The sequence below is a fragment of the Lacinutrix neustonica genome, from assembly GCF_026625145.1.
GTDB classification, from domain to species: Bacteria; Bacteroidota; Bacteroidia; order Flavobacteriales; family Flavobacteriaceae; genus Lacinutrix; species Lacinutrix neustonica.
Genome location: NZ_CP113088.1, coordinates 3,647,501 through 3,878,186, shown reverse-complemented (window position 1 = coordinate 3,878,186; position 230,686 = coordinate 3,647,501). Strand labels below are relative to the sequence as shown.

204 protein-coding genes, 3 rRNA genes, 1 other RNA gene and 51 pseudogenes (2 of these 259 cut by a window edge) are annotated in these 230,686 nt (G+C 34.3%); 173 read left to right on the top strand and 86 right to left on the bottom strand.

The features are described 5' to 3' along the window. Window positions 1-298, top strand: partial view of a lysophospholipid acyltransferase family protein gene (locus N7U66_RS21005; protein WP_313791335.1) — the 3' end only. It extends 368 nt beyond the left edge of the window; the window shows 298 of its 666 coding nt (coding positions 369-666); its start codon lies beyond the left edge, outside the window; its stop codon occupies window positions 296-298. A gap of 125 nt (window positions 299-423) precedes the next feature. Here the strand turns inward: N7U66_RS21005 and N7U66_RS21000 are convergent, their stop codons facing one another. The 3 genes from N7U66_RS21000 to N7U66_RS20990 are packed head-to-tail and all read right to left on the bottom strand — an operon-like array spanning window position 424 to window position 4,400. Then, window positions 424-1,923, bottom strand: a complete 1,500-nt coding sequence (locus N7U66_RS21000) for an aminotransferase class V-fold PLP-dependent enzyme (protein WP_267676796.1) — start codon at window positions 1,921-1,923, stop codon at window positions 424-426. 26 nt (window positions 1,924-1,949) lie between these two features. Then, the gene (glmM, locus tag N7U66_RS20995; RefSeq protein WP_267676795.1) at window positions 1,950-3,338 is read right to left on the bottom strand and encodes a phosphoglucosamine mutase; all 1,389 of its coding nucleotides are present in this window, start codon (window positions 3,336-3,338) and stop codon (window positions 1,950-1,952) included. Continuing rightward, window positions 3,339-4,400 carry an acyltransferase family protein gene (locus N7U66_RS20990; RefSeq protein WP_267676794.1) on the bottom strand — a complete coding sequence of 354 codons (1,062 nt, stop codon included), beginning with the start codon at window positions 4,398-4,400 and terminating at the stop codon, window positions 3,339-3,341. 41 nt (window positions 4,401-4,441) lie between these two features. Here N7U66_RS20990 and N7U66_RS20985 point away from each other — a divergent pair. From N7U66_RS20985 to N7U66_RS20975, 3 genes and pseudogenes are all read left to right on the top strand, one after another. Further along, a pseudogene (locus tag N7U66_RS20985) lies at window positions 4,442-5,036 on the top strand (acyl carrier protein phosphodiesterase). 108 nt (window positions 5,037-5,144) lie between these two features. Further along, a pseudogene (gene ggt, locus N7U66_RS20980) lies at window positions 5,145-6,799 on the top strand (gamma-glutamyltransferase). 225 nt (window positions 6,800-7,024) lie between these two features. After that, window positions 7,025-7,783, top strand: a complete 759-nt coding sequence (locus tag N7U66_RS20975; RefSeq protein WP_267676793.1) for a VWA domain-containing protein — start codon at window positions 7,025-7,027, stop codon at window positions 7,781-7,783. 325 nt (window positions 7,784-8,108) lie between these two features. On the opposite strand, the gene N7U66_RS20970 is transcribed toward N7U66_RS20975, so the two are convergent. Both N7U66_RS20970 and N7U66_RS20965 read right to left on the bottom strand, forming a co-directional pair. Continuing rightward, window positions 8,109-8,276, bottom strand: a complete 168-nt coding sequence (locus tag N7U66_RS20970) for a hypothetical protein (RefSeq protein WP_267676792.1) — start codon at window positions 8,274-8,276, stop codon at window positions 8,109-8,111. Then, window positions 8,263-8,676: a hypothetical protein gene (locus tag N7U66_RS20965; protein ID WP_267676791.1), complete on the bottom strand. Its 414-nt coding sequence runs from the start codon at window positions 8,674-8,676 to the stop codon at window positions 8,263-8,265. The genes N7U66_RS20970 and N7U66_RS20965 overlap by 14 nt, the downstream gene beginning before the upstream one ends. Before the next feature lie 222 nt (window positions 8,677-8,898). On the opposite strand from N7U66_RS20965, the pseudogene uvrA reads away from it, so the two are divergent. The 12 genes and pseudogenes from uvrA (at window position 8,899) to N7U66_RS20915 (ending at window position 22,145) form a co-directional block, all read left to right on the top strand. Next, window positions 8,899-11,730: pseudogene (gene uvrA / locus N7U66_RS20960) on the top strand (excinuclease ABC subunit UvrA). Between the two features lie 126 nt (window positions 11,731-11,856). Continuing rightward, window positions 11,857-12,024, top strand: coding sequence for a lmo0937 family membrane protein (locus N7U66_RS20955; protein ID WP_267676790.1), 168 nt, complete (start codon window positions 11,857-11,859; stop codon window positions 12,022-12,024). A 131-nt stretch (window positions 12,025-12,155) separates the two neighbouring features. After that, window positions 12,156-12,845, top strand: coding sequence for an LOG family protein (locus N7U66_RS20950; protein ID WP_267676789.1), 690 nt, complete (start codon window positions 12,156-12,158; stop codon window positions 12,843-12,845). Window positions 12,846-13,345: 500 nt separating this feature from the next. Next, on the top strand, window positions 13,346-15,262 hold the full coding sequence (locus N7U66_RS20945) for a hypothetical protein (protein ID WP_313791334.1): 1,917 nt from the start codon (window positions 13,346-13,348) through the stop codon (window positions 15,260-15,262). Continuing rightward, complete coding sequence (locus N7U66_RS22370) at window positions 15,213-15,755, top strand: hypothetical protein (protein WP_313791333.1); 543 nt, start codon at window positions 15,213-15,215, stop codon at window positions 15,753-15,755. Before N7U66_RS20945 ends, N7U66_RS22370 begins: the two co-directional genes overlap by 50 nt. Before the next feature lie 159 nt (window positions 15,756-15,914). After that, window positions 15,915-18,326, top strand: a pseudogene (locus tag N7U66_RS20940) (alpha-ketoacid dehydrogenase subunit alpha/beta). Between the two features lie 178 nt (window positions 18,327-18,504). Further along, on the top strand, window positions 18,505-19,074 hold the full coding sequence (locus N7U66_RS20935) for a cytochrome-c peroxidase (protein ID WP_267676788.1): 570 nt from the start codon (window positions 18,505-18,507) through the stop codon (window positions 19,072-19,074). 31 nt (window positions 19,075-19,105) lie between these two features. After that, complete coding sequence (locus tag N7U66_RS22770; RefSeq protein WP_390886667.1) at window positions 19,106-19,312, top strand: hypothetical protein; 207 nt, start codon at window positions 19,106-19,108, stop codon at window positions 19,310-19,312. Further along, entirely contained in the window at window positions 19,261-19,701 is a 441-nt protein-coding gene (locus N7U66_RS20930; RefSeq protein ID WP_267676787.1) for a hypothetical protein, read from the top strand. The genes N7U66_RS22770 and N7U66_RS20930 overlap by 52 nt, the downstream gene beginning before the upstream one ends. A 95-nt stretch (window positions 19,702-19,796) precedes the next feature. Continuing rightward, window positions 19,797-21,400: pseudogene (locus N7U66_RS20925) on the top strand (class I SAM-dependent methyltransferase). Continuing rightward, the gene (locus tag N7U66_RS20920) at window positions 21,397-21,660 is read left to right on the top strand and encodes a DUF202 domain-containing protein (protein ID WP_267676786.1); all 264 of its coding nucleotides are present in this window, start codon (window positions 21,397-21,399) and stop codon (window positions 21,658-21,660) included. Before N7U66_RS20925 ends, N7U66_RS20920 begins: the two are co-directional and overlap by 4 nt. Continuing rightward, complete coding sequence (locus N7U66_RS20915; RefSeq protein ID WP_267676785.1) at window positions 21,657-22,145, top strand: AAA family ATPase; 489 nt, start codon at window positions 21,657-21,659, stop codon at window positions 22,143-22,145. The genes N7U66_RS20920 and N7U66_RS20915 overlap by 4 nt, the downstream gene beginning before the upstream one ends. 56 nt (window positions 22,146-22,201) lie before the next feature. Here the strand turns inward: N7U66_RS20915 and N7U66_RS20910 are convergent, their stop codons facing one another. Continuing rightward, on the bottom strand, window positions 22,202-23,035 hold the full coding sequence (locus N7U66_RS20910; protein ID WP_267676784.1) for an alpha/beta fold hydrolase: 834 nt from the start codon (window positions 23,033-23,035) through the stop codon (window positions 22,202-22,204). A 285-nt stretch (window positions 23,036-23,320) separates the two neighbouring features. Here N7U66_RS20910 and N7U66_RS20905 point away from each other — a divergent pair, with 285 nt between their 5' ends. Then, window positions 23,321-23,791 carry a hypothetical protein gene (locus N7U66_RS20905; protein ID WP_267676783.1) on the top strand — a complete coding sequence of 157 codons (471 nt, stop codon included), beginning with the start codon at window positions 23,321-23,323 and terminating at the stop codon, window positions 23,789-23,791. 337 nt (window positions 23,792-24,128) lie between these two features. Here the strand turns inward: N7U66_RS20905 and N7U66_RS20900 are convergent. The 3 genes and pseudogenes from N7U66_RS20900 to holA all read right to left on the bottom strand — a co-directional run bounded on the left by N7U66_RS20900 (window position 24,129) and on the right by holA (window position 26,453). Continuing rightward, a pseudogene (locus N7U66_RS20900) lies at window positions 24,129-24,690 on the bottom strand (type 1 glutamine amidotransferase domain-containing protein). 200 nt (window positions 24,691-24,890) lie between these two features. Further along, window positions 24,891-25,253, bottom strand: a complete 363-nt coding sequence (locus tag N7U66_RS20895) for a cupin domain-containing protein (RefSeq protein WP_267676782.1) — start codon at window positions 25,251-25,253, stop codon at window positions 24,891-24,893. Between the two features lie 195 nt (window positions 25,254-25,448). Beyond that, entirely contained in the window at window positions 25,449-26,453 is a 1,005-nt protein-coding gene (gene holA, locus N7U66_RS20890; protein ID WP_267676781.1) for a DNA polymerase III subunit delta, read from the bottom strand. 120 nt (window positions 26,454-26,573) lie between these two features. Here holA and N7U66_RS20885 point away from each other — a divergent pair, with 120 nt between their 5' ends. The 6 genes and pseudogenes from N7U66_RS20885 (at window position 26,574) to N7U66_RS20860 (ending at window position 30,549) form a co-directional block, all read left to right on the top strand. Further along, window positions 26,574-27,023, top strand: coding sequence for a type I restriction enzyme HsdR N-terminal domain-containing protein (locus tag N7U66_RS20885; protein WP_267678570.1), 450 nt, complete (start codon window positions 26,574-26,576; stop codon window positions 27,021-27,023). Window positions 27,024-27,080: 57 nt separating this feature from the next. Further along, window positions 27,081-28,069: pseudogene (locus N7U66_RS20880) on the top strand (glycosyltransferase family 2 protein). Between the two features lie 93 nt (window positions 28,070-28,162). After that, a pseudogene (locus N7U66_RS20875) lies at window positions 28,163-29,020 on the top strand (OmpA family protein). A 164-nt stretch (window positions 29,021-29,184) separates the two neighbouring features. Continuing rightward, window positions 29,185-29,592 (top strand): hypothetical protein, encoded by a 408-nt coding sequence (locus N7U66_RS20870; RefSeq protein WP_267676780.1) that lies wholly within the window; start codon window positions 29,185-29,187, stop codon window positions 29,590-29,592. A 26-nt stretch (window positions 29,593-29,618) separates the two neighbouring features. After that, the gene (locus N7U66_RS20865) at window positions 29,619-29,906 is read left to right on the top strand and encodes a hypothetical protein (protein WP_267676779.1); all 288 of its coding nucleotides are present in this window, start codon (window positions 29,619-29,621) and stop codon (window positions 29,904-29,906) included. 31 nt (window positions 29,907-29,937) lie between these two features. Next, window positions 29,938-30,549, top strand: a complete 612-nt coding sequence (locus N7U66_RS20860) for a cytochrome-c peroxidase (protein WP_267676778.1) — start codon at window positions 29,938-29,940, stop codon at window positions 30,547-30,549. Here the strand turns inward: N7U66_RS20860 and N7U66_RS20855 are convergent. Beyond that, window positions 30,546-31,166, bottom strand: a complete 621-nt coding sequence (locus tag N7U66_RS20855; protein ID WP_267676777.1) for an L-threonylcarbamoyladenylate synthase — start codon at window positions 31,164-31,166, stop codon at window positions 30,546-30,548. The two genes, N7U66_RS20860 and N7U66_RS20855, sit on opposite strands and share 4 nt — an antisense overlap. A gap of 177 nt (window positions 31,167-31,343) precedes the next feature. Continuing rightward, a pseudogene (locus N7U66_RS20850) lies at window positions 31,344-33,683 on the bottom strand (ATP-dependent helicase). Between the two features lie 389 nt (window positions 33,684-34,072). On the opposite strand from N7U66_RS20850, the pseudogene N7U66_RS20845 reads away from it, so the two are divergent. After that, a pseudogene (locus N7U66_RS20845) lies at window positions 34,073-35,627 on the top strand (FMN-binding glutamate synthase family protein). A 57-nt stretch (window positions 35,628-35,684) separates the two neighbouring features. On the opposite strand, the gene N7U66_RS20840 reads toward N7U66_RS20845, so the two are convergent. Both N7U66_RS20840 and N7U66_RS20835 read right to left on the bottom strand, forming a co-directional pair. Then, window positions 35,685-36,935 carry a hypothetical protein gene (locus N7U66_RS20840; protein WP_267676776.1) on the bottom strand — a complete coding sequence of 417 codons (1,251 nt, stop codon included), beginning with the start codon at window positions 36,933-36,935 and terminating at the stop codon, window positions 35,685-35,687. 50 nt (window positions 36,936-36,985) lie between these two features. Continuing rightward, a complete protein-coding gene (locus N7U66_RS20835; protein ID WP_267676775.1) occupies window positions 36,986-37,441 on the bottom strand; it encodes a carboxypeptidase-like regulatory domain-containing protein in 456 nt (151 codons plus the stop codon). 188 nt (window positions 37,442-37,629) lie between these two features. On the opposite strand from N7U66_RS20835, the gene N7U66_RS20830 reads away from it, so the two are divergent. After that, window positions 37,630-38,148 carry a DUF7935 family protein gene (locus N7U66_RS20830; RefSeq protein WP_267676774.1) on the top strand — a complete coding sequence of 173 codons (519 nt, stop codon included), beginning with the start codon at window positions 37,630-37,632 and terminating at the stop codon, window positions 38,146-38,148. Window positions 38,149-38,154: 6 nt separating this feature from the next. Here N7U66_RS20830 and N7U66_RS20825 read toward each other — a convergent pair. The 5 genes and pseudogenes from N7U66_RS20825 to N7U66_RS20805 all read right to left on the bottom strand — a co-directional run bounded on the left by N7U66_RS20825 (window position 38,155) and on the right by N7U66_RS20805 (window position 42,031). Beyond that, window positions 38,155-39,088: pseudogene (locus N7U66_RS20825) on the bottom strand (patatin-like phospholipase family protein). Beyond that, a pseudogene (locus tag N7U66_RS20820) lies at window positions 39,085-39,992 on the bottom strand (patatin-like phospholipase family protein). The pseudogenes N7U66_RS20825 and N7U66_RS20820 overlap by 4 nt, the downstream one beginning before the upstream one ends. A 67-nt stretch (window positions 39,993-40,059) precedes the next feature. After that, window positions 40,060-40,290, bottom strand: coding sequence for a hypothetical protein (locus tag N7U66_RS20815; protein ID WP_267676773.1), 231 nt, complete (start codon window positions 40,288-40,290; stop codon window positions 40,060-40,062). A 12-nt stretch (window positions 40,291-40,302) separates the two neighbouring features. Then, complete coding sequence (locus N7U66_RS20810; RefSeq protein ID WP_267676772.1) at window positions 40,303-40,455, bottom strand: hypothetical protein; 153 nt, start codon at window positions 40,453-40,455, stop codon at window positions 40,303-40,305. 160 nt (window positions 40,456-40,615) lie between these two features. Further along, entirely contained in the window at window positions 40,616-42,031 is a 1,416-nt protein-coding gene (locus tag N7U66_RS20805; RefSeq protein WP_313791332.1) for a M1 family metallopeptidase, read from the bottom strand. Between the two features lie 211 nt (window positions 42,032-42,242). On the opposite strand from N7U66_RS20805, the gene recG reads away from it, so the two are divergent. The 7 genes and pseudogenes from recG (at window position 42,243) to N7U66_RS20770 (ending at window position 49,982) form a co-directional block, all read left to right on the top strand. Then, on the top strand, window positions 42,243-44,345 hold the full coding sequence (recG, locus tag N7U66_RS20800; RefSeq protein WP_267676771.1) for an ATP-dependent DNA helicase RecG: 2,103 nt from the start codon (window positions 42,243-42,245) through the stop codon (window positions 44,343-44,345). Between the two features lie 3 nt (window positions 44,346-44,348). After that, window positions 44,349-45,422: pseudogene (locus tag N7U66_RS20795) on the top strand (flavin monoamine oxidase family protein). 89 nt (window positions 45,423-45,511) lie between these two features. Next, window positions 45,512-46,092 (top strand): annotated as a pseudogene (gene miaE / locus N7U66_RS20790) (tRNA isopentenyl-2-thiomethyl-A-37 hydroxylase MiaE). Between the two features lie 153 nt (window positions 46,093-46,245). Continuing rightward, a complete protein-coding gene (locus N7U66_RS20785; RefSeq protein WP_267676770.1) occupies window positions 46,246-46,779 on the top strand; it encodes a CIA30 family protein in 534 nt (177 codons plus the stop codon). Between the two features lie 105 nt (window positions 46,780-46,884). Next, on the top strand, window positions 46,885-48,627 hold the full coding sequence (locus N7U66_RS20780; RefSeq protein WP_267676769.1) for an FAD/NAD(P)-binding protein: 1,743 nt from the start codon (window positions 46,885-46,887) through the stop codon (window positions 48,625-48,627). Window positions 48,628-48,872: 245 nt separating this feature from the next. After that, a complete protein-coding gene (locus tag N7U66_RS20775; RefSeq protein WP_267676768.1) occupies window positions 48,873-49,616 on the top strand; it encodes a histidine kinase dimerization/phospho-acceptor domain-containing protein in 744 nt (247 codons plus the stop codon). 6 nt (window positions 49,617-49,622) lie between these two features. Further along, entirely contained in the window at window positions 49,623-49,982 is a 360-nt protein-coding gene (locus N7U66_RS20770; protein ID WP_267678569.1) for a sensor histidine kinase, read from the top strand. Between the two features lie 9 nt (window positions 49,983-49,991). Here the strand turns inward: N7U66_RS20770 and N7U66_RS20765 are convergent, their stop codons facing one another. From N7U66_RS20765 to N7U66_RS20755, 3 genes are all read right to left on the bottom strand, one after another. Next, entirely contained in the window at window positions 49,992-50,201 is a 210-nt protein-coding gene (locus tag N7U66_RS20765) for a LytTR family DNA-binding domain-containing protein (RefSeq protein ID WP_267678568.1), read from the bottom strand. 70 nt (window positions 50,202-50,271) lie between these two features. Further along, window positions 50,272-50,691, bottom strand: a complete 420-nt coding sequence (locus tag N7U66_RS20760) for a LytR/AlgR family response regulator transcription factor (protein ID WP_267676767.1) — start codon at window positions 50,689-50,691, stop codon at window positions 50,272-50,274. After that, on the bottom strand, window positions 50,688-51,506 hold the full coding sequence (locus N7U66_RS20755; RefSeq protein ID WP_267676766.1) for a sensor histidine kinase: 819 nt from the start codon (window positions 51,504-51,506) through the stop codon (window positions 50,688-50,690). Before N7U66_RS20755 ends, N7U66_RS20760 begins: the two co-directional genes overlap by 4 nt. Before the next feature lie 209 nt (window positions 51,507-51,715). Between N7U66_RS20755 and N7U66_RS20750 the strand changes: the two genes are divergently transcribed. The 60 genes and pseudogenes from N7U66_RS20750 (at window position 51,716) to N7U66_RS20465 (ending at window position 98,735) form a co-directional block, all read left to right on the top strand. Beyond that, window positions 51,716-52,498 (top strand): metallophosphoesterase, encoded by a 783-nt coding sequence (locus N7U66_RS20750; protein ID WP_267676765.1) that lies wholly within the window; start codon window positions 51,716-51,718, stop codon window positions 52,496-52,498. Between the two features lie 17 nt (window positions 52,499-52,515). Next, window positions 52,516-52,887, top strand: coding sequence for a metallophosphoesterase family protein (locus tag N7U66_RS20745; protein WP_267676764.1), 372 nt, complete (start codon window positions 52,516-52,518; stop codon window positions 52,885-52,887). A gap of 706 nt (window positions 52,888-53,593) precedes the next feature. Beyond that, entirely contained in the window at window positions 53,594-54,529 is a 936-nt protein-coding gene (locus tag N7U66_RS20740; RefSeq protein ID WP_267676763.1) for a hypothetical protein, read from the top strand. A 125-nt stretch (window positions 54,530-54,654) separates the two neighbouring features. Further along, a complete protein-coding gene (locus tag N7U66_RS20735; protein WP_267676762.1) occupies window positions 54,655-54,906 on the top strand; it encodes a type II toxin-antitoxin system ParD family antitoxin in 252 nt (83 codons plus the stop codon). Next, a pseudogene (locus N7U66_RS20730) lies at window positions 54,899-55,199 on the top strand (type II toxin-antitoxin system RelE/ParE family toxin). Before N7U66_RS20735 ends, N7U66_RS20730 begins: the two are co-directional and overlap by 8 nt. Window positions 55,200-55,423: 224 nt before the next feature. Continuing rightward, a complete protein-coding gene (locus N7U66_RS20725; RefSeq protein ID WP_267676761.1) occupies window positions 55,424-56,785 on the top strand; it encodes an SLATT domain-containing protein in 1,362 nt (453 codons plus the stop codon). 149 nt (window positions 56,786-56,934) lie between these two features. Next, the gene (locus N7U66_RS20720; protein ID WP_267676760.1) at window positions 56,935-57,246 is read left to right on the top strand and encodes an ATP-binding protein; all 312 of its coding nucleotides are present in this window, start codon (window positions 56,935-56,937) and stop codon (window positions 57,244-57,246) included. Then, window positions 57,246-57,461 carry a hypothetical protein gene (locus tag N7U66_RS20715; RefSeq protein ID WP_267676759.1) on the top strand — a complete coding sequence of 72 codons (216 nt, stop codon included), beginning with the start codon at window positions 57,246-57,248 and terminating at the stop codon, window positions 57,459-57,461. Before N7U66_RS20720 ends, N7U66_RS20715 begins: the two co-directional genes overlap by 1 nt. Further along, a complete protein-coding gene (locus tag N7U66_RS20710; protein WP_267676758.1) occupies window positions 57,452-57,958 on the top strand; it encodes a hypothetical protein in 507 nt (168 codons plus the stop codon). Before N7U66_RS20715 ends, N7U66_RS20710 begins: the two co-directional genes overlap by 10 nt. Before the next feature lie 225 nt (window positions 57,959-58,183). Next, window positions 58,184-58,849 carry a hypothetical protein gene (locus tag N7U66_RS20705; RefSeq protein WP_267676757.1) on the top strand — a complete coding sequence of 222 codons (666 nt, stop codon included), beginning with the start codon at window positions 58,184-58,186 and terminating at the stop codon, window positions 58,847-58,849. Beyond that, complete coding sequence (locus N7U66_RS20700) at window positions 58,812-59,546, top strand: SLATT domain-containing protein (RefSeq protein ID WP_267676756.1); 735 nt, start codon at window positions 58,812-58,814, stop codon at window positions 59,544-59,546. The genes N7U66_RS20705 and N7U66_RS20700 overlap by 38 nt, the downstream gene beginning before the upstream one ends. A gap of 150 nt (window positions 59,547-59,696) precedes the next feature. Continuing rightward, window positions 59,697-60,272: a hypothetical protein gene (locus tag N7U66_RS20695; RefSeq protein ID WP_267676755.1), complete on the top strand. Its 576-nt coding sequence runs from the start codon at window positions 59,697-59,699 to the stop codon at window positions 60,270-60,272. A gap of 389 nt (window positions 60,273-60,661) precedes the next feature. Continuing rightward, window positions 60,662-60,919 carry a M48 family metalloprotease gene (locus N7U66_RS22765; protein WP_390886604.1) on the top strand — a complete coding sequence of 86 codons (258 nt, stop codon included), beginning with the start codon at window positions 60,662-60,664 and terminating at the stop codon, window positions 60,917-60,919. Then, on the top strand, window positions 60,882-61,481 hold the full coding sequence (locus N7U66_RS20690; RefSeq protein WP_267676754.1) for a hypothetical protein: 600 nt from the start codon (window positions 60,882-60,884) through the stop codon (window positions 61,479-61,481). The genes N7U66_RS22765 and N7U66_RS20690 overlap by 38 nt, the downstream gene beginning before the upstream one ends. Beyond that, window positions 61,405-61,857, top strand: coding sequence for a hypothetical protein (locus N7U66_RS20685; protein ID WP_267676753.1), 453 nt, complete (start codon window positions 61,405-61,407; stop codon window positions 61,855-61,857). Before N7U66_RS20690 ends, N7U66_RS20685 begins: the two co-directional genes overlap by 77 nt. Before the next feature lie 175 nt (window positions 61,858-62,032). Then, entirely contained in the window at window positions 62,033-62,443 is a 411-nt protein-coding gene (locus N7U66_RS20680; RefSeq protein ID WP_267676751.1) for an SRPBCC family protein, read from the top strand. A gap of 109 nt (window positions 62,444-62,552) precedes the next feature. Next, complete coding sequence (locus N7U66_RS20675; protein ID WP_267678567.1) at window positions 62,553-62,858, top strand: DUF1801 domain-containing protein; 306 nt, start codon at window positions 62,553-62,555, stop codon at window positions 62,856-62,858. A gap of 147 nt (window positions 62,859-63,005) precedes the next feature. Then, window positions 63,006-63,518, top strand: coding sequence for a DUF6933 domain-containing protein (locus N7U66_RS20670; protein ID WP_267676752.1), 513 nt, complete (start codon window positions 63,006-63,008; stop codon window positions 63,516-63,518). 161 nt (window positions 63,519-63,679) lie between these two features. Then, a complete protein-coding gene (locus tag N7U66_RS20665; RefSeq protein WP_267676751.1) occupies window positions 63,680-64,090 on the top strand; it encodes an SRPBCC family protein in 411 nt (136 codons plus the stop codon). A gap of 109 nt (window positions 64,091-64,199) precedes the next feature. Next, window positions 64,200-64,505 (top strand): DUF1801 domain-containing protein, encoded by a 306-nt coding sequence (locus tag N7U66_RS20660; RefSeq protein WP_267678567.1) that lies wholly within the window; start codon window positions 64,200-64,202, stop codon window positions 64,503-64,505. A 96-nt stretch (window positions 64,506-64,601) separates the two neighbouring features. Beyond that, entirely contained in the window at window positions 64,602-65,210 is a 609-nt protein-coding gene (locus tag N7U66_RS20655; protein ID WP_267676750.1) for a hypothetical protein, read from the top strand. Window positions 65,211-65,283: 73 nt separating this feature from the next. Next, entirely contained in the window at window positions 65,284-66,039 is a 756-nt protein-coding gene (locus N7U66_RS20650; RefSeq protein ID WP_267676749.1) for a hypothetical protein, read from the top strand. A gap of 622 nt (window positions 66,040-66,661) precedes the next feature. Then, the gene (locus tag N7U66_RS20645) at window positions 66,662-66,916 is read left to right on the top strand and encodes an FUSC family protein (RefSeq protein WP_267676748.1); all 255 of its coding nucleotides are present in this window, start codon (window positions 66,662-66,664) and stop codon (window positions 66,914-66,916) included. 5 nt (window positions 66,917-66,921) lie between these two features. Continuing rightward, window positions 66,922-67,641, top strand: a complete 720-nt coding sequence (locus tag N7U66_RS20640) for a DUF3667 domain-containing protein (protein ID WP_267676747.1) — start codon at window positions 66,922-66,924, stop codon at window positions 67,639-67,641. A 2,395-nt stretch (window positions 67,642-70,036) separates the two neighbouring features. Next, window positions 70,037-70,432: a hypothetical protein gene (locus N7U66_RS20635; protein WP_267676746.1), complete on the top strand. Its 396-nt coding sequence runs from the start codon at window positions 70,037-70,039 to the stop codon at window positions 70,430-70,432. Continuing rightward, window positions 70,433-70,567 carry a hypothetical protein gene (locus N7U66_RS20630; protein ID WP_267676745.1) on the top strand — a complete coding sequence of 45 codons (135 nt, stop codon included), beginning with the start codon at window positions 70,433-70,435 and terminating at the stop codon, window positions 70,565-70,567. Between the two features lie 33 nt (window positions 70,568-70,600). Further along, window positions 70,601-70,843, top strand: a complete 243-nt coding sequence (locus N7U66_RS20625) for a hypothetical protein (protein ID WP_267676744.1) — start codon at window positions 70,601-70,603, stop codon at window positions 70,841-70,843. 637 nt (window positions 70,844-71,480) lie between these two features. Beyond that, window positions 71,481-71,747, top strand: a complete 267-nt coding sequence (locus N7U66_RS20620; RefSeq protein ID WP_267676743.1) for a hypothetical protein — start codon at window positions 71,481-71,483, stop codon at window positions 71,745-71,747. A gap of 2 nt (window positions 71,748-71,749) precedes the next feature. Continuing rightward, window positions 71,750-72,136, top strand: a complete 387-nt coding sequence (locus N7U66_RS20615; RefSeq protein WP_267676742.1) for a hypothetical protein — start codon at window positions 71,750-71,752, stop codon at window positions 72,134-72,136. A gap of 158 nt (window positions 72,137-72,294) precedes the next feature. Beyond that, window positions 72,295-72,843, top strand: coding sequence for a hypothetical protein (locus N7U66_RS20610; RefSeq protein WP_267676741.1), 549 nt, complete (start codon window positions 72,295-72,297; stop codon window positions 72,841-72,843). Window positions 72,844-73,016: 173 nt separating this feature from the next. Then, entirely contained in the window at window positions 73,017-73,397 is a 381-nt protein-coding gene (locus N7U66_RS20605; RefSeq protein WP_267676740.1) for a hypothetical protein, read from the top strand. Between the two features lie 611 nt (window positions 73,398-74,008). Further along, window positions 74,009-74,464, top strand: a complete 456-nt coding sequence (locus N7U66_RS20600; RefSeq protein ID WP_267676739.1) for a hypothetical protein — start codon at window positions 74,009-74,011, stop codon at window positions 74,462-74,464. Window positions 74,465-75,509: 1,045 nt separating this feature from the next. Then, window positions 75,510-75,965 (top strand): hypothetical protein, encoded by a 456-nt coding sequence (locus N7U66_RS20595; RefSeq protein ID WP_267676739.1) that lies wholly within the window; start codon window positions 75,510-75,512, stop codon window positions 75,963-75,965. 138 nt (window positions 75,966-76,103) lie between these two features. Continuing rightward, window positions 76,104-76,586, top strand: coding sequence for a hypothetical protein (locus N7U66_RS20590; protein ID WP_267676738.1), 483 nt, complete (start codon window positions 76,104-76,106; stop codon window positions 76,584-76,586). 973 nt (window positions 76,587-77,559) lie between these two features. Beyond that, window positions 77,560-78,000 carry a c-type cytochrome gene (locus N7U66_RS20585; protein WP_267676737.1) on the top strand — a complete coding sequence of 147 codons (441 nt, stop codon included), beginning with the start codon at window positions 77,560-77,562 and terminating at the stop codon, window positions 77,998-78,000. Window positions 78,001-78,624: 624 nt separating this feature from the next. Then, the gene (locus N7U66_RS20580) at window positions 78,625-79,191 is read left to right on the top strand and encodes a hypothetical protein (protein WP_267676736.1); all 567 of its coding nucleotides are present in this window, start codon (window positions 78,625-78,627) and stop codon (window positions 79,189-79,191) included. 626 nt (window positions 79,192-79,817) lie between these two features. Continuing rightward, window positions 79,818-80,864, top strand: a complete 1,047-nt coding sequence (locus N7U66_RS20575) for a T9SS type A sorting domain-containing protein (RefSeq protein ID WP_267676735.1) — start codon at window positions 79,818-79,820, stop codon at window positions 80,862-80,864. 157 nt (window positions 80,865-81,021) lie between these two features. After that, window positions 81,022-81,717, top strand: a complete 696-nt coding sequence (locus N7U66_RS20570) for a hypothetical protein (protein ID WP_267676734.1) — start codon at window positions 81,022-81,024, stop codon at window positions 81,715-81,717. A gap of 245 nt (window positions 81,718-81,962) precedes the next feature. Further along, window positions 81,963-82,334, top strand: a complete 372-nt coding sequence (locus N7U66_RS20565) for a transposase (protein ID WP_267676733.1) — start codon at window positions 81,963-81,965, stop codon at window positions 82,332-82,334. Beyond that, on the top strand, window positions 82,334-83,185 hold the full coding sequence (locus tag N7U66_RS20560) for an IS3 family transposase (RefSeq protein ID WP_313791547.1): 852 nt from the start codon (window positions 82,334-82,336) through the stop codon (window positions 83,183-83,185). The genes N7U66_RS20565 and N7U66_RS20560 overlap by 1 nt, the downstream gene beginning before the upstream one ends. A 246-nt stretch (window positions 83,186-83,431) precedes the next feature. Continuing rightward, window positions 83,432-83,917 (top strand): hypothetical protein, encoded by a 486-nt coding sequence (locus N7U66_RS20555; protein WP_267676732.1) that lies wholly within the window; start codon window positions 83,432-83,434, stop codon window positions 83,915-83,917. A 354-nt stretch (window positions 83,918-84,271) separates the two neighbouring features. Beyond that, the gene (locus N7U66_RS20550; RefSeq protein ID WP_267676731.1) at window positions 84,272-84,640 is read left to right on the top strand and encodes a hypothetical protein; all 369 of its coding nucleotides are present in this window, start codon (window positions 84,272-84,274) and stop codon (window positions 84,638-84,640) included. A gap of 55 nt (window positions 84,641-84,695) precedes the next feature. After that, window positions 84,696-85,310 (top strand): hypothetical protein, encoded by a 615-nt coding sequence (locus N7U66_RS20545; RefSeq protein ID WP_267676730.1) that lies wholly within the window; start codon window positions 84,696-84,698, stop codon window positions 85,308-85,310. 449 nt (window positions 85,311-85,759) lie between these two features. Then, the gene (locus tag N7U66_RS20540) at window positions 85,760-86,038 is read left to right on the top strand and encodes a hypothetical protein (RefSeq protein ID WP_267676729.1); all 279 of its coding nucleotides are present in this window, start codon (window positions 85,760-85,762) and stop codon (window positions 86,036-86,038) included. An 89-nt stretch (window positions 86,039-86,127) separates the two neighbouring features. Then, entirely contained in the window at window positions 86,128-86,331 is a 204-nt protein-coding gene (locus tag N7U66_RS20535) for a hypothetical protein (RefSeq protein ID WP_267676728.1), read from the top strand. Between the two features lies 1 nt (window position 86,332). After that, entirely contained in the window at window positions 86,333-87,643 is a 1,311-nt protein-coding gene (locus N7U66_RS20530; protein WP_267676727.1) for a hypothetical protein, read from the top strand. Then, a complete protein-coding gene (locus N7U66_RS20525; protein ID WP_267676726.1) occupies window positions 87,644-88,348 on the top strand; it encodes a hypothetical protein in 705 nt (234 codons plus the stop codon). It begins immediately after the preceding gene. Between the two features lie 170 nt (window positions 88,349-88,518). After that, window positions 88,519-88,986 (top strand): hypothetical protein, encoded by a 468-nt coding sequence (locus N7U66_RS20520; RefSeq protein WP_267676725.1) that lies wholly within the window; start codon window positions 88,519-88,521, stop codon window positions 88,984-88,986. A gap of 203 nt (window positions 88,987-89,189) precedes the next feature. After that, complete coding sequence (locus tag N7U66_RS20515; RefSeq protein ID WP_267676724.1) at window positions 89,190-90,026, top strand: hypothetical protein; 837 nt, start codon at window positions 89,190-89,192, stop codon at window positions 90,024-90,026. A gap of 939 nt (window positions 90,027-90,965) precedes the next feature. Next, the gene (locus N7U66_RS20510; RefSeq protein ID WP_267676723.1) at window positions 90,966-91,373 is read left to right on the top strand and encodes a hypothetical protein; all 408 of its coding nucleotides are present in this window, start codon (window positions 90,966-90,968) and stop codon (window positions 91,371-91,373) included. Window positions 91,374-91,866: 493 nt separating this feature from the next. Continuing rightward, window positions 91,867-92,058 (top strand): IS3 family transposase, encoded by a 192-nt coding sequence (locus N7U66_RS22760; protein ID WP_390886666.1) that lies wholly within the window; start codon window positions 91,867-91,869, stop codon window positions 92,056-92,058. 903 nt (window positions 92,059-92,961) lie between these two features. Next, window positions 92,962-93,600 (top strand): hypothetical protein, encoded by a 639-nt coding sequence (locus tag N7U66_RS20505; RefSeq protein ID WP_267676722.1) that lies wholly within the window; start codon window positions 92,962-92,964, stop codon window positions 93,598-93,600. 454 nt (window positions 93,601-94,054) lie between these two features. Continuing rightward, window positions 94,055-94,252: a hypothetical protein gene (locus tag N7U66_RS20500; protein ID WP_267676721.1), complete on the top strand. Its 198-nt coding sequence runs from the start codon at window positions 94,055-94,057 to the stop codon at window positions 94,250-94,252. Window positions 94,253-94,281: 29 nt separating this feature from the next. Then, window positions 94,282-94,923, top strand: a complete 642-nt coding sequence (locus N7U66_RS20495; protein ID WP_267676720.1) for a phytanoyl-CoA dioxygenase family protein — start codon at window positions 94,282-94,284, stop codon at window positions 94,921-94,923. Between the two features lie 331 nt (window positions 94,924-95,254). Further along, entirely contained in the window at window positions 95,255-95,683 is a 429-nt protein-coding gene (locus tag N7U66_RS20490) for an SRPBCC domain-containing protein (protein WP_267676719.1), read from the top strand. Window positions 95,684-95,802: 119 nt separating this feature from the next. Further along, on the top strand, window positions 95,803-96,276 hold the full coding sequence (locus tag N7U66_RS20485) for a hypothetical protein (RefSeq protein ID WP_267676718.1): 474 nt from the start codon (window positions 95,803-95,805) through the stop codon (window positions 96,274-96,276). Window positions 96,277-96,373: 97 nt separating this feature from the next. Further along, window positions 96,374-96,691 carry a hypothetical protein gene (locus N7U66_RS20480; protein WP_267676717.1) on the top strand — a complete coding sequence of 106 codons (318 nt, stop codon included), beginning with the start codon at window positions 96,374-96,376 and terminating at the stop codon, window positions 96,689-96,691. Beyond that, window positions 96,682-97,185, top strand: a complete 504-nt coding sequence (locus tag N7U66_RS20475) for an EcsC family protein (RefSeq protein WP_267676716.1) — start codon at window positions 96,682-96,684, stop codon at window positions 97,183-97,185. The genes N7U66_RS20480 and N7U66_RS20475 overlap by 10 nt, the downstream gene beginning before the upstream one ends. Window positions 97,186-97,421: 236 nt before the next feature. Next, window positions 97,422-97,647, top strand: a pseudogene (locus N7U66_RS20470) (hypothetical protein). A 155-nt stretch (window positions 97,648-97,802) separates the two neighbouring features. Continuing rightward, the gene (locus tag N7U66_RS20465; RefSeq protein WP_267676715.1) at window positions 97,803-98,735 is read left to right on the top strand and encodes an NAD-dependent epimerase/dehydratase family protein; all 933 of its coding nucleotides are present in this window, start codon (window positions 97,803-97,805) and stop codon (window positions 98,733-98,735) included. Between the two features lie 13 nt (window positions 98,736-98,748). On the opposite strand, the pseudogene N7U66_RS20460 reads toward N7U66_RS20465, so the two are convergent. Then, window positions 98,749-99,034 (bottom strand): annotated as a pseudogene (locus N7U66_RS20460) (winged helix-turn-helix transcriptional regulator). 157 nt (window positions 99,035-99,191) lie between these two features. Here N7U66_RS20460 and N7U66_RS20455 point away from each other — a divergent pair. From N7U66_RS20455 to N7U66_RS20450, 3 genes and pseudogenes are all read left to right on the top strand, one after another. Next, window positions 99,192-99,705 (top strand): annotated as a pseudogene (locus N7U66_RS20455) (VOC family protein). A gap of 49 nt (window positions 99,706-99,754) precedes the next feature. Next, window positions 99,755-99,991, top strand: a complete 237-nt coding sequence (locus N7U66_RS22365; protein ID WP_313791331.1) for a hypothetical protein — start codon at window positions 99,755-99,757, stop codon at window positions 99,989-99,991. 73 nt (window positions 99,992-100,064) lie between these two features. Next, window positions 100,065-100,844 (top strand): SMP-30/gluconolactonase/LRE family protein, encoded by a 780-nt coding sequence (locus N7U66_RS20450; protein ID WP_313791330.1) that lies wholly within the window; start codon window positions 100,065-100,067, stop codon window positions 100,842-100,844. 243 nt (window positions 100,845-101,087) lie between these two features. On the opposite strand, the gene N7U66_RS20445 is transcribed toward N7U66_RS20450, so the two are convergent. From N7U66_RS20445 to N7U66_RS20420, 6 genes are all read right to left on the bottom strand, one after another. Then, window positions 101,088-102,299 carry a peroxiredoxin family protein gene (locus tag N7U66_RS20445; RefSeq protein ID WP_267676713.1) on the bottom strand — a complete coding sequence of 404 codons (1,212 nt, stop codon included), beginning with the start codon at window positions 102,297-102,299 and terminating at the stop codon, window positions 101,088-101,090. A 456-nt stretch (window positions 102,300-102,755) separates the two neighbouring features. After that, entirely contained in the window at window positions 102,756-103,412 is a 657-nt protein-coding gene (locus tag N7U66_RS20440; protein WP_267676712.1) for a hypothetical protein, read from the bottom strand. Between the two features lie 12 nt (window positions 103,413-103,424). Continuing rightward, window positions 103,425-103,628 carry a hypothetical protein gene (locus tag N7U66_RS20435; protein ID WP_267676711.1) on the bottom strand — a complete coding sequence of 68 codons (204 nt, stop codon included), beginning with the start codon at window positions 103,626-103,628 and terminating at the stop codon, window positions 103,425-103,427. Between the two features lie 130 nt (window positions 103,629-103,758). After that, entirely contained in the window at window positions 103,759-104,049 is a 291-nt protein-coding gene (locus tag N7U66_RS20430; protein ID WP_267676710.1) for a hypothetical protein, read from the bottom strand. Window positions 104,050-104,211: 162 nt separating this feature from the next. Next, window positions 104,212-105,612 carry a GEVED domain-containing protein gene (locus N7U66_RS20425; RefSeq protein WP_267676709.1) on the bottom strand — a complete coding sequence of 467 codons (1,401 nt, stop codon included), beginning with the start codon at window positions 105,610-105,612 and terminating at the stop codon, window positions 104,212-104,214. A gap of 7 nt (window positions 105,613-105,619) precedes the next feature. After that, window positions 105,620-106,228, bottom strand: coding sequence for an endonuclease (locus N7U66_RS20420; RefSeq protein ID WP_267676708.1), 609 nt, complete (start codon window positions 106,226-106,228; stop codon window positions 105,620-105,622). Between the two features lie 230 nt (window positions 106,229-106,458). On the opposite strand from N7U66_RS20420, the gene pheT reads away from it, so the two are divergent. The 4 genes from pheT to N7U66_RS20400 all read left to right on the top strand — a co-directional run bounded on the left by pheT (window position 106,459) and on the right by N7U66_RS20400 (window position 112,324). Further along, window positions 106,459-108,882 carry a phenylalanine--tRNA ligase subunit beta gene (gene pheT, locus N7U66_RS20415; protein WP_267676707.1) on the top strand — a complete coding sequence of 808 codons (2,424 nt, stop codon included), beginning with the start codon at window positions 106,459-106,461 and terminating at the stop codon, window positions 108,880-108,882. Window positions 108,883-109,020: 138 nt separating this feature from the next. Further along, on the top strand, window positions 109,021-110,547 hold the full coding sequence (locus N7U66_RS20410; RefSeq protein ID WP_267676706.1) for a S1C family serine protease: 1,527 nt from the start codon (window positions 109,021-109,023) through the stop codon (window positions 110,545-110,547). A 502-nt stretch (window positions 110,548-111,049) separates the two neighbouring features. Further along, window positions 111,050-111,766, top strand: coding sequence for a hypothetical protein (locus N7U66_RS20405; protein WP_267676705.1), 717 nt, complete (start codon window positions 111,050-111,052; stop codon window positions 111,764-111,766). Window positions 111,767-112,084: 318 nt separating this feature from the next. After that, window positions 112,085-112,324 (top strand): putative signal transducing protein, encoded by a 240-nt coding sequence (locus tag N7U66_RS20400; RefSeq protein ID WP_267676704.1) that lies wholly within the window; start codon window positions 112,085-112,087, stop codon window positions 112,322-112,324. Between the two features lie 98 nt (window positions 112,325-112,422). Here the strand turns inward: N7U66_RS20400 and N7U66_RS20395 are convergent. After that, window positions 112,423-114,050 (bottom strand): annotated as a pseudogene (locus tag N7U66_RS20395) (ABC-F family ATP-binding cassette domain-containing protein). 196 nt (window positions 114,051-114,246) lie between these two features. Here N7U66_RS20395 and N7U66_RS20390 point away from each other — a divergent pair. Continuing rightward, entirely contained in the window at window positions 114,247-115,683 is a 1,437-nt protein-coding gene (locus N7U66_RS20390) for a TlpA family protein disulfide reductase (RefSeq protein ID WP_267676703.1), read from the top strand. 97 nt (window positions 115,684-115,780) lie between these two features. On the opposite strand, the gene fsa is transcribed toward N7U66_RS20390, so the two are convergent. The 3 genes from fsa to ffs all read right to left on the bottom strand — a co-directional run bounded on the left by fsa (window position 115,781) and on the right by ffs (window position 117,771). After that, window positions 115,781-116,434: a fructose-6-phosphate aldolase gene (gene fsa / locus N7U66_RS20385; RefSeq protein ID WP_267676702.1), complete on the bottom strand. Its 654-nt coding sequence runs from the start codon at window positions 116,432-116,434 to the stop codon at window positions 115,781-115,783. Window positions 116,435-116,724: 290 nt separating this feature from the next. Beyond that, complete coding sequence (locus N7U66_RS20380) at window positions 116,725-117,525, bottom strand: SDR family oxidoreductase (RefSeq protein ID WP_267676701.1); 801 nt, start codon at window positions 117,523-117,525, stop codon at window positions 116,725-116,727. Between the two features lie 147 nt (window positions 117,526-117,672). After that, window positions 117,673-117,771: signal recognition particle sRNA small type (gene ffs / locus N7U66_RS20375), an RNA gene on the bottom strand. A gap of 88 nt (window positions 117,772-117,859) precedes the next feature. On the opposite strand from ffs, the gene N7U66_RS20370 reads away from it, so the two are divergent. The 5 genes from N7U66_RS20370 (at window position 117,860) to N7U66_RS22355 (ending at window position 121,600) form a co-directional block, all read left to right on the top strand. After that, window positions 117,860-118,888, top strand: coding sequence for a glutaminyl-peptide cyclotransferase (locus N7U66_RS20370; protein ID WP_267676700.1), 1,029 nt, complete (start codon window positions 117,860-117,862; stop codon window positions 118,886-118,888). Window positions 118,889-118,892: 4 nt separating this feature from the next. Next, window positions 118,893-119,279 carry an acyl-CoA thioesterase gene (locus N7U66_RS20365; protein WP_267676699.1) on the top strand — a complete coding sequence of 129 codons (387 nt, stop codon included), beginning with the start codon at window positions 118,893-118,895 and terminating at the stop codon, window positions 119,277-119,279. Between the two features lie 78 nt (window positions 119,280-119,357). Beyond that, complete coding sequence (locus tag N7U66_RS20360) at window positions 119,358-120,107, top strand: peptidase associated/transthyretin-like domain-containing protein (protein WP_267676698.1); 750 nt, start codon at window positions 119,358-119,360, stop codon at window positions 120,105-120,107. A gap of 73 nt (window positions 120,108-120,180) precedes the next feature. Continuing rightward, window positions 120,181-121,014, top strand: a complete 834-nt coding sequence (locus N7U66_RS22360) for a hypothetical protein (protein WP_313791329.1) — start codon at window positions 120,181-120,183, stop codon at window positions 121,012-121,014. Beyond that, window positions 120,977-121,600: a hypothetical protein gene (locus N7U66_RS22355; protein WP_313791328.1), complete on the top strand. Its 624-nt coding sequence runs from the start codon at window positions 120,977-120,979 to the stop codon at window positions 121,598-121,600. The genes N7U66_RS22360 and N7U66_RS22355 overlap by 38 nt, the downstream gene beginning before the upstream one ends. A gap of 284 nt (window positions 121,601-121,884) precedes the next feature. Here the strand turns inward: N7U66_RS22355 and glyA are convergent. Beyond that, window positions 121,885-123,158: pseudogene (glyA, locus tag N7U66_RS20350) on the bottom strand (serine hydroxymethyltransferase). Window positions 123,159-123,370: 212 nt separating this feature from the next. Between glyA and fahA the strand changes: the two are divergent. Further along, the gene (gene fahA / locus N7U66_RS20345) at window positions 123,371-124,663 is read left to right on the top strand and encodes a fumarylacetoacetase (RefSeq protein WP_267676697.1); all 1,293 of its coding nucleotides are present in this window, start codon (window positions 123,371-123,373) and stop codon (window positions 124,661-124,663) included. Window positions 124,664-124,939: 276 nt separating this feature from the next. After that, window positions 124,940-125,752 carry a hypothetical protein gene (locus N7U66_RS20340; protein WP_313791327.1) on the top strand — a complete coding sequence of 271 codons (813 nt, stop codon included), beginning with the start codon at window positions 124,940-124,942 and terminating at the stop codon, window positions 125,750-125,752. A 426-nt stretch (window positions 125,753-126,178) separates the two neighbouring features. Here N7U66_RS20340 and ytxJ read toward each other — a convergent pair whose 3' ends face one another. Then, window positions 126,179-126,556 carry a bacillithiol system redox-active protein YtxJ gene (gene ytxJ, locus N7U66_RS20335; protein ID WP_267676696.1) on the bottom strand — a complete coding sequence of 126 codons (378 nt, stop codon included), beginning with the start codon at window positions 126,554-126,556 and terminating at the stop codon, window positions 126,179-126,181. Between the two features lie 332 nt (window positions 126,557-126,888). Here ytxJ and N7U66_RS20330 point away from each other — a divergent pair, with 332 nt between their 5' ends. Genes N7U66_RS20330 through N7U66_RS20320 form a run of 3 tightly spaced genes read left to right on the top strand, consistent with a single transcriptional unit; the run spans window position 126,889 to window position 129,498 of the window. Then, window positions 126,889-128,946 (top strand): ATP-dependent Clp protease ATP-binding subunit, encoded by a 2,058-nt coding sequence (locus tag N7U66_RS20330; protein WP_267676695.1) that lies wholly within the window; start codon window positions 126,889-126,891, stop codon window positions 128,944-128,946. Further along, entirely contained in the window at window positions 128,912-129,292 is a 381-nt protein-coding gene (locus N7U66_RS20325) for an AAA family ATPase (RefSeq protein WP_267676694.1), read from the top strand. Before N7U66_RS20330 ends, N7U66_RS20325 begins: the two co-directional genes overlap by 35 nt. A gap of 26 nt (window positions 129,293-129,318) precedes the next feature. Beyond that, window positions 129,319-129,498, top strand: a complete 180-nt coding sequence (locus N7U66_RS20320) for a hypothetical protein (RefSeq protein ID WP_267678565.1) — start codon at window positions 129,319-129,321, stop codon at window positions 129,496-129,498. A 113-nt stretch (window positions 129,499-129,611) separates the two neighbouring features. On the opposite strand, the gene N7U66_RS20315 is transcribed toward N7U66_RS20320, so the two are convergent. After that, window positions 129,612-131,138: a T9SS type A sorting domain-containing protein gene (locus N7U66_RS20315; RefSeq protein ID WP_267676693.1), complete on the bottom strand. Its 1,527-nt coding sequence runs from the start codon at window positions 131,136-131,138 to the stop codon at window positions 129,612-129,614. A 187-nt stretch (window positions 131,139-131,325) separates the two neighbouring features. Between N7U66_RS20315 and N7U66_RS20310 the strand changes: the two genes are divergently transcribed. From N7U66_RS20310 to N7U66_RS20290, 5 genes are all read left to right on the top strand, one after another. Then, complete coding sequence (locus N7U66_RS20310) at window positions 131,326-133,737, top strand: FG-GAP repeat domain-containing protein (protein ID WP_267676692.1); 2,412 nt, start codon at window positions 131,326-131,328, stop codon at window positions 133,735-133,737. Between the two features lie 116 nt (window positions 133,738-133,853). Continuing rightward, entirely contained in the window at window positions 133,854-134,198 is a 345-nt protein-coding gene (locus N7U66_RS20305) for a hypothetical protein (protein WP_267676691.1), read from the top strand. Continuing rightward, complete coding sequence (locus N7U66_RS20300) at window positions 134,179-134,448, top strand: ASPIC/UnbV domain-containing protein (protein WP_267676690.1); 270 nt, start codon at window positions 134,179-134,181, stop codon at window positions 134,446-134,448. The genes N7U66_RS20305 and N7U66_RS20300 overlap by 20 nt, the downstream gene beginning before the upstream one ends. A gap of 216 nt (window positions 134,449-134,664) precedes the next feature. Next, window positions 134,665-135,063, top strand: a complete 399-nt coding sequence (locus N7U66_RS20295) for a hypothetical protein (RefSeq protein WP_267676689.1) — start codon at window positions 134,665-134,667, stop codon at window positions 135,061-135,063. An 86-nt stretch (window positions 135,064-135,149) separates the two neighbouring features. After that, window positions 135,150-135,554 (top strand): hypothetical protein, encoded by a 405-nt coding sequence (locus N7U66_RS20290; protein ID WP_267676688.1) that lies wholly within the window; start codon window positions 135,150-135,152, stop codon window positions 135,552-135,554. Window positions 135,555-135,671: 117 nt separating this feature from the next. On the opposite strand, the pseudogene N7U66_RS20285 reads toward N7U66_RS20290, so the two are convergent. After that, window positions 135,672-136,952 (bottom strand): annotated as a pseudogene (locus tag N7U66_RS20285) (malate:quinone oxidoreductase). A gap of 290 nt (window positions 136,953-137,242) precedes the next feature. Here N7U66_RS20285 and N7U66_RS20280 point away from each other — a divergent pair. Further along, on the top strand, window positions 137,243-137,650 hold the full coding sequence (locus tag N7U66_RS20280; protein WP_267676687.1) for a SixA phosphatase family protein: 408 nt from the start codon (window positions 137,243-137,245) through the stop codon (window positions 137,648-137,650). On the opposite strand, the gene N7U66_RS20275 is transcribed toward N7U66_RS20280, so the two are convergent. Then, entirely contained in the window at window positions 137,647-138,393 is a 747-nt protein-coding gene (locus N7U66_RS20275) for a DUF6503 family protein (RefSeq protein WP_267676686.1), read from the bottom strand. The genes N7U66_RS20280 and N7U66_RS20275 overlap by 4 nt on opposite strands. An 88-nt stretch (window positions 138,394-138,481) precedes the next feature. Here N7U66_RS20275 and smpB point away from each other — a divergent pair, with 88 nt between their 5' ends. The 3 genes from smpB to N7U66_RS20260 all read left to right on the top strand — a co-directional run bounded on the left by smpB (window position 138,482) and on the right by N7U66_RS20260 (window position 141,592). Beyond that, window positions 138,482-138,937: an SsrA-binding protein SmpB gene (gene smpB / locus N7U66_RS20270; RefSeq protein ID WP_267676685.1), complete on the top strand. Its 456-nt coding sequence runs from the start codon at window positions 138,482-138,484 to the stop codon at window positions 138,935-138,937. A gap of 290 nt (window positions 138,938-139,227) precedes the next feature. Next, a complete protein-coding gene (locus N7U66_RS20265) occupies window positions 139,228-139,575 on the top strand; it encodes a carboxypeptidase-like regulatory domain-containing protein (protein ID WP_267676684.1) in 348 nt (115 codons plus the stop codon). Continuing rightward, window positions 139,565-141,592 carry a DUF5686 family protein gene (locus tag N7U66_RS20260; protein ID WP_267676683.1) on the top strand — a complete coding sequence of 676 codons (2,028 nt, stop codon included), beginning with the start codon at window positions 139,565-139,567 and terminating at the stop codon, window positions 141,590-141,592. Before N7U66_RS20265 ends, N7U66_RS20260 begins: the two co-directional genes overlap by 11 nt. Before the next feature lie 24 nt (window positions 141,593-141,616). On the opposite strand, the gene N7U66_RS20255 is transcribed toward N7U66_RS20260, so the two are convergent. After that, entirely contained in the window at window positions 141,617-142,258 is a 642-nt protein-coding gene (locus tag N7U66_RS20255) for a protein-L-isoaspartate(D-aspartate) O-methyltransferase (protein WP_267676682.1), read from the bottom strand. Between the two features lie 157 nt (window positions 142,259-142,415). On the opposite strand from N7U66_RS20255, the gene N7U66_RS20250 reads away from it, so the two are divergent. From N7U66_RS20250 to N7U66_RS20195, 12 genes and pseudogenes are all read left to right on the top strand, one after another. Then, window positions 142,416-143,375 carry a Gfo/Idh/MocA family protein gene (locus N7U66_RS20250; RefSeq protein WP_267676681.1) on the top strand — a complete coding sequence of 320 codons (960 nt, stop codon included), beginning with the start codon at window positions 142,416-142,418 and terminating at the stop codon, window positions 143,373-143,375. Window positions 143,376-143,497: 122 nt separating this feature from the next. Further along, entirely contained in the window at window positions 143,498-144,388 is an 891-nt protein-coding gene (locus N7U66_RS20245; RefSeq protein WP_267676680.1) for a 3-hydroxybutyryl-CoA dehydrogenase, read from the top strand. A 112-nt stretch (window positions 144,389-144,500) separates the two neighbouring features. After that, window positions 144,501-145,739: pseudogene (locus tag N7U66_RS20240) on the top strand (DUF1015 domain-containing protein). A gap of 85 nt (window positions 145,740-145,824) precedes the next feature. Beyond that, window positions 145,825-146,712, top strand: coding sequence for a phospholipase D family protein (locus N7U66_RS20235; RefSeq protein ID WP_267676679.1), 888 nt, complete (start codon window positions 145,825-145,827; stop codon window positions 146,710-146,712). Further along, window positions 146,712-147,374: a YggS family pyridoxal phosphate-dependent enzyme gene (locus N7U66_RS20230; protein WP_267676678.1), complete on the top strand. Its 663-nt coding sequence runs from the start codon at window positions 146,712-146,714 to the stop codon at window positions 147,372-147,374. Before N7U66_RS20235 ends, N7U66_RS20230 begins: the two co-directional genes overlap by 1 nt. A gap of 371 nt (window positions 147,375-147,745) precedes the next feature. Continuing rightward, window positions 147,746-149,105 (top strand): annotated as a pseudogene (locus N7U66_RS20225) (exonuclease domain-containing protein). Continuing rightward, the gene (locus N7U66_RS20220) at window positions 149,105-149,881 is read left to right on the top strand and encodes a DUF3857 domain-containing protein (RefSeq protein ID WP_267676677.1); all 777 of its coding nucleotides are present in this window, start codon (window positions 149,105-149,107) and stop codon (window positions 149,879-149,881) included. The pseudogene N7U66_RS20225 and the gene N7U66_RS20220 overlap by 1 nt, the downstream one beginning before the upstream one ends. Before the next feature lie 103 nt (window positions 149,882-149,984). After that, window positions 149,985-150,821 (top strand): transglutaminase domain-containing protein, encoded by an 837-nt coding sequence (locus tag N7U66_RS20215; RefSeq protein ID WP_267676676.1) that lies wholly within the window; start codon window positions 149,985-149,987, stop codon window positions 150,819-150,821. 1 nt (window position 150,822) lies between these two features. Next, entirely contained in the window at window positions 150,823-151,068 is a 246-nt protein-coding gene (locus N7U66_RS20210; protein WP_267676675.1) for a hypothetical protein, read from the top strand. A gap of 28 nt (window positions 151,069-151,096) precedes the next feature. After that, on the top strand, window positions 151,097-151,951 hold the full coding sequence (locus tag N7U66_RS20205) for an ion transporter (protein ID WP_267676674.1): 855 nt from the start codon (window positions 151,097-151,099) through the stop codon (window positions 151,949-151,951). A gap of 6 nt (window positions 151,952-151,957) precedes the next feature. Beyond that, window positions 151,958-152,873, top strand: a pseudogene (miaA, locus tag N7U66_RS20200) (tRNA (adenosine(37)-N6)-dimethylallyltransferase MiaA). An 87-nt stretch (window positions 152,874-152,960) separates the two neighbouring features. Continuing rightward, window positions 152,961-154,232 carry a DUF2254 domain-containing protein gene (locus tag N7U66_RS20195; protein ID WP_267676673.1) on the top strand — a complete coding sequence of 424 codons (1,272 nt, stop codon included), beginning with the start codon at window positions 152,961-152,963 and terminating at the stop codon, window positions 154,230-154,232. A 54-nt stretch (window positions 154,233-154,286) separates the two neighbouring features. Here N7U66_RS20195 and N7U66_RS20190 read toward each other — a convergent pair whose 3' ends face one another. The 10 genes and pseudogenes from N7U66_RS20190 to rpmH all read right to left on the bottom strand — a co-directional run bounded on the left by N7U66_RS20190 (window position 154,287) and on the right by rpmH (window position 162,877). Continuing rightward, a complete protein-coding gene (locus tag N7U66_RS20190; RefSeq protein WP_267676672.1) occupies window positions 154,287-154,994 on the bottom strand; it encodes a response regulator transcription factor in 708 nt (235 codons plus the stop codon). Between the two features lie 5 nt (window positions 154,995-154,999). Further along, entirely contained in the window at window positions 155,000-156,310 is a 1,311-nt protein-coding gene (locus N7U66_RS20185; RefSeq protein WP_313791326.1) for a sensor histidine kinase, read from the bottom strand. Window positions 156,311-156,344: 34 nt separating this feature from the next. Further along, window positions 156,345-156,566 carry a hypothetical protein gene (locus N7U66_RS22350; protein ID WP_313791325.1) on the bottom strand — a complete coding sequence of 74 codons (222 nt, stop codon included), beginning with the start codon at window positions 156,564-156,566 and terminating at the stop codon, window positions 156,345-156,347. 70 nt (window positions 156,567-156,636) lie between these two features. Continuing rightward, window positions 156,637-157,230 (bottom strand): dephospho-CoA kinase, encoded by a 594-nt coding sequence (gene coaE, locus N7U66_RS20180; protein WP_267676671.1) that lies wholly within the window; start codon window positions 157,228-157,230, stop codon window positions 156,637-156,639. After that, window positions 157,227-157,928: a CdaR family protein gene (locus N7U66_RS20175; RefSeq protein ID WP_267676670.1), complete on the bottom strand. Its 702-nt coding sequence runs from the start codon at window positions 157,926-157,928 to the stop codon at window positions 157,227-157,229. Before N7U66_RS20175 ends, coaE begins: the two co-directional genes overlap by 4 nt. A gap of 94 nt (window positions 157,929-158,022) precedes the next feature. Then, the gene (locus tag N7U66_RS20170; protein ID WP_267676669.1) at window positions 158,023-158,190 is read right to left on the bottom strand and encodes a hypothetical protein; all 168 of its coding nucleotides are present in this window, start codon (window positions 158,188-158,190) and stop codon (window positions 158,023-158,025) included. Further along, window positions 158,187-159,196, bottom strand: a pseudogene (locus tag N7U66_RS20165) (glycosyltransferase). Before N7U66_RS20165 ends, N7U66_RS20170 begins: the two are co-directional and overlap by 4 nt. An 82-nt stretch (window positions 159,197-159,278) precedes the next feature. Beyond that, window positions 159,279-159,635 carry a T9SS type A sorting domain-containing protein gene (locus N7U66_RS20160; protein ID WP_267676668.1) on the bottom strand — a complete coding sequence of 119 codons (357 nt, stop codon included), beginning with the start codon at window positions 159,633-159,635 and terminating at the stop codon, window positions 159,279-159,281. Window positions 159,636-159,762: 127 nt separating this feature from the next. Next, window positions 159,763-162,615: pseudogene (gene carB, locus N7U66_RS20155) on the bottom strand (carbamoyl-phosphate synthase large subunit). 100 nt (window positions 162,616-162,715) lie between these two features. Beyond that, window positions 162,716-162,877: a 50S ribosomal protein L34 gene (gene rpmH / locus N7U66_RS20150; protein WP_034059443.1), complete on the bottom strand. Its 162-nt coding sequence runs from the start codon at window positions 162,875-162,877 to the stop codon at window positions 162,716-162,718. 306 nt (window positions 162,878-163,183) lie between these two features. On the opposite strand from rpmH, the pseudogene N7U66_RS20145 reads away from it, so the two are divergent. After that, window positions 163,184-163,764 (top strand): annotated as a pseudogene (locus tag N7U66_RS20145) (DUF2892 domain-containing protein). Window positions 163,765-163,816: 52 nt separating this feature from the next. Here the strand turns inward: N7U66_RS20145 and N7U66_RS20140 are convergent. From N7U66_RS20140 to N7U66_RS20120, 5 genes and pseudogenes are all read right to left on the bottom strand, one after another. Next, the gene (locus N7U66_RS20140) at window positions 163,817-164,203 is read right to left on the bottom strand and encodes a sulfite exporter TauE/SafE family protein (protein ID WP_267676667.1); all 387 of its coding nucleotides are present in this window, start codon (window positions 164,201-164,203) and stop codon (window positions 163,817-163,819) included. A 5-nt stretch (window positions 164,204-164,208) separates the two neighbouring features. Next, the gene (locus N7U66_RS20135; RefSeq protein ID WP_267676666.1) at window positions 164,209-164,733 is read right to left on the bottom strand and encodes a phospholipase D-like domain-containing protein; all 525 of its coding nucleotides are present in this window, start codon (window positions 164,731-164,733) and stop codon (window positions 164,209-164,211) included. Between the two features lie 131 nt (window positions 164,734-164,864). After that, window positions 164,865-165,668, bottom strand: a complete 804-nt coding sequence (locus N7U66_RS20130) for a phospholipase D-like domain-containing protein (RefSeq protein ID WP_267676665.1) — start codon at window positions 165,666-165,668, stop codon at window positions 164,865-164,867. Continuing rightward, window positions 165,668-166,610 (bottom strand): annotated as a pseudogene (locus N7U66_RS20125) (transglycosylase SLT domain-containing protein). The gene N7U66_RS20130 and the pseudogene N7U66_RS20125 overlap by 1 nt, the downstream one beginning before the upstream one ends. Before the next feature lie 52 nt (window positions 166,611-166,662). Then, window positions 166,663-167,324 (bottom strand): annotated as a pseudogene (locus N7U66_RS20120) (alpha/beta hydrolase). Between the two features lie 120 nt (window positions 167,325-167,444). On the opposite strand from N7U66_RS20120, the pseudogene N7U66_RS20115 reads away from it, so the two are divergent. Then, window positions 167,445-167,745 (top strand): annotated as a pseudogene (locus tag N7U66_RS20115) (N-acetyltransferase). A 48-nt stretch (window positions 167,746-167,793) separates the two neighbouring features. Here the strand turns inward: N7U66_RS20115 and mtaB are convergent. After that, window positions 167,794-169,115 (bottom strand): annotated as a pseudogene (mtaB, locus tag N7U66_RS20110) (tRNA (N(6)-L-threonylcarbamoyladenosine(37)-C(2))-methylthiotransferase MtaB). 97 nt (window positions 169,116-169,212) lie between these two features. On the opposite strand from mtaB, the pseudogene N7U66_RS20105 reads away from it, so the two are divergent. Then, window positions 169,213-170,842, top strand: a pseudogene (locus tag N7U66_RS20105) (ABC transporter substrate-binding protein). On the opposite strand, the gene N7U66_RS20100 reads toward N7U66_RS20105, so the two are convergent. The 6 genes and pseudogenes from N7U66_RS20100 to N7U66_RS20080 form a co-directional block, all read right to left on the bottom strand. Beyond that, a complete protein-coding gene (locus N7U66_RS20100) occupies window positions 170,829-171,536 on the bottom strand; it encodes a lysoplasmalogenase (RefSeq protein ID WP_267676664.1) in 708 nt (235 codons plus the stop codon). The pseudogene N7U66_RS20105 and the gene N7U66_RS20100 overlap by 14 nt on opposite strands. Further along, window positions 171,533-171,868 (bottom strand): lysoplasmalogenase family protein, encoded by a 336-nt coding sequence (locus N7U66_RS20095; RefSeq protein ID WP_313791324.1) that lies wholly within the window; start codon window positions 171,866-171,868, stop codon window positions 171,533-171,535. Before N7U66_RS20095 ends, N7U66_RS20100 begins: the two co-directional genes overlap by 4 nt. Further along, window positions 171,853-172,236, bottom strand: a complete 384-nt coding sequence (locus tag N7U66_RS22755; protein ID WP_390886600.1) for a lysoplasmalogenase family protein — start codon at window positions 172,234-172,236, stop codon at window positions 171,853-171,855. The genes N7U66_RS20095 and N7U66_RS22755 overlap by 16 nt, the downstream gene beginning before the upstream one ends. A gap of 91 nt (window positions 172,237-172,327) precedes the next feature. After that, window positions 172,328-172,963 (bottom strand): lysoplasmalogenase, encoded by a 636-nt coding sequence (locus tag N7U66_RS20090; protein WP_267678564.1) that lies wholly within the window; start codon window positions 172,961-172,963, stop codon window positions 172,328-172,330. Between the two features lie 143 nt (window positions 172,964-173,106). Next, window positions 173,107-174,281 (bottom strand): annotated as a pseudogene (locus tag N7U66_RS20085) (GlmU family protein). 133 nt (window positions 174,282-174,414) lie between these two features. Continuing rightward, a pseudogene (locus tag N7U66_RS20080) lies at window positions 174,415-174,667 on the bottom strand (type B 50S ribosomal protein L31). A gap of 293 nt (window positions 174,668-174,960) precedes the next feature. On the opposite strand from N7U66_RS20080, the pseudogene N7U66_RS22750 reads away from it, so the two are divergent. The 8 genes and pseudogenes from N7U66_RS22750 to N7U66_RS20035 all read left to right on the top strand — a co-directional run bounded on the left by N7U66_RS22750 (window position 174,961) and on the right by N7U66_RS20035 (window position 182,000). After that, window positions 174,961-175,481 (top strand): annotated as a pseudogene (locus N7U66_RS22750) (DUF4199 domain-containing protein). 46 nt (window positions 175,482-175,527) lie between these two features. Beyond that, a complete protein-coding gene (locus tag N7U66_RS20065) occupies window positions 175,528-176,484 on the top strand; it encodes a glycosyltransferase family 2 protein (RefSeq protein WP_267676660.1) in 957 nt (318 codons plus the stop codon). Between the two features lie 59 nt (window positions 176,485-176,543). Beyond that, window positions 176,544-178,274: pseudogene (locus N7U66_RS20060) on the top strand (phospho-sugar mutase). Continuing rightward, entirely contained in the window at window positions 178,275-180,104 is a 1,830-nt protein-coding gene (locus tag N7U66_RS20055; RefSeq protein WP_267676659.1) for an ABC transporter ATP-binding protein, read from the top strand. Between the two features lie 287 nt (window positions 180,105-180,391). Beyond that, window positions 180,392-180,934 carry an RNA polymerase sigma factor gene (locus tag N7U66_RS20050; protein WP_267676658.1) on the top strand — a complete coding sequence of 181 codons (543 nt, stop codon included), beginning with the start codon at window positions 180,392-180,394 and terminating at the stop codon, window positions 180,932-180,934. A gap of 57 nt (window positions 180,935-180,991) precedes the next feature. Next, window positions 180,992-181,480, top strand: a complete 489-nt coding sequence (locus N7U66_RS20045; RefSeq protein WP_267676657.1) for a hypothetical protein — start codon at window positions 180,992-180,994, stop codon at window positions 181,478-181,480. 12 nt (window positions 181,481-181,492) lie between these two features. Then, on the top strand, window positions 181,493-181,720 hold the full coding sequence (locus N7U66_RS20040; RefSeq protein ID WP_267676656.1) for a hypothetical protein: 228 nt from the start codon (window positions 181,493-181,495) through the stop codon (window positions 181,718-181,720). Beyond that, window positions 181,665-182,000, top strand: coding sequence for a hypothetical protein (locus tag N7U66_RS20035; protein ID WP_267676655.1), 336 nt, complete (start codon window positions 181,665-181,667; stop codon window positions 181,998-182,000). Before N7U66_RS20040 ends, N7U66_RS20035 begins: the two co-directional genes overlap by 56 nt. A gap of 2 nt (window positions 182,001-182,002) precedes the next feature. Here N7U66_RS20035 and N7U66_RS20030 read toward each other — a convergent pair whose 3' ends face one another. The 9 genes and pseudogenes from N7U66_RS20030 to N7U66_RS19990 all read right to left on the bottom strand — a co-directional run bounded on the left by N7U66_RS20030 (window position 182,003) and on the right by N7U66_RS19990 (window position 189,571). Next, entirely contained in the window at window positions 182,003-182,827 is an 825-nt protein-coding gene (locus tag N7U66_RS20030; RefSeq protein WP_267676654.1) for an enoyl-ACP reductase FabI, read from the bottom strand. A 109-nt stretch (window positions 182,828-182,936) separates the two neighbouring features. Then, a pseudogene (gene recN, locus N7U66_RS20025) lies at window positions 182,937-184,590 on the bottom strand (DNA repair protein RecN). 56 nt (window positions 184,591-184,646) lie between these two features. Then, window positions 184,647-185,534: a type IX secretion system protein PorD gene (gene porD, locus N7U66_RS20020; protein ID WP_267676653.1), complete on the bottom strand. Its 888-nt coding sequence runs from the start codon at window positions 185,532-185,534 to the stop codon at window positions 184,647-184,649. Next, window positions 185,527-186,740 (bottom strand): annotated as a pseudogene (gene coaBC / locus N7U66_RS20015) (bifunctional phosphopantothenoylcysteine decarboxylase/phosphopantothenate--cysteine ligase CoaBC). The gene porD and the pseudogene coaBC overlap by 8 nt, the downstream one beginning before the upstream one ends. A gap of 4 nt (window positions 186,741-186,744) precedes the next feature. Continuing rightward, window positions 186,745-187,074, bottom strand: a complete 330-nt coding sequence (locus N7U66_RS20010; protein WP_267676652.1) for a DNA-directed RNA polymerase subunit omega — start codon at window positions 187,072-187,074, stop codon at window positions 186,745-186,747. 11 nt (window positions 187,075-187,085) lie between these two features. Then, complete coding sequence (locus tag N7U66_RS20005; RefSeq protein WP_267676651.1) at window positions 187,086-187,496, bottom strand: outer membrane protein assembly factor BamD; 411 nt, start codon at window positions 187,494-187,496, stop codon at window positions 187,086-187,088. Window positions 187,497-187,618: 122 nt separating this feature from the next. Then, on the bottom strand, window positions 187,619-187,888 hold the full coding sequence (locus tag N7U66_RS20000) for an outer membrane protein assembly factor BamD (RefSeq protein ID WP_267676650.1): 270 nt from the start codon (window positions 187,886-187,888) through the stop codon (window positions 187,619-187,621). Window positions 187,889-188,086: 198 nt separating this feature from the next. Continuing rightward, window positions 188,087-188,974: a 4-hydroxy-tetrahydrodipicolinate synthase gene (dapA, locus tag N7U66_RS19995; protein WP_267676649.1), complete on the bottom strand. Its 888-nt coding sequence runs from the start codon at window positions 188,972-188,974 to the stop codon at window positions 188,087-188,089. A gap of 78 nt (window positions 188,975-189,052) precedes the next feature. After that, the gene (locus N7U66_RS19990; RefSeq protein WP_267676648.1) at window positions 189,053-189,571 is read right to left on the bottom strand and encodes a DUF6913 domain-containing protein; all 519 of its coding nucleotides are present in this window, start codon (window positions 189,569-189,571) and stop codon (window positions 189,053-189,055) included. 71 nt (window positions 189,572-189,642) lie between these two features. On the opposite strand from N7U66_RS19990, the gene N7U66_RS19985 reads away from it, so the two are divergent. Then, window positions 189,643-190,401, top strand: coding sequence for a 5'-nucleotidase C-terminal domain-containing protein (locus tag N7U66_RS19985; protein WP_267676647.1), 759 nt, complete (start codon window positions 189,643-189,645; stop codon window positions 190,399-190,401). 8 nt (window positions 190,402-190,409) lie between these two features. Further along, window positions 190,410-191,328: pseudogene (locus N7U66_RS19980) on the top strand (bifunctional metallophosphatase/5'-nucleotidase). Window positions 191,329-191,391: 63 nt separating this feature from the next. Here N7U66_RS19980 and N7U66_RS19975 read toward each other — a convergent pair. From N7U66_RS19975 to N7U66_RS19945, 7 genes and pseudogenes are all read right to left on the bottom strand, one after another. Then, on the bottom strand, window positions 191,392-191,763 hold the full coding sequence (locus tag N7U66_RS19975) for a hypothetical protein (RefSeq protein ID WP_267676646.1): 372 nt from the start codon (window positions 191,761-191,763) through the stop codon (window positions 191,392-191,394). Between the two features lie 515 nt (window positions 191,764-192,278). After that, a complete protein-coding gene (locus N7U66_RS19970; RefSeq protein WP_267676645.1) occupies window positions 192,279-192,998 on the bottom strand; it encodes a hypothetical protein in 720 nt (239 codons plus the stop codon). A gap of 85 nt (window positions 192,999-193,083) precedes the next feature. Continuing rightward, window positions 193,084-193,467, bottom strand: a complete 384-nt coding sequence (locus tag N7U66_RS19965) for a hypothetical protein (RefSeq protein WP_267676644.1) — start codon at window positions 193,465-193,467, stop codon at window positions 193,084-193,086. A 446-nt stretch (window positions 193,468-193,913) separates the two neighbouring features. After that, window positions 193,914-195,907, bottom strand: a pseudogene (gene ligA / locus N7U66_RS19960) (NAD-dependent DNA ligase LigA). A gap of 1 nt (window position 195,908) precedes the next feature. Next, window positions 195,909-196,490 (bottom strand): LOG family protein, encoded by a 582-nt coding sequence (locus N7U66_RS19955; RefSeq protein ID WP_267676643.1) that lies wholly within the window; start codon window positions 196,488-196,490, stop codon window positions 195,909-195,911. Window positions 196,491-196,522: 32 nt separating this feature from the next. Further along, window positions 196,523-197,377 carry a peptide chain release factor N(5)-glutamine methyltransferase gene (prmC, locus tag N7U66_RS19950; RefSeq protein ID WP_267676642.1) on the bottom strand — a complete coding sequence of 285 codons (855 nt, stop codon included), beginning with the start codon at window positions 197,375-197,377 and terminating at the stop codon, window positions 196,523-196,525. Between the two features lie 10 nt (window positions 197,378-197,387). Next, complete coding sequence (locus N7U66_RS19945; RefSeq protein WP_267676641.1) at window positions 197,388-197,879, bottom strand: GNAT family N-acetyltransferase; 492 nt, start codon at window positions 197,877-197,879, stop codon at window positions 197,388-197,390. A 160-nt stretch (window positions 197,880-198,039) separates the two neighbouring features. On the opposite strand from N7U66_RS19945, the gene N7U66_RS19940 reads away from it, so the two are divergent. The 6 genes from N7U66_RS19940 (at window position 198,040) to N7U66_RS19920 (ending at window position 201,568) form a co-directional block, all read left to right on the top strand. Continuing rightward, window positions 198,040-198,399, top strand: a complete 360-nt coding sequence (locus N7U66_RS19940) for an LEA type 2 family protein (RefSeq protein ID WP_267676640.1) — start codon at window positions 198,040-198,042, stop codon at window positions 198,397-198,399. Window positions 198,400-198,403: 4 nt separating this feature from the next. Continuing rightward, the gene (gene ribD, locus N7U66_RS19935; protein ID WP_267676639.1) at window positions 198,404-199,402 is read left to right on the top strand and encodes a bifunctional diaminohydroxyphosphoribosylaminopyrimidine deaminase/5-amino-6-(5-phosphoribosylamino)uracil reductase RibD; all 999 of its coding nucleotides are present in this window, start codon (window positions 198,404-198,406) and stop codon (window positions 199,400-199,402) included. 78 nt (window positions 199,403-199,480) lie between these two features. Further along, on the top strand, window positions 199,481-199,798 hold the full coding sequence (locus N7U66_RS22345) for an HAD family hydrolase (protein WP_313791323.1): 318 nt from the start codon (window positions 199,481-199,483) through the stop codon (window positions 199,796-199,798). Continuing rightward, window positions 199,789-200,097, top strand: coding sequence for an HAD-IA family hydrolase (locus N7U66_RS22340; RefSeq protein WP_313791546.1), 309 nt, complete (start codon window positions 199,789-199,791; stop codon window positions 200,095-200,097). The genes N7U66_RS22345 and N7U66_RS22340 overlap by 10 nt, the downstream gene beginning before the upstream one ends. Further along, window positions 200,094-200,957 (top strand): EamA/RhaT family transporter, encoded by an 864-nt coding sequence (locus N7U66_RS19925; protein WP_267676638.1) that lies wholly within the window; start codon window positions 200,094-200,096, stop codon window positions 200,955-200,957. The genes N7U66_RS22340 and N7U66_RS19925 overlap by 4 nt, the downstream gene beginning before the upstream one ends. Then, window positions 200,957-201,568: an IMPACT family protein gene (locus N7U66_RS19920; RefSeq protein WP_267676637.1), complete on the top strand. Its 612-nt coding sequence runs from the start codon at window positions 200,957-200,959 to the stop codon at window positions 201,566-201,568. The genes N7U66_RS19925 and N7U66_RS19920 overlap by 1 nt, the downstream gene beginning before the upstream one ends. Here N7U66_RS19920 and N7U66_RS19915 read toward each other — a convergent pair. Continuing rightward, window positions 201,565-201,965, bottom strand: a pseudogene (locus N7U66_RS19915) (acyl-CoA thioesterase). The gene N7U66_RS19920 and the pseudogene N7U66_RS19915 overlap by 4 nt on opposite strands. Window positions 201,966-202,157: 192 nt before the next feature. Between N7U66_RS19915 and dnaA the strand changes: the two are divergent. From dnaA to N7U66_RS19885, 6 genes and pseudogenes are all read left to right on the top strand, one after another. After that, window positions 202,158-203,586, top strand: a pseudogene (dnaA, locus tag N7U66_RS19910) (chromosomal replication initiator protein DnaA). A gap of 12 nt (window positions 203,587-203,598) precedes the next feature. Beyond that, window positions 203,599-204,055 (top strand): annotated as a pseudogene (locus tag N7U66_RS19905) (low molecular weight protein-tyrosine-phosphatase). A 55-nt stretch (window positions 204,056-204,110) separates the two neighbouring features. Then, complete coding sequence (locus N7U66_RS19900) at window positions 204,111-204,446, top strand: hypothetical protein (RefSeq protein WP_267676636.1); 336 nt, start codon at window positions 204,111-204,113, stop codon at window positions 204,444-204,446. A gap of 17 nt (window positions 204,447-204,463) precedes the next feature. Next, a complete protein-coding gene (locus N7U66_RS19895) occupies window positions 204,464-204,970 on the top strand; it encodes a PQQ-dependent sugar dehydrogenase (RefSeq protein WP_267676635.1) in 507 nt (168 codons plus the stop codon). Window positions 204,971-205,094: 124 nt separating this feature from the next. Further along, a complete protein-coding gene (locus tag N7U66_RS19890) occupies window positions 205,095-205,511 on the top strand; it encodes a T9SS type A sorting domain-containing protein (protein ID WP_267676634.1) in 417 nt (138 codons plus the stop codon). After that, window positions 205,512-206,229, top strand: a pseudogene (locus N7U66_RS19885) (SAM-dependent methyltransferase). 9 nt (window positions 206,230-206,238) lie between these two features. Here N7U66_RS19885 and N7U66_RS19880 read toward each other — a convergent pair. From N7U66_RS19880 to dapF, 5 genes and pseudogenes are all read right to left on the bottom strand, one after another. Next, window positions 206,239-206,914 (bottom strand): annotated as a pseudogene (locus N7U66_RS19880) (peptidoglycan-binding protein LysM). Between the two features lie 432 nt (window positions 206,915-207,346). Further along, a complete protein-coding gene (locus N7U66_RS22335; RefSeq protein WP_313791322.1) occupies window positions 207,347-207,904 on the bottom strand; it encodes a DUF2279 domain-containing protein in 558 nt (185 codons plus the stop codon). A gap of 25 nt (window positions 207,905-207,929) precedes the next feature. Next, window positions 207,930-208,889: pseudogene (gene mltG, locus N7U66_RS19870) on the bottom strand (endolytic transglycosylase MltG). A 73-nt stretch (window positions 208,890-208,962) separates the two neighbouring features. Continuing rightward, window positions 208,963-209,493, bottom strand: a complete 531-nt coding sequence (locus tag N7U66_RS19865) for a GNAT family N-acetyltransferase (protein ID WP_267676633.1) — start codon at window positions 209,491-209,493, stop codon at window positions 208,963-208,965. Next, on the bottom strand, window positions 209,487-210,266 hold the full coding sequence (dapF, locus tag N7U66_RS19860) for a diaminopimelate epimerase (protein ID WP_267676632.1): 780 nt from the start codon (window positions 210,264-210,266) through the stop codon (window positions 209,487-209,489). The genes N7U66_RS19865 and dapF overlap by 7 nt, the downstream gene beginning before the upstream one ends. A gap of 140 nt (window positions 210,267-210,406) precedes the next feature. On the opposite strand from dapF, the pseudogene N7U66_RS22745 reads away from it, so the two are divergent. From N7U66_RS22745 to N7U66_RS22740, 17 genes and pseudogenes are all read left to right on the top strand, one after another. After that, window positions 210,407-211,817: pseudogene (locus tag N7U66_RS22745) on the top strand (trypsin-like peptidase domain-containing protein). A gap of 136 nt (window positions 211,818-211,953) precedes the next feature. Next, window positions 211,954-213,402 (top strand): glyceraldehyde-3-phosphate dehydrogenase, encoded by a 1,449-nt coding sequence (locus N7U66_RS19850; RefSeq protein WP_267676631.1) that lies wholly within the window; start codon window positions 211,954-211,956, stop codon window positions 213,400-213,402. Between the two features lie 232 nt (window positions 213,403-213,634). Further along, entirely contained in the window at window positions 213,635-214,261 is a 627-nt protein-coding gene (locus N7U66_RS19845) for a tRNA (guanine-N1)-methyltransferase (protein WP_267676630.1), read from the top strand. Window positions 214,262-214,896: 635 nt separating this feature from the next. Next, window positions 214,897-215,385: a T9SS type A sorting domain-containing protein gene (locus N7U66_RS19840; protein WP_267676629.1), complete on the top strand. Its 489-nt coding sequence runs from the start codon at window positions 214,897-214,899 to the stop codon at window positions 215,383-215,385. Window positions 215,386-215,390: 5 nt separating this feature from the next. Continuing rightward, complete coding sequence (locus N7U66_RS19835) at window positions 215,391-215,660, top strand: hypothetical protein (RefSeq protein WP_267676628.1); 270 nt, start codon at window positions 215,391-215,393, stop codon at window positions 215,658-215,660. Further along, on the top strand, window positions 215,641-216,354 hold the full coding sequence (locus N7U66_RS19830; protein WP_267676627.1) for a hypothetical protein: 714 nt from the start codon (window positions 215,641-215,643) through the stop codon (window positions 216,352-216,354). The genes N7U66_RS19835 and N7U66_RS19830 overlap by 20 nt, the downstream gene beginning before the upstream one ends. A gap of 527 nt (window positions 216,355-216,881) precedes the next feature. Next, a pseudogene (trmD, locus tag N7U66_RS19825) lies at window positions 216,882-217,560 on the top strand (tRNA (guanosine(37)-N1)-methyltransferase TrmD). 1 nt (window position 217,561) lies between these two features. Then, window positions 217,562-217,879: a hypothetical protein gene (locus tag N7U66_RS19820; RefSeq protein ID WP_267676626.1), complete on the top strand. Its 318-nt coding sequence runs from the start codon at window positions 217,562-217,564 to the stop codon at window positions 217,877-217,879. Continuing rightward, the gene (locus tag N7U66_RS19815; RefSeq protein ID WP_267676625.1) at window positions 217,866-218,087 is read left to right on the top strand and encodes a GyrI-like domain-containing protein; all 222 of its coding nucleotides are present in this window, start codon (window positions 217,866-217,868) and stop codon (window positions 218,085-218,087) included. Before N7U66_RS19820 ends, N7U66_RS19815 begins: the two co-directional genes overlap by 14 nt. Window positions 218,088-218,389: 302 nt before the next feature. Further along, a complete protein-coding gene (rplS, locus tag N7U66_RS19810; RefSeq protein WP_267676624.1) occupies window positions 218,390-218,740 on the top strand; it encodes a 50S ribosomal protein L19 in 351 nt (116 codons plus the stop codon). Window positions 218,741-219,898: 1,158 nt separating this feature from the next. Continuing rightward, a complete protein-coding gene (locus tag N7U66_RS19805) occupies window positions 219,899-220,471 on the top strand; it encodes a pentapeptide repeat-containing protein (protein WP_267676623.1) in 573 nt (190 codons plus the stop codon). 141 nt (window positions 220,472-220,612) lie between these two features. Next, window positions 220,613-222,833, top strand: a pseudogene (locus tag N7U66_RS19800) (NADP-dependent isocitrate dehydrogenase). Between the two features lie 97 nt (window positions 222,834-222,930). Beyond that, window positions 222,931-225,287: pseudogene (locus N7U66_RS19795) on the top strand (TonB-dependent receptor). A 4-nt stretch (window positions 225,288-225,291) separates the two neighbouring features. After that, entirely contained in the window at window positions 225,292-226,107 is an 816-nt protein-coding gene (locus N7U66_RS19790) for a DUF4249 domain-containing protein (protein ID WP_267676622.1), read from the top strand. Between the two features lie 137 nt (window positions 226,108-226,244). Then, window positions 226,245-227,066, top strand: a pseudogene (gene murQ, locus N7U66_RS19785) (N-acetylmuramic acid 6-phosphate etherase). Next, window positions 227,056-227,247, top strand: coding sequence for a DUF6095 family protein (locus N7U66_RS19780; protein ID WP_267676621.1), 192 nt, complete (start codon window positions 227,056-227,058; stop codon window positions 227,245-227,247). Before murQ ends, N7U66_RS19780 begins: the two are co-directional and overlap by 11 nt. Then, window positions 227,225-227,299, top strand: coding sequence for a DUF6095 family protein (locus tag N7U66_RS22740; RefSeq protein WP_390886665.1), 75 nt, complete (start codon window positions 227,225-227,227; stop codon window positions 227,297-227,299). Before N7U66_RS19780 ends, N7U66_RS22740 begins: the two co-directional genes overlap by 23 nt. Here the strand turns inward: N7U66_RS22740 and N7U66_RS19775 are convergent. The 4 genes from N7U66_RS19775 to N7U66_RS19760 form a co-directional block, all read right to left on the bottom strand. Next, window positions 227,292-227,792, bottom strand: a complete 501-nt coding sequence (locus N7U66_RS19775) for a hypothetical protein (protein WP_267676620.1) — start codon at window positions 227,790-227,792, stop codon at window positions 227,292-227,294. The genes N7U66_RS22740 and N7U66_RS19775 overlap by 8 nt on opposite strands. A gap of 275 nt (window positions 227,793-228,067) precedes the next feature. After that, window positions 228,068-228,175, bottom strand: a 5S ribosomal RNA gene (rrf, locus tag N7U66_RS19770). Between the two features lie 233 nt (window positions 228,176-228,408). Further along, window positions 228,409-228,516: ribosomal RNA gene (rrf, locus tag N7U66_RS19765) — 5S ribosomal RNA — on the bottom strand. Window positions 228,517-228,677: 161 nt separating this feature from the next. Beyond that, a 23S ribosomal RNA gene (locus N7U66_RS19760) occupies window positions 228,678-230,686 on the bottom strand (it continues 815 nt past the right edge of the window).

Here is a 230,686-nt window from a genome sequence, read left to right as displayed (position 1 = left end):
AGCGCACCACTGGAATGAATTTATGGGTATTAAGGTACCAATACACACTGGCGCTGAAATGCTCGCTAAAAGATTAGACATGTCTGTCGTTTATTTCGCTGTAAGGAAAGTGAAGCGTGGTTTTTATGAAGTTTCCTTTAAAATGCTATCTGAGTATCCTAATACAGTGAAAAACTATGATATAACTGACGAATTTATAACATTAGTAGAACAACAAATACATGACGCTCCTGAATATTATTTGTGGACGCATAAACGCTGGAAGCATCGGGATAAAATTCCAGCTGAATTTAAATAATGACTGGGTTCAAATAACAAAACCATTAATAATTATTAATAGATTAAAGAGACTATGATTTAATCGATGGTAGTTAATTATGTTGTGTATAATTCTATACGTATCGCGTAACATTATTGAGTTTATTATTGCAACTCGAACCAGTCACTTACACGCATATCATGCTTCGGGATAAAGTGTTTATGTACAAACTCATTATTCGCTTTATTGTAGTCGTAATCTTTAGCCCAGTCTTCATGGTTTACTGCCAAAGCTATTAAACTGTCACAGACATAATCTATTTCGTCACAGGTAGTTGTTGGATGAATTGATAGACGAATCCATCCCGGTTTATGAGTTAAATCGCCCGAGGTGATTTCACAAGTTAAGGCATTCGATTTTTCGCGATCTACATTAAGCAAATAGTGCCCATAAGTACCCGCACAACTACAACCGCCACGTGTTTGTATCCCAAAACGATCGTTCAACAATTTTACACCTAAATTAAAATGTAAGTCTTCAATATAAAAGGAGAGCACCCCTAACCTATCTTTATGATTTGGAGCAAGAATCTTTATATTGTCTACATTCGAAAGATTTTTAAAAATTAAATGTAACAATTCATGCTCACGATCCAGTATGTTTTTTACACACATTTGGTCTTTAAGCTTTATTGCTAAAGCCGTTTTTATGGTTTGTAAAAACCCTGGTGTTCCACCATCTTCACGATCTTCAATACTGTCGATATATTTGTGTTCACCCCATGGATTAGTCCATGAAACGGTACCTCCGCCAGGGCAATCAGGGATCATATTCTTGTACAATTTCTTGTTAAAAACCAACACCCCCGAAGTACCAGGCCCTCCTAAGAATTTATGAGGTGAAAAGAAGATAGCATCTAAAGACTCCTCCTCATTTTCAGGATGCATATTCATATCTACATAAGGTGCAGAACATGCGAAATCCACAAAACAAACCCCTCCATTTTTATGCATGAGTTTTGCAATTTCATGATATGGTGTTTGAATGCCCGTGACATTACTGCCTCCAATTACCGAAGCGATCTTAATAGTACAGTCTTTATATTCTTCTAAAAGAATTTCTAAATTTTTTAAACTAAATAATCCATCCTCCCCTGCTGGAATCACTTCTACTTTTGCCATGGTTTCCAACCAAGAGGTATGGTTCGAGTGGTGTTCCATATGTGTGACAAAAACTACGGGACGAATCTCGTCCGGAATGTTTGCATATTTACGTATGTTTTCGGGAATTTTTAAACCTAGAATACGTTGAAATTTGTTTACAACGCTAGTCATCCCGTTACCTGCTACTATGAGTACATCATCTGCATTAGCATTTACGTGGCCTTTAATAATGTGACGTGCTTTATGATACGCATTGGTCATGGCGGTACCGGAAACGGTTGTTTCTGTATGTGTATTGGCAACAAAAGGCCCGAATTGATTCGTGATTTTATCTTCAATTGGACGGTACAAACGCCCGTAAGCCGTCCAATCTGTATAAATCATTTTTTGCTTCCCATAGGGCGATTCAAACTCCTGATCAATACCTATAATATGCTTTCTAAACTTAGAAAAATACTGTTCTAATTCTGAATGTCTTGCTCGTGCTTTTGATGTAATCATATCGCTATAAGTATGCCAATTAAGTACTAAATGCTCGCTATCTCTTTAATTTCAGAAATTATTTTATCTGCCAAATCATCTGCTAATTCTTGTAATTTCGCTTCTGTATAAATCCTAATGATGGGTTCGGTGTTGCTTTTTCTCAAATGTGCCCAGCTTTCTGCAAAGTCTATTTTAACACCATCAATAGTGGTTAACTTTTCACCTGCATATTTTGCCTCCATCGCTTTTAAAATCGCATCAACATCAATTTCTGGAGTTAATGCAATTTTCTTTTTACTCATAAAGTAGCTGGTATAGGTTTTGCGTAATTCACTAACAGACAGCTGCTTTTCTGCTAACAAGCTCAAAAATAAGGCCACTCCAACTAAAGCATCTCGGCCATAATGCGATGCGGGATAGATAATCCCTCCATTACCCTCTCCTCCTATTACGGCGTTGTTCTTTTTCATCAATGACACTACATTGACTTCTCCAACAGCACTCGCTTCATAGCTTCCTCCATGCTTTTCTGTAACATCTCGTAAGGCTCGCGTGGAACTCATATTGCTCACAGTATTCCCAGGATTCTTACTCAACACGTAATCTGCACAAGCCACTAAAGTATACTCTTCGCCAAACATCTCACCGTTTTCATCCATAAAAGCCAACCGATCAACATCCGGATCGACTACAATTCCAAAATCTGCCTGGTGTTTTTTCACTTCGTTAGATAAGTCGCCTAAATGTTCTTTTAAAGGTTCTGGATTATGTGGGAAATGACCATTCGGTTCACAATATAACTTCACAGGGTGCACACCTAAACGTTCTAACAACAAAGGAATAGCAATACCTCCTGTAGAATTAACACCGTCGACAACCACTTTAAAATTAGCAGCTTCAATTGCTTCTTTGTTTACATATTCTAAACCCATAACATGATCGATATGCAAATCTATGTAGGCTTGATTTTTTGTTATTTTCCCTAAAGCGTCGACGTCTGCAAATTGCATCGCATCACTTTCAGCGATCTCTAAAATTTTAGCACCTTCTTCAGCATCCAAAAACTCCCCTTTTGCATTTAACAACTTTAAAGCATTCCATTGTTTCGGGTTATGACTTGCTGTTAAAATAATACCTCCATCTGCATACTCCATGGGTACTGCAATTTCAACCGTTGGTGTTGTAGACAATCCCGGATCTATAACATGAATACCTAAACCTACGAGCGTATTCATTACTAGATTCTGAATCATTTCGCCGTAAATACGTGCGTCCCGACCAACCACAACACGGTAATCTTGTTTGTTACGTTGTGTTTTAAGCCATGTTCCATAGGCTGAAGCAAATTTTACTGCATCAATTGGAGTTAGGTTTTCTCCCACTGCTCCGCCAATAGTTCCACGGATGCCTGATATAGATTTTATGAGTGTCATTTATCTGTATTTATTTTTTAATTTTAGAAAATAAGTTTCAAAATAATTATAAGAAAAATGTGCTAATAAGATAGTGAAAAATAAGGTCAATACATTCAGTAAAACTATCGTTAAAACATCATTAATTACAATCATTTTCTTCAATTGCAAAAATAAGAAAACCATAGCATTGAGCACTATCACATGATACATATAAATGCCATAAGAAATAGTTCCTAAATAATTAAGCCCCTTATTTTTTATTACAAACCCCTGTGTGTTAAAGCTTATTGTATGAATAAACAAACTAAATACTATGGCAGTAACCAAATTATAAATGATAATAGAATCGAATTGTAACCAATTGGTAAAAAAATAAAAAAGGGTCAATACCACTATTAATAGTGGTATTGCTTTTGATTTTTTTAAAAAGGTTAACTTTTGTTGGGTTTCCAAAAGCGCTATAATACCCCCTGAAAGGATAAAGAAGTAAACGCATTGAAAACGCCTGAGCACATAGAAAAAATCGAAGTGAAAAATTAAAAAATATAAAACGGTAATGAATACCAATACTCGAACTACTCTCGTATTCTTAATGAGCAGCATTAAGGGTGCAATCATGAGGTAGAATTGCTCTTCTATGCCTATAGACCACAAAATTTCTAAAATCCCTCCAGGTTTAAATAGCGTGCTAAAAACATTGGGAAATACTAAAAGGAGTGCCAGATCTTTAACTTCGTAATTAACTTCGAAAGGCATCCCTAAAACTGGCAGCACAATGTTATAAAATAGCAAACCAAAGCTCACAATTAAAAAATATAGCGGAAGAATTCGTAGGGCACGTCGTGCATAGAAATTCTTAACTGAAAAAGTACTGTTTACCTGAGCCTTATAAATTTGACTTATTATCAAAAAACCACTTAAAACAAAGAACATGTACACTGCTTCAGTGCCCTTATGAAAGATGGGAAAGACATTGTAATATGGTAAACCTTGATTTTGAGATAATTGTGGCAAGTGGAAGATTAAAACCAAAAACGCTAAAACAAAGCGCAAGGGGTTTAAATTTGGAAGTCTTTTCAATTAAATAGATTTTAAGCGTTAAAAATACATATATTTATTTTATGAATTTTCTCGCACACATTTATCTTTCTCGGAAATAACAAAAGCGTTACCATTGGCAATTTTATAGCAGATGGTATTCGTGGGAAACGCTACCAAAAGTATCCAAAAGACATTCAAACAGGCATATTATTACATCGTCAAATCGATACGTTTACAGACGCGCATAAAACAGTTAGACTAAGCACAAAAAGACTACATAAGAACTACAGTCATTACTCCGGCGTTATTGTCGATATTCTTTACGACCATTTTTTAGCAAAGAACTGGAGTAACTATTCTAATATCCCTTTGAGCAAATATGTCGATGATTTTTATGATTCGCTTCAGGATCATTTTGAAATTCTGCCTAAACGGATTCAGCACATGATGCCTTATATGATTGCAGACAATTGGTTACTAAGCTACGCTTCAATAGGAGGCATTACTAAAGTATTGGAGGGCATGAACCGTAGAACGCATAATCGGTCTCAAATGAACTTAGCCGTTAACGAACTGGAAGAGTTCTATCAAGACTTTGAAGCCGAGTTTACCAGTTTTTTTGAAGAGCTCATTCGTTTTTCCAATAAAAAATTATTAGAAATAGAAAACAGATAAAACCAATCCATAACGTTAAATATTTCGTCACATGCCGTTTGGAACCTTACCCTCTTTAAATAAAATGAATACCCTATGAAACTAAATTCGCTATATCCTTATTTTTTAATGATTGTCCTTTGCTGTTCATGCAAACAAAACAGGCCTGTTCGTGGACTCATCACACAAAAAGCAATGGTCGTCTCTGCACGTTTGGAAGCCTCCCAAATAGGCAGTGCTATACTCGAGCAAGGTGGAAATGCGTTTGACGCTATGATTGCTACGCAATTAGCATTAGCAGTGGCTTACCCTTATGCAGGGAATATTGGTGGTGGCGGATTTATGGTCTATAGAGAACATGATGGCAGCATTGGGAGTCTCGATTTTAGAGAAAAGGCACCTTCGGCCGCTACAAAAGATATGTATTTAGATTCTTTAGGCTCTGTTATTCCGATTTAAGTACCCGAGGCGCTTTAGCCGTTGGTGTCCCAGGCTCTGTCGCAGGCATTTTTGCAGTGCACGAAAAATTTGGAAGTCTACCTATAAAAGCCTTAATAAAACCTGTGATTGAACTAGCAAAACGAGGTGTTGTCGTTACAAAAAAACAAGAAATACGCACCACCGAAAAGCAAGAAGATTTTAAACTTGCTAATAGAGACACGATTTTATTTTATAAGGCATGGAAAGAAAACGACACGATTAAATATCCAAAATTAGCCAAAACCTTAACACGCATAATGAACAATGGTCTTGATGAGTTTTATGTGGGAGAAACGGCAAAAATTTTAACCCATTTTATTCAAGAAAACGGTGGTGTTTTAAGCTTAGAAGATTTAGCTAATTACGAAGTGAAATGGAGAAGACCTGTCACTTTTGAGTACGAGGGCTTAAACATAATTTCTATGGCACCACCTTCTAGTGGTGGAATCGCACTGGCCCAAATTATGAAATCGGTTGAACCGTATGATCTCGCAAAGTATGGTCATAATTCAGTAGAAACCATTCAAGTTTTAGCCGAAGCCGAACGTCGCGCTTACGCAGATAGAAGCTACTATCTAGGAGACCCGGATTTTATATCTGTACCTCAACATGAATTGTTGAGTGATGACTATTTAAAAAAACGCATGGCAGACTTTTCTTTTGAAAAAGCAACACCTTCCAATGACGTCTCTCATGGAAAAGTGGATATTATTGAAAGCAATGAAACGACTCACTACTCTATCGTGGATCAATTTGGAAATGCCATTGCAGTCACAACAACCTTAAATAGTGGCTTTGGTTCTAAATTATTTTGCTCAGAGTTAGGGTTCTTTTTAAATAATGAAATGGACGATTTTAGCAGTAAGCCTGGTGTACCAAATATCTATGGCTTAATGGGTGCTGAAGCCAATGCTATTCTACCGGAAAAACGCATGCTTAGCTCCATGACACCTACTATTGTTGAGAAAGACGGTCAGTTACTTATGAGTATTGGAACCCCTGGCGGTTCTACCATTATAACCTCTGTATTACAAACCATTTTGAATGTTCATACGTTTAATATGACTATGCAGCAAGCGGTTAATGCACCACGGTTTCATCACCAATGGTTACCCGATGAAATTAGAATGGAACCCCATGTGTTTTCAAAAACAACAATAAAAACTTTAGAAAAGAAAGGGTATATAATCAACGAAGAACGCTCACCGGTTATAGGTCAGGTGGATGCCATTTTAGTATTACCTGATGGTCGTCTCGAAGGGGGTGCCGATTTTCGAGGAGATGATGCTGCAGTAGGCTTTTAAACTAAAATAACTAAAGACAACGCCGCTGCGCATAGTACAATAGGAGACTATTTTAATTGTAAACAATTGACACATGCGCAGGCCTTTGAAGAAAACATCATGATACGTGTGAAGAATGATACAATCCTTTTATCTTTACCTCCTTTTTAATATTAAGTCGACAAAAAAATGTAGGCCTTTTTTCTAATAATAAGGCACAAAATAAGACCACAGATTCCTTTTTAAATGAAAACAAGAAAAAAATTAACGCTTAAAAGAATATTAAAAATCAGCATTGGAATTATTATATTCTTCACTCTACCTACAGTGCTTCTTTATGGTTTCTTATATTTTAAATACAATGAAGCTTTACCAGTAGGAACTCAAGGTAAAGAAGCAGATGCCTTAGCTGTTAAAATGTTGAATGCTTTAGATTATGACGCTTACAAAGCAACTGATTACATAGAATGGACCTTTAAAAAACGTCATCATTATAAATGGAATAAGACCAAAAACACCTGTGAAGTCTATTGGAAAAACTACAAAGTCCTTTTGGATTTAAATAAGCAATCAGAAAGCGTCGCGTTTCAAGATGACATAAAAATTGAATCAGAAAAACAACAACAAACCATACAAAAAGCAATTAATTATTTTAATAACGATTCCTTTTGGCTTGTCGCCCCTTACAAGGTTTTTGATACCGGAGTAGAACGCACTTTAATAACGCTTAACGATGATGAGAAAGCCTTATTAATAACTTATACCTCCGGAGGGTCTACCCCAGGCGATTCTTATTTATGGCATTTAGAGGAAACAGGGCGACCAACAAGCTTTCAAATGTGGGTAGACATCTTACCTATAAACGGCTTAGAGGCGACCTGGAGCGATTGGACGACGACGTCAACTGGCGCCATATTACCAACCTTTCACAAGTTACTATTTACGGGATTAGAGATGGAGGGCATAGAAAGCGCTTACCTCGAGAGTAGTGAACCAATTAAATAATACGGGCATGGTTATTATTTTTATTAGTCTTCGTTAAAAGACATTAAAACTTACTATTTGAATAATAGAATAAGCGTCATTAGAATATATAGAGAAACGACTAAACAGTTGGGGTAATGCTATCCTTTCATATGCTTCACGCCTTCTGTAATTAAGTTTTTTTCTATGTCTCACCATTATCGATTATTACTATTGCTATTCTTTTTTTCGCCAGTCTTATCAATAATTCTTTCATTTAAAAAAGGATGACTACATTATTAAAAGCCTTCACTCTATCTAAATTTAAAAAAAATGCATTGTTTATGTTTCAATTTAATCTCAATACTTATTTGCATATTTTTTCTAAATAATCGATGACGGCTTGCACTTCCTCAAGAATATCATACCATGTAGTTATCTGTCGGATGCGCCTAAATTCGACCCGAACGCTTTCATGCTTTAGAAGATCTTTAGCCTCCTTCAAACTGTCTTTTGCCGATTCACGGTTCGGCATTGTCAGCCGCTGTTTTTGCAGCAGTAATAACTTCTATGACTTGTCTCATTTTTCGTGTACCTGGTGTTGGTGGTACTGGTGGAGGAATAGGTAATCCAGGGCCTGGCATTGGTGGTTGAAGTACATTGAGAACATTCTGAATCTTGGTTTTAATTTTATCCATTTCTGTAATAAAATTGAGATAGGTTATAACCGCACTAAACACACCAGGTAAAGCATATGGTATTTTAGGAGATAAAATTGGTGGATTTTGGAAATCCTTAAACCCACTAAGTCTTATAAACTCACTCAATTTATAATCGAATAATACCGCTGTTTCATAAGTACTAACAGCACTTTCTAAACGCTCTTCGACGAGCTCTAAACGCTCTTTTTCCGATAAACTTCCTTCTTTTTTCATCCGACACTTATTTAATTAATAATTCATTTTAGTTTGTGCTACTAATCAATTATTAAATCAGGGATCAATTCGAAGGGATATAATAAATTAAAATACAAAAAAAAGTCCGTATCTACAAATTTGAAAAAGTTAAAACCCAGTAGACCTAAAAACAATGTGTTACAGATTAAATTTACTTCCTTTTCTACTTCAAAAACAGTACCTTTGCAGCTTTGCTTTTCTATGACAAATTTCGAAGAAAATATAGAGGTACTAGGTGCCGGAGTTCACAATCTCAAAAATATTGATGTCACGATTCCCCGTGAAAAACTGGTGGTCATTACTGGCTTGTCCGGTAGTGGGAAATCGTCACTCGCTTTTGATACTATTTATGCCGAAGGCCAAAGGCGCTACATCGAAACTTTTTCGGCTTACGCCGGACAATTTTTAGGCGGTTTAGAACGACCAGATGTCGATAAAATTGATGGTTTGTCTCCTGTAATCGCCATCGAGCAGAAAACTACTAGTAAATCACCACGGTCTACAGTTGGAACCATAACAGAAATTTATGATTTTTTAAGACTGCTCTTTGCCGGAGCAAGTGACGCTTACAGTTATAATACTGGTGAGAAAATGGTGAGCTACAGTGATGCGCAAATAAAAGCATTGATTATTGAAGATTTCAAAGACAAACGCATAACTATTTTATCTCCTGTTGTGCGCTCACGGAAAGGACATTATCGTGAACTCTTTGAACAAATAGGAAAACAAGGGTTTGTAAAGGTACGTACCGATGGTGAGATTGTAGACATCACAAAAGGCATGAAGCTGGACCGTTATAAGAATCATGATATTGAAATTGTCATCGATCGGCTTAAAATTGACGATACCACAGAAAATAATAAACGTTTAGATGAAACCATTAATACCGCCATGTATCATGGCGAGGATATCTTAATGGTGATAGACCAAGACACACAAGAAGCCCGTTATTTTAGCCGCAGCTTAATGTGTGCTACCTCCGGAATATCATACCCAAATCCAGAACCTAATAATTTTTCTTTTAACTCACCAAAAGGCGCTTGCGATTATTGTAACGGTATTGGCACCTTGTATCAAGTGAATGAGAAAAAAATTATCCCGAGACGATTCGTTATCTATTAAAAATGGCGCCTTAGCACCACACGGACCAGAAAAGAAAAGTTGGATTTTTAAACAGTTGGAATTGATTGCAGAGCGTTATCAATTTAAAATGACCGATGCATACAAATCTATTCCTGCCGAAGCAAAACAAGTGATTTTATATGGGGGAAACGATAAATTTTCTGTTGAAAGCAAAACACTCGGGGTCACCAGAGAATACAAAATTGACTTCGAAGGAGTAGCTACTTTTATTGATAATCAGTATAGAAATGCTGAATCGACCTCTTTACAACGCTGGGCGAAAGATTATATGGATAAAGTAGAATGTCCAGTTTGCGAAGGTTCACGTTTAAGAAAAGAATCGTTATACTTTAAAGTCAACGAAAAAAACATCGCTGAATTAGCCAATAAAGACATTGTTGAGTTGGCCAAATGGTTTGAAGATTTACATAAACACCTTTCAGAAAAACAACTAAAAATAGCTGAAGAAATTATAAAAGAAATTAAGGCTAGACTACAGTTTTTAGTCGATGTTGGTTTAACCTACTTGTCTTTAAATCGAAGTTCAAAGTCACTTTCAGGAGGCGAAGCACAACGCATTCGTTTGGCCACACAAATTGGTTCTCAGTTGGTCGGTGTACTTTATATATTAGACGAACCTAGTATTGGCTTGCATCAACGCGACAATGAAAAATTAATTAATTCCTTAATCGCTTTACGAGATATTGGGAACTCGGTCATTGTGGTTGAGCACGATAAGGACATGATTGAACGTGCCGATCATGTTATTGACATTGGTCCTAGAGCAGGAAAACATGGTGGTGAAATTATTAGCCAAGGCACACCACAGGAACTTCTTAAAGAAAACACACTTACTGCCGAATATTTAAATGGTAAACGAGAAATTGAAGTACCTAAAAAGCGTCGTGAAGGGAATGGCAAGTTTATTGAATTAAAAGGCTGTACTGGAAACAACCTAAAAAACGTTTCGGTAAAAATTCCTGCGGGTAAAATGATTGGTGTTACTGGGGTTTCGGAAGTGGCAAGTCGACTTTAATTAACGAAACACTCTACCCCATTTTAAACGCCTATTATTTTAATGGCGTAAAGAAACCAATGCCTTATAAAAGTATTAAGGGTTTAGAGCATTGCGATAAAGTTATTGATATTAATCAGTCTCCCATTGGTAGAACACCTCGTAGCAATCCAGCAACGTATACCGGAACCTTTGGTGAAATCAGAAGTTTGTTTGCTAAAATTCCTGAAGCGATGATTCGTGGTTACAAACCGGGACGTTTTAGTTTTAATGTTGCAGGCGGTCGATGCGAAACCTGCAAAGGAGGAGGTTTACGCGTTATAGAAATGAATTTCTTGCCGGACGTTTATGTAGAATGTGAAACCTGCCAAGGCAAACGTTTTAATCGTGAAACCTTAGAGATTCGTTATAAAGGAAAAAGCATTAGCGATGTGCTTAACATGACTATGAATGAAGCTGTTGATTTTTTTGAAAACATCCCGAAAATTCATAAAAAACTAAAAACTATTGTCGACGTTGGCTTGGGATATATTACCCTTGGACAACAAAGCACAACGCTTTCCGGTGGTGAAGCCCAACGCATTAAATTAGCTACAGAATTAAGTAAACGCGACACTGGAAACACTTTTTATATCTTAGATGAGCCCACGACAGGCTTACATTTTGAAGACATTCGTGTGCTCATGATTGTATTAAACAAACTCGCTAACAAAGGCAATACGGTATTGATTATTGAACACAACCTAGATGTCATTAAAACAGTAGATCATATTATAGACATTGGATATGAAGGTGGTCAAGGTGGCGGAAAAATAATAGTGGAAGGCACACCGGAAGAAGTTGCCAAACACAAAAAAAGCTATACTGCAAAATTCCTAAAAAAAGAATTAAAGTAAGATAAATACTACATAATAATTCGTTTTTGGTGCATTTACTATAAATATTAACTCTTAAACTTAAATTGTTATTATTAATCGTAGAATTAATTATCTTAGATTCAATTAACCAATAAATTTAAAATTATGAGAAGTATTCTTTGGCTTGTAGCTGTAGTATTAATTATTGTTTGGCTTTTAGGATTATTAGGTGTCGTTCCTGGAATTGCAACAGGTGGTTTAATCCACATACTTTTAGTCATTGCAGTAATAGTGATTCTATATAATATTATTAGCGGACGCAAAGTATTATAATATACTTAAGCATAAATATTACAAAGCAACCTGGAAATGGTTGCTTTTTTTATTTTAATAATTTAGCTGTTACGTCACTATTTCTGTTAAATTTGTCATTCTTAAATAGCATAGAAACGAAACATATCATAATGAAAAAAGAACAACATCATAAAGGGTGGAATGAAAATAAAACAAACGATTCATGGGCGATTTTCAAAATCATGGGTGAGTTTGTTAAGGGCTTTGAAAAAATGAGCGAAATAGGACCTTGTGTTTCTATTTTTGGATCTGCAAGAACTAAGCCTGATCATAAGTATTATAAATTAGCCGAAAGTGTTGCAAAAAGCATTTGCGAAGCAGGTTACGGTGTCATTACTGGTGGTGGTCCTGGTATTATGGAAGCTGGGAATAAAGGCGCTCATTTAGCCGGAGGTACTTCTGTTGGCCTTAATATTGATTTACCTTTTGAACAACACGACAATCCGTATATTGATAATGACAAGAGTTTAGATTTTGATTATTTCTTTGTGCGCAAAGTGATGTTTGTAAAATATTCTCAGGGGTTTGTAGTCATGCCAGGTGGATTTGGAACATTAGATGAGCTTTTTGAAGCGATTACACTTATACAGACCAACAAAATCGAAAAATTCCCTATTATTTTAGTAGGTAAAGACTTTTGGTCGGGCTTAATCGATTGGATAAAAGAGACCATGTTAGATAGATTTACCAATGTAAGTCCTGGAGATCTTGATTTAGTGCATTTAGTAGATACTGAAGATGAAGTCGTCGATATCTTAGATGCCTTTTATAAAGAGTATGGATTGAGTCCAAATTTCTAAAAGTTAAACTCACGTTAATCTCATACTATTCGCTTCAATTTTCACGTTATTAGTAAAAAAAGCGTTGCACACCCTTTGAAAAAAAAGACCTAATACCTTTTCTATGCTTTATTTTAAGTGTTTCGGCGATAAGCCAAAACAGCATTGATATTAAAGCAGAATTTGAAGTAGAAAATAAAAGCATTACTATTGAACAAACCATTCAATATTATAATGATAGTAATGAAGCCCAAGACTTTATTTATTTAAATGACTGGAGTCATAGTTATTCCACAAAAAAAACGCCTCTAGCAGAGCGATTTGCCCAAGAATTTAAAAACACCTTTCATTTTGCAAAAAGTGAAGACCGCGGATTTACAGATATTGCCTCAATACAATCTGATGGTCTTGATTTAAACTTTGAAAGACTAGAAAATCATCCTGATGTTATAAAAGTCGCACTAAAGACCCCTTTTGTTCCCAATGGACACTATAATTTAAAGTTAAAATACACCATACAAGTGCCTGATGATAAGTTTACGCGTTATGGTGTAGACGATTACGGAAATTATTTTTTACGCTATTGGTATATTACACCAGCTTTTTTTGATGGTACATGGCATTATTATAGCAACAAGGATTTAGACGATGCGTTTGTACCAAAAGCAGATATCTCCTTACAAGTAACCTATCCCAAGACATATACTTTAATTAGTGAATTAGATGAACAGCAAACCATAGAAATAGGCAATAACAACGTGCGCACTTCTCTAAAAGGAATAGATCGCGTGAATACCAAGTTGTTTTTAAACAAAGTGAATTTATTCAAACTAGTAGAAACTGATTATTTTACGATTCAATCTAATATTGACGAAGAAGGTTTAAAACCAATAGAAGTTGCACTTATCTCAGATAAAGTGGCCGCATTTATCACAAAAAATCTTGGTAAATATCCGCACAAAAAAATCTTACTCACCAAAATAGACTATAAAAAAGATCCCATTTATGGATTAAACTTACTACCTGATTTTGTAAGACCGTTTTCAGATCATTTTCAATATGAATTAAAGCTTTTAAAAACGACACTCCGCAACTATCTGGAAAACACTTTGCTTATTAATCCAAGAGAAGACCAATGGGTTTTAGATGGCATTCAAACCTATTATTTAATTAAATATGTTGAAGACAATTATCCCGACATGAAAATTTTAGGAAACTTGGCTGATGTATGGGGGGTTAGAGCTTTTCATGCCGCTGATTTAAAATTTAATGATCAATATGGTTTTTTATACATGCACATGGCCCGTTCAAACTTAGATCAGCCTTTAAACATGCCTAAGGATTCGCTTCTTAAATTCAATAAAAATATTGCTAATAAATATAAAGCAGGGGTTGGTCTTAATTACTTGGATGCTTATGCCAATGGTGCTGAAATAAAAACGATTATTCACCAATTTTTAATAGATAACAAGTTAAAAAATACTTCTGCCGCGGCATTTGAAAATGCGGTAAAAACCCAAACAAATAAAAATGTAGATTGGTTTTTTAAGGATTATGTGGGTTCAAGCAAAAAAATTGATTTTAAAATTAAAAAAATTGAACAAACTGAAGATTCTTTAAAAGTCACTTTAAAAAATAAGAATGATCATAAAATGCCCGTGTCATTATTTGCCATGAAAGACGACACTGTGGTATCAAAACAATGGGTTGAAGGATTTAAAGACCTTAAGACCATTACAATACCAAGGGATAGCGCAGATAAATTAGTTTTAAATTACGATTCTAAAATCCCTGAGATTAATTTAAGAAATAACTGGAAATCATTAGGAGGATTCTTTTCAAACAATAAGCCCCTCCAATTTAGATTGTTTAAGGACATTGAAGACCCCAATTACAGTCAGGTTTTTTTTATGCCTGAATTTGACTACAATTTTTACGATGGCCTTTCTCCTGGGTTGAAACTTTATAACAAAACCTTATTATCTAAAAATTTTCTATACCGTGTAAGTCCAAAATACGCCATTAAAAGCAAGCAAATTGTAGGTAGTGCTTCGGTAAGCTATGCCGACAGACGTGATGGTGTTTCTAATTATTATACCAAGTATGGTATTAGTGGATCGTACTATAACTATGCTCCAAATTTGTCGTATACGTCATATACCCCTTATATTGATTTCAGATTTAGAAATCCTAATGACTTGAGAGATAACAGGAAAAGCTACTTAAATTTTCGATATGTAAATATTGATCGCGAAGTTGATTTAACTGGCGAATTTGAAACTGATGGAGAGCCTAAATACAGTGTCTTTAATGCGCGATATGGCCAAAGCGATCCCAATTTAAAAAAATTCAGTTCGTGGTTTACCGATCTACAATTGGCTAAACAATTTGGAAAGATCTCTCGGCACACTAGAATTAAGAACACTTACCGAAAATAATAGACAGTATAATCTACGCTTATTTGCTGGTGCCTTTCTTTATAACAACACCTACCAAGACACTGATTTTTTTAGTTTCGCTTTAGATAGACCTACAGATTATCTTTTTGATTATAATTACCTTGGTCGCTCTGAAGAAGCAGGACTATTAAGCCAACAATTAATTGTTGCCGAGGGCGGTTTTAAATCTCAATTAGAGTCGGCTTTTGCAAATCAATGGATAACGACTGCCAATGCAAGTACAACTATTTGGCGTTATATTATGGCTTATGGCGATATGGGACTCGTCGCTAACAGGACCGAAACACCTAAATTTGTTTACGATTCCGGAATTCGCTTGAATTTGGTAGAGGATTATTTTGAGCTTTATTTCCCAATTTACTCAAATAAAGGCTGGGAAATAGCACAACCAAATTACGACCAAAGCATCCGTTTTATTGTCACACTATCTCCCAACACCTTACTAAAATTATTTACAAGACGCTGGTATTAGTCATTGAATTATTTCTAACAAAAATTCAATAATTTAATTTTAATTACACTTTTAACGTATTAACCTCCATTTAATTAAGAATTTAGTAATTATTTAGGATTTAAGGCTCTTGCAAGTCTCATCCCTTTTGACTATTTTTGTTTCAAATACATGACCATTATGCAAGCAAAATCTGACTTAAATAAAGAGCTCTCTTTCGAAGACTTTAAAGCACAAGTTTTAAATGATTATAAGATTGCCGTAACCAGTCGGGAATGTAGTTTGCTTGGGCGTCGTGAAGTATTAACCGGAAAAGCCAAGTTTGGTATTTTTGGTGATGGTAAAGAAGTCCCACAATTAGCTTGGGCTAAAGCCTTTAAGGATGGTGATTTCCGTTCAGGATATTATCGTGACCAAACCTTTATGATGGCCATTGGTGAGTTAACAATACAACAGTTTTTTTCTCGATTATATGCGAACACAGATATCGCTTTAGAACCAATGTCTCGGTGGAAGACAAATGGGAGGTCATTTTTCTACCTTTAGTTTAGATGAAAACGGAGATTGGAATAACCTTACCAAACAAAAAAATTCAAGTGCCGATATTTCACCTACCGCAGGGCAAATGCCTAGATTATTAGGTTTAGCACAGGCCTCTAAAATTTATAGAAATGTTGAAGGTATTGATACCACCAAGTTTTCTGTTGAGGGTAATGAAATTGCATGGGGCACTATTGGAAATGCAAGTACTAGTGAAGGCTTATTTTTTGAAACCATAAATGCTGCTGGTGTTCTACAAGTGCCTATGGTAATAAGTGTTTGGGATGATGAGTATGGTATTTCGGTACACGCCAAATACCAAACCACAAAAGAAAATATCTCTGAAATATTAAGCGGTTTTCAAAGAGAAAAGAATAGTAAGGGGTACGAAATTCTTCGTGTAAAAGGATGGGATTACGTCGCACTCATGGAAACCTATCAAGAGGCTGCAAAGATAGCTAGAGCAGAACATGTTCCAGTATTAATTCATGTTAATGAGTTAACACAACCGCAAGGACACTCGACCTCCTGGTTCACACGAACGGTATAAAAACAAAGAGAGACTCTCGTGGGAAACGGCCAATGACTGTAATGTAAAATTACGAGAATGGATGATAGAAACGAGTATCTCTACCGACGAGGAATTGTCGGAGCTTGAAAAAAGTATTAAAAAAGAGGTTCGAGAAGGAAAAAAAGCAGCATGGGATGCGTATTTAAATCCGCTTTTAGAAGAAAGAAAGGAAGCCTCAAATAGGATTGCTCAAGTGGAAACATCTAGTAGTAACAAAGTGTTTATTGAGAAAATAAACAACGAATTATTGGCTATAAAAGAACCTAACCGTAAAGATGTCGCTTCTGCTTGCAGACGAGTATTGCGCTACGTCATTTCGGAAGAATCTTCAGCTAAAACCGAATTAATACAATGGATTGATGGTTTCTTTAAAAGTGTTCAGCCAAAATACAGTTCTCATTTACATAATGAATCTGCTACTGCTGCCACCAATATAAAAGAAGTAAAACCAACATACACTGCTGAAAAAGAAGAAGTGGATGGCCGTGTAGTGTTACGTGATAATTTTGATAAAATTTTCAGTAAATATCCGCAATCTTTAATTTTTGGAGAAGATTCGGAACGATTGGCGATGTAAATCAAGGTTTAGAGGGCTTACAAGAAAAATATGGCGAGTTACGTGTGTCAGATGCTGGTATTCGTGAAGCGACCATTTTAGGTCAAGGTATAGGTATGGCCATGCGTGGGTTAAGACCCATTGCCGAAATTCAGTACTTAGACTATATCATGTACGCATTGCAAATTATGAGTGATGATCTAGCGACTTTACTGTACAGAACTAAAGGAAGACAAAAAGCGCCACTAATTATTAGAACGCGTGGTCATAGACTGGAAGGTATCCGGCATTCGGTTCACAAATGGGTGGGATTTTAAATCTTATTCGGGGCATTTATGTTCTTGTTCCTAGAAACATGACCAAAGCGGCTGGTTTTTATAATACCTTACTTGAAAGTGATGAACCTGCCTTAGTAGTAGAATGTTTAAACGGCTATCGTTTAAAAGAACAAAAACCAACTAACTTTGGTGAGTTTAAAACACCAATTGGTGTGGTAGAAACAGTTAAAGAAGGCAATGATATTACCTTGTTGTCTTACGGTTCCACATTAAGAATCGTACACGACGTTGCTAAAGAATTACATCAAATAGGGATTGATGCTGAAGTTATTGATGCACAATCATTATTGCCTTTCGATTTAAATCATGACGTGGTAAAAAGTATAGCAAAAACCAATCGTTTGATGATTATAGATGAAGATGTCCCTGGAGGTGCTTCAGCCTATCTTTTAGACAAAGTCTTAAACGAACAAAATGCCTACGAGTATTTAGATAGCAAACCAATGACCTTAACCGCTAAAGCACACAGACCTGCTTATGGAACAGATGGAGATTATTTTTCTAAACCTTCTGCTGAGGATATTTTTGAAGCGGTTTATGGTATCATGCACGAAATGAATCCAAATGACTTTCCTAAGTTGCGATAAAAACAAGAACTTAAAGGTAGCCATTAATAGTGCGCAATTGTATTCATAAAAACAAATATAGCCTAGCCTCTTTATAATTATTGGTATCTAGAAAACCAATAAACAAGCTCACACTGTAATTTTTATTTAAACCTTATTCCATTGAAACAGTCTTAGTAGTATACTAAACCCAACTACTATGAAATATTTTCTTCTTATAATTGCGGCTTTCCTATTGATAGCATGCACTAATGACGACTCAGCAACAGACTCAAGTACCAGTGTTGTAGAAGAGCCCCCTACGATTTCCTTTGATTTTTCTAACCTCTTAGCTATCAATTTTAACTCACTTTTAAATTATAGCGAACAATACAGTCCAGCATATGTTACAAAAGATAATACGCCAGCGGGCAATCCCATAACAAATGAAGGCGCAACATTAGGACGCATTTTATTCTATGATAAAAACTTATCCGTAAACAATACGGTATCCTGTAGCAGTTGCCATAAACAAGAATTAGCCTTTAGTGACGATAATACTTTAAGTACAGGCGTTGATGGTTCGACCGGAAGACACTCGATGCGCTTGATAAACACAAGATTCTCAAATGAGAATAGATTTTTACGGGACGAAAGAGCAAACTCTTTAGAAGAACAAACCACCATGCCCATTCAAGATCATGTAGAAATGGGCTTTAGTGGTGAAAATGGGGATTTAAATTTTGAGGATTTGATAACCGAGACTCGAAAGTACAGAATACTATCCTGACTTATTTAATTTTGCTTTTGGCAGTGAAGATATTTCAAAATTTAGAATCCAAAATGCGCTATCGCAATTTATAAGAAGCATTCAATCTTTTGATAGCAAATATGATGACGGTCGCCTGACTGCTAACAACGACCAACAGCCGTTTTCAAATTTTACAGCTCAAGAGAATCGGGTAAGCAATTATTTATGCAGCCTCCCAATTTTGATAATCAAGGGGTTAGAGTTAACGGTGGTATAGGCTGTGCTGGATGCCATCAAGCCCCCGAATTTAGTATCGATCCCAATAGTTTAAATAATGGCGTAATTGCTAATGCCAATGCACCGGGAACAGATCTATTAGTTACCAGATCGCCAACGTTGCGCGATGTAGTAAAAGTCGATGGCACCAGTAACGGCCCCTTTATGCATATTGGTGTGAGTAATAACTTAACAACCGTATTAAACCATTATGATGCTATAAACCTCGCTGGAAATAATAATATTGATCCAAGGTTAACACCAAATGGATTTGGACAACAATTAAACTTAACACAAGCAGAAAAAGATGCCGTTATTGCTTTTCTAAGAACTTTGGGGGGCAATGATGTGTATACCAATGACAAGTGGAGTGATCCATTTATTCCTTGATTCTTTTTAGAATAATATGTTAACCTAATTTAAAAGCGCTTACTCAAGTACTCGAGTATGCGCTTTTTTTATATCTTTAAATCAAATAAACCAGTATGCTAACCAAACACGATAAAGAACAATTACGTGGCACCATTTTTAGACATCTAGATGGTATCGCGACTGCAACTACGGCCTATGCCCTGCATAAAAAAGGTGTTTTAGAGTTTCTTTTAAACGAGAAAACAACCTCTCTTCAAATTATTATTAAAACTTTTAATGCTAATGAAGGTTACTTAAATGTAGCCTTACGTGTTTTATGCGCTCAAGGTTGGTTGGTTCAGGAGTTAGACAATGAAAAGAATACAGTTGCTTATCATACAAACGAAAAAAGTGCATTAGCTTTTTCTTTAGCTCCGCTTTACGAAGATGCTGTAATGGTATTAAATCATGCCGTGAAGTTTCCCGAAGAACGCATTGGTAGTGATGCTTTTATTGTTTTAGATCGCATTTTTAAAAAATATGAAAATCACTTTGGTATAACTGCGCGTGGCGATGATTCTGTAGAACACCAAATATTAAAACACATAGAAGGTTGTATCGTGGCTCCTATTACCGTATTACTTGGCGTTAATGGTTTGTTTCATAAATATTTCATGGAAGCCTCGTTTTCTGCTGAAGAATACCACAAAGATCCGTGAAAGTTTTAAAAAGATATTAGATTTCCTAGCGTATTTAGGGTGGTTTAAGAAGAAAAATGGTACCTATCAATTTACAGAGGAAGGCCTGTTTTTTGCAAAACGAGCCTCCGCTTATGGAGTAACAGTCTCTTATTTACCCACTTTTTTACAATTAGACGCCTTACTTTTTGGTGATCCATTAGTTTTAGATACTGCCGAGGGAGACACCGAAAAACACGTGCATCGAGAAATGAATGTCCGGGGAAGCGGCGGCGCACATTCCACTTATTTTAAAGTGATCGATCAAGTGATAATAAAACTCTTCAATAAACCTATTGACGAACAACCCAAAGGTATTTTAGATATGGGATGTGGTAATGGCGCCTTTATTCAACATATTTTTGATGTTATTGAGCACCAAACCCTTCGAGGTAATCAACTGGAAGAACACCCGTTGTTATTGGTTGGCGCCGATTTTAATAAAGCAGCATTGAAGGTTACTAGAGCAAATTTAATAAAAGCCGATATTTGGGCCAAAGTGATTTGGGGTGACATAGGAAGACCCGATTTATTAGCAAAAGATCTGCGTGAAGATTACAATATAGAACTCAAAGACTTGCTTAATGTTCGGACGTTTCTCGGATCATAATCGCATGTGGGAAGCACCACAAAAACCAACAGATCGTATAAGTGATTCCTCTGGTGCCTTTGTTCATAAAGGGGAACGCATTAACAATAATTTGGTAGAAGACTCTCTGCTAGAGCATTTAAAAAAATGGAAACCATATGTGGAGCAATTTGGATTATTAATTATAGAATTACATACTATAAACCCACAACTAACAGCAAAAAATATTGGACAAACAGCAGCTACAGCTTATGATGCCACACATGGTTATAGCGACCAATATATTTTGGAAGTAGACGTCTTTAATAAAGTAGCGGAAGAAGCCGGTTTAAAACCCGATCCTAACTATTTTTCGAGATTTCCAAACAATGAACTAGCAACCGTGAGCGTTAATTTATTAAAAGGATCATGAATGAAGAACAGCTCTTAACAACAACAGATTGGTTGGCCATTGAGCGCACCAAATTAGCCAACGAAAGAACTTTTCTAGCTTATTTTAGAACCTTTGTTGTTTTTTTAGGCACAGGAGTGACTATCCTGAAATTAGAATTCTTAACCGAGCTTAAAAGTTTTGGTATTGCTTTAGTAATAATAGCACCAATAATTCTGTTCATCGGTATTTTTAGATTGTTTAGAGTAAAAAACACTATAAAAAAACATTATAAAAGTTGATACATATTATCGTTGGAAATACTGGTTCAGGGAAAACCACCTATTCACATCGCTTAAGAGAACAGACAGGCGGTTGTATTTTTTCAATTGACAAATGGAACAAAGTCTTATTCCTGAAAGACAAAACAAAAAATGATGGTTTAGAATGGATGTTAGAGCGCATCAATCGATCGGAAACATTAATGCAACATTATATACTACAATTAGAACATAATGGTGTCGACTCTATTTTGGACCTGGGTTTTTCTAAGCGAACCCACCGACAAAAATTTGTAAGTTTTGCTACTTTAAACAAGATAGAATATAAAATCCACTATTTGGATATTTCAAAGGAATTGAGGAAAGCGCGTGTAATTCAAAGAAATACCGAAAAGGGGATAACCTATGAGTTTGAAGTAAATCCTAACGATTTTGACTTTATGGAAACTTGGTTTGAAACACCAACAAATGAAGAATTAAAAAATGGGGTCCATATCAAATTATAAAAAAAGCACAGTCACTTCAAAAGTAAATGTGCTTTTTGTACGTTTATAAGGCCTTTTTAAGACTTTAAAAACTTAATTAAAATATCGTTTAACTCTTCTTTGTGAGTTACATTTAGTCCGTGAGGGGCCCCTTTTATTACTTCATAGGTTGCCTTGGCGATACCTTTTGCGGCGAGATTTCCCGAAGTTTCAATAGGCACCGTGCCATCCGCATCCCCATGTACCACTAAAGTAGGCACTTTCACATTTTTTAGTTCTGGTCTAAAATCGGTATGCATCCAAGCCAATGCTGCTTCTATTGTTGCTCTTGGCGAGGCATGAGAAGCCACTATAAAATCATAATCTAAAACAGCTTGACTGATACGTTTGCCTTTATTCTCATCAAAATTATAAAATCCGTTGTGAAACGCTTTTAAGAACCCTACGCGGTCATTTTCTAAGGCCTTTTGAATATCTTTTAAAGCACTTTCAGGTACTCCATCCGGGTTATCGTCTGTTTGTTTTACAAGGGGAATGATGCTTGAAATTAATGCTGCTTTAGCAATTTTAGCATCTCCATAATCTGTTAAGTAACGAACAACTTCTCCTCCTCCCATTGAGAAACCAACAATTACAGCATCTTCTAATTCCAATCCGTTAATAATAGTATCTAAATCACTGGCTAGAGACGAATAATCATAACCATCCCATGGTGCAGACGAAATACCAAAACCTCGCCTATCATATGAAATACACCGGTATCCTGCTTCAACAATTTTCCAAACTTGGTGCTCCCACGATTTCCTGCTTAATGGCCAACCATGAATTAAAATAACAGGTTGTCCTGTTCCGTAATCTTCATAAAAAATATCTACTGTTTCTTTACTTTTTTTGTTTGTTATAAATGGCATTTATATTAGTTTTAGGTTAATAATTATTTACTTTTAGAACACGTTAGGCTCATGAATGAAAAGATACTTATATTAAAAGTCAATTCGTGTTAAAGGAATTTTAATTATGATAACTTTATACTCTTTTATAACGAAAAGTCACCTCTTGTACCGGAGGTTTTATAATTGAATAAATATGAATTGAATTGAAACCATTCATCCACGCAAAGAATAAAAATTAGAATTAATAGTTTTCCATGTTTAGGGAAACACAAAAGACACCCTCCGTTTTCACGGGAAATAAATATGAAAGCAGTTTCTGTTGTTACCATAAGAAAGGAATTAAAACATAAATCTAATGAAGAGTTGGCCGAGCTATGCCTGCGTTTATCCCGGTTTAAAAAGGAAAACAAAGAGCTACTCACCTACTTATTATTTGAAGCCGATAGCGAACAAGGCTATATAGAAACCGTAAAGCAGGAAATTGATGACCAGTTTGATCTTATCAATACCGATAGTTTCTTCTACATTAAAAAAAGTGTCCGCAAAATTCTACGAAATACGAAAAAGTACATTCGCTATTCTCTAAACAAAGAAACCGAAGTCGAACTACTACTCTACTTTTGTAAAAAACTCAAACACATGTCGCCATCAATTAAACGCAACACCACACTACAGAATATCTATGACCGCAATATTGAAGCGGTTACTAAAAAAGTGTTGTCATTGCATGAAGATTTGCAGTATGATTACGCTTTAGCCTTAGAGGATATATAGAATTTAAAAAGCTTTTCATAATGGTAATTTCATTCGTTAAATGACGCTTTTATTATAGAAATAACTTTAGAATGTTATGCTTTATTTTTAAAGTCACAACGCTTCCTGTATTTAAATGGCACCGAAAACTCTCGTTTGTTTTAGTTAATTGTTTGAAAACGGTCACTCATAAAAAATGATTAAAAAAAGAATCGATTAACGTGCTTGTAGGACGTTAAAACGAGCGTAAAGTTTTACTATAATAATTACCAACTTACCTACAATGTACCTCACTAATAACAAAAAAAAAACGACTCTTTCGAGTCGTTTTCTATTAAGGTGTTCAATCTTAAATATATTATGTGGTTTGCATATTGTGCTTACCCTCATAAACTTCTTCTACTAACTTTTTATTAAAGGCTGGTAAATCATCTCGGATTTCTACTGGTTACTAAACCTTCATCTACTACCACTTCACTATCTTCCCATTGGGCTCCAGCGTTAATTATATCCGTTTTAATAGAGTCGTAAGACGTTACCTTTCTGCCTTTCAACACGCCTGCCTCTGCTAATAACCAAGGGGCATGACAAATGGCTCCAACAGGTTTGTGGTTTTCAAAAAACGATTTTACGAAACTTACTGCCTGAGCATTTTTTCTTAAAAGGTCCGGATTAATAACACCACCGGGTAACATTAACGCATTATAATCGCTTTGCGACACTTCATTCAAGGTCTTGTCTACTTTATAAGTATTGCTCCAGTTGCCATCGGCCCAACCTTTAATTTCACCTTTTTCTAGAGAAACTATATGTACAGTTGCTCCAGCTTCTTCCAAGGCCTTTTTTGGTTCTCTTAATTCGCTTTCTTCAAATCCATTAGTTGCTAAAATGGCAACAGATTTTTTATTTAAATTTTCCATTTTTAGGGTTTTTAAGATTAATAATCACTTTAACTAAAGATACAAGGAAAAGCTCTATTACTAGAATTCAAGTCGCTGTTTAACTTGACTTTAGCATGAAGTGTTAAAGGAGAGTAACAGAATGTTAAATGCGGGTTTTGAATGTTAAATAAATTAAGACTTGAGAGTGTTACCTCAAGGTTTTAACCTGTTGCGCAACATTACTTCGCTTCTATAATTAGAAACACAGCAGTACTGTCACCAGTATTTAATACATGGTGCTCACTTAATTCTTTTGTAGACCAGTGTGTTCCGGTTTTCACAGGAACATGCCGTGTACCTGCTTCATTGGTGATTTGAAAAGTGCTTCCTGATACAGTATAACCAAAGTGTGGTTTATGGTAGTGTTTTTCATGACCTACATTTGGAGGAAACGTACACTTTAGAACACGCTGGCTTTTTGTTTCGCTTAAAACAGTGCAAACCTTTTTACCATCCCACCCCGCTTCTAGAGGATCTGGAAGCGTTTGTGACGGTTTACAAGAAGCAGTGATTAATAGAAGTAAAAAACAGTAGTATTTCATTTATTTTTATATTTCAAACGGGATAGTCGTTCCCTTAGCGACTTACCACAAAATAGCTTGTCATTACGGTAATAGGCCATGTGACTTAAATAATAATTAATTTACACTTTTGAGCACGTGCACTATCTCTAATTAATGACACCAAATAGGCCGAGTGGCACGCGCAAATAAGAACTCCAGATCGTTAGACTGTATTTAATTTAGAATTCTAACCAACATCTCTTTTAATAAATCTTTCTGTGGCACCACATTAGAATTCACACCCTTCCCCCTAACATCAAATTCACGAAGCGTACCTATAACACCACTCACCTTTCGCATGGGAAAATTGCGAGCAGCTTCAAGATATTCATTAACAAAATACGGATTTACACGCAGTGCAGCAGCGACACTTCTTGGAGATTTATCCGTCATGCCATGCAATTGTAACAATTGAGAGAAAAAATTAAACAATAAAGAGACGGTAACCACCATTGGATTGTCTTTTGGATTCTCACCAAAATAATTCACGATTTTAAACGCTTTAGCATCATCTCGGGCCCCAATCGCTTTACGAAGTTCAAAGTTGTTATAATCTTTACTAATCCCTATATTTTCTTCAATATGTAGCGGTGTAATTTCGGTGCCTTCGGGCAATATAATTTGAAGCTTTTCTAATTCATTATTTATTTTACTTAAATCGGTACCTAAAAACTCGACCAACATTTGTGAGGCTTTGGGTGCAATTTTATAGCCTTTTGTAGATAAGGTTCTCCGAATCCAATCGGGAACTTGGTTATCATATAGTTTTTTGCTTTCGAAAACAACCCCGGTTTTCTTAATCTTTTTATAAACCGCTTTACGCTTGTCAACACTTTTATATTTATAACAAAGAACTAAAACCGTAGATGGCTGTGGATTTTCGGCATAACTGGCTAATTTATCTATAGTTCTAGCCAAGTCTTGTGCTTCTTTTACAATCACCACCTGCTTGTCTGCCATCATTGGAAAGCGCTTCGCATGACCCACAATGTCCTCAATAGTAACATCTCTTCCGTACAACACCATTTGGTTAAACCCTTTTTCTTCTTCTGCCAATACGTTATCCTCAATAAAATCTGAGATCTTATCAATGTAATAGGCTTCTTCTCCCATTAATAAATATATGGGCTTCAGATTTTTATTTTTTATGTCTGTAACCAGTTGTTTGACTTCTTCCAAAATGTATGCCTTTTACAATCCTAAAAAACTAAATTCAAAGTGGTAAACAATTGGAATTTTGAATTTAGAAATGGGAGTTTTCTTTTTTTGATTTACCTTTGGGGAAAGTCTATTTTCTTAATGCAAGCACTTAATTTCCCAAAGTATTCGTTTCGATTCAAAAATAGCGAAAATAAAGTATCTATATTCGATGCTATTCGTAAAAAATTTGTGATTTTACAACCCGAAGAATGGGTGCGTCAACATTGTGTCCATTACCTAATGGAAGAAAAAAACTATCCAAAATCTTTAATAAACGTTGAAAAGGAACTCGTAATCAACGATTTAAAAAAACGGTATGATATTGTCGTTTTTAATCCAAACGGTAGTATTCATATTATAGTAGAATGCAAAGCACCAAAAATAATCATCAATCAAGATACTTTTGATCAAGTGGCGAGATACAATCTCGCTTTAAATGCCAGTTATTTAATGGTGACTAATGGATTAAATCATTATTATTGTGTGATGGATTTTAATGCTGAAAAGTATGATTTCTTAAAAGATATTCCATCTTATAGTTTGCAGTAGGCGGTCTTTAATATTCAACACGCATTTAAATAAATAAAAAAACACCAGTAATCTCTATTGAAAATAGCTGTAGTCATATTAAATTGGAACGGAAAAAAACTTTTAGAAAAGTTTTTACCATCTGTCGTTGCTTTTTCTCAAGAAGCCACGGTTTATGTGGCAGATAACGCGTCGACTGATGATTCTTTAGCCTTAGTTACATCACAATTTCCTTCTGTTAAAATTATTAAAAACAAAGAAAATGGTGGCTATGCTAAAGGTTACAATGATGCTTTAAAATACATTGATGCGGAAATTATTTGTTTACTAAATAGTGATATTGAAGTGACTGTAAACTGGCTCACCCCTGTTATTGACACCTTCAAAAAAGAGCTGGACACCGCCATTATACAACCCAAAATATTAGATTACAACAAAAAATTACATTTTGAATATGCCGGTGCAGCAGGCGGCTACATAGATCAATATGGTTACCCATTTTGTCGTGGTCGTATCTTTAACACTATAGAAGAAGACCAAGGGCAATACAATGAGAACTCTGAAATATTCGGGCATCAGGGGCTTGTTTTTTTATTAGAACGCATGTTTTTAAAACTTTAGATGGGTTTGACGAATCCTTTTTTGCACACATGGAAGAGATTGATTTATGTTGGCGCGCCTTTAATTTGGGGTATCACGCAAAATATATTTCAGAAAGCAAGGTTTATCACGTGGGGGGCGCCACTTTAAAAGCAACAAATCCTAGAAAAACATACCTCAACTTTAGAAATAGTCTGTTTACATTAACAAAGAATGCAGAAGGACCTGTTTTTATTCTCATTCTTATTCGATTGGTTTTAGACGGGTTAGCTGCATTTAAATTTTTAATAGCATTAACTCCAGCGCATAGCATAGCCATTTTAAAAGCGCATTTTAGTTTTTATTTTAATTTTACAAGGCTTTTGAAACAACGAAAATCTCTACCTAAAAAAAAGAAATATGCCTTCACTAAATCTATCGTCTCGTCCTATTTTATAGACAAAAAGAAGACTTTTAGTCGTCTATAAATTTGTTTAGCAAAAGTTTTGTTAATACTTCTTTTAACATTTATAATTTTTATACTTTTGAATTGTTAAAATTTAATTTTATCTAAAACTATTATGAAAAAACTTATTATTTTAAGTGCTGTTGCACTACTTACTTTAAGCTCATGTGTTTCTAAAAAGGAATATATGGCTCTGGAGGAAAAACAAAAGAATACACAAGACCTATTAAATACTGCTACTGTCAAACTGAACTCTTGTTTAGCAGATGAAGCTGCTTCCGCTGCTAGGTTAAAAGAATTACAAGCACGTTTAGCCGATATGAAAGCCAACAATTTAGCATTAATTGAAAGCACAAAAGACATGACTGTCTTAACAACTCAAGGGGCTAGAAATGTAGAGAAGTCTTTAGAAAGCTTGAAAGAAAAAGACTTACGTATTACTAGATTACAAGATGCATTAACTAAAAAAGATAGTGTAACATTAGCTTTAGTAACGAGTCTTAAAAAAGAAGTGGGACTAAACGATCCGGACATTGAAATTAATGTAGAAAAAAGTGTCGTGTTTATTTCATTATCGGATAAGTTATTATTCAAAAGTGGTAGCTATGATATAACAACTAGAGCTAACGATATCTTAGGAAAAGTAGCAACAGTAATTAATGCTAAGCCTAATTTTGAAGCTATGGTAGAAGGTCATACAGACAATGTACCATACAGTAAGGGTGTTTTAATTGACAATTGGGATTTAAGTGTAAAGCGTAGTACTGCTATTGTTAGAGCATTACAAGGTTTAGGTGTAAAACCGTAACAATTAATTGCTGCTGGACGTGGAGATCATATTCCTTTAGTTCCTAATACTACCGCTGAAAATAAAGCAATAAACCGTAGAACAAAGATTTATATTTTACCAAAAATCGATCAGTTTTATGAAATGATTGAAACTGAAATGAAAAGTTTATCGAAAGAAGGTTAATAATTCTTCCCAAAAAAAAGTAACAAAAGCTCAATCGAAAGATTGGGCTTTTTGTTTTTATATTGGCCCTATTATAGCCCACTCATCTATTTATCTTACATTTAATCTATTAAAACAAATAACTTGAAAATTAAATGGTAGCTTTATTTTAAACTAAATTAACCATGTTTTTCTATAAAATAAAAATAAAGACTGCGGTAATGGGTATGCTTGCGATTTCTTGTTTTTTATTTTCGTGTGTTAATGACTCCTATTATGAGGACGTTTCAGATTTAGATTCTCAATTACTATCCTTAATTGATGAAAAATCTAATGGAATTGGACCCTATTTTTTTCAATTACCAAATACTAACGATTATGCTAGTATCCCTCAAGATCCCTTGAACCCAATTACTTCTCAAAAAGTGGCATTAGGCAAAATGTTAGTTCATGAAACGGCTACAGGAGGCAATGCCAAAATGGAATCGGCCGTAGAAACCTTTTCATGTGCTAGTTGTCATCCAGTTGCTGCTGGATTTTATTCTGAAACTTACAAGGTATTGGTGAAGGCGGTAAAGGTTTTGGCAGTATAGGAGAGAATAGAATTATAGATCAAAGCATGCCTATAGACTCTGTAGATATTGAACCCATAAAAGTGCCAAGTCTTTTAAATTCTGCTTATCAAGAGGTCATGCTCCGGAATGGCGCATTAGGTGGCACGGGGATAAACGCACCCTACATTGCTCAAAATGCGAATAACATTCCTGAAAACTTACTAGGTTATCAAGGATTAGAAACCCAAGGTATGGCGGGACAGACTGCCCATAGATTGAGAATTGATGAAGATTTTGTCGCTAATTACGGATATAGAGCACTATTTGACGCTGCTTTTCCTGATCTGCCGTGAAAATGAACGCTACACACAAATAACAGCAGGCTTGGCCATCGCTGCATATAATAGAACCCTTTTGGCCAATGAGGCCCCTTGGCAAGATTGGTTGAAAGGAGAATATAACCAAATGAGTAAAACGGAAAAAAGAGGTGCTATCTTATTTTTTGATAAAGCGCGATGTGTTAACTGTCATACTGGACCTGCATTAAAATCGAATGCGTTTTACGCATTAGGTATGAGTGACATAGACCAGAGTAATGGTATAATAATCGATCCTGAAGATTTTACTATTAGAAATAAAGGGCGAGGTGGTTTTACAAATAACAGCACCGACGATTATAAATTTAAGGTTCCTAATTTATACAATTTAAAATCAAACAGATTTTATGGACATGGTGGTACTTTTCCCTCATTACAGGAAGTCATTACTTATATTGTTAGTGGTGAAAAGCAAAATAATAATGTTCCGGACACTCAGTTGGCATCAGATTTTGTAGATCTTAATCTATCTCAACAAGAAATTAATGACGTGGTTGCTTTTATAGAGAATGCATTATATGACGCTAATTTAGAGCGTTATGTCCCGACTGAAGTCTTTTCCGGTAACTGCATTCCTAATAGTGATTTACAGTCACAAATAGACTTAGGATGCAACTAAAAAATCCCTAAACTCCCTTTCCCTTCTCGTATCACTATAGGTTCTGCTTCTGTTAAATCAATAATTGTCGAGGCCTCATTACCGCCATATCCCCCATCAATAACCAAATCAACTAGATTAAACCACTTCTCAAAAATCAACTCCGGATCTGTAGTATATTCTAAAATCTCATCCTCATCGCGTATTGAAGTAGACACTAATGGATTCCCTAAAGCTTTTACAATTTCTACTGTAATATTATTGTTTGGAACACGAATACCAACCTGCTTTTTTTTCTTAAAAACACTAGGCAATGATTTTGATCCTGGTAAAATAAAAGTATAAGGTCCAGGCAAGGCGCGTTTTAAAATTTTGAAGGTTGATGAATCAATTTGCTTTACATAATCACTTAAATTACTAAGATCATGACAAATAAAAGAAAGGTTTGCTTTCTCTAATTTCACTCCTTTTATTCTAGCGATTCGTTCTAAAGCTTTTGTATTGGTAATATCGCACCCCAAACCGTACACGGTATCGGTGGGATAGATTATGAGTCCGCCGTTTTTTAGCACATTCACTACCTTCTTGATTTCTTTAGGGTTTGGATTTTCTTCGTAAATTTTAATAAATTCAGCCATAACAAGAATGATTACCTTTCGTGTGATAAAGTAAACACTATTTTTTAGTATGCTAAAATTTTTAAAAGTCTTTTTTACAAGTCAGTCCTTAATAAAGCATTCATTTACGTCCTTAGTATGGCATTTAGAGACTATTTCTATCCTGAAATCATCTTCTTAGCAGTCCATTCCTACAAGTTAGCCTATGAGCTCCAATTTAGCAAAACGCAATAATAATTTCTTAATACCACCAAACTCAAAATTAATTTCGGCTTTTACATCGGTGCCTTTACCTTCTATTTTAAGCACTTCACCTCTTCCAAATTTTAAATGTTTTACTCTATTGCCTACGGTTAGTTCTCCACCAAATAAATTGGCATCCTTAGGACTTGAAATTTCTGATGCTTTTTTAAGTTTTTTAGGCGCGCTAATTTCGAAGTTCACCGGTTCTTTCTTTTTTGCCACTTTCTTTTGGAATTTAGGTTGTATAGGTTTTTTAAATCTAATTTTATTGGGTTCAACATCTCCAAAAATATCCTTGGATAACATGGGATTGATGCGTCTTTCTTCTATTGGTGTGATGATATCTAAAAATTCATCATCTATTTCTTCTATAAAACGGCTGGGCTCAGAATCTACTAGTTTCCCCCAGCGGTAACGTGATAATGCGTAGGTTAGATAGGCCTTCTTTTCAGCTCTTGTTAAAGCGACATAGAACAATCTACGTTCTTCTTCCAATTCGCTACGGGTATTCATACTCATAGCACTTGGGAACAGATCTTCCTCTAAACCCACCACAAATACTTGATTAAACTCCAAGCCTTTAGATGAGTGAATGGTCATTAATGCTACGTGATTTGGATCTCCTTTATCTCCGTCTAGGTCTGTAGCCAAAGCGACATCTTCTAAAAATTCTGCTAAATCGTCTTTAGAATCTGCAATTTCTAATTGGCCTTCAACAAAATCTTTAATACCGTTTAAAAGTTCCTCAACATTTTCAAGCCTCAGGACACCTTCACGGTGTTCCATCTTTATTAAATTCTCTAATTAAACCACTGGTTTTTGTAACGTATTCTGCTAAATCAAAGGCATTTGCTGTTTGATTCATCACTTGATAGCTTTCAATCAAGCTCACAAAATCTCTTAGTTTATTTTTTGTACCTCCATTAATATTGAGGTCTATAGTATCTATGTCTTTTAACAATCCGAAAATCGTTTTTCCTGTAGCATTTGCAGCAACCACTAATCGGTCTATAGTGGTTTGACCAATACCGCGGGCAGGATAATTAATAACACGTTTTAACGCTTCTTCATCTGCAGAATTAAGGATTAATCGCAAATAGGCTATAACATCTTTTATTTCTTTACGTTGGTAGAATGACGTACCTCCATAAATACGATACGGAATATCGCGCTTACGTAAGGCATCTTCCATGGCACGAGACTGCGAATTGGTACGATATAAAATGGCAAAATCACTGTTTGGCAATTGATGGTTCATCTTTTCTTCCCAAATAGCACTAGCGACATAACGCCCTTCGTCACCATCGGTTAAAGCGCGGTGTACTTTCACCTTTTCGCCTTCATCATTTGCTGTCCAAACGACTTTATCTAATTTCGTTTTATTATGTTCTATAACAGAATTTGCGGCACCCACTATATTTTTTGTAGAGCGATAATTCTGCTCTAAGCGATACATTTTAACATCATCATAATCTTTTTGAAAGTTTAAAATATTATTGATGTTTGCGCCACGAAAGGCATAAATACTTTGTGCATCGTCACCAACGACACAAATATTTTGAAAACGATCGGCTAAAGCACGCACAATTAAATACTGTGAATGGTTTGTATCTTGATACTCATCGACGAGTATGTAACGAAACTTGTTTTGATACTGCGCCAAAACAGCTGGAAATCGTGTTAACAGCTCATTGGTTCTTAGTAATAAATCATCAAAATCCATAGCCCCTGCTTTAAAACAGCGGTCTACATATTCTGCATAAATCTCTCCCATTTTAGGACGTCTTGCCATGGCATCGGCTTCCATAAGTTCGGATTTTTGAAATAGGCTTTAACTGTTATTAAGCTATTTTTATAAGAAGAAATCCTGCTATATACCTGCTTTGTTTTATAAATATCTTTTTCTAGTCCCATTTCTTTAATAATGGAACCTAAAAGTTTTTGAGAATCTTGAGTGTCGTAAATGGTGAAATTGCTGGGAAAGCCGAGATGATGGCCTTCAAAACGTAAAATCTTGGCAAAAACAGAGTGAAAGGTTCCCATCCAAAGGTTTTTTGCTTCTCCATCGCCTACAATTTGGGCAATACGCCCTTTCATTTCTTTAGCCGCTTTGTTTGTAAAGGTTAAAGCCAAAATATTAAAGGCATCTACACCTTGACTCATGAGATAAGCAATACGATAGGTTAACACACGTGTTTTACCAGATCCTGCACCAGCGATAATGATCATTGGTCCATCCTTTTGAATAGTAGGCTCTAATTGTGCTTCGTTTAACTGACTTAAATACTTTTCCAAATTGGCTTTGCTTTTAAATGGTAAAAATAAGTATTGTCGTCGTTTAAGCCCTTTAGTTTTATTAAAAATTATAAACATTTTCAATTTAAAAGAGTAATCCCTTCTTATTTAAAATATCATTCTTAGCCCTAAGAATTATAAAATTACAGTAATTTATAACTAAGGATTACTACTAAACACGTCTTATAATTTCGAAATTCTTGAGAAACAAATCTTTAGGGTGGACTCCCTTTTGTTATTAAAAAAACGAAACCAAATAGACTCGAGCAATATTTCCTAGTCGTTTATCAAACGTAAATTTATACTCATGACAATCCACTTGCGTTTTCTTTTTGTAGCAGAAAAAGTTTGTAGCATAAACTTTATATTTGCTTTAAAACCAAAATGTAATGAACACCTTACTTAACTATTTTTTAAATATTTCTTGGTGGCTCTGGATACTCATTGCTATAGTAATTGTTGCGCTTCGAGATATCATTCAACGCAGACACAGCATTAGCCATAATTTCCCGGTTGTTGGGCATTTACGCTATTGGCTTGAAAGTATTGGTCCAGTAAATGAGACAGTATTTTGTTGCTAATAACAGGGAAGAATTGCCTTTCAATCGTATTGAACGCGGTTGGATTTATGCTTCTGCAAAAAAAGAGAACAATTACGAGGGTTTTGGTACCGACAGAGATATTTATGCACACCAGCATGTTTTTATAAATAATGCCATGCTCCCTTTTAAAATAAATGCAGAGCATCCAAATTCTTTAGATAAAACATTTTTACCCTGTGCTAAAGTTATGGGGGCCTATAATAAAAGAAGGAAACCCTATCGTCCAGCTTCAATAATTAATGTATCGGCTATGAGTTTTGGATCGCTTTCTGCAAAAGCCATAGAATCCTTAAACAAAGGCGTTAAAATTGCTGGAGCGTACCACAATACGGGCGAAGGAGGCTTATCTCCCTACCACAAAAATGGTGGAGATGTGGTGTTTCATTTTGGAACGGGTTACTTTGGCGTGCGTGCAGCAGATGGCGGTTTTTCGATGGAAAAAATGGTACAACTCGTTGAAGACAACCCCTTTATTAGAGCCATTGAAGTCAAATTATCACAAGGCGCTAAACCCGGAAAGGGAGGCGTTTTACCCGGCGCAAAAATAACCTCCCAGATTGCTGAAATTCGTGGGGTTGAAGTCGGTAAAGATGTCTTATCGCCTCCCAACCATAAGGCGTTTAGTACTATTCCTGAAATGGTTGATTTTATTGAGGCTATTGCTGAAAAAACAGGATTACCTGTGGGTGTTAAAGCCGCTATTGGTAAATTAGGACAATGGGAAGAATTAGCAGATATCATGGTGAAAACGGGCAAGGGTCCTGATTTTATTACCGTTGATGGTGGCGAAGGAGGAACAGGTGCAGCGCCTCCAAGTTTTGCAGACCACGTGAGTTTACCTTGGGTGTATGGGTTTAGTGATTTGTATAAATTATTTCAATCAAAAGGCTTAACCGAACGCATCGTGTTTATAGGTAGTGGAAAACTAGGCTTTCCAGCTAAAGCAGCAATGGCCTTTGCCATGGGAGCCGATTGTATTAATGTTGCACGAGAAGCCATGATGAGTATTGGGTGTATACAGGCACAAATTTGCCATACCAATCGATGTCCTAGTGGTGTTGCTACGCAAAACAAATGGTTACAAAATGGTATAGATCCCACTTTAAAATCTGAGCGTTTATCACAATATTTTAAAACCTTTAGAAAGGAACTGGTAGAGATTACACATGCAACAGGGTATGAACATCCCTGTCAATTTAAAATGACTGACGTTGATATTAATGTAGATGACCATAATCTTTCTAAAGAATTAGATAAAACCTATGGCTACATTAAAACACCTGTCCCATTTAGTGGTATGCAGGTTTTAAAAGACTGCCAGTATCTAGGAGGAAATAGGTAAATAAAAAAGCCATTTCTCTTTAAGAAATGGCTTATAATTAGAACCTATTTTTAGTTTTTAACTATCTCTTAATACATGTATAGTAACAGAAAGTGTTCTAATATTTCCTGACAAATCTGTGTATGTCCCATTAATAGTAGCATCAATATAATTCCCTACATTACCATAACTGGCCAAGTTTAGCTGTAAATTATTAGACACAGTATAATCCATATCTAAATTTGTGGCTTCCAAGCCAAACTGAGCTAGAGAATAATTACCAGGTGTTACAGCCCCTAATCCAACATAAAACCACTCATTAGCCGCTCCCGAACTTAACTGTGCACTTATTGTAAAGCCTACTCCTTGTTGGTTAGCCTCTGCATCTATACTTGTAATATAATAATCTATTGGATTACTGTCTACCTGAACACTAATGTATTCGGTTACAGCATTACATGCTATGATATTACCAACATTACTATTTGTAAAGTTAAATATTAAATCATTTGTTGTTTGAAAAGTATCGTAGTCTATCCCTTCTAATGTATAATCAAGAACAGCAGGACATTGTAGTACCGAAAATGTAAATGCACCATTTGTTACTGGAGATGTCGCTAATTGATTTCCATAATCTAATACGACATACCCATTGGTTACATTTATGTTAGAACAATCTACCAAATTACCTGTAATAGTAGCAGATACGGCAGAAGACAATACTAAGTCTCCTAAATTGGTGTTCATTGAAAAAGGGCCTATTGTTGTGGTATACTCTATATCTCCACATTGATTAAATGCTTTTAAGGTTAAGGTTTCGTTTTTAGGTATTAAACCACAAATTTCGCCATTACCATTAGAGAAGCCCGTTCTTGGATAAACAGCACCACTCCTCCATAACTCAACTTTCACATTAGAAACTGGACTAGTAGCATTATCTACTAAATTTAGACATAAGGTAACTGTAGGAAATTGTGCATCACAGTTCCACCAAGAAAAGTGTGACACTTCTCCAATATATTTCCCCTCCACTAAAGTAGCTTCTCCATCTTCTACCCAATACCCATAAACCTCATCAAAATGCCATAACGAAATTATTGAGGGTGCAATACCTGTTTGTGCTGGGTCTAATGGCAGTTCAATTTCTGCGACACTGCCGTCTGCAATATTTAACTTTTGTCCCGCATCCCCTTTCAATTCAACATTTATCATCCCATAAGTTTCTAAAACACGTGCTTCTCCATTTGCATTTTCAGCCTGTAAATTTCCTGGCATAAGCGCTTCTACATTTGGGTTTGATGGATCTAGATAATAGATATAAACAGCCACGCTACCAGAGTAAGGGTTATCATTTTCATCTTTAAAGTTACCATCAAAACTTACTTTTGTCCCATTAGGTAAGGTAACCTCACTAGTGCTTCCGAAGCAACTGTACCAGCTAGATTTTCTGTAATCAACATTATTTTAATCCGGTTGACACCTTGTGTCGGTACAACGGAACGCATTCCATTTAAAAAACCTGGTTTTTGGGCTATAATAAATGCTTGTTTTTGTTTTACATCGGTATTATTAATAATAAACATACCGTTTGCATCTGTTGATGCCACTTTTGTTCCTATGGTAACCATAACATTTTCGATAGGCAAATTTGTTTCATCAACAATTCTTCCCATAAAATCGCGTTGGATACTAGAACCTAAATCCAATCCTGTTTCATTATTTTCTCCTGGGTTAAAAGGGTCGCTATTTTCATGAGGTTCACATGACGTAAATAAGGTGCTTAACACCATCATTAGGCTAAGCATAAATCTAAAACTTGTATTTGCAATTTTCATAATTTAAAAATTTTAATTGTTTAACATTCATTGTTTATAGACTTATATACCCTTGCTTTCGTTTTTGTTACCCTAATGATCTCGATAATTTTACAAAATTGAAAACTTGTGTTTACCAACTATCACCCCATCGCTTGTACAATAAAATAAAACGCATTAAGTTTGTCTTATATCTAAAACACAATTTAATGGAAGACCAATTACTAAACTTAATTATGTTCGCCATACCCTCATTAATCGTTGGGGCCATTGCTTTTTTATTCTTTAGAGAGCACATTCAAAACGAAGACAACAGACGTATGTTTTTAATTCATAAACAATTACAGAAAGAGTCTCTACCTCAACGTTTCCAAGCCTACGAGCGTTTTACATTATTTTTAGAGCGTATAAACCCCAATAAGTTATTGTTAAGAATTGCACCAGTTTCAAGCAACAAAAATGACTACGAAACTTTATTAATTAGTAGTATTGAACAGGAATTTGAGCACAATTTATCGCAACAAGTATATATAAGCGATAGTTGTTGGAGTATCATAAACGCCTCTAAAAGCGCAACAATTCAACTGATAAGAAAAGTTGGAATGAGCGACAAAATGGATACGGCAGAGAAACTTAGAGAGGCTATTCTCACTGAAATGATGGATAAAGCGGCACCTAGCAACGCAGCCTTATCCTATATCAAAAAAGAAATAAGCGAACTGTGGTAGTTTAAATTAAACTTTTTTTATCTTTTTTAAAGAATCACTCTCGTCCATAGATTGTCCTTTGTCGTGCTTACTTTGGGCATAATAAAACCCTTCTTGCCACCACTTTTCCATTAAACTTTTATTAAATATTAATGAGTTTTCGGTTAATTTAGAGGGGGTATAGTATAAATTCAATTTGACATTTCTATACTCTGCAGCCAGTTTACCAATAGCGATATCGCCTTTTTCTACCTGATCCAAGAGGTGTCCGAACAAACTAATCATTAAAGAAAACGGATTTTTACCTAGCACTTTATTATAATCCAATTCTTCACTCTCTAAAACAATGGCATCCACTTCGGTTGCACCACGTTTTATAGCTTCACGAATAGGAATAACACAACCTAAACCCCCATCGGCATATTCAAAACCATCTTTTTTCACTAAAGACATAAACGGAATATAATTACAGGAAATCCAGATCCAATCGCAGAACTCTTCATAATCAAAATCATTTATAGACTTATATTCTGTTCTGTTCTTAGATAAATTAGCAACCGTTACTACAACATCTTCCTTTGTTGCTCGTATACAATCGAATTCTTCTTTAGTAAAGTTCTTTTTAATATGCCTACGCAAATTTTTGCTTTCGCCAAACGTACGCCGCTTCTTTATAAATTGCAGTGCGGTATTAAAATAATTAATAGACACATATTCACGACCTTTTTTCTTTTTAACCACAAAAGGATTAATACTAAATATGGTATGTTGATTCACATGAGTAAAAATATCATACAATTTACCAATGTCGTGAACAGCCAAATGGGGAATTAACAAACTCCCAGTTGATGTTCCAAGAAACATATCATAATTCTTTCCTTCTTGCTCAATAAGGTATTGGGCCACACCTCCTGCAAATGCGCCTTTACTTCCTCCTCCGAGAAATGACTAGTGCTTTCATTCTATTATTTCTATTTGACTGGTTTTTTTATTGGTGTATTTCGCAAAATTAAAACCGCTTTGCCACCATTTTGCCATTTTTTCTTTATCGAATATTAATGAATTTGTGGTGAGCACTGTGGGGGTGTAATAAAAATTTATAATGACATCATGATTTGAGGCCACAAATTTCCCAATTCGTATGTTCCGGCTCTCAATTCTATCTAACATGAAATTAAACATATTGGTTAATAAAGAAAAGGCGTTTAGAGAAGGCATTCTATTAAGTTGTGACACTTCTGTTTGTAAGATAATCGCATCAATTTCAGTAGCGCCTCGCTTTATAGCTTCCTCTATGGGTACCATAGAGCCCAATCCCCCATCGGCATATTCACAGCCATTTTTCTTTACTAACGACATAAAAGGTGTGTAATTACAAGAAATCCACGTCCAATCGCAAAACTCTTCATAGGTACATTCTTTTATAGATTTGTATTCCACTTGATTTAAGGATAAATTAGAAACCGTCACCACGACTTCAATACCACTCTGTTTTAAGTTTTCAAATTCTGCCTCAGAGGTCGATGCCCTTATTAATGCTCTTAAATTAAAACTCTCCCCAAAGGTTTTACTTCCTTTTATGAAATTTTTTATAATATTTAAATGATGGATCCCAATGGTTTCCACACCTTTTTTTTCTTTATTTTGAACGGACACAGGCTAAATATATTATTTTGAGTGACGTTCGTATAAATGGTTTTAATTTCTTCAACTTTATTTAATGCTAAATGCGACACCAATAAACTTCCTGTAGACGTGCCTATAAAAAGTTCGTATTTATTCTTTTTTTGTTCAATAAGATACTGTGCCACGCCGCCGGCAAATGCGCCTTTACTTCCTCCTCCGGATATAACCAATGCTTTCAATTGCTTCTTTTTTTATTTCTGTCCTATTGTATTGAATATCGTTTAAACTAAGGACATTTTTTGACATTTAATTTTTACCTTCAACCTGCAAATTAGCAATAATCTGCTCATATCTTTCATCTTCTGAAAGTCTTTCTAATAATTCCTGAGCAAAACTTTTAAACCGCCAGTTATGGTGGGCTGAAGCGGTTATTAAGTTCTCTAGAGCTTGAGTATTAAAAACGTTAATGGCTTCTAAATAACTCAATGCTTTCTGACGCACTTGAAAGCCATAGAACGCTGATGTATACTGTACCAATTCATTGTAATATTACGGTTTTTTATCTGGGTTAAAGTCTTCCGTATTCAACGCTAAAACCAACCAAAGGGTTCTCACATTTTTATCGTTAAAACCAATAATGTCTTTTGTTTGATCTAAATATTTTTTTCGTTCTTCCGGAAAATGCGACCATAAATTATACAATGCTGTTTCTACCGTGACATACGATTGATCACTGAGAAGCGATTCGTAATTTGTTTTTAATGCTGCAGGTATAGTAGTGAGATGTTGTGCGATAGCCTGACGAGTTTTAATATCAGTTTTTTGAAATAACTTACTAGTAATAAGTTCGGATTTTGAGCAATTATTTTTTCTTTAATTCTAGAGGGAATGGCTTTTGAAAGCTTTTTTTACAATCGTCAATATTACAATTTATAGCCTCATAATCTTTAATTAACGCATTCTTAAACAAGGAAACATACATGGCGTCTACAGGTAGGACTTTTGAAAGTAACCATTGGTTAATAAAAGCTGTCAAATCTTGACCTGAAACGGTTTCGACTACGGTAATAAAATCTTTTGTTGTTACATTTTTAAAAGCATATTTTTCTAAATAATTTTTTACCGCTTTTTTAAAGCACCTATCTCCTACCTTCTCTTTTAACATGTGTAATGCCCAGGCGCCTTTTTTATAAAACGTTGTACTACTGGCTTTTGGATCTAGTAATGCGGTCGCTTGATTCGCTTTTTCTTGGGCAAGTAACTCTTGCGTATACGTATACAATTGCCAGTAATAATAATCATCACCAAAAATAGCGCGCTCAGCTAGTAATGCATAGTAAGTGGCAAAGCCTTCTTGTAACCAGTGGTGTTTGCCATCGGTTTCGGTTACCAAATTTCCAAACCATTGGTGTGCCAGTTCGTGGGCATTCACATTTACATAATTTTTATCTATAAAAGACATCTTATCAATCATGAAATCATCACTAAAGATCGTGAGACTCGTATTTTCCATCCCTGAATATAAAAAGTCTTTTACAGGAACCTGTTTATAGCTTTGCCAAGGATATGGCACCCCGATTTCTTTTTCGAGGAAATCGAACATCTCTTTTGTATACCGGTAGGTGGGTTCTACTTTACTTGAATCTTCCGGGTAATAATAGAGTTCTATTGGGATACCTCTTGTAGAAGTCAATTCTTTTTTGTTGTATTTTCCAATGGCTAGTGCTACCAAATAGCTAGACATGGGTTTTTGCATATCATAATGCCATTGAACGGTTGAATCGTTTATTTTTTTATGTGTTAATTTCCCATTAGCGATAACCTCATAAGTTTTATCATAGCGTATGGAGAGGTCAAACTCCATTTTATCATTCATGTCATCGATACTTGGTAACCAATGACTAGTATATTTCCCTTGACCCTGTGTCCATATCTGCCAATCGTTATTATGCTTAACAAAATACAGGGCTTTTTTAGGGTAAGCGACGTACTTTAAAGTGAGGTTGTACACCTCATTTTTCTTAAAAGAAGATTTCAACCAAACCTTCTTCAAATCGTTATGGAATGCTACTTTTTTATTATCAATAAAAACCTCTGAAAATTTCATGTTTATAGCGTCAATGTATATGGAATCGGTATTTTTAAGTATTTCAAAGGCATAGTTTACAGTACCGTAAACCTTTGCGGAATCGGGTAAAATAACTAATTGCGTCTGTAAACTTTTAAAATCGACAATATCAATTTGTTGTGCTTCCGAGAGAAAAACACCAAAAAGCAATCACAATAATGAGCCATTTTTTCATAAGTAGAGGTAAACAAGGATACGACCAAAATACAATTTTTATTGTCATTTAAAAATGATGAAGGTTTGAGATAATATATAATTTTTAGTATTAAGCCTCATTTTTACTAAGCTCGTTGAAGCCATTTAAGAGGATAGACCGATTTCACTTTTACAATCAAGAGAAATACAGTAAATTCGTTCTCTTATGGCTACCAATCTGCAAACACCCATTGATTACTTAAAAGGTGTTGGACCAAATCGTGCCGATTTGCTCCGAAAGGAATTGGGTATCCACACCTATCAAGATTTGATTAATCTGTTTCCAAATCGCTATCTCGATCGCACGCAGTATTATAAAATTAATCAATTGAACGCTAATACTGCCGAAGTTCAAGTAATAGGAAAAATTACGGGGTTTAAAGAGATCGCTCAAAAAAGAGGCAAACGTTTGGTGGCTAATTTTCAGGATGAAACGGGCAGTATGGAACTCGTTTGGTTTCGCGGGCAAAAATGGATCAAGGAAGGCTTAAAGGTAAATGTCCCTTATGTTATTTTTGGGAAGGTCAGTGTTTTTGGTGGTAAGTTTAATATGGCTCACCCGGATACCGAATTATTGGTGGAGCATCAACAAAATTTACGTTCTTCGATGCAGCCAATTTATCCGTCAACAGAGAAGTTATCGAATAAGGGCATTACCAATCGCATTATGACCAAAATCATGCAAAACCTCTTCCTAGAAACGGGTGGTAAATTTGCTGAAACGCTACCCGAAAACATGCGTGAGGAATTAAAATTAGTTTCAAAATCTAAAGCCCTATTCAACGTTCATTTCCCGGTCGACTCTGCCTCCCTTTTCAAAGCACAGTTCAGGTTAAAATTTGAAGAATTATTTTACATTCAATTACAATTAATTTTAAAGAATTTAATTCATAAATCTAAAATAAAAGGCTTTCCTTTTGAAAAAGTAGGTCCCTATTTTAATACTTTTTTTAAGGCGCATTTGCCTTTCGAATTAACTGGGGCTCAAAAAAGAGTGTTGAAAGAAATCCGTCAGGATTTAGGAAACAATGCTCAAATGAATCGGTTGTTGCAAGGCGATGTAGGATCCGGAAAAACCATAGTGGCGCTTATGTCGATGCTTATCGCACTGGATAATGGTTTTCAAGCGTGTTTAATGGCACCAACAGAAATCTTGTCCGTACAACATTACAACGGTTTAAAAGCCCTTTGTAACGATTTGGATATCAACATTAAACTCCTCACAGGCTCTAGTAAAACCTCTGAACGTCGTAAGATTCACGACATGCTTGAAAACGGAGAGCTAGACATCTTAATAGGCACGCATGCACTTATAGAGGATAAGGTAAAGTTTAAGAATTTAGGACTAGCGATTATTGATGAGCAACATCGTTTTGGTGTAAAACAACGCTCTAAATTATGGAAAAAAAACAGCTTACCACCCCATGTTTTGGTCATGACTGCTACTCCAATTCCGCGTACCTTGGCCATGTCTGTTTATGGTGATTTAGACATTTCTATCATTGATGAGTTGCCTCCAGGTAGAAAGGCTATAAAAACCGTTCATCGATACGACTCCAATCGCCTTAAAGTGTTTCGCTTTATTAGAGATGAGATTGCTAAAAAAAGGCAGATCTATATAGTCTATCCTCTAATACAGGAAAGTGCGCAAATGGATTACAAAGACTTAATGGATGGCTATGAAAGTATTTCTAGAGAGTTTCCAATGCCGGAGTATCAAATTTCTATTGTTCATGGTAAAATGAAACCTGCAGATAAAGCGTTTGAAATGCAACGTTTTATAAAAGGAGAAACACAAATCATGGTCGCTACTACGGTCATTGAGGTGGGTGTTAATGTCCCCAATGCATCGGTAATGATTATTGAAAGTGCAGAACGTTTTGGCTTATCACAATTGCATCAATTAAGAGGCCGTGTAGGTCGTGGTGCAGAACAAAGTTACTGCATCTTAATGACGAGCCATAAACTTTCAGAAAACAGCAAAACACGTTTACAAACGATGGTAAGCACGAATGATGGTTTTGAAATTGCTGAAGTCGATTTGCGACTGCGTGGCCCAGGAGATATCATGGGCACCCAGCAAAGTGGCGTGTTGAATCTTCGCATTGCAGATATTATAAAAGACAATGACATTTTAAAGCTCGCACGACAACATGCAAAACTACTTTTAGAAAAAGACCCCTCTCTAGGACATGCTGAAAACGCAGTAGTTTTAGAGACTTATAGGCAAATGGGTAAGTATAAAAACATATGGAATTATATTTCGTAAGCTATGAAATCAATTAAAACAGACGTGCTCATTATTGGAGCAGGCTTAACAGGGTTAACACTCGCCTACTACCTTAAAAATAGCAATATCGCTGTTAAAGTTATTGAAGCACGACATGCTCCCGGCGGCCGTATTAAAACGAAGTACCCTGCGCATCAAGCTCCTATTGAGTTAGGAGCAACATGGTTAATGGAACAGCAAACGGCGGCATTATCACTATTAAAAGCACTCCACATTCCCATTTTTGAGCAACAGTATGGCAGAACTGCCATTTATCACCCGAACCATACACAAGGCCGCCAACTTGTAGAACTACCCGAAAACAATTCTGTAAGTTACCGCGTTAAAGGGGGTACCTACTCTATTATAAAAGCTTTAGCAGAAACGCTTTCAGAAGGTACCATTTCTTATAATCAAAGCCTCCACAGCATAACACTGCAGGCTAATGGTCTAAAAGCAATCACTACTGATGTTACTTACCATTGTAATCATGTGGTCTCTACGCTTCCTCCTTTACTATTTTTAAAAACCATAACCACAATACCGTAATTACCAAACCACTTTAAAGAACTATTATTAAAGACACACACGTGGATGCACGATTCCATTAGGATTGGTTTCACCTATAAAACCAACTTTTGGAATAATAAAAAATCTAGTGGCACGATCTACAGTGGTGTTGGTCCCATAAATGAATGCTACGACCATTCCAATGCCAACGGTAATTTGTATGCCTTAAGCGGTTTCATGAATGCCTCTTTTTATAATCACACTAGAGAAGAGCGAAAAACACTGGCATTGAAACAACTTCAAAGTTATTATGGCCCTATTGCCTTAGATTTTGAAAACTATGAAGAATGTGTTTGGAAGCATGAAAAACACACCACCATAGGAGACAGTACTAATAACTTACAGCCACAACAAAACAATGGACATCCCTTATACCGGAAGGCACAGTTAAATAATAGATTATTTATTGCTGGAGCTGAGACCAGTGCTGTATTTCCTGGCAAGATGGAAGGTGCAATTACTAGTGCAGGAAACGTTTATAAGCTGTTAAAAGCAATTTACAAGTGATGCTGCTCCATGATATAAGTCCAGTAAAAATAGTACCAATATCTATTATCTTTATCTTTGGCATATAAATAAAGACTATTATCATGAGTATGCTACATCTTAAACTAGAAACCGATCCCCGTTGGGTAACTATTGTAGAGAGTAATATTGAAGAAATTCTGACCGATCATGCTTGGTGTGAACAAAAAGCAGCTACTAATGCCATTACCATTATTACGCACAATAGCGAACATGAAGAACTGGTAACAGAGTTATTAAAATTGGCCAAGGAAGAATTGGAACATTTTCAAATGGTTCATGATATTATCAAGGCACGTGGTTATACTTTGGGCCGAGAGCGGAAAGATCATTACGTAAATCAATTGTATAAGTTTATGAATAAAGGCGGTAACAGACTCCAGAGTTTTGTCGATCGTTTATTGTTCTCTGCCATGATAGAAGCACGTAGTTGCGAGCGTTTTAAACTCTTATCACAACGTATTAAAGACCCGAGTTGGCAAAATTTTATCATGATTTAATGATAAGTGAAGCCGGACACTACACCACGTTTATCACCTTTGCCCGTAAATACGGAAAAGGTATTGATGTCGATAAGCGTTGGCAAGAACTAGTGGTTTTTGAGGGGGAACTCATTAAAAGCTATGGTAAAAGTGAGACGATTCATGGCTAAGAAAAAATGTTTCGTGTTACAGCATTTACTCATTATTTACCATTTGCACACCGGTTTATTTTACTAAAATTATAAATAGTGAACTCCTGTTTTAACTTTTTATTGAGATAACAACCTAGTAATTAGCCGTAAATTTGAGTAAAAAGAAACGCTATGAAATCATTAGCCTTACTTCTATTAATTATTACAGCTATGGCAACTACAACTACTATTTTCGACTTTACTAAAGATTCAAATATTTCTAATTGGCGTATTGTAGACGATGTGGTCATGGGCGGGCGTTCTAATGGTGTTTTTCATATAAACCAAGACGGTCACGCGGTTTTTAGCGGTACCGTCTCTCCGGAAAATAACGGTGGATTTTCTTCTGTACGTTATGATACCAAAGCAATAAACGTATCTAATCACACCAAGGTATGTATCAAATTAAAAGGTGATGGAAAGCCCTACCAGTTTAGAGTAAAGGCCAATGATCGCCAGCGGTATTCGTATATTACTACTTTTAAAACCTCCGGCGAATGGGAAATCATCACTCTAGATTTAAAAGACTTATACCCTGCCTTTCGAGGCCGAACTTTAGAGTACCCTAATTTTGATAAAGAATTCATTGAAGAGATAGCCTTTTTATTCGGTAATAAAAAAGCAGAAGCTTTTGAATTGTTAATCGATAAGATTGAAATACGCTAAGACCACTACTATATTAAATAAAGTTCTCTTTTATATTATAAATTCAAGGCTTAGAATTTTCAAAACGTACCAAAGTCACTAATCTTTAATAATTTTATGACAAGCTTGCCTTTAACTATCGCCATCATCGGTTCCGGGCCAAGAGGTCTTTCTGCACTAGAAAACATTTTCCAGTCACAAGCGAATAGCTCTATTAAAACTTCAATAAACGTACTGCTATTTGAAAAAACAGAGCAATTGGGGTGTGGGTTTATTTATCGCTCAAATCAACCCGATTCTAACTGGCTGAACATTTCAGAACGCGCTTTAACACTAGCTGAAAGACCAAAAATTCAAGGGAATGCTTTAGAAATAGAAGCTTTTCCTTCGTATCATCAATGGACAGGTAAAACGAAAGACGACATTCTTAACAACAATCACGAAGTGTTTCCGAAGCGCTCAGAAATGGGACAATATCTTAGGGAACGGTATGATTCGATTGCCTCAGCTCTAAAGCCACTTGGTCTGCTTACGGTAATTAATTCGGAGGTTCATGACATAACAAGTAATGAGGAAGACTTCACTATTCTAACGAATACTGAAGAAAAGCACAGTGCAGATGAAGTTGTGCTAACCATTGGACATCAAAACACCAAATTATCTAAGCAACTGGAGACATGGGCTAATTATGCTGAAAATCACCCTGGTATTAAACTCTTTACTAATCCATACCCCATTAAACCCATTTTAGAAGTAGACTTTAAGAATGTGTCACACCGAGTTGGTATTAGAGGCTTTGGGCTAGCTATGATAGATCTTGTAAGAGCAATAACAACAGCCAGTGGTGGCGTTTTTGAAATTACAGATGAATTAACTCACAAAATGGTTTATAAGAGAGGGAGAAAGAAATTAAAGCTTATCCCCTTTTCGTTAGATGGTTTACCAATGGCATGCAAACCATTAAACGCTCAAGTAGATGCTCTTTTTACGCCGCCTGAAGCTAAACTTCTTGCTTTTAAATATGACTTATTACGTGTTCGTGACGATGAAAATTATGACAATGGAAACCGCTTTTTAATAGAGGCCTTTGCAACTATTGCTTCCCATCAATTTTTATCTTTAAAAAACAAAGCCTACAAACACCAGTTTTCTACCCATGAACTGAAAATGATTATAAACAACTATCTTAAAGACGCTGATTTTTCTCATGCACTTATGCTATCTAAGAAGCAAGCACCGGAGAAAATTATTCAATCATTTATTGATATGGCTACAGCTTTCAAACCTATAAGTCTCGATTACTGCATAGGACAAGTTTGGAGACATTGTGAGCCTATAATTTATAAAATGATGTCTCACTCAAATTTAAAAGATGATGTCATTAGTGAGGTCATTAAATTAGATGAGCGTATGAAGCGTTATGCATTTGGCCCACCAATTGAAAGTTTACAACAATTATTAGCCTTAACATATGAGGGCACTTTGGATTTAATTTTCGTAAACAATCCAAAAATCACGTCAACAACAAAAGGATGGTTAATGGAGAAAGATACTCAGAAAGCATGCGTAAATGTTATGATAAATTCAGTTTTGGATAGTCCTCAAATCATTAAGGTGACTTCAAAGATTGTTACTAATTTATTAGAGGATAGAGTTATTCAACCCATTCATAATCAATTGGGTGTAAAAACACAGCCAAATGGCTTAGTGATTTCTAAAAACAGTAAACAAACGCTACACTTAGCACTTTTAGGCCGACTCGCTAAAGGCAGTATTGTTGGTGTAGATGCTATTTTAGAATGCTTTGGATCACGCGTTAAGGATTGGGCTGATGGTGTTATAGAGAGACATGGCAATAATGCCAAATGAACAAATATCATTTTGCGGCAAGATTTTTGATTAAATAGTTATGACTAAACCGTATAATTTGAATTCTAAAGTCTAATTGTTAACAACAATACTTAGCTTAATTCTTCTAACATTTTAAAATTTAGACTTTTACAGTACATTACATTAATGAGCTACTAATTTCTCATTAACACACCAAAAATTATAAAAAAGATCCCTTTATGGATAAAACAGCAAAAATTCTTCGTGAGAATGTATCAAAAATCATGGACATTTGGCAAAATCAGGTAACAAAGGAAGTTCCTGCTAGCAAAGAAGCAAACGCCATATCTCTCTATGACCATTTACCTAATATTATAGAAGACATTGCAGATCTTATGGTACGATTTAATGACATCGAAGACATTAGTAAAGATGAAAAATATAATGAAATTTTGGAAAACAGCAAGCATCATGGCAGACATAGGTCAAGTACAGCGTATTACACTGTTGAGCAGGTGGTACACGAATATATAATTTTTCATCGTACATTAAGTGACTTTCTTATTTCCCGCAATGGTTGTAATGAAAAGGTTTCAGATCTCCTCAAATACGTCATTGAAACGTCTATCTTAAAGTCTGTAGGTTCTTTTTCTCGTGCCATACAAGAGATGCAAGAGAAACTAATTGGCACATTAGCACACGACATACGCAATCCTCTTTCTGCAGCACAATTAGCTTTAGAAATGATGGACAAAGATGAAGACCAGGAATGGAATGATAATTTAATTTTAGCCTCCAAACGCAGTGTTAGTAAGGGATTGAATCTACTTGAAGGATTAATGGATGGCATTACCATAAAAGCAGGCGAAGGTATTTTACTCAACTTTGAAGCTGGCGATGTTTTAGAACATGTAAAATGGGTCGTTACAGAAGCTAAAGAATTTTACACCAATGACATTCTTTTTGAGTGCGATGAAGCACAACTGCTTGGTGTTTTTGATAGTACAGCTGTGAAACGACTTCTTTAAAACCTCATTAGTAATGCTGTAAAATATGGCTCTCCAAGGCATCCCATTACAATTTCTGCCAAAAACACGAATAATGCGGTTGAAATCAGAGTTCATAATCATGGTAACTCGATACCTAAAGGTAAACAAAAGCAAGTGTTTGAATTTTTAGGTCAAGATAATCAGGATAAAAATGCTGTACGAAAAAGTTGGGGAATGGGTCTTGCTTTAGCGCAAATAGTGGCAGAAGCACATGGTGGCAATATATCGCTAAAGAGTGATGAAGCTTCGGGTACATTATTTGTTGTTTCCCTGCTTAAAGATTTTAACCAATCAGGCAAAAGACGTACAAAATTGACATTCGTTGAGGAGAAGGTGCTAACTTAAAAAACAGCACTACTTTATTAGCTTAATCACATGCTTTTTATAGGTTTTACTAATGGGAATTGTAAAAGAACCAATGTTTATCCTATTACCCTCTATTTTATCAATATGTTTTTTAGAAATAACAAAGGATTTATGTACCTGAATGAATTCATTATTGGATAATATTTGTAACATTTCAGAAATTTTTTCTCTTACAAGGATGTTTCTATCGGCAAACACCACCTTAGAATAATTACCTTCCGCTTCAACAAAAAGAATATCGGCAATCTTTACTTGAATGTGGGTTTTGTTAGCATGAAGAAATAGACGTGCTTCTTCTGCATGAGATTGACCGAGACACTACTGGCTGTAAAGGCTCAATGGCTTCTGTTACTTTATTAACTGCTTTTAAAAACCGCTCAAAACTGAAGGGTTTTAAAAGATAATCGGTTATATTTAGTTCATACCCTTCAAGGGCATATTCTTTATAGGCCGTTGTTACAATGACCTTTGGTGGATGGGATAGCGTTTTTAAAAACTCAAACCCCTTTAACTTAGGCATATTGAGATCTAAAAAAATTAAATCGACAGTTGCATCCCTTAAGTAGTCTAAGGCTTCAATAGCATCATAACAGTGCTTCATTAATTCTAGGTTAGGTAATAAATCACCATAGCCTTTAATGATTTCATGAGCCATAGGTTCATCATCTATAATAAGATATTTCATCATGGTTGTAATTGTAATTGTACTTTATACACCTCATTTTGACTAGTAATTATAAGCCTGTGTTTTTTTGGATACGCCAATTCTAATCTACGCTTTAAATTTTTAATCCCGATACCCTGTGTTTCAGGAAGCTCACTGGTATCAAAATTGTTTTCTACGTCAAAATCAATAACACCATCTCCGGCGGTTAAATTAATATGCACGTAGGCATGATCCCTTAAATTCTCAACCCCATGCTTAAAGGCATTTTCTAAAAGGATAATAAATAATAATGGCATGACCATAGCGGTGCTATCTTCCATAGTGATATTGCATTGTATATCAATAGTTTTATGGTAACGCATACGATGCAAGGCCATGTAATTATTTAAATAGTCTGCTTCTTCTTCAAGAGACACCAAAGGCTTTTCTCCTTCATAAATACTATAACGCATCAATTCTGACAATTTTAAAATCAAGGCTTTCGCTTGCGCCGTATCCTTATCAACTAAACCATATAAATTATTAAGCATATTAAAAAAGAAATGCGGATTCACCTGACTTTGTAAATGCAAGAGTTCGTTTTTGGCATTCTCATTTTTAAGCTTTAGTACCGCCTTTAATTGCACCATAATCCACAGGACACCAATCGCTAATAGGAGTAAATAATAGGTTAAAACCAAATTACCCACTAGCGGTGGATAATCGCCCAAAAAGGTTACGGAATCGTTTCCTAACACGAAAAACTCATAGCCTAATATAGCCATTGGAATCGCTAAGGTTATTAAAATAAAGACCTTAATCCACAACCATTTTTTTTGTTCTACTATTGACATCATACCGCAAAATAAGCGTATAAAATGTAATCACAAAAGAAGTTGACCAACAGCCATAAAATAGTGTTGAAATGAGACAAAAGTGTGATAATAGCACGCGGTGTAAACGCCTCTTCCTTGTGTCACTTACTAAGAGGCGTTTATCACAAATGTTTTTATATCCTTACTGTTGAAAGTAGTTTTGTCTGTATCAATTATAAAAAACAACAGAAATGAAAAAAAGAATATTTAGATACCTAAAGCATTTACTTTTAACACTTTTAGTTTTGAGCGCTTTTGGGGTGCTTTTTGGTTTATATCACGGAGCAAGCTTACATTATGGAGATCACCCTTTAATGTACACTATAGGTAATGAAGGTCCTTATGTTTTTTATGAAAATGATAGCACGGTAAGCGTCAACTACATTAAAGGAAATAAAGATGATGGCTTTTATGTTGATAAAAAGGAACATTCAAGTACTTCTGAAGTTTCTGCAACCAGTTATTTTCAAATAGATTCTTCACAATTCAATTTTACAATTAAACATAACATTACAAGTCCAAAGACCACTTATACGGATGGGAATCCTATTATAGCACTCTCGGATATTGAAGGGGGTTATAAAACCTTTCGAGATTTCCTTATTACTAATAAAGTGATTGACACACAATTAAACTGGACTTTTGGTAAGGGCCATTTGGTCTTGGTTGGTGACTTTATGGATAGAGGTTGGTCTGTGACACAGGTGCTGTGGTTTATTTACAAATTGGAGCAAGAGGCTGAAAAACAAGGCGGTTATGTACATTTTATTATTGGAAATCACGAGCTGAAAAACATGCAAGGCAATTTTGATTCTGCAGCAGAAAAATATTTAGCCGCCGCAAGAATATTAGAAAAAAAACAATCAGAATTATACGACACCAACTCATTTATTGGAAAATGGTTGTCTAGTAAAAATGCCATAGAATTAATTAATGGAAATTTATTTGCGCATGGGGGTCTTCACCCGAAGTAGCCGATTTAGATTTAAGTTTGAAGGACATCAATGACATTATTAGAGCCCAGTACTACACCGCCTATTACCCAAAAACAAAGCCATCCAACGCTCAGCTATTAACCTCAAACAAAACGGGGATTTGTTGGTATCGCGGGTATTTTAAGGATGATTTGACACAAGACGTTGTGGAGCTTGGATTAGATAAATTTAAGGCAAAAGCTATAGTGGTTGGGCACACATTGCAATCGAAAGTAAAAAAATTACACCAAGGAAAAGTGATAGGAATTGATGTGCATCATCCAAAAGATTACCATAAAAACTGGCCAAACCAAGATTCTGAAGGTCTGTTAATTTCTAACGGCAACTACTATCGTGTATTTGCCGATGGAGAAACCAGCGTTTTATAAAATGAGTTTGTGGTAAATTAGATTCATACTCATTTCAAGACATGGATCAATATAAATAAGTTGTGCAAGATTCGAGTTAGTTTAAAAGGTAACGCAATCAATAGTAAACAGAATCGACAAGCAAAAAATTTAATAAAAACGATGTACACCATTTTAGGACTTAGAGCATCGATTAAAGTTATACTAAAACACTAGTGTGCTCATGGTCCTAAATCAACGGCTATAGACACCGGTCTACTACAGGAGATTTTATTCTAATAAAAATTCCTTAGCTTCGTGTAAACATATAAAAGATATAATAAACATATGTTCGTTATATCTTAAATTAGCGGTATAATGAACATTATGTTCATTATACCATTGTTAGCCCACATGCCCACTCGGCTCGAAAAAAAATCCTAAAGTTGCTTAAAAGTAAAAAAACAACACTTCTCACCTGCTCACTCAACCTATTTCGGATAAAACACAACGCGACACTGTTGCGACGGACTGATTTACGTTGCGGCAAAACTGTATGCGTAAAAGATTAAAAAATGATTACTCAAGCGTTTTCTGACCTTAGCAAAACGCAACTCTTACGACGGATTGCTATTATAAACGGCATATCTTAACCTTCAAAATATAAAATCAATAGCTATCTTTAAAACAATACTTTGCGAAACTGGAGTTCCAACTGTGATGAAATAAAATAACGTGGGCTAACAAGGTGTATAAAAAATTGCTAATTTGGGCTAGCACAATGGTAGTTGCTTGTTTGCTTGCTTCTGATTTTCCTACGGAAAATCCCCGCACTCAAACTACGCAACTTATCATACACGAACCGTTATGTGCAAATAAAAAAACTATGAAAATAAAGCTTACTATACTTTTTATAATATTTGTTTCAATCCAATTATTCGGACAAAACGAATCCGAAAAAGAAGAAAGTCTTAGAGTTAAAAACCGGATTGGTGAAAAACTGACTTATGAATTTAATTTAGAGACAAATGATAGCATTTTGATTGATCAAGATTTCTATAATAAAAACGGAAAGCATATTAAAGATTTACGATTTAATGAAAAAGGTGAAATAAGATATAGCTATACCATTGAACACAATTCAAAAGGGTTAATGGAAAAACAAACAGGTTATAAATTTGGAGAAATTTCAACTATTCTTACATATAAATACGACGAGAATGGCAATAGAACAGATAACTTCCAACATAAGCGAGATGGAACTTTGTTAATTCATCAAAAACGGACGTATAACAAAAAGAACTTAAATACTGAACTTCATAACAAACGAAAAAACAGCGAAGACTATTTTAGAAGTAGTAAGTACTATTACAATAAAGACGGTAAATATTCAAAAATAAAGTCTTTCAATCCTAACGGTAAATTAATTCGTTTATCAGAATATGAATATGACAAGAAAGGAAATAAGTCAAAAGTTTATAATATTAAGAATGGTAATAAAGATTTAACAGTTTCGTATGAATATGATGATAAAAATAATTTAATTAAAAGATTGTTTATAAAATCAAATAAGCATATTGAATATAAATACGATAATGAAAATAACCTAATCGAAGAAAAAACTTTCGAAAAGAATATATTAACTAAAAAGGTTAGGTTTAGTTACAAAAAAATCAGCACATAACAATTTGTATAATGCATATGCACCCTTCGGGATGCAAACGCACCATACAAGAGCCGTTGTGTGCAATTTGAGAAATTTGGTGATTATACCAATTTTTGGTATATTTGATGTAAATTAGTACTCAAATGAATAAAAACACATCAATATCACTCGGAAATTATTTCGACCAATTTGTGAAAAGTAGCATAAGCGAAGGAAGATTTAAAAACGTTAGCGAAGTTATTCGTGCAGGATTAAGACTTTTAGAAGAGGAAGAAAGTAAAGTCATTGCATTAAAAAAGGCAATTCAAGAAGGAATTGACAGCGGAATAGCTCACGACTTTGACCCAAAAAAACATCTTGAATCTTTAAAAGCGAAAAAGCACTCGAATGGCTGAATATAAGTTAACCAATAAAGCTGTTGAGGATTTATCAAAAATTTGGGATTACACTTTTGAAGTTTGGTCGGAAAAACAAGCTGACAAATATTACGCAGAACTGATTTCTAATTGCCAAGAAATTGCCGAAAACCCGAGACATAGGGAAATTCTACGATGGAATATCAAAGCAACTTCACGGAATGAGTGCAAATCGACATATAATATTCTACAGAACTTTGAACGAAAATTATGTTGAAATAACGAGAATATTGCACGAAAGAATGGATTTGAAGAAAAGAATAGCTGAATAAAAACTGCACACAACACGGTGTATAATTAATTGCTTTGGCAATTGCCTATTTGGAAAATTCCTTCGGAATTTTATCAAATACGTTTAAGTTTACTAAATTAGTTGCTTAACATGCAACTAACCATACACATCAACGTTAGCTTTAATTAACCAATATGACGAAAAATTCCTTTGACTTTGAAAAACTACTAGATTCCGTTAACTCTTGTTACGCAGAATCAGTAAGTGTTTTTCTTCCATCGATTTCAGATTTTCCGAGAAAACACTTTTGATTTTCAAGGGATAAATGAAAATCAATTAAAAATTTTCCAAAAAGCTACTAAAAATTTATATTTAAAATCTGTCTGTAATAGATTAATAGCTATATCTAAAATACAAAATGCAAAAGAACAGAATATTCAATTTGATATTAAAGAAGTTTGGAACCTTCTATACCTTTCTATTTCAAACTTACCTGATGGTAGTATAATTTCTTCAGTTGGTTCTCAAGGCTTTCTATCTATTCCTTTATATAGATATCTAAAAGACATGGCAGAATTTGAATTTATTAGGCTTCATATTTGGGACGACAGTTTAAATCAGCATATCTCAACTGACAATAGAAAAAAATTCAGTATTCACTCACATGCCTTTCATGCGCGTAGTTGGATTTTAGCTGGTTCTATATTAAATGAAAGATATTCAGTTAACACAACATCACATAAAAAAGAAAATTCTCTATTTGAGATAAAATATAACAAAACTGTTCGTAAAGTAAATAAGCACACCTCTAATGCAGTAAATACTAAAACCAACGTAGAAATAAAGAAAATTTCTAAAGAACAATATTTCCCTTTTAGTTCTTATGAAATCAATGCAGGCGATTACCATAAGTCTCGTACATTAAGTGAAGATGGTTTGAGTGCCTCAATATTTTCTTTTACGGCAAAAGATGGAAATGTTCCAAAATCTTTTGTCGTAGGACCTAGCGAAATTGAAAATTCTAAAATCAATAGAAAAACCCAAATTGACCCAACTTATCTATTAGAAAAACTTGACTCAAAGATCAATAATTTAGGCGCAAGTCAAAGACTTATGATTTTGGACTGGATGAGGAAAGTTCATCAATTAGAATATGCACATAGATATGAATCAATAAAATGGTCAAACCGACATTTATGGATTGGTTATCCCGCATTCATAATCTCCTTACTTATCGCATTTTCTTTTAGATTTCCATGGGATACAATAACTCATGACTTTGGTATTCATTGGTATACAAATCATGGATTTTACATTGCTTTTCTAACTTCATTTGTTGCCTTATTTACAGGATATCAAACTTTTGTTCGCCCAAATGAAAAGGCAGTTGTTCATAAGAATACTGGACAGCATCATGAAAAAGTTCGTCATCAACTGGAATATATTTTAACTTCAGAATTGGATAAAAAAACAAGAAATAAAAAACTTGAATTGATAAGGAAAGAATGGGAATCTATTGACTCAATAAATGTTTCTTACAAAAAATTCAAAGAAGGTAAGGATATGGTAAAATCCTTTAAGAAATACCCTGAAGAACTTGGGTTTATAAAAGACAGAATAAAATAACTAAAGCTAACAATGGCTATAAGTAATTGCTTGTTCTCGCCTACTTCTGAAAATCCTCACGGATTTTCAGATTGGTGCGTAGTTGCAAAGTTAAGTACTAAACCACGCAACTACTCATAGCCGGAGACGTTACCTGCAATTTAAAAAAAATGATAGACAGAGAAGAAATTGTTGAATTATTGAGAATTAAAGCAAATGGAAATCTGTATCATCGAGAAGGTCAAACTGTTGAATTTAAAGAACAGTTTAATTTTGCTGGTTTAGCGGATTATTTCAAAGACTTCTCTGCCTTTTCTAATAATAAAGGTGGTTATCTGATTTTTGGGATTACTGATAGTCCAAGAAAAGCAACAGGACTTTCTGACCAATCAGAAAATCAATTTGAAAAAATTGACCCGAAAAAATTAGTGGTTATTTACTTGATATTTTTTCGGGACATATTGAATGGGAACAAGAATTAATGGAAATTAATAATTTAAATTTTGGGGTATTTAAAATTACTGAAGCAAATGTAAAACCCATAATTGCAAAAAAAGATGAAGGGAAAGATAACCATATAAAAAATGGAGAAATTTATTTTAGATATGGTGGTAGAACACAAAAAATAAGATTTCCGAACTTGAATCTATCATTAATCATAGAATTGAAAAAAACAATAATTCTTGGATGGATTTAGTAACTAAAATCGGAAAAGCAGGACCACAAAATGCTGCAATATTAGACACAGAAAAAGCATTAATTGAAAAAGGAAATAATCAATTAATGGTAATAGATGAACGATTAGCGAAGAAATTAACATTCATTAAAGAAGGAGAATTTACTGAGAAAAAAGGAGCGAAAACTCTTCAATTAGTTGGAGACATAACACCAATTGACCAAGTAGATGTCGTTCGTAAGGTTAAAGAAAATTTAATTAAACGTTACCCTTTAACATCGATACAAGTCGCTGACAAAGTTAAAGAAATTTGTCCTGAATGTACTCGTAACGAAGTTTGGAGAATAATAAGAGAGAATAATCTAAAACAGAATTTCGATTATTCAGCGTATAATTTCAGATCAAAAGAACACGAGGATAGATATAAAGAAACCGGAGAAATTCCAAATGGAACAGCAAGCATATTTAATCCAAATTCAATAGAGTTTATAACTAACATTTGGAAACAAGAAAAATAAAAAACTGCAGGTAACACCGTATATAATTTATTGCTGGCTTCTCGCCTACTTACGAAAGTCCTCGCGGACTTTCTTGGTCGGTTATTATTTACTAAATTAGTTGCTTGAAACACGCAACAAACCATATACAATCACGTTAGCTTTAATTAACCAATATGACGAAAAATTCCTTTGACTTTGAAAAACTACTAGATTCCGTTAACTCTTGTTACGCAGAATCAGTAAGTGTTTTTCTTCCATCGATTTCAGATTTTCCGAGAAAACACTTTTGATTTTCAAGGGATAAATGAAAATCAATTAAAAATTTTCCAAAAAGCTACTAAAAATTTATATTTAAAATCTGTCTGTAATAGATTAATAGCTATATCTAAAATACAAAATGCAAAAGAACAGAATATTCAATTTGATATTAAAGAAGTTTGGAACCTTCTATACCTTTCTATTTCAAACTTACCTGATGGTAGTATAATTTCTTCAGTTGGTTCTCAAGGCTTTCTATCTATTCCTTTATATAGATATCTAAAAGACATGGCAGAATTTGAATTTATTAGGCTTCATATTTGGGACGACAGTTTAAATCAGCATATCTCAACTGACAATAGAAAAAAATTCAGTATTCACTCACATGCCTTTCATGCGCGTAGTTGGATTTTAGCTGGTTCTATATTAAATGAAAGATATTCAGTTAACACAACATCACATAAAAAAGAAAATTCTCTATTTGAGATAAAATATAACAAAACTGTTCGTAAAGTAAATAAGCACACCTCTAATGCAGTAAATACTAAAACCAACGTAGAAATAAAGAAAATTTCTAAAGAACAATATTTCCCTTTTAGTTCTTATGAAATCAATGCAGGCGATTACCATAAGTCTCGGTACATTAAGTGAAGATGGTTTGAGTGCCTCAATATTTTCTTTTACGGCAAAAGATGGAAATGTTCCAAAATCTTTTGTCGTAGGACCTAGCGAAATTGAAAATTCTAAAATCAATAGAAAAACCCAAATTGACCCAACTTATCTATTAGAAAAACTTGACTCAAAGATCAATAATTTAGGCGCAAGTCAAAGACTTATGATTTTGGACTGGATGAGGAAAGTTCATCAATTAGAATATGCACATAGATATGAATCAATAAAATGGTCAAACCGACATTTATGGATTGGTTATCCCGCATTCATAATCTCCTTACTTATCGCATTTTCTTTTAGATTTCCATGGGATACAATAACTCATGACTTTGGTATTCATTGGTATACAAATCATGGATTTTACATTGCTTTTCTAACTTCATTTGTTGCCTTATTTACAGGATATCAAACTTTTGTTCGCCCAAATGAAAAGGCAGTTGTTCATAAGAATACTGGACAGCATCATGAAAAAGTTCGTCATCAACTGGAATATATTTTAACTTCAGAATTGGATAAAAAAACAAGAAATAAAAAACTTGAATTGATAAGGAAAGAATGGGAATCTATTGACTCAATAAATGTTTCTTACAAAAAATTCAAAGAAGGTAAGGATATGGTAAAATCCTTTAAGAAATACCCTGAAGAACTTGGGTTTATAAAAGACAGAATAAAATAACTAAAGCTAACAATGGCTATAAGTAATTGCTTGTTCTCGCCTACTTCTGAAAATCCTCACGGATTTTCAGATTGGTGCGTAGTTGCAAAGTTAAGTACTAAACCACGCAACTACTCATAGCCGGAGACGTTGTGGTTAATTAAAAACTGAATGCAAAAGACAAAAAAATATATTAAAATCCTGATTTTTGTGATATCAATTTTAGGTTTTCTTGATTTAATTATAAATCCAAAACCCTTTCATTTTTTAGGAACAAAATTGAATTTTGCAACTTCTCTTTTGTCTATAATCGGACTTCTTATTTTGACCTTAAAAGAGATTTTAAATGATAGATTTCAGATTTCAGAAAAAATCTTGAGTGGAATTAAAATCGGAATTTTGATTCTATTTCTGATTTATCTAAATGTATTTTTAAAATGGTTCACTTTTGTTGGTTATGTGGACTATATTGTCGTGACTTATTTGACTTTACCAATAATATTTATTTTGAGAGACATTATACCCGACACAATAAAATCAAAAAATTTAACATTAATCGGATTTTTATTATTGTTGCCGACATTAATTTATTTTGGGTTATTTTACGAGGCATATGAAGACTACTCAAGTGACGGAATGCCAATAATGTTTGTTCATCAAAGAATTAGAAATTGGATTTGTTACATCGGAATAGCATTAATTTTGACATCTATAATAAGAAAAAAAACTAACCACAACACCGTATAAAATTAATTGCTTGGTACGAGCCTGCTTACGAAAATCCTCGCGGATTTTCTATTCGGTTTGTATTTGCTAAATTAGGTGCTTAACCACGCAACTAATCTTATACAACAACGTTGGCATTCATTACAGAAACTAATCGACCAAATGAAGAACATATTTTTATTATTAATTTTTGTTTTTCTTTTTCTAGTAAGTTGCAAGGAAAAATCAAAAGAAAATAAATCATCCGAAGTAAATGTTGAGCAACCGAAAAGTTTTAACGACTCGGAAAAATATCAAAATTAGAAAATGGTTGCAATTTTAATAATTCTGCAAATGAAGATGAAATCGAAATATTTTTTCCTAACGAAAAAGAACTTGACGAATTAAAAAGTATTACGAGTTTTTCAGGGTTGCCTCTTAACTTTAAAATTTATCGAGCTAACATAAACAATGCTGTCGCAACAATAATTAATGACGAGAGATATATTTTATATGACTCAAAGCTCTTAGACCTTGCAAATAATCAGACTGCTTCATTTTGGAGCTCAATTTCAATATTAGCACACGAAATTGGACATCACCTATCAGGTCATACTTTAAATCAAATGACTGATAATCACACAGCGGAACTTGAAGCAGATAAATTTTACTGGATTCGTACTTTATAAAATGGGAGCTTCTTTGGAACAAGCGACAAAAGCTATTTCAACGATTGGTTCTAATTATGATACCGAAAGCCATCCATCAAAAAGCAGAAGGATTAAAGCTATTTCAAATGGTTGGAATGAAGCATATAAATTAGACTATCGTTCTGCAATTCCACCACCTTTGAAAGACAATCCAAATTCATTCGGAGAATACACAATGGAAATGCTAAATAATGAAGAAAATGTAGCATTTTATAACGGAATAAATAGTGAATACGATTTTATGTATGGTGTAATTACTGACTCTGAAATATCAAATGGACAAGTAAGTAATTTTATTGTAGAAGTTATTAAAACAGGTAAAGAATGGGAAAAGAGTGTTGGCTCATTAAATGGAAGACGAATTACAATAAATCTCGATAATGGATATGGAATTGATATGTGTCGTGCTTGTGAAAGACAATTTAAAGAACTCATTAAAGCTGGGAGAAGAATTAAATTCGCGTTTGAAGAAGGGAGACCGAGATGGTGGTTCAAGTTTAACTGGAGTGTTTTTTGCTTCCTATGTAAAAGCAATAAATGAGGAAGAAATAGATTTTTATTTAAGGAAATCTAACTCTTCCGGAATAAATAAAATCATAAATGACTTCCTAATTGCAGAAGAAAATCGAAATATAGAAAATATCTTGTCCTACTATTCAAATGATACTAAAAGGTATTGGAATATATATAATCCAAGTAAAACTGAAATCGAAAATCAATACAGAAATGCCTGGAAACATACAATAAACGCTCAAAATATAGTTAAGAGTATTTCAAAAGTAAGTGCTAACACATACATATTAAATACAAACTTTAGATTTTATGACCTGAAAAAACAACAGTATAAATCAATAAACAGTAAAGTTCGTTTTGTATTTGACGACAATAACAAAATAGTTGAAACAAGCGGAATATAAAAATAACGAAATGCCAACAATGGCTATAAGTAATTGCTTGTTCTCGCCTACTTCTGAAAATCCTCGCGGATTTTCAGTTTGGCGTGTACTTGCAAAGTTAAGTGCCAACCCACGCAACTACTCATAGCCGAGACCGTTGGCGTGCATTTAAGCAGAACTCAAAAAAACAATGGAAATGGAAAGAATAACTGTAAAAACTTCTGTTAAATCTAACATTGATAAAGTTTGGGAATATTGGACAAAACCCGAACACATCACGAATTGGAATTTCGCAACAGACGAATGGTGTTGCCCAAACGCTGAAAATGACCTAAAACCAAATGGAAATTTCTCTTGGCGAATGGAAGCGAAAGACGGAAGTATTGGATTTGACTTTACAGGAACCTATGACCAAATAGTAGACAAAGAACTGATTTCATACAAAATGTCAGACGGAAGAAAAGTCGACATTGAATTCACGCAAAACGGAAATGAAATTGAAGTCAACGAAACCTTTGATGCGGAGGGAATAAACACGGACGAACAACAACGTGCAGGATGGCAAGCAATACTCGGAAATTTTAAAAAATATGTAGAATCGGAATAAAAAGAAATGAAATCGGAAAGCGTAAAAAATTGGATTGACGGAATTAAGCCTGAACACGGTGCAATGGCACAAAAAGTGGATACTTTAATAAAAGAGCTAATTCCGTGAAATTCAGTTTACTACTAAATGGCATAAACCATCACAACCACTTGGAGTACCTTTCTATGGACTAACTGACAAAGGTTGGATAATTGCAATGTGGTCATTTAAGAATGAATTTGCTCTTGGTTTCATTGCAGGAACACTTTTGGACCCTGAACCGCCAGTAACAAAAATGTCAGGACCTTGGAATCGGAACTCGGAATACAAAGCGAGAAGAATAGATATTAAAAACGAATCGGAATTTGATGAAAAACAAATCCGCTCTTGGATAATGCAAGCTAAAGAACTTCCAGGATGGGCAAAAATTGAATAAAACGACACGCCAACAATGTGTATAAGTAATAGCGGTTTAAGTGATAAAACGAAAGATTAAATATAGAGCAAAGGTCAGTATAAAACCGAAAGGTTTGTGAGTAAAAATCCGCTACTACTCATACACGAGACCGTTATGCACAAGTGAATGACAACACCAATTTACATATCAAAAAAACTTGAAAAACTTGTGTCAAAGTATGTAAGCCAACCAACTATAGAATCGATCTCAAAACTCGGAAAATGGAATGGGACTGTTTTCTATGTCAACCGAAAAAAGTGTTGGCTAATTGTAAACGCTGAAACTAAATTTTCTCTTATAATTCCGGATCTCAAAGCTTCTGACATTAAAAATTTTCAAAATGTATTCCTGGATAACCTATACAGCCAATTTATTTACGAAAATATAATCTTAGATTTTAAAGAATTGAAGAGATATATTGGAGAAATAAATATTTTGCCGACTGATGGTGATCGCAAAACAATTGGAACTCAAAATTATTATCTTGAAAATATTGAATATTGGAAATATGAATATGGAACATTTGAAAATATGCCTTTCCGCGATATAGCCAAAAGATTAAATTTCACGCCAACCGAAGTTTTTAAATGGAAGAATCCACGGGAAGTAATGATTACAAAAATAAAGACCTGTGCATAACAATGTGTAAAAATAATTGCTTGGTTCTCTATTACTCGGAAAATCCTAACGGATTTTCCTCCAGTTCGTTCCATTTTTACTATTTTAGTGGCTTATCAACGCAACTATCCTTACACGTAACGTTGGCGTGCATTTAAGCAGAACTCAAAAAAACAATGGAAATGGAAAGAATAACTGTAAAAACTTCTGTTAAATCTAACATTGATAAAGTTTGGGAATATTGGACAAAACCCGAACACATCACGAATTGGAATTTCGCAACAGACGAATGGTGTTGCCCAAACGCTGAAAATGACCTAAAACCAAATGGAAATTTCTCTTGGCGAATGGAAGCGAAAGACGGAAGTATTGGATTTGACTTTACAGGAACCTATGACCAAATAGTAGACAAAGAACTGATTTCATACAAAATGTCAGACGGAAGAAAAGTCGACATTGAATTCACGCAAAACGGAAATGAAATTGAAGTCAACGAAACCTTTGATGCGGAGGGAATAAACACGGACGAACAACAACGTGCAGGATGGCAAGCAATACTCGGAAATTTTAAAAAATATGTAGAATCGGAATAAAAAGAAATGAAATCGGAAAGCGTAAAAAATTGGATTGACGGAATTAAGCCTGAACACGGTGCAATGGCACAAAAAGTGGATACTTTAATAAAAGAGCTAATTCCGAGAAATTCAGTTTACTACTAAATGGCATAAACCATCACAACCACTTGGAGTACCTTTCTATGGACTAACTGACAAAGGTTGGATAATTGCAATGTGGTCATTTAAGAATGAATTTGCTCTTGGTTTCATTGCAGGAACACTTTTGGACCCTGAACCGCCAGTAACAAAAATGTCAGGACCTTGGAATCGGAACTCGGAATACAAAGCGAGAAGAATAGATATTAAAAACGAATCGGAATTTGATGAAAAACAAATCCGCTCTTGGATAATGCAAGCTAAAGAACTTCCAGGATGGGCAAAAATTGAATAAAACGACACGCCAACAATGTGTATAAGTAATAGCGGTTTAAGTGATAAAACGAAAGATTAAATATAGAGCAAAGGTCAGTATAAAACCGAAAGGTTTGTGAGTAAAAATCCGCTACTACTCATACACGAGACCGTTGGCAACAAGCTGAAAATGATAAACTCCGGAACATATAAAGATTACTATTGGATTGAAATATTATCCGAAAAGTACGATATGAATTCACTGATTTCTAAATTTCCTGAACTTATTATCGATAAATATCTTTCAATAGTTTCATTCGACAGCGACTCTTTCCTGCCGACCGAATCTGAATTGAAAAGGGGCTGGACTTATGAAAATGAAATTGCTTATTTCGATGAAATGACAGAATTTGAATTATCTCAAAAATCATTGTTTGACATTTATGATCAATGGCTAATTTTTGAGAAAAAGCAAAGGTTTAAAGCAATGGAAATTTTTGTCAATTATGGTGGATTTTCAACCGACTTAAACGAATCTCGGAATGAATTGGAATTGGCGGACACAAAGCGTTTTTGGAATCAAATTGAGGAAATAAAACCTTCAAGATTTATTCTCAATGGAGATAAACTGATTTTTGGAACGATTAAACAAACTGAATTTGAAAAAGTAAAAGCCAGTTGCCAACAATGTATAACCGCAATTACGGCGGATTCGACTACGTCCAAATCCACTCGGAATTGCTAAAGTCAGTGCTAAACCGTAAATAATCGCTAATTTAACCCGTAACTGACGGTTATACGAAACCGTTACCACACATATGACCAATAATAATGTTCGGAATAAAAAGAAAAAATTACCGATTACCAAAGAAGACAAAGTTTGGGTTGACGAAGACCTGAATTGGTTGCGAACTGAATTTGGAGAAGAGCATTTTATGGAAATCCGAACTGTAACACCAACAAAAGATTTCTACGATAGAACTTTTGACGGAACTGAAAAAGATGCAGAATTCATACTCAAACGGACAATGGAACTAATGAATATTCGAGATACTGAAATAAAACTCGAATTCTTCTCAGACCAACCAGTTGAAATGGCGGACGGAACAATATTAACGACACCAGCAGATATAGATGGAAGTTGGGATAGTGCAAGTGGAACTTATCAGCAAACGGAAAACGAAACGATAATATCAATCGAAAGAGGACAATTAAAAAACCCTATTTCATTAATAGCAACGATTTCACACGAATTGTCGCACCAAATTTTATTGGGAGAAAACCGAATAGAAGAAAATGACGAATTTTTGACTGACTTTACAGCAATAACTTATGGATTCGGAATTTTTATTGGCAATTCGCGATTTAGTTTTTCGTCATTTAATACGAATGGCGGATTTGGTTGGCAATCGAGTAGTCAAGGCTATTTACCCGAACAGATAATAGCTTATACTATGGCTTGGTTATCTAAAGAAAGGAGTGAAAAAACTAATTACAGTCAATACTTAAATAAATCAATGAATAAATATTTTGAACAGAGTTTTGAATATTTAACTGAACAAAAAACTGAATAAATACGTGTGGTAACAATGTGTAAATATAATTGCTTGGTTTTCTCTTACTCGGAAAATCCTGCGGATTTTCCTCCGGTTCGTTCCATTTTTACTATTTTAGTGGCTTATAAACGCAACTATCCTTACACGTAACGTTGTGTACAATGGCTCACTCGGCTCAAAAAAAAACCAAATTCGCTAAAACTAATACTCTAAAGCATTAATTTTTATCAAAAAAATTAACACGTAATTATTACGCAAAATAACGGTTTGTAAACGGATTAAATAGCAAAACGGAGCAATACGCAACGGAACTACCACTCAATCGCTTTCTGACAACTTAAATGCGCAACTGTAACGGACTACAGCTCTGCTCCTATTACGTATAAAAACATGACTCTAAAAGTGCTGTTTAAAGCAAAAAGCAATATTGACAACGGATACCACTCGGTGTGATAAATGGAATAAAAAATATAAAGCACTGTACACAACAGTGTGTAAATATAATTGCTTGGTTCTATCTTACTCGGAAAATCCTAGCGGATTTTCCTCCTCGTTCGTTAATATTTACTATTTTAGTGGCTTAATCACGCAACTATCCTTACACTTAACGTTAGCTGCAATTAGAACAACCGAAATACGAATGAACAAAAAAGAATTAAACAAATTAACTGACGAGGATTTATTGAAGGAATCTAAAAAAATTAAAACTACCCAGATTATTGATGCAACCTTAATTGGAGTTTTGATAGGTATTTTAATTTACAGCATTACAGCAGGTAACTTTAGTTACTTTTTTGGCATAATTCTTTTGTATGCAGTTTATAAATTGTCAAACAAGAACGAATACAAGAAATCCGAAATTGATAGCCTTTTAAAAGAACGTAATTTAAAATAAGAATTGTGCGTTTGTGTAAAAAATGTAATATTGAAATAACTCAAAATTATTGCCCGATTTGTGGTAATCCAAATTCACTTAAACGAATTGACGGAAAATACATTGCAACCGAAATAGGAAGTGTTTTAAACTTTGACAAAGGAATACTTTATACCGTTAAGGAATTAATATTGAGACCTGGTAAAGCTGTTAAAGAATTTATTCTTGAAGACAGAAAAAGACTAGTCAAACCAATACTTTTTTTAATAGTCTGTTCAGTGATATATACAATCGCTCAACAGTTCTTGGAATTTGAGGACGGTTATATAAATATGAATTTTGATCATTGGAATGATAGAATTATCGGAAAAATATTCAATTGGATTTCAAAAAATTATGGGTATGCCAATATTTTAATGGCTGTTTTCATAACAATATGGATTAAACTATTTTTTAGAAAATACAAGTATAATCACTATGAGATATTCATTTTACTCTGCTTCACAATGGGAATTTCAATGTTAATATTTGCATTGTTCGGTATTGTTGAAGGGATTATTGATTATCCTGTTTTGCAGTATGGAGCCAACATTGCCATAATTTATACAGCTTGGGCAATAGGACAGTTTTTTGATGGTAAAAAGAAATTGAATTACTTGAAAGGTATCTTGAGCTATTTTTTAGGAATGATAACTTTTATGATAGTGGTTGTTTTAACAGGAATTATTGTGGAAAAAATAATATAACAGCAGCTAACACGGTATAAAAATAATAGCGGTTTAATCGTTTAAACAAAAGAAAGTAAATATAAAAAGGTCTGTGTTTAACAGAAAAGTTAGTGCGTCAAAATCCGCTACTATTCTTATACTAGACCGTTAGCCCACATGCCCACTCGGCTCGAAAAAAAATTCTAAAGTTGCTTAAAAGTGATTTAAAAATAAAAAAAACAACGCTTCTCACCTGCTCACTCAACCTATTTCGGATAAAACACAACGCGACACTGTTGAGACGGACTCTTTAACGTTTCGGCAAAACTGTATGTGAAATAAAATATCATACTCAATCCTTTTCTGACATCAGTAAAACGCAACTCTTGCGGCGGATTTATATAGCAAACGGCAAATCGTAACGCACAAAAGATAAAATCAATAGTAGCACGTAAAACAAAACTCTGCGGAGCTGCAAAGCCATATGGAGAAAAATAAAATAACGTGGGCTAACAATGTGTAAAATAAATACTACTTTTATGGCTTAACCTAAAGGTTGTTCGTGTTAGCTTGCTTCGGATTTTCCTACGGAAAATCCCCGCACACTAACCCGTACTTACCTTACACGAACCGTTAGCCCACATGCCCACTCTGCTCGAAAAAAAATCCTAAAGTTGCTTAAAAGTAAAAAACAACGCTTCTCTCCTACTTACTCAACCGATTTCGGATAAAAGCACAACACGACACTCTTGCGACGGACTGATTTACATTGCTGCAAAACTATATGTGTAAAAGATTAAAAAAGGATTACTCAAGCGTTTTCTGACCATAGCAAAACGCAACTCATACGGCGGATTGATATAGCAAACGGCAAATCGTAACTCACAAAACTTAAAATCGATAAGTACATAAAACAAAACTTTGCGGAGCTGGAAAGCCATCCGGAGAAAAATAAAATAACGTGGGCTAACAATGTGTAAAATAAATACTACTTTTATGGCTTAACCCAAAGGCTGTTCGTGTTAGCTTGCTTCGGATTTTCCTACGGAAAATCCCCGCACACTAACCCGTACTTACCTTACACGAACCGTTGTGTACAATGCCTCACTCGGCCGGAAAAAAAAATAAAAATAATTAAATTTTAGTGGTTTAAGTCCAATAAATTCTAACCCAAGTAAAACGTAATTAGGTGCGCAACTAAACGTGTTTTTATGGATAAAAAAGCGGATTATAAAAGGATATACAAATCGGTGTGCAACTGTTGCGCGGACTTATGCTCTACTCCTATTGCGGATAAAAATAGTCCTCTAAAACTGCTGATTAACGCAAAACGCAACGTTGCGAACGACTGACCTTCTAAACGGCAAAGCAAACCGCAAAAAATAAATAAAGCACTGTACACAACAAGGTGTAAAAGTAATTGCTTGGGCTGTGCTTCTCGGAAAAATCCTGCGGATTTTTCCTCCGGTTCGGTTTTGTTTACTATTTTAGTGGCTTATCAACGCAACTACCCTTACACAAACAGTTGTGTACAATGGCTCACTCGGCTCAAAAAAAAACCAAATTCGCTAAAACTAATACTCTAAAGCATTAATTTTTATCAAAAAAATTAACACGTAATTATTACGCAAAATAACGGTTTGTAAACGGATTAAATAGCAAAACGGAGCAATACGCAACGGATCTACCACTCAATCGCTTTCTGACAACTTAAATGCGCAACTGTAACGGACTACCGCTCTGCTCCTATTACGTATAAAAACATGACTCTAAAAGTGCTGTTTAAAGCAAAAAGCAATATTGACAACGGATAACACTCGGTGTGATAAATGGAATGAAAAATATAAAGCACTGTACACAACAGTGTGTAAAAATAATTGCTTGGTTCTATCTTACTCGGAAAATCCTAGCGGATTTTCCTCCGGTTCGTTAATATTTACTATTTTAGAGGCTTAATCACGCAACTATCCTTACACTTAACGTTGTGTACAATGCCTCACTCGGCCGGAAAAAAAATAAAAATAATTAAATTTTAGTGGTTTAAGTCCAATAAATTCTAACGCAAGTAAAACGTAATAAGGTGCGCAACTAAACGGATTTTTGCGGATAAAAAAGCGGATTATAAACGGATATACAAAACGGTGGGCAACTGTTGCGCGGACTACTGCTCTACTCCTATTGCGGATAAAAATATTACTCTAAAACTGCTGATTAACGCAAAACGAAAAGTTGCGAACGACTGACCTTCTAAACGGCAAAGCAAACCGCAAAAAATAAATAAAGCACTGTACACAACAAGGTGTAAAAGTAATTGCTTGGGCTGTGCTTCTCGGAAAAATCCTGCGGATTTTTCCTCCGGTTCGGTTTTGTTTACTATTTTAGTGGCTTATCAACGCAACTACCCTTACACAAACCGTTGTGTGTAATTTGAGAAATGAGACAAACGATAACCAAAAGTGATAAAAATTTAAAGATTCTGAACAACCTAATTGTGAACGGATTTTACAATGGTTATGTCGGAACTAAAAAGTTCGAATTAATGCGGAATCGTTTTCCTAACAACCATAGAATAATCGGAATTTCAAATGACGGAAAAAATTACGATTTGAAATTTGACTTTAAATCACCATTGAATATTGCAGTAAAATTTTTACTCACACTCGGAATTTTGATTTCAATAATTTCGTTGATTAAAGGAAATTGGATTTTACCAATTGTAGTTGTTATTTTTGGACTGATTATATTAATTGACTTTAAACTAAAAGAGAAAAAAGAAATCAATTTTTTTACAGACAAACTATTAGTATTCCATAAAACTGAATTCGAATAAATGGAAAATCATAAACCTTACGATAAACAAATTGGATACTCTCACGATTTTGAGGTAGAATATCGCATTTTAACGCAATCAGAAGGTGGCAGAAAAACACTTCCTTATCAAGGAATTCGTTGGGATTTTTGGTAAGAATATAATGGGAAACATAAAGACCAGCTTTTTATGATTTGGCCTGAATTTATGGATGAGAATGGACAAGTCATTACTCAAAAAAATAGTCCTGTTCCAACTTCAGGAAAAGCTAAAATGTGGATTATTAATGATGCATTAAGAAAATACCACAAAGATAAAATTAAAATAGGAATGAAAGGTAATGGTCACGAAGGTGGAACAGTAGTTGCCAAGTATGTAGTTTCTAAAATTGTTGGGCTAATGACGAATCCTATAAAAGAAATTGAAAAATAAAAACTACACACAACACGGTGTATAATTAATTGCTTTGGCAAGTGCTTATTTGGAAAATTCCTTCGGAATTTTCTCTGGTACGTTTAAGTTTACTAAATTAGTTGCTTAACACGCAACTAACCATACACATCAACGTTAGCCCACATGCCTACTCGGCTCGAAAAAAAATTCTAAAGTTGCTTAAAAGTGGTTTAAAAATAAAAAAACAACACTTCTCATGTGCTCACTCAACCTATTTCGGATAAAACACAACGCGACACTGTTGCGACGGACTCTTTTACGTTGCGGCAAAACTGTATGCGTAAAAGATTAAAAAATGATTACTCAAGCATTTTCTGACCTTAGAAAAACGCAACTCTTACGACGGATTTATATAGCAAACGGCAAATCGTAACGCACAAAAGATAAAATCAATAGTAGCACGTAAAACAAAACTCTGCGGAGCTGCAAAACCATATGGAGAAAAATAAAATAACGTGGGCTAACAATGTGTAAAATAAATACTACTTTTATGGCTTAACCTAAAGGCAGTTTGTGTTTGCTTGCTTCGGATTTTCCTACGGAAAATCCCCGCATACAAACCCGTACTTACCTTACACGAACCGTTAGCAAACATTAAAAACAACATCAAGAACATATGAAAATAAATCAAGAAATTAAGAATGAAATTGCTGAAAAACTTAACGAAAAAAAAGCAATTTTGCCTTGCGGAAGATGTGGGCAATCGAAATTTAGTGTTTTAGACGGTTTTGTAAATTTACCTTTAAGTGAAGAAATTAATGGGAATATGGTAATTGGAGGACCATCTATTCCGTGCGCAGTAATTGCTTGTAATAATTGCGGAAATTTATCTTATCACGCTTTAGGTGCGATTGGAATGTTGAATAAAGATAAACAGGAATAATTATGACTGGAAAAGCAACACCACAAGTAATTTCGACTGACAATCCAATGGTTGACCAATTCTATGATAATACGCAATCGAATGTCATACGAATTACGGAAGATAAACTTAAAGTCATCCTACTTGAAAATAAGGAACTGATTAATAAAAAAAGTAACTTTTGGACACCATTAGTTTTATTAATAACATTAATATTAGCACTTTGTACAACTGAATTCAAATCTTTCCTTTCAATTCCAAAAGAATATTGGGGAGGATTTTTTATGTTTTGTACATTGGGCTCTGTGGTTTGGCTCGGAATTGAATTGAAAAAGACAAAAAAGATTCTTTCGACAGATGAATTAACCGATAAGATTAGAGCTCAAAATCAACCAAAACCGAGTAAATAACGTTTGCTAACAACGTATAAAAATAATTGCGGCTTAGTGCTTAATCAAAGGTCGTTTTGTGTTTGTTACGTCTGATTTTCCTTCGGAAAATCCTCGCATACAAACCCGCAACTATTCTTATACAACCACGTTGTAACACATTTGACCAAATCAAGAAAATGCAGGAATTCAAAGATTGGAAAGGGTTTATTAATCAAATTTTAGTTGACAGCGGACAATTTAAAAATCCAGTTGCTGAATTTAAAGGAGAAGCGGAAATTGAAACTTATAAAACGACTGACAAAAAATCTCTGACTGAAATAAAAGTTGGATATCTGAAAGACAATTTGCTGATTTATTTGCAAATTTTCAATCCGACAGTTCCAGGTTATAACAAATACGTGGAAGGAGAATATTTCTATCAGCACGATTTTAGTGGTGACGGAAAAACATATGGAAATCCAGCATTGGAATTTAATGAACGTAATCGTAACGGAGTTCTATCAATACTCAAAAACGGATTAAAAGGAAAAGAAGTTCAGTTCTTGAAAAATGGAAAAGTCTTGAAATCGAAACTTTACATTTTGGAATCTGACTTAAATTTTAATTATTCCTATGATTTTTCAACAAGAGATTTTTGGAAGAAAATATTCGGACAGAAAATTGACAAAATGGACGGAATTGAAAAACGAGAAATAGAATTGAAATCAATATTTAGTGGGATATAAAAAACGTGTTACAACAATGTATAACCGCAATTACGGCGGATTCGACTACGTCCGAATCCACTCGGAATTGCGAGCGTCAGTGCTTAACCGAAAATTAACGCATATTAACCCGTAACTGACGGTTATACGAGACCGTTGTACACAATTAAACAAAGCATTTCATAAGCATCAAAATGAAAATATCTAATTTATACTTCATATTCTTAATTATAATGTTTTTTTCATCTTGTGACGATAAAAAAGAAAAATTCAATCAAGAAAAATGGGACAATTATAAAAGCGGAATTGGTGTCGAAGAAAACAGATTGAATATGGTTGATGACTTAATAAAAAACTATATTCAAAAGGGAATGACTTATAAAGAATTAACAAATTTAATTGGACAACCCGAAAACTATGCGAATTTAGAAAAAAATACTATCGGATATGAATTAATAGTCGATTACGGGTGGGATATTGACCCTGTTGAAGACGCTAAACTTTTAATTGAAATATCTCAGGATTCTATTGTAACTAAATTTAAAATTGAATATTGGAATATGCATGGGAATTAAAACTGTGTACAACAACGTGTATAGCTCATTGCGGCTGAAATTCCTCTCGGAATTTCAATCTTATTCGCTATCTTCGTTCCACGTTGGAAAATCATAGCTGATTTTCCGCAACAAGCCATACACACAACCGTTGTGTACAATGGCTCACTCGGCTCAAAAAAAACCAAATTCGCTAAAACTAATACTCTAAAGCATTAATTTTTATCAAAAAAATTAACACGTAATTATTACGCAAAATAACGGTTTGTAAACGGATTAAATAGCAAAACGGAGCAATACGCAACGGATCTACCACTCAATCGCTTTCTGACAACTTAAATGCGCAAATGTAACGGACTACCGCTCTGCTCCTATTACGTATAAAAACATGAATCTAAAAGTGCTATTTAAAGCAAAAAGTAATATTGACAACGGATACCACTCGGTGTGATAAATGGAATGAAAGATATAAAGCACTGTACACAACAGTGTGTAAAAATAATTGCTTGGTTCCTTCTTACTCGGAAAATCCTAACGGATTTTCCTCCAGTTCGTTAATATTTACTATTTTAGAGGCTTAATCACGCAACTATCCTTACACTTAACGTTAGGGCAAATTTGATAAAAACCGAATGTTAGATATAATTGGAGATTTACTTTTATGGCGCGAAGATTATAAATTTGCGAAACGGAAAAAAGCCGGACGTGAATATGAAAAGGAAAATAATCTTCCAAAAAAATTAATGATTCATCCTGTTTGGAAATTATTTGGAATTTTACTGTTATTTATAATTGTCGTAAGGTTTTTCTTCTTTTCTGATTATGGACAGAGGAAAACTGTCGAAAAAATTGACAAAATAGATCAGATTCTTGAAAAAGAAAAAAAAGCACTTGGAATCTATCCTGAAAAACTGAACATTATAATTAGAAATAATCCATTGAGAAAAAAGATAACATTGGATTATTGGAATAATGAGTTCTTTTACGAACAAAAAGAAAACGGACTAAGCTATGTTCTAATTTCGAAAGGTAAAGACGGAATTTTAAAAACAGATGATGATATTGGCAAAGCAAAAAACTTGCCCTAACACCGTGTATAATTAATTGCTTTGGCAAGTGCTTATTTGGAAAATTCCTTCGGAATTTTCTCGGGTTTGTATTTGTTTACTATATTAGTTGCTTAACACGCAACTAACCATACACATCAACGTTATGTACAATGCCTCACTCGGCTCAAAAAAAAACCAAATTCGCTAAAACTAAAACTCTAAAGCATTAATTTTTATCAAAAAAATTAACACGCAATTATTACGTAAAATAACGGTTTGTAAACGGTTTAAATAGCAAAACGGAGCAATACGCAACGGATCTACCACTCAATCGCTTTCTGACAAGTTAAATGCGCAACTCTTGCGGACGATTGCTCTACTCCTATTACGGATAAAAACACGAATTTAAAACTGCTGCTTAAAGCAAAACGAAATGTTGCGAATAGCTGACTTTCAGAGGCGTAAACGCAATAAAAAAATATAAAACACTGTACATAACAATGTATAAAAATAATTGCTTGGTTCTATCTTACTCGGAAAATCCTAGCGGATTTTCCTCCAGTTCGGTAATATTTACTATTTTAGGTGCTTAATCACGCAACTATCCTTACACGAAACGTTACCAACCATGCCACTCGGCTCTAAAAAAAATACTCCTTAAACGATCTCTAAGGATAAAAACTACTAAAGTTAGCAGTCAAAAATTTACAATAACTTTCTCAGCAAATAAGAGCGCAACTCTTAATTCGGGCAATACTCACTCCTACTCTTTTCTAAAAACGGATTTAACTCCGGCTCAACTCATATGGCGGACTGATTAGCATTACGGCTTATCAAATACCAAAATCTGATTTCGGACTGACAAAAGCAATGCGCAATCTTTGCGGCGGATTGATATACGAAACGGCTAACTGGGTAAATTAAAAGAACGGTTGGTAACAATGTGTAAAATAAATACTACTTTTATGGCTTAACCCAAAGGCAGTTCGTGTTAGCTTGCTTCGGATTTTCCTACGGAAAATCCCCGCACACTAACCCGTACTTACCTTACACGAACCGTTAGGGCAAATTTGATAAAAACCGAATGTTAGATATAATTGGAGATTTACTTTTATGGCGCGAAGATTATAAATTTGCGAAACGGAAAAAAGCCGGACGTGAATATGAAAAGGAAAATAATCTTCCAAAAAAATTAATGATTCATCCTGTTTGGAAATTATTTGGAATTTTACTGTTATTTATAATTGTCGTAAGGTTTTTCTTCTTTTCTGATTATGGACAGAGGAAAACTGTCGAAAAAATTGACAAAATAGATCAGATTCTTGAAAAAGAAAAAAAAGCACTTGGAATCTATCCTGAAAAACTGAACATTATAATTAGAAATAATCCATTGAGAAAAAAGATAACATTGGATTATTGGAATAATGAGTTCTTTTACGAACAAAAAGAAAACGGACTAAGCTATGTTCTAATTTCGAAAGGTAAAGACGGAATTTTAAAAACAGATGATGATATTGGCAAAGCAAAAAACTTGCCCTAACACCGTGTATAATTAATTGCTTTGGCAAGTGCTTATTTGGAAAATTCCTTCGGAATTTTCTCGGGTTTGTATTTGTTTACTATATTAGTTGCTTAACACGCAACTAACCATACACATCAACGTTAGCTACAATTTGAAATGACGACATTTATAATCATAATCGGATTAGTTTTAATACTAATTATTTACTTTTTGATTTCGAATAAAATCGGAGTAAAAAAACTGAATGATGAAATAAATGAAATCTGTTTAGCTCACGAAAGACTTAATTACCCTGAACTTGACAAAAAAACGCAATTAGAAATAATGGAAACTGGAAATATGAATGCAATTGCGGAATTAGTTCCTGAATTTAAGGACAAAGGAGTTCCTTTTCGACTTTTGAAAGAATATATAACAATTTCAAAAAATGAACTTAAAGAACACATAAAAATTTCCGGGTTTATTGAAAAGCATAAATTAGAAAACGCACCAAATCCTGAACACGACGGAATTTGGTTATTAAAAGACAAAATTATTGACCAAGAAAGAGGAATTACTCATCGGACTTGGAAAGTAAATAATGAGAGTGAAATAGCAGAAATTTACGCTGATTTGCTTTGGAATAAAATAACCGATTAATAAAAACTGTAGCTAACAACGGCTATAGTTCATTACGGCTGAAATTCCTAATCGGAATTTCAAGCCTTTTTGCTAAATTTATGGTTACGGCGGAATGATACTCGCGTACCATTCCGTAACGAAACCATAGCCAAAACCGTTGTGTGCAATTACTCAACTGACCCGAAAAACTGAATTAATTGAAATATTGACAGAAAAAACACAAAGCCTAAACCTGATTGAATGAAGCGATTTAATATTTTAATTTACTTAACTATAACTGGTTTGTTGGGAATTTATCAATTCTTCCCTTTTTTTGAAACTTATACATTTGGGATAATAAATTCAATATATTTTTTTGGTTTATGTATAATCTATTTTTCTTTGTTAATTTATGAGATATACCTAAATAATCAAGAAGTCAAATATGAGAAAAAGAAATTTGATAAATCATCAATATGGATAACTCTAATTTTATTTTTGACTTTAATTCTCTTTAATAATGTTGACACATTTGAATCCGAAACTATATTAAAAGCTGAAGGAAATTATAATTACACTTTGAATTTAAAAAAAGACGGAAGATTTAAATTGAGACAATGGTCTCGGAGATCATTCAAGTTTTTATAAAGGAAAATATATAATGAGAAACGACACTTTAAAATTATTGAATAACAATGAATTATCAACTCGTTTTTTAATTGACACGGTTTATATTAGAAAAAATGACAGCTTAATACCTGAAAGTCATACCAATAAATTTATTATAACGAATTGATATTTGAAATGGAAGTGAAACAATTTATACAGAAAAATAAAAACTGCACACAACAATGTATAACCGCAATTACGGCGGATTCGACTACGTCCGAATCCACTCGGAATTGCAAGCGTCAGTGCTAAACCGAAAATAATCGCTAATTTAACCCGTAACTGACGGTTATACGAGACCGTTGTACGTAATTTTCGCAAACCGTAAACCGAGAGAAAATCTATGAAAAAATTGACAAATCGGATTTTAATAATCTCAAGCGGATTTTTGATTTTGACAATCGGAATTTCTTACTTTCTGTATAGTTTTAGCAAAGCTCAATATCCTGGTTGTGCGACTGAAATTCCACAGAATTTTTGCGGAACTGTTTCACCAAACTTAACGGATAATGCAACTGAAGGAAAAAAAATATTCAATATTAATTGTGCTGCTTGTCACAAATTAGACAAAAACATGACAGGTCCTGCATTACGCGGAATTCATAGCAGACGTGAATTTCCTTATGAGAATTACTTGTTTGACTTTATAACTAAAGAAGATTCACTGAATAAAATTAATGACAGATATACAAAAATTTTGAACGAAGAATATAATTATAAATTTGACCATAATTTTCATCTGACAAAAATAGAATTTGAATATTTGATGGAATATATAAAATAAAAAACTACGTACAACACCGGCTATAGTTCATTGCTTCTGACTTTCCTCTCGGAAAGTCCTCGCAAATTTGCTATCTTGGGTTTACGGCGGAAAATCCTCGCGGATTTTCACGCAACGAAACCATAGCCAAACACGTTGTGTACAATGGCTCACTCGGCTCAAAAAAAAACCAAATTCGCTAAAACTAATACTCTAAAGCATTAATTTTTATCAAAAAAATTAACAAGTAATTATTGCGCAAAATAACGGTTTGTAAACGGATTAAATAGCAAAACGGAGCAATACGCAACGGATCTACCACTCAATCGCTTTCTGACAAGTTAAATGCGCAACTCTTGCGGACGATTGCTCTGCTCCTATTACGTATAAAAACATGACTCTAAAAGTGCTGTTTAAAGCAAAAAGTAATATTGACAACGGATAACACTCGGTGTGATAAATGGAATAAAAAATATAAAGCACTGTACACAACAGTGTGTAAAAATAATTGCTTGGTTCCTTCTTACTCGGAAAATCCTATCGGATTTTCCTCCTGGTTCGTTAATATTTACTATTTTAGAGGCTTAATCACACAACTATCCTTACACGTAACGTTGTAAACAATTGCCCAAACAAACCCAATAAATGGAAATAAGCCAAAATCAGAATAAAGTAACAGGGGAAATAGTTGACCTAATTGCAAGTGCGATTGGAAAAAATAGGGAAGTACATTCTGCGACCGCAATCGCAACTTCATCAAGATTATCAGGTTCATTTTTATTCAAATCATTCGGACTGAATATTGATGATGCAAAACCTGGAACAGCAGTTCTTTCTCAAGAAGCGAATGAGCAAGGACCTGAACTGATTAATGTGATTGGAGCTGTCTTGGCGAATATGGGAGTAACTGTTGACAATAAAAAAATAAAATCAGCTGAAATCCAAAAAACTGAACTTGACTTTTTACAATCCCTGAACTTGACCCAAGCCAAAGCAAATGAAATAATGAAAAAGCACAAGTTGACCGAAAAGGAAATGTCTGTAGCTTGCGCAATGTCGACAGCTTTCATAATCCAACAATGTCAAAACGACTTGGAAGTTGAATCCGGATTTAATACAGCGGTTTATGGACTAATAGAAGGCTCGAAAACTATTCCACCTGAATTGACTGAACCGACAACTGAACAGAAAAAATGGTATAAATTCCGGTAATCGGAATTATAAAATGAATAAAACAACTGTTTACAACACCGGCTATAGTTCATTGCTTCTGACTTTCCTCTCGGAAAGTCCTCACAAATGTGCTATATTCGGTTTACGGCGGAAAATCCTCGCGGATTTTCACGCAACGAAACCATAGCCCAAACGTTACCAACCATGCCACTCGGCTCTAAAAAAAATACTCCTTAAACGATCTCTAAGGATAAAAACTACTAAAGTTAGCAGTCAAAAATTTACAATAACTTTCTCAGCAAATAAGAGCGCAACTCTTAATTCGGGCAATACTCACTCCTACTCTTTTCTAAAAACGGATTTAACTCCGGCTCAACTCATATGGCGGACTGATTAGCATTACGGCTTATCAAATACCAAAATCTGATTTCGGACTGACAAAAGCAATGCGCAATCTTTGCGGCGGATTGATATACGAAACGGCTAACTGGGTAAATTAAAAGAACGGTTGGTAACAATGTGTAAAATAAATACTACTTTTATGGCTTAACCCAAAGGCAGTTCGTGTTAGCTTGCTTCGGATTTTCCTACGGAAAATCCCCGCACACTAACCCGTACTTACCTTACACGAACCGTTAGCAAATATTAACACAAAAACTATAAAAATGAACAAACAAAACTACTTATTTTTAATTACACTATTTTTAAGCTTAAATTTTGGATACGCTCAAATTTCCGACGTCATTACTGGTTTACAAGAACCTACCGATTTAATAGTAAATGGAAATGATTTATACATTTCTGATAAAGATGTTATTCTAAGGCTTGATATTACTAGTTCATCACCAAGTGCAGTAGATTATATTACTGGTTTAGAAGGTCCATATGGTTTGATAATTAACGGAACAGAATTAATAGTTGCTGAATCAACTCAAGATAAAATTTTTAAAGTTGAATTATCTAATGCGACACCCACTGTAGTAGATATCATTTTAGGTCTTACAGGTCCAACAGGCATTGCTATAAATGGTAACGAATTATTTATTGCAGAAGTTGACGCAAATAAAATATCTAAGATAAATTTAACGGATGCAAATCCAGTTGCAGTTGATGTTGTTTCCGGATTAAGTAGTCCTGCAAAAATATTATTGGACGGAAATAATCTTTATATTTCTGAAGCATCCGGTAACAAAATTTCAAAAATTAATATTACAGACTCGAATCCAACACCCATAGATGTTGTTACTGGATTAAACAGTCCAGTAGGAATGGTCTTAGATAATAATATGTTGTACATAGCAGAACTCGGGGCAAATAAAATATCTAAAGTGGATTTAAGCAATATCAATCCAACTGCCGTAGACTATGTTACTGGACTAAATGGTCCCACAGGCTTGTTCAAGAATGGCAATGACTTCTACATAACTGAATTAAATGGTTTAAAAGTTTCAAAATTCACAGATAATAGCTTGAGTGTAGCTGATTTTAAAAAAGACAGAGAAATATCAGTATATCCAAACCCATCTGATGATTATATAAAAATTTCTAGGCTTAAAGAAAAAGAAAAATATAGTATTTATGATTTATGGGGCAAAATAATTTTAAAAGATTACTTAAATGTAAATGAGAAAATAGATATAAGTAATCTTAATAATGGAGTTTATTTGTTGAAAACAGAAAAAGGAAAAACATTGAAAATTATTAAAAAATAACATTTGCTAACACGGTGTATAATTAATTGCTTTGGCAAGTGCTTATTTAGAAAATTCCTTCGGAATTTTTTCTAGTTCGTATTTGTTTACTAAATTAGTCGCTTAACACGCAACTAACCATACACATCAACGTTAGCAAAAATTAAAAAACACTAGAATGAAAAAAATTAAATTATTCGTAATATTCTCCTTTTTATCATTACTTACTTTTGGACAAAGTGAATTATCATTTAATATAGTTAAAGCTGAATATAAGGCTGACGAACAATATTTAAAAATAGATTTAATAGTAAAGAACAATACCGATAGTACTGCATTTTTTATCAAGCCTAAAAACTACTTTTTCGACAAACACTATGATAAAAGAAATCAACTAGGTTTTCACGGACTTAATGTTGCACCTTATAGTTTGAAAATAACATCAAATAAAAAATGTAAAACTAACGATGAAGGCTATATACAACCAATGCAAGATAATGACCAAACACATTTGAAAAGTGAAATGGTTGAAATAAAACCAAATGAATCTAAAACCTATAAAAACATAAAAATAGAACGTTTCGATGGTAATTTCTGTAAAAAAAGAGAATATAAAATTCAACTAAATTACAAACATAATGTTCAAGTAATGGATGAGAAATTAGTTACAGAAATAAAAGAGAAATATGACTTAATCAAAAAAGAAACAATAGAATTGAATTATATATTATATTACAATGCAAGTAGTTATAGAAGTACTGAGAAAGACAATTTTAAAAAACTAAATGAATTTTTGAATAAGATTCCAAAAATGAAAATGTTAAATAATAAAGAATTTTTATCTAATTCTATTATTGCAACTGAAGTAGAATAACTTTTGCTAACAATGGCTATAATTAATACGGGGTTTGGTGTTCAATCTAAAGTTTAGTGTTTTTTTATAAAGTCCGCCAAATCTTTTGATTTGGCTTTAGTACAAAAAAGATAAAACAAAATAAAAAGTTTTGGCTAAGTGCTTAATCGGAAATTAATTACTTTTAATTCCCGTACTAACCATAGCCGGAACGTTGTACGTAATCCTGACCCGTCCTGAAATAAGGCTACATAATTTTAAACATTATGTATAGAAATGACAAAGTAATCAGACGGTACTCAGAACCTTTTAAATTAAAAATTTTAGCCGAACTTACAATCGGAAAACACACAAAAAGTGAACTTTGCAAACTCTACTCTATTGCACCTACAACGGTCAATGAATGGATTAAAAAGTACAATCGTAAAGACTTAATGAATACCGGAGTAAAAGTGGAAACTAAAGACGAAATATCTAGAATTAAAGCACTTCAAAAAGAGAATGAACAGCTTAAAAAGTTGCTGCTAAAAAAGGATCTCGATGCGATGGTACTGGATTCTTACCTGGAAGTAGCTGCTGAAGATCTAGGCTATAAATCTGTGGTTGATCTAAAAAAAAAGCTAAGTATAAAGCCTTAATCATAGCTAAAAAGAAATCTAAGGGATTTGCTTCTTTACAGGCTATAACCCATTGTTTTGGCCTTAAACGTGATGCCTATTATAAGTACAAAAATAGAGCAGACAAGCGTAAAGAAATAGAACAGCAAGTTATAAACATAGTAAAGAAAAGACGTAAATCCCTTCCAAGAGAAGGTGTGCTTAAGCTAACAAAATCCTTAAAAAAAGACTTTGAAAAACAACAAGTAAAAGTGGGACGAGACTCATTAAATAAGATTCTTAGAGAGCATAAAATGTTAACACTTAGAAAAAAATATAGTATGAAGACTACAAACTCACATCATCGTTTTTATAAGTACAAAAACAGTATTAAAGGTATAGAGATTACAAGACCTAACCAAGTTTGGGCATCAGACATAACCTACATAAGAACAGTAAAAGGATTTTGTTACCTGGCTTTAATAACAGATATGCATTCAAGAAAAATAGTGGGATATGATATTAGTGATAGCTTAGAACTCAAAGGATGTATTAGAGCGCTTAAAAAGGCTATATACCAAGCTAAGAACATTAAGCAGCTCATTCATCACTCAGACAGAGGAATACAGTATTGTAGCAATCAATACACACAGATACTTAAAAGAAAAAAGATAGATATTAGTATGACTCAAGAAAATCATTGCTACGAAAATGCCATGGCAGAACGCATAAACGGCATCTTAAAAGATGAATTTTATCTCGACCAAACCTTTGATAACGTGAACCATGCTAAAACAGCTGCAAAAAATGCAATTAATTTATATAACGAAATAAGATTACACTTATCTTTAGACTATAAAACACCGAATATGGTATATAAATTATCAGCTTAAAAATCAATTTTAACCTGTAGCCGTATTTCAGGACAAGACATCCCTCATAGTGCCCAAAACCCTTCAGTAAGTTTGCTAACGTAAAATTGAGTAGATTGTGGCTAAAAAATTAATAGCAGAATGAGAAATTTGAATATTTTTAAAAAGCTGATTTTCATTAACATAATTTTATGTTAGTCAGAATTTAACAAATCAATCTGGCATATTTTTTTCTAAAAATGTGTTTTTAGATTGCATAAAAAATATATGAAAATAAAATTTTTAATATTTTCTGTAATAATTTTTATACTTTTTCAAAAAGATAAAATTGCAGGAAAGTATAGAGACAATTTTGGAAGTGAATATATCTTTAACACAGACTATACTTATGAATATAATGCTTCTTTCCATTTTATGGGATTCTCGTCTAAAGGAAAGTGGAGAGTTAAGAATGACACTATTTATTACGAAGCTATTCCTTCTTATGATACTTTGAGAATTGCTGGAAAAAGGGACTCCTTAATTTTATCAAGAAATAAAACACCTCAATTGATTTCAGCAAATAGCTATGAAGAAGTATTTTGGCCAAAATCATCCGGAGAACAAGATGTTCATAAAAACAAGTTATTCTTTAAAGATAGAAAACTTTATAAAATAAAAAAGAACGGGAAACTTATAACAAAAAAAAGAACTAAAAGTGATAGAATTGACGGTGAAAAATTTGACCCTTGGTTTAACAAAGTAACTGAATAAAACATATACACAACACCGTCTATAATTAATTGCTAGGTCACTGCCCACTTACGAACATTCCTGCAGAATATTGCTTGCGCCAGTTCGCTTCGCTCGGGTCTATATCTGTGATTTATTTGCTAAATTAGTTGCGTAACACGCAACTACCCATCATACCCATCAACGTTACCAGTAATACGAAAAGTCACTAATCAGATTGAAAAGACAGAAAATTTCTAAATGGCACACATTCAAAAGAACTCCGGGTTTTCCTACTTTACTTTTTTTATTTATTATCTTTGATTTATTATTTCATTCAAGGCAACTTTCCACATTCTAACACTCAATAAAACATTAAATCAAAGATAATATTACATGAAAAACATAACGCTTTTTAGTATTCTAACGATGTGCCTAGCAATTTTTAGTTGCAGTAACGACAACACTAATAATGATGATTCTTCATGCGTAAAACCAACAAATTTCGAGGTTTTAGCATATGACTCTTTATCTGAAGTCGAGATAGGATGGACTGCTGGATCGGATGAAACCGAATGGGAAATAGAATATGGTCCTGCTGGTTTTGACCATATTAATGGTGACTTTACGCTATCAAGTTCTGCAACAATTGAAATTTCAAATTTAGATTCTACTGTTGCTTATGATTTTTATATTAGAAGTATTTGTGATGCAGAGAATTATAGTGAATGGGTAGGTCCTATTTCAAATATTCCGAGACACTAATAATGAAATAGAGCACTTAGCTATTTACTTCTTTAAAGAATATAACCTAAGAAGTTTGAATTTAGATAATGAAGGAGGGTCATCTTTTTCAATTGAAAGTAACAATGAATTAACTGAAGAAATATATAGTATTGCATACGACCCATCAGATAATACATTTTTTGGTACTACTCATTATAATGATTATTTCACAGAATACTCTTCATTTGAAAGTTATAACCCAAATACTAACGAAAGAATTAAAACAGATATATGTGAATGTCGTCACCACTCAGTAACTGTAAATTCTCAAACAAATCAAAAAATTCTTATTAAAGAAGGTCAAACATTAGATAAAGTTGCATTTCAAGAAATCAACTCTCAAGGAATAGTGACTTTTGAATCATCAGAAATTGATTTAGGAGGACAAGTTTCAGATTTTATTTACATTCATTCCCTTGATGCTTTCATTGCCAAAGAAGATGATTATAGTAGCTTAAAAATATCAATAGTCGATGCTAATTCTTATAATCTTGAAACTTTAATTATAGACGTTGATACCCCGGATGATCCTATTGGCAATAGTTTTAATTATAGTAATCTGAATTATGACAAGGAGAATGATCTTTTGTACTACCTTCGATCAAACGGACTTTATATAATTGATATTAATTCGGAACTGCAGAATTAATAGCAACTAATTGGATAGAGTTTTTCCAATCAGAATATGGTACAAATGAAGAACTTAGTCTCGTTGACACTTTATATTATCCTCCTACTAATGAAATAATTATTAAAGGGAGTGGTTCTTTTGGCTCAAGCTCCGGAAATAATAAATTCTTCGCTATTAATCTAACTACAAATCAGGCAAGGGAAATTAATTCAAGTTATCATTTCTTATACCGTGTATATGGTTTTGCAATAAAAAATTAATGGATATGTATATTTCTTAATTTTTAAAACTACTGGTAGCAAAGTGTATAATTAATAGCTATTTCGAGCTTACTTAAGAAAATCCTATCGGATTTCTATTCGGTTTTATTTGCTAAATTAGGTGCTTAAACACGGCACTAATCACACACAATCACGTTGTAAAACATTCTGATAAATAAATAAAACACAGGAAAAAATTATTTTAAAATGAAAAAGGGATTAATATTTTTTATATTAGGAGTAACTTTTTTTAGTTGTTCGTATGAATTTTCACCGGACAACTTCATTGATTTAGAACAATCTACAACCGACACTCAAAACATAGAGCTTCTAGATTTCAACACTATGGATACTATAAATGTCCAAAGGACTTTGAATTACAAATTTAGTGGTCTTGAAAGCCAAAACACAATTACATCTGAAGTTTATATTGATGATGAACAAATTAATGCAAATTGGGAAGGTAACTCGGAACTTTTACTGTAAGTCCGAGAAAACTATGAAGATGGTATATATACCATTCGAATAGAACACACCTTTAATTCAGGCTCGGAAGTATAGCCGATCAGACAGGTTTGGAGACAATAACCGAGATTGCTAAATATGAATTTATCGTTAACCGAGAACCCTCACCTCCACCACCTGTTTTAAGTGCTAACATTATTAATGGTACAATTTTTATAGAATGGTCAACCAATTATGAAATGGACTACACTAATGCATATTTAAGTCTTAAGTTCCGAGACTATAGAAATACAAATACCACTATCAGACAATGACTTGGCACTAGGTAATTATAATGACAACTCAACCGTTTTATATATCGGTAATTCAAATACGCCTAATTTTGATGAGTACTCTTCAGTAACATATTCCATATTGTTTGAAAGTGAATTTGAAGAGAATTATGGTTTGTCCCAATCATTGTCTTATGAATCTAATATGGTGACTACGGAAATTGTATTTGTTGATTTCGATACCTATAAATTTAAATGGTCAGCGCACCCACTATACGCTAACTTTGAAACTTTTCAGTTTAGTTTCGAGGGTGGCCAATTTTTAGGCTCAAGCCTAGGAGGTGAATATTTGGTGCAATCACCTTATGTCTTCGGTCAAGAATACATATTAAATGTCCGTCCGACTAATGTTGATGTTTCACTTCCATTTTTTTCTTACAAAGATGTATCGTTAAATTCTGAAACTTTTGGAGTGTTTGATCTGGATCCTTTATTTGTAAGGGAAATAATATTTAACCCAATCACTAATAATTTCTATGCTCTAATCATTGAAGATAGATTCAGTAATGGTTATGGGTTTAGAATTTATGAATATTCCAGTGAGATGGTGCTCATTCGCACAAGTAACACAATAACTTACGATAATGTTCGCTACGAATATTTGGATATCACCCTCAATCCAACTGATAACCATCTTTACGTAGATGCTCGAGGAAGTGCGTATAAAATTGATACAAACACATTACAAATAATTGAAAATTATAATGATCCTCGATTAACCTCCGAACTTAGATTCAGAGGAGATATTTTGGCTAGGCTTGATTATTTGAATAATCGACTTACAGTAACAAATATAACCACAAACACAGTTTTATACTCAGAATTAACAACCTCTACTGCCCTTAGTTATTTATCACCGAATGGAAATTATATTTTAATTTATGAGGACACTGGCAGTTTTCTTTATCGTATTAATGGCAATCAATTGGTTGAAGTCTTTGATTTTACTTCAATTAATTTGAGTGGTAATATTGAAATATTTGAAAACACCTTATTCTATGCCATTAATGGTGAAATTATAATTTTTGATTTATTAAACAGTACAAGTAAATCTTTCAATTTTGGAAGCACCCAACAATTTATTCAATATGATAGTTATTCACAACGACTTTTAGTGTCCCAAAATGATGGGAACGCAATTTACAACACAGTTACCGAAGAAATCATAAACTTTCAGTCAGAGGACGATAAACAAACTACAGGTTTTTTCAATTCAGAAGACCGAGATTATTTTATGAGATTATGGAACGGTAGATTAATTCATAGTAAAGGAATTTATACAAATTTAGATTAAATGAAGTTAAATCATATATCATTATTTTGTGTTTTTATTATAACACTTTTTTCTCCAATCAAAGCTCAAGATATAGAAGTGTTTGCAGATTTTGAAGCAGGTATCCCTTTGTCTAGTTCGTTAAAGAATTTTCATGAAGAGCTAGCCAATCAAGTAGACTTTGAAAACTTTGAGACAAAAGATAATTTTAACTATAATTATGGGTTTACTTTCGGTTTAAGGATTAATCGCAAGGCCTCCATTTTTTTTAGTAATAAAGTTTCGGGAGCAAAATCCTCAGTTGCAGATTACTCCGGGTTTGTTAGAATAACTAATGAGATAATTGGTTATACGTTCGGGTTAGAATATGAGATTCCTCTAATGGAATCAGAAAAAAAGAATCTCAACTTAGGATTAAAAGGTTTGGTAACTTCTTCGAATTTAAATCTTACTTCTGCAAGCCGAATATTGAGTGCACCTCAAAGTGAAAGTTTAGAATTTAAATCTTTAGATTTTGGAGGAGCAGTAGGTATAAATTATGAGTATTCTATCGGTTTCATAACTTTGAGGGCACATTTAGATTTAAATGTTTACATAGGTGGTAAATTAACCTTAAAAGATGATGACTCAGGTGGTTTCTTAATCGATCAAAGTGGAAATAAAGTTACTACAAGTTGGACTGGACTCACTGGAGGCATTGGCTTAATAGTTCCTCTTTACAAATAAAAGGAATTACTTAAAAACGTTTTACAACAATGCATATAAGTAATTGCTTGTTCTCGCCTACTTCTGAAAATCCAGGCCGATTTTCAGTTTGGTGTATACTTGCAAAGTTAAGTGCTAAACCACGCAACGAAATCATACAAGAACACGTTGTAAAACATTAAAAAAACAAAATGAAGAAAATAATATTGTTTACAATAATACTTATAATAATTAATTCTTGTTGCAATGGAGACGAAGATGTAAGTATAAATACTATAGAATCTGCACGAGGATTTATATATTCTTATGACGAAAACGGAATATATCCGTATTTAGATGAATTTAATCCAAACGAATTAGGAATTGGAGTTTTTGCGGATTCAATAACAAATAGAATAGAATTGGGCGATGGTTGCGGACAAACTGATGTTATATACACCAATAATATAGATTCATTAAATGTAATGACAATTTATGATTTCAATGATATCTATCTTGCTGGTAGTAACGTTAACGACATACTTTTAGGACAAGACGACCTTGGCGGATCATATCCTACTATTATAAACAATAATTCTTCGGTATCTCATACTTACAAATTTTCTGTAGTTCCTGAAAATGACTCTTTGCAATTTGAAATTTCTCGGAAGAATAACTGATAAAAATGTTTTTACGAATTTAACTGATTTGATAATAATCGATTAGCATAACGAAAAAAAACGTTTTACAACACCGTACATAATTAATTGCTATGGCAAGTGCTTATTTGGAAAATTCCGAAGAAATTTTCTCTGGTACGTTTAAGTTGCTTAACACGCAACTAACCATAAACATCAGCGTTAGCAACTATTAAAAACAAGTAATGAATAAAACAACAAAACAAATGAAAATCAAAATGAAAAAATTACTATTTGCGCTTCTAATTATCACACCTTTATTCTCAGCTTTTGGACAAAAAGTTAAAGTAAAAAAAGAAGTGCTTTCAATTAATAAAAAAGAAGTAGGTTTCTTCGTTGAGAAAAAAACATATCAAAAACAAAAACAATTTGCTGTTTTAAACCAACAAAAAGACACCCTCTTTAAAGTAGGTAAAGAAGTTGTCTTTTCAATTCTTGATGGAGAAGATGAAATTTATTTACACGAAATTTTTTCAGTACCTAGTAAAAATATTAAGTTTAATTATCCTATTGGAAATGGGTATTATTTAAATGCAAAATCAATAATCCGTCATTTCATTTCTAAAGGAGTAATTGATGAACAATTAAACCTTGATGAAATTAAATTAAAAGAGTTATCACAAAATTCTATTGAATTACCTAAAGACATCCAAGAAGTTCTTGATAAAGAAAAGGATGAAATGAATGAATTAGATTTTATTTCAGACAAAGTTAAGGACGGCATAATTTCATTAAAAAAAATCAGTTCAACGTCAGAAAAATTAAAATATTTATACAAACCTAACCTTTATTATTTTGACACTTATGAAGTTTACTCTAGTGGTGAAAATAATAAAATACAAATAGGAAAAGTTGTAATTCGCTACCCCCTAAAATCAGCTTCTTTAGGAGATTTAGGCTCACAAGGAGCTCCAACTATATCTCGGAGACTTATCTCAAGGAATTGTTTTAGTATACAACCTGAAAGGCGGAAGAGTTGCTCGATTAGGAGAGGCGCCATTTGGAAAATTAAAAGTATATAGCGGAAGTATCAGTAAAAAGAGAATGGAGCATAAATTATTTGAGCATAAATCAATACTTACAAGAACAAGTAAATTGATTGAATGGTTGATATTGCAAGAAAAAATATAACATTTACCAACACCGTCTATAATTAATTGCTAGGTCACTGCCCACTTACGAACATTCCTGCTGAATATTGCTTGCGCCAGTTCGCTTCGCTCGGGTCTATCTGTGATTTATTTGCTAAATTAGTTGCTTAACCACGCAAGTAACCATGCACATCAACGTTAGCCACTATTTGAGAACGACATTTAGAATAAAAAAAAACTTTTTTATATTAATCGGAATTTTACTTTTTCTATGTTCTTGCGACTGTCAAATTATCGTAAACGAAAAAGTTATTTCATCAGAAACTGGAAAGCCAATAAAAGGAGCGAAAATTGAAATTGTTGGAAAAAATATAATTGCAAAATCCAACCAAAACGGAATTTTTAAAATTGGAGAAATGACTGGTGTTTGTTATGACCCAAAAATAAAAGTAACTTACAAAGGACACAAACCTTTCCTAGTTAAATTGAAGTCTAAATCTTAATCACAAAGCTTTAAACTGAAAAAAGAAGCTGAATTTGTTGAATATGAGGAACCATTTTATCCAAATCCGAACAATAAAAGAACCTTTATAACTGGAACTTGGATTGAAAAATACAGTGGGGATTTTAAAATTAAATCTGATAGCTTAATAATATTTCTTGACGAAAACAATCTGACTAAAGAAATTGAATTAGTAAAACAGAATCTGAACAATAAAAACAGTGGTTAACACCCTGTATAATTAATTGCTTTGGCAAGTGCTTATTTACAAAATTCCCTCGAAATTTCTTCTCGCTCGTGATTGTTTACTAAATTAGTTGCTTAACCACGTCACTATCCTTAAACAAGGTAGGCCTGAACTTAAAAATATGAACATAAAAATAGTATTATTATTTGTCTTCACACTAATATATTTATCTGGGTTTAGCCAAGAAATCAAATTAATTGAAGGAATAGCCTATATAGACAACGCCAAATATATCTCACTTGAAAAAACAAATAAAAAGAAATATATTATTGGTAATACCGATACAAAAGAAGAAATTTTAAAAATAGAACTATTTAAATCATATAATACTATTGATAAGCGAACTCATAAGCTCCCACGCGTATTTTTTATCAGAATTAATGAGACTATGGAGTTCGAAAGTGATATTCAAAGTGAAATAGAACTAGTTAGATTTTTATATAAAAATAAAATTGTTTTTTTTGATGGAAAACCTAATGAAAAAAAAGTATTTGATTATTTAGAGTACCTTAAAAATTATAGAAACTAAAGCCAGTCTTAAAGTCGGTAGAGACACCTTGGTTAATCTCTTGAGAAAACATCAAATACTAATCTTAGAAAGAAATATTGTTCTAGAACAATCAATGTGTTACATCGGTTTTATAAACACAAAAATAGCATTAAAGATGTAGAAGTGAAAATACCAAACCATGTTTGGTTGTGCGAAATCACCTATATCAGGATAGTAAAACGGTTTTGTTATCTCCCTATTATAACCGGTATGTATTCAAGAAAAATTATTGGCCATGACCTGAGTGATAGCTTAAATCTAAACGGATGTGTTAGAGTCCTTAATAAAGTACTATACCAAACTAAAAACACCTGGGCTGAGCGTAGTCGACGTGTTAATAGACTCATACCTCATTGCTGTGCCAGTTAGAGTAAAGCCTGGGGTCAGATAGAGGAATACAGTATTGCAGCAATGTTTAAACGCAAATACTCAAAAGAAATAAGATAGATATTAGTATGACCGAGGAAAACCACTGTTACGAAAATGCCATGGCAGAACTGTAAATGGCATCTTAAAAGATGAGTTTTATCTCGACCGGACCTTTGCTAACGTAGCACACGCTAAAGCAGTAGCAAAATATGCCATTAATTTATACAATGAAATAAGATTACATATATGGTTAGACTTTAAAACACCAAATATGGTATATAAATTAACCGCCTAAATTCAATTTTAACCTGTAGCCATATTTCAAGACAAGACATTTTGAAACCCAAATAATTTACAAAAAACAACATAGGAAACTACAAATGGTGCAGTATTTTCTATTTATCTACTGTTTTATTAATTATTTAATTTTCTCGGTAACATTCTGCTGTTTTCTTGAACAGAACTATTATTAACTTTAAATTTTTATATTATGTTAAAAAACATTTTAAATTTAGGTATAGTCCTAAGTAAAACTGAACAGCAATCTATCAATGGAGGGAAATTAGCCCCTGGAGATTTATGTAATTTTATCTTTTTGTGTCCTATAGGACAAATATGTAGATTTGGTAATAACGAAGGTACTTATGGTAAATGCGAATATGCATAATCATATGATTTAAAGTCGCCTAAAACAAGAAAAATAGGCGACTTTCTTTTGTTTAATTTGGTCTAAACTTTCAGAAATTATTATCTTACCTACGGTTTTGAATGTACAATATACTACTCCTTTTCATTTTAATCTGTTTCTATTTCACAACACCAAACACTATTTAAATTGTGTACTTATACTTTAATTGTTAGTTACTTTTATTATTACCGCACCATAAACCCCAAACAACTTAGTTAAAAATCAAGTCTCTATAAGTTAATTTCGATACATAATTTCCATCATAAAGCAATCCAGATTTAGCCATTGCAGCGACTAGTTTTAATAGTTTATTAGCTACAGCTATAAATGCTAATTTTTTGCTTTTCCCTTATTTACAATTCTATCATAAATAGCATTCCAACTTTATAGTATTTACAGCTTAAAAAAGACATAAAAACAGTAGATTCCTTAGCTTTTAGCTCCCAACTATTCCTTGATAAAAGTAAATAAATTCTTATATTCCCCATTATTCTTAAAATCTACACAGTAATGAAATTAAAATTTACCCTACTACTACTAACGTTTTCTATGTCTCTATCCTTTGCTCAATATAGTTGGACTAAAGGAGAATTGATATTAAAAAACGGAACAACTCTTACAGGACTTATTAAACTGCCAACAGTATCAAAAGACTTGATTGCATTTAACGGGAAAGAAAAAGTAAAGTTCAAAACCGATAAAAAAGCAAAAGCACAAAAATTTGAGGAGACCCAAGTCAATCAAATCGTGTTCAGAAACTCCGATACGGAAACTGCCATCTTTGAATACATCCCTATCTCTAAAAAAAGAACGGGCATTTTTAAAATAATTACAAAAGGTAAAGCCACTCTATATGCTAAAAACGTGAGTGTTAACAACTCCAGCGGACCAGCGTATATGGGAGGCGTCAATGGCGGCACACCTATGTATTATATGTATTCCTATGCAGACTTTGACGAATTTTACGTGTTAAGAGAAAATGAAGAAATCGCCAGCCCATTAATCACCATTAGGCCCTCGCGCTCTTTCAGGCATAGGGCTAAAGAATACTTTGCAGATTGTACCAGTGTCGTTTTAAAACTAAAAAACAAAGACTATCGCAAAGAAGACATCAAAGAAATGGTAGAAGCCTACAATAACTGTCAATAATAAGTCTCGTAATGAAGAAGAAACCCGTCACAGTCAGAGTTAATGCCTTTACTAAAGACTGTTCTATTCAAATCTTGATTAAAAACATCAATCAATTATAAAAACGAAAAAAATATGATGTGAGGTATATCACTCTTCTCAATAAAGTCCATAGCTAAATAACCAACAATCAGAACATTGTGGATAACGTTGAATTGAAATATTATAAGGTAGTGATCGTTATAATTTGAATGCTCTTTTCAGAGTTTCCCTAATTTACCTGCTCGTTACTACATGTGATGGCGTCGCGTTAGCCATAAAAGGCAGTGAATTAAATAGAGGCTGTGTCTCAGACGAAAGGTGTTAAAGAAATATCAAAAATTAACAACTTTAGAAACGCATTTCATGTAAACCCTAATCTTTAACTAGTATAAATGACGTTCCACGTAATGAACATACATTCAGAAAAAACTAAATGAAGAATCACAAAATCACTCCTGAGCAACGCAAAGCATTAATAGATAAGGGCTTTTTACTAATACCCAATGCCATTCCCGTTGGCTTGTTGTCCCAATGGCAAGTTTTGCTAACCGAATTAAATGAGAATGCCCTAAAAGCCTACAGCACATCATCACAGGCACAATATGCCAGTTTTATTGTGGGGCCGAGATAAACCTTTGCTTACCAGGAGTTAACGATCTTTTGGCTTTTTACCCCGATGCGGTATTGGATTTATTGGCGTCTCCAATACTGATGGCAATTGCCCGAGATATTTGTGGTCCCGATGCCGTTCCTTTGCAATGCGATGCATTATTTAAACACAATCACTTAGAATCTGAAATTTCATGGCATCAAGATGCGCTACATGCTCGTAAGTTTCCTTACCTAAATGTGGGTATTTATCTTGATGACGCGCCATTAGGAGACGGGTGCTTACAATACATTACAAAGAGTCAGCATAAAAAGCAAGACATTGGCAAACTGGTTAGTCAATATGGATGGGATCTGCCCGATATGGTAAAAGTCCCCGTGAAAGCTGGAGATATATTAATACAGGACATGATGGTACTGCATGGCTCTCAAATGAAGCGAGATCCAGGTGTTCGAAGAACAATTTATGTCGAAATGAGACCCGCCACTGCTGTGCTAGATCAAGGCGCTCAAAGCCGGGAGTGGATGGCATTGAGAAAACGGTGGATGGGAATTGTGCTGCGCCGGTCAAAGTCTAAATGGCCTGAAGACTCATACACAGCACTTACAAAAGACTTGAAAAGCGACTCTGAAGAGATTGAGAAAATTCTTCGCCTTCGAGAACCACCAATACCCGCCAACTATGGTCTTTAGAACATTAAACTTTTAAAACACAGACAATGAAGCCGCTGGATTTGAATATAGCGAAAGTATTCATAATAGCAGAAAGCCTTTGGACTAATATTTAGATGCATTTTAAAAGAGAAAAAACAGACCTTCAAATAAAATACGGAAAGATATAAAACTTCAGCAGTCTGAATTTAATTGTTGGGATCTTGCCGACTTACTAAATTCCTAATAGATTTTCCATTCCGATTGTATTTACTAAATTAGTATCCAAATTTAAGCGACTCACGGTCTATAACTTGTTAAATTAATTCTTACAGATTGACGCTCTAAAAGATGAGATTAAACATAAACTAAAATGGAATCAAAAAATGCAACAATAACGGTTCAAACTTCTATAAAAGCGGACATGAATACAGTCCGGGAGTTACGGACCAACCCTAAACATATTACGAATTGGAACTTTGCCACAAAGGAATGGTGCTGTCCTGCTGCAACTAATGTTTTAAAACCAGGGGGTGTTTTTTGTTGGCGCATGGAAGCCAAAGACGGAAGTGTGGGGTTTGATTTTACTGGAGCCTATGATAAAGTCATCGAAAAAGAATTAATTACTTATAAAATGTCCTACGGTAGGCTTGTGAAAATTAATTTTTTAGAAAATGGAAATGAAAGCATTGTAAAAGAAACTTTTAATATTGAAGGCATTTATGCAAACGAACAACAACGTGCAGGATGGCAGGCCATTTTAGAAAATTTCAAAACATATGTTGAATCGACAAAACAATAAGCCAGCTATAGCAATATCCAGTGTTAAATGAGAATAAAAACCCCATAAGTTTTATGTAAAGAATGTAATACGTGTTCTAGTATAAACTTTTGAAGAATAAAATCCATAGATTTATAACATTGAAAAACCATCTAAAAACAGTACCGGTAATCATTGATTTTCTTAACGGAATTAATATCAAAGTGATAGAGAAAAAACTACCAAACGACACTTTTTTGCCAGGGTTGGCTATTAGTGGTAACAGTATTTTAATAGACTTGAAGCAATTAAAATATCCTGGCGACTTATTGCATGAAGCGGGACATATCGCTGTCACTGAAGAAAAAGTAAGACCCTTTTTGGGTACCGAAAAAATGGGTGCGCATTGGCCCACAGATGGTGATGAAATTGCAGCTATACTCCGGTCTTATGCAGCTTCTTCCTATTTGAATCTCGATTTGACCGTGGTGTTTCATCAAGACGGATATAAAAACGAATCCGAATGGCTTATTGAACAATTTAAAAACGGAAATTATATGGGGTTACCTCTTTTAGAATGGATGTCACTATGCCGTAAAGAAACATTTCCAGTGATGGAAAAATGGTTGAGATAAAACTTAAGGACAATTAGTTTAAATGAAAACCTACATTAAGATAAAAAAAATTATCATCTATTAATTAACATTTGAAAACATAAATGGTATGCACAAAATGAGTACTACTAAAATAACAGAAGAACATCACAATGAATTATATCGTGCCATGGTAATACTTGAAAACCCCAGTATTGCGGCAAAAATCACCCATTTAATTGGCAAACCTATTGAGAAAGGATTAGAACTTTTACCGGCAAGCTGGCACGAAAAAATTGGAGAAGTAACACGATCTGCTTTGGTAAAAGCAACAGACGCCGCTATTTTTACTATGAAAGACAAACCCAACGCAGCACCTTCAAATTGGTGGCATAAGGTTGGTGTTGCTGTTTCGGTGGTGTTGGAGGCTTTTTTGGATTACCAGCTTTGGCTTTAGAACTCCCCGTGTCTACAACTATAATGTTAAGGTCTATTGCAGATATCGCAAGAGCTGAAGGAGAATCAATACATGATATTCAAACAAAATTAGCCTGTTTAGAAGTGTTTGCTCTAGGCGGAGAAAGTGAGTTAGATGATGCTACCGAAAGCGGTTATTTTGTGGTTAGAGCTGCTTTGGCTAAATCCGTATCAGAAGCTGCCGAATCTATAGCTGCAAAAACGTTAGCAGAAGAAGGCGCACCTGCTTTAATTCGATTCATTGTGAATATTGCTGAAAGATTTAGTATTCAAGTAACAGAAAAAGTTGCCGCTCAAGCGATTCCTGCAATCGGTGCTGCAGGTGGTGTTATTATAAATACCATATTCATAGATCATTTTCAAGACATGGCTAAAGGCCATTTTGTGGTTCGAAGATTAGAAAAAACATACGGGCAAGAAGCAATAAAACAGCTCTATGATGACCTGGTTAAAATGAAAAAAAACAACTCCTAAACAAGGCGCACAGCACACCTTTTCTTTTTAAAATTTTAATATTTTTGTCTCCTGTCAAAACACACAAAAAACAGGTGTTAAAGCGCGCCTGATAATATTTATTTTTAACAAACCACAATGATAATGCCTGCTAAAGATGATAATTGAGGCATATACCTTACTGTAGTAGTAATAAAGTCTTAGGTAAGCTTCAGGCGTCATGTAAGTCTTGTATATTGCATGTATAAAATACTATTATGAAATTACAATTATTATCCTGTGATGCTCAAAAGCCGAGATAGACGAGCGATAGCCAAATGTATTATAGAACTTTCATATAACGTTACTGCGTCCTTGTCTAATGAATTAACAGATATACTTTTAGAAGGAGATTCTGTAGCTATTGAGATCGAAGATAAAAACACGGGGTCGGCACTAAGAGCTTTACGAAAATTAAATATAGACTACGAAATTATAGAATAAACGTAAAAACTACTCGATTTTTTATATAAGATCTCAAAAAAATGCATCCGGTTTGCGTTCCTTTGTTATCTAAGCAGTATAATAAGCCTCGTACACACTCACATTATCTCTTTTTATTAGTATCTTAATAGGCATCATTTGAAAAACAAAATCATATGCAAGTTATTTTAGGAGCAAATGGAATTATAGGAGAAGGTTTGGCAAAAGAATTGCGAACCCATTATACAAGAGAACTAAAATTAGTAGGCAGACATCCTAAAAAAGTTAACAGTGATGACCTTTTGTTCACTGGAGACTTGTTAAATCCTGAAGCTGTAAATAAAGCGTTGAAGTATTGTGAAATTGCCTATTTAACGGTTGGCCTCCCTTACGACTCTGAAGTTTGGTTGAGAGATTGGCCAATAATAATGCAACATGTCATATCAGGATGTAAAGCTAACCATTGCAAACTGGTATACTTTGATAATACTTATGCCTATCCTCAAGACGTCGAAATCCAAACAGAAAACACCCCTTTAAAACCGAATGGAAAAAAAGGGAAAGCAAAAAAAATGGCAGCTAAACTTTTATTAGAAGCCATTAACAAAAAAGAAATTGATGCTGTAATATGCAGAGCTCCCGAATTTTATGGCCCTGGAAAAACAAAGAGCATTACGAACACGCTCCTTTTCGAAAAGCTAAAAGCAAATAAAAAACCAAAAGTGCTTTTAAAAGATGACGTATTAAGAACTTTAATTTACACACCTGACGCCAGTAAAGCAATGGCCTTAATTGGAAACACTCCGGATACTTATGGCCAAACATGGCATCTTCCCTGCTGTGAGGAACGACTCACGTATAAAGGTATCCTGGAAGAAATTTCAAAGGCGTTAGGTAGACCTATAAACTATAGCGTTATGCATCCTTTTATATTAAAAATAGCCTCCCTCTTTAATACCACTATAAAAGAAACTCAAGAATTATTACCACGTTATGCAATCGATAATATTTTTGATTCCTCAAAATTCAAGACTCGATTTCCCGATTTTGGAACAACCTCCTATCCGGAAGGCATTAGACAGGTCCTTGACGACTCTGAAATAACATAATAAAGAGTGGTAACTACGTACTAATCTTTCTGTTATCTTCCAATCCCCAAGCATCCAAAAGTCTTAGAACAGCTTCTAAAGATTGTCCTCTCTTAGTTAATTTATATTCTACTTTTGGGGGAACAACAGGATATATTTTTCTAATAACCGGACCGTCCTTCTCCAATTCCCTCACGGTTTGTGTAAACATTTTGTTAGAAATTTTGGGTATTTTTTTCTGTAATATTCCGAGACCGTAAGGCGCCATCAAGTAAATGGAACAAAATTAATGGTTTCCATTTGGTACCAATTAAATTCATGGTATAATTTAAAGGACAATTAATTTCTTTTTTCAAATTATTAATTATAAATTACTATCAATCAGCATTTAACTCTTTTAATACCCTATGGTACTTTTTAGTAAGTTATTGCCTTTTAAGCAAATATACCTTAATTTCGCAATCTAATGCATCACCTATGGCGACAAATAAAAATTATCCAAAATCTTTTTCTCATATTGGCATTACGGTTCCCAATATAAAGCAAGCCGTCAATTTCTATTCGGAAGTTATGGGATGGTATATCATCATGGAACCCGCTTTAGTTAAAAAAAATAAGGAAACGGCCATTGGACAAATGTGCATAGACGTTTTTGGTGACGATTGGGACACTTTTGAAATTGCGCATCTCTCAACTTCCGATGGTATAGGCATTGAATTATTTTCGTTTCCACAAGGCATTAAAGAAGCACCTGAATTCAATCCGTTCCATACCGGCCTTTTTCACTTTTGTATACAAGACCCTAATATTGAAGCATTAATTGATGAAATAGTGTCTTATGGAGGGAAACAAAGAATGCCTATTAGAGCATATCACCCCAATGAAAAGCCCTTTAAAATGTGCTATGTAGAAGATCCTTTCGGAATTGTTTTTGAAATATACACGCACAGTTATGAATTAACCTATTCTTCACGGAGCCTATTCTAAATAGAAAGAAAGCTTACACTACGGTTCTTTAACACTTATAAAAAAGTATTACAATGAAAAATACCTTCTTATTATTTACCTTAATATTACTTCTTGGATCTTGCAGAGACGGGAGTTCTAATAAATCTCGAGCAGTCGATACCACTCAAACAGATCGAGTTGCTCCACAAATTATAGAAGTTGCTTCATTTAAGGGGCAACAGGTGACTGGAGTTACGGTTTCTAATTCGGGACGAATTTTTGTGAATTTTCCCGAGATGGAGAAAAGGTGTTACCAGTTCTGTAGTTGAAATCAAAGCAGATAATAAAAAAGAAAATTACCCCAATGCGACTTGGAATTCTTGGGAAATTGGACAGCCAGTATTGCCTAATACATTTATTGGGGTACAATCTGTAGTTGCCTTCGAAAACGAGCTCTACGTTCTAGATACTAGAAGTGCGTTATTTGGAACGGTAATAGATGCCCCTCGAGTTTTTATTTTTAATTTAAACACAGACACCTTGATCAAAACTTACATACTCGATAAAAACAGTTTTCATCCGGATTCTTATATCAACGACCTTCGTATTGATAAGAAAAATAACAGCATCTACTTTACTGATTCCGGGCACGCAGGATTAGTAATTCCGGATATAGATACAGGGCAATGGGAGAGAGTATTAAACGACCATACCTCTACCCGTGCTGAAGTCTCTCAACTCACGTTTGGTGAGCAAACATGGGAGAACACCGTACATTCTGATGGTATCGCGTTGGATACTAAAAACAATAAGCTTTATTATCATGCGCTTACAGGGTATAGTTTGTATGCTATTAATACAGAGGTATTGCAAGCAGCAGATAAAACCAACATCGAAGAACAGGTGACTTTTGAAGCTAAAACAGGAGCTCCAGATGGCATGATTTTCGACCAAGCTGGCCGTTTATATTTTGCAGATTTAGAACATCAAAAAATACAATACAGAACACCTGATGGTGGTATTCACAATCTAATTGAAGGCCATGACATTAAATGGGCAGATACCTTTAGTATCTATAATAACTATCTGTATTTTACAAATTCTAGGATAAATGAAGTTAGCGGTGCTATTTCAGAAATGACTTTCACCCTTAATAAAATTGAATTACCTCCTATTGATTAAAAAAAAACAGTAAGGTATTGATAAATTAGCCGCCGTTTAAAAGGTATGGACGCCTCTGTAAGACATTCACTAACATCGAGTCTGTTTTTAGCTCCATTTTATTTACAACATAGCATACATCCAGTCCACTTATGACACCACTTTTAGTGTCTTCTAACAATATGCTGATTATTGAATACCATACAACTAAAATGAACCGCTGCTTATACCCATGTTAAATTACAATAGTTTTACATTAGAAAATTATTCACTTAATAACGTATCAACAAAAGAACGAAACTCCTTCCTAAAGGTTACAAATTTCTCGCCTGTTGCAGGCCCATTAAACCCTGTGTGTATCTTACGTACTTTTCCTTTTTTATCTAAAAAGACAGTGGTGGGATAACTTAATACATGGTTTAACATTGGTAATTTTTCTTGGGCTTTGGCTTTACTTGTTGTTCCTGTTTGGGCCAATAAAATGGGATAGCTTATCCCTACTCTATCTTGCAAACGCTTAATACTGGCAAAAGCTTTTTCGTTGGTTTTGGCATATTCAAAGGCTAAAGCGACTATTTCTAGATCTTGGTCTTTGTATTGTTCATACACCTCAGCATAATATTTACTTTCATCCAAACAGTTAGGACACCAGGTTCCCATAATTTGCACGACCACTACTTTATCTTTAAAACGCGCATCGTTTAATGACACCAAGTGACCTTGCGCGTCAGGAAAACGAAACGCTAGACTGTCGTACCCTTCTTTTAAAAAGGTTAAATCATCTGCACTTGGTAATTCGAAAGCCTCATTGCGCTTCGCTATAAATGGCTCTCTCCAGTGATTACCGGAATAAAAAGTACCATTAATTATAGAGTCGCTCACCGTGCCCGTAAATAAAAAAGCATGTGCCCCATCAAAGGTTGAGAGTTTCAATTCATTTCCGTTGACTACGCCTTCTAAAAAGCGATAATCACCAGTTTCGGTTCTAAAGGTACCGGTCACCTGATTTCCGTTTTGTTTAAAGATGCCTTTGGCGATGTATTTATCCTCTTCTGTATCCGGACTAAAAATGGTTTCCCAGTTTCCAGTGATATTCGTTTCCGCTTTTTTGGTAAGATCAAAACGGTTGTCTTTCTTCTCTGCTTTAAAAGGGATTATTCTATTTTTTCCAGCAACAATAAAATGTCCATTTAGTGTTTCTTTATCCATTTTTGCCGCTAATAGCGCTTCAAATACTGGCATTTCTATAAATACAGAATCATTTCTATACGTGATTTCATCGACTTCAATTTCCTCTTCCGCATTAAATACGGTTAAATTATTGGCGTCTTTTACTTTAAATGTGAAGGGTAGTATTTCTGTAGCGTTAATTTGTAGTTCTGCTCTATAGAGTCCAACACCCAAAGTGGCTTTTTTAGTTTCCGTTTTACAGGATAGAATTATAATAGTTGTAATGGCTATAAGAAGGTGACGCATTTTTTTTATTTAATAATGAAGTGGTAAAGATACTTACAAAAAACATAATTCCTTTTACTGTTCCTTTTTATTCATCTACAACTACTGCTTTAAGAACTCCTGATGTACTACAGCATTTTGGTCACAAACTTTCTACTGTTTCTAAGTTAAAACAAGTAAAAAAGACCATGGTAGAAAAGGTTGCTTTCTAGTTCTACAAAAAACAAAAAACCGAATCCAAAAACTCCATTTCACAGTGCTTACTGCTTTTTTTAGAACCTTTTTAGCCTCTAAACCTAGGCTCTATTTTCAATGTTCAACATATATTTCAAGACCATTTAAAATTGACGAATTAAAAATACTATTCTATATAAATAGAATGAGCACTATCCATTTAAAACTGGGATACAATGTATAAAACAAAAAAGACAGTGCTTTCGCACTGTCTTTTTTTATTGATTTAATCATCAAACGTATCTACTCTTCTTCTACTTGATACACTTGAGAGAGTTTTGCATTTTTCTCTACTAGCTTTTCTTGTGCTTTGTTCACTCTAGCCTCATGTTCGGTTAATAATTGCTGTACTCTTTTAAAACGCTCTTCACGTTGTTGTATTTGCTCTTCTGTTAACTTTTCAGTTTCTTTTTGCAGTTCAAAACGCTCTATAGCTTCAGCCAATTTGTTTCTACCATTATCTATCAGCCTTCTGTTGTCTTCAATCTTAGCTTTACCACGCTCAATTTTTTGTTTTGCTTCAGCCGCTCTATATTGACCAAATTCCTTTCCTTTTAAGCTGCCTTTATTCTTCCCATAGGCATTACCATTATTATCATCATCAAGATCGTCTCCATAATCATCAGACTGATCCTTCATCTCTTCTTTCACCTCCTTGTGGTCTTGCTTCATAGCATCAAGTTCTTCTTTACGTTCCTCTTTAACAGCTTCGCGCATTTCTTTATTTTCTTCCTTGATCTCTTGGCGTTCCTCTTTAATATCTTCCTTTAGATCCTTAAGCTCTTCTTTCTGTGCTTTTTCAACTTTTTCCTTTTTTGCTTTGTCTTTCATATCATTTTGAGCGAAAGATACTGAGCTTACCAACACAAAAAATCCCAGTACTAGTAATTTATAGTTCATAGTTTTCATAATTTATAGGGTATCAAGTTCGTTTAATTCTTCTTTTAGTTCCTCGGCATTTTGATCAACAGATTCCATAATTTCTTCTGTTTCTGCCTCAATGGTTTCTATTTGCTCCACAGCGGCTTCTGTCTCGGCTTCTTCTTGTTTTGTGTCTTTACAAGACGTTACTGCTAAAAGCATAACTACAAATGCTACGTTTAATATTTTTTTCATAACTGTTAAGATTTAAATGATTAGTTGTGGTTAAGGTAATTGAATTTCAATTGGGTTACTCATAATGTTTAAACAAAACAAAAAAAGATATTAAGCACGCTCAATATCTTTTTTGAATAGATCTTTTTATTTAGTTGTTATCATCGTCTTCTAAATCATCGTCTTCTAAATCTTCTTTAGTGCCTTCACCATTCACTTTTGCTGGCATTTCAGACGTTTTATCAACTTCAACCTCAGTCTCCATAGATGTTGTTATTTTTGTAGCCTCCTTATCTGTATCCGCAGTAACTTCCTTTTTTACTTCTACAGATTCTGTTTTAATTACAGTTTCTTCTTTTGCTTCTACTTGAGCAACTGCAAACTGTGTTCCTGCAAAGAATAACCCTACAGCAAACAACAAGACATAATTTAATTTTTTCATAATGGTCTGTAAATTTTTATTTAGTGATTTTATACATTATAATTACGTTTACATGATCCTTTTGGCCTTTCACCTGTTAAAGTTTAACATATCTATAACATTTAAAGATAGCTAAATAAAGGTTGCAATATTTAAATCGTGCTCTTTTTAATACAAAAGGAGTTACTTCTTTAAAAATTTCTTTTGAATAGTACGTTGACCATCGTTAATATGGATGATATATACACCAGATTCTAATGTCTTTAGTTTTAAATGTTCAGAGCGCCCTCCACTGGCAACCAAACGGCCATTTATACTGTAAACATTATAACTTATTGCTCTTTTATCTTTTACTTTGATTTCAATATCTTCATAAGCACTAAAAATAGTCACATCATACAAGGCCCCTTCCGCTTCTAAATCTAAATCTGCTTTTATTGTTTCCATAGCTTTTGAACTACTCCCAATATTTAAAGTATAATCTTCAACTTCACCATAACTAAAAGCTTCACAAGCCGTTGGAGCCGCATTGTATTTCATAGACACCCGCATACGTGTTGTGCCCGATTGAGCTGTTGAAGGTATCGTAAAGCTTGCCGATAAATTATTCGCGCTAGACGATGAGCCAGCGACCACTTCTTCATTACTTTCAAAAGTGCCATTTCTATTAAAATCAATCCATACTTTCCAAAACTCAGTATACGCCTGTCCCGAAAATCCTGTACTAAATACAATGCTGTTAGAACCATAATTGACATAACCAACAAGATGCGTGTTATCTATATAACCCCCATTAGCTCCTGAACTATTTGAAATACCGCCAATACTTACAAAATCGATAAATTCATCTGCAACACTATTCCCTTTTGTACTACAATAAGTAACCGTTGGTGTTGGTGAAGGCGGGGTTGAATCCCCGCCTACACTATGCGAACCTACATTTGTAAATGTGTCTTGATTATAAACGTTCCATTGTGAAGTATTATAACTCCCCGTTGGAGAAACGACACTGGATTTACGTCTCAATGTTTGATCTTTAGCAAAGTTGGCACTGCCGCCATTAAAAGTTCCTACAATATCTATTAAAACGCCATTTTTAAAGAGTCCAACAGGATCGTTTCCATTAAAAGTTAAAGCGGCATTGGAGGTGGTTACTTCTGCATTATTTTTAAGCGTTGTTGAAGCACTGGAATTTGCTACTACAAAAACATCACCATTAGCAACAGAACCGCTTAAAGTATAACCACTACTCCATCCACCTGCACCATTGGTTTGTTTCCTTAGGCTATAGGCTGATAGATTAATGTTGCTTCCTGTAACATTAGCAATTTCAATAGCTTTATTGTTTGACGATCCTTCAACATATTCTGAAATAAACAATTCTGAAGCAGTTCCAGTGCCTCCACCAGTACCCGTTCCAAAACGATCTTCAGCTTGTGGGCCTCCCCAAATTTGAGTGGCGAACGCCGGATTATCAATAAATGGGTTACGATTGCCTTGAATGCCTTGAATGACCTGATTTCTTTGATCTTCGAAGGCGTTTACTGGATCTTCAACATTCCATTCTAAAAATAACATAATCATATTAGCATCACCGAGATACTAAGCTACCTACACCAACATTTTTTGGCAGGCAACGATCCCCATAACGTAAATACATAAACAACATCATTCTTGCGACATCTCCTTTCCATTCATCTCCAGGATAAAAATACCCTTGAGCTGTAATTTTAGCATTGCCATTACCATCTGCATACTTTCTACTACCGCGATCTGCATTGAGTTGTATATCGCTAGCACGTAAATGATGGGCATCACTTCCTGGGCCTGTAGTTCCTAAATTGGGCAGGCCTAAAGACTTAGGATAGGTATGTTCTCTATTCCATAATCCAATACTACCTCCATTACTGTCTTTCCCTCGGGTTCTGTCTGTCTTATAATTATTATCGGTATCATCATATCCATAAATAAGCAACACCTTATTTGCATTGTTCGGGTCTAAATCGGCTTGCTTCAGTGCGTCCCAAACCCCCGGTGTGTAACTCAAAAAGGTGGTGTGCGTACTCGTAATCTTAACTGCTAAATTGTCTTTAAGAGCCGTTCCGCTTTGTGATAAATTAACATCATTGTAATATGATGGCACTTGTGCGAAGGTTATTATAGATAATAACATACAGCAAATAAGTAATTGATTTTTCATTTTGTAGTTGTGTTTCAGTTGTTTGCACCAAGATATTGCAATATTTAATGTTTACTATTATCTTAATGTTACCAGTTTTACAACTTAGTAACAATTACACGCTAACTAGTTAATAATTATAAAGTTACACCTTAAAAAGTGGTTAATAACTAAATTTTATATAAAAGCCAATTTTAAAATTTTAAGAACCCTCAACTATTATTATCTTTGCGCACTTAATTATGCTATAAATGAAGATTTCATACAACTGGATCAAGCAGTTTTTAAAAATAGATTGGACACGAGAACAAACCAGTGAATTACTTACCGATTTAGGTTTAGAAGTGGAAGGTATAGACACCTACCAAAGTGTTAAAGGCGGTTTAGAAGGTGTTATCATTGGTGAGGTGTTAACGTGCATACCACATGAGAACGCAGACAAGCTTAAAGTAACAACCGTTAATATTGGAACAGAAACCTTACAAATTGTTTGTGGGGCCCCCAATGTTGCTGTTGGACAAATGGTACCTGTAGCCACTATTGGTACCACGTTATATACTGAAGCAGGTGAAGCCTGGACGATAAAGAAAGGTAAAATACGTGGTGAGGAAAGCCATGGGATGATTTGTGCTGAAGATGAGTTAAACTTAGGACAGTCCCATGAGGGTATTATGGTATTACCTAAGGATACCCTAGTAGGAACACCAGCCTCGTCTTTATTTAACATAGAAAACGACCAAGTATTTGAGATTGGCTTAACTCCAAATAGAGCAGACGCCATGAGTCATTTTGGTGTTGCACGTGATTTAAAAGCAGGGTTTCTACATAAGGATGTCAATCTAGAATTAATAACACCATCGGTAAGCGCCTTTAATGTCAATAACAGGACCTTAAAAATAGATGTCCAGGTAGAAGATAAAGCATTAGCACCACGATATTGTGGCGTAACTATATCCGGGGTTAAAGTTGGTGATTCTCCAGCGTGGATTCAACACCGTTTAAAAGCTATTGGCCTATCGCCTAAAAATAATATTGTAGATATTACTAATTATGTTTTACATGAATTGGGCCAACCATTACATGCTTTTGATGCTCACAAAATTACAGGCAATAAAATAGAAGTTAAAACACTTAAAAAGGGTACAAAATTCACCACCTTAGATGGTATTGAAAGAACACTACACGAAGATGATTTAATGATTTGTGATGCCGAAAAACCCCTTTGTATTGCAGGTGTTTTTGGCGGAATACATTCGGGAGTAACAGAAAATACCGTCAATATATTCTTAGAAAGCGCTTATTTTAATCCTGTAAGTGTTCGTAAAACAGCAAAACGTCACGCACTAAACACAGATGCTTCTTTTAGATTTGAACGTGGGATTGATCCTAATATTACTGAATACGCCTTAAAACGAGCGGCTTTATTAATCCAAGATATCGCAGGAGGAGAAATTACCAGTGATATTTTTGATGCTTATCCTACAAAAATTGAAGATTTTCAAGTTCACATTTCTTTTGATAAAGTGACGAAGCTTATCGGCCAAGAAATACCTAAAGAAACCATTAAAAGTATTTTATGGTCTTTAGAAATTAAAGTGAATAATGTCACAGAAACTGGATTAGGCCTAACCATTCCCGCCTATAGAAATGACGTACAGCGTGAGGCAGATGTTATAGAAGAAATACTTCGTGTGTACGGTTACAATAATATTGAAACCACTACTAAATTAAACGCCTCCATTTCTAACGCTTCAAAATTTGAAGATTACAAATTGCAAAACATTGTTGGCAATCAATTCGTTGCCCAAGGATTCTATGAGATCATGGCGAACTCTCTTACCAGTCCAAATTATATTGCACTAAGTGAGCAGTTAAAGGAAGAACACAATGTCTCCATGCTCAACCCATTGAGTAACGATTTATCGGTGATGCGCCAATCGTTACTGTTCTCTGGACTGGAAGCCATTTCTTACAATATTAACCGAAGAAAAACTGATTTAAAGTTTTTTGAATTTGGTAAAACCTATCATGATTATAATGGCACCCGTGAAGAGTATAAGCACCTAACGCTATTTGTTACCGGCAATAAATTGGAAGAGCGCTGGACGGCACCAAGTGAAAACACTTCTTTTTTCTATTTAAAAGGGACTGTTGAAAGTGCTTTAGAACGTTTAGGCATTAGTCGTTTTAAAACGGCTTCTGTAAAGAATGATTTATTTTCTGAAGGCCTCCAATTATCACAAGGCAAACTGGTTTTAGTAGACTTCGGAATTGTAAAACAGAAAGCTTTAAAACATTTTGGTATTTCTCAGGAGGTCTTTTTTGCCGATTTTAATTGGGATAACATTATTGAAGTGGCGAAACGTAATAAAATTAAGTTTACGCCAATTCCTAAATACCCTGAGGTACGTCGTGATTTCGCACTTTTAATAAACGAGACAGTGACTTTTGATGAGATAAATACGATCGCTAAGCAAACTGAAAAGCAACTGCTAAAAAACGTTACGCTGTTTGATGTCTACCAAGGTAAAAATTTACCAGCCGGGAAAAAGAGTTATGCCGTGAGTTTTACGTTTCAAGATGAGCATAAAACATTAACAGATAAAGCGATTGATAAAGTGATGCATAAATTGCAAAGTAATTTTGAAAATAAATTAGGTGCAGAATTAAGGTAAACTGCTGATTCTTAATATTTTGTTAACAAAATGTTAAAGGAAGGTCGCTTTTCGTGAACTTTCTTATTAAAAATCAGCGTCAATGCTGATTTTTTTTTGCCTATTTTTGCCGCTCATTTAAAAAAAACCCAAATCAAAATGAAAAAAGTTCTCTTTTTATTATCCATCATGATCATGATGAATAGTTGTGCATCTATTCTTAATGGTAAAATTCAAAAAAATGTTAGTGTAAATACTAAAGATTCAAAATCTGTAGTTTATGTTGATGGCGAAAAACAAGGAAAAGGTAAGCTTGTTAAGTCCAAATTAGCAAGAGATAAAAAAGTTAAACAACTTAAAATTGAAACTGAAGGCTATAAAGATCAATACGTTGTTCATTACCAAAATCAGAAATCACCACTATATATTATGTCTTGGGTTCCTTTTGGCGTTTTATTGTACCCTCCATTTTATGACTTTGGGCCTAAAAGCTATAATTATAAAAAAGAGGTTAGTGTTAAAGAAAAATTAATTCCTATAGCCATAAAGCAGGAAGATGAAAAATATTTATTTGTAAAAAACACGGAGTTTGATATTAAACAAGAAGATTTAAAAATTAGAAAAATCAAACACCGTTCTCTGAAAAAAAACAAAAAGAACAAGTTTAAAGATATTGATTCTAATTTAGATAAAATTGAGTTTGATAATTCCATTTTTACAGAATCTTTAAACTCTATTTTATTAAAGTACAAATATTCAGATTCGACTAATACAATTTTTAAAAATAAAACAAACTCGGCATACTTAAGTGCTAAAATCACTAAGCTAGATTTACAATATGTATATCAAAGAGCTGCCAAACGGAATATGAGCTTTATGCAAGCTGAAGTAAATATTGCATGGGATTTTCAAGATGTTTATGGACAAACCGTTTTTAGCAAAAACTATAAAGCAATGTCAGGTGAGTTTTCAATTGATTATAATCAAGATGCCACTACATTGTTAGCCGTTGAAGATGCTATTGCGTCATCTTTCTTGAATTTTATTAATAATAAGACAGTAAAAGAACATTTAGCAAAAGATAATATTGCAATACAAAAGACGCTGCCAACAATTACACTATCTAATAGTAATGTCGTTAATGATGTTGATTCTGCTTTAGATGGAACTGTGACTATTAAAGTGAATGAAGGTCACGGCAGTGGTTTTAAAATTAGCAAAGATGGTTACATCTTAACTAACTTTCATGTGGTTGCTAATTCTAAAGATGACATTATGGTTGTAACAAAAGACAGTAAAGAATACAAAGCTACCTTAATTAGACAAAGTGAGAACTTAGATTTAGCCTTGTTAAAGGTAGATGCCTCTTTTAATAATCATTTCTCATTACCGGCAAGTAAAAATTATAAAACTGGTCAAGATATTTTTATTATAGGAACGCCTAAAACAATAGAGCTAGGACAAACATTAACTAAAGGTATTATTTACGGAGACAGAGAAAATGAAGGTGTTAAATTAATTCAAACTGACGCTAGTATTAATAGCGGAAATAGTGGTGGACCAATGATAAATAAAAGCGGAATTTTAGTTGGTGTTATAAATGCCAAATTATCTGGTTTAGGTATCGAAGGTATCGGTTTTGCTATTCCTGCTGAATTAATTAGAGATGCATTATTTTTGAATTAATTACTGCTTAAAGACACTTAAAAGCGACCTCTTGGTCGCTTTTTTTATATTTATAAAAAAACAAAATCATGGAAAGTAATAACATAGAACATAAGCCCAATAGCAAAAATACTTGGAGTTTAATCGCTGGATTATTATTTGTAGCGATTGGGAGCTATCGTCTATACAATCATTTTTTTTTACCGAGAGACTTCCTCTGATAATTTTAGATTATTATTAGCCCTTATCTTTATTGGTTATGGCTTGTATAGACTATTCAACTATTTTAATCATAAATAACCATTTTTTTATTAAAATACTTCAATTGGAAAGCCAACGTTTACGTTGGTTTTTTTGTTTAAAGAAGTAAAAAAAAATGTATTGGAACCTAAAATTAACAAGAATCCTTGAATGAGCATAACAATGAGCACCCTTAAACAAAATCAAAAAATACACATCAGAAATAGCTAATCACTTGTTTTTAAAATCATTATATATTATTTTTAAATAAAAAAATATAATTATGATTTTGAAGTCGACCAACATTGAAGAAAAATTAAGACGTAGACAGTCTTTAGATGGTCAAGAACATTCTATTTTAGAGCAAGTTGAAAACATTTTGGCTTTAGAAAACAAAAAGGAATTTAAAATAGAACTCGAACTACGTTCTAGTAACAACTCACATAGCAATGCTTTTAAATTCGATTTATTAGCATCAGAAAACATCTATCATATAAATACTATTAAAACAATTTGCATCAATTATCGGCTTCGCTTTTTGGATACAAAATATTTTAAAAACGACTTTCCTCAGGAAGCATTTTCAAAAATTAAGGCTTTAGAAAAAGCCCACGACACCATGCTACATGGATTTAAAATTATGGCGCCCTCAAAAGTCTTCAAATTAAAAAACCCTGATGACCCCTTATTATTTGCTCCTATTGGGAATGGATATTATTACCTCATTCATACATGGGGAAACGATTTGCATCCCCTACGAAAATGGCTTATTTGGCCGTTTAAAAATTTAGAAACTCTTGTGTTTACGGCTCTAATAGTGAGTTTTATGACGACCTACATCTTTAATGCTTCACTACTTACAGACGGTATAAACGGTTCTAAATTTTTGATTCTCTTTTTATTTATGTTCAAATCTGTCATTGGAGTTATTATTTTTTATGCGTTCTCTCAAGGTAAAAACTTCAATACGGCGATTTGGGATAGTCAATACGCCAAATAAGGATAGCGGTTAAAACGTAGGAGAAAAGCGACCGAAAGGAGCGCTTTTCCTTCCTTTCAAAGGTGTCACTATAGTCCGGGAGACGTAATATGGGTGTAAAAGAGACGTTATCGTGATGTTCGCTTTTAAATGGGTTTACACTATTATTTTTATATTTAGTTCCCACATAGAAACGGCACTTAAGTTGCAATGAATCATCTATTTAAACAGGCTTAAAATTTCTATCCAAGCTTTTAAAAATAAAATTTAACAGGATTATGGGAATATTTTTATTACCATTATTCGTATCTTAATACTATAAACAAATAATATAAAATTATGCCACATTCAGACTACATAAAAATTTATACCGGAAATACGATACTAGTACAATTAATAGAACAACGATTACAAGACATTGGTATTAACCCTATTATTAAAGACGAAACAGAATCGGGTCGCTTAGCAGGTTTTGGTGCTAGCTTACCAGGTATGCCTGAAATTTATGTACATGAAAATGAACTCGAGCAAGCTGTTAAGATAGTAGAAACGGTACGTTCTGAAATGGAAACCAGTTAGTTTTAAAGTACCCAGCCAAGGAAAACCCTCAAAATCTTAAATTTTGAGGGTTTTGTTATTTATTGCAGTTAATCTACTAATACGACTACGAACGTTTGTTATACGGTTACCGCATACATTTTATCGCGTAACTCTTTCAGTTTCGAATCTTGCATATACTCGTCAAAAGTGGTATGGCGATCTATGACACCATTTGGCGTTAACTCTACTACTCTATTTCCTACCGTTTGTGCAAACTCATGATCATGAGTTGTAAACAACACGGTCCCTTTAAAGTTCTTTAAAGAGTTGTTAAATGCAGTAATACTTTCTAAATCTAAGTGGTTTGTTGGCTCATCTAACTGTAATACATTCGCTCTTGTCATCATCATTCTTGATAACATACAACGTACTTTTTCTCCTCCGAGACAGCACCGAAGATTTTTTAAAAGCTTCCTCGCCGCTAAAAATCATTTTTCCCAGGAAACCACGTATATTAACTTCTTCTCGTTCCTCTTCTGTTTGCGCCCATTGACGTAACCAGTCAATTAAGGTTAAATCATTCTCAAAGAATTTACTATTGTCTAATGGCAAATACGACTGTGTTGTAGTCACACCCCAGGCCAACTGGCCCGCATCTGCTTTTAAATTACCATTTAAAATTTCGTAAAAGGCTGTGGTTGCTCTTGAGTCTCTAGAAAACAAGACTACTTTTTCTCCTTTGTTTAAATTTAAATCGATGTCCTTGAAAAGTACCTCACCATCTAAAGTGGCTGTCAAGCCCTCTACATTTAAAATTTGATCCCCAGCCTCTCTGTCACGTTCAAAAATAATAGCTGGATAACGACGACTGGTTCGTCTAATCCCTTCAATATTAAGCTTGTCTATCATTTTTTTTCTACTCGTAGCTTGCTTACTCTTGGCCACGTTAGCAGAGAAACGACGAATGAATTCTTCTAATTCTTTCTTCTTGTCTTCGGCTTTCTTGTTTTGTTGTGCATGCTGTCTTGCTGCTAATTGAGAAGACTCATACCAAAAGGTATAGTTACCCGAGAAATGAGTAATCTTACTAAAATCGATATCACTAATATGTGTACATACAGCATCTAAAAAGTGTCTGTCGTGAGAGACTACAATGACACAATTGTCGTAATTGGCTAGAAAATTTTCTAACCAACTAATGGTTTCATAATCTAAATCATTGGTAGGCTCATCCATAATCAATACGTCCGGATTACCAAATAAGGCCTGTGCTAAAAGAACACGTACTTTTTGTTTACCATCCAAATCTTTCATTAAGGTGTAATGAAAATCGGCATTAATCCCTAAGTTAGACAACATGGATGCGGCATCACTATCGGCATTCCAACCATTCATTTCTTCAAATTGCACCTGTAACTCACCAATTTTTTCTGCATTTTCATCAGTATAATCTGCATAGAGCGCATCAATTTGAGACTTTAACTTATACAAAGGCTTGTTTCCTTTTAACACCGTTTCTAAAACAGTGTCCTCGTCATGCTTATTATGGTTTTGCTCTAAAACCGACATACGTTTACCAGATTCTAAGTGTACATGACCGAGAATTAGGTTCTTGTTTTCCTGCAATAATGTTTAAAAAAGTCGATTTCCCAGCACCATTGGCACCAATGATTCCGTAACAATTACCATTGTTGAAGGTCGTATTTACTTCATCAAAAAGGATGCGTTTGCCGAACTGGACGGATAAGTTTGAAACTGATAACATGAATCGTGATTTTATTTTTTTGCAAAAGTAAAAAATAATGTTGGTAACCAAAAGTAAAAGCGGCTATATAACGCTTGTAAAAACGTATAAAACTAAAAGTTTAACGCATGTTATGAGCAATTTAACAACGCGTTAACAGGCATAGATGGTTTCAAAACATACATTTGTTAAGATTAATTATGTGCCGCTGTTCCTTATGAAATTAAAACCTATTTATCTCATTCTCTCTATACTCCTACTTATAGTATCCTGTATACCTGATAGTGAAACTAGTATTCAAGATCATCAGGCCTATTTTGGAGGAGAAGTGATAAACCCAAACTCGGATTATATTGTTCTAAGAAAATCCGGAAAGCTTATCGATTCCATTTTTTTAGATAAAAAAAACAAATTCTCTTATAAGTTAGAAGACTTTGAACCAGGACTTTACAATTTTTATGATGGAAAAGAAGCGCAGTCTATCCTAATTCATGATAATGATAGCTTGATGCTGCGTTTAAACACCCTTGAGTTTGACGAATCTCCGGTTTATACTGGTATTGGAGCTAAAGAGAATAATTACTTAATGGACTTATTTCTCGTGAATGAAATTGAAGAAAGCACGACTCTAGGCTCTTGTAAAAAGCTTGATCCAATCGCCTTTGATAAAAAATATAGAACCATTAGAGATTCCAAATTGAGAAAATTAAAAGCGTTTCAAACCAAAAATAAGACCTCTGATTTATTTCAAAAAATAGCAACCGCAAACATTAATTATTTGTACTATTCCCACAAAGAATTATATCCACTGGCTAATTACAGACAGTCTGATACAGACGTCTTTAACTTATTACCAGATAATTTTTATGATTATCGAAAAGATATTGATTACAACAGTGATATTCTAAAAGACTATGGCATCTATTATAACTTTTTAAGATTTCACTTTAATAACATTGCGCTACAAAAACATTTTGAGCATTCTAACGATAAAATTTACGATGAGTTATTAGTAGATTACAATTTAGACAAAATGGCCTTGATCGATGAAAAAATAGAGAATGAAAGCATCAAAAACATACTTTTAAATAATACCATGATGCATTTTATTAGTATTTCTAAAAAAACAGAAGATTACGACGAAATGCTACAATCTTTCAAAACAAAAAGCACTAACAATAACGATATTAATAAAGCCATACGCATTATTGACTCTTACAAGAGATTAAAACCAGGATTAGCAATACCTGAGATTAAGCTACTTGATAAAGATGACAACCACGTTTTTTTGAAAGCTCTTATAAAAAAGCCTACAGTACTCTATTTTTGGTCTAAGGATAATAAATACAGCATAATAAATTCTCATAAACGTGCTAAAGAGTTACATGCTAAATATCCAGAGGTTGATTTTATTTCCATTAACTTAGATAATATCTCTTTTGAAGAACAATTAGCAATCCTTAAACATTATAATGTAGTAAATAACGATGAGTACCGCTTTTTAACTCCTGAGCAATCTAAAGAAACCTTAGCCATAAAACCTATAAATAAAGTTTTTTTAATAGATGGTTCAGGAAAAATTATAAATGCAAAAGCCAACATGTTTACCATTCGTTTTGAACAGGAGTTACTAGGTACTATCAATAAAATTTAGAAAATCTTTTAATAATAATAATAATAATAGATACTACTAATAAAAGAGCCTCAATAATAGAATTACTGAGGCTCTTTTAGATATAAATTAATTCGTTTTAGTTCCCTTTCTTATAATCTTCTAAGAACTTAGCTAAACCACTATCGGTCAATGGGTGTTTTAACAGCCCTTCAATGGAACTTAAAGGCCCTGTCATAACATCTGCACCTAACTTAGCACAATCAATAATGTGCATGGTATGACGCACAGAAGCCGCCAAAATTTGAGTGTCAAAAGCATAATTATCATAGATGTGTCTTATTTCAGCAATAAGATTTAAACCATCGGTAGAAATATCGTCCAGGCGACCAATAAACGGAGAGACATAAGTTGCTCCCGCTTTTGCTGCTAATAAGGCCTGACCAGGAGAAAAAACTAATGTCACATTTGTTTTAATCCCTTTATCACTAAAGTATTTACAGGCTTTAATCCCATCTTTAATCATGGGTAATTTCACAACGATCTGTTCGTGTAAATCTGCTAAAGCTTCTCCTTCTCTTACCATACCATCATAATCAGTAGCAATAACTTCGGCACTCACATCGCCAGCCACCAGATTACAAATAGCGACATAATGTTTTAAAATATTATCTGTCCCTGTAATACCCTCTTTGGCCATTAGAGATGGATTTGTGGTTACCCCATCTAGGATACCCATATCTTCGGCTTCCTTAATTTGTGCAAGATTGGCTGTGTCAATAAAAAATTTCATAAAGAATCGTTTTTTTTTTAATTTCCACGTCTGTGAAAATCTTAATTATAATTAGTTGTGTTTTGTTTTATGCTAATAAAAATATTCTTGTATTTACCTCTGCCCTATTTGTAACTGTTATGAAAATAAACGCTTCACTACTTGTCCTAATTAAACCCAGTAAAAAAAGAATTCCATTTTTAACGTCGCACAAAGTTACGATTAAACTGCAGGCCTCTAAAAAATGATATCAAATAATATTAACATTTAGTACTTATATACGATGTTTTTAAACCTTACAATGACACCCCTTACAGTTTATAATGATTGATTAACATTTTTTCGTATATACGATCTGGTAATAAAAATTTTAATACTATTGAGAACTTTTGCATGAAAGCACCCACTATATAATGTGTTTGTGGCTTTTTAGTACGAATGACTTTGAGCACCATTTTAGAAACCTCTATAGGGTCGCTACTATTATTAACGTGATCATCTATATCATGCAACACACGTCCATATTTTTTATAAGGAGACTCCTCTTTTAACGGAGCATGAAAACGTCCAGCAGCAATATTAGTGGCAAAATCACCCGGCGCAATATTAGTCATGTTAATATTAAAATCTTTTATTTCAATCCTAAAAGCCTCAGTGAGCAATTCCGGAGCACCCTTACTTGCACTGTAAATGCCGCGATAGGGCAATCCCATATAACCGGCAATCGAAGTGATATTAATGATTAAACCTCCCTCTTGTTTTCTCATTTGGGGCAAAACCGCTTTTATCACGTTTATCGGTCCGAAAAAATTAGTATCAAAGTTATGTTGGATCTCTGCTTGAGGGATTTCTTCAATAGGTCCAGTAATACCCACGCCTGCATTATTAATAACAACATCAAGCTGGCCTTCATGCGCAACCACTTTTGCAACAGCGTCATATATAGAACTTACATCTTTTACATCTAAGCCAACCATTTTAAATGGATGATTGACGTACTTCTCCGGATTTCGGCTGGTTCCATAAACTGTGAAACCGTGTTTCGTTAAATATTCACCAATAGACTTCCCTATTCCCGAAGATCCTCCTGTAATTAAAACAACTTTAGACATAAATAGAAATAACTTATTAAAAACGTAAAATTAAAAATGAAATTGATTTAAAGGGTATAAAACAAAAAAGATTTGCCAGTTTTCACTAACAAATCTTGAATATATTATTATCGATTTTGAATTTAAAATCTAATTTTTAGGCATAAAAAAAGGCAAGCTACCTACATCACACCGCTACGACCATTTACCTTTGCTTCGTTCCCGACCTGGAGGATTCAACAGGAGCTGGTTGTGTAGGACTTGCCGATGCAAATATACAATGTTTTAAATTTATCACAATGATTTTTTAAACTGAATTTTAATAAATATCTTGCCTTAAATTATAGCAAAGACCATGAACATGTTTAAATACCTTACACTCATATTTTTAGCCACTTTATTATCGAACTGTGGAGAAGGAGCACTAAAAAAAAACTTCACTATAAAAACAAATACAACGAATAATACCATCGCTTTAAAAGAGCAGTTGGTACTTTCGATCTCTAATCCGAAGCGTTTGGAGATAGAATCTGTAATGTATACCTTAAATGGAGAACCCATTTCCGAAACAGCAACATTAGAACAGGTAAAATTAGGACAGCAGGAAATTAAAGCGCTTGTTAGTTTTGATGGTGAAATCGAAACGGTAACTCACACGATTTCAATTGTAAATAATGACGCCCCTAAAGTGTTCTCCTACGAGATTATAAACACCTACCCTCACGATATAACGTCTTATACACAAGGTTTAGAATTTTACAAGGGTAACTTGTATGAGAGTACTGGTCAAAAAGGAGAATCAAAACTTCGAAAAGTAAATTACAAAACCGGAGAAGTGTTGGAAAATGCGGATTTAGCTAATCCATATTTTGGTGAAGGCTTAACTGTTTTAGATAATAAAATATACCAATTAACCTGGCAAAGCGGCAAAGGTTTTGTTTATAATGCAGATACTTTTGAACGTATCAGTACTTTTAAATATGGTGAAAGCACAGAAGGATGGGGCATCTGTAATGATGGAAAACAACTATACAAAAGTGATGGCACAGAAAAAATCCGGACTTTAAACCCTGAAAATCTAGTAGAAACAGATCACATTCAAGTGTATACAAACAAAGGGAAAATAGGGCAGCTCAACGAATTGGAATGGATTAACGGAAAAATTTACGCCAATATCTACCAAAAAAACGGGGTGGTGATAATCAATCCTAAAAACGGTGCCACTGAGGCGGTCATTGACTTTTCTCCACTAAAAAAAGAAGTGACACAACATAAAGGGTTAGATGTTTTAAACGGTATTGCCTATAATCCACAAACACAAACCATTTTTGTTACTGGAAAACGATGGGATAAGCTCTTTGAGGTTAAAGTGATAGAAAAATAAAGTTTTGAAAACATATACCAAAACAATTATAGTAACAGAAGAAGACCTAGACGAACTCAATCACGTGAACAATGTGCGTTATGTGCAATGGGTGAATGACATCGCCAAAGCACATTGGTTAAAAAACACCTCGAAAGCCATATTTGAAGCCTATTTTTGGGTGCTTTTGTCGCACACGATTAACTACAAAAAGCCCGCACTTCTAGGTGATGAAATACTATTAAAAACATATGTTACAAAAGCCGATGGTGTGACCTCTACACGTAAAGTCGACATCTATAACAAAGCTTCAAACACACTTTTGGCATCTTCCGAAACTAAATGGTGTTTTCTTAGCCATAGCACTCTGAAGCCAACACGTATTACAGAAGATATAAAAGCACGCTTCTAATAACGTTAAAGTATTTCTAACGCCTATTTAAATTGCTTTTAAATCGGTTACTTTTGAATGCTATAAATAAACCAAGCATTGAAAAAAGTACTATACCTCTCTATTCTACTATTCCCGCTCTGCTCTTTTTCGCAAACCCTTAAAGGAATAATATACCACCAAGAAGCGACCGCTGATAATATAAAAATTGAAAATCTATCAAAAAATAGTACCGTTTTCTCTAATGAAAATGGTGAATTTGAAATCGAAGCTACCGTCAATGACTCCATTGTTTTTAGTGCTTTGTTTTATGAAACAAAAACCAAAGTTGTCACACAAAAACAACTTGAAGCACTTACTGTTTTCGAACTAAAACAAACAACAAACCGTTTAGAAGAAGTCATTTTAACAGATGTAGGTAAAGAAAAACCATTTAGTGAAACCCAATACAAAGGAAATCTAAATTTACAAATGCAAAATGACATTAAAAACAATCCGCACCTCTATGGAAAATCCGGCAATGGTAGTTTAGATTTTGTTGCTATTGCGAAACTTATTGGAAAGCTATTTAAACGAAAAAACACCCCTGAAACTAAAGCGTTTATTTCCTATTACGATATTAAAACGCTATTTCAAACCGATGCTTTTTTTAACCATACGTTGTTAACCAAGACTTTAAATATCGTCACAGCTGATTCCAATTTATTCTTTGAATATATAGAAGTGCAAAACATAAACAATAAACTATTGAGTAAAGACAATAAGTTGTTATTATTGGATGCTTTAATCACCTACAGTCATTCTTTTATAGCGATTGTTTCAGAATTTAAAGCGGCTAAAACTAATTAAATCAAATTCATACTAAGATAGTATTTCAAAAGTTATATTTTAGTGGTTTAAAGCGATTTTACTAATAACTTATATGAAACGTACGCTCTATTTTATCTCCTGTTTTGCCTTACTTTTATTGTGGAGTTCTTGCAGAAAAGATTTCGATTTCACCCCAAGTACAGGGAATCTTGAGTTTTCTAAAGACACTGTGTATTTAGATACGGTGTTCACCAATATTGGCTCAAGCACCTATAATTTAAAGGTATACAATCGCAGTAATAATGACATCTCTATTCCAAATATCAGTCTTAATCGTGGGGAAACCTCCGGGTACAGATTGAATGTAGATGGCAATGCTGGAAAGTCTTTTGCAAATGTAGAAATTCAAGCCAAAGACAGTTTGTACATTTTTATAGAAACCACTGTAGATATTGAAGATCAAGTAGCTATTAATAATGAATTTTTATACACAGATAAAATCAACTTTGATGGTGGCAATGCGCTTCAAACTATAGAACTCGTAACCCTTATTAAAGATGCGGTGTTTATTTATCCCGATCGCGACGATACCACCGGTATTATCGAAACACTAACTCTAAATATTAATGGTGAAATAGTAGAAACCGAAATTCAAGGGCGTGAATTACTATCTTCAGAATTAACGTTTACTAACGAAAAGCCGTATGTGATATATGGTTATGCTGCTGTTCCTAATGGAGAAACCTTAACGGTTGATGCCGGTGCTCGTATTCACTTTCATGCGAATTCGGGTTTACTAATCTCTGAAAACGCATCGCTACAAGTGAATGGGGCATTGAGTTCAGACCAAGAGCTGTTAGAAAATGAAGTCATATTTGAAGGAGACAGACTAGAACCCTCGTTTGCTAATGTACCGGGACAATGGGGAACCCTCTCGGTTTTTTGAAAATAGTCTAAATAATGCTATAAATTATGCGACCATTAAAAATGGGACTATCGGTATTTTAAGTGATGGAAATGCCGATGCGGCTATAGATAAGTTAACGATTAAAAATTCACAATTATACAATTTTTCAAATTATGGCGTATTGGGCAGAAACACGTCTATTCTTGCGGAGAACATAGTGATTAACACTGCAGGACAAGTCTCTTTTGCCGCCACTTTAGGTGGTAAGTACAATGTAACGCATTCTACCATTGCCAATTATTGGAACACGAGCTTTAGACAGTTTCCTGCCTTACTCATTAATAATTTTTTAGAAGGAGAAGACACTATTTTACTCGCCGATTTAACGGAAGCCAATTTTAATAATTGCATTGTTTACGGAAACGATAATCCTGAGTTTTTACTAGATGAAATTCAAGACAATGCGGTAGCGTTTAATTTCAAATTCACAAATTGTTTGTTGCGTTTTGAAGACCCATCGAATAACTTTAACGGTAGTAATTACAATTTTAATGAAGTCTCACATTATGAAAACAATGTATTTAATCAGGAGCCGATTTTAAATTCCCCTCTGAAAATGAGCTGATTATTGGAGCAGATTCTAATGCTAATGGAATAGGAAATCCAAGCTTTGCCACTCAAGTTCCACAAGACATATTAGGAGTTAATAGAACCACTTCTTCCGATGCTGGCGCTTATCAACATATTACTTTTGAATAAGTAGAACATCACTTATTTACAACAACAAAGCCCATACTTTCGAATGGGCTTTGTTGTTGTCATGTAATAAATGAGGTTTATATCAAATGATTAGTCATCCTGTCATTGTTTGTATCTTCCAAATTAAATAAACATACATTAAAATGTAAATTACGCTTTGAATAGTGGTAAATCGTGCATCATGGCATTCACTTTAATGGCTACGGATTCTAATATGTCACTATTTTCATAATTCAGTATCACGTCATCAATAAGATCCACAATCACTTGCATATCTTTTTCTTTTAATCCACGCGTTGTAATTGCGGCCGTTCCAATTCTTATTCCGAGACGTTACAAATGGAGATTTATCATCAAAAGGCACCATATTTTTATTCACCGTAATATCTGCCTTAACTAAAGCCTGTTCGGCATCTTTTCCAGTAATGTTTTTATTTCTTAAATCGATAAGCATCATATGATTATCTGTACCTCCTGAAATAATCTTATAGCCTTTTTCAACAAAAGCATAGGCCATGGCTTCAGCATTTTTCTTTACTTGCAGCATATAATGCATAAACTCATCGGAAAGTGCTTCACCAAAGGCAATCGCTTTTGCCGCTATAATATGCTCTAATGGCCCCCCTTGGTTTCCAGGAAAAACACCGAATCCAGTAAAGAAGACATCATTTTTAAGTTGCCATTTTTTAATTTTTGTCCGAAAGGATTTTCAAAATCTTTCCCCATTAAAATCATACCTCCCCTAGGCCCACGTAGGGTCTTGTGTGTTGTTGTTGTAACTATGTGACAATGCGGTATGGGGTCGTTTAAAATGCCCTTAGCAATCAAGCCAGCAGGATGCGAAACATCTGCCAATAAAAGAGCCCCAACGCTATCAGCAATTTTACGAAAACGCTGAAAATCCATATCTCGAGAATATGCAGAGGCTCCAGCAATAATGAGTTGTGGTTTTTCTCTAGTAGCGATCTCTTGAATTTTATCATAATTTAAGACCCCTGTTGCCTCATCCACCCCATAAAATACTGGATTGTACAATTTTCCTGAAAAATTAACTGGTGACCCATGCGTTAAATGGCCTCCGTGCGATAAGTCGAACCCTAAAATTTTATCTCCTGGATTTAAACAAGCATGATAGACTGCCGTATTTGCCTGGCTTCCGAATGGGGTTGAACATTTGCATATGCCGCTCCAAACAAGGTTTTTGCCCGATCTATTGCTATGAGCTCTACTTCATCAACAACTTCACAGCCCCCGTAATAACGCTTTCCAGGATATCCTTCAGCGTATTTATTGGTTAAAACCGACCCTGCAGCTTCCATAACCTGTTCACTTACAAAGTTTTCTGATGCTATGAGTTCTAAACCATTGAGTTGTCGTTCTTTTTCTGCTTGAATAAGTTCAAATATTTGTTCGTCGCGTTGCATAAATTAAAGATTGAAATAATTAGCTTCAAAAATAATAAATGCAGGACTGAAACCATTGGAAAAAAATCAAAATTAAACCAAATGTTATTAACTATTAACGGATAGGTTTTAAACAAAAAAATTTCTATATAATTTAATTTCAAAATCAATTCATTTAAAAAAAAATTATGTAGGTTTGATAAGTCTTTAAACCATAAATCAAAATCATAGTTATGCCGATAATAGCAAATAATCCGGATAGAAAATCGTGGTTACACGTTGATAAATATTCAGATTTCCCAATTCAAAACATTCCTTTTGGTGTTTTTTTAACACGAGATGATATAATCACTATTGGAACAAGAATTGGAGATACAGCTATAGACTTAGGGGCTTTGCATCAATTAGGTTATTTTGAGGGTATTCCTTTAACGGATGATATTTTTCTTCAAGACACGCTTAACGATTTCATAGCAGACGGTCGTAAAACTTGGCGTTTAGTACGAAATCGTATCGCTCAAATTTTTGATGAAGACAATAAAACATTACAAAGTAACAAAAAGCATAAGGAAATTGTTTTATTTCGTTTAGATGAAATTGAAATGCAATTACCTGTTCAAATTGGAGATTATACAGATTTTTATTCAAGCATAGAGCACGCAACTAATGTTGGTACTATGTTTAGAGACCCGGATAATGCATTGCTTCCTAACTGGTTGCATATTCCCGTAGGATATCATGGCAGAAGCTCTTCTATTATCCCTTCAGGCATTCCCGTTCATAGACCACAAGGACAAACCTTACCTGCTGGCGCAACAGAACCTGTATTTGGACCAAGTAAATTGGTGGATTTTGAATTAGAAATGGCTTTTATTACTACCGATGCCAATGATTTAGGTGAGCCAATACCTATTGAAGAAGCTGAAGAATATATCTTTGGATTGGTGTTATTTAACGACTGGAGTGCGAGAGACATTCAAAAATGGGAATACGTCCCATTAGGACCTTTTTTAGCCAAAAATTTCGCCTCATGTATTTCGCCTTGGATCGTCACATTAGATGCTTTAGAGCCGTATCGTGTTGCTGGACCTAAACCCTTAAAAAAACAGCTAGACTACTTACAACAAAAAGGAAAGAAAAGTTTCGATATAAATTTAGAAGTAGCGATTCAGCCAAAAAAAGCCAAAGAAACCATTGTTAGCCGTTCTAATTTTAAATACATGTATTGGTCAATGGCACAGCAGCTCACACATCATACAGTAAATGGATGCCCTGTAAATTCTGGTGACATGATGGGAAGCGGCACGATATCCGGCACAACTCCGCATTCTTATGGTTCCATGCTCGAATTGACCTGGAGAGGAGAAAAGCCTCTTAAAATGGCCGATGGTACAGAGCGCAAATTTATTAATGACAATGACACGGTTATTATGAGAGGATATTGCGAAAAAGAGGGTACCCGAATAGGGTTTGGTGAAGTATCAACAAAATTGCTCCCTGTTTTTAATTCCAAAAAAAATAACTAACGTGACCATTTAACTTCATGATGTGTTGATTTTTTATTCTAGTGTACAACCGTTTTTTTGCCTCTCCTACATGTAGCTTAAAAACAATCTATTGGCTTGTTAAGACCGTAAAACATTCCTTTTTTTGAGGGTCGTTGATCTAGGCTTTTCAGGAAATTAGCACTTTTAACTTACTGAAAATCAATAATTTTTAACATAATTTTAGCTTTTTTGCAGTATTATGTTACTTTTGGCATCGAAATTGGATTGTATTCCCAAATCTAAAGACCTAAATTTATGAAAAACTTTACTCTATTATTTGTTGCTGTTTTATTTTTAAATGCATGCAGCAGCACAAAACGCATTGAAAAAAATCTAAGTTCAGGCCAATATGACTTAGCCATTACAACTGCCTTAAAAAAATTAGATGTTAATCGAGGCGCCAAACGTAAAACAGACTATATCCTTCTGCTGCAAGAAGCTTACAAAAAAGTAGTAGCAAGAGATACAGAGCGGGTAAATTTCTTAAAGAAAGACAATAATCCAGCAAATTTTGAGCAGATTTATACATTGTACAGCAGGCTAAATGCCCGACAAGAGTCTATTAAGCCCATAATGCCCTTATATATTGGTAATAAAGAAGTTAAATTAAGCTTTAAGGATTATTCGTCACAAATAATAAATGCGAAAAATAAAGCATCAGAATATCTTTATGACAACGCGATGCAGCTACTCAGTTCTAATAATAAATTAGATTGCAGAAAAGCATTCAATGATTTTGAATACATAGAACGTATTAATGCAGATTATAAAGATGTACGCGACCGAATAAAAGAAGCGCATAATAAAGGAACTGATTTTGTATTGGTCACCATGAAGAATCAAACGCAACAAGTGATTCCTCAACGACTAGAAGATGACTTATTAAATTTTGGGACTTATGGTTTAAACGATCTATGGACCGTCTACCATAACAATCCGGACAGTAATACAACTTACGATTTTACTATGGCCTTTAATTTACGTGATATTGCTATTTCACGGAACAAATTAAAGAACGAGAGGTTTTTAAAGAAACACAGGTTAAAGACGGTTGGAAATATGCCTTAGACACGGAGGGAAATGTTATAAAAGACAGCCTAGGTAATAGTATAAAAGTTGATAAATTTAAAACAGTAACCTGTGAATACTTTGAAACGAGACAATTTAAAGTCTCTAATATCTTAGGCAATGTTGAATATAAGAACAATAGTACAAAACAACTTATTGAGGCCTTTCCTATTGAAAGCGAATATGTGTTTGAACATTTCTACGCGACATCAAGAGGAGATCGACGAGCTTTAGATTCAAATTTACTTGGTTATTTAAATAACCGCCGCGTTCCATTTCCTAGTAATGAACAGATGATTTATGATACCGGTGAAGATCTCAAATTACAACTCAAACAGATCATTACAGGTAATAATTTTAGAAGATAATAAAAAACCTCCCAAAGTAATTTGGGAGGTTTTTTTCAAAAAAAGGCCGTCAGGGGTTTTATAAAAACCTTCGTAAATCTATCTCATTTATAGCATCATGACTGGCATGAGATACTACTACTCCATTTTTGATAATAATAAGCTGAGGCGATTGATGCATCACTTGAAATTTATATCCCACTTCGTTTGAAACGGTTCTGTAATTTAGCAAATCCAAATAATACAGATCTATATCAAGAGCTGTATCATAACTTGTAACAAATTGATTCATAACCATCCGACTAATACCACAACGTGTCGAATGCTTAAAAATGACTTGCGTTTTCGTTTTAGATTTTTCTTCTATGTCATTTAATTGAATCTCCTGATTTAAAGCTATCCAAGGCAATATTTTTTCTTCTTTTGGCTCATTGGAACCGAATAATTTTTTAAACATCACTTAAATTATTAATTAGATTTCTAAGAGTAGAAAACTATTTTTTTTCTCATCTCTTATTTTTATTTCTTCTACAATAGAAATCCATTTCGTATCTTATAGTCAAAAACTGAATTCACACAAGGCAAAGTGACAAAAAGTCAGCTACATGAAATTAAATTCAGACATTTTGTCTCCCTTTGTGTATTGGTAAGATAATTGAAATACAGCAATCAAACAAGAGAAAAAAAGTCTCTTATTCTTCTTAACAAATTAAAATCTTAAGATGATAAAAAAGACAAGAATAAATATAACAACATTTTCGCCCTTACGAAAACAAATAACATAATTATATGAATTTTAATAATTATACCATTAAATCACAGGAAGCCATACAGCAAGCACAACAACTTGCTCAGAGCTTTGGACATCAACAAATAGAAAATGAGCATATTTTTAAGGCCATTTTTGAGATTGATGAAAACGTGTTACCATTCCTTCTAAAGAAGATGAATGTTAATATCCCTATGCTACAACAAATTTTAGAGAAGCAATTACAAAGTTTCCCCAAGGTTTCTGGTGGAGATATTATGATTTCTCGCGAAACCGGATCAACTTTAAATGAGGCCGCTACGATTGCTAAAAAGATGGATGATGAATATGTTTCTATAGAACATTTAATTGTCGCCATTTTTAAATCTAAAAGTAAAATTGCTCAGGTTTTAAAAGACCAAGGGGTCACTGAAAAAGGCCTAAAAGCATCTATAGATGAACTAAGACAAGGCGATCGCGTAACCTCACAAAGTCAAGAAGAAACCTATAACTCCCTAAATAAATATGCTAAAAATTTAAACAAATTAGCTAAAGACGGTAAGTTAGACCCCGTAATAGGTCGAGATGAAGAAATTAGACGTATTCTTCAAATTTTATCTCGTCGTACTAAAAACAACCCCATTTTAGTTGGGGAACCGGGCACAGGAAAAACGGCAATTGCAGAAGGTTTAGCGCATAGAATAGTTGATGGAGACATCCCGGAAAACTTAATAGACAAGCAAATATTCGCTTTAGATATGGGTGCCTTAATTGCAGGCGCTAAGTTTAAGGGTGAGTTTGAAGAGCGTTTAAAAGCAGTGATTAAGGAAGTGACCAATAGTGATGGAGATATTGTGCTGTTTATAGATGAAATTCACACCTTAGTGGGCGCTGGTGGTGGTCAAGGCGCCATGGATGCGGCAAACATTTTAAAACCAGCACTAGCCGGAGGTGAATTACGAGCTATTGGCGCCACCACATTAGATGAATATCAAAAGTACTTTGAAAAAGACAAAGCTTTAGAGCGTCGTTTTCAAAAAGTCATGGTGAACGAGCCGGACACAGAAAGTGCTATTTCAATTCTTCGTGGTATTAAAGAAAAATATGAAACCCACCATAAAGTACGCATCAAAGACGAAGCGATCATTGGTGCCGTAGAATTATCTCAACGGTACATTACCAATCGGTTTTTACCAGATAAAGCGATTGATTTAATGGATGAAGCAGCTTCAAAACTGAGAATGGAAATCAATAGTAAGCCTGAAGAACTGGATGTCTTAGATCGAAAAATCATGCAGCTTGAAATTGAAATAGAAGCCATAAAGCGTGAAAAAGATGAAGCAAAATTAAAAAGCCTTCGCAATGATTTAGCTAATTTAAAAGAAGAGCGAAACGAATTAAATGCGAAATGGAAAAGTGAGAAAGAAGTGGTCGATAATATCCAGAATAAAAAATCTGAGATTGAAGATTTCAAGCTAGAAGCCGAAAAAGCCGAGCGTGATGGGGACTATGGTAAAGTCGCAGAATTGCGTTACGGAAAAATTAAAGAAGCACAGGAAACACTTGAAGCCCTTCAGAAAAACCTTCAGGAAAATCAATCTGAAAGCTCTTTGATTAAAGAAGAAGTCACCTATGAAGACATTGCAGAAGTCGTGGCAAAATGGACCGGCATCCCCGTGACCAAAATGCTACAAAGTGACCGTGAAAAACTTTTAAAATTAGAAGAGCAGTTGCATAAAAGAGTGGTTGGACAAGAAGAAGCCATTGTTGCTGTAAGTGATGCCGTACGCCGATCTAGAGCAGGCTTACAAAATCCTAAAAAGCCCATCGGTACTTTTCTTTTTTTAGGAACGACTGGTGTGGGTAAAACAGAATTAGCTAAGGCGTTGGCTGAATATTTATTTGATGATGAAAGCGCTCTAACAAGAATCGATATGAGTGAATATCAAGAACGCCATGCAGTAAGTCGTTTGGTTGGTGCACCTCCAGGATATGTTGGATACGAAGAAGGCGGACAATTAACTGAAGCAGTTAGAAGAAAACCCTATTCAGTAGTCTTATTAGATGAAATTGAAAAAGCACATCCGAGACACCTTTAATATTTTATTACAAGTCCTAGATGAAGGGCATTTAACCGACAACAAAGGACGTGTTGCCGATTTTAAAAACACCATCATCATCATGACCTCGAACATGGGAAGCCGGATTATTCAAGAACGTTTTGATGCCATAAAAGATGTTGAAACCGCAATGGAATCAGCGAAAGTAGATGTCTTAGGTTTGTTAAAACAAACGGTGAGACCGGAGTTTTTAAATAGAATAGATGATACTATTTTGTTCACCCCTTTAACAAAAGAAAACATAAAAGAAATTGTTGGATTACAACTCAAAGGCATCACTAAAATGATAGAACAACAAGGCATTACATTTGATGCCACCCCGTAAGCCCTAAATTATTTGGCAGAAAAAGGATATCATCCGAGTATGGTGCTAGACCGGTAAAAAGAGTCATTCAAAAAGAAGTATTAAACCAGTTGAGTAAAGCCATTTTATCCGGTAAAGTAACAACAGATTCCATCATTTTATTAGATGCCTTTGACAACGAGTTGGTCTTTAGAAATCAAGACGACTTAGTTACAAAAGCACTCTAATACAAGTACCATTGTACTTACCAATAACTATTAACATGTTTTCATAATAGTGTGTATTAAAAAAAAGCGCTCGCAATTATTTGCGAGCGCTTTTCATTATCATTAACCAGTTTTTAATTAACAACTAATCTTTTAGTAGCTATTTTTTTACCGTCCACATAAAGTGAATAAAAGTAAACTGCCGATTGTAAATTACTTTTATTTAAAGTAAGTGATCCTTTACCAAACTTAGTGATAGGCATATCGTAAATAACCTCACCCAAAGCGGAAATAACCTTAATGTATGCTTTACTATAGTTCGTTGGTATGTTGTAATTTATAATGGTAGATGAGTTGAATGGATTTGGAATGTTTTGTTCTAATATAATCCCATTGCCATCAGGCTCTTGCTCAAAATCAGTTAGGCCCAAAGTACCATCACAAGCACAAGCATTAATCGCATCAATTTCTGCTTGCTGTGCAGCATTCTCATTCTGTAAATCAGTAATAGCTGTTTGGTGTGCAGTATTTTCATTTTGCAGAGTAGTAATATCCGTTTGTTGTGCAATATTCTCATTCTGTAAATCAGTAATAGAAGTCTGCTGTACTGCATTCTCATTCTGCAAGTCAGTAATAGCCGTTTGTTGTGCAGCATTCTCATTCTGCAAGCCAGTAACAGCCGTTTGTAAAGACACCACCGTTGTTTGCAATGCAGATATTGAAGTCATCACATCGGTCAAGTCTGTTATTTGATTTGCCCATTCTGTTCCGTTATAGAAATAGATTTGACTATCTTCAGTATCATACACTAGCATTCCCGCAACCGCTGTGCTCGCTAAAGTTGTTCTTTCTGCCGTCGTCAGACGGTTTAATAATAGTCCTTTATCTGCCGCTGTAAGATCTAAAGAAGCACTTGCATTTGGAGTCGTTGTACCCACTCCAATTTGAGCGCCAACATATAAATTATCAAGAACATCTGCACTTCCTTCTACATCTAATTTTTGAGAGGGCGCTGCCGTACCTAAACCAATATTACCATTTGCAGCTACGTATAAAGCACTTGTTGGTGCCCCCGGTTGAATTCTAAAAGGTAGCGTACTACCATTAGTCACGTCGCGAACAAAGAAATTCGTTTCATTACCTGCAATATCCCATGTTTGAGGCGTAAAACCGCTAGCGCCATTTTGCTCCAAACGAAAGGCTGGTGAATCGCCATCTGCGACATGCAATTCAACAACTGGAGCATCTGTACCTAAACCAACATTACCCCCAGTTCCACTAACAAATAAGGCATTTGCTCCCGCTCCTGCTCTAAGAGTAAAAGGAATCGTTCCTGCGGTAGCATCTTCTACTGCAAAGTAATTAGCACCACCATTAGCAGCGTCATTAATAGCTATTCTCCAATCATTACTTGGAAAAGTTCCACTTGTAGAGGTGTCATCAAAATGAATTCTTAGATTATTTTCTTTTAACCTGAAGGTATCAAACCCAAAAGACTCACCGCTGATAGCATCTGTACCAACCGCAATACTGCCTTGCACAATTAAATCTTCGGCAATCGTTTGCACTCTAGAATCCGGTACGTCTTGATCTATTTGCGCAAATAAAGAAGAGCTAAATAGAATAAATAATAGTAATAAATAAGGTAGTTGTTTTTTCATATTAAGAATAGTTTGATTAATAGTCCGAAAGTAGTCTATTTATTTAGTTGCAAAATTTATTTTATGTTTTATTCGTCTAAAACATTAAATATAAGGGCACTTGTGCTTGATAACAACTTCTTTTATAATTACAAAATGACTTTATATTTCTTTACATACATTTACACTCCTTAAATAAAACAGGTTAATGAAAAAGCATATCCGTTATACAGTAGTTTTCTTGTCTCTCTTCTTTTTTCGAACAGACGTCTTTTCTCAAGAACATTCTCCCATCTCAGAAATTATCAATAAGATCTATGAATTAGAAAAAGAAAAAGATCCTAAATGCTATGCGACAGCCAATAGGCTTGAAGATTTCATGTATGGCACACCTCTAAATGAAGCCGCTAGAAATTTAAAAATTGAAATTCAGAAAGAAATCATTTATTACCTTAGAAAAAAGGGCTCACAAGAAGCAGAAAAAGATGGTGATAATAGTATTAAAATTAAACATTTAAAAACTATAATTAGTACGCTATCAAACTACAATACAAATGACCTAGGTGATTACGAGTACGAACTAAAAACAGGAACAATTACCATTTCAAAACTTGATTATAACCAATATGCTTCGGTTTCTTATAGCTACCGTTCGTTACTTTCTGTAGAACAAGATGTGCTCTTATTTGTTTCAGATCCCTTATTACCATTTGATTCTGAAGCTATGGTATTAGTGAATGAATATGTTAATATTTTAACGTTGGTTACTTTAAAGAGTGCTGACTCGAAATCAAGAGAAAATAATTTACAGTTTATTACCAAAGCGTTATTATCAAAAAGTTGGGTAGACGTTATAAAGTATTCAGAGCATTTAAAAAGTATAGCTTCGGTAGACTATCCTAACACAACAGAAATTTCTAAATCGCATAAAACCGGCAGCAACTCGGTGGTTAAAGCCATTATAACGCAGAAATTAAAATCATACGAAACCTACAATGACCTGAATGCAAGTGTTTTTCTTAGAAACATACAAGTCTATTTTGCCAAACAAAAATGGCCTACAGACCAAAAACTATCAAACGAACTAAGACACTATTATATGGAGTCCTTAATTCAGTTTACAACAGCGCTTATTAAGGTCTCAAATGACAATGCTACCAATATTATTAGAGTAGAACAGGTGCAAAAAGCATTGTTCAGTTTTCAACCATTAGACATTAATAATTTTGAAGACGTGACTTTTTTTCCTAACAGTAAAAATAATAAGGTCACCATTGAATCGTATGACCTTGACGCGTTCAGGGATAGTGGTTTTCATTGGAATATATTAGACTACACCTTAAACGATTTAACAACGGCTGAAATTAAAAGCATCGATCCAAATGCTGCAGAACTAATAGCCGAAGGCATTGCTCAAATGGGGGTTCTTGTTTTAAGATTAGCGGGAGAATATTCTCATACGGAACAAAAACAGCATTTAGACGTTCAAGATATTTTTCAAGGATTTTCTAGAGTTCAAAACGCTATCGACACTTATAATTTTAATAAAACAGAACAACAGACCACTAAAATACAGTCTTCAAAATCAGTGAGTAACAGCACATCTATTTTTAAGATTGCTAATAAAAAAACCAATATTAATTTCACCCATAAATCGTCAGACTGGTTAAGCAGACACATAAGAAGCTACACGGTTTCAGATTCAGAAAACACAATAAAATTGGCCATCCCTCCTGCTTTTGGAGGCTCCGGTGTAGCTTGTGAAGATATTAACAACGACGGTTTAATAGACATACTTCTCTTGGGTGGTTATGGGAACAAGCTCTTTTTAAATTCAGAATCTGGACTATTTAGAGATATCACAAAAAGGAGTCACATAAATACATGGAATGACGCTCTAAGCTCCTTTGGAGAACCTAGACAGCCTATTATTGCCGATTTTAATAATGATGGTTTTCAAGATATTTTTATAACCTATGTTAATAGGCCTCACAGCATGCTCAAAAACAAAGATGGCCTAAATTTCATAGAGGTCACAGACACAGCAAATCTTGGTGGAGCACATGCCGTTGCTGGACCAGCCACTACTTTCGACTACGATAATGATGGGCTTCTAGATATTTTTATTGGTTATTTTGGTAATTATGTCGACGGACAGTTGCCCACTTTAAGTCGGAACAATCAAAATGGGATGCCAAATAAACTCTTTAAAAATTTAGGTGATTTTAAATTTATTGAAGTCGAATTCACTAAAAATCAAGAATCCAATAAGGGATGGACCCAAGCACTAGGGCATGCAGACATCAATCAAGATGGGTTACAAGACCTCATTGTAGGCAATGATTTTGGAGTTAATCAATACTATTACAACACGCCTTCAGGAGTGTTTAACGAAGTTAGCAAACAACTAAAAACCGACAAACCTTCGTATACCATGAATGTTGGTATAACCGATTTGAATGGTGATCTATTTCCCGATTTTTACATTTCAAACATCGTAGTCATGCAAAAGGATGAAAAGTATGTAAGTCCAAACTCAAACACAACGATGAAATTCGACAGAGATAAAATGACCGAATTAGAACAATTGAGGCTAATGATCTTTTTATTTCCGACGTAGAAAATAACACTTTAAAATCCTTTCGCTTATCTTCAAATATAGGTAGAGGGTATTCCTCAACAGGTTGGTCATGGGATGCTGATTTTTTTGACTTTGATAATGACGGGGATGAAGATTTGTATTGCTTGAATGGTATGAATGATTTTAGTGTTTATTCCATCGAAAACCCTTTTTATTATAATGACAAAGAGCAGTCAAACAGCATCACCTATGCTAAAAGTAACAGAGAAAAAAATGTGTTTTTTGTTAATAATAATGGCCTCTTAACCAATGAAGCCCAAGCTCTAGGAGCCGATTTAGACAGTAATGCTAGGAGCGCCAGCTACTTAGATTATGATAATGATGGCGATTTAGATATCATTATTAACAACTATCATGACCAGGCTACTCTATTAGAAAATGAAACCTCTAAATCCAATCGTTGGATAAAAATAAAACTCGTTGGCAACCCGAGACGTTAAAATAAATAGAGATGCTATTGGCTCTTCATTGGTTTTAAATAGTGACAACCACAAAAACATTTGGCGCGAAATTCATAGCACAACTGGCTATCTCTCTGTACATCCTAAAATTCAGCATTTTGGGCTTGGTAAAGATCTCTCTGTAAATATCACCATAAAATGGAGCAATGGCGAAATCTTTACACTTAATAATGTGAAGACAAATCATGCGTTTCAAATCACTTATCCAAATACCCTATTACAGATTTAATTAGGGCCTAGTAAAACCGTTTCAAAACTCATACAGCATAAAACACATCCCAAAATCATAAAATATTGTTAATTCAAAATAAACTAAGAATTACTGCGTTTTTAAGTTATGGTTAGTTAGTTAGTTTGAAAAAGCGACAGTGTAATTTAATTGCAGTCTGTCGCTTTTTTTATTTCTTATATTTTCATTATCTTACTATAAATAAAACTATTGACCATGGGAATGTTTCATTATTATAATCTAAAAGTCTCTGAAGTCTTTATTTTTGATGATTTTTTAATCAATCAAATAAAAGAAGGTGTGACCATTAAGTCGCATCACAATACCGAACTCAAAACCTTAATTGACACCCATTTTCAGGATAAAAACATCGCTTATATTTCAAATCGAGTGATGTCTTACTCTGTTGATCCTATGACTTATAAAGAAACGGCTCAAATACCTAATTTAGTAGCCATGGCCGTTATTCCTAAAACAGAATCTATGCGTAAAAGCGCCAATTACGAAAAACAGTTTTATAAAAAACCTTATGAAATTTTCGATAATTTATCTGCAGCTATTATTTGGGTACATAGCATCATCGCCTTTGAAAATAGTGTTGTTAAAAACATGTAATTAAAGTTTGTGTAATTTTAAACGTTACCCCATTTACTTTCCATTTTATTTTAAACAGTCTAATATTAACCACAAAAACACTAAACATGGGAATGTTTCATTATTATAACAGTAATTATGCCGAAATTTTTATTTTCGATGACTTCTTAATCAAGCAGATCAAAGAAGGGGTTGTCATTACTCCAGAGCATAATAAAGCATTAAAAAAACTCATATTAAAACATTTTAAAAATAAGAATATCGCTTACATCTCTAACAGAGTCGAGTCCTACACTGTAGACCCTATGGTATATAAAGAAGTTGTGAAAATTCCAAATTTAGTCGCGATGGCTATTATTCCCGCAACTGAAAACATGAGAGCCAATGCTGAGTTTGAAAAAAAATTTTACAACAAGCCCTATGGTATTTTTGATAATTTAACCGATGCCATCAAATGGGTACACAGCATTATTGATATAGAAAACCAAAAAGATAAAATTTCTATGAATTAGTTTTAAAGCTGAAGCGTTTTAGCGGAACGTTCAATCGTTTTTTTAAATAAGGCTTCATTCATTTCGGCCTTCCAAATCGGGACTATCTCTTTCAATTTACGTCTCCCTACTTCAGAATTAGTCACCTCTCGGAAAAGCAATCTCAAAAACATCTAACATCACTTTGGTTGCCGTAGACGCACCTGGCGAGGCCCCCAATAAACAAGTAATACTTCCATCTTTACTTTTTACTACTTCAGTACCAAATTGTAATTCACCATGCTCAAAGTGATTTTTCTTAATTATCTGAACGCGTTGTCCTGCTACTAGAATGTCCCAATCTTCACTTTTGGCATCTTTAACAAAAGTTCTTAAATCATTCATTCGGTCGTCGTGAGTTGCTGTTACCTGCTCTATTAAATATTTTGTTAAGGGTAAATTATCCCAAAAGGCATTAAGCATGGGTTTTATATTATCTAGGGTCACCGATTTAAACAAATCTAAAGGGGAGCCTTCTTTTAAAAACTTCGGACTAAAACCAGCAAAAGGCCCAAACATTAATTGCCGCTTTCCATTAATAAAACGCGTATCTAAATGTGGGGTTGACATAGGCGGATCTTTTGGTCCTGCTTTACTGTATACCTTTCCAAAATGCTGCTTAATAATGGTTTCGTTTTTACAAACCAACCATTCACCACTTACTGGAAACCCACCATAGCCCTCTTTTTCTTCAATCTCTACTTTTTGTAATAAGAGTAAACTTCCTCCCCCTGCACCAATAAATACATGCTTTGCATCTAAAAATTGCCGTTGTCCCGTTTTTAAATTTTGCACCTCTACCGCCCATTCCACATCTTCGTCGGGATCAATATCCACAACCTCCTCATGACAATGTACAGGCGTATTAAATTCCGTTTCAAGAACGGAAAACAGTTTTTTTGTAAGTGCTCCAAAATTCATCTCGGTTCCTCGCTCCATACGCGTGGCCGCCATGAGTTCATCTGACCCCCTATTATTAGCAATTAGAGGAAACCATGCTTTCATCTTTTCAACAGCAGTGGTAAACGCCATCTCCTCAAACATATAATGCACTTTTAAAGCATCGAAACGCTTTTTAAGAAACGTGACATTAGCCTCTCCCGTAACCCAACTGTGGTGCGGTACTGGATTAATAAAATCCTTAGGGGTATCAATGCGTTTTTCTTCAATTAAATAGCTCCAAAACTGCTTTGACAACTCAAATTGCGTGCAAATCTCAAAGGCTTTAGAACACGCTACTGTATTCCCAATTTACGGAGTATAATTTAATTCACACAAAGCAGAATGCCCCGTCCCTGCATTATTCCAAGCGGCCGAACTTTCTAAACCTACGGCGTCTAAACGTTCTAAAATGAGAATACGAAGGTCCGGCTTAACCAATTTTACCGAAGCGCTAGTGTCGCGCTCATTATCCCGCCACCTACACAAATAAGATCATAATCTTTGTTTACAAGGGGTGCTTTTTTTCCCATTACTAAATATTTACGTAAAATTTACATTGAAGATAATAAAAGCCATAAGTATTTAATATCTTTATTGAAGAATTTCTTACAAAAAACTATGAAAAAGTTGTTGTTGTCCCTTGTCATTGTATTATCGGTTTCTTGCGGAAAAGCGCAGTCTGAGACTAACGAAAAAAAGAGAGTACAGCAAAAACAACCTATTATTTTGTGCGCCATGCTGAAAAAGACCTCAGTCGCGGTAACAACCCTAAATTAACCAAGCAAGGACATCAACGTGCAAAAAGACTGGCGAATTATTTTAAAAACAAACCGCTAAGTGCTGTTTATTCTACTAATTTTCATAGAACACTAAATACTGCAAAACCTGCGGCAAATGCTAAAGGATTAAAACCCATTATTTATTCTCCTACAAAGTTTGACTACGACGCTTTTTTAAAGGATACTAAAGGGACAGCGGTTTTAATTGTAGGCCACAGTAATACTATTCCAGATTTTGTAAATAAAATTATTGGAGAAAATAAATATAAAGAGATTGATGAACGTATATACAGCAACCTTTATATTGTTACTATAAAAAATAATGTCATAGAAGATGAATTAATAAGCCAAGATTAATGCGTAACCCTTATATTTTCTAATACGATTTTTGATAGTAATTCTAATTCTCCGGCTTCATAAACACGCTCCAAGCTTTCTAGCTTAACGTCTTTATTTAAAGGTTTATAATTGTTGTAGTCAACAAAGCGAATACCCTCGATAAAGCGTTCATTAAAAGCCGCTCTAAAACGTTGCCCTCCACCATTAACAGCATATGCATAAGCCAAATAGTCCATTTTAAAAGTGCGGGTATTTATCCAATAGACAAAAACATCATCAAAATCATCTCCTCCGTTTTCTTTATCAAAAGTGACTCTAATTTTATAATATTTTTTATTTAATACAGTAACAGTATCTAATAGTGTTTTATTTACTGCTTTTGCATTTAAACCATAAGGCAACAGAGAAAAATAATGTACAGAATTTACAGCATTGCTGTAAAGCTTGGTAGTAGAATCGGAAACCACCACCTTTTTAGAGTTGATATAACGTTTAAATGTAGTATTGTTTAATACGTCTCGTATCGTATCGGTGTCCTCTAAAAACACTCGTTCTAACTCAAAACGCCCCAAGTTTCTAAACGCCTTATACGTTTTATCTCTAAAGGTGAAGTCGATGGTCGCATTTTCTATTTTTTCTCCACCGGAAACGACTATGGCTTTATTAATTATTTCTTCAGCAGTGAGCTGTTTCTCTTCACTATTTCTGCAAGAGATCATCACTAGCGTAAGCAGAAGGATTAAAGCGTGATTGCGTTTCATTCTAATAGATTTTATATCATTTGTAAAAATAAGGGAATTATAGAGTGTTATTATTAAAATAATTCAAAATTATCTACCTTTGATACTTATGCAAAAAAAAATTAACATCCTCAATAAGAAAGCGAAATTCCAATACGAGATATTAGATAGCTATACGGCTGGAATTGTTTTAACTGGAACTGAAATTAAATCCATTCGTTCTAGTAAGGCTTCTATTGCTGAGAGTTTTTGTGAGTTTAATGCGAAAGGAGAGCTCTTTGTTATTAATATGACGGTTCAGGAATATTTGTATGGCAATATTTACAACCATGCACCAAAAGCAGAACGTAAGTTGTTACTCAATAAAAAGGAATTAAAAAAGCTAGAGCGCGAAGTTCAAAACACGGGGCTTACCATCATCCCAACGCGTTTGTATATTAATGACAAAGGCTATGCAAAACTTAATATCGCACTAGCAAAAGGTAAAAAACTTTACGATAAACGGGAAAGCATAAAAGATCGCGATAGTAAACGTGATTTAGATCGTATTAAGAAAAACTTTTAAAGTTTCAACAAAAAACCTCTTTAAAATAAAAGTATCTCTTTCATTTTTCTGCAATACAGTAAGAGTTTTGAAAATTTTATGATTGTTATAACAATAGCGACCATTAAATATTTCTAAGTTTGGTGAATAACAGGCAACCCTTGTACTACAAAATGCGTCTATTATAATACAACCAATAACCAACGAATGAAACAGATATTATCGTTAATAACAGCATCCTTTTTTTTACTTTTTCTTATGCTCAAATTAATGGGCAGATAAACGCATCAACCGGAGAAACACTTCCTTTTGTGAGTGTTTTTATTGATAACACCTATATAGGCACAACAACCAATGAAGAAGGTAATTATGCTTTAGACATCACTAAACCAGGAGACTACACGGTCGTTTTTCAATACTTGGGCTATAAAACACTACGAAAAAAAATTACCATCGATCGCTTTCCATTTCTCTTAAACACAACGTTAGTGGAAGAAGATATTTCGCTTCAAGAAGTGGTTATTAATTCTGAAGAAAATCCTGCCATACAAATTATAAGACATGCAATTGCTAAGCGTGTGGAGCATTTAGAGAAAACTGAAACGTATCTCGCCAATTTTTATTCTCGTGGGTTAATCAAAATTAAAGATGCCCCGTGAAAAAATATTGGGCCAAGAGGTTGGCGATTTAGGTGGCGGATTAGATTCCACAAGAAGTGGTATTATTTATTTATCTGAAACCATTTCTAAACTAGAACACCAAGCTCCAAATCGTTTAAAAGAAAAAATTATAGCCTCAAAAGTAAGTGGTAATGATAATGGGTTTAGCTTTAATAATGCGAGAGACGTGAATTATAACTTTTATGAGAATACTATTGATATCGAGGGCAAAGCAGTCTCTCCCATTGCTTCGAATGCCTTCAATTACTATCGGTACAAACTGGATGGCGTTTTTTACGATGACAAGGGCAACCTCATCAATAAAATTGAATTAACCCCAAAACGAAAGAATGACGCAGCCTTTAGTGGTTACATTTATATTGTAGAAGACCAATGGAATTTATATGCCGTTGATGTTAATATCACAGGCTTGCAAGTCCAAGTCCCGCCAATAGATTTATTTACAATTAAACAAACCTTCTCTTATTCGGAAACCGATAGGCTTTGGGCAAAAATCTCGCAGACTTTAGATTTTAGTCTCGCCATATTTGGTATTAAAGCCAATGGTCGTTTTACTGGGGTCTATAGTGACTATGATTTTAACCCCAAGTTAGAAGCACAAAAGGTGACCCGTGAAATTTTATCTTTCCAAGAGGATTCTAACAAAAAAGACTCCATCTACTGGGAAACAAAAAGACCAGTCCCCTTAACAAAAGAAGAAGTAATAGACTATGTAAAAAAAGACAGTATCCAATTAGTAAAAAATTCACAGCCCTACCTAGATTCTGTAGATCGAGCAAACAACAGCTTTAAATTAGGACATATTTTAGGTGGTTATAGCTATCAGAATTCCACAAAAAAAACACGATTTAATATCACATCTCCTATTTCACAACCCAGTTTTAATACCGTACAAGGTTTTAATGGTACTGTAGAATTAAATTACAGAAAACGTTACGACGAAAATTACGGACGACGTTTTTCTGCCAATACCAACCTTAATTATGGAGAAGCTGATGATAGGTTACGTGTGGATGGTTCCTTACGATATCAGTTTAACAACAAAACAAGACCTGTTTTAAGCCTTTACGGCGGAATAAAAACGGAACAATTTAATCCCGCTCTTAGTGATTTACCATTAATAAACTCCTTTTATTCACTGCTGGCCGAAAAGAATTTTTTAAAAATTTACGATAAATCTTATGCAAAAATCAACTATTCGCAAGAACTATTCAATGGTTTTCAGTTGTCTTCCGAGTTAAGTTATGAACGTAGAAAGGCCCTATTTAATAATACAGATCAAGCATGGAGTCCCAAAGCAGATCGGCAATATTCAAGTAATAATCCTTTAAACCCTGTAGCGAATAATACCGCGCCTTTTATCACCCATAATATTTTAAAACTAAAGGTAGGCACCCGTATTAATTTTGATCAGGATTATCTAAGTTATCCCAATGGAAAATTCAACATCCCTAGTAGCAAATATCCAACGCTGTATCTAGGCTATGAAAAAGGATTTGGTGCAACAACGAGCGATTATAACTTTGATGTATTCAAAGCCCGTTTATACCAAAGCCTATCGCTTGGTGCTAAAGGCCATTTTAAATATCTTACCAAAGCAGGTTTATTTATCAATGCAGATGAGATTGCTTTTATGGATTTCCATCATTTTAATGGAAATCAAACCAACATAACCACAGACGGTAATTATTTGGGGCGTTTTAAGAACCTTTCTTATTACGGGTTAAGTACTAATAATCAGTATACCGAAGTTCATTTGGAACATAGTTTTGATGGTTATATTCTAAATAAAATACCACTACTAAACAAGTTAAATTTCAACTTGGTAGTTGGTGCTAATTTGGCTGCAACACATACTAATAAGCCTTACAATGAGTTTTCAGTGGGAATAGACAATATTGGTTGGGGAAAACTACGCTTTTTAAGGGTCGATTATGTACGCTCCTACCAAAGTGGTTTTTTAAATGATGCCTTTATGTTTGGTTTTAGCTTTTAGAATGACTAGAAACGCAGCTTTAGACTAATTCTTATCCTCTAAAAGTGGCACAAAACGAAACTCTCCAAATTCTGTTTTTTCAAAAGACTTTATTCCCTTTCTAACAAAAAGGGTCATGGTTTGTACTTGGTCTCCCACGGGAATCACCAAGCGCCCACCAATCTCTAATTGCGCTAATAACGGCTTGGGTACAAAAGGTGCTCCAGCGGTAACAATAATACCTTTATACGGTGCTTCTTCCACTAAACCTTTATAACCATCACCAAAAATTAGCTTTTTAGCGCGGTACCCTAACTTGGGTAGAAATTGACTCGTTTTTTTAAACAGCTCTTGTTGTCTTTCTATACTATATACTTTAGCACCTAATTCGCATAACACTGCCGTTTGATATCCACTACCTGTACCAATTTCTAAAACCTTATCCCCTTTCTCTACTTGCAAGAGCTCCGTTTGAAAAGCAACGGTATAGGGCTGTGAAATCGTTTGATCTGCGGCAATAGGAAAGGCTTTGTCTTGATAAGCATGATCTAAAAACCCTGAATCCATAAATAAGTGACGGGGTATTTTCCCAATGGCTCTAAGCACATTTTCGTTGGTAATGCCTTTTGTTTTTAGTACATTAACTAATTGCTGCCGCATGCCTTTATGCTTAAAAGTGTCTTTCAAATTCTGAGAAGTTTAGTGCGATAAAATTAATGAAATGCTTTAAAGCTAAAAAGGAATATCTCAGATTTAATTTTTCACATAGAAACATATAAAAATTCATGTTAATTCATAAAAATCCTATGTTAAATATCTTATTTTTGTTGAAAACGTAATTTAAATGCTAAACGCTGGAGTTTTAGGTGCTGGACACCTTGGAAAGATTCACTTACGACTGCTTAACCAGTCAGAAAAATATAACCTTGTTGGCTTTTATGATGCTGACGATGAAAACGGCAAAAAGGTAGCCGCCGAATTTGGTTATACCTATTTCAATTCTATTGAGGCGCTCATTAATGCTGTTGATATGGTGGACATCGTCACCCCTACACTATCTCACTACGATTGTGCGAGACAAGCCATTGCTAAAGGCAAACATATTTTTATTGAAAAGCCCATTACCAACACTGTAGAAGAAGCAGAAACCTTAAGAGCACTAGTCGCAGAGTATGGTGTAAAAGGTCAAGTAGGTCATGTGGAGCGCTTTAACCCAGCATTTATTGCGGTTAAGGAACAATTGGACAGCCCTATGTTTATTGAATCGCACCGTTTGGCAGAATTTAATCCACGCGGTACAGACGTTCCTGTCGTACTAGATTTGATGATTCATGACATAGATATTATTTTAAGTGTAGTAAAATCTAAAGTCAAAAGTATTTCAGCAAGCGGTGTTTCGGTTATAAGTGATGCGCCTGATATTGCTAATGCACGTATAGAGTTTGTTAACGGTTGTGTTGCTAACTTAACGGCGAGTCGTATTTCTTTAAAGAACATGCGTAAAACCCGTTTCTTTCAAAAAGACGCTTACATCTCTGTAGATTTTTTAGAAAAAAAATGTGAAGTGGTAAAAATGAAAGACGCCCCTCAAAATCCTGGAGATTTTGACATGATTCTTCAAAATGCTGAAGGCATCAAAAAACAAATTTATTTTGATAATCCGGAGATTTCTGATAACAATGCGATTCTAGATGAATTAGAAACGTTTGCAGAGGCTATCAATTCAAACACAAAACCCATTGTGACCCTTCATGATGGCACGGAAGCGTTGCGTGTGGCAACCATGATCATTAATCAATTTTAAAATTAAATGAGCCGTGAACAGTTGCTATTTTTTGTATGAGCCATACAGCAATTGAAGATTAAATAATAAACATAATAATATAAGCGATTCCCTTATGCATGGGGATGAAAAATAAATTTTTAATGAAAAACGTAGCAGTAATTGGAGCAGGAACAATGGGTAATGGTATTGCCCATACCTTTGCACAATCAGGATTTAAAGTACAACTTATAGATATTAGCGAGGAGTCGTTAAAAAAAGGCATCGCCACTATTTCTAAAAATTTAGATAGAATGGTCGCCAAAGAAAATATCACAGAAGCTGATAAAGCAGAAACTTTAGGCAATATCACCACCTTTACCAGTATTAAAGAAGGTGTTGAATATGCTAGCTTAGTTGTAGAAGCGGCCACTGAAAACATTGATTTAAAACTTAACATTTTCAAGCAATTGGATGAAGCGTGTCCAAAAGACACCATCTTAGCAACAAATACTTCCTCGATCTCAATAACACAAATAGGTGCCGTAACGTCCCGACCAGATATGGTCATTGGCATGCATTTTATGAACCCGGTCCCTATTATGAAATTGGTAGAGATTATTCGTGGATACAATACCAGTGATGAAGTGACCAGCACCATTATGGAATTATCAAAAACTTTAGGAAAAACCCCTACTGAAGTTAATGATTACCCTGGTTTTGTGGCGAATCGGATTTTAATGCCAATGCTAAACGAATCTATAGAAACCTTATACAATGGCGTTGCGGGTGTTGAAGAAATTGATACCGTAATGAAATTAGGTATGGCACACCCTATGGGACCATTGCAATTAGCCGATTTTATTGGACTTGATGTGTGTTTGTCTATTTTAAACGTGATGTACGATGGCTTCAAAAACCCTAAATATGCGCCATGCCCCTTATTAGTTAATATGGTACGTGCTGGAAAATTAGGCGTGAAATCTGGAGAAGGCTTTTATGATTATTCAGAAAGTCGCAAAGCAGAGACCGTGGCGAAACAGTTTTTAAAGTAAACCGTGTTCAGAAATTTGTGAATCACAAAAATTAATTTCGAAATAATGTCTGTTACGATTTCAAGATGTATTAGCATATAATTACGGAACATTGAATAATGATGACTAAAATATGGCTAAAATAAAACCTTTTCGCGCCGTAAAACCAACTCGGGACAAAGTAAGTCTTGTGGCTTCGCGTTCCTACCGAGTTATACGCAAGCAGAACGCGAGGCACGATTAAATTACAATCCATTCTCCTTTTTACATATTGTCAACCCTGGTTATAAATACGACAAGGAGATTTCCGGTGAAGCGCGTTATCAATTGGTTAAAAACCGCTATCAGGAATTTAAAGAAGACAGTATTTTTGCTCAAGATGAAAATCCCAGCTATTATATTTATAAAATTGTAGATCGGGATTATCAGGTCTTTAATGGAATTGTTGCTGCTGCCAGTGTTGAAGATTATGAAAACAATATCATTAAAAAACACGAAGACACCATTTCAAGCCGCGAGATTGTATTTAAAGATTATCTCAAAACGGTTGGTTTTAATGCAGAACCGGTACTCCTAACCTATCCCGAAAATGATACCGTTTCAAACATTTTAATAGAAACACAAAAACAACGCGCAGAATTTGAATTTACGACCACGTATAGAGACACGCACTATTTATGGCCCATTGATAAAACCGAAGATATTAAAGCAATAACCGAAGCGTTTGGTAAAATGGAGACCCTTTATATTGCCGATGGTCACCACAGATCTTCATCATCACAATTGTTGTGTGCCGATTTAAGAGCTGAAAACAAAAACCATAACGGGAGTGAAAGCTATAATTACTTTATGAGCTATCTCATTTGTGAATCGGAATTAAGAATTCATGAGTTTAATCGATTGATTAAAGATTTAAACGGATTGACAAAGGAGGAGTTTCTTATTAAATTAGACACCGTCTTTCGTATAGAGAATCGGGGCATCATGCCCTATAAGCCAACAAAACAACATCACTTTAGCATGTATCTCGGAGGGTGAGTTTTATTCGTTGTATTTACGTAAAACCACTTATGAATTTAAAACGTCTTTAGATGCCTTAGATGCAGAACTGCTTTATCAAACCATTTTAAAACCCATTCCGGGCATCATCGATTTACGTCATGATACACGCATTAGTTATCTTAGTGGTAAAAAAGACATTGTTAATTTAAAAAGTGCCATAGATAGCGGTACTTATAAAGTTGGTTTTGGTATGATTCCTGCAACCATAGAACAAATGAAACAGATTGCAGATGATGGCTTAAAAATGCCTCCTAAAAGCACGTATATTGAACCAAAGTTGAGAAGTGGGGTCACTATTTATGAGTTTTAAATATTTTCGAAATTCGTAAATAAATAAAATAATATTTTCCTTCACTATTAAACGAAAAATCTTATAAAAAAATTGAGACGAAATAATGGCGAAATTTTTAACTACAACAGCAAATTCTTACCACATAGAAGACATTATTCTTAATGCTCAAGATACAATAACCTTAGTTACACCATATCTCAAGTTAAGTCAAAATTTAATTGATAGAATTAAAGATGCTGACAGGAAAGACATTAAAATAATATTAATATATGGTAAAGATGAATTGAAAGAAAGTCAACAAAAAGTCTTATACTCCTTAAATAACATAGACATTTATTACTTTCATAACCTGCATGCTAAATGCTATTACAACGAGACTAACATGATTGTTACATCGATGAATTTATATGAGTTCTCGGAGAAAAACAATAGAGAAATGGGAATTTTATTGGATTCAAATTTGGACAGAGATTTATTTCTTGATGCTAAAAACGAAGTTCATTCCATTATTAACAATTCTCAAAATATTTTAAATAAAAATAATTCAAAATCTGAAACAATTGAGAATGCTTATGAGTTAGATTATGATGAATTTGAAAAAATAAAGAATCTGAAATTAACTGAAAATTTAAAAGAAGCCTATTCCGAATTTAAAGTTAAAACTGAAAATGATAAAATTGAAATTGAGAACTTTCCGCTAAAAGGAATAAATCTTGAAATTAATGGAAGAATAGATTTCATTTTTAACGATAACTCATTTTACAGAGACGTAAAAAAACATACTTCAAATAAAATTAATAACTTACCTGAAAGATATTTTTGGAATAGATTGCAAATAAATGCATATCCTGAAAAAAACTTCATAATTGAATACTCCAATAATGGCGTGAACAAATCAATTACAAAAGACTTATCAATCATTAAATCAGTTTACACAATTTTAAATCACACATTTGATTTGAGTTCAAACTGTATTACAATACGCAAATAATGAGCCTAAAACAAAACCTAGAGAACATAAAATCTCAATTACCAAAACACGTGACACTCGTCGCCGTTTCGAAAACCAAACCAGTAAAAGACTTAATGGAAATTTACGAGGCTGGTCAGCGCATTTTTGGAGAAAACAAGATTCAAGAAATGGCTGAGAAATATGACACCATGCCCAAAGATATTGAATGGCACATGATTGGTCATGTTCAAACCAACAAAGTGAAATACATGGCGCCTTTTGTGAGTTTAATTCATGGTGTAGAGCGTTTTAAAGTGTTAAAAGAAATTAATAAACAGGCCTTAAAAAATGACAGAGTGATTGAGTGCCTATTGCAAATAAAAATTGCGGAAGAAGATTCTAAATTTGGAATGTCACCTCAGGAGGCTTCTACTATTTTACAATCTAAAGAATTTTCGTCGTTAAAAAACGTAAAAGTAACGGGTGTTATGGGAATGGCCACTTTTACTGATAACAACTCCCAAGTCTCTCAAGAATTTAAACGCTTAAAAACAGTTTTTGAGGAATTAAAGCTACTTAATGCTCATAATTGCCAGTTAGAAATCGTTTCAATGGGTATGAGTGGTGATTATAAATTGGCTATTGATTGTGGTAGCACTATGGTTCGAATAGGAAGTAGTATCTTTGGCGATAGAAACTAATAGTGAAGTGCTAAAAACAAATAATTCCATGTTATGGAAGTATTCGGTTTAAAGAATAAAAATGGGGCTTTTGCGTGAAGGAGAGATAAAATTGTTACTTTTTAAACTGCAGATATAGAAAAAATAAAATTTGCCCCTCAATCAAAGATTTTATTAGTAAAATGAGCGTGGCTCTAAAACACGATAATGAAAGGAATTGATGGCATTCTTTACAGATATGTTGACCATCATTTAGACAAAGAGACTTGTAAAAACGCATATTTTAACTAATCGCAAAATTAATTCAGTTCTTAGTTTTTACTATAAATACTATGAAACCATAGAATAAGTAACTTTTAGTTTTTAATTATTAACTTTAAACTTTTTAGCATATTTACGCAATTATAGACATAGAAACCACAGGTGGTAAGTATAATGAAGAAGGCATAACAGAAATTGCAATTTATAAGTATGATGGACATGAAGTTGTCGATCAGTTTATTAGTTTGGTTAACCCGAACGGGACATTCAACCCTTCGTAGTAAACTTAACAGGCATCAATAGTCACATGCTTCGCAATGCACCAAAATTCTATGAAGTCGCCAAACGTATCGTTGAAATTACAGAAGATTGTATCTTGGTCGCTCACAATGCACAATTTGACAACCGCATTCTACGTACCGAGTTTAAACGTTTAGGCTTTGAATTTGAAAAGGAAACCTTGTGTACTGTCGAACTTTCAAAAGCCTTAATTCCGATTTACCCTCCTATAGCTTGGGGAAGTTAGTGCGCTCACTAGGCATTCCTGTGACCGATAGGCATCGTGCCTCTGGTGACGCATTAGCAACGGTAAAGCTTTTTAAGTTATTACTTTCTAAAGACACCGGTAAAAGTATCATTCAGGAATCCATAAGAAAAACCCCGAAGCTTCATTTAGAACCCAAACTCGTTGATATTATTGCCGAAACCCCATCAATTACTGGTGTGTATTATATTCATAATGCCGATGGCACTATTATTTATATTGGGAAAAGTAAAAATATAAAAAAGCGTGTCAACCAGCATTTTACTGGTACCGATACCAAGTCTAAAAAAATTCAATTACAAGTAGCTGCTGTAACGTATGAAGCCACAGGAAGTGAATTAGTGGCACTTTTAAAAGAATGCGAAGAAATAAAACGCAACAAACCCGGACACAACCGTACTTTGAAAAAAGCTATTTTCTCACATGGACTTTATAGTTCTGTAGATAATAATGGTTACATCAATTTAAATCTTGAAATTGCCGATGGAAGAAGAAAAGCTATCACCACATTTAATAACAGACAAAGTGGTAAAGATTTTCTAAATCATGCTGTAGAAACATTTGGCTTATGCTTAAAACTTACCGGCTTAGAAAAAACCCGGAGCAGCTGTTTTAAATATGACATAAAAGAATGTGAAGGGGCCTGTATGAATGAAGAAAATACAGAGTTATATAATAACCGGGTTAATCAATTCCTCAATAAATACAGCTACCAAAAGCAAAACATGCTTATTATAGATCGTGGTCGAGAAGTCGATGAGCGCAGTGCAATTCTTATAAAAGACGGAGTGTTTAAAGGTTTTGGTTTTTATAACTTAAATTACCGGATTAATAATATTAAAATCTTAGAATCTATAATTACACCCATAGAAAACAATAGAGATACGCAACATATCATCCAAAGTTATCTTCGGAAAAATAAAAGACTAAAAATCATACAATTATAATGAAAACATACCTTGTGCTAATCACACTCTTTTTAACCTACCTAAGCTTCAGTCAAGACACATTCAATGCTGATACCTATGCCGTTACAAAAGGTGATTTGGAAACTACAATTTTCGAAAAAGATAGTACCGCCAATGCTGTCGTTTTATATGAATACGGTAATAGCTACATTGAAGATACTAGCTTTGATCTCATTTTTAATAAAAAAGTAAAACTGAAAATTTTAAATAGAAAGGGATTTGATAAAGCTACTATTTCTATTTTTCTTTATAAAAATAATTCTAAAAAGGAACGTGTTGAAGACATTATAGCAACCACTTACAATAATGATAATGGAGAAAACACACAAACTAAGCTAACAAAAGATCAAATTTTCGAAGAGCGTTATAACGACAATTATACCATTGTGAAATTTACTATGCCAAATGTAAAAGAAGGCTCTGTTATAACATACAGCTATAAGGTAATCTCTCCTTTCATTTACAAATACAAATCATGGCGTTTTCAAGAAGACATTCCAAAACTTTACAGTGAATACAAGACGAGTATACCTGCAAATTATGAATATAATATAAAGCTAGTTGGTGAATTAAAATTAATAATAAATGAAAGCGATATAAAAAAGAAATGTGTAGATGGTGGCAATGGCGCTTATGCAGGTTGTTCTTTAGCGAGATACGCGATAAAGGACATACCCGCATTTATTGATGAAGATCATATGACAACCAGGAGACAACTATTTATCTCGCATAGAATACGAACTCAAAACAATTAAAGGCTTTGATGGGTTAGTAACAAACATTACAAAATCATGGAAGACAACAGATAAAGAACTCAAATATGATGATAATATTGGTAAACAATTAAAGAAAAGAGCATTGGTAAAAAATGTACTGAGTCCTAAAATATCTAACCTCAAAAACCCTTTAGAGAAAGCAAAAGCCATCTATAATTTTGTTCAAAATAACTATACTTGGAATGAAACATATGACATTTATAACGATGTTTCAATAAAGAATCTTATAAAGTCTAAATCTGGAAATGTTTCAGAAATTAATTTTTTACTTTACAATTTGCTGAATGAACATGATATCGAAGTTACACCCATATTAGCATCGACAAGAAATAATGGATTTCCAACAAAAATATACCCTGTGATTTCCGACTTTAATTATGTTTTAATTCAGGCCTCTATAGATGGTAAGGACTATCAATTAGACGCAACCGACCCCTATTTAACTTTTGGTCAAGTTCCTTTTAGAGCGCTTAATCAATATGGAAGACTACTTGATTTTGAAGATGGAAGCTATTGGGTTGATATTAAACCCACTGCTAAATCCTCAAAAATCTACCGTATAGAACTAAACTTAGATAATGAAGGTCTGTTCTCTGGTCATTTAGATTATCAAACTAGTGGCTATCATTCTATATCTAAAAAATCAAGTTATTTTACTAATCCTTTAGAATATAAAAAAAACTACGAAGCTTCTCTTATAGGTGTTCATATAGAGCGTCATGACGTTATTATAGAAAATAAAAGTACCAGCCAGTTTTTAGATAAAATTGATTTTGATTTGGAGACAGAACTTATACAAGATGAATATTATATCAATCCGTTTTTGTCTACCTTTTTCGATAATAATCCACTAAAGCTACAAACGCGTTCTTATCCTATAGATTTTGGTTACCCGAGACACCTATTTTTATTCATATAAATTGAGTTTTGATCCTGATACTTATGAAATTATTGAACTTCCATCAAGTGTCTCTTACAAATTACCAGGCGGTACAGGTACATTAATTTTTAATACAACACAAAACACAGACCATGCAATGGTTTTTCTTAAATTTGATTTTACAGAAGCTATTTATAATTCAAATTTGTATCCTTACTTAAAAGAGTATTTCAATAGAATTGTTGAGATACAAAAAAACTCATTAATTGTATTAAAGAAAAAATAACTTATCTATATTTAGTATTTTAGAAAGCATGAACAGCGATAAAAACAGAGATTGGAAAAATAAACTACATGAAATTATTTATGAGGCAGATACGCCTGTTGGTAAATTATTTGATGTGGTACTTCTAATTTTTATTCTTGCCAGTATTCTGTTGGTGATGCTTGAAAGTGTTAACTGGATTGATGCACGATATCATTATTGGTTAAATCTTGGCGAATGGATAGTCACCATTCTATTTACTTTCGAATATATTGCCCGAATAATCACGGTTAAAAAGCCTTTAAAATATATTTTTAGTTTTTATGGCATTGTCGATTTCTTATCTACAATACCAAAATATTTATCGTTAATATTCATGGGAACTCATGCCCTTGTGGCATTGAGAGCCTTACGTTTATTGCGTGTTTTTAGAATCTTGAAGTTGGCACGTTACCTAGGCGCCTCTAACCAATTGGCAAGCGCCATCAAAGCCAGTCGTGCAAAAATATCGGTATTTTTATTTGCCGTTATCATTGCGGCAATCATTTTTGGGACATTAATGTACTTAATAGAAGGTGAAGAGAATGGTTTTACTAACATTCCTAAAAGTGTCTATTGGTGTATTGTAACATTAACAACAGTTGGATTTGGAGATATTGCACCTCAAACTCCTTTGGGTCAATTTTTAGCATCGATTATCATGGTCATGGGTTACGGAATTATTGCTGTACCCACAGGTATCGTGTCTGCCGAGTATACGAGAAGCGCAAGTGATCGTGAAAAGAAAAAAGAGCCGGAAAAACCACAACTTAATACACAATCCTGTCAAAATTGTTTAGTTGGAAACCACAGAGATCATGCAGAATATTGTTATAACTGTGGCCACAATTTACATCTAGAATAATTATTTTTGAATACGGCTAATAAATACCTGATATCTGTAGTAGGACCAACCGCTATTGGGAAAACCAATTTGGCCATTAAATTGGCCCAACATTTTAATACTGAAGTAATTTCAGCAGACTCCGAGACAATTTTATAAAGAAATGCACATTGGAACGGCAGCTCCAAGCCGAGAAGAATTAGCTCAAGCAAGACATCATTTCATTCAACATAAATCTATTGCAGAGGAATACAATGTGGGTACGTTTGAAAAAGAAGCCCTTGAAATAATAACGCAACTACATAAAAAACATAATAGTGTTATTTTGGTTGGCGGTTCCGGCTTATATGTTGACGCGGTAACCCAAGGCCTAGATTACTTTCCTAAGGTAGATAAAAACATTAGACTACAGCTCAATCTCGATTTAGAAATAAAAGGTTTAGAGGTCCTTCAGATGCAACTCAAACAATTAGATCCTGCAGCTTACAGTTCAATAGCATTAAATAATCCACAACGGGTTATTCGAGCGCTTGAAATTTGCATTGGTACCAACCTACCGTATTCTTCCTTTTTAAATAAAGCTAAAAATAATAGAGCTTTTAAAACAATAACCGTTGGATTAACGGCAGAGCGCTCAATGATTTATAATCGTATTGAAAAACGAGTTGATTTAATGATGGCAGCAGGCCAACTACAAGAAGCTAAATCGTTATACAATAGAAGAGATCTCAATGCTTTAAACACTGTAGGCTACAAAGAGCTCTTCAGTTATTTTGATGGTGATTGGCCCCTTGATTTCGCCGTTTCTGAAATAAAAAAAAACACCGGACGCTTTGCTAAGCGTCAACTCACATGGTTTAAACGTAACGAAAACACCTTTTGGTTTGATTATAACTCTTCAATAGAAAAAATTATTGAAAAAATTGAAGAACATATCGATTAACCTTTCATTTTTATCAAATAAAGTGAAATTTGGATTAAAATATTATACCTAAACTATCTTATCTTTAAGGTGGTAAAAACCAACGCTATGAAAGACAAAGGGCTTTTCTTATTAAGAAAACTATACAGACTAACAGATAACATTGCTTTTTACCCTTCACTTTTAGCGGTGTTGGGTTTCATTTTCACATACATCATGATCTATCTTGAAGAAAAAGGGATCTCTAAGTATCTTTTAGAAACGTTTCCTGCTTTGGTTATTAACAATACAGAAACGGCACGAAGCCTCTTAACCACTTTTATTGGAGGTTTAATATCAATCATGGTTTTTAGTTTTTCTATGGTAATGATCTTGTTAAATCAAGCCTCCAGCAACTTCTCCCCGAGATTATTGCCAGGGCTAATTAGTAACAGAAGACATCAAGTCATCTTGGGCTTCTATATTGCAACCATACTTTATTGCATCTTTATTTTAGTTTACATAGAACCCAATGGGGACAAATATCAACTACCGGGCTTTGCTGTATTATTTGCTATACTTTTTATGGTGAATTGCCTGGCGGCTTTTATTTATTTTATCCATTCTATTTCTCAGGAAATCCAGATTAATAATATTATGGATAAGATTTTTAATATCTCGAAGCGTAGAATGTTATATTTAATTGATCATGAAAAGTATAGTGAAGATGATTTTCCTGATACAAAAAACTGGCACAAATACAACTCTGAAAAATCCGGCTATTTGCAAAATGTGTCTTTAGAAAATATTGCCAAAATCGCGAAAGCACAAGACACTAAAATTGATGTTGTCGTTATCAAAGGCTTGTTCATTTCAGAGAAAAACACCCTTTTCACAAGTGAAACCGCGTTAGACGACGACACGATTAAAAAAATTACGGAGCACTTCGATTTTTCTAAAAGTGAACTTATTGAAGACAACTACGTTTTAGCCTTTAAACAAATTACTGAAGTCGCTGTTAAAGCTATGTCTCCTGGTATTAATGATCCGGGAACAGCTTTAAATGCCATTGATTATTTATCTCAGTTATTTTCTCTACGCATACAAAAAAACGATAAAAGCCAGGCGTATATAGACGACATACCTTACGTCTCTGTGGCCACTGTAAATTTCAAAGTTTTAATTTTTCAGGTGATGGCAGAATTAAGAACCTATTGCAAACATGACGTGGTTATTGTAGAAAAGCTCTTGATTATGTTGTATCATTTAAAAGGCATCGTTAAAGTTGACAATAAAAAATACCTAGAGATTATAAATGATGAAATTGAAAGTTTAATTGTGGATGCAGAGAAAGCCATTACCAATGTTCGCGATTTAGAATACGTCAAATCTATATATTAAATAAAAAAAGCCACAGTGAAACCGCGGCTTTAATAACATTTTAAACGTAATTTATTATTCAGGGCTTACCACTAACCTAAACCCTTCACCGTGAATGTTAAGGATTTCTACCTTATCATCAACCTTAAGGTACTTTCTTAATTTAGCGATGTAAACATCCATACTTCTAGAGGTGAAGTAATTATCGTCCCTCCATATTTTCGTCAATGCTAGTTCTCTAGGCATTAAGTCATTTTCGTGTAAAGCTAACAAGCGTAACAATTCGTTTTCTTTTGGAGATAATTTCGTTGGCTCTCCTCCTTTATAAGTTAAAAAACGAAGTTTAGAATTTAAGTCAAACCCTCCAATTTTAAATTCGAATTGCTTGCTGTCTGCAACAGTTTCTGTTGCTTTACGTTGCATAATTGCTTTAATTTTCATTAATAACACTTCACTATCAAATGGTTTATTTAAATAGTCATCTGCCCCTACTTTATAGCCTTTTAATACATCTTCTTTCATGGCTTTTGCCGTTAAGAAAATAATGGGAACATCGGCATTTTTCTCTCTTATTTCCTTTGCAAGAGTAAAACCATCTTTATAGGGCATCATAACATCTAAGATGCATAAGTCGTAATCATCTTTTTTGAATTTCTCAAAGCCTTCCATACCGTTTTTAGCATGCACGACTTCATAGTCATTCATCATCAAATAATCTTTTAAAACCGTTCCGAAATTTGGATCGTCTTCTACTAATAATATCTTCTTTTGTTGTTCGTCCATAATGTTTATGATATTAATGGAAGTGTTATTGTAAATGTACTTCCCTTGTCTTTTTCACTTTCTACTGATATGTGACCATGATGGTCATCTACTATTCTTTTTACGTACGCCAAGCCTAACCCATGACCTTTAACGTTATGCACATTACCCGTATGTTCTCTATAAAATTTTTCAAACACACGTTTGGAAACCGCCTTATTCATGCCGCATCCTTCATCTTTTATCTTTACTACAATATTATTACCAACATTTATTGTCTCAACCGTAATCTTTGGTTGCTCTGGAGAATACTTAATAGCATTATCAAGAATATTAACTAAAACATTCGTGAAATGCGTTTCATTAGCGAGTACTGAGGACTTCAAAGCTTGTAAATTAGTCTCTATATGTCCTCCCCTGTCTTCAACAATCAACTCTACATGTGAAATAGCATCTTCAACTAAGTCGTGTAATCGTACTCTATCTTTACTAATGTTTAATTCGTTTTTTTCAAGTTTAGATATTCGTAATACATTTTCTACTTGCGCATGCATACGTTTATTTTCCTCACGTATCATATTTAAGTAGCGCATCACTTTTTCCTTATCATCAATTATTTTTGGATTTTTAATCGAGTCTAAGGCAAGATTAATAGTTGCAATAGGCGTTTTAAACTCATGTGTCATATTATTTATGAAATCTGTTTTGATTTCAGAAATTTGACGTTGCTTCATAATTTGTCTCAATGCTGTAACAAAAGCAATAACAATAATGGATGTAAAGACAAATGATAGTGTTAACATTCCAAGAACAGAAGACCAAATAAATTGTTTTCTTTCAGGAAAATTCACCAATAGTTTATAATTATTGATATCTCTATTATTTTGAAACAAATCTACATCAACGGTTGATTTATCTTTTAACTCAAAATCTTCGGTTTTAACTTTTGTTGCTAAACCGTTACTATAAATAGCAAATTCATAGTCTATAACAATATCGTCTTGTAACAACTTAAGTCGTAATAACCGATTTATTTTTTCTATGCTCACCCGTTTGTGAATGGGATTTAAATAGGCATAATTATCGTAATGTGCTTCATACTGTAATTCTTCCAAACGACCTATAGTTCCTAACTCTACTAACTGCGTATCGGATTTACCATCTAATGAAACCGATTTATAGACTTTAGCTTCGTTCTCTCTAATAATATTTTTAATACTTGTGGTATCTAAACCTATGTCAAAGAGCGCTGATGATATTTTATAATTTTCTTCAAAAATACCATTTCTATATGTTGATGTCTGATTGGTTTCACTATTGTACTCTCTTAGATACAAACTGGAAATCGCAGTGGTATCAATCTTAATAACTTTACCGAGACTCTATTTCCCGCTTCAACTTTAAGGCGTGATCTTTAAAATCTTCATCTTCTATATTATCCGCAACATAATTTAAAGCCTTTTTTACATTAAATGTAAATTGATCTTCTTTGGTACTTATAGAATTTTTAATGTAATAGGCTTGCACAAAAATAATACCTATTAGAGATAAACTCATTAGAATAACCAGTACGAAAAAAACTTTCTTACTCATCGCTCAAAATTAAGATTTTAACATTTAGTAGCGTGAGCATTTAACCTTACATTAACAAAAATGTTAAAATTTAATCTGAAGTAGCATTCTTTAAGAGTAGGTTGTGTAATTGAAGCACCTGTTTTTTTGTAGACTCCATATTGGTATTGCTAATCACATAATCTGAAAGTTTAACTTTTTCGGCATCTTTCCATTGGTTATTTATTATGGCTTGAACTTTTTCTTTAGTGGAGTGATCACGTGCTATTACTCCGGAAATTCTCTCTTGTTCCGGTGCGGTTACCGTAATAATGTAATCATAATTTTTATAGGTATCATTCTCAAATACTATGGCCACTTCACTAATAACATAAGGCGCTTTTTGTTTCGCTTTCCATTTTATAAAATGGGCTTTCACTTTAGGATGCACTATAGCATTCATTTGTTGTAGCAGCTTTCGATCATTAAAAATCGCTTCTGCTAAAAGCGGCCTGTTTAATTCATTATTTAAGTACGCTTTTTCACCAAAGAGTTTGATTAGTTTTTTTCGTATAACTTGAGACGTATGCATTAGTCTTTTCGCTTCATGATCTGCAATGTAAACGGGCACACCCAAAGCTTCAAACATTTTAGCAACAGTCGTTTTTCCACTGCCTATTCCTCCTGTAAGTCCAACGGTAATCATTCTATAATTATGAATTCAATTTTTTGTTGATGTAATCGGGTCGTTTTAACATTGCCAGGGATCTTAACCAGCTCAGGTTCTAAGTATTTACTATCTTTATTGATTGCTTTATAGTCACACACAACTTTAAAATCATCAACTGAAATAGTATTAAAAGCATTTAAACTAGTATAAAAGGAGACATTCATGCTTTTAGGAAAATAGTTCAACGTTTTATTCCGGGGTACATGTATCACTTCAATAGGTATGTTTAAAGTACCCTCAGTAAACTTCTCTACCAAAGCACCTATAGAAACCGTTTTAGTCTTTATAATAATCTTGGGGTTTATAGAGTCTGTTCTTAAATCAATGGTTTCACTAAAGGGTTTGTTAACATCGTCTAATTTCAAAACTTTAGTTTCTATTGCATCGATATGGGACAATAGGGTGGCAGGTCCAATGATTTTTATAGAATCTGGTGTTATTTTCATCCCTTCTAAAGTATCATAACCTAAACTATAATGAATATTAATATTACTTTTTACAGGCACGTATTTTACAGCATTGACGTCAAACTTAAAAAACAAAGTGTCCGGAGTAATACTTACAATTTTACTTTCCTTTTTAAACTGATTCAAAACGCCTGCGAACCCATGGGTCTTAGACCAAATATAAACGCTATCTATCTTTCGAACGTCTGTATTGAAATCAATCGTCACCTTAGGTTGTTTAAAGGCATATTTTAGCCACTTAAACCCTGTGGTCGTTAATGTTAAGTTTAAATGATTTAATGTGTCATTAATTAGTATGGTCTCATCTCGGAATATTTTGTAAGTCGATTTTAAATTTAGCTGTATTAGTAGAAACTTCTGTGAGTTTAGATAAAATTAAAATACCAAATGCTAAAATAAAAAACAAAGCAAAAACATTGATTTTTCTACTTTTAAAGAGTGATTTTATTTGAAGGGAAAGCTTGTTCATTGGTTTTCTTTAAAGAATAACTTTGGGAAAGTATCTTCCGGGTTTTTATTCAATATATGAATATAAAATGTTGATTTCAAAAATCCGAAGCCATATCCTAGGAACTGTATGGATAAGGCCATTAAAGATTGAAGCGCAACGCTGATATTTTTGGTTTGTATTAAAGCGAAAATAAAGGTGATACTATAATACAATATAATGCCGTAAAGTGCAAACCAATAACCAAAAGCACCCAAAATCAATGACGCAAGCACTGCGGCTACAAAAAAAGCAGGAAACCAGTACGTGATCTTCTTAGTCTCCGGGTACCACTTATTTAAAATAGGTCTTACCATACCAAACTTATTCACTTGAGTATAAAATTTAGACCAAGAAATTCGCCTTTTATGATAGACATAAGCTTCAGAAAATAAAGCTGTTTCAAAGCCCTCTTGCCATAAACGAATAGATAAATCAGGATCTTCTCCTGGATGGATACGCCCAAAACCACCCGTGGCTTCAAAAGCGAATTTACTTAGCCCCATGTTAAAACTTCGCGGTTGGAATTTATCCACACTTTTTTTATTTCCACGAATACCTCCAGTGGTCATAAACGATGTCATGCTAAAGTTTATCGCCTTTTGTAAATTAGTAAAAGAGTCGTGAGCATTATCAGGACCACCAAAACAATCCACCGATTTTTATTAAGCGCTTTATTAACTTCGTTTAAATAATTTTCAGGTAAAATACAATCACTATCTAGAATAATAAAATAATTCCCTTTGGCATGCTGCATACCATAATTCCTAGAGTCTCCCGGACCAGAATTAGCTTTAAAATAATAGCTTATATTTAATTGAGGTTGGTAGCGCTCTACTGCGGCTTTAGAAGTTACTGTTGAACCATCTTCAACGATAACAATCTCAAAGTCTATAGTTGTTTTTAAACGCGCAAAACTCTCTAAAAGTTCTTGTATTTCGTTTGGACGGTTGTATACAGGAATAATAAAAGAAAAGTGTCTTTGCATAACACAAATGTAATCTAAAACAATAAAAAAAGCCACTCATTGTAGAGTAGCTTTTCACATGTATGTTTTTAATTAGTTTATATTATAATTTTACGAAACGTTTTGTGAGGTGGGCTTCTTGGTTTGAAGAACTTAACCTTACCAAATACAAACCACTATTCCATTTTGCTATGTTTACTTTAGCACTTAGGGCATTTAAGGTTTGTACGTGTACTTTTTTGCCTAAAACATCGTAGACCTCTAATTCCAAACCCTCATTTGTTAATGAAGATACGCTTATGTTCATTTCATTTTTTCCTGGATTCGGAAATATTGAAAATTTAGTGGCACTTTCAAACTGGGATGCATTAGAAGCACGCTCCTTAACCGTTTCTGTCGTTTGTGCGGTCATATTGAATACTGCGAATACAAATAAAATAAAGAGTAGTTTTCTCATCATATAAGTAGATTTTTATTAAAAATACAAAAAAAAAGGCTGGTGTCGATTTATTTTAACATTTTAACGCAAAAAAGCACAAACATTCAACTGAACATTTGTGCTTTTATAAATGACAATTACTACCGTCTTATTTGCTTAGATACATCTTACGACGTGAGTACAGATTATAGAATTCATCGTCTTTTAAGTCGTCAATAAACAAAATACTTTCTCCAGTACTCTTCATCTCTGGTCCTAATTTTTTATTCACATTATGAAACTTATCGAATGAAAACACGGGTTGTTTAATAGCATACCCCTTGAGTTTAGGTTTAAAATCAAAATCGGTCACTTTCTTTTCACCCAACATGACTTTTGTAGCATAATTAACATAAGGTTCACCATATGCTTTTGCAATAAATGGTACCGTACGGGATGCTCTTGGATTCGCTTCTATAATATAGACAATATCGTCTTTAATGGCGAATTGTATGTTTATTAAACCTACTGTATTGAGTGCCAAGGCAATTTTTTTAGTATGGTCTTTTATTTGTTGCATCACTAAATTCCCTAAGTTGAAAGGTGGTAAAGTAGCATTACTGTCACCAGAGTGAATCCCACAAGGCTCTATGTGCTCCATAATGCCAATAATATAGACATTCTCTCCATCGCAAATCGCATCAGCTTCTGCTTCTATTGCGCCATCTAAATAATGGTCTAACAGTAATTTGTTGCCAGGAATACTGCGTAATAAATCGACAACGTGTTCTTCTAACTCTTTTTTGTTAATAACAATCTTCATGCCTTGTCCTCCCAACACGTATGAGGGCCTTACTAGAATTGGGAAATCTAGTTTATCTGCAACCGCCAAAGCTTCTTCGGCTGTTTCTGCGATATCAAATTCGGATACGGAATATTAATGTCTTTCAATATATTAGAAAAACTACCTCTATCTTCAGCTAAATCTAAAGATTCAAAACTGGTGCCTAGAATTTTAACCCCGTAGCGTGATAATTTTTCGGCTAATTTAAGCGCTGTTTGTCCACCAAGTTGTACTATAACACCTTCTCGGTTTTTCGTGCTTGATAATATCGTAAATATGCTCCCAAAACACGGGTTCGAAATACAATTTGTCCGCCGTATCAAAATCGGTAGAAACTGTTTCAGGATTACAGTTAATCATGATGGTTTCGTAACCACATTCCGCAGCGGCTAAAACACCGTGAACACAACAATAATCGAACTCAATACCTTGACCAATACGGTTTGGTCCAGAACCTAGAACAATAATTTTTTTCTTATCTGTAACAATACTTTCATTGTCTGCATAACGCTTTCCATCCGGGGTTTCCACATCATTTTCAAAGGTGGAGTAATAGTACGGTGTTTTTGCCTCAAATTCGGCAGCACAAGTATCCACCAGTTTAAACACGCGATTCACACCAAGTGCTTCTCTTTTATTATAGACTTGACTTTCCAAACAGCCCAACATGTGTGCGATTTGTCTGTCGCCATATCCTTTTTGCTTAGCTTCTAACAATAAGTCTTTTTCAATGGTCTCAATTTTATAGGTAGAAATTTCTTTTTCTATAAAATATAACTCTTCATATTGCTTTAAAAACCACATATCTATTTTTGTGATTTCATGAATACGGCTTAGGGGGATTCCCATTTGTATCGCATCATAAATAACAAACACACGGTCCCAGCTTGCATGGGTTAGCTTTTCAATTATTTGATCGTAATTTTTGTATCCTTTACCATCGGCTCCTAAACCATTACGCTTAATTTCTAGGGATTGTGTGGCTTTGTGTAGTGCCTCTTGAAACGAACGCCCAATCCCCATAACTTCTCCAACAGACTTCATTTGTAATCCTAAAGTACGATCACTACCTTCAAATTTGTCGAAGTTCCATCTTGGAATTTTTACTATCACGTAATCTAAAGTAGGCTCGAATAAAGCTGAAGTTGATTTTGTAATTTGGTTTTGCAATTCGTCCAAGTGATATCCTAAGGCCAACTTGGCTGCGATTTTTGCAATAGGATAGCCCGTTGCTTTACTCGCTAATGCCGAAGAACGTGAGACGCGCGGGTTAATTTCTATAGCAATAATATCTTCATTTTCATCTGGACTCACAGCAAATTGCACATTACATCCGCCTGCAAAATCACCAATACTACGCATCATATGTATGGCCATATCACGCATTCTTTGATAGGTTCTATCACTTAATGTCATTGCGGGTGCCACGGTTATGGAATCTCCTGTATGAATTCCAATAGGATCCATATTTTCTATAGAACAAATGATTACAACATTATCATTTGAGTCTCTAAGCAGTTCTAATTCATACTCTTTCCAGCCTATTAACGCCTTATCGATCATCACTTCATGGATGGGAGAAATTTCCAATCCACGAGTTAATAATTCATCAAAGTCTTCTTCTTTATGCACGAATGAAGCTCCTGCTCCTCCTAAAGTAAACGATGCTCTAATAATTAATGGAAACCCAAATTCTTGAGCAATTTCCTTCCCTTTTAGATAAGAGGTGGCTGTTTCTTGTGGTGCCATTGGAATTCCTATTTTTAGCATCAACTCTCTAAACTGCTCTCTATCTTCTGTAATATTAATCGCATCAATATCGACACCTATGATATCCACATTAAAATCTTCCCAAATTCCTTTTTCGTCAGCTTCAATACAAAGGTTTAAAGCCGTCTGCCCACCCATTGTTGGTAAAACAGCATCAATTTGCGGGTGCTCTTTTAAAATTTTAACAAGCGATTTTGTGTTTAGCGGCAACAAGTATACATGATCGGCCATTGAAGGATCTGTCATGATTGTTGCTGGATTCGAATTAATTAGTATGGTTTCAATTCCATCTTCCCTTAAAGATCTTAGAGCTTGGGTTCCCGAATAATCAAATTCACAGGCTTGCCCAATAACTATTGGACCTGACCCAATAATAAGTATCGATTTTAATTTAGGATTTTTTGGCATTTTCTTCGTTTTTTTCAGTTATCAAAAATAGTCAATCTTAGATATAAAAAAAGGCGTTACACCTAAGTAACGCCTTTAAAATATTAACAATTGTTAATCATTATTTTTTATGTCTAGTTTCAGTTGAAACAGATAATTTTTTTCTTCCTTTTGCTCTTCTACGAGCTAATACCTTTCTACCATTAGCAGAAGCCATTCTTTCTCTAAAACCATGTTTATTTCTTCTCTTTCTTTTTGATGGCTGAAACGTTCTTTTTGGCATTTTCTTATGTTTTTAAAATCTGAATTGTAAATTTTTCTAATTTAGTATTAAGTATCCTCCCTAAAACTGAGCGCAAATATACAACGACTTTTTTATTTCACAAACCTTATTTTAAAAATATTTTATCAAGACTCGTTATACACTTAAAACTATTGCTTTTAACTATAAAATAAGGTTGAATCACATGACAAAACCTGATTTGGACAATTGATATTTCAGAAAAAATGAGTTTCTTTGCACTCTAAAATAACTCATAAAACGCTAGAAGACCACTAAGTGTTTAACTAATTAATAAAAACTTTTAAAATGTATAATAAAATATTTAAACTAATAATCGCAGGCCTAATTGTAGCGCTCGCTATTTGGCAATTTACTGAAGGCAATATTGGCAATGGTATTATGTTTATTTTCTTGTCATTAATCTTTGTGTTTCTATACTTTAAAAACGAATTTATTTTACTCGCTTTTTTGAGGTTAAGAAAACAAGATTTTCACGGTGCACAAAACTGGTTGAATAAAATTAAAAGCCCGAAACAGCATTAGTAACCAAGCAGCAAGGGTATTATAATTATTTACAAGGTATTATGGTCTCTCAAACCGATATGAGTGCTGCCGAAAAATTCTTCAAAAAAGCAGTCACACTTGGTTTAAGTATGGATCAAGATATGGCCATGGCTAAACTCAATTTAGCTGGTATTGCTTTTTCTAAACGTAGAAAGCAAGAAGCCACGCTTCTTATTAAGGACGCCGAAAAGTTAGACAAACAAGGCATGCTTAAAGAACAGATTAAAGAAATGAAAGCGAATATGAAACGTGCTCAAATGCCAAATCAACATTATGGACAAGGGGGTTCTCTGCGCGCACAACGCCGGGGTTCAAAGCGATAAATGAATTTAAAAAACCGAAACTCTGAAGCTCACTACATATGGTGAGCTTTTTTTATTTACTGAAAAACATTTTTATTGCTATGGCAGCCAGTAGCACACTAAAAATCTTCTTTAAGAGCGTTTCATTTATAGACACTGCAATTTTAGTCCCTAAGTAACCCCCAAGAACAAAACAGGCCGCTATTACTAGTGCATATTTAAAATTAATTGGGTGCTCTCCTGTTTTATGGTACGTGTAGGCCGCAAGAAATGTTACTGGTACCGCCAAAACAGCTAAACTCGTCCCTTGGGCTTGATGCTGCGAATAACCCAATGCGAAAACCATTAATGGTACCATAACGACACCTCCACCAATACCGAACATACCACTAAAAATACCTGCTAATAATCCTATGATTATTAGTACGAACACCATTTGTAAATCCATTTTTGTTTTCATTTATATTATAATAAAGGAGCCCACAATTTAGCATAGGCCTCCTTTGTTTTTTCAAAATTTGAACGCTTGCCCCAAGCTTCAGGATCTATTAAAGTTGCATTTTCTAAATCGTCGAGATAAATGGCTTTGAGTTCTTTACTCACTTTGGTATTGTAAAAAACAGCATTAATTTCGAAATTAATATTAAAACTTCTATAATCTAAATTAGAAGTACCTATCGTGGAAAACACATCGTCTACCACCATGGTCTTCGCATGAATAAAACCTTTTGTATAACGATATACCTTTATATTGGCATTAAACAAACGTTGTAAATATGAATTTGTAGCGTGTTTTGCCATCCAAGAATCACTTTTATCCGGAATTAGTAGTCGCACATCCAGGCCACTTTTAGAGGCAATTTGCAAAGCCATTATTATTTCATCATTTGGTATAAAATAAGGTGTTGTAATATAGATATAATCATCTGCCGTGGTAATCGCCGAAAACATGACGTCCATTATATTTGCCCAATCCGTGTCTCGGACCACTAGCAGCTATTTGTACCGCCACGTCACCGTTACATGGATTATTGGGAAAATAGGTTTTCGAAATTTTGGTTTTTGAGTCTGACACAAAATTCCAATTCATTAAAAACTGAACTTGAAGAGTAATAACGGCCTCACCCTCTATACGTGTATGAGTATCTCTCCAATAGTGTTCTCTCTACTGGCTTATTTACGTAATTATCAGAAACATTAATACCTCCCACATACCCAACAGCTCCATCTATTACTGCAATTTTTCTATGGTTTCGGTAATTCATTTTACCTGTAAATTTTGGAAAAAGAACGGGCATAAATGAATTAAACTGAACACCACTCTCTTTGAGCTTTTGTTTCATTTTACCGTAAATACTAGCGCCTACATCATCAACACTCAAACGAACCTCAAGCCCTTCTTTTGCTTTATCGCACAGTATATTCAATAATTCACCACCTATGTCATCATCTTTTATAATGTAGTACTCAATGTGTATGTGCTGTTCTGCTGCTCTTAAATCTTCAAACAAGCGTTTGAATTTTACTTCTCCATTTTTTAAAATCTCAACATGATTACATCGCGTTAACGGCGATTTATCACTTTTCTGAAGTAATTTTACAAGTCTTATTTTGTCATTTAAGAAATCGTCTTCTAATTCCTGTAATTCCTTTTTATCATGCTCAAGTTCATTATTTAGCGATTTTATAATCTTTTCATTGAGGACACTTTTTCTATTAAATATTTTATTCTTTCGGTATTCTTGCCCGAATAAATAATAAACTACTAATCCTAAAAAGGGAAAAAACACCAACACAATAATGTAGGTCAGAATTTTTGTAGGGTTTGTATTCCTAAATAAAATAGTAATAACCGCCGAAATCGCCAATAAATAATTGATTACGATCGCTATATAAAACCAATGGTCCTTTATAAAATCTATCATTAATGCTGCAGAGAATAGTATCCTTTTTTAGGAATATCGATATAATATTGCTTTCTTGATTTATTATTCAATTCGTTTTCACGTAACCAGGGGTTATGAATTTTTAAAATTTTATAATTAATGCCAAAGCTTTTTGCAAATTGAGCGAAATCAGAAACTACTGTATCAACAGGTACTTTGTAGGTTGGTATCGTGGAATATAAATCTTTCTCGCTATAGTTAAACCCATATTTACTCGGGTGTGTTAAGATCTCTTTTAAAGCGACAATCCTAAACACATAGCGTCCCGTTTCCTCTCCTAGTAGCAAATCGTAATACCCTGTTACTTTCTGAGCCTCTAATCGTCTTGAGACACCATAATTTCCGGCGTTATATGCCGCCGCAGCCAAGGTCCATGACCCCAATTCTTCTTTCGATTTTTTAAGGTATTTACAAGCCACTTCTGTGGCCATTTCTAAATGATACCGTTCATCGACATTATCATTGACTTCTAAACCATTTTCTTGCCCAGTCGCTTTCATAATTTGCCAAAAACCACTCGCACCTGCTGGTGACTTTGCATTTGTTAGACCGCTTTCTATTACCGCTAAATATTTAAAATCATCTCGGAATACCTTGTTTTGCCAAAATAGGTTCAATTATTGGAAAATACTTTTGTGCCCGCTTAAACATCAATAAACCATTAGACTGCCAATACGTGTTCACTAACAATTCTTTATCCATGCGTTCTAAAATATCTGGATCTTTTAAAGGCACAGGCTCACCCGCAAAATTCAAATAATCCGGTACTTCAAGCGCATAAACATTATATCCGTTCTCCTTTTTGCTTTCTGTATTTTCGTTTATTTTGTTTTTTGTTGGCGTTTGTTGCAACGCATTTATAAATAAGGCTGCCAAGCAAAGTAAGCCCATCAACATCAATCCTTTCTTTAAAATTTTCATTATCCTGTAGTTTTCTATAAAATTAGAAATAATTTACTGAAAGTCAATAAATTTACTCTAAAATTAATTGTGGTAAATGTGCATTAAACCATTTATATCGGTCTATTATCATAATATGTGTTCCGCCTTTTATAGTGATGCAATCTCCAATACAATGATGCGGAAACACCAAGTCTTTATCACCATGAATATGAATCGCTTCGGCATGATCTCTTTTTGACTCCAATTGATGACTTGCTCTATAGACCAATCTAAATAGTATTTATCATTTACTGAAAGGTATTTTTTATAGAGCTCCACCCGCTTCTTTATGGTCTCTCCAAAAGCAAACTTGGCTAATAAGTCGAGATTACTTGCTAATTGCGTGGGTAGTAGCTTATAAGCTTTAGTCGCTTTTAGAATTTTAAATCGTGTTGGTAGCTCATTTTTTGTTTTGATGCTAGAGACAACAATAAGCTTACGTAATACAATGTGCTTACTCATTTCCTGGACTAATATTCCTCCAAAGGAAACCCCCAATAAAACCACCTGTTCATGTTTTATTTTTTTTGTCATCCTCAATGCGTAATCGGCTAAGGTTTCGTTGTTTACAGGAATTTCCCAGTGCAATTTATGAACCTGAAACTGATTTTTTGGCAACGAAATATTATCAAAAATAGAAGGATTAGCGGCCATTCCTGGCATTAAATAAACGTGTATTACCTCTTGATTCATAAGTATTTAACAGAGTTTTTAAAGTTCTAACTAATAATTTTTCGTACTTTTACAAAGTGTAAAGCTATAAAATAGTTGGCATTATCTTTGAATGTCAATAACAAATTAAAAAATATGATTATGATTGATGCAGCAGAATTAGTTGACAATGAGTTTTTACGTCAATTTGAATTAAAAACCGAAACTCATTTCGCTAAAATTGAATACTCTCTACAAGAGCGAAAAATCTTCTTAACCAAACTTATTATTCCTGAAGGTATTGAAGACGAAAACTTCACAGCAGATTTCCTTAAATTAGTTTTAGAACATATTAAAGAAGGAGACAGTTTAAGCGTGGTGCCTACCAGTCCGAGAAATTGCTAAATTTATTAGACGTAATAGGCAGTATAAAAGCTTACTTCCTGTTGGATTAAGAATCTAAATAGAGTAAAACTAAGAAAAGCTGAAGACTATAGTTTTCAGCTTTTTTTTATGCGAATACTTTAGTAAATTCAAAACGTACCGTTCCATCATCATCAATTTTGGTTAATGTTACCTCTTGTAATGTATTTACCAATTCAGGGTTCCATGGCGCTTTCACTTTGACATAATTTTCTGTAAAACCATGAATATATCCTGATTTATTATCTGCTTCAAAGAGAACCGTTCGAGTACTGCCAATTTGATTTTCATAGAAGGCACGACGTTTTTTGGCACTTAAACCACGTAACATTTTACTGCGTTTCGCTCTGATTTTTTTAGGAACCACACCCTCCATTTCTGTTGCCGCGGTATTCTCTCTTTCAGAATATGTAAACACATGTAAATATGAAATGTCTAAGTTATTTAAAAAGTTATAGGTTGTTAAAAATTCATCCTCTGTTTCTCCTGGAAAACCTACAATGACATCCACCCCAATGCAGGCATGTGGCATAACTTCTTTAATTCTACTCACACGATCCACGTACAATTCGCTCATGTAGCGGCGCTTCATCAGTTTTAAAATAGTATTACTCCCACTTTGTAATGGAATATGAAAATGCGGCACAAAGGTTCTACTTTTTGCCACAAAATCAATGGTCTCATTCTTTAATAAATTGGGTTCTATAGAAGAAATACGTAAACGATCAATACCCTTAACAGTGTCTAACGCCTGTACCAATTCATAAAAGGTATGCTCATGTCTTTTATTACCAAATTCACCTTTACCATAATCACCGATATTTACTCCCGTTAAAACGATCTCTTTTATGCCTTTTTCCGAAATTTCTTTAGCATTCTGTAATACATTTTCTAACGCATCACTTCTTGAAATACCACGAGCTAATGGAATGGTGCAATACGTACATTTATAATCGCAACCATCTTGTACTTTTAAAAATGCGCGCGTTCTATCGCCAATAGAATAACTTCCTACATAAAAATCGGCATCGTTAATATCACAGGAATGTACCTCTCCAAAATCGTTTTTCGATAAATCGTTTAGGTAGCTGGTGATTTTAAATTTTTCTGTAGCGCCAAGTACTAAGTCTACGCCATCCACATCTGCCAATTCTTGTGGTTTTAATTGCGCATAACAGCCTATGGCAGCCACAAACGCTTCGGGTTGGCTTTTTGGGCCTGCTTTACTATGGTTTTAAAACGCTTATCTGCATTTTCAGTTACCGAACAGGTATTAATAACATAAATATCTGCAGGTTCAGAAAAATCCACCCGATCAAAACCTTCGGTTGTAAAACCTCCGGCAATGGTTGATGTTTCAGAAAAATTCAGCTTACAACCCAAAGTATAAAAGGCGACTTTTTTATTCATTTTATAGTTTTATCATTTTCCTACAGGCAGAAATCTCTTTATATTTACCGTAATACAATTTTCTTATGGAAAGGCAAATTTACAATTTAATTATAAAATGGTGAAATTGAAGAACAACGAACATAAACCCCTAAGCTGCTACTATTCAGTAGTTTGCTTTTTAGTTTTACTTTTTTCTTGTGGAAGCGATAACAATTCAACTACAGACAAACAGGTTTTTAGATATAATGAACACAAAAATATTGGGTCTTTAGATCCCGCTTTCGCAAAAGACAATGCTGATATTTGGGCAGTCAATCAACTGTTTAATGGTTTGGTTCAAATGGATGAAGCCCTAAATGTACAACCATCTATAGCAAAAGACTGGACTGTTTCTGAAGACGGTCTCACCTATTCTTTCTCGCTGAGAAATGACGTGTTTTTTCATAAGCATCCATTATTAGGAAAAGATTCTACTAGAACGGTTAGAGCATCCGATTTTGAATATAGTTTGAACCGGCTAATCGATAAAGCCGTGGCTTCTCCTGGACGTTGGGTTATGGATCGCGTTCAAAGTTTTTCGGCAGAAAGCGACTCGGTTTTCAATATAAAATTGAAACAACCTTTTCCTGCTTTTCTAGGGCTTTTAACAATGAAGTACTGCTCGGTTGTTCCCAAAGAAGTTGTAGAACATTACGGCAGTGATTTTAGATCCAATGCTATTGGTACAGGTCCATTTAAATTAAAACGATGGGAAGAAAACATTAAATTAGTACTTCGAAAAAATCATTATTATTTTGAAACAGATGTTAAAGGTAACCATTTGCCTTATTTGGAAGCCATTGCCATTACTTTTTTACCGAGATAAACAAAGTGAATTTTTACAATTTATTCAAGGCAATTTAGATTTTTTAAACTCCTTAGACGCGTCTTATCAAGATGATATTTTAACAACACAAGGTAACTTGCGCGCGAAATATGCCAAAGACATTAACATGATTCGAGGGCCCTATTTAAACACAGAATATCTGGCTTTTTTTATGGATACCCAAGCCAGTGAAATACAATCTAAATTACTAAGACGGGCCATCAATTATGGGTTTGACAGACAAAAAATGATGACGTACTTAAGAAACGGCATTGGCATTCCTGCTACAGGTGGTTTTATACCTAAGGGCTTACCAGGCTATAACGCTACTATCGGTTTTGAGTATAATCCAAAAAAAGCCAAAGCACTAATTGCCCAATACAAGGCCGAGTCTCGGCAATACAAGTCCGAGCTAACCATAACAACCACGAGCAATTACCTTAATTTTTGCGAGTACATTCAACGTGAACTTCAAAAAAAAGGATTGAAAGTAACCGTAGATGTTATACCACCCTCAACACTTAAAAGTGCTAAAGCCAATGGAAAACTAGACTTATTTAGAGCGAGTTGGGTAGCAGACTACCCTGATGCTCAAAATTATTTATCGCTTTATTACAGTGAGAATTTTGCGCCAAATGGACCAAATTATACGCACTTTAAAAATGAATTATTCGATACGCTCTATACACAATCCTTTACAGAAACGAATCCCACAAAAAGAGCTCGTCTTTACACTAAAATGGACAGTTTGATTATGAGTGAAACTCCTATTATACCTTTATATTATGATGAAGTGGTGCGGTTTACACGAAAAGGGATTACAGGCATAGGGAATAACGCCATCAATTTATTGGAATTGAAACACGTTAAGAAGTTATAATCTTTCTTTTTACCTTTACCTCTTCTACAAGACCGTAAACAATGAGGTATTGAGAAACGCCATAGAATAACATAATTAATACATTGTGATAGGGAAAATTTGGATTATAGAAAGACTTTATTAAGACGATTGTTTCTGAAAAAATTGCCACAATCACACCAATTAAAACTAAAATAAAACTTTTATAAATAACTTCTTCTTTTCTGAGAAAGGCAAATAGGACCACAATTAAACTAACAAATAAATAGATTAAAGTTGGCATAAAAAAAGTTCCCAAACTATTTATTACAAGGGCCATAATAACAATCATATATATAAAGCAAATACTAAATAAGGGGAAAAGCGTAACCAAACTAAAATCTCTTTGATTAGAAAATCGAAAAGCATAAAACAACTTCCCTACTATAAATAGTAATGTGGCTGTAATATAGAGAGGGGTTATTTCAGTTTCAATAAATAAAATATCTCCAATTAAAAAACATAATAAGGCCATATAAATAAATCGTTTACGCCATACAGAAGTTTCATTATTATTTAAGACATAATAAATCATTAAAAAAACGACTACCAATGGTTTTGAGAGATACCGGAAAGGCACATCTTCCGCGTAGAGTTTCACAACAATATCAATTAATAGAATTATAAAATAGATTACCGTAAATCCCTTTTTGTCTTTAAATAAGGTTAGCATCATGTCACTGAATCTGTTTTCGAAACATTCGTTTCTTCTAAGATGCCTCTAACTATTAAATATTGTGAAATAGCATAAAACAAAATCAATGTTATTTTGGGATACAAAATTTTAGAAGATTGAAATATTTGCAACACGCTAATACTATCACAAATAAGAGCTGCAATAACACCGTACCAAACAAAATAATAACTTTTTTTATTCACCTCATTTTTTCTTAATAAAGCAAACAACCCCATTAATATGGTTGAGAACAAGTAAATTAGGGTTGGAAAAAACAAATCGCTCAAATTTTTAGTAATTAAATACATGATTCCAATCATATAAAAAAACAAATGATTACAAAAGGGATTAGTCTACTTAAGGTAAAATCTCTTTGATTAGAAAAGCGTAAAATGTAGAAAATTTTGCCCACCACAAAAAACAATAATCCTGAGATATAAACTATTTTTGGTGTATAAATAATTAATAAAACATTCCCGATAGAAAAAACAATAAGTGCAAATGCCATGAAATTAAAGTTTTGTCTACTAGTCTCTTTATTATTAAATATATAGAAAGTTAATAATGAAATAATAATTAGAGGTTTACTTATAAAACGATATGGAACCGTTTCTAAGTTAAGTTTCACATAAACATCAAACAAAATGATGGTTATAAACAAAAGAGAGAAGGCCGTTACGTTTTTAAATAGAAAGCTCATATACGTTAAGATCATTGTTATCAATTTCTATTCGAAAAAGGAGGCATGAAAACGCCGCATCCTTTTGTTATATCCCAATAAACTTATCATTTTAATTATTTGTAATACGTGTTGTTTTAATGGTTTCATTATTTTCCTGTATAATACCAACGATTATAAAATATTGAGATAGTCCGTAAAATAACATGATCGTAATTTGATGATAGGCAATATTAGGACTATAGAACTCCTTTAGCAAAGTAATACTATCTGAAAACATGGAAAACATAATTCCTATTAAAACCAGCCAATAACTTGTTTTATTAACTTCATTTCTTCTCAAATAAGCGAATTGTGCAACAATCAATACTATAAATAAATACCCCAAAGTAGGTAAAAAGTAATCTTCTAAGTTATCATACACTAGAAGCATAACAGAGCACATATAAGCAAAACAAAATAATAAAAATGGGAGCAGTTGGTATATTTTAAAATCACTGTGATTTGAAAACCGGACGGAATACAAAACTTTGGCAATTGCAAAAAAGAAAACACCCCATATAAAAAGCGGCTTAGACTCCATTGTTATTAGAAATAAATCACCAATTATAAAACAACCAAGAGCAGCCACTACCATAATCACTTTTTTTCTACTCGTTTCATTATGATTTATTATAAAGTAAATCAACAATGAAGTGATTAATAAAGTTTTAGTGAGATATCGATATGGGACAGGCTCTAAATATATTTTAACTAAGATATCTAAAACAAGACATAGAAAAAAAAAGATGGTAAAATACCGAGAGGTTAGTTAATAGCGTTTTCATATAGATTCGGATTCTATGAACTGCAAGATAAATCTATTTTTTATATTGGTTTCCAAATGTACTATTATTCTCTCCTATATCGTTTTGTCTCTTCAAAAACATGTTCTAAAATAGATCTATCTTGTTCAGAAAACTCTATCTCTCTTCTTGACATCACGACCTCTGCTACTTCAAAAGCTTTTTTAGTCAGGTAGGTCGTAAAGCCGTAACTACCACCCCAACTGTAACTCGGTACAAAATTTCTTGGAAAACCACTGCCGAAAATATTGGCAAAGACCCCTACCACCGTTCCGGTATTAAACATGGTATTTATTCCACATTTACTATGATCACCCATCATTAGTCCACAAAACTGTAATCCTGTTTTTGCAAAACCTTCGGTTTCATAATCCCAAAGCCGTACTTCGGCATAGTTGTTTTTTAAGTTTGAATTATTAGTGTCTGCTCCTAAATTACACCATTCACCGATAACTGAGTTCCCTAAAAACCCATCATGTCCTTTATTGGAATAACCAAAAAGCACTGAATTATTAACCTCCCCTCCTACTTTACTGTGTGGTCCAACCGTGGTTGGTCCGTAAATTTTAGAGCCTAACTTTACCGTGGCATGTTCACATAATGCAAAAGGCCCACGAATGACACTTCCCTCCATGATTTCTGCCTCTACTCCAATATAAATGGGCCCGAACTGGCATTTAGAGTTACAAATTCTAAGGTGGCACCCGCTTCTATAAAAATGTTTTACGGGGCGATAACGTTGTTTGATTTTGGTATAGGCTGCGACGTTCTCTCTTTAGTTAATAATTCAAAATCCTGAGTAATCGCTGTTCCATTTTTGGCAAAAATATCCCAAGTATGCTCAATAGTAAGAATATCATCTTCAAATTCGATAGCTGTATAGGTAGATAAGTCGATGTCTTCTTGTGCTTCTTTAGTATAAAAAGCAATAACATCTTCCCCTTTAAAAATAGCTTGATTCTCCTTTAAATCTTTAATTTTTTCTACTAACAATTCTGTAGGACAAAACGATGCATTAATCATGACGTTGGTCTCTAGCTCCACCATTGGCCATTTATTAGATAAGTATTCTTCAGTAACCGTTGTGGTAGTAGCCTGTAGAAAATATTCCCATTTTTCGCGAATGGTTAAAATACCTACGCGAATATCTGCAACGGGTCGCGTATAAGTAAAAGGCAGTAATTGTTTGCGTGATGGCCCGTCGAAGAGAATGTAATTCATTTGTAATTTAAAGTTTAAAATGGCTGCGCCAATATTAAGCGCATTTTATATAACGTCAAAAGTAACTTAATTACAGAAAACAAAAAAGCCTTTCAGTAAAACTGAAAGGCTTTAAATATAATATAACGCTAAATTACTTTTTGAATTTCGCGTATTTGTTTTTGAACTTATCAATACGTCCAGCAGTATCAATTAATTTAGATTTCCCTGTGTAAAACGGGTGAGAAGTTCTAGAAATTTCCATTTTTACTAATGGATACTCTACACCTTCAACTTCTAAAGTTTCGTTTGTATTTGCAGTAGATTTTGTTAAAAAAACATCTTCATTAGACATGTCTTTAAATGCTACTACTCTATAATTTTCTCGGATGTATATCTTTTTTCATCGCTAAATGCTTTAAATGTATTCTGTTTTTCGAGGTGCAAATTTAGGTAAATTTTATAAATCACCAATACTTTTTTAATAATTTTTACAGACTCTTTTAAGATTACTATATATCTGCCCTAATTTTCTAGGGCAGATATATAAATTTAATTAATATTGACACACTCTACTTTATCGAAATACCGCTTCCTAAATTAATAAGATTAACACTTTCGTTGAAATAAAATGTAACGTTTTTCTATATTTGGATACTAACCAAGTATCATAAACCAATAATAACTAAACTAAAAAATTATGGAAACTTCTTTTAAATCTTCAGCAACCAATTATGGTCTATACCTAGGAGGCATATTATCTTTGGCCACCATTCTTGCCTATGCTTTAAAATTAGAATTATTTACCAGCATTCCTTTTGGGATACTTCTTTTTGCGATCACAATCACCTTTGGTATTGTCTCAACATACAAGGCGAAAAAAATACAAGAAGGTTTTATTACTTTTAAAGATGCGTTTACAGCGTATTTTATTACTATAATGATAGGTATCGCAATAAGCGCTGTGATTTCATTTGTGATTTTTAATTTTGTAGACCCGAAGCTGCCATACAATTAAAAGAAATGGCTTTAAACTCTCAAGTAGAAATGTTAAGAAATTTCAATGCGCCAGAAGAAAGTATTGCCGCAGTAGTTGAAGCTTCAGAACAACAAGGTAGTTTGTTTTCGATTGGCAATGTTCTAAAGAGTCTTGTAGGCTACGTGATATTTTATAGTATTATAGGTCTTATAATTGCTTTAATCATGAAAAGAAACCCGTGAAAACGCATAATAGTTTTATATTTGAAATATATTTTCAAACATATTTATGGACATATCAGTAGTCATACCACTACTTAACGAACAAGAATCACTCATAGAATTACACGATTGGATTGCAAAGGTTATGCAATCCAATCGTTTTTCTTATGAAATTATATTTATTGACGATGGCTCTACCGATGCGTCATGGACAACCATTGAAACTTTAGCTCAACAAGACCCTAATGTTAAAGGCATTCGTTTGCTCAAAAACTTTGGTAAATCGCAAGCATTACATGCTGGTTTTGCTAAAGCTGAAGGCGATGTTGTTATTACTATGGATGGGGATTTACAAGATAATCCTGAGGAAATTCCATCACTCTATAATAAAATCATGCAAGAGCATTTCGATTTGGTTTCCGGCTGGAAGAAAAAGCGCTACGATAACAAATTCACCAAAAACTTGCCCTCTAAACTTTTTAATTGGGCCGCCCGTAAAACCTCCGGTGTTAAGCTAAACGACTTTAACTGCGGACTCAAAGCGTATAGCAATACTGTGGTGAAAAATATAGATGTTAATGGAGAAATGCATCGTTATATTCCAGTACTAGCAAAAAATGCTGGTTTTACAAATATTGGCGAACAAGTAGTACAACATCAAGCCGGAAAATATGGTGAAACCAAATTTGGAATGGAACGTTTTATCAATGGCTTTTTAGACCTCATTACCATTTGGTTTATCTCACGTTTTGGTAAACGGCCCATGCACTTATTTGGCGCGTTGGGCGTGATCATGTTTGCCATTGGTTTTGCTTTTTCTACTTACTTAGGGATAGACAAAGCTTTTTTTCATCAATCGGGACGATTAATAACACAAAGGCCTCAATTTTATATCGCATTAGCCACAATGATCATAGGCTCTCAATTTTTTATTGCTGGATTTCTAGGTGAAATTATTTTGCGTAGCAGACAAGATAAAAAGAGGTACTTGATTAAAGACGAGTTAAATTTTTCATCAAATTAACAAAGGCTTAATCCCCGCTTTTTATTATTGCGTAAATTTGCACTACTATAGATTATCTCATGATACATATTGAAAAAAAAATATTAGAACGCGTAAATACATGGTTAACCCCTGCGTTTGATAAAGGTACTCAGGATTTTATAAAAGATTCCATTGCAAACAATCCAAAAGCTTTACAAGAAAGTTTTTATAAAGATCTTGAATTTGGAACAGGTGGTATGCGCGGTATTATGGGTATTGGTACCAATAGAATTAATAAATATACCTTAGGAAAAAATACGCAAGGCATAAGCAACTATATGCATAACGTGTTTCCTAATCAAGCATTAAAAGTAGCCATAGCTTTCGATTGCAGACACAACAGTAAATCCTTAGCCAAAATTGTGGCCGATGTGTTTTCTGCGAATGGTATTGAGGTCTACTTATTTGAAGATTTACGTCCTACGCCCGAATTATCATTTGCATTAAAACATTTAAATTGTCACTGCGGCATCGTGCTTACCGCGTCCCACAATCCACCAGAATATAATGGCTATAAAGTGTATTGGCAAGATGGTGGACAGCTGGTTCCGCCTCAAGACATAGAAATCATTACGCTTATTAATGCTGTCGCGTATGCTGAGATTAAATTTGATGCGAATGAAAATCTAATACATCTAATAGGTAAAGCTGTTGATGATGTTTTTATTGATGCATCTGTAAAAAACGGAAGCTTTAACACGACTGCCGAAGCACGGAAAAAATTAAATGTAGTATTCACTTCTTTACATGGTACTTCAATAACTACTATTCCGTAAACCTTAAAACGTGCGGGTTATACAAACGTGAATATTGTTGAAGAACAACGTATTCCTGATGGTGATTTTCCAACGGTTAAATCGCCAAACCCGAAAGAACCTGAAGCGCTTAAAATGGCTATTGCTTTAGCAAATAAAACAGATGGAGACCTAGTGATAGGTACAGACCCAGATAGTGATCGTTTAGGTGTAGCCGTTAGAAATCTGAATCATGAATTGGTTATTTTAAATGGCAATCAAACCATGGTGTTAATGACCGATTTCCTGCTAAGACAATGGAAAGATAGCGGGGAGAATAATGACAACGAGTTTATTGCCTCTACGATTGTTTCTACTCCTATGATGCCTGTTTTAGCCAAAGCCTATGGTGTAGAATGCAAAATAGGCCTTACGGGGTTTAAATGGATTGCAAAAATGATCAAAGATTTTCCAAACCAACATTTTATTGGCGGTGGCGAAGAGAGTTTTGGTTATATGGTAGGTGATTTTGTACGAGACAAGGATGCCAATACCGCCACATTATTGGCCTGTGAAATTGCAGCTCAGGCAAAGGCAAAAGGCAGTTCTATGTATAAAGAACTGATAGCTTTATATGTTGCGCATGGTCTATATAAAGAACGGCTAATTTCTATTACTAAAAAAGGAATTGAAGGGGCGCAGGAGATTAAACAAATGATGATAGATGCACGTAACACTCCTTTATCAGTTGTTAATGGCTCTAAAGTCATTCGTATTGATGACTATCAATTAGCGACCTCTTACAATACAATAACTGGAGAAACTAAAACCATAGATATTCCAAAATCTAACGTATTAATTTACGAAACCGAAGATGGAACTAGAATCGCTTTAAGACCAAGTGGCACTGAACCTAAAATAAAATTTTATATCAGTGTTAATACTTCCTTGAATACTGCAGAAGATTTTCAGAAAACGGAACAACAATTAGAAACTAAAATTGATGCCATATTAAAAGATATGGAACTTAAATAAATGAAAAAAATATTAATTCAGTTATCTCCTTTTATTAAAAAATTTAAAAAACACGTGATTTTAAATGTGTTTTTTAATTTGTTGTATGCCCTTTTTAGCGCACTGGCTTTCGTCTCATTAATACCCATGTTGGATGTTTTATTTGGGACACCCAAAATTGTTAAGGAGCGCCCTATCCGGAATGGAATTGCAGACATAAAATCTTACGGTGAGCAACTATTGAATTATAAAGTGAGTGGTTATTTAGAAAATGGTAACGCTCAAATGGCTTTAGTAATCGTCGTTGCGTTAGTTATCACAACTTTTTTACTAAAAAATCTATTTGGTTATTTTGCAATGCAGCATGTCATGTATCTTAAAAATGGGGTGTTAAACCTTTTAAGAAAAGATATGTATAACAAAATTATTGCACTACCACTTAAATTCTATTCTAAAAGACAAAAAGGGGATGTGATGGCGCGAATTCTAGGAGATGTTAATGAAATGCAAAATTCTTTTTTTATCGTTTTAGAGCTTATTGTGAGAGAACCTGCTACCATCGTTTTCTCATTAATTTTCATGTTTTCATTTAGTTGGAAATTAACTCTCTTTGTCTTGTTTTTTATACCCCTCGCAGGGTTTTTAATTTCTAGAATAGGAAAGAGTTTAAAAAGTAACTCTCTAAAAGCACAGCAAGAATCTGGTAAGTTAATTTCTATCGTTGAAGAATCATTAACTGGTTTGAAAATTGTTAAAGGCTATAATGCTGAACCGTTTTTTAGAAACAACTTTACTAATTCTTCTGATAGAATATTAAGATTGTCTAATAAAATTGGCTTAAAAAATAATCTTGCTGGGCCTGTTAGTGAAGTTCTAGGGATTGTAACCATAGCCGTATTATTGTGGTATGGGGGGCAACTCGTCCTTATTGATAAAGTTATAAAAGGTACAGACTTCTTAGCTTTTATGGGGTTAGCCTATGCCATTTTAACTCCTGCAAAAGCGATAAGTAAAGCTTCATATAGAGTTAAAAACGGAATGGCCGCTGCAGATCGTGTCTTCGAAATTTTACATGAAGATGATACGATGCCGGATGTACCAAATGCCATTGCTCTCAATGAATTTAAAAGCGAGATTGCTATTAATAATATTTCATTTAAATACGATGATGATTTAGTGTTGAAAAACTTCTCAATAAAAGTACCCAAAGGGAAAACGGTAGCATTAGTAGGACAATCTGGTAGCGGTAAAAGTACCATTGCTAATCTATTAACAAGATTTTATGACGTTAATGAAGGCCACATTACTATTGATGGAAACGACATTAAAAATATTACAAAAAAATCGCTCCGTGATCTTATGGGGCTGGTGACCCAGGATTCTATTTTATTCAACGATACTATCAAGAACAATTTACGCATTGGAAAACAAGATGCTAATGAAGATGAAGTTATCGAGGCACTAAAAATTGCAAACGCTTGGGAATTTGTTAAAGATTTACCACTAGGAATCGAAACAAATGTGGGTGATGCTGGAAATAATTTTTCCGGCGGCCAAAAGCAGCGTTTAAGTATTGCTCGTGCGGTGTTAAAAAACCCCCCAATCATGGTGCTCGATGAAGCCACGTCCGCATTGGATACAGAAAGCGAACGCCTGGTTCAATTGGCGTTAGAAAACATGATGAAAAACCGCACCTCTATTGTTATTGCGCATAGACTATCCACCATTCAAAATGCAGATGAAATTATTGTTATGAATAAAGGCACCATTGCAGAACAAGGCAAGCACAGTGAGCTTATTGCTAAAAATGGTATCTATAAGAAACTTGTAGACATGCAAAGCTTTGAATAAGCTTAAATATAAAAAAGGATAAACAATAATGTTTATCCTTTTTTGTTCATTGCTAGACTTGGGGCGACTAACAACATAAGTAATGTATGTTGGTGTAAACTTAGATAAAAAAAAGAGATATACCAAATATTTATTGCTTTTAATCGTTAATAACATACACTTTATCGACAATTTACTGGCTAATCAACACAATATCACTAGGTTAAGTTGTTAATAAGATCTAAAACTATAATATATTGCATATTAAACGTTTTACATTTTAAAGAGTCTTATATGAAATTGAATTTGTGACCACAGAAACCAACCTTTTAAAAGCATTACAGTCTAAAGGGAAAAAAGACAGCGCCTTTAGTGAACTTGTGTCTCTATATAAAGAGCGTTTGTATTGGCACATTAGGCATATAGTAAAATCACATGATGATGCAGATGATGTTTTACAGAATACATTTATTAAAGTGTACCGAAGTATCGATAAATTTAAAGGAGATAGCAAACTCTACTCATGGCTATATCGCATTGCGACAAACGAGGCCATTACCCTATTAAACAAAAATGCCAAACGCCTACAGATTTCAAACGAAGAAGTACAACAACTAGCTATTGACAATATGCAGGCCGATGTATACTTTGAAGGAGATGACATTCAATTAAAATTACAGCGTGCCATTGCTACGCTACCTAAAAAACAACAACTGGTTTTTAACATGAAATATTTTCAAGACTTAAAATACCGTGAGATGTCCGAAATTTTGGAAACTAGCGAAGGGGCATTAAAAGCCTCATATAGTATTGCTACAAAAAAAATTCAAGCTTTTTTAACTGAAAATTAAACTATTTAAGATAATTTTAGTCTTAGTAATAGATACTCACTTGATGAGAAATAAAACATGAAACACAAGCCTTTAAATAAAAATAATCATTCAGGATTCAAAGTACCTAAAAATTACTTTCAAGATTTTGATGCCACTATTTTAGCCGAGGCAAAGCTAAAAAATAGTGTTTCAAATTCTGGTTTCAAAACACCTGATAATTATATCGCGTCCTTTAAAAGCGTAGCCCTAGACTCAAAGCAAAGAGAAGCAAAAGTCATATCCCTTTTTAATAAAAAAAACATGTTACTCTTTACAAGTGTAGCAGCAACGGTTGTCTTATTCTTCAACATTGACTTATTTAACAAGGCGACATTTTCAGTTAGTGATTTAGATACCGACACTGTCGATAATTACATTTTAGATGAAATCGAAATTACAGAATTGGCCGCTTTATTTGCAGAAAACGAATTGAACGAAACCCAATTTATAGATTATAGTATTAGTGATGAAACTTTAGATTCCTATTTAGAATCTGTAGAAGGGAATGAACTTTTTTCAGAATAAAAAATGAGACGAATGAAACAAATATTACTCCCAATGATAGGGCTATTATTATCTATTAACGCGTATTCACAACGCATTGACAAAGAAAAGGTTAAGGTTTTAAAAATTGCGCATATTACCGAACAACTTGATTTGACAGCTCAAGAAGCACAGGCGTTTTGGCCCGTGTACAATGCTAATGAAGATGCTCGAGAAAAACAAAGAGCAGCTTCAAAATTTAGAAGACCGAGAAAATATTGATGCGCTAACTGAAACAGAAGCCAAAGCACATCTTGAACGTTTAATTGCTTCGGAACTGGCAAGACAGCAACTTGATAAAAAGTATTATACGGCACTAAGAGACGTGCTATCGGCAAAAAAAATATTAAAACTCATGGAAGCGGATCGCTCATTTAGAAGAAAATTAATTGAAGAGTTTAAAGAGCGGCATCGTGGAGAACGACCGAGAAAGACGAAAATAGTAAATACAAAAAAGCCTCATTACAAATGTAATGAGGCTTTTTCGTTTCTATGTTTATAATTTTACTTGCCTTGAGACTCTACAAAAGCATCCATTACGGCATCGCTAACTCCCATATTACTAAAACCTCCATCGTTATATAAGTTTTGTAATGTCACGCGTTTAGTTAAATCACTAAATAACGATACGGTGTAATTAGCACAATCTAGAGCCGTAGCGTTACCTAAAGGTGACATTTGCTCTGCATACGCTAAGAAGCCATCAAACCCTTTAACACCACTTCCTGCAGTTGTAGGCGTTGGCGACTGAGAGATGGTATTCACTCTTACTTTTTTATCTCTTCCAAAGAAATAACCAAAGCTACGTGCTATACTTTCTAAGTACGCTTTGTTATCTGCCATATCATTATAATCTGGAAATACACGTTGCGCCGCCATATAAGTTAAGGCTACAATACTTCCCCATTCGTTCATAGCATCTGCCTTGTAAAGTGTTTGCATCACTTTATGAAAAGACATGGCAGAAACGTCTGTTCCTTTTTGTGTCCAAGCATAATTCTGATCGGTATAAGCCTTCCCTTTTCTAACATTAACAGACATTCCTATAGAGTGTAAAACGAAATCTATTTTTCCTCCTAAAATTTCCATGGATTGCTCTACAAGGTTTTGTAAGTCTTCTTCACTTGTTGCATCGGCTGGAATGATTTGAGATCCAGTCTTTTCTGCTAGCGCATTAATTTGCCCCATTCTCATGGCTACTGGTGCATTTGTTAAAACAAATGTCCCGCCTTCTTCATGAACACGCTCTGCCGTTTTCCAGGCAATTGAATTTTCGTCTAGGGCTCCAAATATGATTCCCTTCTTTCCTTTTAGTAAATTGTATGACATAATTTCTTGGTTGATTCGTTGATTTATTTAATTTATTTTTAAAATCTCTAGTGGAGGCTATTTTACAATTCCAAAGTTATAAAACTTAAAACGTTTCCACTTTATTTTTTTAATTTAATAATTCTTTAGCATGGGCTAAGGCAGAATTGCTAAGATCAACACCTCCTAACATCTGAGCTATTTCTACAACACGCTCATCATGGTTTAATTGAATTAGATTTGTTGTAGTAATATTATTAATATCTTCTTTATAGACTTTAAAATGCGTGTGTCCTTTTGCCGCAATTTGTGGTAAATGAGTGATACTGAACACCTGCATTGTTATGCTCATTTGGGCCATAATTTCAGCCATTTTATTTGAAATCTCACCGTAAACGCCAGTATCGATCTCATCAAACATAATGGTTGGTAAATTAATATATTTTGTAAGTACAGATTTTATTGCTAACATGATTCGAGACATCTCACCTCCGGATGCTGCTTTTTTTAAGGAATTAAAGGCACCACCTTTATTTGCTGAAAACAAAAAGGATAATGCTTCTTTTCCATTTTTATAATAAGTATCCCCAAGAGACAACTTAATTTCAAACTGTGCATTGGGCATTCCTAAACTTGATAATATCTGTTCTAATTGTTTAGTTAAGTCAGGAACTGCTTTTGTTCTTTTAGTATGAATGGTTTTGGCAACAGCATCAAGCTTTGTTTTAATAAGCTGCATTTGTGCTTCTTTCTTAGCGATATCGGCATCCACATTTTCCGTTGCTGAAACCTTTTCTTCTAATTGTTCTCTTATTTCTAATAGACTTGTAATATCTGAAACGACATGCTTTTGAAATAAATTATTTAATGTTGCTAGTTTACCATTAACCTCGTCTAATCGTTTTGGATTTACCTCCAGATCTTCTTGAAAACGTTCGACTTCAGAAAACACATCATCTAATTCTATGAGACTGCTGTTTACGCGCTGGTAAAGCTCTTCATATGCATTGGAAATGTTTGTGAGTTGCTTTAAAACGGTTTTTAACTCTGTTAATGCACTAATAACGCCTATTTGTTCGTCGCTAAGTAATTGGTTAGATGCCGTTAATTTTTCTTGAATCGTCTCAATATTATTCAGCATCTCATACTCCTCTTCTAAAGTTTCCAGTTCGCCATCTTTAAGCTTTGCTAAAGTTAATTCATTTAACAAAAAAGTATTATAATCGTGTTCTTTAATAGCTTCTTTTCGGAAAGCTATTAATTGATCTAATTCTCGCTTTAGTGATTTGTAAACTGAAAGTTGGGAGGCATACTCTTGTAGATCTTTATTCGTTTCAGCTAAGGCGTCAATCACTTCAAACTGAAAACGATCATCGACCAATTGTAGTGTTTCGTGTTGCGAGTGAATGTCGATTAATCGTTCACCCAAGGCTTGCAAACTGGATAAATTTGCAGGTGAATCATTTACAAAAGCCCGTGATTTTCCGAGAAGGTAAGATCTCTCGACGAATGATTGTTTTAGGTTCAAAATCTAAATCATTCGCTTCAAAAAGGGGTTTCAAATTATAAGTTGTAACATCAAAATGCGCTTCAATAATACATTTAGCCTCTTTATCTCGTAAACTGTTTAAGTCTGCTCGTTTTCCTAAAATTAAAGATAAACCACCAAGTAAAATGGACTTTCCTGCACCTGTTTCTCCAGTAATTATGGTGAAACCATCATTGAAATCGACGTGTAAATGGTCGATTAATGCGTAGTTTTTTATAGATAATGATGTTAGCATGATATGATCCTTAGGTTAGCTCTTTTCGCTATGTAGTGACTAAAACGTAACGATTCTTAATACTTAATATTTCGCCATTTGCTAGCGTATGTGGGTGCCACTCTATTTAATACATCTATTAAATTTGAAACGTCAACGTTAGGTCCTGAGGAAAAAATTTGTTCTATCTCCTCGGCCTTAGCATCAAAAAAGACTCTAGCTAAATACGAATTGGGCCTGTTAGCATGCATTTGTTTCAAAGATCCTAGAGCCAAAGCTATTTCGCTTTTACCTTCTGTTTTATTCTCACTCATTCTGTCCAAGCCGCCTCTATGATACTTATACATAACCTGCCTAAAGGCTTTAAACGTTGGTGACAAAATATTATCAATTAGAGCAAAACGACTTTGCAAACCATCCTCTAATTTCCAACCTTTAAAACCTTCCTGTTGCGAGTAATTAGTAATGCGTTGTGCCTGTTTGAAATAATCATCTCCGCCCTCTAAAGCAAAAGAGTCTGCATCCATACCTAATACCATATTGATATGATAGGCCAATACCGAAATTAAATTAGATTCAAACTGATTTTCGTTATACACCAAGGTTTGGAACTCGAGATATCTAAAATTAAAATCTTTATCATTTATATTATAAATAGGCGTATTATATGTGGAACCATATACGGGTCTTGAAGATTGTAGCTGTATTCCTGCTTCGAAATTTTCACCGTCCTGACTGGTTACATTAATCACAATATTACAATCAATACGCTCTTGCTGTTTAAATTGCCTTTTAGTCCATTGGGTCTTATTAACAAACTCCGTTAATTGGTTTTCCAATGTCTTGAATATTTGAAAATTCTCGTTACCTGTAAGTTGTGCATTTACCACCACATTACAATTAAGTTCCTGAGAAAAACTAACAACACTAAAAAATAAAAGAAAAACTATAAGAGTATTACGCATTTAATTTTTGGATTATAACGCTTACTAAATCTTTAGCCACCTCGCTTTTAGATTTTAATTCGTAAGCAGTAATGTTATTATTATTATCTATAATAGTCACTTTATTCGTGTCGGTTTTAAAACCAGCACCTTGATCGTTTAACGAATTTAACACAATTAGGTCTAAATTCTTCTTTTTAAGTTTTCCTTTTGCATATTCTAATTCATTATTAGTCTCTAATGCAAAACCTACTAACAGCTGATGTTTTTTAATAGCGCCAAGTGACGCCGAGAATATCCTTTGTTTTTTCTAACTCTAAAGTTAACGTGGCATCATTCTTTTTTATTTTATTGCTTGCCACTTCTTTTGGTTTGTAATCTGCTACGGCTGCCGATAAAATAGCGACATCTACGTTTTCAAAAAACCGGTGTGCCGCTTCGTACATCTCTTGTGCACTCACCACAGGTATAGTTTCAATACTACTATGATTGACTTTACTGGTGCGTTGGTCCAGTAATTAAAATGACTTTAGCCCCAACGCTTGCTGCCGCTTTAGCTATTTCAAAGCCCATTTTTCCACTAGAATGGTTTCCAATAAAACGCACGGGATCTATGGCTTCGTAGGTTGGGCCTGCCGTTAAAAGTACCGTTTTTCCTCGAAGTGGTAGTTTTCCCAAAATGTCGTCTTCCATAAAAGACACAATATCCTCGGGCTCGGCTAAACGCCCTTCCCCAACTAAACCACTAGCCAATTCACCCGAAGTTGCTGGAATTAAAATATTACCATAACGCTTGAGCGTTTCAAAACTATCTAAGGTTGAAGGATGTTTATACATGTCTAGATCCATTGCTGGCGCAAAGTACACAGGACATTTTGCAGAGAGGTACGTTGCTAACAGCAAATTATCACAGGTGCCGTTCGCCATTTTAGACAAGGTATTTGCAGTAGCAGGAGCGACTAAAAAATAATCGGCCCAAAGGCCTAATTCAACGTGATTATTCCATTCTGCATTGTCATCATCTTCATTATAAAATGACGAATATACTGGATTTTTGGAAAGGGTAGATAAGGTAAGTGGGGTAACAAAGTCTTTAGAAGCAGGTGTCATCACCACTTTTACGTGGGCACCTGCTTTTATAAATGCTCTAACCAATGAGGCCGTTTTATAAGCAGCTATACCAGCACTAATGCCTAAAAGTATATTTTTGCCACTTAATATAGACATCGCCTTATTTTTGGTTGTCTTCTTCTGTGTTTCGGTAATAAATTTTAGAATCTAACCATTCTTTAACTGCTAAAGCATGTGGCTTAGGCAATTTTTCGTAGAATTTAGAAACTTCAATTTGCTCTTTATTCTCAAAAACTTCTTCTAAAGAATCGTTATAAGTCGCAAATTCCTCTAACTTTTCAATTAATTCTTTTTTAATTTCAGAATTAATTTGCTCTGCTCTTCGTGATATAATTGAAATCGCCTCATAAATGTTTCCCGTAGGTGCATCTACTGCATTTCTATTATATGTTGTTGTTGTTAAAGGCGCATCAATCTTTTTTAAATCCATAATTTATACTATTAACTTTGTGTACTGTATTGTTCTAATTGCTTTAAAAGGTCTTCATATTTGTCTGTTGCGTCCTCTAAAAACTCAGAATTAGCATAAGACGCTTTAAACTTTTTATAGTTAGAAACTGCTGTCTCTAAACGTGTTTTCTTTTTGTATTCTACACTCTTAGAGGCTAATTGATAAGCAGAGTCAAACTTAATATACATGGCTTCTTCACGTAGCGTTGTTCCTGGGAAATCAATTATAAAATTATCTATTGACGCTATTGACGCTTGATAATCTGAAATTCTGTTATATTGTTTCGCTGTTTCGAAAGCCTTTTTTTCTAATTTGAAGTCTAATTCTCTTACCAAAGCATTAGCCTCAGGAAGATTGTTAGATTCTCGGATGTAAATTAATATACTCCTGAAGTTTCTCAATCGCTACAAATGTATCTGCCTGATCTTTTGAAAATACAGGGGATAATTCATAATAACTTTTTGCACTTTTAAACCGTGCTTCTTCTATCTTCTCACTTTTAGGATAAGCAGAAACAAAACGCTCAAAATGATAGCCGAGAGATATAATACTGCTCCATTTGGTAAGTAGCATCAGCATTAAGGTACATTAACTTTTCTGCCTGTGGTTTCCCTCTGTACTGTGGAATAATTTGCTCAAACAAACGGTTTGCCTTCGCATATTTACCAGCATCATACAACTCTTCTCCCTTTTTAAACTTGAGACCAATATCTTCAGATTTTAAGGCCTTTTGGTATTCATTACAAGAGCTAAAACTCAAAGTTATAATAAGGATGATAATTAATTTTCTCATAATTTTTTAACAAGTTGCAAAAATACGCTATTAATATGGATATTAAAAATATAATTTAAGGCTAAAATAAAGCTTACGTTGAAGTTATAGCTTGCTTTAAGTAATATTTAACGCTACATATTATTTTAATCCCTAACTAACTTTTCGTTTTAGCAAAACCTTAGCGCCAGTATTATTTGTTTAGGAGATGAATTCCTTCTACTTATTTTTAAACCCCGTTAAGAAACTTCTAATTTTTTGTTTTAAAGAGTCTGTAGCTGTAACTAAAGGTAAACGCACGGTGTCATTGCACAAATCTAACGCTTGTAAAACGGCTTTTATTCCGGAAGGATTATTCTCAGAAAAAATTAAACTCGTAATTTCCATTAAATCAAAATGAATAGCATAAGCTTCTTTCGCTTTCCCAGCACGTCCCAAGTCAATCATTTGAGAAAACGCTTTAGGCAAGGCTTGACCTATTACTGAAATCACTCCATCTCCACCAGCTAAAAGGACGCCTAAAACTAAATCGTCATCACCTGAAATAACACCAAAACCATCGGGCTTATCTCTTAGTAACTGTAAATATTGCGACATACTATTTCCTGCCTCTTTAACCGCTACAATATTTTCAAAATCGTTAGCCAACCTTAATGTTGTTTCGGGCGACATGTTTGAAGCCGTTCTACCAGGAACATTATAAAGTATGATCCCTATGGGGCATACCTCAGCAATCGCTTTAAAGTGTTGATAAATACCTTCTTGTGTGGGCTTACTATAGTAGGGAGATACAGACAATATTCCTGCAAACGCAGACAAATCTGTATTTTGTATTTCTTCTATAACTTTAGCCGTATTGTTTCCACCAATGCCTAATACCAAAGGTAATCGTCCTTCATTGGTTTCTGAAATTGTTTTAATAACCGCCTTTTTCTCGTTTGGGGTTACTGTTACGCTTTCTCCGGTGGTCCCTGAAATAACAATATAATTGGTGCCATTTTTTATATTGTATTCAACAATATTTTTTAATGAATCATGATCCACACTTCCATCCTTTTTAAATGGTGTTACGATGGCTATTCCTGTTCCTAAAAAGGGATTATTCATATTTCTATTTTTTTTATCAAATTGGGGTGTTCTTCAGACAAATTTATACTAAACAAATTGAAATAGCCTAAGCTTGATTTACAATTTATTTAGAATCTTTAAATATTTTAAAAGTTCGGTTTCAAAGGTATTATAATCTTTTAAGTCTGTTTTTATAATCAAATCATTTAATCGTTCATCTTCTTGTAAAAGGCCAACCTTAAATTTTGCGTTGGATGCTGTGGTGATTAATTTTAAATGAATGGATTCCTCTGTATAATAACTAATGAGAAGATCAAAATCAGAATTAATAAAACGTTCTAAATCCGGGTGTTTTATTGTACCTCCCCATCCAATATTTTTTTCATTGTAAGTATTATTAAAAGAAACATTCTCTGATCTCTTTTCTTTAGTAAATACTATCAATTGAAAATTATTTGAAGTGACTTTTAAAGCGTCTGCTAAAGTGTCAAACCACTTAACATCTATTGCTTCATCTTTATTAATTAATACACCTACTTTTTTAATCCTCGAGTTATCTTGAGATATGACACGGCTCTTTAATTTTTTATCGATGTATTTTTTATTAGATTTTTCTTTAAATCCTTTTAAAATCATTTATATTTATGCTTTCTACAAAAGTAGCAAAACATAATAAATACAACGCCTTAAAACAATAAGTTTAATTCATGAGATTTAATTGCATTATTACCTGCCTAATAGCATTAAGCATTAGTGCTTGTAAACAGTCCCCCTTAAAATTAATTTCTATTGAAGGCAAGCAAATCCCTGTTAGTGATACCCTTGCTATAGATCAAGAATACGACTCCTTAATCGCACCCTACAGAACACGCTTAAACGAGGATATGAATGCCATACTTTCTTATGCTCCCGAAACTTACACTAAAAGTAATGGCGAGCTAAATACAGCAATTGGCAATTTAATGGCTGATATTGTGTATACAGAAGGAAACCCCATTTTTAATATAAGAACTAACAAAAATATTGATGCTGTCATCTTGAATCATGGGGGCATTCGTGCGATCATTTCAAAAGGAAACATTACAACGAAGACGGCTTTTGAAGTTATGCCGTTTGAAAACAGCATTGTTGTTGTAGCAATAAAAGGTAAGCAAATAGATAGCATGATGCAGTATTTAAGTGAAGCCAAACGCCCCCACCCGGTTCATGGCATTACATTAGCATTAAATAAAGAGTATCAAATAAAAATGGCTTTAGTTAACAATAAACCAATAGATAAAAATAAAACCTATTATGTTGCCACCAACGACTACTTATATAACGGTGGCGACAACATGCGTTTTTTTAAACCAAATGACAGCGTGTACCATTTAGATTATAAAATTAGGAATGCCATGTTAGACTACTTTAAAAAAGTAGACACCATTAGACCAACAATCGACAATAGATTTACCATAAGCAAATAATTCGTAAAATGAAACGCAGAGTATTTATACAACAATCTACAGCAGCTACAGCATTAGTAACACTTGGCGGTTTTGGTTTTCAGTCGTGTGAAATGGCGCCTAAAACGCGTAAAATAACGATTTTACACACAAACGATGTGCATAGCCATATTGATCCATTTGGTCCGAGATGACGCCGTAAACCCGAATCAAGGCGGCGTAGCTAGACGTGCTACTTTAGTAGAATCTATTCGTCATGAAAGCCCTAATACCCTATTATTAGATGCAGGTGACATTTTTCAAGGCACCCCCTATTTTAATTATTATGGTGGCGAATTAGAATTTAAGTTAATGTCTAAAATGAAATATGATGCGGCTACCATAGGAAATCATGATTTTGACAATGGTATTGATGGTTTATATGCTCAGTTTCCACATAAAACCTTTGATTTCCTTTCAGCAAATTACGATTTTAAAAATACTGTTTTAGACACCCATGTTAAACCGTATAAAGTATTTACAAAAGACGGCCTTCGTATTGGGGTTTTCGGACTCGGTATAAAATTAGATGGACTGGTAGATAAAAACATGTACAAAGAAACAGCATATCTTGATCCTATTGAAATGGCTCAGGAAATGACACATATATTGAAAGATGAAGAACGTTGCGACCTCATTATCTGTCTTTCTCATTTAGGGTATTATTATAAGAAAAACCCTAACAAAGTCTCTGATTTATCTTTAGCTAAAGCCACGAAGGATATTGATTTAATTATTGGAGGACACACCCATACGTTTTTACCAAAACCAACGGTTGCACAAAATAGTGAAGGCGATAATGTACTAATAAATCAAGTAGGATGTTATGGTATTAATTTAGGTCGCATTGACTTTTATTTTGATGCGAACAAAAACAAAACAGCAAATGGAGCGTCCATAATGGTGTGATTTGAGATATTTGAAAATGAATGCTTTTGAAGCAATAGTTGTCTAATTGAATTTAAAGGTCGTTTAAGAAAGAATTTTATAGTACGCATTGATTTTAGATACAATGTATACATAGACGATGTAAAAACCAGTAACCAACAATAAGGCATAAACAACATTTAGTAAATAATCTGCCGACACGAAAATATAAGCCACTTGGACCATTTCTGAAAAAACAATACAAACACTAGCTAAAAAGAGTAGTAATCCCCGCTTAGAATCATGATATAAATAATTAAGAAGCGAAATGGACAAGATTAATAAGATACATACATTATAAGTACATTCAAGAAAAAAATTGAGGGTATAGATTTCAATTGCAGAATCCGACAGAATCATTTGATTTAAAAAGAAAATGGTATATAAATTGAAACCAATTAACACCGTTATTGCCATTTTAAAGTTTTTTATAAGCCGATGTATTTTCATGCTTCTTAGCATGTATATTAGCAAGTTTATATAACCATAGATATAGGCAACGTTACTCACTTTAGAGAACAATTCATAATCGAAACTACCAAAAATTTTTGATAGCTCCCCAATAGAACAAGCTATGAGAAAACTCGCAAAGTACTGACTCTTCGTTTCAGACTCCAAAAAATAGAGATATACAAAAAAAGGTAAAATGAATGCCCTCGAATAGTTCGATAACATGTTAATACCAAAGAGCACTCCGCACAGGAACAGACCACATAACATTGCTATAATAGCAGATACTATTTTTAATTTACTCGTTTTCATTTAGCACATTTGGGATTGCAAACATACCACAAATAATGCTATTTAACGTTAAAATACGTATTTAATCGTTAAAATACAGCTTTCTTTATGATAAATAGAAGATTTACGGTATTGAAAACATGGTTTTATCTATTTTAAACGTCCTTTTAGAAATCGCTAAAATAGCCAAGTCATTCAGAAAACACTGATGGAGCATTCGCTTCTTTGATTTGTGTTTGGTAATAAAGTAGCAAAAAACCCAAATTATAAAGTAGGCTAGAAAGATAACTCAACCTTATATCGTCTATCATATAATAATAGCCTATTAGGACTAACTCTGAAAACACCAATACCGCACAACCTATAAAGAATACTAAATTTTTTTTCGAAGTTTCCTGTAGATAATAAAGAAGAGAACTAGTTAACAGAAGGAGCAATACTGAATTATAAATCAATTCTAAAATTTGAATGGGTAGTTTATAATCAGTCACATAGGTCGCGGGTTTAACTATTTCAATTAACACATACATCATGTATATAAATAATATAACCAGTACAAAGAACTCCAAGCGATGAACGGTTAGTACCGTTCTTAAATCGATATTTTTATAAATTTCTGCCAATAAAAATATATACCCTAGAATAAACAGACTGTTAGTCACATAGTAAAAATAGCTATACGTTTCTTCTATACCCGACAACCATACAAAATTACCTAAAGAATAGAACAACATGAAAAGCATAAAATTAATAGCTTTTCTTTTTACTTTCAAAAGATAAATGAAAGTTATTGATGGAACAACAAAAAGCTGAAATGTATTCGAAAAAGACTCCAAACCATAAGCACTACTCACGATAGTGATCAAACTGACTATCGCTCCTATTAGTATAAATTTTAATACCTTGTTCATTATTGCAATAGCTTATAGAAAACGTTTTAACTTAATCACGAATAAACCGGAAGCTTTATATTCATTCTCACCTTTGAGCATTTATTTATTCTAAAATATACTTGTCTTCCTTAATATTAATAAATAAGTAGCTAAAACAGAATCCAAAAATTAACAACAAAGAATACACCGCTTGTACTATTTTGTTTTGATCGGCATAAAAGTATATCACTTGTACTAATTCTGAAAAAACAATACATCCGGTCAACATAAACAATATTAAGTTCTTTTTTGAATCTGTTTGTAAATAGTTTAACAACGCTAAGACGAGCGCGAAAATAAAGGCTAAATTATATATAGAATCTAGAACAAAATCAATCATGCTAAAACCATAAGCGAAGTGTGACACCATAATGCGCTCTAAAGAATAAAAAACATAAGCCCCTAGTAATAGTAGTATTATAATTTGAATATAAAATTTTCTAAACAAAGTTTTAAAATTTATTTGTATACAAACACATACAAGTAAAGCAAAAAAAGCTAATATACTATAGACAATACCTGAATAATAAGAGAAACTCACATAACCCTTATAAAAAAGAGTCGTTTCCGACAACGTATAAAAAAGTATAAATGCTCCGAAGAAAGAAAATTCTAATTCTTTTCTAATAAAATAGTAAAATAGTAAAAACGGAAAAACTAAGGCAAAGCTTAATTCTGAAATATCATGTAAAGATAAAATACCGAGAAATTAAATAAGTAAGACTTAATAGCAATAGAATAATGGTGACTAACCTTAAAACCGTTAATCTCATAGACACTAAATTTGGGTTGCGTAAAAATAATTAAAAAAATACATTTTATCGTAAATAAAAGTATTTAATCGATATATTTTACAATTTTAAGGGTCTATTTAAATCAAAATCGCATAAAACATCACTTAACCATTGCCAAAAACTCACTTTCTGTTATTAATGGGATGTTTAATTTTTCTGCTTTTACCTTTTTACTTGGTCCCATTTTGTCCCCAGCTACAATAAAATCCGTTTTTGAAGAGATAGACGCTACATTTTTACCCCCGTTATTTTCAATGAGCTTTTTTAATGCATCGCGTGAGACAATTTCAAATACCCCGGAAACAACAAAGGATTTACCTAGCAATTTATTGGTTTGATTTGCTAACTGTGCTTCTGAAACAGCTAACTGCACGCCATGGTCTTTGAGACGTTCAATGATAGACTTATTTTCTTCTGAGGAAAAGAAAGCCACGACACTTTCTGCTATTTTAATACCAATTTCATCTACTTTTTCTAAATCTTCTATGGATGCATGTGCTAAAGCCTCAATGCTTTTATAGTGTTTTGCTAGTTTCTTAGCTACCGTTTCACCAACAAAACGAATGCCTATCGCAAACAATACCCGTTCAAATGGAATTTGTTTTGAAGCTTCAATCCCTTGCACTAAATTCTCTGCACTCTTTTCTGCCATGCGCTCCAAAGGCATAACTTGAGCTTTAGTGACGCTGTATAAATCGGCATAATTAGCAATCAAACCTGCATTAACTAAAAGCACCACGGTCTCCCCTCCTAAACCTTCTATATCCATCGCTTTTCGAGAAATAAAATGCTGAATACGCCCAATGATTTGAGGATTGCATCCATTATAATTCGGACAAAAATGTTTTGCTTCTCCTTCTAAGCGCTCCAATGGTGTGTGACATTCGGACACACCGTAATGTATTGCGTGGGCTTAGAATCTGCTGGCCTTTTTGATAAATCTACGGCAATAATCTTCGGGATAATCTCTCCACCCTTTTCAACAAAGACTTCGTCATTAACTCTAATATCGAGTTTCTCTATTTGGTCTGCGTTGTGTAAAGATGCCCGTTTCACAATCGTCCCTGCCAATTCTACAGGTTCCAAATTCGCTACTGGCGTTATGGCTCCTGTCCTACCTACCTGATACGTAATCTCTTTTAATGTGGTAGACACCTGCTCTGCTTTAAACTTATAAGCCATGGCCCATCGTGGTGCTTTTGCCGTATAGCCTAATTCCTCCTGTTGAAACAAACTATTAACTTTTACAACCACGCCATCTGTCTCATAAGGCAAGTGATGACGGGCTTTATCCCAATGGTTTATAAACTGAAAAACGGCGTCGATTGAACGACACAGCTGTGCTTCCTTTGGTGCCTTAAAGCCCATTTCACGTGCTTTCTCAAGGCTTTCAAACTGTGTTGAAAACTTAAAATCACCACCTACTAAGCCATACAACAAACAGTCTAAAGGGCGCTTGGACACCTCTGCACTATCTTGTAGTTTTAGACTTCCGAAGCAGTGTTTCTTGGATTTTTATAAGGCTCTTCACCATTTGCAATACGCGCCTCATTCATTTTATTAAAACCATCAAAAGGCAACACTATTTCACCTCTAATTTCAAACTTTGGTGGGTACTCGCCTTTTAATTGTAATGGGATAGATTTTATTGTTTTTATATTTGCAGTCACTTCATCCCCTTGAAAACCGTCGCCACGAGTTACCGCTCTAATTAAGCGGCCATTTTCATAAGTTAAACTTATGGATGCCCCATCGTATTTTAACTCACAGGTGTAATTAACGTCACCATCGACTAATTTTTTTATTCTAATTTCCCAATCCTTTAAATCCTCCGAGAGAATAAGAGTTATCCAATGAATACATGCGATGCTCATGCACTACGGTTTTAAAGTTCTTAGTAATTTGCCCTCCCACTCTCAAAGTTGGCGAATTAGCATCATAAAATTCAGGATGGGCTTCTTCTAAAGCTTGAAGTTCTTTTAATTTAATATCAAAATCATAATCACTTATGGTAGGGCTGTCAAGGACATAATAGTTATGGTTGTGCTCACGGAGTTCTTGACGCAGCTTATTTATAGCTTCTTTTACACTCATTTTATATTCTTTCTGTATTCAACCATTTTGGGGCAGGTAATGGCTTATAATTCTTCATTTTTTCTAATAACTGATCAATTTCATTTGCAACAACCACAGCCTCTCTATTTTCTTGTGTTAAAAAGCCACGTGACACCATGATTTCAAACTGATGAATTAAAGCATCATAAAAACCATTAGTATTTAAAATGCCAATGGGCTTCTTATGCAAACCTAATTGTCCCCAGGTCGTGATTTCAAAAAACTCATCCATGGTTCCAAAACCGCCAGGCATGATAATAAATCCATCGCTTTTTTCGTACATAACAACTTTGCGATCGTGCATATTTTTAGTGACTACCAACTCCGTTAAAGCAGCGCTAACAATTTCTTTAGTTTTCAAAAAATGCGGGATAACACCTATCACTTTTCCCTTATGATCTATTACACCTTGGGCGACTTCTCCCATAATCCCAATTTTGGCCGCACCATACACCAATGTAATGTCTTGCTCGGCCAAAGTTTTTCCTAACTGGTGTGCTTCAGAAATAATTAGAGCATCGTTCCCTAAACTTGCCCCACAAAATACTGCTATACTTTTCATATTGTTCCGCGACAGCGGTAGGCTTTTACTTTTTATTTATCGGCTGCTAACATCCTATCTTTTCCAAACATATCTTTTATCACTTCTACGTTTTTAAAACCATAGCTTTCTACTAAATGTTTGGTTTCCTTACCAAGGTATTCATTGATTTCAAAAAATAGTTTTCCCCCTACATCTAGATTAACCTTCGCAAACTGAGTAATCGATTTGTAAAATACCAATGGATTGTTATCGTCTACAAACAAAGCCACATGGGGTTCATTGTCTATAACATTGGTGTTCATTTCGGACTTTTCTAAATGACGAACGTATGGCGGATTAGATACTATAACATTGAAAGCCGCTAGTTTTTCCATCTCAGAATTACGAATTCTTAGAATATCTGCTTCTATAAAATTTATTTGAACTCCATTTATTGCGGCATTCTCCTTTGCTATTTTTAAAGCTTCTACAGACACATCAAGGGCGGTAATTTTGGTCTTAGGCAAATGTTTTGCCAATGATATAGCAATACAACCTGTTCCTGTGCCAATGTCTAAAATAGTCGATACATTAAAATCTATGGTTTCTAAAATGAGTTCTACTAACTCCTCTGTTTCCGGTCTTGGAATTAAAGTGTTTTCGTTCACTTTAAATGGCAAGCCATAAAACTCGGTTTCTCCTAAAATATACTGAATCGGTTTTTGAGTTTTTAATGCCTCTAACGCATCAAATATGGGCTGTTGCGCTTCTTTTGCAACCAATAAATCGATATCTAAAGCGAGCTGTAGACGTGAAATATTATAGTAATGCTCGGTACATAAAAAGAAAAAACTAGACACTTCCTCTTTTCCATAAATGGCGTCTAATTCTTTGTGAAATAATTGTTCTAAATCTTTTAATCGCACAGGTCTTGTTTTATAAATCCTTAATCATCCAAATTGAACAAGACGTGTGCCCTGTATTACCTAAAGGGGCATTAAGATGTTTAAATCCAAAGTGCTCATAAATATGAATGGCTGCTTTTAACTGTGGTGCAGATTCTAAATAACATTGTTCGTATCCCAATTTTTTAGCAGCAGTCATGCATTTTTGAAATAACGCTTTCCCATAGCCTTTCCCTCTTATTTTTGGGGAAAAATACATTTTCTGAATCTCACAGACCTTGGTTTCAAAATCCTTTAATGGCTTAACACCGCCACCGCCTAAAAGGGTGCCGTTCTCATCAATTACAAAATAGATCTCATTATCATTTTGATACGATTCAAACATGGCTTTGGTTTCCGGATCTGCATAAGCAGTACCTTCTAATGGAATTTTAAATTCCGGAAAACAACCTCTAATAACGGCCTCAATTTGCGCATTATCACCCGCTTGGATTTCTCTTATTTGGATATTATTATTACTCACTTTATTATACTATTTTTACACCATATTTAGAGGTTGAAGATACATTAATTCTAAAAAATTCAAGATGAAGAAACTTATAATCTTATCAACAATTCTATTGACGATAATAAGTTGTAAGTTTCATGAAGCGCCGTAGTTTTTAAGAATAGAAAACATTCAGGTGGTAGAATCAAATTCAGAGTTCATAATAATGCGAGGTGATGCTTTTTTTAACAACCCTAATCACGTGGGTGGACAGTTAGAAACAGAAGGCCTGAAAATTAGAATAAATGATATTGACATGGGAACGGTTTCCTCCCAAACATTTAAAGTGCCTTCCCATAAAGAATTCTCAATACCTTTGACTGTTAACATTCCTTCTAAAAAATTATTGAATTTAAACACCCTAAGCAGCATTTTAAATAGCGTACTTAATAAAGGTATGCAAGTACAATATAAAGGAGACATTAAATATACCCTGTTCGGTTTTTCACACCAATACCAAATTGATGACATCCAAGATATAAAGATTAAATTATAGCGATTTGACGACTCACGACTATTACATAAAACGTTGCCTTGACATTGCTAAAAATGGTTTAGGCACTACCGCACCCAATCCTATGGTTGGTGCGGTGATTGTTTATCAAGGACTCATCATAGGTGAAGGGTATACCAGTGCCTATGGAGGCCATCACGCCGAAGTGAATGCCATACATGCGGTAAAAGACACCGCCCTTTTAAAAAAAAGTACGCTGTATGTCACGCTCGAGCCATGCTCTCATTATGGAAAAACACCGCCATGTAGTGATTTGATTATTGCGCATCATATTCCAAACGTTGTTATTGGTTGTATTGATGACAACCCTGAGGTCGCCGGCAAAGGCATTAAAAAATTAATACATGCAGGTTGTAAAGTTACCGTAGGTGTTCTAGAAGCAGCATGCAAAGCACACCACAAACGTTTTTTTGCCTTTCATAATAAGCAACGGCCCTATATTATATTAAAATGGGCAGAAAGTAATGATGGCTTTATTGCTCCTAAAACCAAAGAAGAAAATAAACCCGTATGGATTACTAATGCTTTATCCGGACAATTGGTTCATAAATGGCGTGCAGAAGAGCAAGCCATTTTAGTAGGGACTAATACGGTTATAAGTGACAACCCCAGTTTAACGGTTAGAGATTGGACTGGACAAAACCCAATTCGGATCGTATTAGACAAAAATTTAACACTACCAAAAACGGCTTCGGTTTTTAATACAGAGGCCCAAACCATGGTATTAAAAGAAAATACTGCAAAAGATATTTGCAATGCTTTATATAAAAAAAACATCAATTCAGTGATTATTGAAGGTGGAGCAAAAACATTACAGCTTTTTATAGATCAAGGCTTATGGGACGAGGCTCGTGTATTCACAGGCACTATTCGATTAAAAACAGGAATAAAAGCACCAAAGTTTTCGGGAGAATTATTTAATGAAGAGACCATACAAGACGATATTTTAAGAATTTACAACAATAAAACACCAGTGTCAGACTAGGCGCAGTCGAAGGTTTCTAGGAGAAGAACCTCTCCATCAACACACTTCTACCACGTTCAATATGACTAACGAAAAAAGATGACAAAAATAAAAACACTAATATTTGATTTTGGAGATGTATTCATCAATTTAGATAAAGAAGGCGCTATGACCAACGCCTTAGAGCTATTTGAAATGGATGTGTTATCTGAAGAACTTATTGCCATTAACACACTATATGAACAAGGCTTGTTGTCTACCGAAGAATTTTTAGAATTCTACTGCGACAATTTCCCTAAACTTTCAAAAGCAGACATTATCGCGGCCTGGAACTATATCATTTGTGATTTTCCATCAAAACGCCTAAAGTTTATTGAAGCTTTAGCCAAAGAAAAAAATATAAACTCATTCTATTAAGCAATACCAATGAACTACATATCAATTGTATTAAGAAACACATCACCTTCTACGACGATTTCAAAAATTGTTTTGATCGATTCTACTTATCTCACGAAATCAATTTAAGAAAGCCTAATGCTACTATTTTTGAGTATGTGTTAAAACAAAACGCACTCAAACCAGAAGAATGCTTGTTTATAGATGACACCAAAGAAAACATATTGGCTGCACAGCAATTAAACTTCCAGGTTTGGAATAACGACCCGAAAACAGAAGACATTATCGATTTATTCACCATTAAAAGCACGCTTTTTTGATTTATTTACTCCTTAGCATATTAGCCTCTACGTTAATATTCGTTATTTTTAACCTCATTGGTAAATATAAAATCAACACCTTACAAGCTATAGTTTTTAACTATTTTGCAGCATGTATTACGGGTGTTTTAAATACAAATACTGCTTTAAAACCCTTAGAACTGGTTAACCAACAATGGTTTTTTGGCGCTGTTTTTTTAGGTTTTTTATTTATTGCCATTTTTAATGTGATGGCATTAACGGCGCAACGCCATGGCTTGTCGGTGGCCTCGGTTGCTAGTAAAATGAGTGTTGTGATTCCTATTGTATTTGGCCTTTACGTCTACCAAGAAAACTTGGGTTGGCAGAAAGGCATTGGTATCTTTCTGGCTTTAATCGCGGTATATTTAACGTCTATAAAAGCAAGAACAGGAACCATTCGTTTAAAAAACTTATGGCTTCCTATTGTGTTGTTCCTAGGCTCGGGAATTATAGATACCACCATAAAGTATTTAGAAACACGTTATATTCCTAATGACGGTATCCCTCTGTTTTCAGCAACCATCTTTTTTATTGCGGGCTGCATTGGCGTTACTATACTTACCACAAAAGCACTACAAAAAACCTTAGTATTTGATCTAAGAAGTGTTTTTGCCGGCCTCCTCTTAGGTATTGTAAATTATTATTCTATATTCATGCTGCTTAAAGCTTTGCAATTTAAAAATTTTGAAAGCTCCACCATTTTCACGATCAATAACGTTGCTATCGTTATGTTATCTACACTTATTGGACTCGCGTTTTTCAAAGAAAAATTAAGCATTAAAAATTGTAGCGGTATTATCATTGCGGTAATTTCAATAGTACTAATCACGCTATCATAATGGAAGACGACAGCTACAAAACCATTTTAAAACCTTCTGAAGAAGTTCTTTTTAAGGATAAAAACTCAAAGTTTTATGGGTATGCGTTTCCTATTGACACAGAAGACGCCGTAAAAGAACACATTGAGACACTAAAAAAACAACACCACCAAGCAAGACACTGGTGTTATGCCTACCAAATAGGCACAGAAACCATCGCCTATCGTGCCAATGATGATGGTGAACCAAGTAATAGTGCGGGCATGCCTATATACGGACAAATACAATCGTTTGAAGTAACTAATATACTTATCGTAGTTGTCCGCTATTTTGGCGGTGTAAAGCTAGGTGTTGGCGGATTAATTAACGCCTATAGAACTGGAGCGCAACTGGCTTTAGAAGCCTCAAAAATTGTAGAACGCACCATAAACATAGACTATTTAATTACCTGTGAATACGACTTGATGAATAAGGTGATGCGTGTGATAAAAGAAAAAAACTTAAACATCATAAACCAAAAATTAGAATTGGATTGCCGGATTACTATTTCAGTAAGAAAAAAAGAAGCCCAAACTATTCATGATAATTTTGATGGGATTTACAAAGTTAAAATTAAAGAATTAAACGTTTAACTATTTAACACCTCTAAAAAATACTTTGGAGGTCTCGGTGGGTTTATTTGTTTTCAAATTAATAAATGCCAAAACGGTATTTGCCGTTGCCGAAATTTCTCCAAAATCATTCGATATTTCATAGTCAAATTCGACCACTGACCGAGGCCTTTCTTTTAGTTGGGTTTTTACTTTAATAAGGTCATCATAACGTATTGATTTTTTATAATTTACATGGAGCGAAATCACAGGAAGCGCTATACCTTCTTCCTCCATTTTCTTGTAAGATAGACCCAATTTACGCAACCACTCAATACGCCCCATTTCCGAGATATAATGCGTAATTTGCATGGTGTACAACACCCATCCGGTCTGTTTCGGCATATCGTATTCTTATTTCAATTTCATCACTATTCATTGCTATCTTTAATATATTTTTTGTAGTTTCGTTGAGCTATCTAGTATGAGGAAAAAAAACGATAAATTCAATAGTAAATGATTTTTTTTTTACGTTTTTTGTTCACATATTTGCCACGCTATAAAATAGATGATTGTTGTTTCCATACGACATACCAATAACTAACTTTAAGATAAACACTTTAATTCAACAATGAGTATAACTGCGCAATCGGTCCGGAACAATTGTCTCAATTTCATAAAAGACAATATTCAACCTCAAGCATATAAAACCTGGTTCGAGCCAATAATTGCAGTCAAGCTTACTGATAATGCTTTAAGTGTACAGGTCCCTAGTAAGTTTTTTTATGAATGGTTAGAGGAACATTATGTTAAAATTTTAAAAGTAGCGCTCACTAAAGAATTAGGTGAGACTGCTAAGCTTGTTTACATTATTAAAATGGAAAACACGTATGGTAATAAACAGCCCTTTACTGAGAGAATCCCGAGTTCTAATCGGTCTGCAGTTAAGGCTCAAGATGTGGATGTCCCATTTAAAAATAAAGATAGAGAATTACGCAATCCCTTTATTATTCCTGGAATACGTAATGTAAAGATAGAATCTCAACTCAATCCCAATTATAATTTCGATAACTTTTTAGAAGGAGACTCTAACCGTTTAGCACGTAGTGCTGGGTTAGCCGTTTCTGCAAAGCCAGGAGGCACTTCTTTTAACCCGTTATTAATTTTTGGAGGTGTTGGTTTAGGGAAAACACACTTAGCTCATGCTATAGGTGTTGATATTAAAGATAAGTACCCGTAAAAGACTGTATTATATATTTCTGCTGAAAAATTTACGCAACAATATATTGACTCTGTTAAAAAGAATAATAGAAATGATTTTATTCATTTCTATCAATTAATCGATGTACTGGTGATAGATGATGTTCAATTCTTATCTCGGTAAATCCGGAACTCAGGATGTATTCTTTCATATCTTTAATCACTTACATCAAAACGGAAAGCAAGTTATTTTAACCAGTGATAAAGCACCTGTTGATATGCAAGATATCGAACAGCGCCTATTATCGCGCTTTAAATGGGGCCTTTCTGCCGAGTTACAAACACCCGATTTTGAAACGCGTGTTTCTATACTAAAAAACAAACTCTATCGTGATGGTGTTGAAATGCCGGACGATATCATAGAATATGTTGCCAAGAATATCAAATCGAATATTCGCGAACTAGAAGGCGCTATCATTTCTTTAATTGCGCAGTCTTCTTTTAATAAAAAAGAAATCAATATTGAACTAGCAAAGCAAGTTGTAGAAAAGTTTGTAAAAAATACCAAACGCGAAGTGTCTATCGATTATATTCAAAAAATTGTTTCAGATTATTTCCAAATGGATGTCGATACCTTACAGTCTAAAACAAGGAAGCGTCACATTGTTCAAGCCAGGCAATTGGCCATGTTCTTTGCAAAGAAATTTACCAAAGCGTCTTTAGCTAGCATAGGGTCTCAAATTGGTAAACGTGACCATGCCACCGTATTACATGCCTGTAAAACAGTAGACAACTTATCCTCTACAGACAAGCAATTTAGAAAATACGTGGAGGACTTGACTAAAAAACTTTCAGTCTAAAATATTTTAATTATGTCTAAAATTCTCATGGTTTGCCTCGGAAACATCTGCCGCTCTCCATTGGCTCAGGCTATTTTAGAATCTAAACTACCATCCGAATGCTTTGAAGTGGATTCCGCAGGAACAAGCCATTATCACATTGGAAGTTTACCGAGACAAGCGTTCGATTGAAGTGGCTTCAAAAAACGGTATAGATATTACAGGGCAACGTGGCAGACAATTTCAAATTGAAGATTTCGATACTTTTGATCGCATTTATGTCATGGACCAGTCTAATTTCAAGGACATCGTTAAACAAGCTAGAAATGATGCAGACATCGCAAAAGTACAATTGATTCTTAACGAAAGTCATCCCAATAAAAATTTAGAAGTGCCGGACCCTTATCATGGTGGCTACTCCGGTTTTGATAATGTTTATAACATGCTTGATGAAGCTTGTACTATTATTGCAAAAAAACTAAAGCAGTAGATTCATTCGTATTTATAGTATCTGATTTTTAATAATTTTAATAAAACTAAATACTATGAAAACATTCTACTCTTTAGTATTACTATCCCTTTTCACATTTTTAAGTTTTTCTCAAACTATTGCACTCACTTCCTTTGCAACCGGTTTAAATAGTCCAGTCGAGATTGTTAATACAGGAAGTACTGGTGACACTAGATTGTTTGTTGTTGAACAAGCGGGATTAATTAAAATACTTAATTCAGATGGTTCCATAAATCCTACTCCTTTTCTTGACATAAGTAGCTTTGTAGGTTCCGGAGGAGAACGCGGCTTGTTAGGCCTTGCCTTTGCTCCGGATTATGTAACCTCCTGGACGGTTTTATGTGAATTATACAGACAACACAAGCACTAGCCAACCAAATACAATTATTGCACGTTACACGGTTAGCACAAATCCGAGATATAGCGAATACTACGGAAACTGTTTTATTGACCATTAGTCAACCTTTCGCAAACCACAACGGAGGCAAAATAGCTTTTGGTCCTGATGGTTATATATATATCGCAACCGGAGATGGCGGTTCTGCTGGTGATCCGGGTAATCGAGCACAAAGCCCCAATACACTACTTGGAAAAATACTACGTATAGATGTAAGTGGTGCTACTTATACGATTCCCGGAGATAATCCTTACGCAAGTTACGGAGGTTTGCCTGAAATTTATGCCATTGGTTTAAGAAATCCATGGAAATTCTCTTTTGATAAAATGACTGGTGATTTATGGATTGCAGACGTGGGACAAAACGCTTATGAAGAAATAAATAGTGTTAATAGCTCGGAACTCCAGGAGGTAATTACGGTTGGAGATGCTATGAGGGTGACAATCATACTTACGATACAAGCTCAGGAAGCTGTCCTGTATTTAGCAATACGATAGCGCCTGTTTCAGAATACAATCACTCCGGCGGCAGATGTTCTATTACCGGAGGCTATTTATATCGAGGAACAATATATCCGAATTTATTGGTAAATACTTTTTTGCCGATTTTTGCTCTCAAGGGATGGGCCTCTTGACAGACACTGGAAGCAGCTGGTCTTTAACATGGCAAACACCTAATATAACGGCATCATGGACAAGTTTTGGTGAAGATAGCAATGGTGAGTTATACGCTGTTGGCGGTAATACTGTATACAAAATAACAGATCCAAATTTAAATGTTACTGAAGAACAACTCGAGCGTTTTAAATTATTTCCTAATCCTTCTAATAACAAAATTACTATTCATTTTAATGCACATTTGGCAACCGTTCAATCACTTTCAATTATAAATAGTATCGGACAACAAGTAAAAAAAATTAGTACTCTTTCAACAGAAAATATTACTATTGCAACAAAAACTTATGCCGCTGGTTTATATTTCGTTGAAATAACAGACAATACAGGGGTGAAATATATTAAAAAATTCATTGTTAACTAAATGAGCGAATACACTGGAAAGCTTTATCTTATTCCTACAACCTTAGGAGATACCGAACCGTTAAATGTACTACCGTTAAGCGTTAAAAAAACGATTGAACGTATTGACACTTATATCGTTGAAAACGAAAAAACAGCAAGACGCTTTATCAAAAAAATCAGCTCTAGTAAAAAGCAATCGGCATTGCAGCTCTTTCCTTTGAATAAGTTTACAGATGCCAACGCGTTACCTAGCTATCTCGGAACCTTGTAAAAAAGGCTTCGATATTGGTTTAATTTCAGAAGCGGGTTGTCCAGGTGTGGCAGATCCAGGTGCAGAAATTGTGAAATTGGCACATGAAAACAATATTACAGTCGTGCCTCTTGTTGGCCCCTCTTCTATTTTAATGGCGATGATGAGTAGTGGCATGAACGGACAGAGTTTTGCTTTTAATGGGTACTTACCTATAGATAAAGGGGAAAGAAAACAGGAGTTGAAGCGATTAGAAAAATTATCATTAGACTATAACCAATCACAACTATTTATTGAAACGCCCTATAGAAACAATAAATTGTTAGAAGATTTATGTAATATTTTAAATGGCCACACAGATATTTGTGTGGCCTGTGATATTACATTACCCACAGAATACATCAAAACCATGACCGCAAATGAGTGGAAAAAAAATAACGTTGATCTTCACAAAAGACCAACGTTATTTATCATCCATAAAAAATAAAAAGCTCATTTACGCATCCATAGACACTTTAGCTCTCTTTTTAGGTTTAATGTTCGATGTGTCAAAACCTGAAAACCGTTTCATATAAGAGCGAATAGATGTCCCATAGCCATCTTCAAAACCTTCCGCTCCATAACTCCTTAAGTATTTTTTTACACTCCCAGGTCCCGCCAGGTGTGCTGCAGCTAAAATACCTGATTCTGTAACTTTGATACCATTAATATATTTTCCGAGAAAAACGCTTGATGTCTCTTCTTAATACCCACTTATTACGTTCTGTGTTAGCAATAAAGGCTTTTTCTTGTAACTCAGGAGTGTTTAAAAATAATTTTGCGTCATTAATACCTATAAGCTCTAAAGTACTTCTACCAAATTGGTATTTCCCTAAGTAACCATAAGTATTCACTGAAAAATAATTGTTTTGAGATTCTTTAAACCCAAGCTCCTCTTTGAAGCCAAGAAACGTTTTACCTAAATGAAGATTGAAAGGGGTTTCCGTTTCATCAAAACTAAAATCGTAAGTTTTGTCTAAAGACATAGAATAGTCTAAATCTAAACCTTTTGTTGAATAGTTAGCCATAAAATCATAGCTCACTTCAGATTTATTTGTTGATAGCGATACAACAATTAAAACACAAATTGTACACGCTAAAGCTAAAACACTTGCAATACTCTTTTTGTTCATAATTTTCAATTTTTTAAAGCAGCTTATATTCAAAAAGCATGCCTAAAATTTTTGCCGTGCAAATATACAACAATTTTGTTAATACTGAAAATCAATCGTTTAACGACCTTTAAAAGTAGATAGCGTGTAGCTTTATGCCTTTTTTATCGTTGAACTCCACCGTAGGAAACGGCAGTTTAATGGTGTTGAAAACGCTTAAAATTGATTTTAGTAGCATAGAATTGGTTTTTATCCTCCTCAAATCTACGTCTAAACTCAAATAGAATTGCCGTTGTCTATTTTGTTTTATCAACGTGTTATTAACAATAAGCACCTCATTACCGAGACAATAAACCCTCTCCACCGTATCCAATTGCGAAATTGAGCCATTTGGGAACGTTATTGGTTTTAAAGAATGCATGCAAGTTGGCTGAAAGCCAATAGGTTTGTCCGTTATAATCTTTTAATGCCTCTTCGAAAAAGCCTTGGCCTAATTTTTCTCGGACGTTGTGAAGCGTATTTGGTATTATGGAAGGAATATTTGATTAGAACGCGCTGTTCTTTCCATAATAATTGCTGCCCGATATATAATCCGGAACCAGCAGCATTGGCCGTAAAATCTCCCCAACTGAATCCCCATTCTTTAGAAAAACCATCCAATACTTCAACTGCTGTTAAAAAAGAAAAACCTAAGGTGCCCCCATATAACAATTGGTCTTTTTCATTTACTCCTGTCCAGTTTAACGTTTGAGCCCCAATACGACCCAATTGATAGGACGAGAATACATGACCTAATTTATCTAGTTGCTGCCATTCACTATTATCGTTAATGGTATGGAATTTAGACCGCTCATAATCTGCATACCATATTTGATTTAGACCGATGAGCGTTAAACCGCCAATAGTTGCTTCCGAAATAACCACCGCATTTCTGCGTTTTATATTTAAGGTATCACTAGGCTTGAAAAAAGTTTGCTGTGCTATAGCAATTTCGCTAATACACCGAAGCAAAGAAAGAGGGCAAGTGGCTTCACTTCTATTTATAGATGTTTTGCGAATTCAAATAGTTATGATAGACGCGCGCATTAGCATTATGTTGTGTTAAGGTTTTTGCGAATTTATGGAATCCAATGTTTTGTGCATCGGCTACAAAATAAAGATACTTATGGTTTTCGGCGTTTAATACCCCTTCAATAGCAGAAACATCTCGGCATAGCAATTAACCCAGGGGGCAACCCTAAATATTTATAGGTATTATACGGTGACTCCGTTTCTTTATGAACATTTAAAACGCGCTTAATAATCCGCCATCGTGATTTGGAGATTGATAAGCAGCATACCGAATCGTTGGGTCTGCCTGTAGCGGCATACCAATTTTTAAACGGTTTAAATAAACACCAGCTATCCTTGGTTGCTCGCTGGCTTGTTTTGATTCTTCATGAACAATAGAAGCCAACGTCATCACTTGATCTGGTGTTAAATTTAATTGTGCCGCTTTTTCTCTACGTGAAGCATTCCAAAACCGATCATATTCTTTTAACATTTTATCACGAAAGGCTTCTGCAGAGGTGTTCCAATACACTTCATAACTGTTAGGGATATACATCCCTAAAGCCGTTTGTTTTGTGAAATTGTTTTGGCTTAAAAAGTTTTCATCGGTCATCGCATGTATTAGCGATATACTATCTGCTTCTATTTGAATGGCAATACGCCCAGCTAATTTTTGTATCGTTTCTTGATTGTTAAACGCCACACGAATGGGCTTGTTCTGACTACGAATGGTATTAATAATATCATTATTACTCATGCCTTTTTTAATAATATAACGGCCTGCTTTTATATTCGTGGTATATCTTTTTTGTTTTGCCAAAGCATCAAATTTATCTATATTTAATAATAGCGGCTCCAACTGCGCTCTTACTTCACTATAATTCGCATGAGTAGGAATAAATATATACGCTTCATCGTTATTAAAAGCGGTATTTGGTTTAAGCATCACGCCATAAATAAAATAAGCAAAGTAGGCGGCTACCGCTAATCCAATAGTGGCAATCGCCACAAGTATTTTTTTAATGTACATTATTAATAAGTTGAAATAAATATTCGTTTTTATATTCTCCGTTGTTAAAACTCCAATCTTTTTTTAATCCAATGGTTTGAAAGCCTTGATTTAAAAACAACTTGATGCTGTTTTCGTTGTCTTCAGAAATATTACAATATAGTTGATGTAAATTTAAATGACTAAAGCAATAATTTGTAAGTAGCTTTAGCGCTTCACGCCCATGCCCTTTGTTTCTATCCTTACCGTCTTTTATTAAGATGCCAATACCTGCCCGTTTATTTGTCACATCGAAATCGAAAACATCTATCATCCCTAAGCACTCATTATTATAACTAGAAATAACCAATCGCAATTGTTTTATCTCGTAAATATCTGCCTGTGCGTTTTCTAAATATTGTTTGATTAGGTATTTAGAATATGGCGTTATAGTACTACTCAACTCCCAAATGGACTCGTCATTTTCAATATTGTAAACGAACTCTAAATCTTCAGGTTCTAGAGCTCTTAAATAAATGTGTTCTCCTTTTAATGTTACCATTCTATTTCACCTTTAAAAACTAGTATTGCTGGACCTTGAAGCCATATGTTTTTATAACCATATTGTGACTCCTCAAAGGATACTGTTAATACGCCTCCCTCAACATTTAGGTGTATTTCTTTGCTTTGCGTTTTATTCAAACGGTGCATAGCTAAAGCCACGGCTGTTACTCCTGTACCGCAAGATAAAGTTTCATCTTCTACGCCTCTTTCATACGTTCTAACAGCAAAAGCACTCTTGTCTATTTGCTCCACAAAATTTACATTACTTCCTGCTTCGTTGTAAGGTTCTCCATATCTAATTTTTGAACCTTGCGTTTTTACGTCAATCGCTTTTAATTGAGTAACCAAAGCAACATGATGTGGTGACCCCGTATTTAAAAAGACATGGTTTTCAAAGGTCTCAATGGTGTTCACATCTTGCATTTTAAGTTTTACAAAGCCCTCATGAATGTAAGCATCATGTAACCCATCAATAGCATTAAATGTTGTTTTATTAGTAATGATGTTTAGTTGTTCTGCGAAAGCAACAATACAGCGCCCTCCATTACCACACATGGTACTCTCATGCCCATCGGCATTGAAATAGACCATTTTAAAGTCTGCAATTTTGTCATTTTCTAATAGTATCAATCCATCTGCCCCAATGCCAAAGCGACGGTCACACAAATGTGCAATTAACTTGGCATCTTTTTTGTTAAATAACTCTTGACGATTATCTATAAAAACGAAGTCGTTTCCTGTGCCTTGATATTTATAAAAGGTATGTCTCATTTACTTGGAGTTACTCGAGACAAATATAGTGTTTTCACACATTATTTTGGATGTTAAATCGTCGTTAAAGTTGAATTTTCGACGCAATAAAAAAATTAATTTTATAGTTATTCTATTAATTCTAAACTAAATAATTTTAAATGAAAAAGATAGCAACGCTGGTTTTAGTTTCAGTTTTAGGAGGCGCCATTACTCTAGGAGCATACAAAACCATTTTAGAAAAAGACGAACCCATTGTTTTTAACGAGCAACAAACGCCCAGCCTGTTTACTCCGGTAAATTTAAAAACAACAAATACGGCTCGGCTGCTGCAGAAGGTATTGATTTTACTGTTGCTGCAGAAAAAACATTAGATGCTGTAGTACACGTAAAAAACATTTCTATTAGTACGGCACAACCCACCATGCAAGATTTGTTAATGGGTCGCGTGCCCCAACGCAGACAATTGGGTACTGGAAGTGGCGTCATTATTTCTCCGAGACGGTTATATTATTACCAACAATCATGTTATTGATGGCTCTCAAAAACTAAGCGTTACGCTTAATGATAACAGAACACTTGAAGCAAAAATTATAGGTACAGACACTAAAACGGATATCGCCTTATTAAAAATTGAGGCCGATGATGACCTCCCGTATACCACCTTTGGGGATAGCGATCAAGCTAAAATTGGAGAATGGGTGTTAGCCGTAGGCAATCCTTTTAATTTAACATCGACTGTTACTGCCGGTATCATTAGTGCTAAGTCTAGAGATTTATCGGGTTTAAGCAATCAATCGTTTATACAGACTGATGCTGCTGTAAATCCAGGAAATTCGGGTGGTGCTTTAGTGAATACTAATGGGGATTTAATAGGAATTAATACAGCCATTACCTCACAAACAGGTTCTTATATAGGTTATTCGTTTGCAGTACCAAGTAATATTGCACGAAAAGTGGTTGAGGACATTATGGAATTTGGAAATGTCCAGTAATGGTATTTTAGGCGTTCGTGGTGGCTCTTTAAATAGTACAGAAGCTGAAAAACTAGGTGTTGGAGAAACGGAGGGCTTTTATATAGATGGTGTAGAAGAAGATATGGGGGCTGAAGCTGCTGGATTACAAAGGGGTGATATTATTAAAAAAATTGATAATGTGAAGATTAACAAATTTTCAGACCTGCGTGGGTACTTGGATACTAAGCGCCCTAATGACATTATTACAGTGTTCTTTTTAAGAAATGGTTTACAGAAAGAAGCTCAAGTCACTTTATTTAAAAACAATACCCTAGTTATTCCGAGTATTGCGGTTATAAAAAACACGAAACCCAATGATTTAAAAAAATACAAAGTAAAGCATGGAGTTAAAATCATGAAAATCATTGGACGTCATGCCGATTACCTTATACAAGAAGGTATTGAGCCTGGTAATATCATTACTAAAATTAATGGTGTCGATGTCAATTCAGTCGAACAAGTTAGAGAAATTATTAAAAATAAAGATCCTTATAGTCCTTTAGCTATTGAGCTAATTAATTCTAAAGGTCAAAATTTACGATACGGATTTAGATAAAATTAATCCGACGTCCTTTTAAAAGCACTTTAGCACCCCTCTAAAGTGCTTTTATTTTTTAATACAAAAAATTTTACGAAAACGTTTGAAAACTATACTTTTGCAAAAAAATTAACAACACACTAAAACATTTAAAATGTCTACTAACGAAACCTATGAAAGCGAATTAGCTTTTCAAGCCGACAGACGTCGTGCTACTGTTGAGTTCATTAAAATTGTAAGCGACTTATGGTATGATAAATCTATTGAACTGGTCCTTTTTAGAAACCAGCTGATTGATAGAAATGTCAGCGAAATTTTAAATCTTCATGAATATGCTGGTGCCTTTGTTCAAAAACCAATTTCTATTTTTGACTCTGTAGAAATAGCGCAAGCTATTAAAACCTTAGACATTCCACCAGCAAAACTCGACATTGGGAAACTAACCTACGAGTACCATTTAGAAGAACAAAAATATAGTAATGCCATTTCTTTTGTTGCCGAGAAATTAAAAGGCGCAAGTAAAAATGAAGATATTACACCTAAAGATGTTGTTTTATACGGTTTTGGTCGTATTGGACGTTTAGTAGCTCGTGAATTAATGACACGTATGGGTAAAGGAAGCCAACTGCGTTTACGCGCTATTGTTACCCGTGGTAAGGTAGATGCTACTGTTTTAGAAAAAAGAGCCTCTTTGTTACGTAATGATTCTGTGCATGGTGATTTTTCCGGCACTGTAGCAATTGATCTTGAGAATGAAGCCCTAATTATTAATGGGACTACGGTAAATATCATATCAGCAAATCAGCCGGAAGATATTGATTACACAAAATATGGAATCAATAATGCTTTAATTATTGATAATACTGGTGTGTTTAGAGACAAAGAAGCGTTAAGCAGATTATTGAGTTCTAAAGGCGCTCATAAGGTATTATTAACGGCACCAGGAAAGGGCGTTCCAAATATCGTTCATGGTGTAAACCACTTAGAGAACGATCCGGACAAAATTGATATTTTCTCTGCAGCCTCTTGTACAACCAATGCTATAACTCCCGTTTTAAAAGCCATTGAAGACACGTATGGTGTGAAAAGTGGTCATTTAGAAACCATTCATGCCTATACAAACGACCAGAATTTGGTGGATAATTTTCACAGTAAATACCGTCGTGGTCGTGCGGCCGCATTAAATATGGTTATTACTGAAACTGGAGCAGGTGCTGCGGTTTCAAAAGCCTTACCTGTTTTTGAAGGAAAACTAACCTCTAATGCCATTCGTGTTCCTGTTCCTAATGGATCTTTAGCCATTTTGAACTTAGAATTAGAGTCTACAACAAGTGTTGATAGCATGAATGCCACTATGAAGAAGTATGCTTTAGAAGGGGATTTAGTAGAGCAAATTAAATATGAAATGAGCGATGAGCTAGTATCTAGCGATATTGTGGGCAGCTCTGCTCCTTCCATTTATGATAGCAAAGCAACAATTGTACGTAAAGATGGCAAAAACGTTATTCTTTATGTATGGTATGATAACGAGTATGGCTACAGTCATCAAGTCATTCGCTTAGCAAAGTATATTGCTAAAGTGAGACGCTTTACTTATTATTAATAAGACATGTTTTTTGGCCAATAATACACAATCGCATGGACACCTAAAATGGTGGCGGACTTGACCAAAAAGCAAAGGGTTATTTAATTATTTTAGCTCATAGTCCAAACAGAAGACCTCATACGTATATATAAAAGCCTTACATTTAGTGAGGCTTTTTGTTATATCATGCATTCAGAATGAACAATATTTTTTACTTTAGCAGTAAATGATTTCAAACTAATTTTAAAAAATGAATTTTAATAAACCTACCCTACTTTTATTTTTAGCCTTTTTTTCGCTTCAACTACAAGCGCAAACAAACACGCAAACGGATGAGGACAAGCTATCATTAGATAGTGGTTCTATAGAAAGTCAGTTCGAATATTTAACCAAAAAATCTACAAACTGGAGAGACGCTCGAGGTCAAAATTATGAAGTGATTAGAGTGAATTGGGTTGAAAAAATAAAAGCAAACACCTTAGATTCTTTAAATGCCGTACACAAAACGCTTAATGACACCAAAGTCGTTGTTACAAAACAAAATGAAGAAATCTCAAAATTAAAATCGAGTTTATCTGCTACACAAAGCACTTTAGATGAAACCAATACAGAGAAAGACAGCATGTCTTTGTTTGGGATACAAATGAGTAAAGGAAGTTACAATGCTTTAATGTGGAGTATCATTGCTGGCCTTTTAGCCTTGTCTTTATTATTTATATATAAGTTTAAGAATAGTAATACCATTACACGAGATGCTAAAAAAGCATTATTGGAAACCGAAGAAGAATTTGAAGAACACCGCCGTATAGCACTAGAACGCGAACAGAAAGTGAGACGTCAATTACAAGATGAAATCATTAAACATAAAAATAGTTAGAAAGAAAAACATCCACTCAAACTGCTAATCTTTCTTTTAAAAAAAAAGATACTAAAATTAAAATCTGTAACTTCGGTTATAGATTTTTTTGTTTACAGCCTACATAAAGTTCAGCCCATAATATGAACACGCATCCGGCAGAATCATTTCACTAGACAGGGTAATTGTTATTTTTAGTTATGATTATAATAAGAGCCCAAATGCAACCTCTACACTGTTACAACAATTACGCTGTACCACTATCTTAAGGGCATCGGCTATTTCACACACAAAGAAAGGCTTCTGAAACCGATTTTTTTAATTATATGATTCGTCTATAGATCGTAAGATTAGAAAACGAGACATTGGAGTAGTATTATAGGGTAAATCTAAATTAAAAGTGAGCCACATCATTATAGCGGCATTGGTCTACAAACCAAAATCACTAATCTACCCAGCATTTATACAAGCATATGAGTTGGGAAAAGAATTTGTATCTGCAGTGTTTTAGGAGTGCGAACGTATGAAGTATAATATCTCGTAGTAATAAGCTACTCCTTTTTTTATTTTGCTTTTCTATAATCACCTCCTTTCAAATAATTTGTCATACATTTAAGTAAGACAAATCAAAATTATTAATCTCTAATCCAAACTTTATGAAAACAAACAAACTACTCTTATTCTTAACTCCGGTATTCTATTTGGGAATTTCCAAATCCCATGCCCAACAGACACTAACATCTTCCGGTGGTGATATCATGGGAACGACGGGTTCTATTTCTTATTCCGTTGGTCAACTCGCTTATGTAACCAATTTTGGAACTACGGGTGCTGTTGCACAAGGGGTACAACAAGCCAATGAATATAATGAGACATTGTCTTCTGTAGACTTTACAGAACTACTACAAGAATTAAAAGTTTTCCCAAATCCTACAACCGATGTGCTAACTTTAAATTTTAATAATAAAACAGATACCCAATTAGATTATCAAATTAGAGATATCAACGGTAGAATACTAAAAAGTGAAACAAATATTGCTAGTAGATTAAGCATAAATATCTCGGAGTTACAATCTGCCATTTATTTCTTAGAAATAAAAAATAACAACAAAAAAGTTAAAATATTTAAAATCATTAAAAACTAAACCTTATGAAAAAACTTTACACATTATTAGCTGCAATTATATTCTCCCTTGGAGCACTTGCCCAAGCACCGGAAAAAATGACATATCAAGCCGTTGTAAGAGATGCCTCAGATAATTTATTAATTTCTTCACCAGTAGGAATGCAAATTAGTATTTTACAAGACACCTCTACGGGAACCGCTGTGTATGTAGAAACGCAAACACCTACTACAAATGCTAATGGGCTCGTGTCTATTGAGATAGGTAGTGGTACGGTTGTTTCACGGAACGTTTAGTACAATCGACTGGTCAACAGGCTTATACTTTATACAAACCGAGGTGGACCCTACTGGGGGAACGGCTTACACTATTACTGGGGCCAGCCAGCTGTTAAGTGTGCCTTATGCGCTCTACGCTAAAAACTCAGGAGGCGTTGCAGGTGCTGAGTGGACTACAAATGGCACAAATATTAACAATACAAATGCAGGAAGTGTTATTGTAGGCCCAACCTTATCTAATTCTAACTTAAATTTTCTTGTTACAAATAATGCAGCTCCTAAAGCAGCCATTGGAAATGTTGGCGGGTTTAACAACGTTGATTACGGAGAATTGCATTTTGCCGAAGACACAAATTACAATGGCGAATGTGGTATTAAATTTCAACACAATGGAGCCGCTAATAGCTTGTATTTAGTAGGTGGTTGTTCTGCACCAGATACCATTGCTAGATTTAATAGAAGTGGTTATACTAATATTAGACAATTAAGATTAGGGTTAGACTACAATACGAATGCTTTAAGTCAACTTTCTGTAGATGGAAATTCAGATTTTACTGGAAATATGACTATCACAGGAGATCTAAATGTAACAGGTAACATTGCAAAAGGCGGTGGTACTTTTAAAATTGATCATCCTTTAGACCCAAAAAATAAATATTTAGTACATAGTTTTGTGGAATCTCCGGAAATGATGAATATTTATTCACGGTAATGCAAAAACAGACAGCAAGGGCTATGCTACTGTTACCTTACCAAAATACTTTGAAGCGGCCAATAAAGATTTTAGATATCAACTAACAACCATTGGAACTTTTGCTCAAGCCATTATTAAAGAAAAAATTGCCGATAATACATTTATAATTCAAACAAATGAAGCAAATATAGAAGTGAGTTGGCAAGTAACTGCTGTAAGAGCAGACAAATTTGCTAATAATAATAGAGTGGTTCCGGAAAAAGAAAAAGAATTTAAAAATTCTTATTTACACCCGTAATTATATGGTGCTGGATACGAAGCTTCAGAAACACATGCTAGAAATTTAAAAGCAAAAGTAACAGCTCGGGAGCTAGAGCAAAAGAAACAAATAGATGCTGATCAACAGTAACTAACTATTTTATTATTACAACCTTTTTTATTAAGTTGTAAATCATATGAGGGTCGAATTTTACTTAAAAATTCGACCCTTATTTATGTTTTAATATTTCATTTGAATTATCTTAGCATTCCTTTAATAAAGCATCATGAGAATTGACATCATCACGGTATTACCGGAATTATTAAAAAGTCCGTTTGAAGCCTCCATTTTAAAACGCGCCATAGAGGCGCAATTGGTTTCTGTACATTTTCATAATCTGCGTGATTATACAACCGACAATTATAAGTCTGTAGACGACACGCAATTTGGCGGCGGTGCTGGTATGGTGATGACCTGCGAACCTATAGACAAATGTATCTCTAAATTAAAAGAATCACGCGACTATGACGAAGTGATCTATATGACGCCGAGACGGAGAAACTTTAAACCAAGGCATTGCAAACACCCTCTCTTTAAAGGAAAACATCATTATTCTCTGTGGGCATTATAAAGGTGTAGACCAACGGGTACGGGATATGTTTATAACCAAAGAAATCTCTATTGGCGATTATGTCCTTTCGGGAGGCGAATTAGGTGCTGCGGTGTTGTGTGATGCTGTAATTCGTTTAATTCCAGGAGTATTAGGTAATGAAACCTCTGCTCTAACCGATTCGTTTCAGGATAACTTATTAGCCCCTCCTATTTATACTAAACCAAGAGACTACAAAGGACATCAAGTGCCGGACGTATTGTTAAGTGGGCATGCTGCTAATATAGAATCCTGGCGTGAAGAGCAAGCGCTAAAAAGAACACAAGAGCGCCGTCCCGATTTGTTAAAAGACTAAAGTGATCATTAAAGGAGTACACCATTACATCATGAATACCTATCCAAAACCTCAAACTATCACCCTTCAAGAGAAAAAACTCGTGGGACAATCGATAGACATGTCTTTGATAGAAAATAAAACGTTTGAATTATTTTCAGACTTTATGCCAAAGAGACGACACATTAAAAACGGGTTGGATACTCTTATATATGAAGTTCTAGTGTACGATTCCATGACCTATTTTTCTGAGTTCAACCCGAATACCCTCTTTAAAAAATGGGCGGCTATAGAAGTTTCTCAATACGAATCTATTCCGAGAAAACATGACCTGTTATAATTTACAAGGTGGTTTGTATGCCGTGTTTAGGTATAAAGGTTTGGTACAAGACTTTTCAAAACTCCTGCAGTATATTTTTACAGAATGGATGCCAAAATCTCAATATACTTTAGACCATAGAGCACATTTTCAGGTCCTGGGTGAGCACTATAAAAAAGATAGTCCGGATTCTCAAGAAGATGTTTATATTCCTATTCGGCTTAAGTAACTAGGAGACCGTCCTGTGGTACTGCCGTTTAGTTCAAAAGGCCTACTCATTAAAAATCACCTAAGGTATTGGTATGCTTTCTTTCTAAGTAGAGGATTAAAATGCTTTTAGTTTTTTAAAAATACGAACGTATTTAAAAGAGAAACAACGGTTTGTTTTTAGAGTAGATGTGTAAAATCAAAAAAAGAATATTATTGATTGGTAATTATTAAGTATTAACTATATTTGCACCCAATTTCGGGTTAACCTCCGGCGATATACGTGAATGTTGTTCTGAATTAATAAACTAAAAAATTATAAAGATGGAATCTTTAATAAAATTTGTACAAGACGAATTTGTAACAACAAAAGACTTTCCTGAATTTTCTGCTGGGGATACAATTACTGTATACTACGAAATTCGTGAAGGTGAAAAAAGTAGAACACAGTTCTTTAGAGGTGTGGTATTACAAAGAAGAGGCTCCGGGTCATCAGAAACTTTTACTATTAGAAAAATGTCAGGAACTGTTGGTGTAGAGCGTATCTTCCCAGTTAATTTACCGGCATTACAAAAAATTGAAATCAATAAAAAAGGTAGTGTACGTCGCGCTAGAATCTTTTACTTTAGAGGTCTTACTGGTAAGAAAGCTAGAATTAAAGAAGCAAGAAGATAATAATTTCTTCTTTTTTATAGAATTGGAAAAGCCTGGTTTCATGAAGCCAGGCTTTTTGCATTTCATACGTTATCAACAAATGTTAATAACCCCTACTCATAACTAGTTGATAAATAAGATGTTAATTTTGTTGGTTTTTTAAAACTTAAGATGTATCTTAGTTGAACAGTTAATAACAACTTTTGTTGGTTGCGAACTAAAATTCGAATTTGTATTAATTGATTAAAGACTCGTTCTTTAAAATAATTGTTTTTTGAGATTTTTAAATACCATATGTAGATATGACTATTGACAAAATCATGACGTTCGTAAAGTTAGAATATGTATTTGCAGATTCTAATTTGAAAAACTGAAAGTTTCTGAAAAAGTAATAAGATCGAAAGTGATTATGAATGGAAGAAACAATATTCTATTATAAAATAGAGTATCAAGAAAAACAACAACCGGTACATGGCAGTAAAAGTTCTATACATTTAGAAAATTACCCAAATGTACTATTGATTTAACTACTCTTGAATTGAAGAGATATAAAACTTCGGTTTTATGTTGTGTTAGCGAGAGCTAACTAGGTCACGAGGATGTTAATTCGAAGAAAGCCATAATGTTAATAGTTTAATCTATTATGTTATGGCTTTTGTTTTTAGTATAATCCCCATTTTTGCTAAAAACAAACCATTATTCAAAACAGTAAATAAATAAAAGAATCGTCTATACTATTTAGTACGTAAAACAATGATACTAACCGTATGCCCCAATCATTATCTAAACAAGTGTTTATGAAATAGCAATCTTATTAAGTTGATTTGATAGAAAAAAAATCATAACATTTAAAGTATAAAACTTGTGATTGCCGCAGTGACCTATGTATGAAACAACAATGTCTTTCATCCTTTCTTTTACAAAAACAAGTCGCTTTTAAATATTTGTAACCCCTATAAAGTGTATAGAATTTAAAGGAAATGAAACGTCTATTGACATCGTGGGACTAACAACAGTAGAAAAATGAATGGGTTCGTTACTAAGCGTCTTTCAAAAAACCACCAAATAAGAGGTGTGGTGCATTATATTTGGAATGAGACGGAGAGAGACCACATGAACACAGATTGACCATGAGTAAATAACATGTGATACTTTTATAATGCCACCGAAATAAATACTATGAGCCTTCCCTTTATCACAGATAAAACATTCAAAACACAAGACTATACCCTTAATAGCCTACCAAAGGCTGAGTATGCCAATTGTACCTTTATTCACTGTGATTTTAGTAACAGCTATGTCTCCGGCATGTCCTTTTTAGAATGCGAATTTATAGACTGCAACCTAAGCTTAGTAAAAGCTAAAACGGCTACCTTAAATGATATTGTTTTTACTAATTGCAAGTTATTAGGATTTCCCTTTCATGAGTGTAATCCATTTTTACTAACCGTTACTTTCAATAATTGTATCCTAAGCTTTTCGTCCTTCTATAACTTAAAATTAAAGCAGACCATTTTTGCAAACTGTCAACTGCAACAAACCGATTTTACAAACACAGATTTAACCGAGTCGGTTTTTGATAACTGCAATTTATCCCAAACCATTTTTGATCATTCTATTTTAGAAAAAGTCGATTTTACAAATGCCCGAAACATTAGAATAAACCCGGAGAAAAACAGAATTAAAGGCTCAAAATTTTCTAAAGAAAATGCCCTGGGGCTTCTTACTCACTACTTTATTAATATAAATTAAAAATAGAGCACAGAGGAACCATTTTGTCTACCCCTGAAACTTTAAATCAAACTGTGTAGGCTTTAAAATGGTTTTGATTTTTTGTATATTCGCAGTCCCGAAATGCTTCGGGTTTTACAAATTAAAATACACTAATTATATATGTCAGCAACACCTAAAATCATTTATACAAAAACTGATGAAGCTCCTGCTTTAGCAACACGTTCATTTTTGCCTATTGTAAAAGCTTTTGTGGAATCTTCAGGAATTAATATTGAAACAAAAGATATTTCTCTAGCAGCCGAATACTAGCCGTGTTTCCAGAATTTTTGGAAGATGACCAACAAGTGTCAGACGATCTCGCTTTTTTAGGAGAACTTGTAAAAAAACCTGAGGCTAACATTATAAAACTACCCAATATATCAGCCTCTATTCCTCAATTAAAAGCTGCTATAGCCGAATTACAAGAACAAGGTTTTGGTATTCCAAACTATCCGAGATGAGGCTCAAAATGATGTAGAAAAGGATATTAAAGCACGATACGAAAAAATTAAAGGTAGTGCTGTAAACCCAGTATTACGGGAAGGAAACTCCGACCGCCGTGCACCAAAAGCAGTAAAAAACTACGCAAAGAAGCACCCACATTCTATGGGAAAATGGTCTAGCACCTCTAAAACTCATGTATCTACTATGACTTCGGAGATTTTGCTCATAATGAAAAGTCTCTAACGCTTCCTGCAGCGACGTCGGTAGATATTAAATTTACAGGCGAAAATGGAACTACTGTACTATTAAAAAAAGGAATTGCATTGCTAGAAGGTGAAATTATTGATGCCACGGTAATGAGTAAAAAGGCCTTGATTGAATTTTTAGAAGAACAAGTTGAGGATGCTTTAGATAAAGGGGTATTGTTTTCACTACACATGAAAGCAACCATGATGAAGGTAAGTGATCCAATCATTTTTGGTCATGCCGTTCGTGTTTTCTTTGCTGATTTATTTGAAAATCATGGGAAAGCTTTTGAAAAAATTGGTGTTGATGTAAATAATGGTTTTGGAAATCTATTGAGTAAATTAAGCCAATTACCGGAAGCGAAACGTGATGCCATTAGAGAAGATATTCGCTACGCTTTAGAGCATGGGCGGAATTAGCCATGGTTAATAGTGATAGAGGTATTACGAATTTACATGTACCAAGTGATGTCATTATTGATGCCTCTATGCCAGCAATGATTCGTACTTCGGGACAAATGTGGAATGCTGAAGGAAAACTTCAGGATACAAAAGCGGTGATTCCGGACAGTAGTTACGCTGGTATTTATGCGGCTACGATTGACTTCTGTAAAAAACATGGTGCTTTCGATCCAACCACAATGGGGACGGTTCCGAATGTTGGATTGATGGCTCAAAAAGCTGAAGAATATGGTTCTCACGATAAGACTTTCGAAATTACGGGTAATGGAAAAGTAGAAGTCATAGACGAAAACGGAAAAACGCTAATTAAACATACCGTAGAAGCCGGCGATATTTGGAGAATGTGCCAAGTTAAAGATTTACCTATTCAAGACTGGGTAAAGTTAGCTGTAACACGTGCACGCGCTTCTCAAACCCCAGCTGTTTTTTGGTTAGACAAAAACAGAGCACACGATGCTCAACTTATTAAAAAAGTCAACACCTATTTAAAAGATCATGACACTACTGGTTTAGATATTAGAATTTTATCTCCTATTAAAGCCACTGAATTTACGTTAATACGCCTTAAAGATGGAAAAGACACCATTTCAGTATCTGGTAATGTATTACGTGATTATTTAACCGATTTGTTTCCCATATTAGAAGTAGGAACGAGTGCAAAAATGTTATCTATCGTTCCATTAATGAATGGTGGTGGTTTATTTGAAACTGGAGCGGGAGGTTCTGCGCCTAAACACGTACAGCAATTTACTCAAGAAAATCATTTGCGTTGGGATTCTTTAGGGGAGTTTTTGGCATTAGCCGTTTCCTTAGAACATTTTAGTACTGTAAATAACAATCCTAAAGCAAAGATATTAGGTGATGCTTTAGATCGTGCGACTGAGAAATTATTGGATAATAGTAAGGGACCTTCGCGAAAATCTGGTGAGTTAGACAATAGAGGAAGCCATTTCTATTTAGCTTTATATTGGGCACAGGAGTTAGCAGAACAAAATGAAGATGCTGCATTGAAAGCTGAATTTGAGGTCATAAAAAAGCAATTAGAAGATAATGAATCAACCATAGTTAATGAGTTAAATGATGTTCAAGGTCATCCTGTTGATATTGGTGGGTACTATGAACCCAAAGAAGGGTTAATAAACGCTGCGATGCGACCAAGTAAAACATTAAACACCCTTTTAAACAACTAACTGGGTTAAATTAAGATTATGTTAAAAGCTCCTGTGTCGGGAGCTTTTTTTATATTTTTACTTGCCAAAATTGCTGTAAATGAATCCATTAAAACTAATGTTACTCATCGGTCTTTGTTTGAGTAGTACCTTTCTATTCGCTCAGGATAAATTCACCTTGAGTGGCACCATTCAAGAAGAAAAAAGTAACGAAACTTTAATTGGGGTAAATATTTTGTTTCCAGATCAAAAAACAGGAACAACTACTAACGAATACGGGTTCTACTCTATCACCTTACCTAAAGGAACATACAACATTGTTTTAAGCTATGTGGGATACGGGGAAAGAACCGAAACGATAGTCCTTAATCAAGACACGAAAAAAGATTTTACACTGGTGGAGTCTGCTGAAAGTTTAGAAGAAGTCATTTTAACCGAAAATGTTGAAAAACTAAATATTAGAAAACCGCAAATGAGTGTCAACGCATTAAGTTCTACAACCATAAAAGAAATTCCTGTAGTGCTAGGCGAAGCAGATGTTTTAAAAGCAATCACTTTATTGCCTGGGGTTACAAACGCAGGAGAAAGTTCTTACGGGTTTAATGTTCGGGGAGGCGCTTCAGATCAAAATTTAATTTTATTAGATGAAGCTACTGTGTTTAATTCTTCACATTTATTTGGTTTATTTTCTGTATTTAATCCGGATGCCATAAAAGATTTAAAGTTATACAAAGGTGGAATTCCCGCACGCTACGGTGGTCGCGTATCTTCTGTTTTAGACATTTATCAAAAAGAAGGAAATAGCAAAGACTTCCATATGAATGGTGGTATTGGTATAGTAGCTAGTCGATTATTAGCAGAAGGGCCTATAAAAAAAGATAAAGGCTCTTTTCTTTTAGGAGGTAGAAGTAGCTACGCACATCTGTTTTTACCACTATTTGATTTAGATAATGTGGCCTATTTTTATGATTTAAATACGAAACTGAGTTATACACTTAATGAAAAGGACAACATTTACTTATCGGGTTATTTTGGTCGTGATGTTTTTAATTTAACCGATAGCTTTAAAAATACGTATGGAAATACCATTGTGAATTTTAGATGGAATCATTTATTTTCCAACAAGTTGTTTTCTAATATGTCTCTTATCTACTCGGACTACTACTATGGGTTAAGTTTAGATTTCGTAGAATTTAATTGGAACTACGGAATACAGAACTTCAATTTTAAATACGATTTAAAACACTATATCAGTGATACTTTTAAATTGCAATATGGTTTGAATAGCATTTATTATACATTTAATCCTGGAGAAATTGAACCATCGACTCCCACTACGGTATTAATTCGAGAAAATTAATAGATAAATATGCTTTTGAAAATGCTGTTTATGTTGATGCAGAGCATAAAGTTTCAGACAAACTCACCCTAGCTTATGGGTTACGACTAAGTACCTTTTTAAGACTCGGTCAAAAAGAGTTAAACCTTTACGAAAATGATCAGGCCGTTATTTTTAATGATGATTTTCAAATTTACCAAAGTGCAGATCCCATTGGTACCGAATCAACCAGCAGAAAAGAAGCCGATAAATCGTTTATTAATCTTGAACCACGCTTTTCGGCAGCTTACCAAGTATCAGAACGTTCTTCCATAAAAGCAAGCTATAATAGAATGAGTCAGTACTTACACCTTTTGTCTAATACCAGTTCACCAACCCCACTTGACGTTTGGGCCCCTAGTGGAAAGTATATTAAACCACAGGTGTTAGATCAATATGCCGTAGGGTATTTTAAAAATTTGAAAGATGGAGACTATTCTTTGGAGGTTGAAAGTTATTATAAATCAGTAAAAAATAGAATTGACTACATAGATGGTGCTAATTTGATTGCTAATGATGCCATCGAACGCGTTATTTTAAATGGAAAAGCCGGAGCTTATGGTTTTGAATTATTATTTAGAAAAAATGAAGGGCGATTAAAAGGCTGGCTAGCGTATACGCTATCTAAATCTGAACAAAAAACAGAAGGCCGATCACCAAACGAAACAGGTATTAATAATAATAGTTGGTATAATACAGCTTATGATAAAACCCATGATATTTCTGTGACCAGTAGTTATGATGTCTCAAATAAATGGAAAGCCAATGCCAATTTTATATTTCAAACAGGTCAACCTACCACATATCCAAATGGCCAGTACGTCTATAACGGGATCGTTATACCTAATTATAGTGATCGCAATTCTACACGATTAACAAGCTACAACCGCTTAGATGTGTCTGCGACGTACACTCCAAAACCGAGAAAAAAAGAAGGTTGGCAAAGCTATTGGGTCTTTAGTATTTATAATCTCTATAATCGTAAGAATGCCACCTCCATATCTTTTGCACAGAATGAAGACACGGGACGCAATGAAGCTACCCGTTTAGCCATTTTTGGAATTATTCCTTCAGTATCTTATAATTTTAAATTCTAAAAAAATGAAAAAAATACTCTATATGTTAACGTTAAGTATCTTCATTTTTTCTTGTGAAGATGTTGTTGAAGTTACTGTACCTAACGCCCCACCGCGATTGGTTATAGAAGCTTCATTAAACTGGTTTGATGGTACTTCAGGAGAAAATCAAACCATAAAACTAACACAATCTGCTCCGTTTTTTAATAACCAAGTGTCACCAGCTACCGGGGCTACAGTGACAGTAAGTAATGAAAGTAACATTGTTTTTAGCTTTGTTGATAACAATTTAGACGGAAACTATGAATGCACTAATTTTGCACCAAATCTTAATGAAACGTATACCTTAAACATTATATATAATAACGAAACCTATGTAGGGAGCGAAACCATGACTTCTGTAACCCCTATCGATTTTATCGAGCAAAAGAATGACGGTGGCTTTTCAGGAGAAGCTATAGAAATAAAAGCTTACTATACAGATCCCGCAGAGGAAGAAAATTATTATTTCTTTGAATTTAAAGAGGAGCATGAGACCAATCCGTTTTTAAATGTCTATGATGATGAATTCATTAATGGCAATCAAATTTTCGCCTTCTATTCCAACGAAGACACAGCACCAGGACATGAATTGATAATAAAAAACTATGGGGTTTCAGAACAATTCTATGACTTTATGTTTTTATTACTGCAGCAAAGTGACAGTGCTGGTGGAGGCCCTTTCGAAGTGCAACCAGCCACGGTTCGTGGTAATTGTATAAATGTAACCAACCCAGATCATTTTCCTTTTGGTTATTTTAGAGCATCACAGGCTACAGAATTTATATATATTATAGAATAATACCTGCAGCATTATGGTACAGCTCGTGCTACCCACTATACCTTTTTACCATAGAAGTGAAGATAAAAAAGGATACTTGTGTTATCGCTAGCGCAAATCGAAACCTGAATTAAGCACAATTATTGTATTTTTGATTTATGAGCTTTGAAAAAACAACAGAAAAAGAATCCCATTATAACCATCTAGAAAAGATGGGCATACAAGAACTTCTTAAAAACATAAATAAAGAGGATCAAACAGTCCCTTTGGCAGTTGAAAAAGCCATACCTCAGATTGAAAAATTAGTGGAGCAAATTGTAAGCAAATTGAAGTCTCGGAGGAAGGTTATTCTATATCGGTGCAGGTACCAGTGGTCGTTTGGGTATTGTTGATGCTTCAGAATGCCCACCAACATTTGGAGTTTCACATGATTTAGTCATTGGCTTGATTGCTGGGGGAGATATTGCCATAAGAAAAGCCGTAGAATTTGCTGAAGATTCCACCACTCAAGGTTGGAAAGATTTACTAGCCCATTCTATTTCAGATAAAGATGTCGTAGTAGGTATTGCAGCATCCGGAACGACACCTTACGTTATACATGCGTTAAAAACATGTCATGCAAATAATATAACAACAGGTTCTATAAGCTGCAACGCACACAGTCCTTTATCGCTAACCGCTGCATTCCCAATCGACGTTGTGGTTGGGCGGAATTCGTTACAGGAAGTTCTAGAATGAAGGCTGGAACCGCACAAAAATTAGTGCTTAATATGATAACCACGTCGGTGATGATTCAAATGGGCAAAGTTAAGGGTAACAAAATGGTAGACATGCAACTAAGTAATAACAAACTGGTAGCTAGAGGTGTAAAAATACTGATGTCTGAATTGAATATAGACAACGTATTAGCAAAAAAATTATTACAAGAACACCACAATGTAAGATCAGCAATAAAAGCCTATCATAGTCATGGAAACTAAACGAACAGACAAAGAAGTTCTAACAAAAGGTTTAAAAAAAATGGGGATCTCATTAATACTCATGTTTTTAGGTCCTACTTTAATCTATATTGCTTTTAGCAATCCGAGAAAAATCATTATACATCCCTTTGTTAACTTTAGGCATCCAGGGCTGTGCATTGGCCATATACTTCGCTTTTAAAGGGTTAAATACGATTCTTGACAGTATGTTTAAAAACAATAAAACTAATTGAGAGTCGTCACTTTTTTAGGCGTTGTAGGGTTATATCCAAAATCAGAATCCTCTATTGTAATATTCAAACGATCTAAAATATAATTAATGATCGCATAATGATGAATGGTATGACTATTTCCCTGAGCCAATAACGCTTCATACGTATAATTAATTTCTAGCTTTCCCATTCCTAAATCGTCAATAACAACGATTTTTTTACTATTTAAAGTATCCAACAGTTTTAAGCGATGAATTATAGTTGCAAAGGCCTCGATTGCAGAATCGCAAGAATTCTCAATGGCCGTTATGCGTTTTCTAGCCGTTAAATCAACACACCCATCGGTGACCGTTAAGGCACAATCATAAAAGTCATAGATATGTCTTATATGCGAGCCTATACTCGAATAATATGGCGAAACAGAGGCATTACCAAACTGGTCGTCATTAAGAGTGGTTAAGAGCTCATGTGACTTTTTAAGCGTTTGTATAGTAGATTGGATAATACGATTCATAAACAAAAGAAGGAATTTAACGAGAACAATTTTAATAGTCTCATTAGTCTAAATATAACTAAGGCCTTACATTTAAAACTATTTTATAATATAGAAAAAGATTTTATAGTAAATAATAAAGAGACCCTCTTTTTTCATCGTAAATCCTTTTGAACATAAAATAGGAAGCAACAAAGTTAACTTTCAAGAAAGAGATGTATGCCTTATACACTTACTCACACATAAATGTATCAACCCAAAAAATCCTAAACACATACCTGTTTAGGATTCTGTAAAAAAGGCGACGACTTACTCTCCCACAAGTGTAGTACCATTGGCGCAAATAGGCTTAACGTCTCTGTTCGAAATGGTAAGAGGTGTGCCCTATCGCTATAATCACCTTAAGTCTTTCGGTGTGTGTGGTTTGATTCACGTAACCATATAAAATAGTATATTATAAAAATGGAGTATAAACTAAAGCATTAGAAGGACGCTGTCCCAGTGCTTTTAACATGAATAATGCACTGTTTTTATTCTATTGGGGCTTTCACAACGTGATTTAAAACCCTCTTGTCTACACTAGAAAAGTATAAAACAAAAAAAAGTCCTAAACAAATACATGTTTAGGACTCTCTAAAAAAGGCGACGACCTACTCTCCCACAAATGTAGTACCATCGGCGCAAATGGGCTTAACTTCTCTGTTCGAAATGGTAAGAGGTGAGCCCCATCGCTATAATCACCTTAAATCTTTCGGCGTGTGTAGTTATATTAAATAATCTACTTACCGTATAAAATAACATATTGAAAAAAGCACGTTATACGTGATTTACATGAAAAGTATAATAATTGTATTGCACTCCACTTCTTAGCACTGAGCTTGTTGAAGTGTATAAAAAAAACAGGCGTACAATAAGCCTATGGGTTATTAGTATCACTCGGCTATGACATTACTGCCTTTACACCTATGACCTATCAACGTAGTAATCTCCTACGACCCTTTAAAGAAATCTCATCTTGTGGTGGGTTTCGCGCTTATATGCTTTCAGCGCTTATCCCTTCCCAACGTAGCTACTCTGCAATGCTCCTGGCGGAACAACAGATACACCGGAGGTTAGTCCAACTCGGTCCTCTCGTACTAGAGTCAGATCCACTCAAATTTCTAACGCCCACTGTAGATAGAGACCGAACTGTCTCACGACGTTCTGAACCCAGCTCGCGTGCCACTTTAATGGGCGAACAGCCCAACCCTTGGGACCTTCTCCAGCCCCAGGATGTGACGAGCCGACATCGAGGTGCCAAACCCCCCCGTCGATGTGAGCTCTTGGGGGAGATCAGCCTGTTATCCCCGGCGTACCTTTTATCCTTTGAGCGATGGCCCTTCCATGCGGAACCACCGGATCACTATGCTCTACTTTCGTACCTGATCGACTTGTAGGTCTCTCAGTCAAGCTCCCTTATGCCATTGCACTCTACGCACGATTACCAACCGTGCTGAGGGAACCTTTAGAAGCCTCCGTTACTCTTTTGGAGGCGACCACCCCAGTCAAACTACCCACCAAGCACTGTCCTTTCATTGAAAGTTAGACTCTAGATAAGCAAAGGGTGGTATTTCAACAATGACTCCACAACGCCTAGCGACGCCGCTTCAAAGTCTCCCACCTATCCTACACATTACTTATCCAAAACCAATACTAAGCTATAGTAAAGGTGCACGGGGTCTTTTCGTCCCACAGCGGGTAATCGGCATCTTCACCGATACTACAATTTCACCGAGCTCATGGCTGAGACAGTGTCCGAGATCGTTGCACCATTCGTGCAGGTCGGAACTTACCCGACAAGGAATTTCGCTACCTTAGGACCGTTATAGTTACGGCCGCCGTTTACTGGGGCTTCATTTGATTGCTTCGCCGAAGCTAACAACTCCACTTAACCTTCCAGCACCGGGCAGGTGTCAGGCCATATACGTCATCTTTCAATTTAGCATAGCCCTGTGTTTTTGATAAACAGTCGCCTGGACCTTTTCACTGCGGCCCATCCGAAGATGGGCGACCCTTCTCCCGAAGTTACGGGTCTATTTTGCCTAGTTCCTTAGCCATGAATCTCTCGAGCTCCTTAGAATTCTCATCCCAACTACCTGTGTCGGTTTAGGGTACGGGCTGCTTCTCTTGCTTTTCTTGGAAGTCGATTTGCTAGATTATCACCGCGACCGTAGTCTTAGTGTACTATCGAGGTGTTACCACTCTCTTCAACGCACAATTCCGTCTGTGCGCACTAACTTTTCGCCTCCGTCACTTTTAATGAGAGCAGGTACAGGAATATTAACCTGTTGTCCATCCACTACCCCTTTCGGGTTCGCGTTAGGTCCCGACTAACCCTCAGCTGATTAGCATAGCTGAGGAAACCTTAGTCTTTCGGAGTGCGGGTTTCTCGCCCGCATTATCGTTACTTATGCCTACATTTTCTTTTGTAGCTACTCCAGCATGCCTCACAGCACACCTTCAACGCCACTACAATGCTCCCCTACCACTTTTTCAAGTCCATAGCTTCGGTAATATGTTTATGCCCGATTATTATCCATGCCGAACCGCTCGACTAGTGAGCTGTTACGCACTCTTTAAATGAATGGCTGCTTCCAAGCCAACATCCTAGCTGTCAAAGCAGTTCAACCTCGTTTTTTCAACTTAACATATATTTGGGGACCTTAGCTGATGGTCCGGGTTCTTTCCCTTTCGGACATGGACCTTAGCACCCATGCCCTCACTGCTGATTAACATTTTATAGCATTCGGAGTTTGTCAGGAATTGGTAGGCGGTGAAGCCCCCGCATCCAATCAGTAGCTCTACCTCTATAAAACTATAAATCAACGCTGCACCTAAATGCATTTCGGGGAGTACGAGCTATTTCCGAGTTTGAT

Excerpts from the sequence above, each read along its gene's own strand:
- N7U66_RS21000 (WP_267676796.1), bottom strand. The coding sequence starts at position 1,923 with ATGATTACATCAAAAGCACGAGCAAGACATTCAGAATTAGAACAGTAT.
- glmM (WP_267676795.1), bottom strand. The coding sequence starts at position 3,338 with ATGACACTCATAAAATCTATATCAGGCATCCGTGGAACTATTGGCGGA.
- N7U66_RS20975 (WP_267676793.1), top strand. The coding sequence starts at position 7,025 with ATGAAAACAAGAAAAAAATTAACGCTTAAAAGAATATTAAAAATCAGC.
- N7U66_RS20970 (WP_267676792.1), bottom strand. The coding sequence starts at position 8,276 with ATGCCGAACCGTGAATCGGCAAAAGACAGTTTGAAGGAGGCTAAAGAT.
- N7U66_RS20965 (WP_267676791.1), bottom strand. The coding sequence starts at position 8,676 with ATGAAAAAAGAAGGAAGTTTATCGGAAAAAGAGCGTTTAGAGCTCGTC.
- N7U66_RS20955 (WP_267676790.1), top strand. The coding sequence starts at position 11,857 with ATGAGAAGTATTCTTTGGCTTGTAGCTGTAGTATTAATTATTGTTTGG.
- N7U66_RS20950 (WP_267676789.1), top strand. The coding sequence starts at position 12,156 with ATGAAAAAAGAACAACATCATAAAGGGTGGAATGAAAATAAAACAAAC.
- N7U66_RS20935 (WP_267676788.1), top strand. The coding sequence starts at position 18,505 with ATGAAATATTTTCTTCTTATAATTGCGGCTTTCCTATTGATAGCATGC.
- N7U66_RS20930 (WP_267676787.1), top strand. The coding sequence starts at position 19,261 with ATGCAGCCTCCCAATTTTGATAATCAAGGGGTTAGAGTTAACGGTGGT.
- N7U66_RS20920 (WP_267676786.1), top strand. The coding sequence starts at position 21,397 with ATGAATGAAGAACAGCTCTTAACAACAACAGATTGGTTGGCCATTGAG.
- N7U66_RS20910 (WP_267676784.1), bottom strand. The coding sequence starts at position 23,035 with ATGCCATTTATAACAAACAAAAAAAGTAAAGAAACAGTAGATATTTTT.
- N7U66_RS20905 (WP_267676783.1), top strand. The coding sequence starts at position 23,321 with ATGAAAGCAGTTTCTGTTGTTACCATAAGAAAGGAATTAAAACATAAA.
- N7U66_RS20895 (WP_267676782.1), bottom strand. The coding sequence starts at position 25,253 with ATGAAATACTACTGTTTTTTACTTCTATTAATCACTGCTTCTTGTAAA.
- N7U66_RS20885 (WP_267678570.1), top strand. The coding sequence starts at position 26,574 with ATGCAAGCACTTAATTTCCCAAAGTATTCGTTTCGATTCAAAAATAGC.
- N7U66_RS20870 (WP_267676780.1), top strand. The coding sequence starts at position 29,185 with ATGTTTTTCTATAAAATAAAAATAAAGACTGCGGTAATGGGTATGCTT.
- N7U66_RS20865 (WP_267676779.1), top strand. The coding sequence starts at position 29,619 with ATGCCTATAGACTCTGTAGATATTGAACCCATAAAAGTGCCAAGTCTT.
- N7U66_RS20855 (WP_267676777.1), bottom strand. The coding sequence starts at position 31,166 with ATGGCTGAATTTATTAAAATTTACGAAGAAAATCCAAACCCTAAAGAA.
- N7U66_RS20835 (WP_267676775.1), bottom strand. The coding sequence starts at position 37,441 with ATGAAAATTGCAAATACAAGTTTTAGATTTATGCTTAGCCTAATGATG.
- N7U66_RS20830 (WP_267676774.1), top strand. The coding sequence starts at position 37,630 with ATGGAAGACCAATTACTAAACTTAATTATGTTCGCCATACCCTCATTA.
- recG (WP_267676771.1), top strand. The coding sequence starts at position 42,243 with ATGGCTACCAATCTGCAAACACCCATTGATTACTTAAAAGGTGTTGGA.
- N7U66_RS20785 (WP_267676770.1), top strand. The coding sequence starts at position 46,246 with ATGAAATCATTAGCCTTACTTCTATTAATTATTACAGCTATGGCAACT.
- N7U66_RS20775 (WP_267676768.1), top strand. The coding sequence starts at position 48,873 with ATGGACATTTGGCAAAATCAGGTAACAAAGGAAGTTCCTGCTAGCAAA.
- N7U66_RS20760 (WP_267676767.1), bottom strand. The coding sequence starts at position 50,691 with ATGATGAAATATCTTATTATAGATGATGAACCTATGGCTCATGAAATC.
- N7U66_RS20755 (WP_267676766.1), bottom strand. The coding sequence starts at position 51,506 with ATGATGTCAATAGTAGAACAAAAAAAATGGTTGTGGATTAAGGTCTTT.
- N7U66_RS20750 (WP_267676765.1), top strand. The coding sequence starts at position 51,716 with ATGAAAAAAAGAATATTTAGATACCTAAAGCATTTACTTTTAACACTT.
- N7U66_RS20735 (WP_267676762.1), top strand. The coding sequence starts at position 54,655 with ATGAATAAAAACACATCAATATCACTCGGAAATTATTTCGACCAATTT.
- N7U66_RS20720 (WP_267676760.1), top strand. The coding sequence starts at position 56,935 with ATGATAGACAGAGAAGAAATTGTTGAATTATTGAGAATTAAAGCAAAT.
- N7U66_RS20715 (WP_267676759.1), top strand. The coding sequence starts at position 57,246 with ATGGAAATTAATAATTTAAATTTTGGGGTATTTAAAATTACTGAAGCA.
- N7U66_RS20710 (WP_267676758.1), top strand. The coding sequence starts at position 57,452 with ATGGATTTAGTAACTAAAATCGGAAAAGCAGGACCACAAAATGCTGCA.
- N7U66_RS20700 (WP_267676756.1), top strand. The coding sequence starts at position 58,812 with ATGCAGGCGATTACCATAAGTCTCGGTACATTAAGTGAAGATGGTTTG.
- N7U66_RS20695 (WP_267676755.1), top strand. The coding sequence starts at position 59,697 with ATGCAAAAGACAAAAAAATATATTAAAATCCTGATTTTTGTGATATCA.
- N7U66_RS20680 (WP_267676751.1), top strand. The coding sequence starts at position 62,033 with ATGGAAAGAATAACTGTAAAAACTTCTGTTAAATCTAACATTGATAAA.
- N7U66_RS20670 (WP_267676752.1), top strand. The coding sequence starts at position 63,006 with ATGACAACACCAATTTACATATCAAAAAAACTTGAAAAACTTGTGTCA.
- N7U66_RS20665 (WP_267676751.1), top strand. The coding sequence starts at position 63,680 with ATGGAAAGAATAACTGTAAAAACTTCTGTTAAATCTAACATTGATAAA.
- N7U66_RS20650 (WP_267676749.1), top strand. The coding sequence starts at position 65,284 with ATGACCAATAATAATGTTCGGAATAAAAAGAAAAAATTACCGATTACC.
- N7U66_RS20645 (WP_267676748.1), top strand. The coding sequence starts at position 66,662 with ATGAACAAAAAAGAATTAAACAAATTAACTGACGAGGATTTATTGAAG.
- N7U66_RS20635 (WP_267676746.1), top strand. The coding sequence starts at position 70,037 with ATGAGACAAACGATAACCAAAAGTGATAAAAATTTAAAGATTCTGAAC.
- N7U66_RS20630 (WP_267676745.1), top strand. The coding sequence starts at position 70,433 with ATGGAAAATCATAAACCTTACGATAAACAAATTGGATACTCTCACGAT.
- N7U66_RS20625 (WP_267676744.1), top strand. The coding sequence starts at position 70,601 with ATGATTTGGCCTGAATTTATGGATGAGAATGGACAAGTCATTACTCAA.
- N7U66_RS20620 (WP_267676743.1), top strand. The coding sequence starts at position 71,481 with ATGAAAATAAATCAAGAAATTAAGAATGAAATTGCTGAAAAACTTAAC.
- N7U66_RS20615 (WP_267676742.1), top strand. The coding sequence starts at position 71,750 with ATGACTGGAAAAGCAACACCACAAGTAATTTCGACTGACAATCCAATG.
- N7U66_RS20610 (WP_267676741.1), top strand. The coding sequence starts at position 72,295 with ATGCAGGAATTCAAAGATTGGAAAGGGTTTATTAATCAAATTTTAGTT.
- N7U66_RS20605 (WP_267676740.1), top strand. The coding sequence starts at position 73,017 with ATGAAAATATCTAATTTATACTTCATATTCTTAATTATAATGTTTTTT.
- N7U66_RS20600 (WP_267676739.1), top strand. The coding sequence starts at position 74,009 with ATGTTAGATATAATTGGAGATTTACTTTTATGGCGCGAAGATTATAAA.
- N7U66_RS20595 (WP_267676739.1), top strand. The coding sequence starts at position 75,510 with ATGTTAGATATAATTGGAGATTTACTTTTATGGCGCGAAGATTATAAA.
- N7U66_RS20590 (WP_267676738.1), top strand. The coding sequence starts at position 76,104 with ATGACGACATTTATAATCATAATCGGATTAGTTTTAATACTAATTATT.
- N7U66_RS20585 (WP_267676737.1), top strand. The coding sequence starts at position 77,560 with ATGAAAAAATTGACAAATCGGATTTTAATAATCTCAAGCGGATTTTTG.
- N7U66_RS20580 (WP_267676736.1), top strand. The coding sequence starts at position 78,625 with ATGGAAATAAGCCAAAATCAGAATAAAGTAACAGGGGAAATAGTTGAC.
- N7U66_RS20575 (WP_267676735.1), top strand. The coding sequence starts at position 79,818 with ATGAACAAACAAAACTACTTATTTTTAATTACACTATTTTTAAGCTTA.
- N7U66_RS20570 (WP_267676734.1), top strand. The coding sequence starts at position 81,022 with ATGAAAAAAATTAAATTATTCGTAATATTCTCCTTTTTATCATTACTT.
- N7U66_RS20565 (WP_267676733.1), top strand. The coding sequence starts at position 81,963 with ATGTATAGAAATGACAAAGTAATCAGACGGTACTCAGAACCTTTTAAA.
- N7U66_RS20555 (WP_267676732.1), top strand. The coding sequence starts at position 83,432 with ATGAAAATAAAATTTTTAATATTTTCTGTAATAATTTTTATACTTTTT.
- N7U66_RS20550 (WP_267676731.1), top strand. The coding sequence starts at position 84,272 with ATGAAAAACATAACGCTTTTTAGTATTCTAACGATGTGCCTAGCAATT.
- N7U66_RS20540 (WP_267676729.1), top strand. The coding sequence starts at position 85,760 with ATGAAAAAGGGATTAATATTTTTTATATTAGGAGTAACTTTTTTTAGT.
- N7U66_RS20525 (WP_267676726.1), top strand. The coding sequence starts at position 87,644 with ATGAAGTTAAATCATATATCATTATTTTGTGTTTTTATTATAACACTT.
- N7U66_RS20520 (WP_267676725.1), top strand. The coding sequence starts at position 88,519 with ATGAAGAAAATAATATTGTTTACAATAATACTTATAATAATTAATTCT.
- N7U66_RS20515 (WP_267676724.1), top strand. The coding sequence starts at position 89,190 with ATGAATAAAACAACAAAACAAATGAAAATCAAAATGAAAAAATTACTA.
- N7U66_RS20510 (WP_267676723.1), top strand. The coding sequence starts at position 90,966 with ATGAACATAAAAATAGTATTATTATTTGTCTTCACACTAATATATTTA.
- N7U66_RS20505 (WP_267676722.1), top strand. The coding sequence starts at position 92,962 with ATGAAATTAAAATTTACCCTACTACTACTAACGTTTTCTATGTCTCTA.
- N7U66_RS20500 (WP_267676721.1), top strand. The coding sequence starts at position 94,055 with ATGAAGAATCACAAAATCACTCCTGAGCAACGCAAAGCATTAATAGAT.
- N7U66_RS20490 (WP_267676719.1), top strand. The coding sequence starts at position 95,255 with ATGGAATCAAAAAATGCAACAATAACGGTTCAAACTTCTATAAAAGCG.
- N7U66_RS20480 (WP_267676717.1), top strand. The coding sequence starts at position 96,374 with ATGAGTACTACTAAAATAACAGAAGAACATCACAATGAATTATATCGT.
- N7U66_RS20465 (WP_267676715.1), top strand. The coding sequence starts at position 97,803 with ATGCAAGTTATTTTAGGAGCAAATGGAATTATAGGAGAAGGTTTGGCA.
- N7U66_RS22365 (WP_313791331.1), top strand. The coding sequence starts at position 99,755 with ATGAAAAATACCTTCTTATTATTTACCTTAATATTACTTCTTGGATCT.
- N7U66_RS20445 (WP_267676713.1), bottom strand. The coding sequence starts at position 102,299 with ATGCGTCACCTTCTTATAGCCATTACAACTATTATAATTCTATCCTGT.
- N7U66_RS20440 (WP_267676712.1), bottom strand. The coding sequence starts at position 103,412 with ATGAACTATAAATTACTAGTACTGGGATTTTTTGTGTTGGTAAGCTCA.
- N7U66_RS20435 (WP_267676711.1), bottom strand. The coding sequence starts at position 103,628 with ATGAAAAAAATATTAAACGTAGCATTTGTAGTTATGCTTTTAGCAGTA.
- N7U66_RS20430 (WP_267676710.1), bottom strand. The coding sequence starts at position 104,049 with ATGAAAAAATTAAATTATGTCTTGTTGTTTGCTGTAGGGTTATTCTTT.
- N7U66_RS20425 (WP_267676709.1), bottom strand. The coding sequence starts at position 105,612 with ATGATTATGTTATTTTTAGAATGGAATGTTGAAGATCCAGTAAACGCC.
- N7U66_RS20420 (WP_267676708.1), bottom strand. The coding sequence starts at position 106,228 with ATGAAAAATCAATTACTTATTTGCTGTATGTTATTATCTATAATAACC.
- pheT (WP_267676707.1), top strand. The coding sequence starts at position 106,459 with ATGAAGATTTCATACAACTGGATCAAGCAGTTTTTAAAAATAGATTGG.
- N7U66_RS20410 (WP_267676706.1), top strand. The coding sequence starts at position 109,021 with ATGAAAAAAGTTCTCTTTTTATTATCCATCATGATCATGATGAATAGT.
- N7U66_RS20405 (WP_267676705.1), top strand. The coding sequence starts at position 111,050 with ATGATTTTGAAGTCGACCAACATTGAAGAAAAATTAAGACGTAGACAG.
- N7U66_RS20400 (WP_267676704.1), top strand. The coding sequence starts at position 112,085 with ATGCCACATTCAGACTACATAAAAATTTATACCGGAAATACGATACTA.
- N7U66_RS20390 (WP_267676703.1), top strand. The coding sequence starts at position 114,247 with ATGAAATTAAAACCTATTTATCTCATTCTCTCTATACTCCTACTTATA.
- fsa (WP_267676702.1), bottom strand. The coding sequence starts at position 116,434 with ATGAAATTTTTTATTGACACAGCCAATCTTGCACAAATTAAGGAAGCC.
- N7U66_RS20380 (WP_267676701.1), bottom strand. The coding sequence starts at position 117,525 with ATGTCTAAAGTTGTTTTAATTACAGGAGGATCTTCGGGAATAGGGAAG.
- N7U66_RS20370 (WP_267676700.1), top strand. The coding sequence starts at position 117,860 with ATGAACATGTTTAAATACCTTACACTCATATTTTTAGCCACTTTATTA.
- N7U66_RS22360 (WP_313791329.1), top strand. The coding sequence starts at position 120,181 with ATGAAACGTACGCTCTATTTTATCTCCTGTTTTGCCTTACTTTTATTG.
- N7U66_RS22355 (WP_313791328.1), top strand. The coding sequence starts at position 120,977 with ATGTACCGGGACAATGGGGAACCCTCTCGGTTTTTTGAAAATAGTCTA.
- fahA (WP_267676697.1), top strand. The coding sequence starts at position 123,371 with ATGCCGATAATAGCAAATAATCCGGATAGAAAATCGTGGTTACACGTT.
- N7U66_RS20340 (WP_313791327.1), top strand. The coding sequence starts at position 124,940 with ATGAAAAACTTTACTCTATTATTTGTTGCTGTTTTATTTTTAAATGCA.
- ytxJ (WP_267676696.1), bottom strand. The coding sequence starts at position 126,556 with ATGTTTAAAAAATTATTCGGTTCCAATGAGCCAAAAGAAGAAAAAATA.
- N7U66_RS20330 (WP_267676695.1), top strand. The coding sequence starts at position 126,889 with ATGAATTTTAATAATTATACCATTAAATCACAGGAAGCCATACAGCAA.
- N7U66_RS20325 (WP_267676694.1), top strand. The coding sequence starts at position 128,912 with ATGAAATTGAAAAAGCACATCCGAGACACCTTTAATATTTTATTACAA.
- N7U66_RS20315 (WP_267676693.1), bottom strand. The coding sequence starts at position 131,138 with ATGAAAAAACAACTACCTTATTTATTACTATTATTTATTCTATTTAGC.
- N7U66_RS20310 (WP_267676692.1), top strand. The coding sequence starts at position 131,326 with ATGAAAAAGCATATCCGTTATACAGTAGTTTTCTTGTCTCTCTTCTTT.
- N7U66_RS20295 (WP_267676689.1), top strand. The coding sequence starts at position 134,665 with ATGGGAATGTTTCATTATTATAATCTAAAAGTCTCTGAAGTCTTTATT.
- N7U66_RS20290 (WP_267676688.1), top strand. The coding sequence starts at position 135,150 with ATGGGAATGTTTCATTATTATAACAGTAATTATGCCGAAATTTTTATT.
- N7U66_RS20275 (WP_267676686.1), bottom strand. The coding sequence starts at position 138,393 with ATGAAACGCAATCACGCTTTAATCCTTCTGCTTACGCTAGTGATGATC.
- smpB (WP_267676685.1), top strand. The coding sequence starts at position 138,482 with ATGCAAAAAAAAATTAACATCCTCAATAAGAAAGCGAAATTCCAATAC.
- N7U66_RS20260 (WP_267676683.1), top strand. The coding sequence starts at position 139,565 with ATGCCCCGTGAAAAAATATTGGGCCAAGAGGTTGGCGATTTAGGTGGC.
- N7U66_RS20250 (WP_267676681.1), top strand. The coding sequence starts at position 142,416 with ATGCTAAACGCTGGAGTTTTAGGTGCTGGACACCTTGGAAAGATTCAC.
- N7U66_RS20245 (WP_267676680.1), top strand. The coding sequence starts at position 143,498 with ATGAAAAACGTAGCAGTAATTGGAGCAGGAACAATGGGTAATGGTATT.
- N7U66_RS20235 (WP_267676679.1), top strand. The coding sequence starts at position 145,825 with ATGGCGAAATTTTTAACTACAACAGCAAATTCTTACCACATAGAAGAC.
- N7U66_RS20230 (WP_267676678.1), top strand. The coding sequence starts at position 146,712 with ATGAGCCTAAAACAAAACCTAGAGAACATAAAATCTCAATTACCAAAA.
- N7U66_RS20220 (WP_267676677.1), top strand. The coding sequence starts at position 149,105 with ATGAAAACATACCTTGTGCTAATCACACTCTTTTTAACCTACCTAAGC.
- N7U66_RS20205 (WP_267676674.1), top strand. The coding sequence starts at position 151,097 with ATGAACAGCGATAAAAACAGAGATTGGAAAAATAAACTACATGAAATT.
- N7U66_RS20195 (WP_267676673.1), top strand. The coding sequence starts at position 152,961 with ATGAAAGACAAAGGGCTTTTCTTATTAAGAAAACTATACAGACTAACA.
- N7U66_RS20190 (WP_267676672.1), bottom strand. The coding sequence starts at position 154,994 with ATGGACGAACAACAAAAGAAGATATTATTAGTAGAAGACGATCCAAAT.
- N7U66_RS22350 (WP_313791325.1), bottom strand. The coding sequence starts at position 156,566 with ATGAGTAAGAAAGTTTTTTTCGTACTGGTTATTCTAATGAGTTTATCT.
- coaE (WP_267676671.1), bottom strand. The coding sequence starts at position 157,230 with ATGATTACCGTTGGACTTACAGGAGGAATAGGCAGTGGAAAAACGACT.
- N7U66_RS20170 (WP_267676669.1), bottom strand. The coding sequence starts at position 158,190 with ATGAACAAGCTTTCCCTTCAAATAAAATCACTCTTTAAAAGTAGAAAA.
- N7U66_RS20160 (WP_267676668.1), bottom strand. The coding sequence starts at position 159,635 with ATGATGAGAAAACTACTCTTTATTTTATTTGTATTCGCAGTATTCAAT.
- rpmH (WP_034059443.1), bottom strand. The coding sequence starts at position 162,877 with ATGCCAAAAAGAACGTTTCAGCCATCAAAAAGAAAGAGAAGAAATAAA.
- N7U66_RS20140 (WP_267676667.1), bottom strand. The coding sequence starts at position 164,203 with ATGAAAACAAAAATGGATTTACAAATGGTGTTCGTACTAATAATCATA.
- N7U66_RS20130 (WP_267676665.1), bottom strand. The coding sequence starts at position 165,668 with ATGATAGATTTTATAAAGGACCATTGGTTTTATATAGCGATCGTAATC.
- N7U66_RS20100 (WP_267676664.1), bottom strand. The coding sequence starts at position 171,536 with ATGATGCTAACCTTATTTAAAGACAAAAAGGGATTTACGGTAATCTAT.
- N7U66_RS22755 (WP_390886600.1), bottom strand. The coding sequence starts at position 172,236 with ATGAGCTTTCTATTTAAAAACGTAACGGCCTTCTCTCTTTTGTTTATA.
- N7U66_RS20065 (WP_267676660.1), top strand. The coding sequence starts at position 175,528 with ATGGACATATCAGTAGTCATACCACTACTTAACGAACAAGAATCACTC.
- N7U66_RS20055 (WP_267676659.1), top strand. The coding sequence starts at position 178,275 with ATGAAAAAAATATTAATTCAGTTATCTCCTTTTATTAAAAAATTTAAA.
- N7U66_RS20045 (WP_267676657.1), top strand. The coding sequence starts at position 180,992 with ATGAAACACAAGCCTTTAAATAAAAATAATCATTCAGGATTCAAAGTA.
- N7U66_RS20040 (WP_267676656.1), top strand. The coding sequence starts at position 181,493 with ATGAAACAAATATTACTCCCAATGATAGGGCTATTATTATCTATTAAC.
- N7U66_RS20035 (WP_267676655.1), top strand. The coding sequence starts at position 181,665 with ATGCTCGAGAAAAACAAAGAGCAGCTTCAAAATTTAGAAGACCGAGAA.
- N7U66_RS20030 (WP_267676654.1), bottom strand. The coding sequence starts at position 182,827 with ATGTCATACAATTTACTAAAAGGAAAGAAGGGAATCATATTTGGAGCC.
- porD (WP_267676653.1), bottom strand. The coding sequence starts at position 185,534 with ATGCGTAATACTCTTATAGTTTTTCTTTTATTTTTTAGTGTTGTTAGT.
- N7U66_RS20010 (WP_267676652.1), bottom strand. The coding sequence starts at position 187,074 with ATGGATTTAAAAAAGATTGATGCGCCTTTAACAACAACAACATATAAT.
- N7U66_RS20000 (WP_267676650.1), bottom strand. The coding sequence starts at position 187,888 with ATGAGAAAATTAATTATCATCCTTATTATAACTTTGAGTTTTAGCTCT.
- dapA (WP_267676649.1), bottom strand. The coding sequence starts at position 188,974 with ATGAATAATCCCTTTTTAGGAACAGGAATAGCCATCGTAACACCATTT.
- N7U66_RS19990 (WP_267676648.1), bottom strand. The coding sequence starts at position 189,571 with ATGATTTTAAAAGGATTTAAAGAAAAATCTAATAAAAAATACATCGAT.
- N7U66_RS19985 (WP_267676647.1), top strand. The coding sequence starts at position 189,643 with ATGAGATTTAATTGCATTATTACCTGCCTAATAGCATTAAGCATTAGT.
- N7U66_RS19975 (WP_267676646.1), bottom strand. The coding sequence starts at position 191,763 with ATGGCAATAACGGTGTTAATTGGTTTCAATTTATATACCATTTTCTTT.
- N7U66_RS19970 (WP_267676645.1), bottom strand. The coding sequence starts at position 192,998 with ATGAACAAGGTATTAAAATTTATACTAATAGGAGCGATAGTCAGTTTG.
- N7U66_RS19955 (WP_267676643.1), bottom strand. The coding sequence starts at position 196,490 with ATGAAAAGTATAGCAGTATTTTGTGGGGCAAGTTTAGGGAACGATGCT.
- N7U66_RS22345 (WP_313791323.1), top strand. The coding sequence starts at position 199,481 with ATGACAAAAATAAAAACACTAATATTTGATTTTGGAGATGTATTCATC.
- N7U66_RS19920 (WP_267676637.1), top strand. The coding sequence starts at position 200,957 with ATGGAAGACGACAGCTACAAAACCATTTTAAAACCTTCTGAAGAAGTT.
- N7U66_RS19900 (WP_267676636.1), top strand. The coding sequence starts at position 204,111 with ATGAAAACATTCTACTCTTTAGTATTACTATCCCTTTTCACATTTTTA.
- N7U66_RS19890 (WP_267676634.1), top strand. The coding sequence starts at position 205,095 with ATGGGCCTCTTGACAGACACTGGAAGCAGCTGGTCTTTAACATGGCAA.
- N7U66_RS19865 (WP_267676633.1), bottom strand. The coding sequence starts at position 209,493 with ATGGTAACATTAAAAGGAGAACACATTTATTTAAGAGCTCTAGAACCT.
- dapF (WP_267676632.1), bottom strand. The coding sequence starts at position 210,266 with ATGAGACATACCTTTTATAAATATCAAGGCACAGGAAACGACTTCGTT.
- N7U66_RS19850 (WP_267676631.1), top strand. The coding sequence starts at position 211,954 with ATGTCTACTAACGAAACCTATGAAAGCGAATTAGCTTTTCAAGCCGAC.
- N7U66_RS19845 (WP_267676630.1), top strand. The coding sequence starts at position 213,635 with ATGAATTTTAATAAACCTACCCTACTTTTATTTTTAGCCTTTTTTTCG.
- N7U66_RS19840 (WP_267676629.1), top strand. The coding sequence starts at position 214,897 with ATGAAAACAAACAAACTACTCTTATTCTTAACTCCGGTATTCTATTTG.
- N7U66_RS19835 (WP_267676628.1), top strand. The coding sequence starts at position 215,391 with ATGAAAAAACTTTACACATTATTAGCTGCAATTATATTCTCCCTTGGA.
- N7U66_RS19815 (WP_267676625.1), top strand. The coding sequence starts at position 217,866 with ATGACCTGTTATAATTTACAAGGTGGTTTGTATGCCGTGTTTAGGTAT.
- rplS (WP_267676624.1), top strand. The coding sequence starts at position 218,390 with ATGGAATCTTTAATAAAATTTGTACAAGACGAATTTGTAACAACAAAA.
- N7U66_RS19805 (WP_267676623.1), top strand. The coding sequence starts at position 219,899 with ATGAGCCTTCCCTTTATCACAGATAAAACATTCAAAACACAAGACTAT.
- N7U66_RS19790 (WP_267676622.1), top strand. The coding sequence starts at position 225,292 with ATGAAAAAAATACTCTATATGTTAACGTTAAGTATCTTCATTTTTTCT.
- N7U66_RS19780 (WP_267676621.1), top strand. The coding sequence starts at position 227,056 with ATGGAAACTAAACGAACAGACAAAGAAGTTCTAACAAAAGGTTTAAAA.
- N7U66_RS19775 (WP_267676620.1), bottom strand. The coding sequence starts at position 227,792 with ATGAATCGTATTATCCAATCTACTATACAAACGCTTAAAAAGTCACAT.